This is a genomic window from Pseudoxanthomonas sp. GM95 (genome assembly GCF_900109775.1).
Lineage (GTDB): Bacteria > Pseudomonadota > Gammaproteobacteria > Xanthomonadales > Xanthomonadaceae > Pseudoxanthomonas_A.
In genome coordinates this window covers 628,294-858,979 of record NZ_FOAX01000002.1, presented here as the reverse complement: position 1 = coordinate 858,979, position 230,686 = coordinate 628,294, and the positions used below count along the sequence as shown (strand labels likewise).

Sequence of the window (230,686 nt, the reverse complement as noted above, 5' to 3'; positions counted from 1 at the left end):
ACCGGAAGTGGCCAGTGGCGCGGTTTCGAACGCGCAATGGGCCAAGGACATGGACGATTTCGCCGCGCAGGATGCCGCGCACGCGCCGCCGCACCATGCGGTGTTGTTCATCGGCAGCTCGTCGATCCGCAAGTGGACTTCGCTGACGCAGGACTTTGCCGGCACTGCGGTGATCAACCGGGGCTTCGGCGGCTCGGAAGTGCGTGACAGCACCTACTACGCCGACCGGATCGTCGTGCCTTATCAGCCGCGCGAAGTGGTTTTCTACGCCGGCGACAACGACCTCAACAGCGGCCGCAGTGCGGAGCAGGTGGTGGATGACACCTTCGCCTTCATCACCCGGATCCGACGCGACCTGCCCGGTGTGCCGGTGGTCTACATCTCGATCAAGCCAAGTCCATCGCGCGCCGAACTCCTGCCGAAGATCAGGCAGGTCAATGCTCAAGTGGCGCAACGCGCGGCGCAGCTGAAGGACGTGCACTATGTGGACGTGTTCACGCCGATGCTGACCCGCGATGGAAAGCTGCGCCCCGAGTTGTTCGAAGCCGACATGCTGCACATGAAGCCGGAAGGCTATGCGCTGTGGACCAAGCTGCTGACGCCCTACGTCACCGCAAAGACGCCTTGATCCAGACGAGCTTCAATCCCTGAAAATCGCCGTCCCGCGGCTGCCGTCGCGGGCGATCCAGCCGCGGTACATGCCCGAAGTGTTGAAAGGCAGGGCGATGTTGCCCTGCGCGTCCACCGCGATCGCGCCACCGTCGCCGCCCAGCGCCGGCACGGCCTGCATCACCACCGCATCGGCTGCGGCCTCCAGCGTGGCGCTGCCATAGGCCATGCGCGCGGCGATGTCGTGGGCCACGGCACAGCGGATGAAGAATTCGCCCCAACCCGTGCCCGACACGGCCACGCGCTCATCGGCCCAGTTGCCGGCGCCGATCAACGGCGAATCGCCGACCCGCCCAAAGCGCTTGTTGGTCATGCCGCCCGTGGACGTCGCCGCGGCCAGATGGCCGTGCAGATCCAGCGCGACTGCGCCCACGGTGCCGAAGTAGGCGCCCTTCAGCGAAGCGGCCTGTTCGCGTTCGCGCAACTGTTCCTGGCGCAGCTGCGCGTGACGGGTCTCGGTATCGAACCAGTCGTTGTCCACGCGTTCGATGTCCTCGCGCGTATCGGCGAAGCGTTCGGCACCCTCACCCATCAGCAGGACGTGACTGGAATGTTCCATCACCGCGCGCGCCAGGACCACCGGATTGCGCACGGTGCGCGCGCCGGCCACCGCACCCGCGCGACGGGTGTGGCCTTCCATGACCGAGGCGTCCAGTTCATGGGCGCCATCAGCGGTATAGACCGCGCCCTTGCCGGCGTTGAAGCGCGGCGATTCTTCCAGCGCGACCACCGCCGTCTGCACCGCATCCAGCGCACTGCCGCCATTCGCCAGGACCTTTCCGCCCGCGTCGAGCGCGGCCTGCAAATCCGCATGGATCGCCGCGGCGTCTTCGGCCGAGAGCTGGTCGCGTTCGATCACGCCGGCGCCACCGTGGATGGCCAGGACAAAGGAAGCAACGGATTCAGGCATCGGGACACATCACAGGCGCGGCGAACAAGGCGCGCAGCATAACGAGTTCGTGCGGCGGACCGCTTAGGGGGCGAAGCGCACCGTCGCGGTCGTGCCCTGGCCCAGTACGCTCTCCAGCTCGACCTTCCAGCCGAAGCGCTGGCACAGGCGATGGACGATCGACAGGCCCAGGCCGGTGCTGTGCTGGCGCGACTCGTCGGCGCGATAGAACGGCTCGAATGCGCGCAGCATCGCGTCGTCGCTCATGCCGATGCCACTGTCGCGCACCACCAACTGGTCGCTGTCGACGGTGACCTGGATGCGCCCCTCGTCCGTGTAGCTGCAGGCGTTGCGCAGCAGGTTGCTGACCACTACATGCATCACCCGCGGCGGCGCATGCAGGCGCGGCTTGGCGTTGCACACCACATTGAGGTCGACCGGCTTGCCGATCAGCAGGTCGCGTGCGCTTTCGGCCTCGTCCAGCACGATTTCAGCCAGGTCGAAGGCCTCACGCTGCGGCTCGACATCGGCCTCGCGCGCCAGGATCAGGAAGGCGTCGATCACCGCTTCCATCTCGCGGCTGGAGCGCTGGATCCGCTGTAGCGAACGCACCGCGCGCGGCGGCAGGTCGCCGGCCAGGGCCATGTCGCTGGCCACGCGGATCACGGTCAATGGCGTGCGCAGCTCATGGCTGGCGTCCCGGGTGAAGTCGCGCTCGCGCGCCACCTGCGTGGCCACGCGCTGCGACAGCCCGTGCAGCGCCTCGGCCAGCTGGCGGGCTTCGCCCTGCACGTCCTTGGGCAGTCGATCGGGCGCCAGGGCCGAGGTATCGGGCTCACGCGGATCCCACTGCGCGACCTGGCGCGCCAGCCACGACACCGGCGAGACCAGCCGGTGGAAGAAGCGATAGGTGATGTACGAAGCGCCGTACAGCGCCGCCAGGCACAACAGCAGCGGCAGCGCACCTGACCAGAAAAACAGGCGCTCGGCCTGCGTTCCCAGCCAGACCAGATACAACCGGCCAGCCGCGCGGTCATCGACCAGGACCTGTTCGCGGCCCACCGTGTGGGTGCCCGGCGGCAAGCCGCGCAGCTCTTCTGGCAGGCTCAGCTCGGACTCGCCGCGCGGCACCAGGTAACCGCGCAGGTCATGCGTGTTCGGCGGTGGCTGTGCGGGTGAGGTCGCGTAGAGATCCCAGTAGTGGGCCGCTTCCTCGGTCAGCATGGTCTGCACCAGGCTGTGCTTGATCACCGCGGACACGATCAGGACCGTCGCGATCACCGCGAGACTGGCCAAGGCCACTCTCAGGATGAAGGCAACGCGGATATTGCTGGGCAGCCCGTGCGGCACGGCGACGTCAGGAGGCTTGCGATGACGCTACGCGCGCGCCAGAAGGCGCACGCGCAGGGTCATCAGGCGATGTCGGCAACGCGATAGCCGGCGCTCTGCACGGTGTGCAGCAGCGGCTTGTCGAACGGTTTGTCGATCACCTTGCGCAGGTTGTACAGATGGCTACGCAGCGTGTCCGAATCCGGCAGGCCATTGCCCCAGATCTCGCGTTCGATTTCCTGGCGGGTCACCACGCGCGGCGATTCGCGCATCAGGATGGTCAACAGGCGCAGGCCGATCGGCGAGAGCATCAGCTCGGTGCCGCCGCGGGTGACGCGCATGCTCACCGGGTCCAGCACCAGGTCGGCGACCTTGAGCACTTCCGAACCCACCTGGCGACGCTCGCGGCGGATCAGGGCGCGCAGGCGGGCTTCCAGTTCCTGGATCGCGAACGGTTTGGTGAGGTAGTCATCGGCGCCGGTACCCAGGCCGCTGAGCTTGTCGTCCAGCGTGTCGCGGGCGGTCAGCATCAGCACCGGCGTGGACTTGCGCGCCTCGCTGCGCAGGCGGCGGCAGACTTCCAGGCCGTCCATGCGCGGCAGCATCAGGTCCAGCACCAGCACGTCGTAGCTGTTTTCCGTCGCCAGGCGATAGCCGTCCAGGCCGTCAGAGGCGTAATCGACCTCGAACCCCTTGCCTTCCAGGTATTCGCCGATCATTTCCGAGATGTTGCGGTTGTCTTCGACTACCAGCACCAGCCCCGAGGTTTCCTGTGCATGCCGCATGTTGTTGCTCTCCGAAAGGCCTAAAACTTCAGGTTTGTGAAGCTATCGGCCGTGCAGTGCACGAGGCGTGAAGGCTGCGGGATACATGCACGTTGATTCGGAGACCGCCGTCAGCACTGGGTTCTGCACGCCATTCCGGCATTGCCCTGCCTAGACTCGCGCCTTCTTCTCCCGCGAGTGCGCGCCATGCTCGACCGTGTCCTGCCCATCCTGATGCTGGTGGGTTCCAACATCTTCATGACCTTCGCCTGGTACGGACACCTCAAGCACAAGACCGCGCCGCTGTTGATCACCATCCTGGCCAGCTGGGGCATCGCCTTCTTCGAATACAGCCTGCAGGTGCCGGCCAACCGCATGGGCAGCGCGGTGTACTCGGTGGTGCAGCTCAAGACGATCCAGGAAGTGATCACGCTGGTGATCTTTGCCGGGTTCAGCGCGTGGTTCCTGGGCCAGCCGCTCAAGTGGAACCACTACGCTGCCTTCGCGCTGATCGTGGGCGCGTCGTTTCTGATGTTCTACGAGCCTGGCGCCAAGCCCGCAGGCTGAAGGTCGCGTCAGATCCGCACGCGGCCGCGCAGGATGTCGACAAACATCACCCAATCGCCCATCAACGAATACAGCGGATGCCTGAAGGTGGCCGGGCGATTCTTCTCGAAGAAGAAATGCCCGATCCACGCACACCCATAGCCACAGACCAGCGCGGCGATGGCAAAGCCCCAGCGGCCGGTCCAGAGCGCGGCTGCGAGCAGGCACAGCACGCCGCAGCTGCCCAGGAAATGCAGGCGTCGCGAGGTGCGGTGGCAGTGTTCGCTCAGGTAGAACGGATAGAACTGGCGGAAGCTGGCGTAGCGGCGCATGACAGGCACCGGAGGCGGCGGTGATGCAGTGTCCTGCCGCCTCGCGCAGGCCGTCACGCTGCGCTGCGGAGGTTTTCAGCTACCGCGCGGAGCGAACATGATGACCGCCATGCCGCACAGGCACAGGCCCGCGCCCAGCAGGTCCCAGCGCGTGGGCCGCACGCCGTCGACCGCCCACAGCCAGCCCAGCGCCACCGCGATGTAGACGCCGCCATAGGCAGCGTAGACCCGGCCCGAGGCCGCCGGATGCAGGGTCAGCAGCCAGGCGAACAGCGCCAGGCTGGCCGCGGCCGGCAGCAGCAGCCACGGGCTGCCGTCGCGGCGCAGCCACAGCCACGGCAGGTAGCAGCCGGTGATCTCAGCCAGCGCCGTGGCCAGGAACAGCAGCAGCGTGGTCATGCCGCGCCGTCGCGCTCGGCCTGCTTGGCCCGTGCCCACAGCGCTTCCTGCGCATCCAGGTCCAGCGCGCGCATCGTGGTGCCGCCGTCCTCGGCCAGCGCTTCCATCGCGCGGAAGCGGCGCTCGAACTTCGCATTGGCGTGGCGCAACGCGCTGCCGGCATCGACCTGCGCCTTGCGCGCCAGGTTGAGGCAGACGAACAACAGGTCGCCGATCTCATCCTGCAGGCGCGCCGCACGCAGCGGATCTTCTTCGGCGCGGGCCAGTTCGACCTCGACCTCGGCGATTTCCTCGTGCAGCTTGGCGATCACCGGCGCAGGGCCGGGCCAGTCGAAGCCGGTCTTGGCCGCGCGCGACTGCAGCTTGGCCGCGCGCTGCCACTCGGGCATGCCGCGCGAGATCCCGGCCAATGCGGAAAGATCGGTGTGGCCCTTGTCGGCGCGCTCCTGGCGCTTGATCGCATCCCAGTTCTGCACCACCGCGTCGGCATCGTCGGCCTGCGCCTGGGCGAACACGTGCGGATGGCGCCGCACCAGCTTGTCGCTGATCGCGCCGACCACGTCATCGAATCCAAACGCGCCCTGTTCCGAGGCCATCTGCGCATGGAACACCACCTGCAGCAGCAGGTCGCCCAGCTCGTCCTTGAGATCGTCCAGGTCGCCGCGGTCGATCGCGTCGGCAACCTCGTAGGCTTCTTCGATCGTGTACGGCGCGATGGTGGAGAAGTCCTGCTCCAGGTCCCACGGGCAACCGCCGTCGGGATTGCGCAGCTGCGCCATGATGGAGAGCAGGCGCTCGATGTCCGTGCCGGGCGCGGTCATTGCGTCACCTCGTTGCGATGTGGGGAGAATCGAACGGGCGCGTCAGACCCAGGCGCGCCACGGCAGCGACACATCGCCCAGCGCCATGAAGTCGCCGTTGAGCAGGCTGTCGCGCCGGTTGTAGCGGAACGCGCGGCCATCGGGCGCCAGCAGCGCGCCGCCGGCGGCTTCCAGAATGCACTGGCCTGCGGCGGTGTCCCACTCGCAGGTGGGGCCGAAGCGCGGATACACGTCCAGCAGGCCTTCGGCGATGTGGCAGAACTTCAGCGACGAGCCCAGCGGCACGGCCTCGGCGCCCGGCAACTGGTCCAACACGGCCTGGGTGCGCGGATCGCGATGCGAGCGACTGGCGGCCACGCGCAGCGGCGCGGCGGCGGGCTGGCGGGTGCGCAGCTCGCGGTCGGTCTCGCCATCGCGGCGCAGCGCGCCACGGCCGAGCTGGGCGTGCCAGATGGTGCCGGTGACCGGCGCCATGATCACGCCGAACACTGGCTGATTGGCTTCGATCAGGGCGATGTTGACGGTGAACTCGCCGTTGCGCTTGACGAACTCGCGGGTGCCGTCGAGCGGGTCCACCAGCCAGTAGGCGTGCCAGTCCTGGCGCGTGCTCCATGGGATGCTGGCGCCCTCCTCGCTCAGCAGCGGCAGCTCCGGCGTGAGCCGATGCAGGCCGTCTGCGATGATGCGATGCGCGGCGAGGTCAGCGCGGGTCAACGGGCTGTGGTCGGCCTTGTGCTCGACTTCGAAATCCTCGGCGTACACCGACATGATCGCCGCCGAGGCGTCGCGGGCGATGGCGATGACGGCCTCGTGCAGGTCCGCGGTGATGCGGCTCATGCCTGCCCCGCCAGCCATTCGCGGGCGATGAACAACGCCGCCAGCGAACGCCCTTCGGAAAAATCCTCGCGCAGCATCAGCTGGTCCAGCGCATCAAGCTTCCACGGCACCACTTCCAGCTCCTCGGGTTCGTCGCCGGCCAGGCGCTCGGGATAGAGATCGCGCGCCACCACCAGCCACGACTGGTGGCTCATGTAGGTGGGCGCCAGGGTCATCGCCCGCAGCACGTCCAGCTGGCGGGCACCGAAGCCGGCCTCCTCCTTGAGTTCGCGATTGGCCGATTCGATCGGCGTCTCGCCTGCATCCATGCGGCCCTTGACCAGGCCCAGCTCGTAGCGATGCATGCCGGCGGCGTATTCGCGCACCAGCAGCACCGTCTCGTTGTCGATCATCGGCACCACCACCACCGCGCCGTGGCCGCGACCGACCTGGCGTTCGAACTGCCGGCGTTCGCCGTTGGAGAATTCCAGGTCCAGCCGCTCCATGCGCAGCGGCCCGGCCGCGTGCTCGGTGATGCCATGGATGGTGGGCAGCTTGCGGCTCATGGGCGGTGCCTGCTGCCGTGTCCGGCAGGGGTCGATATCATGGGCGCATGCAGGAAGATCATCAGCCGCGAATGCTAGCAGAGGCCGGCACCGATTCCGCGCCGCCATGCAACAGCCGCGCGTGCAGCGGCGCCGCAAACCGAGCGCGGCACATGCGTCATGTCACGCGATGCACGGCTTCGCGCCCTGCCACTCACTTCGCTCCAGAGGACATCCGATGCGCCTGACCCGCGTGCATGTCGAGGCCAGCCTGTCGCCCGGCGCGCAAGTGTCGCTGCCGGAGGACGCCGCCGCCCATCTGTCGCGCGTGCTGCGCCTGCGCGAAGGCGATGCCTGCGTGCTGTTCAACGGCGACGGCCAGGATTACGACGCCACCCTGACCAGCATCACCAAGCGCGAGGTGCTGGCGCAGATCTCCGGCGCGCGCGCGATCGACAACGAGTCCCCGCTGCACATCACCCTGCTGCAGGGCATCGCGCGCGGCGAGAAGATGGACCTGATCCTGCAGAAGGCGACCGAACTGGGCGTGGCCGCAGTGCTGCCGGTGGATTCGGAGCGCTCGGAAGTGAAGCTCTCGGGCGAGCGGCTGCACAAGCGCCTCGCCCACTGGCGTGGCGTGGTGGTGTCGGCCTGCGAACAGTCCGGCCGCGCGCGCATTCCCGACGTCGCCGAGCCGCAGCCGCTGCTGGCCGCCGCAGCCGCCCTGCCCGCCGACGCGCTGCGCCTGCTGCTCGACCCGCAAGGCACCCATGCCTTGAAGACGCTCGCCGCGCCGACCTCCAGGCATGTCGTGATCGCCATCGGCCCGGAAGGCGGCTGGTCGCCGCGCGACCGCCAGGCGCTGGAATCGAACGGCTTCCAGGGCCTTCAGCTCGGCCCGCGCGTGCTGCGCACCGAAACCGCCGGCCTGGCCGCCATCGCCGCGGTGCAGGCGCTGCTGGGCGACCTTTAGGCGCTTGACGCAACGCTCAGCTCGCAAACAGAAACGCCGGGCATTGCCCGGCGCTTTTCATTCGACACATCAGCGCGCCGTTACTGCCAGTTGGCCAGTTCCTCAGCGGTGATCTTGCCGTCGTGGTTCTTGTCGACCAGGCGGAACTCGCTGGACAGCGCGTGGTTCTCCGGTACTTCGTCGCGGGTCAGGACGCCGTCGCCATTCTTGTCCAGCTGCTGGATCGTCACCTTGTAATCGGAAGCGTTGGCCAGCGTATTTTCCTGTCCCCAGTTGACGGTCACCGGCCCCTGCGGGGTCTGCATGGTCACGGTCCTGAAGCCCTGCGGCGGCAGCGCCGAGGTCAGCGTGTTGGGGGCGGAGGTGGCCGGCGGCGCGATCGTTTCGGCGGACTGCCGCGGCATGGCCGTTTGCGCCTGCGCGGCACCCGCCAGCACCAGCAGACCCGGCAACACACCGGAACGAAGCAACGTCTTCATGCCACCAGCCTCAAGGTTGAAATCTGGCGCAAACCTTGGCACCGGCGCTGCGATTGAGGCGTGAACCCTGCAGGCCGAACAGGCCCGGCTTGAACGGTCAGGCCGGCTGGGCGATCGCGCCAGCGACCATGCGCTCGATCACTTCCAGGTCCGGCAGCAGCGCGGCCTCGTCGCCCAGCAGCACGCGCATCTGCACGCCTTCGGGCAGGGATTCCTCGCTGGCGTCGGCCAGCAGGCCGTCGCGCGGCACCGAGATCAGGCGCGGGAACGACTGGGTCAGCAGGCCCATGTACGGCATCGCCTCGCCCCCGGTGAGGGTCTTGAGCACGACGATCTTGCTGGCGGCGTTGACGGTCTCGCTGCCCAGGCCGCCCAAGTTGACGATCGACACCAGCGGCACCTGCCAGCCCTGCCAGTCGATCGTGCCGGGCAACCACTGCGGCGCATCGGCCACCGGCTGGACCGGGACACGCGCCAGCACTTCGGCCACGGTCGCGTTGGGCAGCAGCACACGGTCCTGCCCGGCCTGGACCAGCACGCCGCGGATTTCATCATTGGAACGTGCCATGGCCTTCAGGCTCCCAGGTGTTCGATCACGCGCTTGGCGAGTTCTTCGGGCGAAGCGGTATCGCCGCCGCCGCTTTCCAGTGCCTTGGCCGCGGCCCAGTCGTAGCAGCCCTGCAGCGACTGTCCGGCCACCAGCGCGCCACGGGCGCCCATCATCAGCGCCGGCTCGGCGTTGTGCGCATCGGCGCCGCTGAGCAGCAGGACCGCGGTGCGATCCGGCGGCAGCGCGCCCAGCAGGGTCGGCACATCGGTGCGTCCTTCGGCGAAGCCGATCATGCCGCCGTCGGCTTGCGCGGCGACATCGTCGGGCACCACGTAGACGTAGCCGGCGCGCGCGGCCATGCCGGCGCGGGCCAACAGCACCGGCAGCGGCGAGATGCGCTGGATCTGCTTGGAAAGATTGTCGTAGCGGCCGCCATCCAGGCGCAGGTGCACCAGCACTGGCAGCTCCAGCGACACCGGCAGGCCGGACAGCACGCGACGCACCGCGTCGGGGCCGCCGATGCCCGCGAACAACAGCACCGCGCCGCGCACCTTGCTGCCGGCGGCGTCGGCTTCGGCCGGGGCCGCCTCGGGCGTATCCAGCGATTCCAGTTCCAGCTTCAGGCTACCGAAGCCCGGCGGCAGCGGTGGCGGCACCGCCGGCGCAGCGCGGACCGGCACCACCACTTCGAAATCCTCGACCAGCGACAGGTGCGACAGCGACGCGGACTTAGGCGCCTGCAGCGCAACCGGCGTCTGGACCGTCGGCGCGACCGGCGCAACGGCGACCGGTGCTTCTTCGAGCGGCTCCAGCGGCAGCACCGCGTCTTCGACCAGCGCCAGGCGCGCGACGGTCGGCGGCGGCGTCCAGCTTTCGGCGTCGAAGGTGAAGGCATCGACCGGCTGGGCTTCCGCGCCTTCTTCAGGCACCGACAGTACGGTGCCGAAGACGTGTTCGTCCTGATGTTCCTCGACGCCTGCCTCGGGCAGCGACGTCACCAGGCCAAAGTCCTGCCCGTCTTCAGGCAAGGCTTCGGCGTCCATTTCCAGCGGCGGCAACGGCGTGCCGAAGACATGCTCGTCCGGCAGCGACGCCGACTGCACGACGGCTTCGTCCAGATGCAGCTCCAGCGCATCGTCCTCGACGAAGGCCGGCGGCTGCGGGCGGCCAGGCTCCGGCGCCTGCGGCAGTTCGATTTCCGCGCCCGGCGGCAGCACGTCGCGATGGCCGTGAAGTTTGGCCGACAGGTGCCGCGCCCAGCGCTGCGCGTCCCAGCCCACGCGCGCAGAAGCCAGGTCGGCCTCGTCGTAGATCACGGTGAGCTGCGGGTTGCCCAGGAACGGATCCAGTCGCACCAGCGCATCCTCGATGGACGGCTCCAGCGCCACCAGCACCGCATGCGGCTGGCTGGCAGACAGGGCTTCAAGCGCCAGCTCGTTGGGATCGTCTTCCAGCGCGATCTGCGCGCCGGCGCTGACCAGCGCGCCGCGCAGCTGCTCGCGCGCCACGCCCTGCCTGGCCAGCAGGGCGACGCGGGGCGCGGAAGAAACGCTCGAATCAGTCGCGGACACGGGCCATCCCCAGCAGGTCGTAAACGTTGCGCATCAAATCCAGTTCCTGGTACGGCTTGCCCATGTAGCGCTGCACGCCGATCTCCAGCGCGCGCTGGCGATGCTTGTCGCCGGTACGCGAGGTGATCATCACGATCGGCACGCCGGCAAAACGCGGATCGGCGCGCATCGCGGTGGCCAGCTCGTAGCCGTCCATGCGCGGCATTTCGATGTCCAGCAGCATCAGGTCGGGCACGCGTTCTTCCAGGCGTTCCAGCGCCTCGACGCCATCGCGCGCGGTGCTGACTTCCAGGTTGTGGCGCTCCAGCACGCGGCTGGTGACCTTGCGCATGGTCAGCGAATCGTCGACCACCATCACCAGCGGCACGTGGCGCTGTTCGGCCGGCGCGACGGAGGCATTGGCCAGCGCCGGCTGGGCGATGAAGCGACGCACCAGCGGCGCGGCGTCCAGGATCACCACCACGCTGCCGTCGCCGGTGATCGTGGCGCCGTAGATGCCGGGGATCGAGCCGATCTGCGGACCGACCGGCTTGACCACGATCTCGCGGTTGCCCAGCACCTGGTCCACAGCCACTGCGGCGCGCAGTTCACCGGCGCGCACCAGCAGCAGCGGGATCTGCGGCTGGCCTTCGGCCTTGGCCGGGCCCTGCCCGACCAGCGTGCCCAGGTCGTGCAGCGCATATTCCTCGCCACCGTAGACGTAGGCCGCATCGGCGGCTTCGAAGCGCTCGCGACTGATCCGGCCGACACCGCCCACGGCCGCCACCGGCACCGCGAACTGGGTCTCGCCGATCTGCACGAACACCGCCTGCGTGACCGCCAGCGTCTGCGGCAGGCGCAGCGTGAATGCCGTGCCCTGGCCGCGCGTAGAGGTGATTTCCAGCGAACCGCCGAGCTGGCGGACCTCGTTGTGAACCACGTCCATGCCCACGCCGCGACCGGCCAGCTGGCTGACTTCCTCGGCGGTGGAGAAGCCCGGCTCCAGGATCAGGCGTTCCAGGTCGATGTCGGCCAGTTCGGCCCCGGCCGGCAGCATGCCGCGCTGCTCGGCGCGACGACGAATCGCCGCATGATCGATGCCGGCGCCGTCGTCGGCCACCTGCAGCACCATTTCCGAGCCTTCGCGACGCAGCACCACGCGGACCACGCCTTCTTCCGGCTTGCCGGATTCGCGGCGGGCCTGCGGCGTTTCCAGGCCGTGGGCCACGGCATTACGCAGCAAGTGTTCCAGCGGCGCGGTCATGCGCTCCAGCACGTTGCGGTCCAGCTCGCCGTGCGCGCCTTCCAGCTGCAGCTGCGCCTGCTTGCCGGTATCGCCGGCGGCCTGGCGCAGCACGCGGCGCAGACGCGGCACGCTGCCTTCGAACGGCACCATGCGCGCGCGCATCAGGCCATCCTGCAGCTCGGAGCTGACGCGCGACTGCTGGCCGAGCAGGCTGTCGTTCTGGCGGGCCAGATCGTCCAGCACGGTCTGCAGGCCGCTGATGTCGGCCGCCGATTCGCCCAGCGCGCGGCTGAGCTGTTGCAGCGTGGAGAAGCGGTCCAGTTCCAGCGGATCGAATGCGGTGTCGCGCGTGTCCTGCTCGCGCTGGTAGCGGGCGACGATCTGGGCTTCGGTTTCCAGGTCCAGGCGGCGCAGCTGGTCGTGCAGACGCGTGTTGGTGCGATCCAGCTCGGCCATTGCCGCGCGGAAGGCGCCCATCTGCTGTTCCAGGCGGGCGCGGTAGATCGCCACTTCGCCGGCGTGGTTGACGAGCTGGTCGAGCAGGTCCGCGCGCACGCGCACCTGTTCCTGGCCGGTGCTGAGCGTGGAATGCTCGTCATCGCCAGCCAACTGCATGTCGATCGGCGCCGACAGCGCCGGCAGTTCCGCGACGGGCTGCGGCACGACGGCGGGCGCGGCGACGACGGGTGCCAAGAAAGCCGGGACCGGCGGCGGCACAGGCTCAGGCGAGACTTCGGCCTCAAACTCCGGTTCAGGCTCGAAGGCGACCTCAGGTTCGATCGATGCCGGCGATTCGTCAGCAACGTCAGTCTGGGCCGCAAGCTCGAACGCGTCCGTCGGCGTGGCGTCCTGAGCTGCTTCTTCGCTGAACGCGATCGGCTCGCCCGTCTGCTGCGCCTTGGCCGCAGCGCCGTACGAGGTACCCAGTGCCGCATCCAGGGCAGCGAGCAGGTCGGCGTCCAGGTAATCGTTGGACGATGCGCTTGCCGCCAACGCTTCGGGAGCCGGTTCGATCTCGAACACGGGCGCAGCAGGTTCGGCGCTGTCGGCAGGCGCGTCGGCGACCGGCGGCAGGCTGATCTCTTCGACGTCCTCGAAGGGCTCGGCCGGCGTCAGGTCTTCAAGCGAGAGCGGTGATTCGAGACCGATGCCGCCCAGCGGCGTTGCATCCGGTTCGGGCTCCAGCGTCAGCTCGGGTTCGGGAGCAGACGCTTCGTCTGCCAGTTCGTCGGTGGCAGGCGCCTCGTGCGCCAGTTCGAACGAGGTCGTCTCGGCGACGTCTTCGATCTGCAGCGCGTCGTCTTGCGCGATCTCCTTGGAGCGCTCAACCGCGGCATCGTCTGCATTCGAGGCGGCGTCGTCTTCCGGCGGCGCAGCGGCTTCGATCGTCTCGATCTCGAAGACCTGCGGTGCGTCTTCCGACGGCGCGTGCGGGACGGCATCTGGCTCGGCGGGCGCTGCTTCGACAGGCTCGGCGAACGACGCCGCACCGTCGTCGAACTCGACCAGGGCGGGCGGCACCTCGGCTTCAGACTCGAACGTCACGGCATCCGGCGCTGCGATCACTTCGCCGCGGGCACGGGCATCGAACTCGGCGACCAGATCCGGACGTGGCGTGGCCACGTGATAGGCCGCAGTGCGTGCCAGCATGCCGTGCAGTGCATCGAAACCACGTTCCAGCAGGGCGATCACGCCGCGGTCGACGTCGGCGCGATGCTCGGCGATCTGCTCCAGCAGCGACTCGATCGCGTGGCCCAGGTCACCGATGGCCTCGATGCCGGCCATGCGCGCGCCGCCCTTGATGGTGTGCAGGTCGCGCTGCAGGCCGATCACCAGGCCGCGGTCGTCCGGCGCATTGCGCAGGCGCGCCAGCAGGCCGTCGGAGTGGTCGAGCAGGTCGTTGCCTTCCTCCACGAAGATATCGACCAGATCGCGATCGATCAGGGTGAAGTCGAGCATCTGCTCGGCCATGGCCGGGGCTTCCGTCGCTGCGGGAGTGGGAGGCAGGTCCACGCCATCCTGTGCGGATGGGGTGTCCTGCTCCGCCTCGGGGGCGACGGAGAATTCAGTGAAGGCTTCTGCTTCTGCTTCTGCTTCTGCCTCGGTTTCAGTTTCGCTTGCGGCCTGCGGCGTCGACTCAGGCGCTGCAGGCGCGGCATCGAAGCCTGAGGTGATGCCCGTCGTGTCCGCAGCATCCACGCGCTCGGCCCAGGCCATCGCTTCGGCGGCGGCTTCCGGCTCGGTCAGGCTGACGCCGGAGACATCCGCTTCGGCGTCGGTCGAGGCCAGCGCAGTCGCGTCCAGATCGGCCTGGTCGAGATTGCTGAAGTCCGGTGCATCGTCGTGCGATGGCGCAGCTTCAAGCGCCTCGCTCGAAACAGGCGGCGCATCCGCGAATTCAATGTCGCTGGAAACCGGCTGATCATCGCCCGCGGTCGGCAGCACCGCATCTGACGACAGGGCTTCCACGTCCACGCTGGCGTCGTGCCAGGCATGGGCTTCCAGCGCGTCTCCGGCGGGCGCCGGATCGAAATCGGCACCGGCATGCACATCGCCCGGCAGCGCCGGCGGCGGCACGACGTTCAACGGCGCGCCGAGCGTGATCGTCGCATCAGTGACCGGCACTGCAGACTCCGACCAGCGCGGCTCGGCGCGGTAATCGAGCTTGATGTCAAACCAAGGTGTATCGCCCGACTCCGGCAGCGCCGGCACGGCAGGCGCGGCGTCCGCCACCGAGGGCGCTTCGACCGGCGATGTGTCTGTTTCGAACGCGGCGTCGGACGCAGCATCTACAGGCGCATCCGGCAGCGACGACAGATCGATGAAATGCGAAAGATCCATCGCGCCGGTCAGCGCCACGTCCGGTGCAAGATCGGGCGCGAACGGGCTGGTCGGCAGCTGGCCGTAGGTCGCCTGGCTGCGGTCGTCGACCACGGTGGAGACCGGACGGGCCACCTGCGGCAGGCTGTCGCGCAGCGCGCCCAGTTCAGCGCGTAGATCGGAGAACAGCGGGATGCGCGGCTGCGATTCCTGCAGCGCGGCGATCGCGGTGCGGATCGCCGCGGCCGCCCCAGACAAGCCCGCAACGCCGGCCGCATCGGCGGCCACGCCGTTGGCCAGCAGGCGCTTGACGTATTGCTCGGCGCGGCCGGTGATCTCGGTGATCTCCGGCACGTCGGCCATCGCGAACGCGCCGTTCATCGTGTGGAACGCGCGCAGCAACGGATCGGTCGCCACCGCCGTGCCAGCAGCCAACGCGGGCTCCAGCCACGCATCGACGGTCTGCAGGTGATTGTTGACCTCGGTTTCCAGGATCTCGCGCAGCACGCTGTCGACCGAGGCCGGCGTGCCGTCCAGATCGGGCACGAACACGGGCGCGGCGGTCGCTTCCGTTGGGGCTTCGACCGCAGCCGGTGCCTGCGCCGTTGCCTGCGGGCGATAGAACACGTCCTCGCCTGCGGCCACGCGATCGGCCATCGCCTCGATGCCGGCCAGGTCGGCCTGCACGCCAGTGTGGCCGCGCAGCGCGGCATTGAGCTGCGGCAGCGTGTCGGTGGCCTGTTCCAGCAGCGCGACGACGGCCGGCGATGCGGGACGCGAGCCGTCCAGCACGCGGTTGAGCATGTTCTCGATCTTCCACGCGAACTCGCCCAGCAGGCGCGCACCGACCAGGCGGCCGCTGCCCTTGAGCGTGTGGAAGACGCGGCGGATCGGACGCAGGCGGTCGAGGTTTTCGACGTGGCTGGTCCAGGCCGGCAGCATTTCGCGCAGGTTGCCGATCTCCTCGTCGAACTCTTCGAGGAAGACATCGCGGATTTCGTCGTCGATGTCGTTGCCGGTGAGGTCGAAACCCCCTTCCAGCAGCTGGCCGTTGTCGGCGAGCGCAACGTCCGTGGCGTCGATCGCCTCGACGGCGTTGCCAGCATTGATGGGCTCGATGGCTTCAGCCGGCGTGACTACGTCGGTCGCTTCGATCATCTCGATCGCTTCGACATCGAACGAATCGATCGGCGCTTCCAGCGCATCGGCCGCGACGGATTCCGGCTCGATCGTCTCTGGCTCGAACGCAGCGTCGAACGATGGCGCCACTTCCGCCACCGGCTCAGGCGTCGGCTCGGTGAACGCGGGCAATTCGGGCGGCTCAGGCGACACCAGACCATCGACAGGAAGCTCGAAGACCGGCGCCACTTCAGGCTCGGCCTCATGGGCCACCGGCGCATCGTCGCCCGCATCGAACGCGACCGGTACATCGGCGCCGGATTCGACCTCGGACGCGACCGGCGACACCGGTTCGAACGCAGCTTCCACCAGCGCAGCCTCGTCTGATGCGAATGCCGCGTCGATCTGATCCGCCTCCTCCGCAGCCGTCGGCGCGAGCGCGTCAAACTCACCCGCCACCGGATCAAAACCGTTATCGGAAGCCTGCGCCGGCACAAATTCAGGCAGTTCCGGCGCGCGTTCGATCGAGAACGCGGGTGCCTCGTCGGCGGAATCGATCGGGCTCGAATCGAGCGCGTCGGCGGTGAACTCGGGCGCAGGCGCGAACGTCAGCGGCGTCGCGTCGCGTTGCACGGCAGGCGCGTCGTCCTGCGGTGCAAGCGCCATCGGCGCCGGCGCGTCCTGCTCGGACGGCAGCGGCCAGTAGCGCAGCGTTTCCAGGCTGGAACGGGTGATGCCGAGGATTTCCTCGCGGTTGGGACGATGCTCGCGCAGCGCCTCCAGGTAGTACTCCAGGCTAGCCATCGCATCGGCCAGCGTGTCCAGCTGCGCGCCACCGGGCACGCGCTGGCGCTGGATCAGTTCGGTGCCGATGTAGCGGCGCACGCCTTCCAGATAATCGGCCGGCTCTTCCAGTTCCAGCATGCGCAGGGCGCCGCCGACCTCGCCCAGCAGGCGCGGCATGTCCTGCAGCTGGTCGTGGTCCCAACCGGTTTCGATGAAGGCGACGAACTGCTGCCGCGCTTCGGAGAAGTTGCGGATCGCCTCGCCGGCCAGCGCCTCGACGGTACGCTGGGCTTCGACGGTCTGCGTGTCGGGCGCGGTGTTCTCGCCCAGGTGCGTGACCTGGTCGTCCAGCGACGCATCGACGTAGAGCAGCGCGCCGGCGATGTCCATCAGCGCGCCCTCTTCCGCGGCGCGCCGGCCATCGACCAGCTCGGCCAGCGAGTCGCGCTGCTGCAGCACGACGTTGCGCGCCAGTCCCAGGCCCATCATGCCCAAGGTGTCGGCAACGCTGGCCAGCTGGGTGACCTGCGGCGCCAGCCCGGCGATGTCGGCCCCGGTGCGCAGCTGCAGGTCCAGCGCGTCCTTGACGCGCATCAGCTCTTCCTTGACCGCACCGCCGACCGTGTCGAGCAGCGCGCGGTTACGGCCGCTGATGCTGCTGCGGGCGTGTTCGAGTTCGGCTTCGCTCGGCGAAGCCGCGGCTTCCAGGTCGAAGGCCTTGCGCAGGTCGTCCAGCGCTGGGTGCATCGCCGGCGAATGGGCCACCTGGTAGAGCAACTGGCGGGTCGGTTCCTGGCCCGGCGCTGCGCCGGGCACCACGCCCTGCTTGATCTGGCGCACCGCGCGCAGCACGCCGGTGAAGCCCTGCTGCAGGGCCGGTGTCGGCGCGAGCGCGCCATCGCGCAAGGCTTCGGCCACGCTCACCGCCACCCACAGCATGCGCCGCACGGCGGTGTGCTGGGTCAGGCGCTGCAGCGGCATCAGCACCGCGACCAGCGCGCTCGCATCGGCCGGTGCGCCGTCTTCAGGCCAGTGAGCCAGGACGCGCTCCAGGTGCTCGTGCGCCTGGGCGAAGCGGGTGTCGCGGGTGTTGCCTGGCATCGGCTCGATCGCCGGCACGTCCTGCGGCAGCGGGCGGTTGAGATCGGGCGCGAACAGCACGCTCTCGCTCAAGCCGGTCTCGCCGCGTGAGGCGCGGATGTCGTTGAGCAGCGGCAGCAGCACGATCGGAATGTCGCGATGGCCGCTCTGCAGGCGCTCCAGGTAATCGGGCAGCAGCACGGTGCCGCGCATCAGCGTGGCGCAAGCCTCATCGGCATCGGCCACCTGGCCGGCCTGCAGCGCCTGGGCGAGCTTTTCCAGCTCCTCGGCGACCATCGCCGGGGCGTACAGCTCGACCATGTGCAGCGTGCCCTGCACCTGGTGCAGATAACCCACGCACACATGCATGCGCGAGGTGTCGGCCGGGTTGTCGGCAAAGGATTCGATCTCGCCGCGGACCAGGCGCAGGGTCTGGTCCAGCTCCGGCTTGACCCAGCCGAGCACGGCGTGGCTCATCGCCTCGCGCAGGGCGCTCATCGCTGGCCCCGCATGCCGGTCACGGCCGTGTTGTTGCTGATGCACTTCATCCTTGTCGATCCTCAGCCCGGCAGCTTGAAGTCGGCCACCGAACGACGCAGGTCGGAAGCCAACTGCGTCAGGTGTCCGATGGACTCGGCCGTCTGCCCCGCACCCTGCGAGGTCTGCGACGTGATGCGCCGGATCACGCCCATGGTCTGGGTGATGTCCAACGCCGCGCTCGACTGCTGCTGGGCAGCGGTCGAGATGTTCTTGATGAGTTCGTTCAAGTCGCTGGACACGCGCTCGATCTCGCCCAGGGCGGTACCGGCATCTTCGGCCAGGCGCGCGCCGGACACCACTTCGGAGGTGGTCTGCTCCATCGAGCTGACCGCCTCGTTGGTGTCAGCCTGAATGGCCTGGACCAGCGATTCGATGCGGCGGGTCGCGCCGGAGGTGCGTTCTGCCAGGCGCTGCACTTCGTCAGCCACCACGGCGAAACCGCGGCCGGCCTCACCGGCCGAAGCCGCCTGCACCGCGGCGTTGAGTGCCAGGATGTTGGTCTGCTCGGAAATGTCGTTGATCAGTTCCACCACCGAGCCGATCTCCTGCGAGGACTCGCCCAGGCGCTTGATGCGCTTGGAGGTTTCCTGGATCTGGTCGCGGATCTGGTCCATGCCGCGGATGGTCTCGCGGACCACGCCGGCGCCCTCGGTGGCGATCAGCACCGAGCGCTGCGCCACTTCGGCCGAATCGGTGGAGTTGCGCGAGACCTCTTCGATGCTGACCGCGATCTCGTTGATGCGATCCGACGCGGTGGTGATCTGTTCGGCCTGGTGGTTGGCCGCCTCGGCCAGCTGCAGCGCGGTGGCCTGGGTTTCCTGGGTCGAAGCGGCCACCTGCACCGAGGTGTCGTTGATCGTGGTCACCAGGTTGCGCAGCTCGTCCACGGCGTAGTTGATGGCGTCTGCGATCGCGCCGGTCATGTCTTCGGTGACCGAGGCCTTGACCGTCAGGTCGCCTTCGCCGAGCGAGGAGATTTCGTCCAGCAGCCGCATGATCGCCTGCTGGTTGCGGCTGTTGTACTCGACCTGGGTCTGGTAGCGGCTTTCCTGCTCGCGGCGGCTGCCGGCGTACAGGCTGTAGAGCAGCGCGATCAGCGAGATGACCAGCACCGCGCCGCCGACGATGGTGTACCAGAGGTTCGGGAACAGGCGCGTATCGCGCACCGAGCCGAACGCGGAGAACGCGTTGAACAGCGATTTGCTGTCGTCGAGCATCTTGCCCGAGCCATCGGTGATGGCGGTCGAGGCGGCCTGCGCGGCAAACAGGTTGCGCGAGCTGCCCAGGATCGCGTCCAGGTCGCGTTTCATGCTGGTCCACAGGGTCTGCGACTGCTCCAGCGCTTCCAGCGCGGCCGGCGCGCGCAGCGGCGAGATGCCCAGTTCCTCGTTGCCGCTACGCAGGCCGTCGAGCACCTGGCCGAACACCAGCGCGTCACGGGCTAGCGCGTCGCCGGCCATCGTGGCGGTGCTGCCGCCGGCGCGCATTTCAGTCACGTTGCGGGCCATGCGGCCGGCGACCACCACTTCCTGCAGGGCGCTGTAGACCTGCGAGGCCGGCGCGCCGCTGGCGGACATGGCGCGTACCACTTCGTTGAGCTGGGCCTGCAGCTGCGGCACCTGCGCGCCGAAGCGGTTGGCATTGCCCGAGAGCGCCAGCACGGCCGGTTCGGCGGTGACGATCTGGTTGGCGCTGGTATCGAGCGGCTTCCAGGTGCCCAGCAGCTGGTCCAGCGCGCTCTTCACGCCCGGCTCCTGGCCGAAGCGCGACTGCAGCGAGGCGATGTTCTGGTTGATCTGGCCGCGGGTCGCCTTGAACGCGGTGTAGGCCTCGGCGTTGCCGTTGACCGCCTCGCTGCCCTGGTTGGCCAGCTGCTGCGAGAGCACCTGCAGGTCAGCCGCGCTGGTCCCGGCGCCGGAAAGACGGCTGCCCTGGTAGGTGGACACGGCCGTATTGGCCGCCACGAGCAGGAACGAGGCGACCAGCAGGATCGCCCAGAACGTGGTTCCCATGCCGCCGAGCCTGGCCTTGGGAGTTTCCGCCGCAGTACTCATTCCTATACCCCTGGAAAAATTGCATCAATGAACATCGATCGCGGCTTCCCCAGCCTGGCGACCATCGACAACGCGCTTACTGAGCGGCGTGCCTGAACTCCGGCGTGCGCGCCAGCAACGACAACGCGAACACCCCCCAATCCTGTCCATCACTGGCGAAGGCCTGCGATACGAAATGCCCGAACCGCCCATCGGCCAGCGCGCCCGGCGCGGTCGCCTGCTCGGTGCCGAAGCTGCGCTGCCCGTACAGCTCGTCGATGGTCAGCGCCACGTCGCCGCCGGCCTGGCGCATGACCAGCACGCGCTGGCCTTCGTGCAGCACGGTGCGCTCGCCCTGCAGGAACTGCTTGAGGTCGATCACCGGGAACAGATTGCCGCGCAGGTTGCCCACGCCCAGCAGCCAGGGCTGCGCGCCCGGCACCGGCGTCACTGGCGGGATCGGCACGATCTCCACCACTTCATCGAAGCTGGACACCAGCCGGCGCGAGCCGATGCGATAGGCCACGCCGCGCCACTGGTCGGCGCTGGTACGCACCTCCGGCAGAACCACGGCATGGGCCAGGCTGCGACGCTCGTAGTCGGCCAGGATGTCGAACGGTGTGCGGATCATGCCCCTGCCTCGGTCAGGCCCAGGCGGGCATGGTCAGTCGCAAGATGTCGGGTGAGGGAAGCGGCGTCCATGGCGTTTCCCTAGGCTCAGGCGGCCACGTGGGTGCGGATGGCGTCGAGCAGTTCCTCACGGGTGAAGGGCTTGGTGAGGTATTGCTCGGAGCCGACGATGCGGCCGCGCGCCTTGTCGAACAGGCCATCCTTGGAGGACAGCATGATCACCGGCGTCGACTTGAAGACCTGATTGTTCTTGATCAGCGCGCAGGTCTGGTAGCCATCCAGGCGCGGCATCATGATGTCCACGAAGATGATCTGCGGCTGCTGATCCGCGATCTTGGCCAGCGCTTCGAAGCCATCTGTCGCGGTCACGACATCGCACCCTTCGCGCTTGAGCAGGGTTTCGGCGGTGCGGCGGATGGTCTTCGAATCATCGATCACCATCACCCGCAGGCCGCTGAAACCGCCGGCCTGGCTGTCATTGTCTGTCATCGCAGATCATTCCCCTTGCGCGCGGCGCTTCATGGTTGGCACCGCTGCGAAGGCGTCTATATCCCACCCGGCGACGCGGCCTGTCAAGACGGCGCAGCGGGTTCAGCACGCTGTGTGACGTAGATAGCAGAACGGAGCGCGTTCGCCGCCTGTTACCATCGCCGCCTGCTGACTGCCTCCCCTGCACCTATCCATGAGCGTCGACGTCATCGTGGTGATGGACCCCATCGGGTCGATCAAGATCGCCAAGGACACCACTTTTGCCATGTTGCTGGAAGCCCAGCGCCGCGGCCACCGACTCCACTATGTGATCCCCGGCGGCCTGTCGCTGCGTGGCGGCCAAGCGCTTGCCCGCACCGCGCGGTTGACGGTCACCGACGACAAGGCCGGCTGGTTCACCTTGGGTGCGGAGGTCGAATGGACCTTCGGCCCCGGCCAGGTCGTGCTGATGCGCAAGGACCCGCCGGTGGATGCGGAGTTCATCTACGACACCCAGGTACTGGACGTCGCACAGAACGCCGGCGCCTTGGTGGTCAACAATCCGCAGGGCCTGCGGGATTACAACGAGAAGCTCGCCGCGCTGCTCTTCCCGCAGTGCTGCCCGCCAACCCGCGTCAGCCGCAACGCCGCCGAGCTGAAGGCCTTTGTGCTGGAACACGGTCAGGCCGTGCTCAAGCCGCTGGACGGCATGGGCGGGCGCTCGATCTTCCGCAGCGGCACCGGCGACCCCAACCTCAACGTGATTCTGGAAACCCTGACCGACGGCGGCCGCAAACTGGCCCTGGCGCAGAAGTTCATTCCGGACATCACCGCGGGCGACAAGCGCGTGCTGCTGGTCGATGGCGAAGTGGTCGACTACTGCCTGGCGCGCATCCCGCAGGGCGATGAGTTCCGCGGCAACCTGGCCGCCGGCGGCCGCGGCGAAGGCCGCCCGATCAGCGAACGCGACCGCTGGATCGCCCAGCAGGTCGGCCCGGCGATGAAGGCGCACGGCATGCTGTTCGTCGGCCTGGACGTCATCGGCGATTACCTGACCGAGGTCAACGTCACCAGCCCGACCTGCGTGCGCGAGCTGGACGCGCAGTTCGGCCTGAACATCGCCGGCCTGCTGTTCGACGCCATCGAGCGCAAGCTGGCTGCCTGAGATGTCCGCGCAGTTGGCCGCGCCGAGGATCGACGAGAACGCACGACTGGGCGCCACCCTGGCGCTGTCGGTGCTGCTGCATGGGATCGTGCTGCTGGGGCTGGGATTCGCTTTGGACGACGACGCACCGGTGATGCCGACACTGGACGTCATCCTCAGCCAAACCAGCACGCCGCTGACGCCCAAGCAGGCGGACTTCCTGGCCGCGGCCAACCAGCAGGGCGGCGGCGACGCCGACAAGTCCCAGCGCCCGCGCGAAGCCCAGGCCGGCTGGGTCCCCCAGCCCGAAGCCGGCGTCGCGCCGGAACCGCTGCGCGCGCAGACGCCCGATGCGGCCCCGCCGCCGCAGGCGCGCGTGATCACCACCCGCGACTCGGACGTGACCGTGCCGCCGCAGGAAGCCCGGCCGCAGCCCGATCGTCCCGACCTGCCGCAGGGCGAACAGAAGATCGAGCACGACATGGAGATGGCGCGCCTGGCCGCCGAAATCCACCTGCGCTCGGAGCTGTACGCCAAGCGTCCAAAGCGTAAGTTCGTTTCCGCCAGCACGCGCGAGTACGAGTGGGCCAACTACCTGCGCGCCTGGGTGGACCGCGCCGAGCGCGTGGGCAACCTCAACTACCCGGACGAAGCGCGGCGCAAGCGACTCTCCGGCCAGGTGGTGATTTCGGTGGCGGTGCGCCGCGACGGCAGTATCGAGCAGAGCCGCATCATCCAGTCCAGCGGCGTGCCGCTGCTCGATTCGACCGCGCTGCGGATCGTGACCTTGTCGGCGCCCTTCCCCGCCCTGCCCAAGACCGAAGAGAACATCGACATCCTGCACGTCACCCGCACCTGGGTGTTCCTGCCGGGTGGCGAGATCCGCGATCAGTAAGTAAGACGCGGCATCGCGGCGCACGCCTTTGGCGAACACTTTCCGCCGTGCCGTGCGGCGGCGAGATCATCGATTCCGAGCGCGCCACTTCACTCAGACGCCGGGCCAACGTGCCCGAACGCTTCAGCCCTGCTTTGCAGCGCGCGCCGCCTGCTGTTCTTCCAGGGTCAGCGCCACGTTGTTGCGCAGATAGGCCGGCTCGACCAGTTCCGGTGAGGTGCGATCGCCACGCGCGTATGCCGCCACAGCCAGCGCGGCAACATCGGCGGCACGCGGCAGCGCGCCGGCATCAACGCTGGCCAGCTGCGCGCCAAAGCGATTCACCAGCTCGCCTTCCGCTGCCGCGAACCCCGTCCCAACGGCATGCCAAGCCCCCTGCGCATCGGCCAGCTGCACGGCGCCCGGTGCGGCGACCACTTCGCGATCCAGCGCCTCCAGCACATCACCGGCGCGCTGATAACAGGCCGCATAGACTTCGCCCATGCGCGCATCGATGGCGGCGACGATCCGACCCGCGTCCTGCGGCGCACGCAGGGCCAACGCCTGCAGAGTCGAAATCGCGATCAACGGTCGGTCCAGCGCCAGCGCCATCCCCTGCCCCAGCGCAATCGCCAGGCGCACGCCAGTGAACGCGCCGGGACCGCGCCCGACCGCGATCGCATCCAGCTGTGACTTGACCACGCCTGCCTGGTCCAGCAGCGCCTGCGCCCACGGCAACGACAACTCCGCGTGGCGGCGCGGTGCGACCTCGAAACGCTCGATCACCTGCCCGTCGACATGCAGGGCCACGGAACAGGCTTCGGTGGAGGTTTCAAACGCGAGCAGACGCATGGGGCTAGGCAGTGAGAAGAACGGGCTGCATTTTGCGCCCATGCACACCGAATCGCGAAACGCCTGCGCCTGAAACGACAACGGGCCGCCCGAAGGCGACCCGTGTCGAACAACCGATCAAGCACGCGGCTTGCGGCTTACTTCACCAGCTTGGCGATGGCTGCGCCCAGGTCGCCCGGCGAACGGACGGTGACGACACCGGCCGCTTCCATGGCCGCGAACTTGCCTTCGGCCGTGCCCTTGCCACCCGAGGCGATCGCACCGGCGTGGCCCATGCGCTTGCCGGCCGGAGCCGACGCACCGGCGATGAAGCCGACGACCGGCTTCTTGACGTGGTTCTTGATGTACTCCGCACCGGCTTCCTCGGCGTCGCCGCCGATTTCGCCGACCATGATGATGCCCTCGGTCTGCGGATCTTCGTTGAACAGCTTCAGGCAGTCGACGAAGTTCAGGCCGTTGATCGGGTCGCCACCGATGCCGATGCAGGTGGACTGGCCAAGACCCACCGCGGTGGTCTGGGCGACCGCCTCATAGGTCAGCGTGCCCGAGCGCGACACGATGCCGATCTTGCCCGGCTTGTGAATGTGGCCCGGCATGATGCCGATCTTGCACTCGCCCGGGGTGATGACGCCCGGGCAGTTCGGCCCGATCAGCACGGTGTCCGGATGGGCGCGGGTCAGCACGTTCTTGACGCGCAGCATGTCCAGCACCGGGATGCCTTCGGTGATGCAGACGATGACCTTGATGCCGGCAGCCGCCGCTTCCAGGATCGCATCGGCCGCGAACGGCGGCGGCACGTAGATCACCGAGGCGTTGGCGCCGGTGCTGGCCACGGCATCGGCGACGGTGTTGAACACCGGCAGGTCGATGTGGGTGGTACCGCCCTTGCCCGGGGTCACGCCGCCGACGACCTTGGTGCCGTACTCGACCATCTGGGTGGCGTGGAAGGTGCCCTGCTGGCCAGTGAAGCCCTGCACGATCACCTTGGTGTTCTTGTCAATCAAAACGCTCATTGGGAATTCCTGATTCGGTGACGTGGATTAGGCTGCGGCTTTGACCGCTTCAACGACCTTCTTGGCGCCGTCGTTGATGTTGTCGGCCGGGATGATGGCCATGCCGCTGTCGCGCAGCAGCTGCTTGCCTTCTTCCACGTTGGTGCCTTCCAGGCGGACCACGACCGGGACCTTGACGCCCACTTCCTTGACCGCGGCGATGATGCCCTCGGCGATCATGTCGCAGCGGACGATGCCGCCGAAGATGTTGACGAAGATGCCTTCGACCTTGTCCGAGGACAGGATCAGCTTGAAGGCCTCGATCACGCGCTGCTTGTTGGCGCCGCCGCCCACGTCCAGGAAGTTCGCCGGCTCGCCGCCGTTGAGCTTGATGACGTCCATGGTCGCCATGGCCAGGCCTGCGCCGTTGACCATGCAACCGATGTTGCCATCCATGGTGACGTAGTTGATGTCCAGCTCCGAAGCGGTCACTTCGGTCTCGTCTTCCTGGGTCTTGTCGCGCATGGCGACCAGGGCCTTCTGGCGGAACGCGGCGTTGTCGTCGCTGTCGAACTTGCCGTCCAGCGCATACAGGTTGCCATCGTCCAGGATCGCCAGCGGGTTAATCTCCACCAGCGCCAGGTCCTTCTCGTTGAACAGGCGGTACAGGTTCACCATGATGCTGGCGAACTGGCCGGCCTGCTTGGCGGTCAGGCCGAGCTTGAAGCCGAAATCGCGACCGTGGTAGCCCTGCACGCCTTCGACGAAATCGACGTTGAGCGAGTGGATCAGGTGCGGGGTCTCGGCGGCGACCTGCTCGATCTCCACGCCACCTTCGGACGAAGCGATATAGGTAATGGTCTTGGTGCCACGATCCACCAGCACGGACAGGTACAGCTCCTTGACGATCTCACCGGCGGTGGTCACCAGCACCAGGTTGATCGGCAGCTCGACGCCGGCGGTCTGGTAGGTGGCCATCTTGGTGCCGAGCAGCTTGGCCGCCACGGCCTTCACATCGTCGGTGGTCTTGCAGAACTTGACGCCGCCAGACTTGCCGCGGCCGCCTGCGTGGATCTGCGCCTTGACCATCCAGGGGCCGTTACCCAGCGATTTGGCCGCTTCAACCGCTTCGTCCGGGGTCGCAGCGACCTTGCCGGCCGGGACCGGAATGCCGTATTCAGCAAGCAGCTGTTTTGACTGGTATTCGTGGAAATTCATGCGTCACCGTATTGATAAGGTCAGTACGCATCGCGCGCCGGGGCACGTCCCACGATCGGGGACAGCCGGGTGCCGATGGGCCGCGCATTGTCGCCCAAGGTCGTGTTGCGACGCAAAAGCGTCAGTTTCGCGCCGGGCCTCTATACTCGCGTTCGTTCCATCCAGTGGAAGGATTCCCCCAACTTGAGCACCGGGCCCTCGAAGACGCCTGCCTTGGCACTGGCCTCAGCGCCGCGTCGCGAACTGTATTTCCTGGCCCTCTACCGCGTCCTGGAAGCCGGCATCCTCACCGGCCTCCTGTTCAGCCCGCTGTCCGACGTCCTGAGCCAGGGCGAAAGCCAGTCGCCCCGGCTGGCGACCGGGGTGACGGTTTTCTACCTGCTCTTTTCGCTGCTCATGCTGTTCTTCGGCCGCAACGAAAAGCGCCTGCTGGCCACCGTGATGATCGGCGTCTGCGTCGATATCGAAGTCGCGTGCCTGATCACCTACGCCCTGCCGGAAGCGGCGCCGGGCGTGGCGATGCTGCTGCTGTTCAATGTCGCCGCCGCCTGCACGCTGCTGCCGCTGCGCTGGGGCGTCGGGGTGGCGGTCGCCGCGATGATCGCCCACTTCATCGAGTACGTTGTGGCGGTCTTTGCAACCGCCGGCCAGCCACGCCCGATCGCGGAAGTGGTGATGTTCTGTGTCAGCTACCTCGCCGTCGGCTTGCTTGCCGTGCAGGTCGGCCTGCGCGCCCGTCGCAGCCAGGAGCTGGCCGACGAACGCGGCGCGGAAGTCGCCAACCTGGTCGAAGTCAACGAGCTGATCATCCGCCGCATGCGCACCGGCGTGCTGGTCGTGGACCTGGAAGGCCGCATCAAATTGTCCAACGAAGCCGCGACCGGCCTGCTCGGCGAGGCAGCGGAAGTTCCCGACACTGATGTGGGCGCGCTCCTGCAGAACGTGGCCCCCGAACTTGCCCGCCGCCTGCAGCGCTGGCGCAACGGCTGGCAGAACGAGGAAGCACCGCTGGCCCTTGCGCCGGACCAGCCCGACATCCAGCCCCGCTTCGCGCGTCTGCTGGCCGGCAGCGAGCTGTCGCTGATCTTCCTGGACGACGCCACCGTCGTCTCCAAGCGCGCCGAGTCGCTGACCCTGGCAGCGCTCGGACGCTTTTCGGCCAGCCTCGCGCACGAAATTCGCAATCCGCTGGCCGCCATCAATTACGCGGTCCAGTTGCTGGAAGAATCGCGCGAGTTCAACCCGAGCGACCGCCACCTGCTCGGCATCATCCACCAGCAATGCCAGCGCACCAACGGCATCGTCGAAAGCGTGCTGGGCCTGGCCCGACGCGAGCGGGCGAACCCGGAAAACACCGACCTCAACGCCTTTGCCCGCCAGTTCATCGATGACTACCAGCAATCGATGTCGATCGAGACCGACAGCCTCGAGGCGGTCACCGGCAACCGGCAGGTCAACGCGCTGGTCGACCCGCGTCACCTGCATCAGGTGGTGACGGTATTGGTCCACAACGCCTTGAACTACGGCCGCCTGCCCGGCGAACCCGCGCGCATCCGCCTGCGCGTCTTCCAGCTGGACCATCGCGCCATGATCGACATCCTCGATCGCGGCCCCGGCATCCCTGCGGCGGTGGCGGCACAACTGTTCCGACCGTTCTTCACCACGTCCGAGCACGGCACGGGCCTGGGCCTCTATATCGCGCGCGAACTGTGCCGGGCCAACCAGGCCACGCTGGAATACGTCGCCGTCCCCGGCGGCGGCAGCTGCTTCCGGATTGCCATGCCCGGACCCAACAGCTTGCTGTCGGCCTGATGCCCTGCGTCACGGGCCGAAATGACGGCAGCAACACTCTCCCCCATCGGCGCGTTCAGCAGTTAGACTGAATCGCAAGCCACGCGAGACCATGATGAGCGACCCCCGTAGCGCCCTGATCGTCGATGACGAACGCGACATCCGAGAGCTGCTGACCCTGACCCTGGGTCGCATGGGCCTTCGGATCGACACCGCCGCCAATGTAGGCGAAGCGCGCGAGCTGCTTGCGCGCAACACCTACGATCTGTGCTTCACCGACATGCGCCTGCCCGACGGCAACGGCATCGAGTTGGTGAGCGAGATCTCCAAGAACTTCCCCAAGACACCGGTCGCGATGATCACCGCGTTCGGCAATGTCGAACTGGCGGTAGAGGCCCTCAAGGCGGGCGCCTTCGATTTCGTCAGCAAGCCGGTGGACATCAACGTCCTGCGCGGCCTGGTGCGCCATGCACTGGAGCTCAACAACAGCGAGCGTCCCGCGCCGACGCCCGCACCGGCACAGCACGCGATGCGCCTGCTCGGCGATTCGCCGGCGATGGCCGAATTGCGCGAGACCATCGGCAAGGTCGCCCGCAGCCAGGCGCCGGTCTACATCCTGGGCGAATCCGGCGTGGGCAAGGAACTGGTCGCCCGCACCATCCACGAGCAGGGTGCCCGTGCAGCCGGCCCATTCATTCCGGTCAACTGCGGCGCGATCCCGGCCGAACTGATGGAAAGCGAATTCTTCGGCCATAAAAAAGGCAGCTTCACCGGCGCCCACGCTGACAAGCAGGGCCTGTTCCAGGCAGCGAGCGGCGGCACCCTGTTCCTGGACGAAGTGGCGGAGCTTCCGCTGCCCATGCAGGTCAAGCTGCTGCGTGCCATCCAGGAAAAAGCCGTGCGCCCGGTTGGGGCTTCGGGCGAGATCCAGGTCGACGTGCGCATCCTCTCGGCCACGCACAAGGATCTGGGCGAACTGGCGCACGACGGCCGCTTCCGCCACGACCTGTATTACCGCATCAATGTCATCGAACTGCGCGTTCCGCCGCTGCGCGAGCGCACCGGCGATCTGCCGCTACTGACCAAGGCGATCCTGACCCGCCTGGGCGGCAACCAGGACCGCCCTGCTCCGCGCCTGACACCCGCCGCACTCGACGTGCTGGCGCGTTACCCCTTCCCGGGCAACGTCCGCGAACTGGAAAACATCCTCGAACGCGCCATGGCCATGGCCGACGAAGACGCCATCGACGCCGGCGACCTGCGCCTGCCGCAAGTCGAACGCCGCAGCCCGCCGCCGCAGGCACCTCAAGCCCCAGCGCTGCAGGACTACGACCCGTTCCGCTCCAGCCCGCCTCACCTAGGCACACCGCCACTGCCAAGCAACGGACTTGCCGGCGGGAACACGAGCGAAAGTGACGGCCCCCTGCCCTCCTACATCGAGCAGATGGAGCGCGCCGCGATCCATAAGGCGCTTGAAGACAATCGCTGGAACAAGACCAAGGCCGCCGCCCAACTCGGCATTACCTTCCGCGCCCTGCGCTACAAGCTCAAGAAACTCGGAATTGAGTAACCGCAGTAGCACTGCCGATATGCTCTTCAGTGGAGGACTTCTCCAAGACGGAGAAAGGAGGCTTTTGTCGCATTTGGCCTTTGATCCAGTTACACCCTTAACCGGCCTGACCTATCGCGTCACCTTGTGACCTAAAGAGTCAGGCTCGCACCTTCGGGCTCCGGATCGAATCGGGCGGTGCAGCTGAATACAGTCAATCACCCCGCTAACGACAACCCAAAGCTTGGCACGCTTCCTGCTTCGATCTACCCGCACGTGGGCTTCCACGGCACCCACGGTCCAGGTCAGTCCGGGGACACGGGGGAGACAGTGTCCCCAGCAACTCCATCCAGCCAATCCATCCAAGGAATAACTTCATGAAGAAGAACATGCAGGGCGGTTTCACCCTCATCGAACTGATGATCGTGGTCGCCATCATCGCCATCCTGGCCGCCATCGCACTGCCGGCCTATTCTGACTACACCAAGAAGGCCAAGGTGTCGGAAGTCGTTCTCGCCGCGTCCTCACTGCGCACTGCAGTTTCCGAGTACGCATCATCCAACAACGCGCTGCCGCCCGCCGCCTACAGCGGCTTCGAGACTCAATCTTCGAAATATGTGTCGGGCGTGACCTGGGATGGCAGCACGATCACCGCGACGGCGCAAAGCATCGGCGCCGGTGTTGACACCCAAACCGTTACCCTGAGAGGCACCATGAACAGCACGACTGCCGCTGTGGATTGGGTCTGCGCCGGCTCGATTCCTCAGAAGTATCGCCCGGGCAGCTGCAAGGGCTAACCATCTGCGCAGTGCATCCGCTTCGGATGCTGGCCATGCCTATACAAACCCCGCCTCGGCGGGGTTTGTTTTGATCGGAAACTTTCCTTTGCCTGGCATTGATCGTCACTTCCATCGCGGGATTCCTTGGCTGTTCGCCATCGCCCTGCTGCTTTACCTGCATCCATATACAGGCATCCGCCATGACGCCCCCCTGTACCTAGTGCAGGCGCTCTACCTGCTCTATCCCAGCATTTACGCGCACGACTTCTTTTTCGTTGCAGGCAACCAAGGCGATTACACGCTGTTCCCTCGCCTAATCGCCGCACTGATCGCCCATTTCAACCCCGGCACGGTCTTTTTGTGGTTGAGCCTGGTGGGCCGCGTACTGTTCTTTGCGGCCAGCTGGCTGCTGATCCGCGCCATTTTCCCTAAAGCATGGCGGATGCCCGCGCTACTGGCAGTTCTGGCCATGCCCGCACGCTATGGTGCCTTTGGCATCTTCGCTTACGCCGAGCCCTTCCTGACCTCACGCCCTTATGCTGAAGGTCTGGTGCTGGTTGCCCTCGCCTGCACGGTTCGGGGGCGCCTCATTCCGGCCGCGATCGCCATCGTACTTGCAGCGGTCCTGCATCCGCTGCAAGCGTTGCCCGGGGCGATCGTGGCTTGGTGCTGGCTGGCGGCCCGCGAAAAGCGCTGGTTCTGGTGCCTGCTGGCTGTGGTGCCCGTCATGGTGCTGGGCTGGGCTGGTGTTAAGCCCCTCAACCAGCTGTATCAGGTCATGGATGCCGACTGGCTGGAAATCATTAATACCTACAGCGGCCATATCTTTCTGCAGAACTGGCGCCCCATCGACTGGTGCGTGGCGTTGACGGACGCCTACCTGCTCCACGTCGCCTCCACGACAGCAGCGTCCAATGACAATCGCCTGGCTGAGCTGACACGGGCCATCCTGCACGCAACGCTGGTGGGACTGGCCGCGACTGTCGTGCTGGCGGACCTGTCTAGGCTGGTGCTACCGACCGGCCTGCAGCCTTGGCGAGTGCTGTGGTGTGCGCACTGGCTGGCGATGGCCTCCATCCCCTGGTTGCTGGTCCAGGCGCTGAGGGAGGAGGGGCGCCTGTCGGCACTTCTGCTGGCCTCCATCGCTATCCTTGGTGCCAGCCTGCCCGGCTCCTCCGCCGTCCTGCTGGTGCTGGCGCTGATCCCTTTGCACATGTTCTTGCAATACCGGAGGACCAGCATCCAACTACGCGCCCGCCGGTTGATTGCCGCAGCGCTGGTCGCAATCTTGGTCGTCAGTCTGCTGCGCTACTTCTTGGGTGGCTGGGAATCGTTCCGGCTGTACGGCAGCACGCTTGCGCTGATGCGCGTGGATGTGGTTCTCCTTTCGTATCCGCTGGTGCTTGGCCTGTTGGCGGCGGCGCTGTGGTGGTTGCATCAGCGCGCCTCGAGAGTAGGAACCATACTGCTCCTGGGCCTGGGGATTGCCGCAGTGGCCGGTTCGACGATCGCTTGGGACACGCGCAGCCCGTGGACACGCACCTTTGAGCGCCATGCCGACGAAGTGGATGTGTTTGGCACATCCATCCCGGAGAGCGCCCAGGTTTACTGGTATTCAGTGGAGAAACTTCCTCTGGGCGCATGGATGACACTCAACCGCGCCAGCTATTTCAGCGTTTTCCAGATGTCCGGACAGATGTTCAATCGCGAGACATCCATCACTGGCATCAAGCGAAACCTGCAAATCTCGCAGGCCGAAACCAGCATCGCCGAATGCGAATGGAAACAGACAGCTAAAGTGCCTCGCGAAGCCTGCGAAGTTCCTTCGTCAGCGCTCTCCGTCCTGTGTACACCCTACGGCGACCTGTCGCCCCCGGACTTCTTCGTCATGCCGATCCGACAAAAGCGTGGCGTGATCGGCCAATGGAAGGTGCATGATCAGTCGGGCCATCCTCTTACAACCCTCTATCTCTACCGTTGCACGGATTTCGCGGACAAACCGACCGGAGAAAAACCGTGATTCCCGACTGCAGCGCCACCGCGCGCTATGGGCTTCCCATGGATGACAGCGCACGCGGATACCGATCCAGGGGTGCTCAGTTTCTGCGCTATCTATTTGTCTCCGCTGCCGCATTGGCACTGGATTTTGGCCTGTTCTGGCTGTCGCTACGCCTGCTCCAACTCCCCTGGTGGATCGCAGCCTGCATCGGCTTCATGGCAGGAGCGCTGGCCGCGTATCTGGCCAGCATTCGCTGGGTCTTCAGCACCCGCCGACTCCGGAAGCACATAGCCCAGGAACTTTCTGGTTTTCTGGCCATCGGCCTCACCGGACTCGTACTGACCCAAGCGATCCTGTTCGTCGGGATCGAAGAGTTGCACTTCAAGCCCGAATATGTGCGACTTGCCTCGGCGATGGCGACGTTCGCCTTCAACTATGTCATTCGCTCCCTACTCTTGTTCACCGTCAGGAAAGCCAAGGCATGAAGGTTGTGATCATCGGCGCTGGACCGGCCGGATTGACTGCGGCCCTGGAACTCCAGGCCGCAGGCGTGAACGACGTGACCGTAATCGAAGCTGACGCCCAAGTTGGAGGCATTTCCCGCACCGTATTGCATCACGGCAACCGCATCGATATCGGCGGGCACCGCTTTTTTTCTAAGTCGGATTGGGTCATGGAGTGGTGGCGTGGATTGCTGCCGGTCGCGGCGCCCACAGATCCAGAAACTGCGCGAGAACTCCGTTATCAGGGCGCAAGCTCCATCGCCCCACAAGCCACCGCCAGCGAATCTGACAATGATGTGCTTCTGCTTCGCAGCCGCTTGTCCCGCATCTATTACAACAAGCGCTTTTTTTCCTACCCGTTGAAGCTCAATGCCGCCAGCGTCCTGAAGCTGGGGCCTTGGAAGACGGGCGTCTACGGGATGAGCTACATCTGGGCCCGCCTTAATCCGATCCGCACGGAACGCTCGCTGCGCGATTTCATGATCAATCGCTTCGGCCGCAAGCTCTATCACCAGTTCTTCAAGGAATACACGGAAAAGGTCTGGGGCGTCCCCTGTGAGCAGATCAGCGCGGCCTGGGGCGCACAGCGCATCAAGAGCCTGTCCATCACCAAGGCCGTCAGCCATTCCCTGCGCCAGCTGTTCAGGCGACACCAGGACACGGAGCAGACCTCCCTGATCGAGAGCTTCCTGTACCCGAAGTACGGCCCTGGCCAGATGTGGGAAACCGCGGCAAACCGCTTCGAACGGCAAGGCGGCAGCTTGCTGATGAACAGCTGCGTTGACGAGATCAACATCATCGATGGCGTCGTTCGCAGCGTGCGCTATAGAGATAAGGCAGGCCTGCATCACACACTTGAATGTAGCCAACTGCTCTCCACCATGCCGATCAAGGACCTGGTGTCAGCATCGGCAGCAGCATGGCCAGCGCCGGTGCGGGAGATTGCCGCGAATCTTTCTTATCGTGACTTCATCACTGTCGGCCTGCTGTACCCACGCAGTGCCCTGCCAAGGCAGCTGGATGACAACTGGATCTACATCCAGGAGCCCGGGGTCAGCGTAGGCCGAGTCCAGGTTTTCAATAACTGGAGTCCTTACATGGTGGCCGACCCGGTCAATACCGTCTGGATGGGGCTGGAATTCTTCTGCCATGAGACCGACCCGCTTTGGAAAATGCCAGACGAGGAACTGAAACGCCTGGCGCAGGACGAAATGCGCCAGATTGGCCTGGTCAGTGCCGCAGATGCCGCAGATGCCGTCGTACTGCGCGTCCCCAAAGCCTACCCTGGCTACTTCGGAGAGGCTTACCAACGCTTCGATGAATTGCAGGCTGCCGTGGACGCAGTGTCCAACCTGTTCCTGATCGGCCGAAACGGCATGCACCGCTACAACAACCAGGACCACTCAATGCTGACAGCAAGGGAAGCTGCGAGACAGATTGCTTTTCATCAAGTAGACAAGGCAGCAATCTGGTCCATCAACGTGGACGACGAATACCACGAAGAGAAACCATGAACACGATTTTTCCCAGCGTTCCACAGAGGCGTGCATGGCCGCTCGTTCTTTGCGTCGTCGCCATCGCGACGATTGCCCCGCTGATCATTCTGGGAGGGCGCCCTGAAGGTGTTCCGCGCTGGGCGTTTGGCTTTTTCGGGCAGCAATTCTTTTTTGATGACCCGACCCACGCCGTTGCAATGTTGGCTGCTCTTTGCCTATCCCTAGCCTTGCCGGGAGTGAGGCGATTCACAGAGCGCGCAGCGGATGCGATTACAAGCCATCCTAAGACGACCTGTGCAGCGATGTTCATTGTGCTCGTCGCCGGCACGCGATACGTGTACTTGTCCCATCCATACACCATGGATGAATATGCCCCGCTGTTGCAGGCACATGCCTTCGCTCGACAAAGCCTGACCATCGATTACCCGCCCGGCCTTGCCCAGCTCATGGTGGCTCCGCCATTGGGCTACTTCGTCATGGCCAATCTTGATACCGGCTACGCGATGTCGGCGTACTGGCCGGGATTGGCTCTGCTGATGGCGCCATTCGTCGCTGTCCATCTCGAGATGTGCCTCAATCCGACCCTCTCGATTCTGGCGCTATGGCTGATAGGCGACCTGGCTGTAAAAGCGAGCGGAAACGCAAGCAGCAGGGGATGGGCGATGCTTGCAGCAATCGCCTCACCTGCATTCACGGTCAACGCGATTTCGTTCTATGCTATGCCTGGCCTGCTGGCGTTCAATCTCCTTTATATCTGGCTTCTCCTGCGGCGCGGATGGAGAAACGCATTTATGGCCGGCTTGGTGGGTGGCATGGCATTGATCATGATCAACCCCATTCCGCACGCCCTTACCGCCCTTCCCTGTCTCGTATGGCTCTTCTCGAGAAGAGAGAATTGGAAAAGATTGCCTGCGCTGGCGATCGGATATCTCCCTTTCATACTGATCCTCCTTGGCTGGCCCGCGCTGGCATCTTCGCTCGGCATCATGCGAAACGACGCAACTGAGCTCCACATAGCGGGCCAGAGTTTTTTGAGCGGATGGATTGCACGCGTGTCAACGCTATTTACCTTGCCATCATGGGGGCTCATCGTCGCGCGCTGGCACGCCGCATGGAAGATCTGGATCTGGGCGTGTCCGGGGCTGCTTTGCCTGCCAATCTTGATGCGCCGCTGGAGTCCACTGCTCTGGGTAATGGCGAGCGCCTTTGTTCTCACCTTCGCCTTTTATTTTCTCGTCCCGATGAGTCAGGGATACGGATGGGGCTATCGATATATCCATCCTGCTTGGGGAATCCTGCCCATCTGCGCGGGCATGTGGTTCGCACTTGTATCTCCGCAGGTACGGAAATACGCATCCGCCTTCGTTCTCGCCGGCCTGTTGGCTACACCTGTCTTCCTATGGACCACGCGGACCAACCTTCAGGATGTCCTCGCCGAACGACTTGTTCCCCCTCCTGAAGGAAACTGGTTCGTGTTCATCACTATGAATCCCACGTTGCCGGTTGACGCACTTGTTCAAAATTTTCCAGGGCATCAGCGCGTGACTTATCTTGTCGCTCAAGGCAAGGATGCCGAAAGGCGCATCATGCGCGATTTAGCCCCGGATGCCATTGAGGTCAGCCGTGATTACCGCGGCTCAATGTGGAAGCTTCCAGCGACGCAGCCTCATGAATGAAGAAATTGAACTGACGATCCTGATGCCCTGCCTGAACGAAGCCGCGACCGTCGGGCTTTGTGTCGAAAAGGCCATGGCATTTCTTTCCCGATACGCAGTCGCGGGAGAAGTCCTCGTCGTGGACAACGGCTCCTTAGACGGATCTCCCGAGTTAGCAATTAAAAAGGGGGCTCGCGTGGTGACCGCGATGGAACGGGGTTACGGCGCAGCCCTTCAGTGCGGCATCGAAATGGCGAACGGTCAGTTCATCATCATGGGCGATGCCGACGACAGTTATGATTTTTCGGCACTGGAAGGCATGCTTGAGAAGCTGCGCGCGGGTTCAGACCTGGTGATGGGCAACCGATTTCAGGGCGGTATTGCAACGAATGCCATGCCTTTCCTTCACCGCTATGTCGGCAACCCCGTACTCAGCTTTATCGGCCGCCTGTTCTACCGCAGCGCCATCGGGGATTTCCATTGTGGCATTCGTGGATTTCGCAGAGACGCGATACGCAAACTGCGCTTGCAGTGCAACGGCATGGAATTCGCGAGCGAGATGGTGGTAAAGAGCGCCCTGCATCGACTGAGGATCAGCGAGGTGCCGGTCAGGCTTTATAAGGACGGACGCGGGCGCCCGCCCCATCTGCGAACTTGGCGCGACGGCTGGCGTCATTTGAAGTTTTTGCTGCTACACAGTCCTAGGTGGCTATTCCTTCTGCCTGGAGCTTTGCTATTTTTTACAGGATTGGCTGGCATGCTTACGATTGGAGCGCATGCATGGAGACTGGCAGGACTGGGTTTTGACATTCACACGTTATCCTATGCAGGCGCAGCCATTACCCTCGGCGTCCAAATGATGCTTTTCGCTGTATTGACACGATTCGTCGCAGCTCAGCGCGGATGGCTGCCAGAAAATATTTTTACAGCTTGGTTCGCGCGCGATTTTAGTCTGGAGCTGGGCTTGATTTTTGCGAGCACGATTTTTTTGGGCGGCGTCGCGATGTCCTTTTACGCATTCGGATGCTGGGCAATGGATGGCTTTGGCGAGCTAGATCCTCGTTCTACAATGCGATTGGTCATCCCATCTGTAACGTTGCTTGCAGTAGGAGGTGAAATGGGCTTGTCCGCTTTCGTCCTCGAAGCAATCCGGCAGCCAGACTGTCGTGGTAGTACCAAGTGACTTTCAGCCACTCATTCGTCGTAGTGGCTTATGGCTCATCCAAGCATCTAGAAGACTGCCTGAGTTCACTATCCGCTCAGACAACAATATCGCCAATCGTCATCTCGACATCCACACCGTTTACAGGTATCGATAAGATCGCTGAGCGCTTTGGAGCACGACTGCATATTCACGGACCCAACCGAGGCATAGGACCTGACTGGAATGCTGCACTCGATGCAACGGATACCGATCTAGTAACACTGGCCCACCAAGACGATTGCTATCTGCCGGAGTTCACCACTGCCACTGTAGAGACATTTTCTCTACAACCCGAAGCGTCCTTCACTTTTTGCGATAACGGGGAGATCCATAAAGATGGGCGACTCAGGTCACCCGCATGGAACAACCGCATCAAACAGTGGCTTATTGCAGCGGCCTCTTACCCGAGCGGCCAGATAAATAGCCCCCTAAGACGACGCATCCTACTGGGATTTGGCAATCCAATTATCTGCACCTCAGTCACATTGAACCGACGTCAGTGTCGCGATTTCCATTTCCAAGAATGCTTTTACACCAACATGGACTGGCTGGCATGGCTCCAACTCTCCAAAACGCATCCTATAATGCACATCAACAAGCGACTTGTGACCCGTCGAATTCATGAAGACAGCGCCACGAGCAAGTGCATCGTGGATGGCACGCGACTAGCCGAAGACCGATTAGTTTTTGGAAGAATCTGGCCTCGCCCCGTCGCCACCCTTATTTCACTTCTCTATCGCCTCTCTTATTTTGGATACAACTCTTGAATGGAATTTTATATATTCTCATTGCCACCAGCACATTATGCACACTTACCGCGCAACTACTTCTCAAGCGCGTAGTAGGCACAGCAACAGCGCGACATGCAATTCAAGGAGGGATGCTGGATTTCGTCGCACACCTTGTGGTTAGTCCATTGACTTGGTTGGCCCTCTCCCTACAAATAAGCGGCTATCTAGTCTGGCTAATTGTACTCAGCAAGGAAAAAATTGCGATCTCTTTCGCGATATCAGGTTCTTTTTTTTATTTTCTCGTTGGAATCTCAGCCTGGCTCTTTTATGATGAGAAACTATCAATGATCCAGTGGGCAGGGCTAGCCCTCATATCTTTCGGAATTTTTTTAATATTAAAAATCCCATAAAATCCCCAACCATTCACAAAAGGCTTTGGGCATGGATAATTTTAAGATCCGGCAACGCAGTCGAATAGCTTACAAAAATTTCGAGAAAATTAACGTCGATCGCCCAGTTGACAGACTGGATTTTATCGCCAACTTCTGCAAGGGCAAGAACGTCCTTGATTTAGGCTGCTTAGATGAAACATCTTTGATTAAGCAAAACACTCGACACTGGCTACATGGAAGGATCAGCGAGACCGCCAAACAAGTTGTTGGCATAGATAATTCCTTACGCATCCCAAGTGATGCCGAAATAATCACAGGAAAAAATAGTCGCATTATTAGGCAGGACGCGCTGGATGTTGATTATTCTAGAATAGGAATGAACCATATTGATGCATTGGTGGCTGGAGAGCTAATAGAGCACCTGGAGGATGCAACCTCATTCCTTACGCGAATTAAGGCTAAATTGCCAGGCATTGAATTTATTCTATCGACTCCAAATGGCTGTAGCATTTCAAATTTCATGATGGGATTGATCGGCCGAGAATCTCAGCATCCGGACCACACCTGCAACTTCACGTACAAGACTCTCAATACCCTTTGCCTTCGCGCGAACCTTGAGCAGTGGGAAATAGTCCCATATAAATTTTATGCTACTGAGATGAAGCTAAAGACAGACAGAAAGTACAATAAAGCACTTATATCGCTGGTAGAAAAAATATTCCGCGCCTTAGAATTCATGTTCCCACTTACATCATTTGGATATATCGTTAAGGGGCGTTTTTAAGGATTGAGGTCAAGCCAGATAATGTTCACAGCCTAGAATTTCTGACACATATTCAAGCCATCTAACCCGACTAAATTTCCAAAATCCCGACCTGACACCAGGATTGCATCGAATTAACGCATATAAATCATCACAGCCCGGATCGTACGCAACTCTAGCTTCGTAGAGATATCTCTAGTGACAGCCCTCTAAATACAACCGTACAAGGCGCCTATCGTTTTCGTAGCTGCACGATAGGGATCGCTAGATTGAGGATGATTAGTTGCGCCACCTGGGCACTTCGAATCGTGATTTGCGCTAATCTGTCCAATCTGTTTCGGGAGCCCTCATGAACGCGCAAGCTGCACCCAACCTAGTTGGCATCACAGGGATCGCTCGCCGTTTAGTCATGGACGGGGCGATGGAAGAAGGCATCGCGAGGTCAGCGATGGCGGATGCATCCTTGGCACGCACCCCTTTGGCTCAGTGGATTCAGGAAAAAAAGCTCGTCACCCCATCGCAGCTTGCGGCAGCCAATGCCATCGAGTTCGGTATCCCGCTGATGGATGCCTCGGCATTCGACGCCTCGCAGAATGCTCTGAAGCTGGTCAGCGAAGAGCTGCTGCAGAAGCATCAGGTCCTACCGATGTTCAAGCGCGGCAACAAGCTGTACGTGGGTGTCTCCGATCCGACCCGCATGCAAGCGCTGGACGAGATCAAGTTCCACACCAATCTGGTCGTGGAGCCGATTCTGGTCGCGGATGACCAGTTACGCCGGACATTGGAAGCATGGAGTAATGCCTCCGACTCATTGAGTGCGCTGGCCGGGGATGAAGAAGGCCTCGATAGCCTGGATACGGCTGCCGGGGATGACGAGAGCGGCGATTCTGGAGTGGACGCCAAGGGCGATGACACGCCCGTGGTCAAGTTCGTCAACAAGGTGCTGGTGGACGCAATCCGCAAGGGCGCCTCCGATATCCACTTCGAGCCCTACGAAACCGACTACCGCGTACGCCTGCGCATCGACGGCATCCTTAAGACCGTCGCGCGCGCGCCACAGAAGCTGAATCAGCGCATCGCGGCCCGCTTGAAGGTCATGGCTCAGTTGGATATCGCTGAAAAACGCGTGCCGCAAGACGGGCGTATCAAGCTAAATCTGTCCAAGACCCGACAGATCGACTTCCGCGTCAGCACCCTGCCGACCCTGTTCGGCGAGAAGGTCGTGCTGCGTATCCTGGACGGCAGCGCGGCCAAGCTGGGGATCGACAAGCTGGGCTACGAGCCGGACCAGCAGCAGTTGTTCTTGGATGCTATCCACAAGCCCTATGGCATGGTGCTGGTCACCGGCCCGACGGGCTCGGGTAAGACCGTGTCGCTGTACACCGCGCTGGGCATCCTGAATGACGAGACCCGTAACATCTCCACCGCCGAGGATCCGGTCGAAATTCGCCTGCCCGGCGTGAACCAGGTCCAGCAGAACAACAAGCGCGGCATGACCTTTGCCGCCGCCCTGCGCAGCTTCCTGCGCCAGGACCCGGACATCATCATGGTCGGCGAAATCCGCGACCTGGAAACGGCCGAAATCGCGGTCAAGGCGGCCCAGACCGGCCATATGGTTTTGTCGACCCTGCATACCAACGATGCGCCGCAGACCATCGCCCGCCTCATGAACATGGGCATTGCGCCCTACAACATCACCAGCTCGGTCACGCTGGTGATCGCTCAGCGCCTCGCTCGTCGCTTATGCCCACGATGTAAGAAGTCACACGATCTCCCACCGCGGGCTTTGCTTGCGGAAGGGTTCACCCAAGCTGATCTCGACGACGGGATGATGCTGTACGAGGCCGTCGGCTGCGATGAATGTACCGAGGGCTACAAAGGCCGTGTCGGCGTCTATCAGGTGATGCCGATGACCGATGAGATCAGCACCATCGTGCTGGAAGGCGGCGGAGCGATCCAGATTGCCGAAGCGGCCGAGCGCTCGGGCATCCGCGATCTGCGCAAGTCCGCGCTCTGGAAGGCGAAGCAAGGGTTGACGAGCCTGGCCGAGATCAACCGTGTGACCAAGGATTAAGCGAGCGAGATGCCGCGTCGAGATTAGGCATTTACCCCGTCAAAGCTGGCCCGAGTAGCTCAACGAGGCCATCACGAGTCGTCATGGCCTACCGGGTTGCGAGTAAAGCCAAGCAAGCCTCCGCCCCAAGTCAGCTGCAGATCCAAGAACACGCCTTGCATGTCTCGCACCGAGCACTAACGCATTGTTTTGCCAGCCGAACCCGCTACCATGCACGTTGAGCTACCCGGCATGGGGATGCCGGCAATTGGGGAACCATTATGGCCGTAACCCGTTCAGCTGCGAAGAAATCCATCCCGGTCGCCCGAGCGACCAAACAGGTCGTCACGTTTGTCTGGCAGGGCACAGACAAGCGCGGCGTCAAGATGAAAGGCGAGCAGGAGGCACGTAACGCCAACCTGCTGCGTGCAGAACTGCGCGCCAAGGGCATCAGTCCGACGGTTGTCAAGCCCAAACCCAAGGCATTATTCGGCGGCGCCGGCAAGCCGATCAAGGCTGCCGAAATTGCATTCTTCAGCCGCCAGATGGCCACGATGATGAAGTCGGGCGTCCCCATTGTGACCTCGCTGGAGATCATCGGTGGCGGGCACAAGAATCCCCGCATGAAGAAGATGATCGAGACAATTCGCGGCGATATCGAAGGTGGCTCGTCACTTTCTGAGGCGATCACCAAATTCCCGGTCCAGTTCGATGAGCTCTATCGCAACCTGGTGCGGGCGGGCGAAGGCGCCGGCGTGCTGGAAACGGTACTCGACACCATCGCCAACTATAAAGAAAACATGGAAGCCTTGAAGGGCAAGATCAAGAAAGCAATGTTTTACCCTGCGATGACCATCGCAGTTGCACTGATCGTCAGTGCAGTCCTCCTGATTTTCGTGGTTCCAAGTTTTGAAGCGGTGTTCAAGGACTTCGGCGCCGATCTTCCAGCATTTACCAAGATGATCATTGCCGCCTCGCATGTTGCCATCGATTACTGGTGGATCATCGTTCTTCTCGGAATCATCGGCGGCGTCGCTACGGTAGCGGCATTCAAGCGCTCGGTAAAATTCCAGCACTTTGTTGACCGCGCTATTCTCAAGTTGCCTGTTGTTGGTCAGATCATGCACAACAGCGCGATCGCACGCTTCTCCCGAACACTCGCTGTGACATTTCGTGCAGGTGTGCCGCTTGTCGAAGCGCTGGACACCATCGCGGGCGCAACTGGCAACAGTGTTTATGAGAAGGCGGTCTTTCGCATCCGTGACGACGTATCGGTTGGATACCCTGTAAACATGGCGATGAAGCAGGTCAATCTGTTCCCGCATATGGTGATCCAGATGACCGCAATCGGCGAGGAAGCTGGCGCACTGGACACCATGCTGTACAAGGTCGCCGAGTACTACGAACAGGAAGTCGACAACGCCGTCGACGCCCTAAGCAGTTTGATCGAACCCATGATCATGGTGATCCTTGGCATCCTCGTCGGCGGCATGGTCATAGGAATGTACCTACCGATCTTCAAACTGGGCGCGGTGGTCGGCTGATCGATGTCATTTCTTGATCAACACCCCGGGCTGGGATATCCGGTCGCGGGGGCGCTTGGCCTGATGGTCGGCAGCTTTTTGAACGTAGTGATCCTGCGGTTGCCGCGGCGGTTGGAGTGGCAATGGCGGCGCGATGCGACCGAGATATTGGAGCAGCCGGACATCTATGATCCGCCGCCGCCGGGGATCGTGGTCGAGCCATCACACTGCCCGCACTGCAAGCACAAGCTGTCCTGGTTCGAGAACATTCCGCTGTTCAGTTGGTTGGCGCTGCGCGGTAAGTGCAGGCATTGCCATACGCCGATTTCAATCCAGTATCCGGCCGTTGAACTGCTGGTCGGGTTGCTGGCGCTCGCCAGCGTGTGGCGCTTCGGATTTGGCTGGCAGGGGTTTGGCGCAGCCCTGTTGAGCTGTTTCCTGGTCGCGCTGTCGGGCATCGACCTGCGCACGCGCTTGCTGCCTGACAACCTGACCTTGCCGCTGATGTGGCTGGGCCTGATTGCCAGCCTTGAGCATCTCTATATCCAGCCCAAGCCTGCGCTGCTGGGGGCGATCGCGGGTTATGTGTCGCTCTGGTCGGTGTGGTGGCTGTTCAAGCAGCTCACGGGCAAGGAAGGCATGGGGCATGGCGACTTCAAGCTGCTGGCAGCGATCGGGGCCTGGACTGGCTTGAGCGGCATTCTGCCGACGATCCTGTTCTCGTCGCTGGTGGGCGCGATCATTGGCGCGGCTTGGCTGGCGGCGAAGGGGCGTGATCGTTCGACCCAGATTCCATTTGGTCCGTATCTGGCGATTGCGGGCTGGATCGTGTTCTTCTGGGGCAACGAGATCATCGAAGGCTACATGCGGATGTCTGGGCTGCACTAAGGCGCGACCTGTTGCCAAGGCCAAACTCCGATACGAAAAACGCCGGCGCAAGCCGGCGTTTTTCGTTCTTAGACGGGCGCAAAGCCGTGTGGGCTTCCACTGAAAGGCCACTGGATTCCCGCTTTCGCGGGAATGACGAGACTAAAGATGCACTGCGTCACTGGAGATCCTCGCCAACGCAGGGATGACGGCCTGTAAAGATGCAAGGCCAGTGAAGATTTGCCGTGACTTGGACGTCTTCAAACGCATCTAGCGCAGTCGTCGCTCAGCCCTCCCACTTCCCCTGCGCAGCCAGGCCGTTTTCCTTGGCGCGCTCCAGCACAATCGACTGCGCCTTGGCGAAGTTGCCGTCGAGATCCTTGGCCCAGTGGGCCAGCGCGGTCTGCTGCATGGCGCGGCCGTAGGAGAAGCTCAGTGGCCACGGCAGGTTGCCGCTGCGATTCATGGCATCCAGATGCGCAGTGGCGTCTTCGTCGGACTGGCCGCCGGACAGGAACACGATGCCCGGCAGGATCGCCGGCACGGTGCTCTTGAGGCACATCAAGGTGGAGTCTGCGACTTCCTCGACGTCAGCCTGCTCATCGCAAGCCTTGCCCGAGACGACCATGGAGGCCTTGAGGATGGTGCCTTCCAGCAGCACGCCCTGGTCGTGCAGCGCGGCGAACAGCGAGCGCAGCATCGCCTCGGTGACTTCGTAGCAGGTCTGGATGTCGTGGTCGCCGTCCATCAGCACCTCAGGCTCCACCATCGGAACGATGCCCTGTTCCTGGCAAAGCGCGGCGTAACGGGCCAGCGCATGCGCGTTGACTTCGATGCAGGTGCCGGAAGGAATGTCTTCGCCGATGTTGATCACCGCACGCCACTTGGCGAAGCGCGCGCCGAGCTTGTAGTACTCCTTCAGGCGCTCGCGCAGGCCGTCCAGGCCTTCGGTCACCAACTCGCCCGGGCAGCCAGCCAACGGGTGCGTGCCCTTGTCGACCTTGATGCCCGGGAGGATGCCCTGCTTGGCCATGTATTGAGCGAACGGAATGCCGTCCTTGGTGGACTGGCGGATCGTCTCGTCGTACAGGATGGCGCCGGAGATGTGGTCGCTCAGCTTGGGCGTGGTGAGCAGCAGCTCGCGATAGCGACGACGGTGTTCTTCGGTGTTCTCGATGCCCACGGCGGCAAAGCGCTTGCCGATGGTGGCGGTGGATTCGTCGATGGCGATGATGCCCTTGCCGGCGGCGACCATGGCCTGCGCGGTTTCGGCGAGCTGTTCAATGCTCATGTAACTCTCGGAAGCTGACTGCGGAAGCGTGAATTATAGCCGCCGCCCTTCCGATCCCCTGCCCGCGCGGGGTGCAGGTCCTGCACCCGCGCGATGCGGCGCGTTGCGCGCCTTACAGTTCGCCCAGGCCGCTGGCGCGGCCATCTTCGCCCACTTCCAGCAGGCGCAAGGTATTGGTGGCGCCGTGCATTTCCATGTGCTCGCCGCTGGTGAACACCACGCGGTCGCCGGGCTTGAGCAGCTCGCCCTGGACCAGCATCTGGATGCTGGCGCGGGCCGCTTCGCGCGGAACCATGCCGCGGCTGTCGAAGGCCACCGGCGTGACGCCGCGCATCATCGCCATGCGACGGCGGGCGCCGTCATCGCGCGAGAACGCATAGACCGGCACCGACGAGCGGAAGCGCGACAGGAAGTTGGCCGTGCCGCCGGATTCGGTCAGCGCCACCACGCCACCCAAGCCGATGTGCTCGGACAGGAACATCGTAGCCATCGCGATGGCGTGGTCGGCGCGCTGCAGGTTGCGCTGCGCGGCCTCGAAATCGGTGTCCATGCCGAACGAACGCTCTGCGCCGATGCAAATGCGCGCCATCGCCTCGACCGCGCGCACCGGATAGTTGCCCGCCGCGGTTTCGCCCGAGAGCATTACCGCGTCGGTGCCGTCGATGACGGCGTTGGCCACGTCCATGACTTCGGCACGCGTGGGCAGCGGGCTGTCGACCATCGACTGCAGCATCTGGGTGGCGGTGATGACGACCTTGTTCTGCTCGATCGCCTCGCGAATGATCTGCTTCTGCAGGCCGGGCAGCTCGGCATCGCCGACCTCCACACCCAGGTCGCCACGCGCGACCATGACCACGTCGCTGGCGCCGACCACCTCTTTGAGGTTGGTAATGGCCTCGGAGCGCTCGACCTTGGACACGATGTGCGCCATGCAGCCGTGCTTGCGGGCACTGGCGCGGGCTTCTTCCATGTCGGCGGCGTTGCGGCAGAACGAGACGGCGATAAAGTCCACGCCAATATCGGCCGCCACGGCGATCAGGTCATGATCGTGCGGCGTCAGCGCGCCCAGCGACAGGCCGCCGCCCTGCTTGTTCAGGCCCTTGCGATCGCTCAGCGCGGCCTCGTTGAGGACCTCGGTGATGATCCGCTGGCCCTGCACTTCGACCACGCGCAGCTGCAGCATGCCGTCGTCCAGCAGCAGGGTATCGCCCGGGGCGACATCGCCCGGCAGGCCGAGATAGCTGACGCCGACCTGGGTCTCGTCGCCTGGAGGGGCGTTCTCGTCGGCGACCAGGTCAAAGCGCGCACCGGCCTTCAGGTAGACCTTGCCGGCGGCGAAGCGTTCGATGCGGATCTTGGGACCCGGCAGGTCGGCCAGGATGCCGACTTCGGCGCCGACCTTGGCAGCCGCCGCGCGCACGGCCTCGGCGCGCTCGCGCTGGCCATCGGGCGAGCCGTGGGAAAAGTTGAGCCGGACGACGTTGACGCCGGCGCGGATGAGGTCTTCCAGCACCCCTGGCGCGTCGGTCGCCGGGCCCAACGTGGCGAGGATCTTGGTGCGGCGCTGATGTGTGCTGGTCATGGTCTTCTCCTGAGCTGCAAACGCTACCACAGGCATGGTGGTGGTCCGTTTGTGCAGTGCAACCAAAGTCCAGCGTGACAGGCAAGCGGACGCCCGTATCTGATCCAACTGATTGATATTTATTGAAATCCATAAAAGATCAAGGCGCCCATCAGGCGCCTTGATTGGTATTTCCTTGGTATTTCACTGCGCGGCAATCGAAGCGACGGCCGCGCTTGCTTCACACCAGCAGGCGCAGGAGCGCATCCGGAGTTTCAACAATCGCCCCCGCCCCGGCGGCGACCAGCTCATCGCGCTCGCCGAAGCCCCACAGCACGCCGATGCTGCGCATGGCGTGATGCGCGGCGCCTTCGATATCCATCTTGCGGTCGCCGATCATCACGCACTGGCCGGCTGGCACCGAAAGGCGCCGCAGCGCCTCGGCGATCAGGTCGGCCTTGAAGCGACGCGCGCCGTCATCGCTGGCGCCGACGATGTCCTCGAAGCAGGCACCGAACGGCAGGCTGGCCAGGATTTGCCGGGCCGAACGCTCGTTCTTGGAGGTCACCACGGCCAGCCGATGCCCGGCCGCCTTGAGCGCGGCGATCAACTCGGGAATGCCGGCGTACACGGTCAGCTCGGTCCAGCCCAATGTGTCGTAGCGCTGGCGATACAACGCCAGCGCCTGGACCACGTCGGCTTCGTCGGCGAAGACGGACTGGAAGCTGTCGCGCATCGGCGGGCCGATCCAGGGCCGCAGCGCGGCGGCATCCGGCACCGGCTGCGCCATCGACGCAAACACATGCTGGATGCCATTGATGATGCCGGCTTCCGAATCGATCAGCGTGCCGTCCAGATCGAAGAACAGCGTGCTCCGCTCGGTCACGAAGCGCGCGCTTCCAGCGCGGCCACCGCCGGCAGGGTCTTGCCTTCCAGGAACTCCAGGAACGCGCCGCCGCCGGTGGAGATGTAGCTGACGTCCTTGGCGATGTCGTACTTGTCCACCGCGGCCAGCGTGTCGCCGCCGCCGGCAATGGAGAACGCCGGCGAGGACGCGATCGCACGCGCCAAAGTCTCGGTGCCCTTGCCGAACGCGTCGAATTCGAACACGCCTACGGGTCCGTTCCACACCACCGTGCCGGCCTTGGCGATCAGCGCGGCGTATGCGGCCGCGGTCTCCGGGCCGATGTCCAGGATCAGGTCGTCGGCCTCGACCGCGTCGACCGCTTTTACCGTCGCGGCGGCGTCGGGCAGGAACTGCTTGGCCACCACCACGTCGGTCGGCAGCGGGATGTCGGCGCCGCGCGCCTTGGCATCGGCGACGATCTTGCGCGCGGTGTCCAGCAGATCCGGCTCACACAGCGACTTGCCCACGCTGTAGCCGGCCGCAGAGATGAAGGTATTGGCGATGCCGCCGCCGACAATGAGCTGGTCGACCTTGCCCACCAGGTTGGCCAGCAGCTCCAGCTTGGTCGAGACCTTGCTACCGGCGACGATGGCCAGCAGCGGACGGGCTGGGGCGGCCAGCGCCTTGTCCAGCGCATCGAGCTCAGCCATGAGCAGCGGGCCGCCGGCGGCGACCGGAGCGAACTTGATCACGCCGTGGGTGGAGGCCTGGGCGCGGTGCGCGGTGCCGAAGGCATCCATGACGAACACGTCGCACAACGCGGCGTACTTCTTGGCCAGCGCCTCGTCGTCCTTGCCCTCGCCGACGTTCATCCGGCAGTTCTCCAGCAGCACGACCTGGCCGGGCTGCACGTCCACGCCATCGACCCAGTCGCGGACCAGTTCGACCTTGGTACCCAGCAGCGCGGTCAGGCGCTCGGCCACCGGCGCCAGCGAATCCTCCTCGCTCCAGGTGCCCTCCTTCGGGCGACCCAGGTGCGAGGTCACCATCACCGCGGCGCCCTGCTCCAGCGCGGCTTTCAGGGTCGGCACCGAGGCGGTGATGCGCTGCTCGGAGGTGATCTGGCCGTTGTCGATCGGCACGTTCAGATCCTGGCGGATCAGCACGCGCTTGCCGGACAGGTCGAGGTCGGTCATGCGGATGATGGTCATCGTGAGCTCTTGGAAGTCATCGGGGGAAAGAAGGCGCGTCAGGCGGCGCGCGACAGGAAGGCCTGCCGGCCGCAAGTGCAGGGTGAGGACACAGAAAAGGAAGTCACACGGGCATTCGCACCTGGCGCATGGAAACGGAAGATCGCCATCGCCACGCGGCCCGGGCGGCCGGGCCGTGCGGGACGTGGACAGCGGTTCACGCAGATGCGGGACATGCGGCTTCCGTCATGAAGACCGCGCCATTGTCCGGGCTTCACGCCGGGCCGGCAAACGCAGGCACGGGCTCATGCCCCATCTGGCGGTTGCCGGCCGCGTAACAGGCTGATCGCAAAGCCTGCCACGACCGCCGCGCCGACGATCAGTAAGGCCCACAGCAGCAGGCTTTTCCAGTTGATCGGCACGGCCGCGGGTTTGAGTGCGGCTTCGCCGGCCAGCGGTTGCGGCGTGGCCGCCAACGTCGCAGGCGCTGGCTGCCATTGCGCGCCACGCGCCTGGCTCAGCGCGGCGATCATCGGCTGCAGCGGGGCATCCGCACGCTTCGCTCGACCACTGCCCGCCGCGAGCGCATACGGCGGCGCGCCCTGGGCGAGGAACACCACCACTTCCGGCTGATAGCCCAGCTGCAGGCGTGGCGTGCCCACCGCGCGCCCGGCGCTGGGCAGCAGGCGCCAGTAGCGATCGCGCGTAGACACCTGCAGCGCTTTTGGCGGCGAACGCTGCGCGCCCCCCACCTGATACACCAGCCACGGGCCAGCGCGCTGTACCCACGGCGCCTCCGGGCTATCGCGGCTCTGCACGATCCACTCCACCGCCGTGTTGCCGCTGGACACCACATCGACCTGCCCGACCGGATAGCGGCCTGGCGAAACGAACTCGAAGCCCGGCGCCTGCGCCTTGCCTTCCAGCAGCACGGACTGCCAGGCGGTGGGCGTGGGGACGCGCGCGATCTCGGCCTGCACGTCCTGCAGCGCCGGCACCGCGCCGGCGACCGGCGTCAAGCGTAGATAGCGCGCCCCGGCGGTCAGCGCGATGCGCCGCTGGCTCAGGCGTTGGCGACCGTTGTCCAGCTCGACCACGCTCACGCGCGGGTCCAGCACGAACCAGGTGTGCAGGTCCTCGCTGCCTTCCAGGCGCAACTCAGCCTGCATCGGCGGCTGTCCCTGCCAGTTGAGCCAAAGCGCTTGCAGACCAGTTTTCAGCGCGCTGACATCGAGCAGCCAGCCGCCAGATTGTGTCGGCGTTGAAGCTGCGGCATCGGCGAGCTGGGTTTCGATGCGAGTCACGGCGCCGCTGGCGTCGCGCTGGGCAATCAAGCGCAGATCGCCGGCGGGCCCTGACGAGCGCGACGGCAGTGGGAACACCGGCAGCGAGACGCGCTGCGGCGGCAACGCAAGCGGCGCATCGGCGCCGAGCAGCGTGGCCGGCAGTGCTTCGCCCTGCGCATTGAGCGGCGCAACATCGGCCAGCGTGGGCGACTGCGCGGCGCGGTAGACCGCATCGGACACCACCACGCGATAGGCGCCGGCGTCGGCGCTGGAAAGCTGCATCGGCCATTGCTGGGCGTAGTCGTCGCGCACGCTGGCAGCGGTCGCACTCAACGGCAGCACCAGCAGCATCAAGGCAAAGCGTTTCATCCTTCAACCTCCGTGGCCGGCGCCGGATCGCGCGGCGGCGCCGGCGCGAAGTAGCCGACCACCGTGCACAGCAGGCCGTAGGCGATGAACGAGCCGATCCCCAGCAGGTTGCCTAGGTGCTGGCGATCGACCAGCACCAGCTTGGCCAGCACCAGGCCCATCAGCAACGCGCCACCCAACCAGAGACCGCGCTGCCCGCGCCGCGAGCCGGAGACCCAGCCGATCACGCCCAGCACGCTCCACACCACCGTCAGGCTGGTCTGCGCCGCGCTGGTCCACAGCAGCTGCGGCGTCCATGCCACCTGGCCCCAGTGATGCACCGTGTGCAGGGTCGAACTGGTGATCAACGCCAGGCCCGCGAGCCCCATCAGCAGCGGCCGGCGCTGCCGCAAGCCAGCCGGTGCTTCCCCGTGCCAGAGCCAGCGTGCGAACAGCACCACGACTGCCAGCTGCGCCAGTTCGCCAGGATTGAGCAGCGGCAGCCACGGCAGCGGCGACGCCTCCAGGCTGTCGGTCAGCGCCAGCACCCAGCCGCAGGCGAGTACCAGCAGGAAGGTCGCCTGCAGCGCCGTGCGACTGCCATCGAGCGCCTCGCCATGCGGCCACGCCAACCACCCCGCGCGCAGCAGCGAGATCGCGCATAGCAGCAGCCACGGCAAGGCCAGCAGGGCCCACGACCAGCCTTCGGCCAGCTGCGCGTGCCTGGCCAGCCAGACGCCGGCCAGCGACAGCATCGACGGCCACACCAGCCACCAGATGAACTGCGCGGCCTGCGCGCCACCACCTGCCGCACCGCGCAGGCACCACAGCGCGCGCGTCCCCAACACCGCGAACATCAGCCAGGCCAGCGCGCCGTAGCCGGCGAAGGGCTGCGCATGCACCGAGACCTGCCAGAGCGCCACCGGCAGCGCCAACGCGAAGGCCGCCATGACCGTCCACACCAATGCGGTGGCCGCGCGTCTGCGCTGCATTTCCGCCGCCAGCCACGCGCTCAACGCCAGCAGGGCAAGCACCAGATCCGGCTGGTCGGCCGACGCGGCAAAGCGCTGGATCTCGTTGAAGCCGGCGCCAGCCCACCACGCCAACGCCCAGAGATACACGATCGCGGCCAGCGCACGGGTCTTGCCCGGCTGCAGCAGCCACGCACTGGCAAAGCCACCCAGCGCGATCAACAACGCGCTCATGAAGCCGGGATTGGTGACCGCCACCAGATCATGCGCCGCGCCTTCGACCGCGATCGCAAAGCTGATCGCCGCCGCAAGCTGCAACAACAGGCCGCTGACCAGCGGCAACCGACGCTGCTGGCGCAGGCCCAGCCAGACAAGCCCTGCGCCTTCCAGGGCGAACACGCTGGCCGTGGCCCGCGCCGACAGCGCCAGCGGCACGGCCAGCGTTGCAAAGCCAGCAGCCAGTAGCGCGTGAGTCTGGCCCAACAACGCGGTGCGCGGCGCACGCACCAGCCAGGCGGCCAGCGCGGCATAGAGCGCAGCCAGCACGAGTGCGCACAACGCCAACGGCATGCCCTCGCCTTCCAGCAGGCAAGCCTGCAGCGAGAACGCCACCAGCGGCGTGCCGAACAGCAGGCTGCCGTCGATCACCCGCGCGGGCGTATCGCCACGACGCGCGTACAGCACCGGGATCAGCAGGTAGAAAGCAAAGAACAGCAGCAGGAACGGCTCGGTGCTGGCGAACTTCGCCGGCTGGTAATCCAGCACGCCCCAGACCGTACCGATGCCGAAGGTGAAGACAAACCCCAGCAGGTTCAGCACCCGCCACGCACGCACCCAGGCAATCGCAAACACGCCCGCGTTGAGCAGCGCGTAATACGAAAACAGCGCGACATGGTTGCCGCTGCCGGTCGACAACCAGATCGGCGCGAGGAACCCGGCCAAGGTGCCCAGCACCGCCAGCGTGCGCGATTCCTGCAGCACGGCCAGCACGCACATGCCGGCCACCAGCACCACGCTGATCGCAAACGCCGCCGCAGCCGGAATGAGCCCAGACAGCTTGAACGCGGCGAACACCGTCAGCAGCAGCACGCCGATCGCACCGCCCTGCAACGCCAACGCAAACCCCGGGCGATTCCCGCGCTGGCGCCAGCCGAACACCAGCCCGCCCAGCGCCGCCGCGGCGATGCCGGCATAACGCAGCTCGATCGGCAGACGGAACCAGCCCTGGTCGCCGCCATACTTCAGCAGCGCCGCGACACCGGCGAGCAACACGAGCATGCCGACCTTGACCGGCACGTTGCCTTCGGTCAGCCAGCGCTTGGCGCCGGTGAGCAGCCGGGTGAACGGATCCGGCCCATCTGGCGCCGCAGACGCTGGCTCGAAGATCGGCCTGGGAGGCGCAGCAGGAAGCGGAGGCGGCGTTGGGTTGACGCGGCTTGGCGATGCTGCGGAGGCGGCAGGCGGCGGGGCCGTCTGGGCCGCCCCCGCTTGAAACGGGGGCGATGGCGGACGCGGAGCCTGTGCGGGCGCTGTTGCGACCTCGCTTGCGGCCGAATCATTCACACGTGTCGAAGCAGGAGCGCGCTCACTAATCCAGGGCGATGCCGCGCGCGCGGGGCCTACGCCGGCGGCAAGATCACGTTCCAGCTGCTCCACGCGCCGGCGCAGTCCGCGGATCGACACCAGCGCCACGATCAACAGGATCGGCACCGCCAACACGGCCAGCCCTATCAGCACGATCAATGCTTCCACCGCCTCACTCCCTGTCGACACCAGCGACCACCCTGGCGCCGTGGCCGCATGCTACCCGAGTCGGGCGGCGGCCAAGCGCGTGCCTTTGCCGGGGCTCGGATCTCCCTTCTTCTGGCCAGATGGCGTGCCAACTCCGCTTGCCGTCACCCGTTTCGCTCCCAAACGAAGAAGCCCCGCAATGCGGGGCTTCTCGATGTGCTTCAGCGCGTGCAATCAGTCGCGATAGCCGCTCTCGTTGGCACTGTTGATGATCCAGACCAGATTGGCGCCACTGTCGAAGCCGCCCTTGCTGTCGAAGATCAGTCGCCCCATGCCCTTGTAAACATACTCGGTGCGCGTGGTACCCGAGCCATGAAAGAACGGGATCCACGCCTTACCCGTCGCGTAGACACCCTGATCGGTCGGCTGGCCGACAAGATCGGTGACCTGGCGCACCGGCATGCCGATCTTGAGCTTGTCGAACTTGCTGCCAGGCGCCAGCTTGCCGACGATCTCGCCTTCCCAGTCGTTGACGCCCTTGACCTTCTGGCCGTAGCCCTCTTCTGCATCGGAGGCCTTGATCACTTCGCCCTGGTCATTCATCCACGCCGGATGGCCGCCCGGCTTGGCCTCACCCTCGGCCGGCGCTTCTTCGGTGGTTTGGGCCGTGTCTTCTTTCTTCTTCTTGAACGGCCAGCCCGCCGCCTGCGAAGGCGCGACGACACACAGCGAAACGGTCAGTGCAGTGGCTGCCAGCCACAGAGATTTGTTCTGCATTGCATGTTCTCCTTGAACGACGATGCCCCGGTTCCTTCTGTCCCCGCCAGCGTCGGGGTCCGCAGGCACGTGGCCGGACTATACCGGTGCCGCGCCTTTTTTTTCAGTACCAACTGCACCCTCTCGCGAAAAGCCGCGGCAGCGCGGCCATATTCAAGGCCTGCCCAAAACAGCGCCATGAAAAAAGGGCGCCTCCCGGCGCCCTTTTTCTTACATCACGTTGCGACTTACTTCGCCGCGACCACGCGCACCATTTCCAGGCACTTGTTGGAGTAGCCCCACTCGTTGTCGTACCAGGACACCAGCTTGACGAAGGTGGAGTCCAGGGCGATGCCGGCGCCGGCGTCGAACACCGAGGTGCGGGTCTCGCCGCGGAAGTCAGTGGCCACGACCTTGTCTTCGGTGTAGCCCAGGATGCCCTTGAGCGCACCTTCGCTCTGAGCCTTCATTTCGGCGCAGATTTCTTCGTAGGTGGCCGGCTTTTCCAGCTCGCAGGTCAGGTCGACGACCGAGACGTCCGAGGTCGGCACGCGCAGGCTCATGCCGGTGAGCTTCTTGTTCAATTCCGGGATCACCACGCCGACGGCCTTGGCCGCGCCGGTGGAGGACGGAATGATGTTCTCCAGGATGCCGCGGCCGCCGCGCCAGTCCTTGTTGGACGGGCCATCGACGGTCTTCTGCGTCGCGGTGGCCGCGTGCACGGTGGTCATCAGGCCGCGCTTGATGCCCCATTTGTCGTGGATGACCTTGGCCAGCGGGGCCAGGCAGTTGGTGGTGCACGAGGCGTTGGAGATGATCGCCTCGCCGTTGTAGGTTTTGTCGTTGACGCCGAACACGAACATCGGCGTGTCGTCTTTGGACGGGGCCGACAGGATCACCTTCTTGGCGCCCGCGTCGAGGTGCTTCTGCGCGCCGGCCTTGTCCAGGAAGATGCCGGTGGATTCGATGACCACATCGGCGCCGACCTCGTCCCACTTCAGCGCGGCCGGATCGCGCTCGGCGGTCAGGCGGATCTTCTTGCCGTTGACGATCAGGGTGGTGCCTTCGACCGACACGGTGCCGTCGAAGCGGCCGTGCACCGAGTCGTACTGCAGCATGTAGGCCAGGTAGTCCGGTTCCAGCAGGTCGTTGATGGCGACGATCTCGATGTCGCCGTCGAAGTTCTGCACCGCCGAACGCAGCACGTTGCGGCCGATGCGGCCGAAGCCGTTGATGCCTACCTTGATGGTCATTACGGGGGAGCTCCTGAAAGGCCGCATGCAAGCGCGGCGCAGCGTTGAAGGGGCCGGCATTCTAGCAGCGCCTCCCGTTTGCGCCGGGTCACGGCCCGCCAGGCCGGGCTTTGGAAGCGCTTACACCTCGGTCATCGGCCACTACCGACCGAGGCGCGATTGCAGGGCCTGCCGCGCGCCAACCTGCCTTGATCCGGATCAAGGCGCAGCCGCCTGCGGCTGCACAGACTGCGCGCACTTTCCCACGCAGGACCTTGCACATGCGCTTGATCGCCTTCTCCCTCGCTGCCTTCGCCCTTGGCGCCGCCACGCTGCCCGCCCACGCCCAATCCCGCGGCGACTTGGCGCTGGGCCTGGGCGTGCACCAGGTCAACCCAAAGTCCGACAACGGCGCGCTCGCCGGCGGCACGCTGCCGTTGAGGGTCGGCAGCGACACCAAGCCGACCGTCAGCCTGGAGTACTTCGTCGCTGACAACCTGGGCCTGGAAGTGCTGGCCGCCTGGCCATTCGAACACGACATCGCCATCGCCGGCCTTGGGCGAGTCGGCAGCACCAAGCACCTGCCGCCGACGGTCTCGCTGCAGTACCACTTCAACAGCGCGAGGCGGGTGTCGCCGTTCGTGGGCGCCGGGCTCAACTACACGACCTTCTTCAGCGAGAAGACCACTGGTGCGCTGGCCGGCAGCGAATTGTCGCTGGGCGATTCCTGGGGGCTGGCCGCGCATGTCGGCGTGGATTTCGCCTTGAGCGCGCGCAGCGCACTGCGGATCGATGCGCGCTGGATGGACATCGACAGCAAGGTCCGCGTGGACGGCGCCGACCTCGGCACCGCGCACCTGGCTCCGCTGACCTACGGCGCGGCCTGGGTGCTGAAGTTCTGACCCCGGTCGCGACAGCGCGGCGCAGCCTCTGGCACACTCGCTGACAAGGGAATGCGAGGCTGCGTTGCCGCCAGGACAGGCGGAACTCTCCGGCACGGTGCGCGTTCCCCAAGGACCGACCACCATCCCCGGGGACCCCATGCACCTTCGTCCGCTTCATTGCCTTGCCGCGCTCGCGCTTGCCGGCTGCGCGCCTTCCGCCTTCGCCCAGGCCGCGGGCCACTTCACCCTCGGCGCCGGGCTGTATGGCATCGCGCCCAAGTCCGATGCCGGCACGATCCTGGCCGGCACCACGCCGCTGGAAGTGGACGACGGCATTGGCGCCTCGCTGACCTGGGAAACCTTCATCGCCGAAAACTGGGGCCTGGAAACCGCGCTGAACCTGGCCGGCAAGCAGGACATCACCGTCGACGGCAGCAAGGCCGGCAGCTTCGTCGCGCTGCCGCCGAGCTTCACCGTGCAGTACCACTTCAACGGCAGCGGCAACATCTCACCGTTCGTCGGCCTGGGCCTGAACTACGCCACCTACTTCAGCGAGAGCGGCGACGGCGTCCTGGCCGGCACCGACCTGAAGCTCAAGGATTCCTTCGGCCTGGCCGCGCATGCCGGCATCGATTTCGCCATCGGCGAAAGCGGCGCGGTGCGCGTGGACGTGCGCTGGATGCAGATGCGCCCGGACATCGCGCTGTACGAACAGAAGGTCGGCTCGCTCAAGATCGATCCGCTGTATTACGGCGTCGCCTACATCCACTATTTCTGAGCCGCCGATCACGCGCCCGGCCGGCTGACATCGGGCCGCACCGGGTGCGCAGGTATGATCGCCCGCTGTCGAAATTGCGTGGATGTGCGTCTTGAATCGTTTGTTCGTGCGGCCGCTGGCCGCGCTGCTGTCGCTGGCCCTGGTTGGCACCCCGTCCCTGGCCCTGGCCTGGGGCCGCAACGGCCACAAGCTCGTCGCCGAACTGGCCGAGCCCGATCTCACACCCAAGACCCGCGCGCAGATCGATGCGTTGCTGGCGCTGGAGCCCGGCGCCACGCTGGGCAGCATCGCCAGCTGGCCCGATGAACTGCGCGAGCACGATCCCGATCTCGGCAAGCGCACCGCGCCCTGGCATTACGTCAACCTGGGCGAAAGCGACTGCCATTACGACCCGCCGCGCGATTGCCGCAATGGCGACTGCGAGATCGAAGCGCTCGCCGCGCAGACCAAGCTCCTCGCCGATCGCACCGCGCCGGCCGCGCAGCGCCTGCAGGCCCTGAAGTTCGTCGTACACCTGGTCGGCGACACACACCAGCCGCTGCACGCCGGCTACGCCAAGGACAAGGGCGCCAACACCGTGCAGGTCAACGTGGACGGCCGCGGCAGCAACCTGCATTCGCTATGGGACAGCGGCCTGCTGCGTCACACGGGCCTGGACGATGACGCCTTGCTTGCGCAGATTCGCGCCCTGCCGCGGCCAGAGGCTGGACCCGGTGCAAGTTATCCGCCCAGTGCCGGGCCGTGGGCGGAGGCCTCATGCCGCATCGCCTTGTCCCCGGGTTTGTATCCGGCGCAGGCGAAGATCGACCAGGCGTATTTCGATACCTGGACGCCGGTGGCCGAGCAGCAGCTGCGCTTGGCGGGGGTGCGGCTGGCGGCGGTGTTGAATGCGGCGTTGGGGTCGCGCTAAGGCGCGGTAGCTTTTTTAAAGCAGAGCTTTCGCGCGGCTGCGGCGCACGCCTTCCTTTTGTCTTGGCAAAAGGAAGCAAAACCGCCAGCGCCTGTCCCCAAGAGGGGATTGAAAACACTCGCCGATGCCGCGCATCGGTGCCCTGTGCTCCTCGCCGCAAACGGCACGGCGCGCAAACTCGCTTCGCTCAGACACGCGCGCCTCTACGGCCGTTTCCGCCTGCGGTGCTCGGCTCGCTTTGAAGGCGCTGAAGATCAAGAGCAGAGCAACAACAAAGCCAAAGCCGCCGAGCAAGCTCGGCGCCAGACGCGCAGATCTCCGTAACCGCGGCTTCTCCGCTTTCGCCTTTGCTTGCGCTCTGAAACTCTCCGTGAGGCACGGCGAAGGGACGAGGACAAGACCCGCAGGGCGCCGCACAAGGATGTGCGGCGTTTTTGGAAGGGACAGGGATGTCCCTTCCAAAAATCCCTCGCCCCGTAGCGAACCCGCGTAGCGGGCGTGCCGCCCGGAGTGTGTTGACCAGACATGCGTCTGTGGAAAAGCGCTTCTTTGCCTAGCTTTCTTTGCACAAGCAAAGAAAGTAGGTCGGGCGGCGAAGCCGCACGAAAGCTTCTGTCTTTGGACAAAATGACGCCAAGACAATCGCCATAGGCGTCAACCGCAAATCAAACCAAACTCAACGCCCACCGCACAATCTCCCCACCCTGCATCGCCCCCGACTGCCGCCCCAACTCGCGGCCACGCAGGAACACTGCCATCGTCGGAATGCTCCGAATCCCGAACCGCGCGCCCAGCGCCGGCTGTGCATCCGTATCGACCTTGGCTAGCCGCAGGCGCGGCTCCAGCTGCGCGGCGGCAGCTTCGAAATGCGGCGCCATCATCTTGCACGGGCCGCACCAAGGCGCCCAGAAATCCACCAGCAGCGGCAGGTCGCTGTCACGCGAATGCGTGTCGAAGTGGGCCGTGTCCAACACGACCGGACGACCGACGAACAAGGCCTGGTGACAGCGGCCGCAGGTGGGCGCCTCGGCCAGGCGTGGCGCCGGCACGCGATTACGCGCGTGGCAGTGCGGACAGGCGATCAATAGCGGCTCGCTCATGCGCCGGCCTCGCCGGAGTGATCGCCGCGCAGGACGTGGCCCAGCGCGTCCTTCACCGTGACCTGCACATCGATGCCCTGGCGCACGCTCTGGGTGACGGTGCAGAAGTCCTCGAAAGTCTCCAGCACGCGCTCCAGGTGTTGGTAATCGGCGTTGGCCTCGGGCAGGTGCAGGGTCGCTTCGACCTGCGGCAGGCGCCAGCGGCCGTCGGCGTTGCGCACCGGCACGGCGGTGATCGAAGCGCGCAGCTTGCCCGGCGTGTTGCGATGCTTGCGCAGGGCGAACAGCAGGCTGGCCGACAGGCAGTTGGCGATCGAGGCCAGCAGCAGGCGCGTGGGGTTGGGGCCTTGGTCGTGGCCCAATGGCGCGGCCTCGTCGGACAACACCTCGGGCACGTCCAGGCCCTCGAACCGGATGCGGAAGGCGAAGTCCTCCTCCTGCTCCAGCACCACCGTGATCGGATCTTCGATGCCCATGACGACTCCCGGCCGCGTTGCGAAGGCGCCAAGCCTACGCCGGCGCGGCGCGAAGCGGCTTGCACGTGTGTGCGGGCAGCGCAGCAACAGGCCCCGAGGAAACGGTCCGCTATGCTGCCGCGGCCGCCGCCTGACCGGATCGCCATGACTGCCACGCCTGCTTCCCGCCGCCTGAGCCTACGCGTGCTGCTTGCCCCCGACGCGATGCTGGGGCCGGGCAAGGCCGAGTTGCTGGAACGCGTGCGCGACACCGGTTCGATCTCCGCGGCCGGCCGGGCGATGGGCATGAGCTACAAGCGCGCCTGGGACCTGGCGAGCGCGATGAACAAGATGTTCGATGCGCCGCTGATCCAGGCCAGCAAGGGCGGCAGCAGCGGCGGTGGCGCGGTCCTGACCCCGCTGGGCACGCAGGTACTGGCGACTTATCGCCGGATCGAACAGACCTGCGCCCAGGCTGCCGCGGCCGACCTGGACTGGCTGCGCGCGCACGCCGCGGCGACGTGAGCCGCACGCCTGGCGTCATCAGCGCGACGTCACGCCCGTCATCACTTTTCGTGCATGGACATGGCGAAACGGCCTGCGGTATATCCTTGTCGATATATCGGGAGTCCAGATGAAAGCCTTCGCCGTCCTGCTGCTTGCCGCGCTGTCCGCGCTCCCGGCCGTGTCCGCCTTCGCGGCTTCGGATGACGCCGCGATCAGCGTGCCGCTCGATGCCGCCGCGCTGCGCGATCTGCCGCGCCAACGTGCGCAGATGGACGTGCACGGCCAGGCGCTGGATTGCAGCGGCGTCGCGCTGGCCGCGCTGCTGCAGAAGGCACAGGCCATGCCGGCCACGCCGCTGCGCGGCCCGCAGCTGGCGCGCGTGGTCGAGGTGCAGGCGGCGGATGGCTACCGCGTGGTCTTCTCGCTGGGCGAACTGGACGCCACGCTGGGCAAGGCCCAGGTCGTGCTCGCCGACCAGTGCGCCGGCAAGCCGCTGGACGCGCACGACGGTCCACTGCGCCTGCTGGTCCCCGGCGATGGCCGTCCGGCGCGCTCGGTGCGCCAGGTCAACCGCATCACCGTGCGCACGCCCTGAGCGCGCGACACTTTCCGCTGCATCACACGACTTGAGGGGATCCTTCCGATGACACGTCTTGCTTCGCGCCTGCTGCGCACCGGCGTCCTGCTGCTGGCCGCCGCCAGCACCTTTGCCGTCCAGGCCGCCGACACCACGCCGGTCACCGTTTTCGCCGCCGCCAGCCTCAAGGAATCGATGGACGAGGCCGCCGCGCTGTACCAGAAGACCACGGGCACGCCGGTCACTGTCTCCTACGCGGCCAGTTCCACCCTGGCCAAGCAGGTCGAACAGGGCGCGCCGGCCGATGTCTTCATCTCCGCCGACCTGCAATGGATGGACTACCTGCAGGAACGCAAGCTGGTCGATACCGCCACCCGCCGCAGCCTGCTCGGCAACACCCTGGTGCTGGTGGCACCCAAGGCCAGTGCCACCCAGCTCAAGGTCACCCAGCCCGGCGCGCTGGTGAAGGCGCTCGGCGACGGCCGCCTGGCCGTGGGCCAGGTCAGCAGCGTGCCGGCCGGCAAGTACGCCAAGTCGGCGCTGGAATCGCTGAAGCTGTGGGACGGCGTGCAGGCCAAGCTGGCCGAATCGGACAGCGTGCGTTCGGCACTGCTGCTGGTCTCGCGCGGCGAAGCCCCGCTGGGCATCGTCTACGGCTCCGACGCGGCCGCCGACCCGGGCGTGCGCGTGGTCGATACCTTCCCGGCGACCAGCCATCCGGCCATCGTCTACCCGGTCGCCAGCCTGACCACCGGCACCGCGCCGTCGCGCAAGGCCTTTGTCACCTGGCTGGGCACGGCGCCGGCCAAGGCCATCTTCGAAAAGCGCGGCTTCACGGTCCTGAAGTAAGGCGTGTTCGCGTTCTCGCCTGACGAACTGGTCGCCATCCACCTCAGCCTGAAGGTGGCGGCGGTCGGCGCGCTGGCCAGCCTGCCGCCGGCCATCGCCGTGGCCTGGCTGCTGGCGCGCAAGCGCTTCGTCGGCCGCACGCTGCTGGATGCGGTGATCCACCTGCCGCTGGTCTTGCCGCCGGTGGTGATCGGCTACGTGTTGCTGGTGACGATGGGCACGCGCGGGGTGATCGGCGCGTGGCTACTGGAACACCTGGGCATCCGCTTCGCCTTCCGCTGGACCGGCGCGGCGCTGGCCTGCGCGGTGATGGGCTTTCCGCTAATGGTGCGCGCCATCCGGCTATCGATCGAACAGGTCGATTGCCGCCTGGAACACGCCGCCGCCACGCTTGGCGCGCCGCCGTGGAAGGTGTTCCTAACGATCACCCTGCCGCTGGCATGGCCGGGCCTGGTCGCCGGCGCGGTGCTGGCATTTGCCAAGGCGCTGGGCGAATTCGGCGCCACCATCACCTTCGTCTCCAACATCCCCGGCCAGACCCAGACGGTCTCGGCGGCGATCTACAGCCTGCTGCAGGTGCCCGGCGGCGAACACGGCATCTGGCGCCTGGCCGCGGTGTCGCTGTGCATTTCGCTGGGCGCGCTGGTGCTGTCCGAATGGCTGGTGCGCCGCCAGCGCGGGCACGAGGCAGAGGTGCTGTGATGCTGGAGGTGGACATCCAGCTGCAGCGCGGTGGCTTCCAGCGCCAGGTGCGGATCGCCAGCGATGCGCGCGTGCTCGCGCTGACTGGGCCATCCGGTGCCGGCAAGACCAGCGTGCTCAACGCCATCGCCGGGCTGTTGCGTCCGACGAGTGGCCGGATCGCGGTGGAAGACCGGGTGCTATTCGACAGCACCGGGCGCATCAACACGTCCGTGCATCAGCGCCGCATCGGCTATGTGTTCCAGGAAGCGCGGCTGTTTCCGCACCTGGATATCAACGCCAACCTGCGCTATGGCCGCCACGCACCGGCGCGCGCAACGCAGTTCGGGTTCGATGCGGTGGTCGAGCTGCTTGGCATTTCTCCATTGCTACAGCGACGCCCGCGCAACCTCTCCGGCGGCGAAGCCCAGCGCGTGGCGATCGGCCGCGCATTGCTGTCGCAACCCGCCTTGTTGCTGCTGGACGAACCGCTGTCCGCGCTGGATGCACAGCGTCGCGGCGAGCTGATTCCCTACCTGCGCCGGGTCTGCACCGAGACCGGCCTGCCGATGGTCTACGTCAGCCACCAGCCCGACGAGGTGCAGCAGCTGGCCGACGCGGTGCACGTGCTGGACTGAGCGGCCGTGGTGGACGCGGCCTGCACGGCCGCGCTGGTGTAGTGGACGCTGCTTCCACGCCAAGGCCGCCGATGAAGATCGCTCGCAAAAGGGATTTCCCGGTGCACCAGGTGCGCCGCTTCCTGGAACCCGGCCCGGTGGTGCTGGTGAGTTCCGCGCACGACGGCCAGCGCGACATCATGACGATGGGCTGGCACATGGTCATGGAGTTCTCGCCGTCGCTGCTGGCGTGCGTGATCGCCAGTGGCAATCGCAGCTTCGAGCTGGTGCGGGCCAGCCGGCAATGTGTGATCAACCTGCCAACCGAGCCGCTGCTGGACACCGTGGTGCGCATCGGCAACTGCAGCGGCGATGAGGTCGACAAGTTCGACGCCTTCGGCCTGACCGCACAACCTGCCACCCACGTGGACGCGCCCTTGATCGCGCAATGCCACGCCAGTTTCGAATGCCGCCTACACGATGACGCCCTGGTGGAGCGTTACAACCTGTTCGTCTGGGAAGTGGTGAAGGCGCACGTCGCGCCGACACCCAAGAATCCGCGCACCGTCCACTACCGCGGCGAAGGACAGTTCATGGTCTCGGGCAACGAGCGCTCACGGCGGCGGCTGTTCAAGCCGGAGATGCTCTAACTTCGCTTGTGCTCATGTGGGAGCCGATTCATCGGCGATGCGGCCCGTCAGAAGAGCCCTTCGCCGATGAATCGGCTCCCACAACAGCCTGGGATGCAATAGTGGGCTATCGCCCGCCCATACCACCCGATTCGACATGCACGTGCCCCTGCTCCACCGCGAAGGTGAAGGCATACAACAGCGTCACCGGCACCGGCTCAACCGACTGCGCGCCTTCGCAACTGGTGCTGTCGGCCGGCGGATGATCTGCGGCGAAATGGCAGAGCGCCGCGGGCGCAAAGCGCCATTGCCGCACCTTTCCCAGCATCGCCTGCACTAGATCCGCGTTGCTGGCCTGCGCACCCGCCGCGCAGTCTTCGCGGTCGTCCAGCAGCTCCGCACGCTGCACGTCGCCCTGCGCATCGAGCACCACCCGTGCGCAGACCGTCGTCGGTGCCAGCGTCTGTCGCGGCGAATCCGCCCGCAGCTCCGGATTGCCCGCTTCGGTCGGCGCCGGCATGCGGAAGACTTCGGTTGGCGCCAGTTCGTAACGCTCGATCTTGCCCGAAGCACCGCCATCACCTTCGGGCGTCAACATCCGCTGGTCGACGTTGGTGTTGCGGGTGGTGGCGTCGGGAGAATCGGCAACCGGGTGCGTGGCGCAGCCTGAAAGAAACAAAGCAATTGCGATGCATGACCCCAGACGTGCTTGCATCAGCGGCCCACCAAGAAGCCGGGCGGCGCATCGATCGCCTGCCGCGTATCGATAGCAACCTGTCCCGCCACGGCCAAGCCATCTTTCATCGGCGGAGTCTGACGGAACTGCGAAAGCGCCGCCATGATGGCGCGCTCGCGTTCATCAGGCTTGCGATCGGTGTCCAGGTGCACGTTCGAGGTCGTCCCATCCGGGACAACATCCGCAAGGATTTTCGTTCCAGCCGGTGTAACGGAAGAAGCCTTCTCGACCACGGGCTTGCGAATGCCACACGCGGCGTCCTGCTCCTTGCCCTTCTCGCCCATCACCAGCACGTCGCAGCGCATGTCACGTGTCTCGCCCTTTTGCAGGTCGGTCTTGTACCAGCCGTAGTCCGCGCGCTTGACGCCACCGGCCATGGTGGTCGCCGTTGGATCCTGCGGGTCGATATCAAAATCGATTGGAACGCGGACGCGGCCGGCAACGTGCTTCCCATCCTTCATTGCAGGATTGAACATCCAATTGCGCACGGCCTGTAGTGCAGCCGCTTCGAACACACCTGCCGGCTCGGCTTGCGAGACCGTCGCATCGACCACATGCCCATCGGCGGCCACATCAACCAGCAGGACGACGTGCCCTGTCACGCCATTTTGTGCTGCATCAACTGGATAAAGCGGAGGCGGACGATGCTCTGGGCGGGCTTGGGGATAAAAGCCAGCGGCGCTGTCTCCATCCACCGTTGTTGGCAAGCCCTGCCCCTGCGACGCCACCCTGACGTTCCCTGAGAACACCGGACCACCCGGCAGGGTCAATGGTTTGTCTTGCAACGCCGAAACCGATTGACCTGTTGTGTTGGCGACCACTGACACTTCGAATGCTGCCGCGGTGGTATCGCCGGCCTCCGGCTGTTGCTTGACCGACGCGGCCACGCCTTCCCGTGTGATCAGCACCGGCGTTGCGGTCTCCTCGCCGTTGCGCTTGATCGACATGCTCAGTTTGACCAGCCCATCGCCGTACGCTTCCGGCGTGATCTCGCAATCCCACTGATTGCCGGCTTTGGTCTCGACCTTGAACGCCATCGGCACTTTTGCCCGACCGCGCATCTCGAAGTTGCTTTGCTCGCCGTCCACCGTGAGGTCGAATTTCAGACTGTATTGCGGCGCGGTCGCGGCATTCGGCGTGGCAGCTGCGACCGCAGGCTGCTGCGCCCAAGCCGCATACCCACCGCCGGCAAACAACGCCAGCAACAATGCGCTCGATAAACCGGTCTGCCACCGGCGGGGACTGGGACGTTTCAACATGGCGATCCGCTCCTTGATCGGGTGGGTGTGCCAGTGACAGCCCACTGGCAAGGCGAAGGCATCCAGCTGCGTCTTGAGCATGGCCTGGGCGTAGGTGCGGCGGGCGTGCGGATGGCGCTGCAGCACGCGGGCGTCGCAAGCCAGTTCCTGGTCATGGCGATAGCGCGCCACGGCCCAGTGCAGCAGCGGGTTGAACCAGTACGCGCAGCGCAGCAGCGCGACCAGCGCATTGCACGGCAGGTCGCCGCGCGCGATGTGCTGGCGCTCGTGCGCGACGACCAGCGCGCGCTCATCGACGTCGTAGCGCTGCAGGAAATCGGCCGGCAGCACGATGCGCGGACGCAGCACGCCGGTCACGGCCGGCAGCCCTGCGCTGGTCGCGGCCACGCCAAGCCCGTGCGCGTGCATGCGCAGCGGACCAAGCCGCTGCAGGAAGCGCCGCTGCTGCCACGCCTGTACGCAGGCCACCGCAAGCGCACCGATGACCCAAATCGCGATCAACACCGGCATCCAAGGCACGGACGATGCGACCGGCACCGCCTCGAGCGCCTGTGCCTCGCCGACCTTGGCGACCATCGGCACCAGCACGGCCGGTCGCACCGGCGCGGGCAGCAGCACCGCGACCAGCGCGATCGGCACCAGCGCCCACAGGCCGTAGGTCGCACCCGCGCCGAAGGCAACGCGCATCGGCCTGCGCAGCGCCAGCACCAGGAGCAACGCCGCGCTGCTGGCCAGCGTGGTCTCGATCAACACCGCGATCAGTTCACTGCTCATCGTCCAACTCCTGTACGAGACGTTTGAGATCGGCGATGTCCTGCGCCGAGAGTTTTCCGCGCTCTGAAAAATGCGCCACCAGCGGCGCCACGCGCCCGCCGAACACCCGCTCCAACAGGCCTTCGCTCTGCTGCTGCACCCAGGCCTGGCGGGTCAGCACCGGCGAATACAGATACCGGCGCCCGTCCCTGGTCGCCGCGATAGCCCCCTTGTTGAGCAGACGGTTGAGCAGGGTCTTGATGGTCGGTTCGGCCCAGTCGTTGCGACTGGCCAGCGCGGCGACCACCTCATCGGCGCCCTGCGGACTGCGGTCCCATAGCACCTCCATCACCACGGCTTCGGCTTCGCTGATCGCCATTGCGTTTACGCCTGTAATTTTTATTGAAATTACACCCGTAATCGAAAGCCTGTCAAGGGCCAGGAATGCAACCGGGACGCCGTTTGTCGCCCAAGACATGCATCGACATCACAAAAATATAAAACGCGAATCATTTTCATTTACTATGCCGCCCGCACGCGGACCGCCGCTCACCATTCCTTAACCATCTGGACCCCTCCATGACCCGTCCTTCGCCCTCTCCCGCCGCCCTGCCGCGCCTGTCCCTGCTGGCGCTCGGCTTGTTTGCCGCCTTCCAGGCCGTTGCGCAGCCTGCCGGTGACGCCGCTGCCGATGCAGCCGACGCCAAGGATCTGGACAAGGTCCTGGTCGTCGCCCAGCGCGCCGAGCGCGTCAGCAACGGCGCAACCAACCTCGATCTGGCGATCAAGGACACGCCGCAGTCGATCAGCGTGGTCAGCCGCGAGCAGATGGACAACTTCGGTGCCAACAACCTCAACGATGCGCTGCGCCTGTCGCCGGGCATCCAGGTCGAGGAGTGGGAAACCAACCGCACCAACTACATCTCGCGTGGCTTCGAGATCGTCAACACGCAGATCGACGGCATCGGCCTGCCCAACGGCTGGGGCATCGTCACCGGCGCGATGGATTCGTTCGGCTACGACAAGATCGAAGTCATCCGCGGCGCCAACGGCCTGCTGACCGGCGTAGGCAACGCCGCCGGCACCATCAACTACGTGCGTAAGCGCCCGACCAACGATGAGGAAGGCTCGGTCTCGGTCAGCTACGGCTCCTGGGGCACCAAGCGCGAAACGGTCGACTATTCCTCGCCGATCACCACCGACGGCACCTGGGCGGTGCGCGTGGTCGCCGCGCATGAAGACGGCGGCTCGTACCTGCGCGACTACGACAAGGAGCGCACCTACCTCTACGGCGTGGTCGATGGCCAGATCGGCGAGAACGGCACCCTGACCGCCGGTTACTCGTACCAGCAGGCCAACAGCACCGGCAACATGTGGGGCGCGCTGACCTTCAACACTGTCGGCGGTGGCCAGGTCGCCTGGGATCGCAGCGCCTCGACCACCCAGGACTGGACCTACTGGAACAGCAACAACCAGACCGGTTTCCTGGAGTACACCCACCAGCTCAGTGACAACTGGCGCCTGAAACTGGCCTACAACTACCGCCGCACCACCAGCGACGACCAGCTGTTCTTCGCCTACACCTTCACCGGCCTGGACCCGGTGACCTATGAAGGCCTGAACGGCTATCCGTACAAGGGCCAGGACAAGACCACGGCCAACCTGGGCACCGCCGAACTCAACGGCACCTACTCGCTGTTCGGCCGCGACCAGGAAGCCATGCTCGGCTTCAGCCTGGCGCAGAGCCACGGCGGCACGACCTACAACCCGGCGTTCTCGGGCTTCGATGTGCTGCCGGGCTTCCCGTACGCCAACAACGTCGTGGCCGAGCCGACCTGGGGCGATCGCACCGTGCCCGACACCACCAACCAGCGCATCAAGCGCACCTACGGCGTGACCCGCGTGTCGCTGACCGAGCGTCTGAAGGCCATGGTGGGCTTCAACTACACCTCCTTCGAACGCGAAGGCCAGACCGGCGGCGTGCTGTATCGCCAGAGCGACAGCCACACCAGTCCGTACGCCGGCGTCACCTGGGACTTCAGCGATGACGTGCTGGGCTACGTGAGCTATTCGGACATCTACCAGCCGCAGGACCAGACCGACATCAACAAGGTCTATCTGGACCCGACCAAGGGCAAGAACTACGAGGTCGGCGTCAAGGCCAACTGGCTGGACCAGCGCCTGCTGACCACGCTGGCGGTGTTCGACGCCAAGCAGGACGGGCTGGCGACCTACCGCGGCCTGGATCCGGCCAGCGGCAACTACTACTACGAGCCGGTCGACGTGCAGTCGCGCGGCGTCGAGCTGGAGGTCACCGGCAAGGTCACCGACAACCTCGACGTGGTGCTGGGTTACACCCACCTGAAGATGGACGGCGACAACGGCGACGACACCTTCCCCTGGGTGGCCCGCAACGCCGCCAACCTGGCCATCAGCGCGCGCCTGCCCAGCTACACCGCGCTGTCCTACGGCGTCAGTGCCCGCTGGCAGGCCGGCACCACTTCGGGCCCGGACAGCTACAGCGGCTACACCGTTCACCAGGATGCGTATGCGATCTTCAATGCCTTCGTCGGCTGGAACATCACCGATGACCTGAGTCTGCGCGTCAATGCCAACAACATCGCCGACAAGAAGTACATCGGCAGCCTGTACCAGATCGGCTACTACGGCGCGCCGCGCAACACCACGGCGACGCTGGAATACCGCTTCTAAGCCGTTATCAGGTTGGACCTCGCGCTGGCGTAAACGCTGGCATGAGGGGTCACATCGAAAAGGCCCGCCCCTGATGGAGCGGGCCTTTTTGTTTGCGCCTTGGTGGGCTGCGCGGCTCAAGCGCGCGTTCGCACGGCGCCGCTTTCAACGCGAGATCCAGCAATGGCACCGGCAGCGTCGGCGTCGGCGTCGTGATCGATGCACATCGCAGAGCGCTCACGACCGATGCAAAGCCCGCGGCGTCATGATCGAAACAGCCCTGCTCGAACGCAGTTCACAGCGAATATGCGTCGCATCGACATCAGGCGCCAGGCACCTCCCCGACACTGCCGATGCAAGACGCAAAAAAGAAGCGCCGGACAAGCCGGCGCTTCTTTCAACACTTGCCCTATGCGTTGAATCAGAACGAATAGATCAGCGTCAGCGAGCCATTGCTCGGCTCGCCGTACGCGCCGTAGCCGTAGATCTGCGAGTAGTACTTCTTGTCCAGCAGGTTGTTGAGGTTGGCCTGCACCGAGAACCGGTCCGAGATGCGATAGCGCGCGAAGGCATTGACCAGTGCGTACGCGCCCTGACGCGCCAGGATGCTGTCGGTCGAGGTGTAGTAGGCCGTGGCATAGATGCGGTTCTGCCAGTTCACGCCACCACCGAAGGTCAGGTCCGACAGGCCACGCGGGGTGTAGCTGGTGTAGAGCTTGATCGTGGTCTGCGGTAGCTCGCTGTTGATGTCGTCGCCGTTCTCATCCTTGGCCACGTAGCGCGAGGCACCGAAGGTCGCGTTCCAGCCCGGAGCCAACTCGCCATTCACTTCGAACTCGACGCCACGGCTCACCGTGCCCTGCGCCGCGACGTAGATCGCCTCGTTCTGGTCGTTGTACTGACCGGTGGCTTGCGCCAGGTTGTCCTGCTCGATGCGGAACACCGACAGCGAGGCGTTCAGGCGATTGTCGAACCACGCCGCCTTGACGCCGGCCTCGTAGCTCTTGCCCGTGGTCGGGTCGAGGAAGCGCTTGTTGACGTCCTTGGTCAGCTGCGGATTGAAGATGTCCGTATAGCTGACATAGGTCGACCAGGTGTCGTCGATGTCGTAGATCAGGCCGGCGTACGGGACGGTCTTCTTCTGTGCGTTGACCTGGGGCACGCCGCCTTCCTGGCCATCGACCTTCCAGTCGGTGTAGCGCGCGCCGACGATCAGCTTCAACGGATCGGCCAGGGTAAAGCGCGCCGCCGCGTAAGCCGCCTTCTGCGTCACCACGCCACTGCTGGCCTCGTAGGAGGTGGTCCAGGCCGGCTCGGTGAAGTTGCCGGTCCAGCCGTTGTAGCTCGGGATCAGGCCCGGGAAGCTGCCATCTTCGTAATTGAATGCATTGTTGACGTAGTCGCGGCGGTTGTAGCTCAGGCCGGCCATCAGCTCGTGGGTGCGGCCGAACAGCTGGAACGGCCCGCTGACATAGCCATCCAGGCCATCGACCTTGCGCTGGGTATCGTAGCGACCGGCGTAAGGCACGATGCCGGTACCAGTCTCGCGGTCGTAGCCGGTGCCCGCGCTGTAGTACGGATAAAACAGCACGTCCTGCACGTCGGTCTGGTCGTGCGTGGCGCCGACCTTGAGCATCCAGCCGCTGTCGAAATCGTGCTGCAGCGTGGCGAACGCACGCTTGGTGGTCGTGTCCCAATACGTCCAGTCGGTCGCGGGATTGAACGCGCGCGAGTAGTTGGTCCTGGTGCCATCGGAGTACCACATCGGGAAGCCGCCCCAGGTGACGTCGTCCGATTCCTTCTTCTGGTAGTCGTAACCGACGCTCAGCAGCGTGTTGTCGGTCAGGTCGGCGTCGATCACCCCATAAAACAGCTTCTTCTTCTGGCTGTAACGGTCCACGGCCGAATCGGTATCCAGGTAGCTGCCGATCACGCGCGCACGTACGGTGCCGGCGCTGTTGAGCGGCGTGGTCACATCGACCGTGGTGCGGCTGCGGTTCCAGCTGCCGACGGTCTGCGAGACGCTGCCGGTCAGGGTGTGGCTGTCGGCGTGCTTGCGGATCAGGTTGACCGAGGCCGACGGGTTGCCGGTGCCACTCAGCAGGCCGGTCGCGCCACGCACGACTTCCACGCGGTCGTACAGCGCCAGGTCCAGGGCCGAGTCGCCATAGCTCCAGTTCTGCACCATCGTGGTGGGGATGCCGTCGAACTGGTAGCTGTCGATGTAGAAGCCGCGCGCGTAGAACTCGAAGCGCTCGCTGTCCGACCGGGTATTGGAGATGCCGGTGGTGTTTTCCAGCACGTCGATGATGTCGTCCAGGCCCTGATCTTCGATGCGCTGGTGGCTGATGATGCTGACCGACTGCGGGATCTCGCGCGCGGACAGGTTGAAGCGCGTGCCGGCGTTGGTCTTGCGGATCGAGTAGCCCTCGGCGCGCTCGCCCTTGACCTGCAGGCTGTCCAGCGTGGTCACGTCGGCCTTGTCCTGGTCGGGCGCCGGGGTTTCATCGGCAGCCAAGGCCGGCGCGGCGGCGAGCACGCACAGCGAAGCGAACAGCGCGCTGGACAGAAGACGGCGGCGCTGCAGGCAGACAGCGGAAGGAACGGGCGATCGGCGGGTCATGAGGGGGCTTCCAGAAAGGCGGCATCAAGCCCCACGCCAACATCCGACAGGCGCGGGACGACGAGTAAGAGGTGGCGAACAACGCCGCTGGCAGACGCCTCCCGAACGGGAGCGGCTGGCGGTCGGCCCGGGCTTGCATCCGATGCGGCGAACCGGGATGACACGATTTTAATGAAAATGATTCGCGTTCGCCAGCATTGACCTCTACTACCGTTCTGGTCGCAGCCTTATGCGGCACACCGGCCGCTGCGATCAGCACCGACACCGCCGCAAGCGGTGCCCGCGATCAAGCCGCGCGCCCACCACAAGCGTTGAACGCACATCAAGGAAGCTGGCTGCATGACCCTCGCCCTTGCCGACCTGTCCGACGCCGTCGATCTGATCCTGCAGCGCATTCCCGGCCCGCTGCGCGTCGCCGCGCCGCTGGGCATCGGCAAGCCGCACCGCTTGCTCAATGCGCTGTACGAGCGGATCGAACGTGATCCGTCGCGGCCCATGCAGCTCTACACCGCGCTGTCGCTGGATCCACCCGCACCCAAGGGCGATGGGCTGGAAGCGCGCTTCTTCAAGCCGTTTGCCGCGCGTCACTTTGGCCAGCACTTCCCCGCCTTGCGCTATGTGCAGGCATTGAAGGCGAACACGCTCCCCGCGCACATCCAGGTGGAAGAGTTCTACATGCAGTCCGGCGCGTTGCTGCATTCGACCCAGATGCAGCGGAGCTACGTCAGCCTTAACTACACCCACGCCGCCGACGGCGTGGCCCAGCGCGCGCCGAACATGATCGTGCAGAAAGTCGCGCGCGATCCGCAGGCAGCGGCCGACGCGCCACTGCGCCTATCGCTGTCGTGCAATAACGACACCACCCAGGACACGCTCGACGCGATCCGCCGTCGCGGCCTGCCGCGTCCGTTGATGGTCGCCGAGATCGATCCGCAGCTGCCCTGGATGGGCGGCGTCGCGACGGTGGGCGAGGATTTCTTCGACGTGGTGATCGATCCGCCCGGACCGCATCCGGCGCTGTTCGGCCTGCCGCGCCAGCCGGTCAGCGAAAGCGATTACGCCATCGGCCTGCACGCCAGCGCGCTGGTGCGCGACGGCGGCACGCTGCAGATCGGCATCGGCACGCTGGCCGACGCCCTCAGCCACGCGCTGGTGCTGCGGCATACCGATAACGCCACCTATCGCCGCGTCCTCGAAGCGCTGGACCCCGAGCTGATCCATCACCCCGCCGTGATCGAAAGCGGCGGCATGGCGCCCTTCTCGATCGGCCTTTACGGCTGCAGCGAGATGCTCAACGAAGGCTTCCGCCAGCTGGTGCAACACGGCGTGACCAAGCGCCGCGTCGTGGATGATGCGCCACTGATGCAGCGCATCGCCACCGGCAGCGCCAGCGACGCGGACCACGCAAAGCTCCAGGCCGAAGGCGAGTATCTGCACGGCGCCTTCTACCTGGGATCGCCCGAATTCTACGACTGGCTGCGCAACCTGGATCATGACCAGCGCCGCGCCATCGGCATGCGTAGGATCAGCGAGATCAACCAGCTCTATGGCGGCAACGAGGCGCTGGAGCGGCTGCAGCGCGTGGAATCCCGCTTCTTCAACAGCTGCATGATGGCCACCGCCTTGGGCGCCGCGGTGTCCGATGGGCTGGAGGATGGGCGCGTGGTCTCCGGCGTCGGCGGGCAGCACGACTTCGTCAGCATGGCCCACGCGCTGGACGATGCGCGCAGTGTGCTGATGCTGCGCAGCTGGCGCGGATTACCCACGCAAGCCGCCTCCAACATCCGCTGGAATTACGGCCACACCACCATTCCGCGCCACCTGCGCGATGTGTTCGTGGACGAGTACGGCATCGCCGATCTGCGCGCGCAGACCGACGAGGACTGCGTGATCGCGATGTGCGGCATCACCGATGCGCGCTTCGTCGCGCCGCTGGTCGAACAGGCCAAGCGCGCAGGCAAGCTCCACAGCGACTTCCAGCCACCCGCGCAGTGGCAGCGCAACACGCCGCAACGATTGGCGCAGGCGCTGGCGCCGTTCCGCCGTGACGGGACGCTACCCGACTATCCGCTGGGCAGCGATTTCACCGACACCGAGCAGCAGCTCGTGCGCGCGCTGACCTGGCTGAAAGAGCACACCGCCACGCGCGCCGACAAGCTGCGCACCGTCGCTGCGGCGCTGCTGACGAAAACGCCGGACGCGGCTATCGCGCTGTCGCGCATGGACCTGTCCCAGCCGCGCAGGCTGGGACAGCGGCTCATGGCCCGGCTGCTGCGTTACGCGCTGGCCCAGACCCGCGCTTAGCCTTCAGGGCTTGGCGTCGGCCGTGGCCGCGGTCGAGAGAATGATCTCGGCCAAGTGCGCGTAGTCGCCATCGAAGTGATGACCGCCGGTCAATGCCTGCACGCGCAGGTGGCCGGCCGGGATCTTGCTGCAGACCTCGTCGTCGTCGCCTTCGCCGTAGATGCAGAAGTTTTCCGCCGCCTTGAGCTTGAGGATCTCCGGCGTGGTCGGCATGCCATCAGCGACGTCGTCGGACATCCAGTTGGTCAGGTGGAACTCGAACGCGGCATTGCCGCTCAACGCCAGGTAGACAGCCTGCGACAGCTGCGCACGCGTGTCCGGTGCCAAGCGATTCACCGCAAACGGCAACACGTCGGCGCCCTGCGAATAGCCGATCAGGATCACCTTCGACTTGCCCCAATGCGGGCCGTAATAGCGCAGGATGCGGTCCAGGTCGGTGGCCAGGCCCTGCGGCGTGCGCTTCTTCCAGAAGTAGCGCAGTGAGTCGAAGCCCACCACCGGAATGCCCTTGGCCGCCACCGCCGCGGCGACTTCCTGGTCCAGGCCCGCCCAGCCGCCATCGCCGCTGAGCAGCACCGCGTAGGTGTCGCCTTGCGCCGCGGCGGTGGCGGGCACCTCGTTCAAGGGCAGGCCAGCCAGATCCTGCGGCGGCGCGGGCGGCGCCTTGGCCTGCTCGGTCTTGCCCAGCATGTGCGAGGCGGCGACCAGCGCGGCGTGGCGCACCGCGGCTTCATCGCGCGCGGCTTCCAGCTGCACGAACGAGGCACCATCGGTGCGCTTGACGAAGGCTTTGGCATCGAAGCCCGCCGCCTTCCCGCCGGTGGCCAGCGACACCCACGGCACGCGCAGCTTGGGCGCCGGCTGCAGCACGGTGATCGCGCCCTTGATCGGCAGGGTTTCAAAAATGTTGCCCTTGCCTTCGCAGGGCACGCGCCCCAGGTCCAGGCTCGGCTTGAAGTCCACGGTCAGCGCACCGGAAAACACGCCGGCATCGGCCTGCGCCGCCATCGCGTAGGCCACCGCCGCACCACTGCCCTCGCCCACCAGCAACGGTGCGCGATAGCCCGGCAACTGCGCGTAGCCCTGCAGGTAGTGCGAGAGGTTTTCCAGGTCGCCATCGGGGAATACGCAACCCTTGCCGTCGCCGGTGAACTGCCTGCGCATCTGCGGCGTATCGATGCCGGCAACGAACGCGCCAGCCTGCGCCAGCGCGCGGGCGTCGGCATCGGCCGCGGCATTCCAGCCCTGTTCGCCGGACAACATCAGCACCACCTGGCGCGGCGCGCCTTCGGTGCGGTACAGCGTCACGTCGCGGAAATTGCCGTGCGAGACGCGCTCGGGTTTGGCCAGAGGCTGCGCATGCAGCGGCAGCGCGCAGGCCAGCAACAACAGACTGCCAAGACGACGGATCATTTGCCGATGACTCCCTTGTAACCGCCGCTGATGAGTGCGGCGACATCACCCAGTACGAGCAGCGGGGTCACGCCCCCGGGCGCGGCCAGGTAGCGCGCTTCCCACTGCGGATCGAATTTTTCCTTGAAGGCACGCAGCCCGCGGAAGTTGTAGAAGTGCTCGCCGTGCGAATACAGCAGCCGGCCGATGCGATGCCAGCGCGGCGCCAGCGCATGTCCGGCCATGCCCGACAGCGGCGCCATCCCCAGGCCGAAGCGCGCGTAGCCGGCCTGCGCGAAATGCAGCATCAGCTTGGCGAACAGGAAATCCATGGTGCCGTTGGGCATGTCCTCCACGTGGCGCATCAGGTCGATGCTGGCCTCCTGCTTCAAATCCGAAGTCAGCAACGAGGCGAACGCCAGGATCTTGCCCTCGCGCCGCGCCACCGCGACCGGATTGCGCGCCACGTAGGCATCGTCGAAGGCCCCGACGGAGAAGCGCTTCTCAGCGGTGTTGTGCTTGCCCAACCACGCATCGGACACCGCGCGCAGCTGCGGCAGCAGCGCCGGCACATCGACGGTATCGATCAGCGCGAACTCCAGGCCCTCGCGCTCGCAGCGGTTGACGCCGTTGCGCAGGTTGCCGCGACGCTTGCCCTGCAGGCTGAACTCGGCCAGCGGCACCCACGCGTATTCGCCCAGTTTGAACAGGCGCAAGCCGGCATCCAGGTACAGCGGCAGCGCATCGGGGCGCACCTGGTAGAAGCAGCCGCGTGCGCCGGACTCCTTGGCGCGCTCCAGGAAGCGCCACACCAGTTCGTCCCAATCCTGGCGTGGGCCGACCGGATCGGACAACGCGATCCACGACTTGCCCTGGCGGCCGAACATCACGAACGCCTTGCCGTTCTCGGAGAACATCAGCGGCTTGTCGCCGGTCAGCGCCAGGCCGGCATCGGCCGACGACTGCTGGCGGATGATCGCATCGGCGCGGTCCAGTTCCTCGGCGGTAGGCAGCGGCAGCGGCGGCGCCGGCGGATGCAGCAACTGGCGCACGGCGAGCGCCAAGGCCAGGATTGAGACGCCGACCATCGCGCGCAGCGAACGCGGCGCCTCGGCATCGAACTCGAACTGCCACCACAGCTGGTTGCCGTAATCGACATCGCGATAGGCGAAGAACAGCAGCGCCGTCACCGCCACGCACACTACCGCCATCGCCAGCAGCCAGCCTTCGCTGAACGGCACGGCCAGCAGCGAGGCCTTGCGGGTGAACTGCTTGCGCGACAGCAGCAGGACCACCATCAGCGAACCCAGCACCAGCGATTCGTCGATGGCCAGTCCCTTGGGCAGGGCCAGCACCAGCGCGACCAGAGTCAGGCCCACGGCCGCCCACCAGGCCGCGTCCAGACGGCGCAGCAGCGCGCGCGCGACGAACAGCATCGCCACGCCCGCGATCGAACTCAAGAAATGCGCGGCCTCCACCAGCAGCAGCGGCACGTGCAGGGCCAGCAGCGCGGTGGCTTCGTCGGTGGCCGGCGTCACGCCCGAGACCAGCAACATGACCGCCACCACGGCGGTGAACGCGGCCAGCAGGCGCGGCGCCATGCCGACCATCGCGCGGGCCACCGGCGCGGCCGGGCCGCGGCCGACTTCGTGCACCGCCAGCACGCCCATCGCCAGCAACAACGGCAGCACGTAATAGATCAGGCGATACAGCACCAGCGCACCGGCCAGCGATTCGGAGGGCACGCGTCCGCCCAGCGCCAGCAGCATCACCGCTTCGAACACGCCCAGCCCGCCCGGCACATGGCTGATCACGCCCAACACCATCGCCGCGGCATAGAAGCCGACGAAAGCGGAGAAATCGATCGCGCCTTCGGGCAGCAGCCACCACAGCACCGCGGCCGACGCGACGATATCCACCACCGACACGCCCAGCTGCTGCCAAGCCAGCCACGGCGCCGGCAGACGGATGCGCACCGGACCTGCGGCAAACTCACCCTTGCGACAGGCCCACAGCAGCACCGCCGCCGCCAGCAGCGCCGCGATGCACACCGCCTGCAGCACCCACACCGGCACATGCGCCAGCGGTGCGAGCGAAGCCGCATCGAGCAGCACGCCGACCGCACCGACCACGCTAATCCCTAAGCCGAAGGCCAACGCGTTGAAGGCGATCGCGCGGGTGATCAGGCCGGCTTCCACGCCGGCCGCACCGTACAACCGCAGCCGCACCGCGCCACCGGTAAACACCCCCAGGCCGATCATGTTGCTCAACGCGTAGGCGATGAACGCCGTCTTGGCGACCACGCGGTACGGCACGCGCGCGCCGGCGTAACGCAGCGCCGAGGCGTCATAGAAGGTCAGCGAGAAGAAGCTCACTGCGGTGGCCAACAAGGCCATGCCCAGTTTCCAGCCCGCCACGCCCTGCACCGCCGCCAGCACGCCGGCGTAGGTCACCTGATGCGACAAGTCGATGAAGGCATCGATCACCAGTCCCGCGACCACCAGCGCCGCCGCGGCCAGCAGCCAGGGGCGAGCGCGTTGCAGGCGCGGCAGCCAGGTGTCCACAAAGGCACCACGGGCGCGCAGCTGCGAAAGCGTCATACGACTTCCATGCGGGTTGTAGTTCGAAGTCGCGCATGATGCGCGTCGGGGTTGAGGGGCCGCAAGCTGCTTCAGGGCCTGTGTCACATCTTGCACCAGTCAGGCTTCAGCAGGGATTTTCACGCCAGCGCCGCAGCGTGCATGGGCATGGTGGCTGCATTCCCGCAGCCGGATCACTGCATGCCCCGCTTGAACGCCCTTGCCCTCGCCCTCCTGATCCCGTTGTTGCCAGCCGCCGGCCTAGCAACGGCGCAGACACCGGCCGCTATGCCCGCCGCGACGCCGCCGGCGCTGGACGCCGCCACCGCCAACAACGTCGCCACCGTCGATGGTCCGTCAGGCCTGTTGCGCCTGCAGGTGCTGCTCGACCGCGCGCGCTTCTCGCCCGGCCAGATCGATGGCCAGCCCGGATCCAACCAGCAGCGCGCCCTGCGTGGTTATCAAGCCGCACACGGCCTGCCGGTCACCGGCGAACCCGATGCCGCCACCTGGCAGGCGCTCAATGCCGACCAGACCGCGGTGGTCGCCGACTACACGCTGACCGCCGAAGACTTGGCCGGTCCGTTCGTGCAGATTCCCAAGGACATCGCCAAGCAGGCCGGACTGAAATCGCTGGGCTATACCTCGCTCGCCGAGGCGCTGGGCGAGCGCTTCCATGTGTATCCGCAGACCCTGCAGCAGCTCAATCCGGGCGTGGATTTCGCCCAGGCTAAAGCCGGCACCGTGATCAAGGTGACCAACATCGGCGGCCTGCCGCCGCTGCCCAAGGCAGCCAAGGTGGTGGTCGACAAATCCGATTCCACGCTGTCGCTGCTGGACGCGCAGGGCAAGGTACTTGCGCAGTTCCCGGTGACCTCTGGCAGCCAGCACGATCCGTTGCCACTGGGCGAGTGGAAGATCCTCGGCGCGTATCGCGACCCGACCTTCCACTACAACCCCAAGCTCTTCTGGGACGCGAAGAAAGGCGACAAGAAAGCCACGATCGCCGCAGGCCCCAACAATCCGGTCGGTCGTGTCTGGATCGACCTGTCCAAGGAACATTACGGCCTGCATGGCACGGCTGAACCGCGCAGCGTGGGCAAGTCGCAATCCCACGGCTGCGTGCGCCTGACCAACTGGGATGTGCTGATCGTGGCCGACGCGGTGGACACCTCCGTGCCGGTCCTCTTCCAGGAGTAAGCCGATGAAATTCCTGCTGACGCTGTTGCTGGGCATCATGATCGGCGCAGTCGGATTGCGCATGGTCGAACGCACCCAGGCGCTGCGCGCCGTCGGCATCGACGTGCAGCCGACCTCGCAACCAGGCAGCGCCGCCGCAGCCGTCGACGCCGCCGTGGCGCAAGGCGCGCCGACCACGCCTGCGCTGCAGATGGTGGGCGATGTGCAGCCGGCTTCGGTGCAGCCCGCTTCACCGGACGCACCGTCTGGCGATGCCACCGACGCGCCCGCCAGCGCACCGTCGATGACACCGCAACTGCGCACGCCCGAAGCAGATCCCGCACAGGTCGATACGCCCGGAGGCTTGTTGCTGCCGGTGCAAGGCATCACCCGCAAGGACCTGCATGACACCTTCACCGACGCCCGCAGCGAAGGCCGCGTGCACGACGCCATCGACATCATGGCGCCGGCCGGCACGCCGGTGCTGGCGGTGGCCGATGGCACGGTGGAAAAGCTGTTCGACAGCAAGCGCGGCGGCTTGACGATTTACCAGTTCGAACCCACCGGCAAGCTCGCCTACTACTACGCGCACCTGCAGCGCTACGCCGATGGCCTGAAGGAAAAACAGGCGGTCAAGCGCGGCGATGTGATCGGCTACGTCGGCAGCACCGGCAACGCCAGCGCGGAAGCCCCGCATCTGCATTTTGCGATCTTCCAGCTGGGGCCGGAGAAGCAGTGGTGGAAGGGGACGGCGGTGAATCCGTATCCGGTGCTGCATGATGGGGTGGCGGTGCCGTGATGCATCGCGGGTTGCGTTGGTTGCGCGCATTCGTTCGCCTCGACACGCGTGAGTGGTTTTTCTTGCGCTAAAGCGAGAAGCAGAGCTTTCACACCGCTTCGCGGTGCGACTCCCTTTTGTCTTGGCAAAAGGAAGCAAAGCCGCCAGCGCCTGACACTCGCTGCCGCTTTGCGGCGGTGCCCTGCGCTCCTCGCCGGAAACGGCACGACGCGGGAACTCGCTGCGCTCAGACACCCGCGCCTCTTCGGCCGTTTCCGCCTGCGGTGCTCGGCTCGCTTTGAAGGCGCTGAAGATCAAGAGCGGAGTCAAGAACAACATCCAAAGCCAAAGCAGCCGAGCTTGCTCGGCTGCTTTGCTGTTGCTCTTGCCTGCGCTCTCAAACCCTCCGTGAGGCACGGCGAAGGGCGAGGACAAGACCCCGCAGGGCCGCACATGGAGGTGCGCGTTTTTGGACGGGACATGGATGTCACGCCCAAAAATCCCTCGATCCGTAGCGAACCCTCGCGAAGCGAGGGCGTGCCGCCTGGAGTGTGTTGACCAGACATGCGTCTGTGGAAAAGCGCTTCTTTGCCTAGCTTTCTTTGCACAAGCAAAGAAAGTAGGTCGGGCGGCGAAGCTGCACGAAAACCGTTGCTGTCGCTTCAGGCCAACAGTGCAGAAAGCACCACCACACAAAGAAGCAAACAAACAAAAAGGCCGGGGAACTCCCCGGCCTTTTCAATCAAGCAGCACGCCGAAGGCTTACCCCTCGATCACACCCTGCGCCGCTTCCACCACGTGATCCACCGTGAACCCGAAGAACGGGAACAGCTTCTCCGCCGGGGCCGACTCACCGAAGGTGGTCATGCCGACGATGGCGCCATCCAGGCCGACGTACTTGAACCAGAAGTCGGCCGAACCGGCCTCCACCGCCACGCGGGCGCGGATCGAGCGCGGCAGCACCGATTCGCGATAGGCCAGGTCCTGGCGGTCGAACACGTTAGTGCTCGGCATCGACACCAGGCGGGTCGGGATGCCGGCGACCTGCAGCTTCTCGCGCGCTTCGGATGCGATGCCCACTTCCGAACCGGTGGCGATCAGGATCAGCTTGGGCATACCACCATCGGCTTCAGCCAACACATAGCCGCCGCGATAAATGCCTTCGATCTCGGCCTTGCCGCGCGGCTGGGGCTTGAGGTTCTGGCGACTGAAGACCAGGCAGCTCGGGCCGTCCTGGCGAGCGATCGCCGCCTTCCAGCTAGCGGCCGATTCGGTCGCATCGCACGGACGCCACACATCGTTGTGCGGGATCAGGCGCAGGGTCGCCATGTGCTCGACCGGCTGGTGGGTCGGGCCGTCTTCGCCCAGGCCGATCGAGTCGTGCGTGTACACGTGGATGGCATGCGCCTGCATCAGCGCGCTCATGCGCAGCGCGTTGCGCGCGTAGTCGCTGAAGGTCAGGAAGGTCGCGTCGAACGGGATGAAGCCGCCATGCAGCGCCAGGCCGTTGGCGATGGCCGACATCGCGAACTCGCGCACGCCGTAGTGCACGTAGTTGGCGCCCGGATCGTCACCGACCGCGGTCTTGGCGTTCTTCCACAGGGTCAGGTTGGACGGCGCCAGGTCGGCCGAGCCGCCGACGATTTCCGGCAGCAGCGCGGTGAAGGTTTCGATCGCGTTCTGCGAGGCCTTGCGCGAGGCGATGTTGGGGCTTTCAGCCTGGATCTTGGCGACGTATTCATCGGCCTTGGCCAGGAAGTCGTCCGGCAGCTGCGCGTGCGAGCGACGCGCCAGCTCGGCCGCTTCAGCCGGGAACTGCTTGGCGTACTTGTCGAACAGCTGTTCCCACTCGCCCTGGCGGAAGCTGCCGGTGCCGTTGGCGCGCCAGCCGGCGTAGATCTCCTCGGGAATCTCGAACGCCGGGTACGGCCAGTCCAGCGCCTTGCGGGTCGCTTCCACTTCGTCCTTGCCCAGCGCCGAGCCGTGGCTGGATTCCTTGCCTTCCTTGTTCGGCGAACCGAAGCCGATCTTGGTCTTGCACGCGATCAGGGTCGGCTTGTCGGTGATCTCCAGCGCCTCGTCGATGGCAGCCTTGATGGCCTCCGGATCGTGGCCGTCAATCGGACCGATGGTGTGCCAGCCGTAGGCGGCAAAGCGCGCCGGCGTGTCGTCGGTGAACCAGCCTTCGGTCTCGCCGTCGATGGAAATGTTGTTGTCGTCCCAGAACGCGACCAGCTTGCCCAGGCCCAGCGTGCCGGCCAGCGAAGCGGCTTCGTGCGAGATGCCTTCCATCATGCAGCCGTCGCCCATGAACACCCAGGTACGGTGATCGACGACTTGCAGCTCGGGCTTGTTGTAGCGCTGCGCCAGCAGCTTCTCGCCGAGCGCAAAGCCCACGGCATTGGCAAAGCCCTGGCCCAGCGGACCGGTCGTGGTCTCCACGCCGGGAGTGATGTGGCTCTCCGGATGGCCCGGGGTCTTGGAGTGGAGCTGGCGGAAGTTCTTCAGCTCTTCGATCGGCAGCTCGTAGCCGGACAGGTGCAGCAGCGCGTACTGCAGCATCGAGCCGTGGCCGTTGGACAGCACGAAGCGGTCGCGGTTGAACCACTTCGGATTGTTGGGGTTGTGCCGGAGGTAGTCGTTCCACAGCACTTCGGCGATATCGGCCATGCCCATGGGCATGCCCGGATGGCCGGAATTGGCGGCCTGCACCGCATCGGCGGCGAGGAAACGGATGGCGTTGGCGAGCTGACGGCGGGTCGGAGCGGACATGTCAGGGACTGGGAAAGAGGCGCGTGGCGCGCCGGGAATCCCTATTGTCCCATCCCCGGCCGTTCCGGTCACATGAACTGCCCGCGATGCCCCGCTCCGCGGGACGGATCAGGCCGTGACGACGTCCGGATCCGGCTCGTCCTTCTCGCCCTTGGACACCAGCGTGGACAGGACCAGGTCGCCGGTGGTGTTGAGCGTGGTGCGACACATGTCCAGGAAACGGTCCACGCCCAGGATGATGCCGATGCCTTCCGGCGGCACCCCGACCATGCCGCAGATCAGCGCCACCACCGGCAGCGAGCCGGCCGGCACGCCGGCGGTGCCGATACCGCCCAGGATGCAGACGAACATCACCGTCAGCTGCTGGGTGATGGACAGCTCCACGCCGAAGAACTGCGCCAGGAACAGCACCGTTACGCCTTCGAACAAGGCCGTGCCGTTCTGGTTGGCGGTGGCGCCCACGGTCAGCACGAAACGCGAGACCTTGCGCGGCAGGTGCAGGTTCTCCTCGGCCACGCGCAGCGAGGTCGGCAGGGTCGCGTTGGACGAGGCGGTGGAGAAGGACAGCACCATCACCTCACGGACCGCGCCGAACCACTTCACCGGCGACCAGCCGGCCCACTTCAGCAGCGCCGAATAGACCACGAACATGTGGATCGCCAGCGCCAGCACCACCACGCCCACGTAGGCGCCGAGCTTGAGCAGCAGGTCCCAGCCGAACAGCGCGGCCAGGTTGAACATGAAGCAGAACACCGCGTACGGCGCCAGGCGGATCACCAGGGTGATCAGCGTCATCGAGATCTCGAACAGGCCTTCGACTGCGTTGCGGAACACGGCGGTTTTCTCGGTGCGGGTCAGGACCACGCCCACGCCGACCATCAGGGCGAAGAACATTACGCCCATGATCTGGTCGTCGGCCGCGGCGCTGACCACATTCGACGGCACGATGGAGAGCAGCATGTCAGCGCCGCCCGGCGCGTCCTTGCCCTTGCTGATGATGGCCTGGGCGCGATCGGCGCCAGCGGCCAGCATCTGCTGCGCGGTGGCCGGATCGGTGCCGGTGCCCGGCTTCAGCACATTGACCAGCACCAGGCCCAGGACCACGGCGATGCCCGAGGCCAGGATGGTGTAGCCCAGCGTCTTCCAGCCGATGCGGCCGAGCGAACGCACGTCGCCCATTTCCGAGATGCCCACCACCAGCGCGGAGAACAGCAGCGGCAGCACCAGCATGAAGATCAGGCGCAGGAAGATGTTGCCGGCCGGCTGGGTGATGCCGGTGAGCGTCTTCACCCAACCCGCGTCGGCACCCACGGTGCTGTGCACGATCAGGCCCAGCACCAGGCCGGCCATGAATCCGATCACCATCTTCCAATGCAAGGGCAGCTTGGACTTGCCGGAAGGTGCGTCGGTCATGCGTGAGTTCCTGTGCGTGCGAAGAAGATCACGGGAGCTTAGCAAAGACGACAGGCCTGCCCGAACCCTGCAGACAGGGCGAAGATGGCGGGAATTTCCTGACAAATTCGACAGAAACGCACGAGGCGATGTCGCGGCGCGTCGTCGATGCACCGACGCCGCGCGGGCGGATCAGCGCTCGGGATAGAGCGGCGGCAGGCTCGTGTCCTGTGTCGAGCTCGCGCGCGCGCCGATCCAGGTCGGACCGGTGGCGAACGCCTCGCGCAACAGCGTGCGGGCCTGCGCGCCATCGCCCTCGGCCCAACGCGCGCGGCGTAGGGCCTCGACCGCGCGACGCTGCGCGGGATCGGCAAGCTGGCCCATCACCGCATCCAGGTCGCGTGCAGGCGGCGGCGCCATGCCGACCAGGATCTGGCCCACGTCATCCAGCGTGCCGGTATCGAGCGCGCGACGCAGATCAGGCAAGCCGTGACGGGCACGCACGCCGGGCGCTTCGGGCAGGCCGGGCGCGATCCGCACCGGCGCACGCGAAGCCGCCGCACGGGGACGCAGATAGAACCAGCCCAGGGTCAGCACCCACAGCAGTGCGAAGGCCAGCGCGATGAGCATCCACAGGCGCGGATCGCGCAGGCCGCCACCGGTGCTTTCGCCCGAGGCCGCGACTGAGGTATCGGCGGGTGCAGCGGAAGGATCGGTTTGAGGCGCATTCGCCGGTGCCGGTTCGGGCAGGGTCGCATTGGCGAAGTTGCCCGAGCCCGCGGCGACCTCCAGCGACATGTCCGGCAGCGCGGCGGTGCGCTGCTGGTCGGCCTTGACGTCCCACCAGTCCATCTTCAAACCCGGCAGGCTCAGCGCGCCGGCGCCGCTGGGCACCAGCGAGTACTGGCGCGTAACCTTCACCACCGGCGTGGCGCCGTCGAAGCTCTCGGTGTACTGCGGCGGCTCGGCGAACACCTGCGCGCCGTCCACGGTCGGCATCGGCAGGTCCGGCAGCTGCGCGCGGGTCGCGCCGCGCGCGGTGGCCTCGACCACGAAGCTGCTGGCCTGGCCGGCCTTGAGCCCACGCGGCGCGCTGGCATAGCGCAGGCGCAGGTCGGACAGCGGCAACCACGGCTGCGGCGCGTTGTCCGGCTGGGCCAATACATGCAGCGTCTGGGTCTGGCCGGAGGCGTTGAGGTCGCTGCGCTGGCCCATGCCCAGCATGCTGTCGAAGAACCCGCCGCCGCCTGCCGCGCGCCCGTTGAACCGCGCCGCCGGCAGCACCAGGTCGCCACTGCGATCCGGCACCAGTAGGAAGCGTCGTTCGACCACGCTGTAGCGGCGGCCGTTGACCTCGCGCGTGGACTGCACGTCATCGCCCACGCGCTGCAGCGAAGTGCCCTGCGGCGGATCGATATCCAGCTGCCCGGAGACCAGCGGCACCGCGTAGAACAGCCGCAGCGTGACGCCCACGGTCTGCTGCACGTACGGCGTCAGGTCATCGACATCGGTCTCGATGTAGGCATTGCTGTTGCCCGGCTGCGCGGCCGGGGCGTCGACCACGCGCAGGCCCAGCACCGGCGTGCGCTGGCCCTGGATGTCCAGCGCCGGGATGCTGAGCTCGCCGGTGCGGCGCGGCTGCAGGGTGATGGCCAGGACCACGCTGCGGTCGACCCGTCCGTTGACCATCTGCATCTGCCGGCTGGTCGCGGTATCGATGACGTCGAAGTCGTCCTTCAGCGCGCTCAGGTCCGGCTGGCCGATGTCCTGGTCGCTCTCGATGCTCAGCACCACCGGCTGGCCGATCGCGGTGCGCGAGCGATCCAGCCAGGCGCGCGTGGCCGCCAGCACCGGGCTGGCGCTGGCCAGCAGCAGGAGCAGCGCCAGGAGCGCAGTCGTGGTGGCGCGCAGGCAGGCGACGGTGCGCGGCTCCTGCGTGGAAGCGGCCGGTCGCATCATTCTCCGTCCCTCTGGCGTCGCTGGTATTCGAGTTGGAACTTGGCCTTGAGCAGGCCGCCCGGATCGTCCGGCACGCGCCGCAACCAAGCCTCGGTGGCCTGGCGACGCTCACGCTCGGCCGCGGTTTCCGGCGCAGCCTGCGCCTGCCCGGCCTTGGCCGGATCCTGCGGCTTGCCGTCCTGCTGCATCGCCTGCTGCATCGCCTGCTGCATGCGCTGTCGCTGGGCCGCGTCGGCGGCCTGCTGTTCCTGCTGCTGTTCGGCGGCGGACTTGGTTTCGTCCGGCTTGCCGTCCTGCGGCTTGCCCTTCGAGGCATCCTGATTGGCATTGTCCTGGCCGGACTTGCCCGGATCTTTCGACGCGTCCTGCTTCGACGGCGCCTGCTGGTCCTTGTTCTGGTCCTGCGACTTGTCGCCCGACTGGCCGGACTGCGGCTGCGATTGCTGGCCACCCTGCTTGGCATCCTGGCCGTTCTTGCCTTGCTCACCGCCCTGCCCGCCGCCGCCCGGCGGAGGCTGCTGCTTGCGCGCGGCCTCGACCGCAGCGCGGTTGGCGATGGCGTCCTCCATCCCCGGCTGCTGCTTCAGGGCCGCGTCGTAGGCGGCGATGGCCTGGTCGTACTGCCCTTGTTTGGCCAGCGCGTTGCCTTGGTTGTAGAGCCCATCGGCACTGCTGAGCCCATTGAATTGCACCTGCGCGCCAGCGAAATCGCCCTTGCGATACGCCTGCGCGCCCTGCTCGATGCGCTGCTGGGCCTTCTGGTCGGCGCGCGTCCACCAGTCGGCGGCGGCGGCCGGCTGCGCCATCGGCAGCAGCACGCACAGCGCGATCGCCGCCAGCATGCCGCCGCGGCGGAACGCGAACAGGCACAGCAACATCAGCAGCGGCAGCAGCCAGTAGCCCTGATCGCGCCAAGCCGTGCCCTTCTCACCGCGCTGGGCGCGTGCATCTTCGGACTGCGGATCGAGCACGCCGAGCGCCTTGAGGTCGGCATCGCCGGCGCTGAGCGGCTGGTAGCGACCGCCGCCGGCCGAGGCCAGGCGCTGCAACGAAGCAGGTTCAAGCTGCGCCCGCCCGATCTCGCCATTGGCGGCGCGATACGCGGCCCCGGCACGCGTGCCCAGGCCCAACACGCTCACGTTGAAGCCCGCGCCCAACGCGCGACGCGCGGCGCTGTCGGCGTTCTCGTCGGCGTGGTCCGTCAGCAGCAGGATCTGGCCCTGTTCGAAACCCGCCTGATGCATCAGCGACTGCGCCAGCGCGATCGCGTTGCGGGCATTGCTACCGGCGACCGGCATGATCGACGGATCCAGCGCGTCCAGGAACAGCGCCACGTTGGCCGCATCATCGGTCAGCGGCGCGACGGTGAACGCCTCGCCGGCATAGGTCACCAGCCCGACCTGGCCGCCGGCGCGCTCGCGCAGCAACGCCGCCACCTTGGCCCGCGCCTGCAGCAGGCGCGACGGTGGCAGGTCGTTGGCATTGATGGAATCGGACAGGTCCAGCGCGATGACCAGCGGCGCGCGGGTCTGCCACAGCGGCTGTTCTTCCTGGCGCCAGGTCGGTCCGGCCAGCGCCACCGCGCCGATCACCCAGGCCAGCAACGCGCCCAGCAGGGTCAGCGTCTGGCGGCGCCCGCCGCCGACCTGCAGATGCGCCAGCAGGTGCGCATCGACCAGGCCGCGCCAGGCGTTGGAACGGCGCTCGTTCAACTTCCACAGCCACCACAGCAGCGGCAGCGCGAGCAACGCCAACAGCCACCACGGCCGCAGGAAATGGAATTCCTTCAGCGCGGTGATGAACCACTGCCAGCCGCCGCGGTTCATGCGCGCACCCCACGCCAGGCCAGCGCAAGCAAGCCGCAACAGAGCGCCAGGGCCAGCGGGATCGGATAGCGCTCGATCCGCGGCTGCACCGCACGGCCGGGCCGTGAGATCGGCTCGATCTTGTCCAGCTCCGAATAGATCCCGACCAGCTCCTCGGTATCGCGGGCGCGGAAGAAGCGTCCGCCGGTGGTCTCGGCGATGGCGCGCAGGCCTTCTTCGTCGATGTCGTCCTGGCCCTGCATCGGCAGGCGCATGCCGAACACCGACATGCCCGCCCCGCTGCCACCGAAGGCAATGGTGTGGATGCGCACGCCCTCGTTCTTGGCAAGCTCGGCGGCCTTGGCCGGATCCAACGCGCCCGCCGTGTTGACGCCATCAGTGAGCAGGATCAGCACGCGCTGCCCGGCCGGCTGGTTGCTCAGGCGCTTGACCGCCAGGCCGATGGCGTCGCCGATCGCGGTTTCGCGCCCGGCCAGGCCGCTGACCGTATCGCGCAGTTGGTCGCGGACCGAATCGCGGTCCAGCGTCAGCGGTGCCACGGCGTAGGCGCGATTGCCGAACACCAGCAGGCCGACGCGGTCGCCGATACGGCGATTGAGGAAGTCGGCCAGCACCGCCTTGGCGGCGGTCAGGCGATCCACCGGGCGACCACCCAGCTCCATGTCGGGCTCGCGCATGCTGCCGGACAAGTCCACCGCCAGCATCAAATCGCGCCCGGCCTGCGGCGGCGTCACCGCTTCGCCCAGCTGCTGCGGGCGCGACGCAGCCGCGCACAGCAGCACCCAGGCCAGCGCCGCCAGCCAGTTCACGTGGAAACGGCGCACCGCGGTGCCGCTGGTGGCGATGCCATCGAGCCGTTCGCCGTACGGCACGCGCAGCGCCGGCGACTGGCTGCGCACCGCCGGGGCCAGCCACGCGACCAGCCAGGGCAGCGGAAGCGCGGCCCACATCCACGGCCAGCCAAAACCACCGAACACCAGCCGGAATTCCTGCAACCACTGCGCGGCCATGCTCATCGCTGGCCTTCCATCAACGCGACGAAGCGTGCGCGCGCGAGGTCGCGCAACTGTTCCAACTGGCGCGGATCGATCCGCGGACGGAAGCCGCCGTCCTTGAGCAACTGGCCCACGCCTTGGCTGAAGTCGCTGCCCTGCTTGCCATCCAGAAATTTCAGCCAGGCCTCGCCCTGCAGGCGGTCGGCCTTCGGATCGACCCGGCGCGCGGCGCGGCGCAGCAGTTCGGAGGCCGACGCGACCTGCATCGGCGGCGCCAGCGCCGAGGTGCAGTTGCGATCGAACAGCGCGACCAGGCGCGCGCGACGCGTGCGCTTCCAGTACAGCCACGCCAGCGGCACGGCGACCAGGATCAACACACCAACCAGCACCAGCCACCAGCCGGGCGCAGGCGGCCACCAGCTCGGCGCGGGTGGCACGTGCACGTCACGCAGGACCAAGGGTTGCGGCGCCATCGCGCTCATGCGGTCGCCGGCACCGGTGCGGCGCGTCCTAACAGCGGCAACCACGCATCGCTGGCCGCGTCGGCACGCAAGGCATAAGCCCGCACGCCGCGGGCCGGCAGACGTTCCAGCGCGGCATGCAGGGGCTGGACGAATTCACGCCCCCAACGCTGACGCTGGCTGGCGTTGCCCAGATCCAGTTCCAGGCGGTGATCGCCCGACTGGAACGGCAGCTTGCTCTTGGGCGGCGCCTGCTCCAGCGCATCGGTCAGCATCAACACGATCACTTCGTGGTGGCCGGCCAAGGCAGGCCAGCGCACTTCCGGCACCGTCGCGACGCTGCGCGGATCGGCCAGCACGACCAGCCGCGAACCAGGGCGCAGGACGCGCTGAGCGTGCTCCAGCGCGGACGTCAGGCCGAGATCATCGGCCGGCGGTTCGGCATACCAGCGCATCAAGCCATCCAGCGCGCGCAAGGCGCCGCGCGTGCCGGAAGCCGGCGGCACCGGTGGCTCGCTGCTTGCACCGCGCAGCACCGAGATCCGGTCGCCATCGCGCACCGCCGCCCAGGCCGCCAGCGCACCGGCACGCGCCGCCTGCACCGATTTGAAGCGTACGCGAGTGCCGAAATACAGCGCCGGCGCCGTATCGGCCACGATCAGCGTCAGGCGTTCGCGCTCGGCCTGGAACAACTTGGTATGCGGCTTGCCGCTACGCGCGGTGAGCCGCCAGTCGATATGACGTGCATCGTCGCCCGCCACGTATTCGCGCGATTCGGCGTATTCCATGCCGCGACCGCGCAGCGGCGACGCCGCCGGTCCGGTCAGATGATGGCTACCGCGTCGCGCCGCGGGCCGTCGCTGGGCCAGCGCGCGCAGGCCCACCAGTTCCGCCAGCGTCGGCCGCAGACCGTTGCCCGCGTCTTCGGCCGCAGGCTGCGCGTTGCCGGGAAGAGACCGTGCCATCACGTCGCCCTCAGCCCCGCACGCTACGAAACGCGCCACATGTGCGAACACGCGGAGGCAGACAGGCGATCTTGGGAATTGCAGGTGCCATCGGCGACGTTCCGTGCGAAGCCTGAGGCATCAAGGCAGCGGCACGCGTTCGATCAGCGCATCGACCAGACGCGCGCCATCCCAGCCCTCGGCGGTCGCTTCGTAACTGGGCAGGACACGATGCCGCAGGACATCCGGCGCCACCGCGCGCACGTCTTCCGGCGTGACGTAGTCGCGACCTGCCAGCCACGCGTTCGCCCGCGCACAGCGCTCCAGCGCGATCGAGCCACGCGGGCTAGCGCCCCACGCGATCCGGCGCGCCAGCTGCGCGTCGTAACGCGACGCATCGCGCGAAGCAAGCACCAATTCGACGAGGTAACGCTCCAGCGCCGGCGCCATATGCAGGTCCAGGACCTGACGGCGGGCAGCGAACACATCGTCCAGCGACATGCGCGCAAGCTGCTCGGGCAGCGGCTTCAACGCATCGCGCGCACGATCGCGCGCGATCCGCAGGATCTCGGTCTCCGCAGACGCTTCGGGATAGCCGATCTTCACGTGCATCAGGAAGCGATCCAGCTGCGCTTCGGGCAACGGGAACGTGCCTTCCTGCTCAATCGGATTCTGCGTGGCCATCACCAAGAACAGCGGCGGCAGCGGATACGTATGGCGTCCGACCGTGACCTGGCGCTCGCCCATCGCTTCGAGCAACGCCGATTGCACCTTCGCCGGCGCGCGGTTGATTTCGTCGGCCAGCAGGATCGGATGGAAGATCGGGCCGGCCTGGAACTCGAAACGCCCATCCTGCGGACGCCAGACTTCAGTGCCGGTCAGGTCCGCTGGCAGCAGGTCGGGCGTGAACTGCACGCGTGCAAAGTCGGCCTCCATGCGCGCGGCGAGTGCGCGGATCGCCATGGTCTTGGCCAGGCCTGGCGCGCCTTCCACCAGCAGGTGGCCATCGGCCAACAAGGCAATCAGCAGGCGATCGACCAGCGCGTGCTGGCCCACGATCGTCTCGGACAGCGAGGCGCGCAGCGCGATGAACGCATCATGCAAATGGTCGTCGGAAGCGGACTGCGATGCAGACTGCGCGGGCGGACGGGCGTCGGGGGCGTGTTCCATCGAATGTCTCATGGTCTAGACCAACGTGGCTTTCGACCAACGCAGGCCTGTGGGGGTTCCATCGACCCACCATACCGCGACTCGCCCGTTCAGCGAAGGCTACGGATTCGGAGACGCGCCACGCACTCGACCCGGTCCGCAGCCTAATCGCCTGCGATACAACGAAGAACGGAGCCCTTGGGCTCCGTTCTTCTCCACGCAAAGTTGTGCAGCGATTACTGGCGAACCGCGATCACCTTCGGCGTCACGAAGATCAAAAGCTCAGCCTTGTTCTTCTGCTTGCCCTGCTTCTTGAAAAGATTGCCAAGGAACGGGATGTCACCCAGGAACGGCACTTTTGAGACCGATGCCTGATCCGTAAACTCGTACACGCCACCAATCACGACCGTCTGACCATCTTCGACAAGGACGGCAGTATTGATTTCCCGACGGTTCAAAGTAGGCACCACACCGTAATTAGGAAGTGTAATGTAGTCAGCGACATCATCCTTCTTGACAAACATATTCAAGTACACGCGGCCGTCGTGAGTAATGGTTGGCGTGACCTTGAGTTCGAGCAAGGCTTCCTTGAACTGCACATTGGGTGTTGCGGCAGTTCCTCCAGTACCACCGGTGATGGTTACATAGCCGATCTCAGTACCCTGCTTGATATCACCTTCACGTTGATTCGCGGTAATGATGCGAGGGTTGGAAACGACCTCACCGCGCCCCTCTTCCTGCAACGCAGACAGCTCGAGATCGAGATTGAAGTTTGCCCCGAGCAATGTATACGCCAAACTCGGAGCTCCGGCGGCGGCCCCATCGGTAAAGTTATTCGCGGGCAGATTGACGTTTAAGCCGCGCGTGGCGTCCACGCCACCCGTCGCACTACTGCCAATGGTTGCTACGTTGTCACCATAGGTATGGGTGCCGCCGATGCCGAACTTCGCGCCCAAATCGCGAGCGAATGTATCGGTTGCGACCACGATACGAGCCTCGATCAGCACTTGATCCACAGGCTTATCAATCACACCGATCAGTTCGCGCATTGAAGCGACTTTTTTGGGGATGTCACTGATCATCAGGGTGTTCGTACGCTCATCGGCAACCAGACGGCCGCGCTGCGACAAGAAACCATTCTCTTGATCGCCGCCCGATCCACCGCCACTGCCGCCACTGCTACCACCAATGCCCTTGGCCTCGGTCAGCGCCTTATAGATTTCGGTCGCGCTGTGATAATTGATCTGGACATAGTCAGTAATCAGATCTTCGCGATTCTCGATCGCGATGCGCGCATCTTCTTTGTCCTGCTCAAACTTGGCCAGCTCGGGCTGCGGCGCGACCCACACCACGTTGCCGTCACGACGCTTATCCAGGCCCTTGGCACGCAGCACGATATCCAGTGCCTGATCCCACGGCACGTTGACCAGACGCAGCGTGACGCTGCCCTGCACAGTGTCGGAAGCGACAATATTCAGATTGGACTCTTCAGCGATCAGCTGGAGAACCGTGCGCACCGGCACGTCCTGGAAATTGAAGGTCACCGGCTTGCCCGAATACGGCTTCGCACCAGCAGCCGCAAGCTGCGACGTTCCGGCGATCTGACCCGATGCCGCACCGACGGCAGGCTTATCGGCCTTGGCGCTGATCTCGACCACGTATTGGTTTTCGGTCTGGTAAGCGAGCGATTCGACCGTTCCGCGTGTATCCAGCACCAGCTGTGCGCCCTTGCCGGACGCATGGGCGTCGATGCGCTGGACCGGCGTGGCGAAGTCCATGACGTTCATCGGCTTCTGCAGCGAGGCCGGCATCATGACATTGGCGAGATCAACGATGACCTTGCCGTTTTCAGTGCGCAGGTCAGGGGTCGCGCCCTTGCGATCGAACTTGAGGATCAGGCGACCCGAACCATCGTCCGCGCGGCGGAAGTCGATATCGGACACCTGCACGGCTCTCGACTGGCTTGTGCTGCTGGCCGAAGCCGGGCTCTGCGCAGCGAAGGTCGGCGCCACGCCAGCCACGGCCGCGATCGCCAGGACCAGAGCGCACAACCTATGGGTTGCCGAGCGCCGCAGGGGACGCAGGCCGTGAGCGTTGGAAGCGGTCATCGTGTATCCCCTAATCATTGATCTAATGTCACAGCAGCTGGGCGCTCCAGCCAGCCACCGGCACCATCGGGCACCAGCTCAACAAGATCGACACGATCCTGCTGGATGTCGGTGATCCGTCCGTCGCTCTGGCCCATGTAGGCACCGGCCGAAACGCGATACGTCACCTTGTCAGGCGCCATTACCAGACCGACCAGGCCGGAACCGCTGCCGATCGTCCCCACCATCTTCAAGCTGTCCAACGGATACTGCTCAAGTGTTTCCTTGCGACGGTTCGGGTCCGGACGCAATCCGCTGGCATCGGCCGTACTCCAAGCCGTGCTGAACGGATCACGCAATCCCTGCGCCGCGTACTCGAAGGTCTCGAACTGCTGCATGACCGGCAGCGGCTCCAGCGGCGGAGCGGGACGCGCACGCACATTGGCCACCCAGTCTTCCAGGTTCGGCGCATCGCCAGGCGTGCTGGTGATGCCGCGCGTGCAGCCCGCCATGGCAACCACGGCTATCGCGACGGCAAGCACGCGGATCTTCTGGTTAGAGGAACGCTGACTCATGGTTGCGCTCCTGCAGGTTGCGTGCCAGCTGCCGCTTTTTCCTGCGCAGCGGTCTCTTCCTCGTCCATGTAGCGATAGGTCTTAACCGTACCGGACAATTCGAGATTGCCGTTGGACGTGATGCCACCCTTATCGACAGGCTGCAGCGAGATGTCATGCATGGTCAGAATCACCACGCGTGGGAGCGAAGCCACGCCGCTGACAAACGCGCCGAACTGGTGATAGCTGCCGACCATGCGCAGCGCGATCGGTGTCTCGACGTAGAACTCTTTGGGCGACTCCGAACCGGGCTGGAACAGCTCATTGGTCAGGCCACTGGACAGCGCCGTCTGCGAAATATCGACAATCAGGTCGGGCATTTCGGTCTTGCTGGGCAGCTGACGCAACATCTGCTGCAGCACCTGCTCCATCTGCGCCAGCTGCTGCTTGAGCGGCGCCAGGTTGGAGGCGCGGCCGGCCTTCTGCTCGAACTCGGCACGCAGCGTCGATTCCTGCCCTTCCAGGCCTTCAAGTTCCTCACCCTGCCCCTTGAACACCAACAGATAGGCCAGCACCAGGATGAAGGCACCGATCAGCACGCAGAACCCGATTTTGTAGTTCTGCGGCCAGCCACCGATGTTGTTGAAATCCAGCTCGTTGAGTTTGACTTTCTTCTGGCTCATGACGCTGGGCTCCCTTGCGTCGGGGGCGTGGTGGAAGCAGGCGGCGTCGCTGCGGGTGCGGCAGGTGCCGGCGCACCCGGCGCAGCGCTTGGCGCAGGCGCAGCGGAAGGATCGGTGACCGGCGCGACGCCCGGATCAACCGGCGTCGCCAGTTCGACCTTCAGCGTGAACATGTAAGGGAGCGCGCGACCCGGCACTTGGACGGTTTTGTCGTCGTTCTTCGCTTCGATGATCGACAACACCGGCTTGGTCATCCAGCCCGACCCTTCCAGATTGCGCATGTAGGTACTCACACGCGCATTGGACTGCGAGCGACCGGACAACGTCAGGATATTGCCGTCCTGCTTGATGCTGGACAGCACCACGCCATCGGGAATGGTGCGGACCAGCGAATCGAACAGGTGCACCATCTGCGAGCGATTGGCCTGCAGTTCCTCGATGACCTTCTTGCGGGCTAGCAGACGATCCTTCTGCTTGTCCAGGGCGTCGATTTCCTTGATCTGGGCATCGACCTTGACGATCTCGCCCTGCAGAAACGCATTGCGCGCGTTCTGGCCGTCGATCTGGCCGTTGTAGTAGAACCAGATGAAGAGTGCGAGCACGACGGAGATGGCCGCAGCCATACCTAACATGCCGTAGAACTCCTTCTGGCGCTGCGCGCGACGTTCCGCGCGCCACGGAAGAAGATTGATCTTTGCCATCAGTCGAAGCTCCGCAGCGCCAGGCCGGTGGCGATCATCAGCGCCGGTGCATCCTGGGCCAGCGCATGCGCCTGGACCTTCGGGCCCAGCGTCATCTGCGCCAGCGGATTGGCGACGATGGTCGGCACGCCCAGCTGTTCCTCAACCATTTCCGGCAGACCGGACAACGCGGCGCAACCGCCAGCGAGCACGATCTGGTCGACGCGGTTGAACTCGCTACCTGCGTAGAAGAACTGCAGCAGGCGGCTGATCTGCTGGACCGTCGCTTCCTTGAAAGGCTCCAGCACTTCGACTTCGTAGCTTTCCGGCAAACCGCCCTGGCGCTTGGCCATGCCGGCTTCTTCATAGGTCAGGCCGTAGCGACGCATGACTTCGTCGGTGAGCTGCTTTCCGCCAAAGACCTGCTCACGGCTGTAGAGGCTGCGCCCGCTGCGGATCACGTTGAGCGTGGTCATGGTGGCGCCGATGTCCACCAGCGCGACGACGCCATCGTGGGGCACCGGTAGGTCGCCAGCCAGCAGTGCGAAGGCGTTCTCGACCGCGAAGGCCTCCACGTCCATCACCTTGGCGGTCAAACCACCGAGTTCGAGCGCGGACTGGCGCAGCTCGACATTTTCCGAGCGCGACGCAGCCAGCAGCACCTGGACCATTTCCGGGTTGCTGGGCAGTGGGCCAAGCACCTCGAAATCCAGGTTCACTTCTTCGATCGGATACGGGATGTAGTTGACCGCTTCGAGCTCGATCTGGGCTTCCAGCTCGCTCTCATCCAGCTCGGCGGGCATCGGGATGATCTTGGTGATCACGGCCGAACCTGCAACGGCGGCGGCGGCATTCTTGGCCTTGGTGCCGGCGCGGGTCACGGCGCGGCGGATCGCTTCGCCCACGGCCTCGACTTCCACGATGTTCTTTTCCACCACGGCATTCGGCGGAAGCGGTTCCACGGCGTAGTGTTCCACACGGAAACGATTGCCGACGCGGGTCAGCTGCAGCAGCTTGACCGCGGTCGAACTGATGTCCACGCCGATGAGCGTAGATTGGCTTTTCGGGATGAGCCCCACGGTGTATCCCCTTCCGACCGGCGAAACGTCGGGCTGGTTCAGCCCAGCCTCACATTAATAATGAATTCTTTACAACTTGCAAGCGCTCGAGCGAACCCGTGACGGGTTGCCAAGTTCTCGTAAGGATGTCGCCCAAGTCTTTGTTTCCCCCAAGGAAGCAGACCCCCGCTCCCGGATGCATCTATACTCCCGTGCCACGAATTGTGCAATCGGAAGCTCCCTGATGTCCCGTTTCCGCCGCCTGCTGCGCTGGGCGATTGGTTTGTGTCTGGTCGGCGCCTTGGTTGGCGCGGTGATTCTAGGCTTTCTGTATTACTCCATTTCGTCGAAGCTGCCATCGATCCAGTCGCTGCGTGACGTGCAGCTGCAGGAACCGATGTATGTGTATGCCAACGACGGCAAATTGATCGGGATGTTCGGTGAGACCCGCCGCTATCCGGTCGATATTTCCCAGGTGCCGAAGAATGTCCAGCACGCCTTCGTGGCGGCCGAGGACTCCAACTTCTATGAGCACGGCGGCATCGACCCGACCGGCATCTCGCGCGCGGTCTGGCAGACGCTGACCAAGGACGGCCGCGTGGCCGGCGGCAGCACGATCACCCAGCAGGTGGCGCGCCAGTTCTTTCTTAGTAATGAATACAGCTACACGCGCAAGCTGGCCGAGATGATGCTGGCCATGCGCATCGAGGGCATGCTCAGCAAGGATCAGATCCTGGAGCTGTATCTCAACAAGAGCTTCTTCGGCAATCGCGCCTACGGCATCGCAGCGGCCGCCGAGTTCTATTACGGCAAATCGCTGCAGGAACTGACGCTGGGCGAGACCGCCACGCTGGTGAGCTCGCTGAAATTCCCTTCCAGCGGCAATCCGATCAGCAATCCGGTGCGCAACCACCAGCGCAGCGTGTACGTGATCGAGCGCATGCGCGAAGACAAGTACATCACCCAGGCCGATGCCGACCAGGCCAAGGCTGAGGAACCGCACGCCGCGCCACATGAGCGTCCGATCGACGTCTACGCGCCCTACATCGCCGAAATGGTCCGCCAGGAAATGGTCGCCAAGTTCGGCGGCGACGTGCTGGACAAGGGCTACCACGTCACCACCACCATCGATCCGCTGCTGCAGCCGGCCGCCGACAAGGCCGTGCGCGAAGGGCTGGCGACGTATGACCATCGCCACGGCTGGCGCGGGGCGGAGAAGCATTTCGACGTCACCGCCGATGCCGATGCCGAATCGCTGGCCGGTCACTTGAGCGGCATCGTGTCCGAAGGCGGCCTGGATCCGGTGATCGTGGCCAGCACCTCGGGCGAAAGCGCCACGGTGATCACCCGCAACGCCAGCCAGATCGTCCTGAACGCCTCGGCCAGCAAGTGGACCGGCCGCACGCCGGGCAAGCTACTGGAACGCGGCGATCTGGTCCGCATCGGCGCCGAACGCAAGGACGCCGGCAGCGACAAAACGCCAGCGGGTGATGCCAAGCCCGAGTACGTCTACACGCTGGACCAGCTGCCGCAGGCGCAGTCGGCACTGGTGTCGCTGGACGCCAACAACGGCGCGATCCGCGCCCTGGTCGGCGGCTTCAGCTTTGCGGCGAACAAGTTCAACCGCGCCACCCAGGCGCGCCGCCAGCCGGGTTCGAGCTTCAAGCCGTTCCTGTATTCGGCCGCGTTCGAGAAGGGCTTCAATCCGCTGTCGATCGTGCTGGATGCGCCGGTGGTGTTCCGCGACCGCCGCGGCCACGTCTGGCGCCCGGGCAACGACGACGGCAAGTTCGCCGGCCCCATGCGCCTGCGCGAGGCGCTGGTGAAGTCCAAGAACCTCGTCTCGGTGCGCCTGCTGGACGCCATCGGCGTGGATTTCGCACGCAAGTACATCAGCCAGTTCGGCTTCGACGAGGCGGAACTGCCGCCGAACCTGTCGATGTCGCTGGGCTCGGCCTCGCTCACTCCGATATCGGTGGCGCGTGGCTACGCGGTGCTGGCCAACGGTGGTTCGCTGGTGACGCCGTGGTTGATCGATGAGGTCAAGGACCGCGACGGCAAGGTGGTGTTCAAGGAAAACCCGGCCACCGCCTGCCGCGCCTGCGGCCGCCACGGCGCCAACGCACAGGCGCCGAGCCAGGTGGTCGATGGCTTCAACTTCGGCCCGGCCCAGGACCAGCAGCCGGCCAAGGCCGAGCCGCTCGCCACCTCCAAACCGGATCCGGCCGTGGATCAGCAGCCGGCGCCGGGCACCAACGTGGCGCCGCGCGCGATCGACGAGCGCACCTCGTACCAGATCGTCTCGATGATGCGCGACGTGGTCCGCCGCGGTACCGGCACCGCCGCCAACGTGCTGGGCCGCGAGGACACCGCGGGCAAGACCGGCTCGACCAACGACCACCGCGACGCCTGGTTCTCCGGTTTCGCCGGCCCGTACGTGACCACGGTGTGGGTGGGCAAGGACAACTTCCGCTCGCTGGGCTACCGCGAATACGGCGGCAAGGCCGCGCTGCCGATCTGGATCGACTACATGCGCGTGGCCCTGAAGGACAAGCCGATCACGCCGAACGATCCGCCGGAAGGCATGGTCGAGGTCAGCAAGAACGGCGCGACCGAATGGATCAAGGTCGAGGACCTGGACCGCATGCAGGGCGACGACACGCTGCAGGACGAGAACGCCACCGACGAGGCCGCGTTCGACATCTTCTGATGTCTCCTTCCCCGCGCGCCGTTGCAACGACGGCGCGCGGCGAGGCTTCGTTGTAGAGTCAGGCGGTCTTCAACTGGGAGGCCCGCCATGCACCACGCCCGCCAACACACCCAGACCCAGACGGCCGAACGCCGTCGCCGGCTCGCCCACGAGGCAGCCCGCCTGATCGCCGAAAGCGGCATCCGCGACTACCAGCTCGCCAAGCGCAAGGCGGCCAGCCGGCTTGGCATCCACGATGACGCCAGCCTGCCGCGCAACCACGAGATCGAAGATGCGCTGCGCGAGTACCAGCGCCTGTTCGCCGGCCCGGACCACGCCGGCCTGTTGCGCGCGCGGCGCGAGGCGGCCGCGCAGGCGATGGACTTCTTCAGCAGCTTCTCGCCGCGCCTGGTCGGCCCGGTGCTGGACGGCACCGCCGACGCGCGCTCGCCGGTGCAGCTGCACCTGCATAGCGACGACGAGGACGCGGTCGGGCGCTTCCTGGAAGATCACCGCATCCCCGCCGATGCGCGCGTACAGAAGCTGCGCATGGATCGCACGCGCCATGCCGACGTCACCGTCTGGGGCTTTGCCGCCGACGGGGTGAACTTCGACCTGGCGGTGCTGCCGCGCCAGGCACTGCGCCAGGCGCCGCTATCGCCGGTGGACGAACAGCCGATGGCCAGAGCCTCGGCCTCGCAACTGGCCGCCCTGCTGGCCAGCGACCCGGTCACCACGCACGCCGGACGCTGAGCGCCCTGCCCGCCCGGCAAAGCTATACTTGCCGGCTTCCTGAATTCCCCAAGCGCCCGTGCGGGCGCCACCGCCATGTCTGAAGTCTCCAGCGAAGCCGCGCGTCGCCGCACCTTCGCCATCATTTCCCACCCCGACGCCGGCAAGACCACGCTGACCGAGAAGCTACTGCTGTTCGGCGGTGCGATCCAGATGGCCGGCTCGGTCAAGGGCCGCAAGGCCGCGCGCCACGCGACCTCGGACTGGATGGCGCTGGAAAAGGAGCGCGGCATCTCGGTGACCTCTTCGGTGATGCAGTTCCCGTACGAGGGCAAGATCGTCAACCTGCTCGACACGCCGGGCCACGCCGACTTCGGCGAGGACACCTATCGCGTGCTGACCGCAGTGGACTCGGCGCTGATGGTCATCGACGTGGCCAAGGGCGTTGAGGAACGGACCATCAAGCTGATGGAAGTCTGTCGCTTGCGCGACACGCCCATCATGACCTTCATCAACAAGCTCGACCGCGAGGGCAAGGACCCGATCGAGTTGCTGGATGAAGTGGAAACCGTGCTCGGCATCCAGTGCGCGCCGGTGACCTGGCCGATCGGCATGGGCCAGCGCCTGAAGGGCGTGGTGCACCTGATTTCCGGCGAGGTGCACCTGTACGAACAGGGCCGCAACTTCACCCGCCAGGATTCGACCATCTTCCCGTCGCTAGACGCGCCGGGCCTGGCCGAGAAGATCGGCGAGAAGATGCTGGCCGACCTGCGCGACGAGCTGGAGCTGGTCCAGGGCGCGAGCAATCCGTTCGACCTGGAGGCCTATCGCGCCGGCAAGCAGACGCCGGTGTTCTTCGGCTCGGGCGTGAACAACTTCGGCGTGCAACCGCTGCTGGACTTCTTCATCGAGCACGCGCCTTCGCCGCAGCAGCGCGCTACTACCGGCCGCGAGGTGCAGCCGACGGAGAACAAGCTGTCCGGCTTCGTATTCAAAATCCAGGCGAACATGGACCCGCAGCACCGCGACCGCGTGGCGTTCATGCGCGTGTGCTCGGGCAAGTTCACCGCCGGCATGAAGGCCTTCCACGTGCGTACGGCCAAGGAACAGAAGCTGGCCAACGCGCTGACCTTCATGGCCTCGGATCGTGAGATCGCGGCGGAAGCCTTTCCCGGCGATGTGATCGGCATCCACAACCACGGCACGATCTCCATCGGCGACACGTTCACCGAAGGCGAGAACCTGAGCTTCACCGGCATTCCCAACTTCGCGCCGGAGCTGTTCCGCCGTGCGCGCCTGCGCGACCCGCTCAAGCTCAAGCAGCTGCAGAAGGGCCTGGCCCAGCTGTCCGAAGAAGGCGCGACCCAGTTCTTCCGCCCACTGATGAGCAACGACCTGATCCTGGGCGCGGTCGGCGTGCTGCAGTTCGACGTGGTCGCCTATCGCCTGAAGGACGAATACGGCGTGGACGCGATCTTCGAGCCGGTCGGCGTGACGACGGCGCGCTGGATCGAATGCAGCAACGCCAAGAAGCTTGAAGAATTCCGCGAGAAGAACGCCACCAACCTAGGCATCGATGCGGCAGGCGAACTGGTCTACCTGGCGCCGACCCGGGTCAACCTGCAGCTGGCGCAGGAACGCGCGCCGGATGTCATCTTCCGCGCGACCCGCGAGCACGCCCACAGCACGCTGGCTGACTGACGCGACCGGCGCACACCCAAGCTGAACATCGCTTGGGTGCACCGCAGCATTGCGGCAGCCGGTGCCACGTAGATGAGAATGGACTGCGATAAAGTCAGGCCATGGCCCTTCAGGCACATCCCGAGACCAACCTGCGCGACGAGATCGCCAGCGCCCTGACCCACGGGTTGGGCGCGGTGGCATCCCTGGCCGGCGGCGCGGTGCTGATCACTCTGGCAGCGCTCTACGGCGATGCCTGGCAGCTGGGCACCGCGATCGTGTTCAGCACCACGCTGCTGCTGCTCTACGTGGCCTCCACGCTGTACCACGCCATCCAGCACCCGATGGCCAAGGCGCGGCTGCAGATCTTCGACCATTGCGCGATCTACCTCCTGATCGCCGGCACCTACACACCGATCCTGCTGATCGGCATGCGCGGTCCCTGGGGCTGGGGCATGTTCGCCGCGGTCTGGGCGATCGCGCTGTTTGGCGTGATCTTCAAGCTGTTCTTCACCGGACGGTTCCGGCTGTTGTCCACGGGCCTGTACCTGGCGATGGGCTGGCTGGTGGTGGTGGCGATCGAACCGCTCCTGAAATCCGTCGACGGCTTCACCCTGGGCTGGCTGCTGGCTGGCGGGCTGTTCTACACGCTGGGCACCTATTTCTACCAGCGCGATTCGGTGCGGTATTTCCACGCGATCTGGCACCTGTTCGTGCTGGCCGGCAGCGTATGCCACTTTGTCGCGGTGACCGGCCAGGTGCTGGTGCCGCGCCTGCATCACGGCGGCTGAGCGCGCCGGCGCGCGTCAAGACAAGCTGAACGCCTCACCTGCCTTTCGCAGGGCGTAAACACCCCGGCTGTCGATAGTGGCCCGCATGAGCCCAGACACCGCCCCATCGCGCAACCTCGCCCGCGCCCATCCGGTCCTGACCGCGCTGAGCATCGTGGTGGTCCTGATCGTGCTGCTGATCATTTTCTGGGACTGGAACTGGTTCAAGGGCCCGGTCGAGCGCGCGGTGCAGTCCAAGACCGGCCGCGCCTTCCATATCGACGGCAACCTGGATGTGGACCTGGGCCGCGTCACCACGATCCGCGCCGATGGCTTGCGCCTTGCCAATGCGGACTGGGCGCTCAAGACAGCGCCGGAGATGGCGACCGTGCAGCGGCTGGAGATCGACCTGGACGTGCCGCAGCTGGTGTTCCATCGCAGCCTGTTCCTGCCCGCGATCCGCATCACCCAGCCGGTGGTGGAACTGCAGAGCCGCACGGCTGAACAAGGCGGCGGCAACTGGATGCTGCAGGGCGAAACCCCGGCCGAGGCACAAGACAGCGGCATGACCCCGCGCTTTGGCGCGGTGATCATCGACACCGCACGCCTGCATTACCTCGACGCCCCCAACAAGACCGATCTGAAGATCGAAGCCACCAGCGGCCAGCCCGACGCGCAGTACAAGGCGCCGCCGATCGACCTGAAAGGCAGCGGTCGCTGGGGCGCCAACGCCTTCACCCTCGGCGGCCGCATCCAGTCGCCGCTGGATCTGGCCGAGAGCCAACGGCCTTATCGCATCGACCTGCAGGCTGCAGCCGGCGCGACAAAGGCGCGCGCGCGCGGCACGCTGATCGATCCATTGCACTTCGGCGGGTTCGATCTGCGCATGGCGCTGTCCGGCCAGGATCTGGCCGATCTGTATCCACTGATTGGCGTGGCGATCCCGCAATCGCCGCCGTATGCCTTCGACGGCACGCTGACGCGCAACGGCAACACCTGGCACTACGACCGCTTCACCGGGAAGGTCGGTGACAGCGATCTGGGCGGCTCCACGGCCGTGACCGTCGGCGGGCCACGCCTGACGCTGGAGGCCGACCTACACTCCAAGCGGCTGGATTTCGACGACCTGGCCGGCTTCATCGGCGCGCCGTCGAAGGGCGGCGCTGGCGAAACCCGCAACGCCGAGCAGGCGGCCGAAGCCGCAGAGCTGGCGGCCAATCCGCGCGTACTGCCGCAGGATCCCTACGACCTGTCCAAGCTGCGTTCGATGGACGCCGATGTGCACTGGAAAGCCACGCGCATCAATGCGCCCAAGCTCCCGATCGACGACATGGACGCGCATCTGGTTCTTAACGATGGGCTGCTGGAATTGAAGCCACTCAATTTCGGCGTGGCCGGCGGAGACATCCGCTCGCAGGTGCGGCTGGATGCGCGCAATCCGACCATCCGCACGCGCGCCGACATTGCCGTGCGTGGGCTCAACCTGGGCCAGCTGTTTCCCGATGCCAAGCTCACTGAAGATGCGGTCGGCCGCATCGGCGGCGACATCCGCGTCGACACTTCAGGCAACTCCATCGCCCTGATGGCTGGCAATGCCACCGGCGATATCGGCGTGGGCATGGGCAAGGGCCACATCCCGCAGCTACTCGTCGAACTGGCCGGCCTGGATGTGATGCAGTCGCTGGGCTATCTGTTCGACCGCGACAAGCAGGTGCCGATCCGCTGCGCCTTCGCCGATTTTGGGATGAAGGATGGCTTGATGCAGACGCGTGCGATGGCGTTCGACACCACCGACACCATCGTGCTGGGCGATGGCTCGATCAACCTCAAGGACGAGTCGCTGGCGCTGACCCTGCGGCCGCGTCCGAAGGACCGCAGCTTCCTCAGCTTCCGCACGCCGCTGGACATCGGCGGCACCTTCAAGGACCCGAGCTTCCGTCCGGACTTCAAGAAGCTGGGTCTGCGCGGCGCCGTTGCATTGGCGCTGGGCACGATCGCGCCGCCGGCCGCGCTGCTGGCGACGATCGAAGTGGGCGGCGGCAAGGACAGCGACTGCGGCGGCAAGTACGCCAAGTAAGGCCATGCCTCACGAGGCGATGTAGCGCTGCAGCGCGTCCAGGTCGGCCTGTTGTTCCTCGATCACCGCCTTGACCAGGTCGCCGATCGAAATCACGCCGATCACGCGCCCTTCCTCGACCACCGGCAAATGGCGGAAGCGGCGCTGGGTCATGACTTCCATGCAGTGCTTGACGGTCTGCTGCGGTTCGACCGTGACCACCTGCGCGGTCATGATCTGATCGGCGCGCGTGGTGTGCGATGAGCGCTCCAGCAGCACGACCTTGCGTGCGTAATCGCGCTCGGACAGGATCCCGACCAGCACTTCGCCCCGCATCACCAGCACCGCGCCGACGCCGTGCCGGTCCATCTTGCGCACCGCGTCGAACACCGGTTGATCCGGCTCGACCGCGATGACTTCAGCGGGTTTGCCTTCCAGAAGTTGCTTCACCGTGCGCATGGGATGCTCCGGCAGCCTCGGTTGGTCCGGAGGATACGCCTTCGCGCGCCGGCAGCCACTGCTGAATCAGGTACAGCGGTCTCTGTTTGGCTTCTTCGTACAGCCGGCCAAGGTATTCACCGATCAGCCCCAGCGCGATCAGCTGGGTCCCGCCCAGGAACAGCACCACCGTCATCATGCTCGGCCAGCCGGCGACCGGGTCGCCATGCCACAGCGCGCGCCCGATCACGATCACCGCATAGACGAAGGAGAGCGCCGCCACCAGCAGGCCCAGATACGTCGCCGCGCGCAGCGGCGCGGTCGAGAAGCTGGTGATGCCTTCCAACGCGAAATTCCACAGCTTCCATGCGCCGAAGTTGCTCCGCCCGGCGATGCGCGATTCGCGGTGATAGGGAATCGAGAGCTGGTCGTAGCCGACCCAGCCGAACAGCCCTTTCATGAAGCGGTGGCGCTCGCGCAGCTGCTTCAGCGCCACCTGCGTGCGCGGCGACAGCAGGCGGAAATCGCCCGTATCGGCCGGAATCGGCGTCTTCGACAGGCGCCCGATCACCCGATAAAACCCGTGCGCGGTGAAGCGCTTGAGCCAGCCTTCGCCATCGCGCTCGACGCGCGTGCCGTAGACGTTGTCGTGGCCTTCGCGCCAGGCCGAGACGAACTGCGGGATCAGCTCCGGCGGGTCCTGGCCATCGGCGTCCAGGATCAGGACCGCGCTGTCTTCGGCGACCAGGTCCAGGCCCGCGGTCAGCGCCGCCTCCTTGCCGAAGTTGCGCGACAGCCGCAGCAGCTCGATCTGCGGGTCCGCCGCGGCCAAGCGCTGCATCACCTCCCAGGTGCGATCGGTGCTGCCATCGTCGATGTAGAGCACGCGCGCCTGGATGGCATCGAGCCGGTCCAGCACGTTGCGGAGGCGCGGATGCAGGCGCGGTAGCGCCTCTTCTTCATTGCGCGCTGCGATCACCACGGTCAGGCGGTCGTGGGCCATGGCTTACTCCAAGGTCTGCAGGTAGCCGGTGCCGCCGATCTGGCGCACCTGTCGCTGGATCCAGCCCGCCCGGCGGGCCACGTACGGACCCGGTCGTGCGGCGTTGTAGGTGCGCGGCGCGGGCAAGACTGCTGCCAGGCGCGCGGCCTGATCGGCACTCAAGCGCGACGCATCCACGCCCCAGAACGTGCCCGCCGCGGCCTGCGCGCCATAGATCCCGTCGCCGAACTCGGCGATGTTGGCGTAGACCTCCAGGATCCGCTCCTTCGGCCAGAGCAGCTCGATCAGCACCGTGTACCAGGCCTCGATGCCCTTGCGCACGTAACTGCGCCCGGACCACAGGAACAGGTTCTTGGCCACCTGCTGGCTGATCGTGCTGGCCCCGCGCACGCGACCGCCGCGCTCGTTGTGCGCGCGCGCCTTCTCGATCGCGTCCAGGTCGAATCCCGAATGCGTGGCGAAGCGCTGGTCCTCGGCCGCCACCATCGACAGCGGCAGTGCCGGCGCGATCTTGTCGAAATCCCGCCACTGGTAGGTCGGATGGAAGCGCCATTGCCCCTCGCCCCAGGCCTCGAACTGCCGCGCCACCATGAAGGCCGACACCGGCGGATCGACGAACCGCAGCACCAGCACCTGCAGCGCCGTCCCGGCCGCGATCAGGAACGGCAATGCCAACAGCCAGCGCAACCAGCGACGGCGTCGGGACGGGGCGGAGATGGGATCGATGGTGGGCTCCAGGCGAGGCCGCGTGATGAGGCGAGAATGTTACCTGTTCATCCCGATGCGTCCGCGCCGCCGCCACGCTTGCGCTTGGAAAGCAGGCGCCGCGCCCACACCATAGAGCCCTCGATGGCGCCGGACGGCGCTCGCATCTTCTGGATTTTCCGTGAACTCGACTTCGCCTTCTGCCGATCTGCGTACCCGATTCCTGCTGCCGGAGGCCGGCGTGCGCGGCGTGGCCGTGCATCTGAGCCAGGCCTGGGCCGAGCTGCGCGAACCGGCCGACTATCCTGCCAATGCCCAGCGCCTGCTGGGTGAGGCCGTGGCTGCCGCCGCGCTGTTCACCGGCCACGTCAAGATCGACGGTCGCCTGTCGGTGCAGCTGCGCAGCAGTGCCGGCCTGCGCGCGCTGTTTACCGAGTGCACCTCGGCCGGCACCGTGCGCGGCATCGTCCAGCTCGAGGATGGCGCCGACGCACCGGCTGACCTCTCGACGCTCGGCGATGACGCACTGCTGGCGATCACGATCGAAAATCCCGGCCTGGATCCGCGCGAGCCCCAGCGTTACCAGAGCCTGGTCGAACTGAGCGCCAGCACGCTGGATGCGGCCTTCCAGGATTATTTCCTGCAGTCCGAACAGCTTCCGACACGTCTGCTGCTGGCTGCCGATGGCGAGCGCGTGGCCGGAATCATGCTGCAGAAGTTGCCTGGCGACGAAGGCGACGCCGATGGCTGGCAGCGCGCCGGCGTGCTGTTTGACACGCTGGGGCGCGAGGAACTGCTGGCGACGCCACAAGCCGAGCTGCTGCACCGCCTGTTCCACGAAGATGGCGTGAGCGTCCTCGACAGCCAATCGCTGCGCTTCGGCTGTTCGTGCTCGCGCGAACGGGTCGAAGGCATGCTGACCTCGCTGGGTCGCGAGGAAGCGACCGCCGCGGCGGAATCGGGCGAGGCCGAGGTGCGCTGCGAGTTCTGCGGCCGCCGTTATGTCTTCACGCCGCAGGAGATCGCCGATCTGTTCGACGGCGCGCCACTGATGGCCAGCGGCTCCGAACGCCTGCAATGATTTGCTGACGAACGGCACATTTCCTTCACCGTTCGACTTGTTAAATAAACATAAATCAAGTAGTTTCCAGTCTCATCACGCCCTGGGAACTTTTTCCCCGTCGCGTCAGTCAGAGCTGAACCATGCGCCTGCGCCCCCGCCGACCGCTAATCGCACTGATGCTTGCCGTTTCGATGGCCAGCACGGGCGCGTTTGCGCAGTCGCGCAGCAGTGCCGGCACGACCATGCTGCCGGTGTGGAACAGCAATGGCCAGGTCGAAGGTGCGCTCATTCTGGAGCCCACCAGCGAAGCGGCGACCGGCGCCCGCTGGAAGCTCGGTCGCAACACGCTGAGCGCCGCGTTCGGGCTGGACTCGACTGAGTCGCTCGGCCTGCTCTGCAACAACCGCACCGGAATCGGCAACAGCATCAGCAGCCTGATCACCGCCTGCAATGTGGCCATGCTCGACGACGACGGCGTGCCGTCCAACAACAGCCAGCGCTTCAGTGCCGGCGCGGCCCTGAGCCGTCCGGGTGGCAAGGTCGGCTTGAGCGTCGGCAATGGCCACGACACCCTGCCCGGCTGGATGACACCCGGCAGCACCAATCCGTCGGTGGGCCGTTTCGAGCAGAACGATCTGGCCGTATTCGGCCAGAAGAACATCGGCCGCGAAGGCTTCGTCACCATCGGCGGCACTGTCGCTCATGCGCGCTTAGTACCGGCGTCCGAGCTGACCAACATTCCGGACCAGTGGAACAGCCGCAGCCTGAGTATCGGCGGCGGCTATGGCGCCTTCAGTGGCAGCATCGTCGGCCGCGTCGTCGATGCCCCCGGCCAGCCGGGCAAGTGGGAAGGCCTCGGCGTTGGCCTGACCTGGCACACCCCGTGGAGCGGCCAGCTCACCGTCGGCGCCGAAAACATTGTCACCAGTGGCAAGAATCCCTTCTCGCCCAACTCGCCAATCCCCGATGACGGCACCGTGCCGTACGTGCGCTACGAGCAGGATCTCTGATCCCAGCTTCTTTGGTGACGCAGCAGGCGTCCCTCGGCAACACGGTCGCGATACTTCCTACGCACGCTCTGCCAGCCATCTGGGCCTGTTCGTGACTTGATTCAGCGACTCAGTTGGATCGCAGCGAAACGCAGAAAAATTCAAAGCGCCAGCAGGTCCTGCATGGCGCTCAATGGCTTGCGAGTTGCCCCCGTACTACTCCAACCGCAGTTCCGCATCGCCGGAGAAGGTCTCCAGCTTGATCTCGCCTTCGCCGCTGCCGTAGCGGGTGTCCATGGAGCGGCCGGGGCCGTGTTCGGGGCGGTCGATCTTGGCGTTGGGGGCCTTGAGGTCGCCACTGAAGGTTTCGGCGGTGACGTGGGCAGAGAGGTCGCGCGGCAGGGTGAGCAGGACACCGCCGCTGACGCTGGACAGCGACACCTTGCCGTTGCGTGCCAACCCGGTCGACACGCGGGTGCTGCCGCTGACGCTGTTGGTGGACAGGTCGCGCAGGCGCTCGTCCTTGACCGCGACGTGGATGTCGCCGGAGACCGTTTCCACTTCGACTTCGCCGTTCAAGCGACCGCGCAGGGTCACGCCGCCGCTGACGGTCTGGATGTCGACCTCGCTGCTGTTGGCCGTCGCGGTGACATCGCCGCTCACGGTGTTGATCGAGAGTTCGCGCGGTGCTGCGGCGACGATCACCGAGCCGCTGACGCTTTCGATCGACAGTTCATCCGGCGCCACGCCGGACACGTCTACATCGGCGGACACCGCATGCAGATCCAGCTGCGCGCGGATCGGCACCATCAGCTGCAAGTCGGTCGGACCGGATGATTTACCGCCCCAGCCGCCGCCTTTGGGATAGCGCACCTTGATCTGCAGGTCGCTGCCGTCGCCTTCGACTTCGAGCTTTTCCACGCCGTCGCCGAGGGTGCCGCGCAGCTGCACTTCAGGCTTGTCCCAGGCGCGGACCTGGATGCGGCCCTTGATGTTTTCCACCTCGACCTTGCCGCGCGCATCCAGCGGGTGGCTCTGGTTGATGGGCGTGGTGGCGTGGGCCGACAGGGCCAGCAGCAGGAACGGAAGGGCGAGGAGCGTGCGCATGGGAGGTCTCTCAGCTCAAGGCCGCCTGGCGGGTCAGCGCCAGGCGACGGTCGTAGGTGTAGCGCAGCGTCTGCAGCAGCTGGCGCGAACGGGGATCGCGGTCGATCGCCTGCAGGATCTGCGTGGCGCTCTTGTCGAGGTCTTCGACCGCCGGCGCCAGCGCGACCGGCATCGTGCCGCCGCCCTGCATGCGCTCCAGGGCGATCTGGTAGTCGCGGGTCATGCGCACGGCTTCGGCCCGCAGCGGTGCGTGGACCGGCGCGGCAGGCTGCGGCGCATCCAGCATCGGCGTCATGCGCATGCCAAGGACAGCGATCACCGCGACGGCCGCGGCCACGGCGAACGGCTGCCAGCGTACGCGTCGGCGTGCCGCGGCCTGGATCGGCGTGACTTGCGGCGCGCGTGGTTCCAATTGCGCGGCGATGCCGGACCAGAGATCCCGCTCGGGCGCGATGTCCTGGCGCAGGCCACGCAGGGCGAAACGCAGATCGTCGTCATGGTCTTGGTTCATTGGTGTGCCTCCAGACGGGTGCGCAGCAACTGGCGCGCGCGGTGCAACTGTGCTTTCGAACTTCCGATCGCCATCCCCAGCGACACGGAGATCTCTTCGTGTTTCCAGCCTTCGACATCGTGCAGGACCAGCACGGCACGGGCGCGCGGCGGCAGCGTGGCCACCGCGCGCTCCAGATCCATGCCCAGTGCCGGGCCATGCGCGCGCGGGTCGACCATTGCGATGTCGTCGTTGTCGGCCTCGTCTTCCCAGCGCGGGCCGCTGCGCCGGCTGCGCAGCTCCATCAGCGCGGTGTTGACCGCCATCTTGTGCAGCCAGGTCGAGAGCGCGCTTTCGAAGCGGAATTCCGGCAGCGCGCGCCAGACCCGGACGAAGGTTTCCTGGGTCAAGTCCTCGGCGCGCGCGCCGTGGGCACCGACCAGGCGCACGATCACGCCGTGGACCCGGCCGGCGTGCTTCCGGTAAAGCGCTTCGAAGGCGCGGGTGTCGCCGCTGGCAGCCGCACGCGCCTGGTCCAGGTCCGCATCGGCGGCATCAGGGGCGATCGGGTCGGTAGCGAAGGTCACGGCCGAGGTCAGCATGCCAAGTGAGATGCACGCCTCGGCGGGAAGGTTTAAAGCCGTCGTGCGATCAGTTGGGGATCAGCGCGGCGATTACGTGGTTGACGTAATCCTCGAACTCTTCGTGCTGCATGCGCGGTTGGTGCAACTGCAGCGACAGCTGCAGGAAGCCCACGTAAGCCGCATATGCCAGGCGCGCGCGATGCTGAGCATCGGTGCGGCCCAGCCCGGCCTGGCGGAACGAGGCGACCAGATATTCCATGCGTCGCTGCGACACGCGCGCGATCACCGGCTGCACCGCCGGGTGATCCAGCGCCTTGAGCAGCTCGCTATAGATAATGTGTGACTTTGCTTCGTGGGCAACCAGCAGGAACAGCTGGCGCAGCCGCAGGCGCGGATCGGGCACCGCCTCCAGGCTGCCGAAGACGCTTTCCTGCTCGACCGTTTCCCAGCGCTCCAGCGCAGCCTGCAGCAGCGCGTCGCGGGAAGGGAAGTGCCAGTAGAAGCTGCCCTTGGTGACACCCAGCCTGCGCGCGAGCGGCTCGACTGCGACGGCCGCGATGCCCTGTTCGGCCACCATGTCCAACGCGGCCTGCGCCCAATCGTCGGCACTCAGGCGGGGCGCACGGGAGGACGAAGACGGTCTGGCGTTGTCGGCTGGCGTATTCATCGCGGCATTTAACCATACGCCAGAGAACGCTGCGGTATGTTTGCTGCACTGCGGCATTAAATCTTTTCTGATCAAACGCTTGTATGGATTGACGGCACTTCAAAGGCCGGTCCATACTTCTGCGTATGGTCAATCTTCCGCACGCTGACAGCAGCTCCAGCGCCACCGCTGAAACGGTGCGCCTGACCGGCGCCTGCGGCACTGGACTGCAGGGCAGCACCTTCCTGCCGCCACCACCTGCGGCGCATGGATTGCCGACCCTGCTTTATACCCATGGCTTCGGCCAGACCCGCGGCGCCTGGCACAAGACCGGGCTCGGCCTGGCCGCGCAGGGCTACGCGGGGCTGGCCTATGACGCGCGCGGCCACGGGGGGTCGCAGCGCAACGCGCACGACCTGCCCTACGACGCCGAACAGTTTATCGATGACCTGATCATCGTCGCCGGCGAGCAACCCGAACCGCCTGTGCTGATCGGTGCCTCGATGGGCGGCCTGTTCGGCCTGATCGCCGAGTCGCGCTGGCCGGGCTTGTTCTCGGCATTGGTCTTAGTGGACATCACTCCGCACTGGGAAAAGGCCGGCCTGTCGCGCGTGTTGGAATTCGCCACGGCGTTTCCGTCCGGATTCGAATCGCCGGCACAGGCCGCCGAACTGGTCGCCAATTACCTGCCCAACCGTCCGCGCCGTTCTGCCGAGGAACTGATTCCTCTCATGCATGAAGGCGAAGACGGCCGCTGGCGCTGGCATTGGGACATGCGCCTGATCGACGATCTGGTCCGCGATAGCGCCCAGCACCAGGACGACATCGCCGAAGCCGCGCGCAGCGTGCGTTGTCCGGTGCTGCTGGTCAGTGGCGGGCGCAGCGAGATGGTGTCCGAGGACAACATCCGGAGCTTCCAGGCCTTGGTGCCGCACGCGCAGCATGTGCAACTGCCGCAGGCCGGGCACATGCTCGCCGGCGACGACAACGACGCATTCACCGGCGCGGTGCTCGACTATCTGGGCACGCTGTCGCGCGCCCGGCACACCCGCTTCTTCAACACCGCTTTCGATTCCGCTTCCGGAGCACGCTCATGAGCATCCTCGTTCCGTTCCTCGCCGTGCTGCTGGCCGCCGGCTTGGCCGCTTATCACCGCATGCGCCTAGCCACCTGGGCCGCGATCAGTGCCTGCGCGCTGGTCGCCTGCTGGCTGCTGGGCGCCAGTGCAGTCGCCTGCGTGATCGCCGCGGTCATCGTGGCCGCCATCACCCTGCCGCTGCTGCTGCCGCCAGTACGCAAGGCGCTGGTCACCGCGCCGATGATGAAATTCTTCCGCAAGGTGCTGCCGCCGCTGTCGCAGACCGAGCGCATCGCACTGGAAACTGGCTCGGTCGGTTTTGAAGGCGAACTGTTCACCGGCGATCCGGACTGGCAGAAGCTGCTCAACTATCCCAAGCCGCAGCTCACCGCAGAAGAACAGGCCTTCATCGACGGCCCGGTCGAAGAACTCTGCACGATGATCAACGACTGGGAGATCACCCACGTCCGCGCCGACCTGCCGCCGCAGGTGTGGGACTTCGTCAAGCAGCACAAGTTCTTCGGCATGATCATTCCGAAGGAATTCGGTGGCCTGGGTTTCTCGGCGCTGATGCACCACAAGGTGATCCAGAAGATCTCCTCGATCTCGTCCGTGGCCAGCTCGACGGTCGGCGTGCCCAACTCGCTGGGCCCGGGTGAACTACTGGTCCATTACGGCACCCAGGAGCAGAAGGACTACTACCTGCCGCGCCTGGCCGCCGGCCAGGAAGTGCCCTGCTTCGGCCTGACCGGTCCGTTTGCCGGTTCGGACGCGACCTCGATCCCCGACTACGGCATCGTCTGCAAGGGCGAGTGGAACGGCGCCAACGTGCTCGGCGTCAAGCTCACCTTCGACAAGCGCTACATCACCTTGGCGCCGGTGGCCACGCTGATCGGCCTGGCCTTCCGCATGTACGACCCGGATGGCCTGATCGGCGACACCAAGGACATCGGCATCACCCTGGCGCTGCTGCCGCGCGAAACGCCCGGCGTGGATATCGGCCGTCGCCACTTCCCGCTCAACTCGCCGTTCCAGAACGGCCCGATCCACGGCAAGGAAGTCTTCATCCCGCTGAGCCAGCTGATCGGCGGCGCCGACATGGCCGGCAAGGGCTGGAACATGCTCAACGAGTGCCTGGCCGTGGGCCGCTCGATCACCCTGCCCTCCACCGCCTCGGGCGGTGCGAAGTTCGGCGCGGTCGTCACCGGCACCTACGCGCGCATCCGCAAGCAGTTCGGCCTGTCGATCGGCCGCTTCGAAGGCGTCGAAGAAGCCCTGGCCCGCATCGGCGGCAAGGCTTACGCGATCAGCGCGCTGGCCCAGGCCACCGCAGCGGCGGTGGATCGCGGCGACGTGCCGTCGGTGCCCTCGGCGATCGCCAAGTACCACTGCACCAACATGGGCCGCGAAGTGGTGTCCGACGTGATGGACGTGGTCGGCGGCAAGGGCATCATCCTGGGCCCGAAGAACTTCGCCGGCCGCAGCTGGCAGGCCGCGCCGATCGGCATCACGGTCGAAGGCGCCAACATCATGACCCGCAGCCTGCTGATCTTCGGCCAGGGCGCGATCCTGTGCCATCCGTGGGTGATGAAGGAAATGAAGGCCGCGCAGGACCCGGATCACGCCGCCGGCCTGGAGGCGTTCGACCGCAGCCTGTTCGGCCACATCAGCTTCGGCATTTCCAATGCGGTGCGTTCGTTCTGGTTCGGCCTGACCGCCGCGCGCATCGGCGCCGCGCCAGGCGATGCCTACACCAAGCGCTTCTTCCGCAAGCTGGATCGCTACTCGGCCAACCTGGCGCTGATGGCCGACGTGTCGATGCTGATGTTGGGCGGCAAGCTCAAGTTCAAGGAGTCGCTGTCCGGTCGCCTGGGCGATGTGCTGAGCCACATCTACATGACCAGCGCGATGCTCAAGCGCTACCACGACGATGGCGCACCGCAGGCCGAGCAGCCGCTGCTGGCGTGGGCGTTCCACCACAGCGTGCATGAGATCGAACTGGCCCTGTCGGCCGCGTTGCGCAACTTCCCGATCCGCCCGGTCGGCTGGCTGATGTGGGTGCTGATCTTCCCGTGGGGCCGTCGCGCCGAAGCGCCGGGCGATCGCCTGGGCCATCGCGTCGCCGCGCTGCTGATGGCGCCTAACGCCGCACGCGACCAGCTGGCCAAGGGCGTGTTCCTGACCCCATGCGAGAACAACCCGGGTGGTCGTATCGCCAGCTACCTGGCCAAGGCCGTGGCGGCCGAGCCGGTGGAGCGCAAGTTCATCAAGGCGCTCAAGACCAAGGGGATCGAGGCGCTGGATTTCCCCTCGCAGCTGGACGAAGCAGTGCGCGAAGGCCTGATCACCGCCGACGAGCGCCTGCAGCTGGAAGAACTGCGTGCATTGACGATGGACACGATCAGCGTGGACGACTTCGACGCCGAAGAACTGCGCTCGGCCGGCTATCGTCCCGACGCGCTCGACGAAGCGGCCTCGCGCGAAGCCGCGTAAGCCTTCACTTCAAGCCTCACCTGCAACGGCGGACTCGCAACAGTCCGCCGTTGTCTTATCCGGAGTTCGACATGGCCGCACCGATCCTGTCGCTGTATCGCCGCCTGCAGCGCTGGCCTGCAGGCAATTGGTTGTTCTCGCGCGCGGTGTGCTTCAAGGCGCCCTACTTCGCCAGCATCGCGCCGCGCATCACACGCCTCGACAATGGCTGCTGCGAAGCGCGCATCGCCGACCGTCGTCGCGTGCACAACCACATCGGCACCGTGCACGCGATCGCGCTGTGCAACCTGGCCGAACTTACGGCCGGGCTGATGACCGATGCCAGCCTGCCCGCGTCGATGCGCTGGATCCCCAAGGGCATGTCGGTGCAGTACCTGAAGAAAGCCGTCGGCACCTTGCACGCGGTGGCGACACCCGCAGCGCCGCTCAAGGAATCCGGTGCGGGTTATGCGCTACAGGTAGACGTCGCCGTGCGCGATGGAGATGGCGACACCGTGTTCACCGCGCAGGTGGAGATGTGGGTTTCACCCAAGCCGGCGCGCCACGCCGTGGTTTAGTGCGCGCCTGCGATGGCCGCAACCAGGCACGCCAGCGCCAAGGCCGCCGGCAAGGCCTGGATCCACAGGATGCGGCGGCTCACCGTCGCCGCGCCGAAGACGCCCGCCACGATCACGCAGCCCAGGAAGAACGCGGTCACGCGCCAGTCCTTCAACAGCCACGCGCTCCACAACAAGCCCACGGCGAGGAAGCCGTTATAGAGGCCTTGGTTGGCCGCCAGCACGCGCGTGGTCTCGGCCTTTTCCACCGACATGCGGAAGGTCTTGCGGCCGAGCGGCTTGGTCCACAGGAGCATTTCCAGAACCAGGAACCACAGGTGCAGCACGGCGACCAGCGCGGTCAGGACGAGGGCAGCAGTCAACATCGGGGCGATCCATGCAAGGCTGAACAGGCGCGCAGTGTGCACGCCTGCGGCACCGCTCGCCAGGGCCGATCAGTCGGCGCTGCGCGGACGCTCGGCAGGCAGTTTCCTGGCTTCGCGCAGCAGGCGGAACGCGCTGATCGTCATGCCCGAGGCCACCACCAGCCCGGCGCCGAACACGGCGTGCGAGCCGAAGCCCGACAGCAACTTGTGCAGCCAAACGAAACTCAGGTCGCCGCCGCGGTAGATCACCGTGTCGATCGCCGCGCCGGCCTTGTAGCGCCATTCGCGCGGCACGCGGGTGTAGATCGTCTCGCGCGCCGGCTTGGCCAGCGAGAACTCGCTGGCGCGCGTCACCACCTGCACGATCGCCACCATCATCGGCAAGGGCGAAGCCGCGAGCGCCGCGTAACCCAGGATGATCGCGCCGCCTGGAATGAGCAGCGCCGGCGCGATGCCGTAGCGTGACAGCAACTTGCGCGTCAGCAGCAACTGCACCAGCAACGTCAGCCCATTGACCGCCAGGTCGATCGTGGAGAAGTAACGCGCGCTCTGATCGGCACTGGTGAAGTAGGCGCGCGCGATCGCGGCCTGTTCGTTGTAGAGCAGCGTGCCTACACCTACGCCCAGCACCACCATCACGGCCAGCCAGCGCAGCAGCGGTTCGCGCGCAATGAGCTTCAGGCCACCGAGGATGTCGCCCCCCATCGGCACCTCGCCACTGGTCAACTTGCGAGTCTGCTCGCGCTGCACGGCCCACAGCCGTAGCCGATAGATGCACACCACGCACATCACCAGGAACCCAGCCGAGACCAGCATCAAGTTGGCGATGCCGATCCGATCCACCAGCATGCGGGTCAGCAGCGGACCGGCCAGCGCACCGAGCGTGCCGGCCGCGCCAATGTAGCCATAGTTGGCACGCGCTTCAGCATCACTGAAGACATCGGCCATGAAGCTCCAGAACACCGCCACCGCGAACAGGTTGAACACCGTGATCCACAGGATGAAGGCCATGCCGCGACCGGGCACGCCGCTGTCGAACATCACGTAGAAGCCCAGTAGCGTCACGATGAAAAACCCGTACACCACCGGCAGGAACACCCGACGCGGGAAACGGCTCACCAGCGCACCGTAGACCGGCTGCAGCGCCAGCATGATCAGGAACACGCAGGTGAAGATCACCTGCAGTGTGAACTCCTTCAACGGCATCCCGTGCGCGGCGAAGAAGGCGATCATGCCTGGCGGAAAGATCGCGCCGATGTCGTTGGACGAGGACATCGCCTCGCGTACCGGCCGCAGGATGTAGTAGCCGCTGAGCAGGCAGAAGAAATACAGAAAGGCCCAGATCAGCGGCGGCGAGGCGCCCAGCGCATCGCGGAACCGACCGAGCATGTGGGGATTGCGTGTGGCCTGGCTCATCGGGCCTTGGACACCGGCTGCTGCGGGGACACCACCATGTGCACGAACTCAAGGGCCATCACGCGCGCACGGTAGCCGATGCACTGCAACATCGCCAGCGCATTAACGGCACCACTGCGTGCCGGATCAGTCGGTGTTGCGGCCCGACGCGCGCGTGGTCAGCCACACGCCGAATGCGGCGCAGGCAAAACCGGCGCCCTTGAGCCAGGTCAGGTGCTCACCCAGGGTGAAGTGCCCGAACACCGCGGTCACCGGCGGCATCAGGAAAAACAGCGCCGCCACCTGCGTCGCCGCCCCGCGCTGGATCAGCAGGAACAGCAGCGCGAAGCCACCGACCGAGTTCACCAGCACCAACCAGCCCAGCGGCCAGTAAAAGGCCAGCGTGTTGTCGAAGTGGAACCCTTCGCCCAGCGCGAATGGCAGCAGCACCAGCGACGCGGCGCCGTTCTGGATCGTCAGCGCCAGGCGCATGTCCAGCTGCGCGGCATGGCGCTTCTGGTAGAGCGTGCCGGCGGTGATGCCGACCAGGCCGAGCAGCAACATGCCCCACGCTGGCAATGGCGTCGCCCCATCGACCCGGTCGGCGACCACCAGCACGACGCCCAGCAAGCCTAGCCCCATGCCGAACCAGCGCCATGCGCCAAGCCGCTCGCTGCCGTCCAGCGTCGCCACCAGGGCGACCAGTAGCGGCATCGCCCCGATCACCAGCGCCGAAACGCCGGCGTTGGCGCCCATCCGGAAGGCGACATAGACCGCGCCGAAATGCAGCGCCAGCATCAGCACGCCGGTGACCGCGCTGTGCCACAGCTCGGCGCGACTGCAGCGCGGCACGCGCGCGGCCAGCGAGACCAGGCCGAACAGCACGGCCGCAATGCCGAAGCGCAGCGCCAGCGAGGTCAGCGGCGCGGCGTGGCCCACCACCGCTTTGCCAGCGATATAACCGGTGCACCACACCAGCACGAAGCCGATGCCCAGCAGGGCATCGCCGCCGGGACGCGTGGAAGAGGGGGCGTGATCTGGCATCGGCGTGATGATCGCCCGTCGGGCCTTGGCCCGTCTTTACCGCTTTGGTCTGGCAAAACGGTCAGCAGGCATCCTGTCCGTGGAGTCATGGCCGGGCTTTACTCCACGTCCATCGCATCTCGGAAGCAACCGCGATCCGTGTTCAGAAAAAGCGCATAAATCCCTGCCAGATGAACAAGATGGCGAGGCTACCTCTCCCCGTTTGTGCATTGCCGGGACGCGGCGTTATGATCCCCGCAGGGCAGAAATCACGCGGGCGTTGGACACATGAAAGAACACACGGGGCGGCGTCGTGCGCGTTCGTTGCGGTTGAGCTCACTGGCGATGCTGTTGCCGCTGGCGCTCTCGTCGACAGCCCAGACGCCGACGCTTTCCGCCCCGTTGCCGACCGTCGTCAACTCGGTGGCGCAGGCCTCCAGCGCCGCCGCCGAGGCCTGGCGCGCCGCGCCGACGCCTTATGAATCGCCGACCAAGCCGCTGCCGTATCGCACCGCACTCAATCCCGCGCAGGTGCGACCGGTCGCAGCCGGCTTCGATGTCGCCGCCTTCGAGGCCCTGGCCAACGACCTGACCGTCGGCGAGCGCGTGCCCGGCCTGGCGATGGCCATCGTGCAGGACGGACGCGTGATCAGCGCGCGCGGCTATGGCGTCACCGACGTGCGCAACCCGCAGCCGGTCAACCCGCACACCGTGTTTCGCCTGGCGTCGCTGTCCAAGGCCTTCGCCGGCACCATGACCGGCCTGCTGGTCAACGACGGCATGCTGCGCTGGGACAGCAAGGTCTCCGACTACGTACCGCGCTTCCAGCTGATCGACCCGGTCGCGACCCGCCAGGTGACCGTGGCCGACGTGCTCAGCCACCGCACCGGCCTGCGCTGGCACAACGCGTTCGATCGCGATATCGAGTCCAACGCCGATTACTACACCGTCTCGCAGAAGCTGGCGACCGCGCCGCTGGGCTGCAAGCCGGGCCAGTGCTACGAGTACCAGAACGTGGCCTTCAGCCTGATCGGCGACGTGGTGTTCGCCGCGACCGGCAGCTTCTACGACCAGGCGGTGGATCGCCGCATCTTCAAGCCGCTGGGCATGAATGACGCCAGCATCGGCCTGGCCGGCATCGAGAACAGCCCGAGCTGGGCGCATCCGCACGTGCGCGCGCGCAGCGGCTGGACCTCGATCGAGCCCAAGCCCACCTATTACCGCCTCGCCCCGGCCGCTGGCGTCAATGCCAGCGCCAGCGACATGGCGCAGTGGCTGCTCGCCCACCTGGGCCACCGCCCGGACGTGCTGCCGGCGCCGCTGCTGGCCACCCTGCATGCCCCGCTGATCAACACCCCGGGCGAAATGCGCGCCGGCTGGCGCGGCGCGCGCGTGGATTCGGCCAGCTACGCGCTGGCGTGGCGCGTGCTGGATTACTCCGGCCAGCAGGTGGTGTTCCATGCCGGCGCGGTCGAGGGCTATCGTGGCCTGGTCGCGATGGTGCCGGGCCGCGACTTCGGCGTGGCGATCCTGTGGAACAGCACCAGCCCACTGCCCTCGGGCCTGCTGCCGACCGTGCTAGACACCGCGCTCGGCCTGCCGCCGCAGCAGTGGCTCAACACCGAGCTGGGCAAGCAGCTGCTACTGGCCCAGACCAACGGCCATCCGCTGCCGCAGGCACTGCACATGGCGGCTGATGACGACGGTACCGATGACGACGAGGCCGGCGCGTCTTCTGGCAAGGCTGTCGCCGCGCCGCGCTGAGGTCTCAGCTAGAAGGACACCAAAACAACGCCGGGCTTGTCCCGGCGTTTTCTTTTGCTCTCGAAGTGGCGCATGCAGCCGGCGTGCAGAGGACAGGTTTTCGCCTCACCACCTCAGCAGCGCCCCGGGTCGGCCATCAGACTTTTACGCATTGGGCGATCGAATTGGGCGATCGAAAGACCTGTACGCGGACGCGCATGCCGCGCGTCACACATGTTGGCGAGACGCACGAGGCGCACGCTGACTCGGATTCGACGCAAGGACCACGACCACCACACGGCCCTGCCCTACTCGCAAGTCGCTGTGCGAACGACCACCATCTTTTGAAGGCGTCCATCCATCCCTGAAAACAAGAAGGCCCGGTGTCTGCACACCGGGCCTTGTCTGGAACGCGCGCCTGACGGCGACGCGATCAGTTCTTGGAAGCAGGCGCTGCTGCGGCCGGGGCCGCCGTGCTGGCAGGGGCGGCCGGCGGCTGGGCCGGCTGCACCGCGGGCAGGTCCAGCGCAGGATTGCCCTGCAGCTGCTGCAACTGCTCGATGCGCTTGGTCAGCGCTTCCAGCTCCGAGTTGGTCGCGCGCAGGTCGCTGCTCAGGGTCACCGCCTGCTGCTTGTTCTGCTGCAGCGTGCTGCTGACCTGCATCGCCTGCTGGCGCTGCTGCTCGACTTCCTGCTGGAGGCCCTGCAGGCGCTTCTGGTTCAGGTCGACCATGCGCTCGGTGTAGCGCTTGCCGGCTTCCAGACGCACGGTATCGATGTAGACCTGCGACAGCTGGCTGGTCTGCTCGACGAAGGTCTTGTAGATCTGCTCGGCCTGATCCACCGAATTGGTGCGGATCACGCGCCAGAATTCCTTGTCGCGGAACAGGGTCACGTAATAATTCAGCGAATCGGCATGGAACAGCAGGCTGGCGCCGTAGTTGCCGTTGTAGGTCGTGCGCAGCTCAGTCAACGAGCTGGCATTCATCAGGCGACGCAGCTCATCGGCCGTGTTGCCGACGCTGGGCTCGACGACCTCGGACTTCGATGCGTTTTCCGCCAGTGGCTTGGTGCGAGACGCCGCGGACACGGGCACGCAGGCCGTCGAGACCAACAGCACCGCCACAGCAAAGCAGACCCTAGACATGCAACCCCGATGAATCATCCGTAATGCCCCGCGCTCTTCAGCATTTTCGCCCCCTGGAACACGCGCAGGCGCGTGCCGTCGGATGGTAGCACGCACCCACGTCGCGCCGACGGCGGACTGACCCGGATTCTCATGCATCCGGGCTCAGTACACCAACTGCGAGGAGCGACACTGAACGGCCTGGACGTGCACGTCCGAACGCCCCAGTTCCAGCCCGAAGACGTTCGCCAGCGTGCTGGAGAGCACGCTCCCCACCGAATTGAGCAGCGGCTCCAGGGTGCCCTGGATGACCGGGCGCAACAGCGCGCAGAGCACGCCGGTGCAACTGGCAGCGTTGCTGGTCGGTGCCTTGACCCCGGCCGGGTTGGTCGCCACGTACTTGGCCAGCGAGTTGGCCACGCAGTTGTTGTAGTTCAACAGGTTGGTGAGCAGGCCGGTGCAGCTGGTCACGCCCAGCGCGCTCAGCAGGCCGCCCAGCAGGCTGGTGTCGGGATTGGTGGTCTCGTAGCGGAAGCCGGCCCAGACATCGCCGTTCACCAGCTTGCAGCTGGGGATGATCGAACCGGTGCAGCTGGGAATGGGCGTATTCCAGGTCCCCAGCGCGCCCAGATCGCCGTAGCCATTCTGGAGCGCGGCGACCACGGCGTTGATGTTGTAGCGGCCGTTGCTGTCCTTGGTCGCCTGCAGGTACTGGTTGGCCAGGTTGGCCGCGGTCGCGCTGCTGGAATCTGTCGGCGACAGCAGGCTGTCCACCGCGTCGAGCAGTTCGGCGACGAGATTGCTCACCAGGGTACCGACGGCCAGCTGGTTCGGCGCGACCGTGGCCACTTCCCCCGCCGGCAGGGTGACCTCCTGATGCGACGCGAGACTGGGGACCTGCAGCTGGGTCGAGAGCACCGATTTGCCAAACAGCGTCGCCAGATCGGCGTTGAGCAGGCTCCCTGGGCTGACGCACATGTCCTGGGTCGAGGCCCAGTCGCCGACCGGCTGGCCGACGCAGATGTTGGAAATGCTGCTGGTCACTGCGATGGTCGCCGTGGGCACTTCGCCGCTGCAGTCGATGCCGGTCAACTCGCCGAAGGCATCGACCACATCCACGAACACCGGCAGGTGCACCCGGATCCCAAGCAGCTTGAGGACCGAGCCGACCACGGCCAGCTTGTCGGTATCGACATCCAGGTTGACCCGGATCTGGGCGTTGTAGGCCGTGGTGCCGATGGCGCCGATGCCCAGAGAAGCAGGCTCGACCACGGCCGCCTTGGCGGTGATGCCGCCTAGCGTCCCCAACTCCTCCAGCGTGATCGCATGCTTGCCGCTGGCGATCGTGATCGCAGCGCCGACCAGATCCAGCACGTTGAGATTCGTATCCAGTGCGGCATTGGCCGCGTCGGTGGTGCCGGTCAGTTGCGACAGCAAGCCGCCGCCATCAGGCCCACTGCCGAGGCGGATCGTCACGGCGTCCAGATTGCCCAGTGGGGACTGGCGCAAGGCACTGCGCAACGCGGTGATGTCGATCAAAGGCAACTGCTGCTGGCTGGCAATCGTGGTCACGACATCGAGCAGCTGGCCGACGCTGAGGCTTTCGGCCTGCAGCAGCGAGTTGATCTCGCCGACGGTGAGGTCCGCATCGATGCCGACGCCGAGCGCGCTGAGCAGGCCGCGCGGGGTCACCTGGACGTCGGCCAATGCGTTGTAGCTGAGCAGTTGGGTCGCGTCCAGGTCGGCACCGACCAGGCGCAGCAGGCCTTGCAGCGGGGCTTCGCTGTTCACGTTGAGCAGGCGCGAGCCGACGCTGAAGGCCGCGGTCGGCACCGCGTGCCGCGCGACCGCCGAGGCCGATACCGTCAGCCCGCTGCTGGTGCTGAAGAACGGCACCACCGATTGCCGCGCGACCACCTGCACCGCGTTGACCAGCACCTCATCGGTCGAGACCACGAAATGGTCCTGCGCGGCGTTGCCCATGGCCCAGTTGCCGCAGCGCACCTGCAGCGTGCCGGTGAAGCGGTTGGCCACCGTCGCGATCTCGCGGGCGGCGCTGTTGTCCAGGCCGCCCACGCACAGATCCAGGCGTTGCGCGCCGGCCAGTGCGGAGAGGTCGGCGATCTTCTGTGCCTCGCGCTTGACCCAATAGATGTAGCCGACTTCGACCAGCACCAGCATGCCGACCAGCATGCCCAGCAGGAGCAGCATGGTCACCGCGCCGGCGCCACGCTGCTGCCGGGCGCCCGGCAACGACTGGCCACCTGCCCTGCGCGAAGCAACCGAGGCGCCGGCGGCCATGGGCATCAGTTCCCGGCGCTGCCCTGCGAGGCGCCGCGCTTGCCGCTGGGCAGGTTGCCTTCGAAGAACTCCGGGATCGGATGCTCGAAGCTCTTGAGGTAACGCTGATAGGCGGCAGTGGCTTCATCGCCCAGCATTGGCTGGCTGCGGCCGGCGTAGGTGCCTTCGACCTGCATGCGTAGCAGTGCGCGCGTGGTGGTGCCGATCTCGCTCGAGGCCAGCGGCGCACGGCTGGCGGGTTCGTCCATCGGCGCGGCGACGGGCTCCGGCATCGGCATGGGTGCCGGCAACTGGCCCAGGGCTTCGGCCGGCGGCGGAGGCGGCGACGGCACGCTGGCGTCCTTGCCCATGCGCTGACCGGTCAGCGGCTGCTGCTGGGCGAAGGCGGGCGCGGCGATCAACAGCGCCAGGCTCAGGGACGCCAGCAGCGGGACGCGGCGCAGTGCTGCGGGGTGTTTCATCGCGGATTCTCCTGGTGCGCGTCTGAGCGGTCACCGAAACGTTCAAGCATGGATGGGGGCGCGGCGATGCCGTCGACGGTGGAAGGTGCGGCGGCCGCCGCGCGTACACCGCCGGCCGGTGTCGTGCTCGACGAGGCGCGCTTGAGCGACATCGACAGCCGGTAGATTTCATCGCGCGCGGCCTGCGACAGGCCGGCCTTCTGGATCATGGCCTCGGCGCGCGCGCCGTCACCGGACAGCATGGTGTAGAGCGCCAGGTTGGCCACGGCCTTCTGGTTGGCCGGCGCCAGCTCGGCCGCCTTGGCCAGCGGTTCGCGGGCCTCCGCCACCTGCCCGGCGCGCAGACGCGCAAAGCCGAGGTCACCGAGGTAATCCACGTTGAGCGGATCCATCGCGACCGCTTTACCCAGCAGCGTGGCCGACTCGGCGTACTGGCCCTGGGCCGCGGCGATCAGGCCCAGGCCGTGCCAGGCCGGGCCGGCCTGCGGGCCCTTGGTCAGCGCGTGGTACAGCGTGCTGGCTTCGGCGGGCTTGTCGGTGTTGCGCAGCGCATCGGCCTGCAGCAGGTCCAGTTCGGCACTGCCGGAAAACCGCTGGCGATAGGCGTCGATATGCGCCAGCGAGGCGAAGTACGCGCCTTCGTCCTGCATGCGATGGATCAGCGACAGATACATCGCGCGATCGTCCTGCTCGGGCGTCTGTTCCTGCGCGGCCTGCACAGCGGCCGGCGGCGGCTGGTTGTAGCCACCCTTGGTCGCGCAGCCGGCCAGCACCAGCACCGCGGCGATCGCGAGCATGCGCGGCGCCGTCATTGGGCCATCCGCGCGATCGTGCTGCCCAGCGCGATCAGCGCCGGCCCCGCCAGCACCATCAACAGCGCAGGCAGCAGCGTGAACATCATCACCACCGTCATCTTCACCGAGAGCTTGCCCACTTTTTCCTTCATCTCCATGCGGCGCTGCTCGCGCAGGCGCAGGCTGAACTGGCGCAACGGCTCCTGTACAGCGCCACCATGCTGGTGCACCTGCACCATCAGCTGGACCAGGCTGCGCAGGTCCTTGTCGCCGAACGATTCGGCCAGGCGATGCAGCGACTGCGCGCGCGCGCGGCCCAGGCTGTAGGCGGCGTTGGCATCGGCCAGTTCGCGGCCCAGCACCGGCAGCGCCGGGCGCAGTTTTTCGCCCAGCATCTGCAGGCTCTGGTCGACACTGAACCCCACGCCCTGCAGCAGGCGCAGCAGGTCGATCAGCAGCGGCAATTCATCGCTGGCCTGCTTGCACAGATGCCGCGCCCAGCTGCGCAGCGCGAACTTGGGCAGCAGTACGCCCGCCGCCAGCGCGGCCAACGGCACGACGAACGCCTTGATGCCCTGCAGGTCGCCCAGCGCCAGCACGGCCAGCGGCAGCAGCAAGGCCAGCAGCAGGCGCAGGCCGAGGAATACGGCGGTGCCGGAACTGTTGTTCCAGCCGACCTGATCCAGCAGCAGACGATCCTCGTCGGCCAGCAACCAATCGCGCACGCGACTGCCTTCGAAACGGCGCCCCAGGCTGGCCAGTTGCTCCAGCAATTGGCTGCGCACGCCACCGGTTTGTTCCGGCGCGTCCTGCGGCTGCGCGTTGCCGAAGGCGCGCTCCAGCGCCTGGTCGCGACGGTTGTCCAGACGCGCGCGCGTCCACAGGTCGCTGCCCAGCAGCAACAGCGCGATGGCGAAGATCAGGATGGCCGCAGCCAGCAGCATCACCACGTCGGCATCTCCCGGGGGCTCATAGCGACTTGGCCAGGCGATACAGCGTGAACGCGCCGATCGCCTCCAGCAGCACCGCGCCGAGCATCAGCTTGTGGCCCAGCGGCTGCTGGAACATCGGCGCGAAGAATTTCGGGTCCACCAGCGCCATGAACAGCGCGCAGGCCACCGGCAGCAGGCCCAGCACCCAGGCCGACATCCGCGTCTCGGAGGTGGTCGCGCGCAGCTCCAGTTGCACCTGTTCGATATCGCGCAGGAAGTCGCTCATGCGCTGCAGGATCTGGTCGGTGCGGCCGCCGATGCGGATGCTGGTGCCCAGCACCACGGCCAGCGTATCCAGCGCCTGCAGCCGGTAAGGTTTCGCCGCCAGCGACAACGCGCGGTCCAGGTCCATGCCGCCGCGGCTGTAGGACATCGCTGCATCCAGCACCGGGCGCAGCGGCGCCGAGGCCTGCGCGGTGGCGCTCTGGAAGGCCATCGTCAGGCTGTTGCCGATGCTGGCCACGCGCACCATGTTGTCGAGGAAATCCGGCAGCTGGCGCACCAGCTGCTGCAGCTGGCGCTCGACCCGACGATGCAGCCACAGCGCGATCGCCGCGGCATAGACGGCCAGCGTCAGCAGGCCGAACCACACCGAGCCCAGCCGCACCCAGCTGCCCAGCATCAACAGCAAACCCGCGCCGAAGATCACCGCGGTCGTGCGATGGGTCGCACTGAGGTTGGCCCGGCGAAGCAACGCCAGCCAGCGCGCGCCAATGCCCGTCGACGCGACCGCCGTGCCGGCGCTGGGCGACAGCGCGGCGGCCGCCGCTTCCGAGCGCGCGCCCGGTGCCGATGTCCTGGAGGCCGCCATGCGCTGTTCGGCGACCTGCGCGGCCAGGCGCTGGCGCTGGCGTGCGGCGACGCCGAACCAGAGTTCGACGCCGGCAGCCAGCAGCAGCGCGACCAGACTCAGCAGGAGCAGGACCAAAGCCATCAATAGGTCTCGTGCAGGGCGTTGCGCAGGTACTGGCGATACGGTTCGAGCTTGTACGAGTGCGGGTGGAAGCCCAGGCCCGTCCAGCGGTCGTGTTCCGGCGCGCCGTCATAGCCGGGCTCGTGGCGGAACAGTTCCTGGGTAGTGATCAGGTTGTCGGTGACGCCGGTGATTTCGGTAATCGAGGTGATCACGCGGCGGCCGTTGGCCAGGCGCGAGATCTGCACGATGAAATCGATGGCGCCGGCGATCTGGCGACGCAGGCTTTCCTCGCTGCCCTGGAAGCCGGCAAAGCCCGACAGCATCTCGATGCGATACAGGCAATCGCGCGGTGAGTTGGCATGGATGGTGGCCATCGAACCGTCGTGGCCGGTGTTCATCGCCTGCAGCATTTCCAGCACTTCGGCGCCGCGCACTTCGCCCACCACGATGCGGTCCGGGCGCATGCGCAGGCTGTTGCGCAGCAGGTCGCGGATGCTGACCGCGCCAGTGCCGTCCAGGCCGCCGACGCGGCTTTCCAGGCGCACCACGTGAGGATGGTTGAGCGAGAGTTCGGCGGTGTCTTCCACCGTCACCATGCGCTCGTTGGACGGCACGAAACTGGCCAGCGCATTGAGCAGCGAGGTCTTGCCTGAGCTGGTGCCGCCGGAGATCACGATGTTGCAGCGGCCCTGCACCATCGCATCCAGCAGCGCGCGCATCGGCTTGTCGAACGCGCCGCGATCCATCAGCTCGTCGGGCGTGAACGGGTCCTTGCGGAATTTGCGGATCGACACCATCGGGCCGTCGACGGCCAGCGGCGAGATGATCGCGTTGAGGCGGCCGCCGTTGGGCAGGCGCGCATCGACCATCGGGTTGGATTCGTCCAGGCGGCGGCCCAGCGGTGCCAGGATCCGGCGCAGGATACGCAGCAGGTGGCGATCATCGCTGAAGCGCTGCGGCGCGCGGGTCAGCACGCCGCCCTGGGAGACGTGGATGTCCTTGTAGCCGTTGATCAGGATGTCTTCGATCTTCGGGTCCAGCAGCAGGTCTTCCAGCGGACCGAAACCGGTCAGCTCCTTCTGCAGGGCGATGGCGACCAGCTCCATTTCCGATTCATTGACCGGGATGCGCCACTCGCGCACGAAGGTCGAGGTCTGCATCCGCACGTACTTGGCGATCGTGTCCGGCGCCCAAGAATCGATGTCGATCCGCTCGTCCTCGATCTGGTTGAGCAGGTGCTCGTGCACCGCCAGCAGGACGCCCTGGAAATGCTCGGTCTGATCGAAAGGCGTGGGTGAGGACATCGGCAATTCCCTCTCGGAAAATCCTTTCGCGTCCCGTTTCAGGACGAACGGGGTGACGTTGCTGTTCATGCCGGCGATTTCTTCAGTCGTTGCGCCAGGCGCTGCAGCGGCGAGGCCGCTCCGGCACCGACGCCTCCCAGGCGGGACGCGAGCGGATCGAGCGCGCGCAGGTACGGATCGCGCGAGCCGGCCTGCGGCAGCAGCGTGCCCAGGCTGGCGGCCGCACGCAGCACGCGGCCGCGGTCGGGCAGCGTGGCTAGCACCGGCAGGCTGAAGCGCTCGGCGATCTGCGCACTGCTGATGCCGGCGGTTTCGTCGTAGCGGTTGACGATCACCTTGAAGCGATCGTCCAGCAGCCGGCGTTCACCCAGTTCCAGGTGGATCTGGTTGAACGACACCAGCGCGCCGATCGACTGGTCGGTCACCAGCCACACTTCACTGGCGTCCTGCAGCAGGGTCAGCGGCATCTGCTGCACCGGCACGCCGCCGATATCGCACAGCACCAGCGGATACACCGCGCGCAGGCGCTCGATCAAGGCATGCGGGTCCTGCGCCTGCGGCAGTTCGCCCGGCGCGCGGCCCAGCACCGCCACGCCGCTGGGATGCTCGGCAAAGGCCGTGCGCGCCAGGGTTGCATCGATGCGCGTCGGGTTGCGCAGCGCTTCGTCGTAATGGAACCGGCCGTTGAGCCCCAAGTACAGCGAGACATCAGCCGCCGGATAGCCCAGGTCCAGCACCAGGCGCGAATCGGCATGCGCATCGGCGACCGTGGATGGCGTGGTCGCCGGGCGCGACATCACGCCGAGATAGCCCACCAGCGTGCTGGTGCCGACGCCGGCGCGCACGCCGTACAGCAGCACCAGCTTGCCGCGCTGCTGTGGCGCCGGCGTGTCCTGCGCAACCGGTGCGGCCGATGGTGCAGGCTTGCGCGACAGCACGCGCTGCAGCAGCTCCTGGACTTCGCCCGGGCCACTGTCCAGATCGATGAAGTCCTGCATGCCCGCGCGCATGGCCGACAGCACCGCCTCGCCCTGGTCCGGCGCACCGGTGCCCACGGCCACCATCACCAGCTGCGGATTGGCCGTGGCCAGCTGCTGGGCCAGTTCGATCGAATAGCGGATGTTGGTGCTGGTGAAATCCAGCAGCAGCACGTCCCAGTCCTTGCCCTGCTGCGCCACGGTGGCCGGCAGCACATCGCGGCTGTCCTGCCAGCTCAGCGCATAGCGACCGCCGAGCTTGGAGGTCAGACGCGGCAGGAAGCCGTTGTCCGGCGCGAACAGCAGCAGCTTCGGCGCATCGCTGTCCGGCTGGCGCGACGAGAACATGTCGAACTTCGACGTGGCGGGCGTGGGTGCCATCAGCGTGAGAATCCGGGGAGCTGGTCCGGGCCGGCCGGATGCAGCAGCCAGCTGCCCCACACCGGCAGCTTGGCATCGGCTTCGCGTGCGCCGGGCAGCGGCACGTTGACGCCGCGCGCGATCGGCTTGACCAGATGCGGGGTCACCACGATCACCAGTTCCTTGTCCTGGCGCTTGTACTGCAGGTTGCGGAAGAAAGAACCGATGATCGGCAGGTCGCCCAGCAGCGGCACCTTGGCGACGGTCGTGGCCATGTTGCTGCTGACCAGGCCGCCGATGACGAAGCTCTCGCCGTCGCCCAGTTCGACCGTGGTGTCGGCACGACGCGTGGAGATCGCCGGCACCTGTACGCCATCGAGGGTGACGGCGCTGCTGTAGTCCAGCTCGCTGGCTTCCGGTGCGACCTTGAGCGCGATGCGATCGGACGACAGCACCGTCGGGGTCACGGTCAGGCCGATGCCGAAGGGCTTGAAGGTCACCGTGGTGGTGCCCAAACCCTGCGGCTCCAGGATCGGCAGTTCGCCGCCGGCCAGGAAGCTGGCGCTCTGGCCCGACAGCGCGGTCAGCGACGGCTCGGCCAGCACGCGGGCCATGCCGTTGCTGGTGAGCAGGTCGAAGCTGGCGTCCCACGCATGCTTGGCCGAGGAAGCCACCAGGCTGAAGGCCGACGACAGCGCGCTGCTGGAATCACTGGCACCCGGCGAGGTCACGCCGTAGCTGAAGCCGCCATTGGTGTTGGTGAAGTTGATGCCGATCTGCTTGAGCGAGGTGCGGTTGAACTCGACCACCTTCACGTCGACCTGGACCACGCCGCCGGTGGACACGGTGGAGACATCGCTGATCACGCCCTGCGGGCCGATCGCACTGATCGCGGCCTTGCGCGCGGCTTCGTGGTCCAGCAGCGAAGGTGCGCTGCCCTGCAGCGTCGCCTGGTTGTCCTGCACGGCCACCGCGACCGGGCTGCCCTGGCTCAGCTGCTGCTGCAGCGCGCCGCGCACTTCCACCGACATGCGCTGCGGCGTGGCCGCGCCGCGATGCCACAGCAGCAGCGTGGTCTGGCCGGGCTTCTTGGCCACCAGCAGCGCGCTCTTGCCGCCCTTGAGCGTGACCAGGTCGGCCACCTCGGGATCGGCGATGGCCACGCGCTCCAGGTCGGCCGGCAACGTCCACGGACGCTGCTCATGGCTCTGCAGGACCAGCGCCGTGCCTGGATCGGTCTGCGCCTGGCCCGCCGCGGTGGTGGTCAACAGCGATGCCACCAGCAGGCAGGTCACGAGGCGGCGCGGCAGCTTGGAAGAAGAAGTCATGGAGGCCTGGAAAGTCATCATGGGGAGGTGCTGCCGGACTGGCTGCCGCGGATGATCTCCAGGCGGCCACCGGTGGGCGCTGCCGAACGGATCGGGCGGTCCGCAGCCGGCGACGGCTGTGGCTTAGCTGCGGCCTGGCCATTGCGGCCCAGCAGGCCGGCCGAATCGACGCCGGCATAGGCGCGGTTCTCGGCGCTGTTGGCGCTTTCGCGCTGTGCATCGTCCAGGCCAGCACGCAGGCCCAGGACCTGGCGCGGCGCGGGGAACAACTCCTGGTCGGGCATGCCTTCGTCGCCCGGATGACGCAGGGCCAGGAACAGCTTGCCGGTCTGCGCGGCCAGGATCAGGCGATCGGCGCCGTCCACCGGCACCGCCAGCACGGCGCTACGCGCGACCGTGGCGGCGGCGCGACTGACGCCAGCACCTGCACGGGCGGTGATCGCGGCGGCGCGGTCTTCGCGCTGCGGCGCCGGCGCATCGGCATTACCTTCTTCGCGCGACTGCGGCGCGGTGCCCTGGACCAGCGCGGGGCTGTCGACATCGCGATCGCCGTAGCTGAGGACACGCAAGCGCGGTAGCAGCAGGCGCGCCTGGCTGCCTGCGGCGGCGGCCGGCACGCGCGGGTCATCGCCCTGGTCGCGGATGCTCAGGAAGACGTCCACCAGATCGCCTGGCGCGACGCGATTGCCCGCGCCGGCCAGCTCGTCGACCGGGATGGCGATGGCGCGCTCGCCCGGGCGCAGCGCCAAGGCCAGGCCACCCTTGAACTGGTTCTCGGTCAGCACGCTGCCCGAGCTCACCGACTGCGAAGGCGAACGCCCCACCACATCCTCGACCCGCAGGAAGGCGCCCACGGGGGCGCCCTTGCGTTCGACCTGTTCCAGATCCAGCGCCTGTACCGGCAGGCCGGCGGGCAGCGCGCGCGCCGCCACGACCACCTTGGTGGACTGGCCGCTGTCGGGCGTGCGCACGACCTGGACACCGGTCGGTTCGGCCGGCGCCTTGGAGCGCACCAGCATGGTCAGCGCGACACCGGCCAAGGCCACCGCCACGACCACCAGGGCCAGGGCGAGCGTTCGAGTTGCTTTCTGCATCGTCATGAAATTCCGTGTTTCACGAGCGATCACTCGCCCAGGTCAAGTTGCGCAACGGCGGTACTCCGCATGTCCCGCCCGAGGAACCACCCCATCATTGTGGCAGTCCCGGGGACAAATGGATGATCGTCGTAATCGAAGCTCACCGTCACCTGCATGCACTGCCGATCCGGCGTGCCGGCGCAGGCGAAAGGCTGTGAGACCGCCACCGGCGCGCCATCAGCGCTGGCGCAGTTGGCCTGGCTGCCCGAATACGTCAGCAGCCACTCCATTGAACCCTTGGCCGCCATGCACGCGGCGCTGCGCCGCTCGGCGGTGGTGCCATAGCGCAGCGATGCGCGCGCGCCTTCGGCGGAAGCCAGCGACAGCGACTGCTGCGCGGCGAACATCATGACCCCGGTGAACAGCAACATCAGCAGCGGGATCACGCCCAGCATCAGCAGCAGCGCGTACTCCACCGTGACCACGCCACGCTGGGCGCTAGGCCGGGCTCCCCGCGACCGTCGGCCGCCTGCACTCGTTCGCATACATCACCCCCAGACCATCCAGGCCATCGCCGCCATTGCCAGGCAGGTGGCGTAGGGAATGCCCTGCCGCCCCTGCCGTGCCGCGAGCACCTTCCCGCGCAGTGCAACGCAGGATGGTACGTGTCGAACCAGCGCCACCGACCAGCCCGACGGAATCCAAATTTCCACTCTGCGCCAAGACAGGACACAGAGCGCATAGACCCCGGCCATCAGGCTGGCCACCACCCACACGGGCAACAGCGCCTTCCATCCCAGCAACAGCCCCAAGACCGCGAAGAACTTGACGTCCCCCGCCCCCATCACCCGCATGGCGTAGAACGGCAGCATCGCCACCAGCCCTGCGCAGAAACCGAGCATACCGTCTACGCCTGAGAGAGGTCCCGCGACGCCTGACACGTAGCAGATGCCAGCCCCGCCGATGGCGCACAACAAGACCCGGTTGGAAACCCGCCGTGCGTACAAATCGCTGATTGCGACTTGAAGGCTGAGCGCAATCGCCACGGCAAGGATCGGATTCAGAGCCAGCACGTTCTTCCCCGCAGCTCAGCATTGAAACTCAACGCGAGGGCCTCGAACTGATCCTCAAGCCGCTGCGACAGCCGCGGTCAGTTTGGTAAACAAGCTGGTGAACAGCGTACTCAGGTTGCTTTGAAAGACGAGCACCAGCGCACTGGCGACGATGGCAGCCAACAGGCCGTATTCCAGCGCGGTGACGCCGTCTTCTTCCTTCAGGAACTTCTTGATTGCAACGTTCATTGGATTTCCCCCGACTGCATTGGATCGCCCTGATCGAGAGACCGTCACGCCCCGGGCGGACCAGGCGTGCGGCGTGTACGACGTGGTAGACAAAGCACCTTGCTTCCAGCACTGCCGCTGATGAAGCCGTTGGAAACGTGCTGCCGGGCTTACCTGCTTGCAGTGTTTTTCCAAGATCCTTTGGCCTGCCACGGGGCGTTGCGCCCTTGGACGGCATCGTCTGCGAGAAGCCCGCAGCGCAATACACAAAAACGGCAGCTGCACGCGCTGGGACGCACATGCTCAGAATCACTAACAGCAGGCGTGTCAGCGCTGTCATGGAACACAAGTCTCAAGCTTGGACGCCGCCGATCTGTGCGCATGGACAACTCTTGACCACGCATTGATTCGCAAGCCCGGCCACATTTCCGAAAACGTACATCCACGCGCCGGTTTTGAGGTTTAGATGGCGCACGGACATCAGGACGTGGAACGAGCCGATGGGCATCGGTGCACAGGGGGCGTCAAGTCACACGCGACATCAACACAGGCCTCGCCTCGCGCGGCCGGTCGAGTCTTGCCCGCTGCAGCAGCACGTGGACCGTCGCGCTTGAAGATGGAAGGCGCCAGCGTGCTCGAACCCTTCGACCTGCTCGACCTCAGCGCAATGCTGCGTGTCTGCGATGTCGAACTCGTGCTGCTGGACGGCATCGGCCCACGCGCGGCGATCCAGCAGCAGGTGCATGACGAGTCGCTGCTGTGCACGCTGGAGATCGGCTTCACCGCCCGCGCGCGCTTCATGCTGCCGCTGGACTGGTGCCTGATCGGCTACATCCACCACATCGACGAAGCCGCCAGCTGGTGCCACGGCGCGGCACTGGTGCCGGGCACCATCGTGACGCTCACGCCCGATGGCATCAGCGAGATCGTGCTCAGCAGCGGCACGCGCGTGAGCTTCGCGCTGCTGCCATATCGCCGCCTGCAGAAGAAGTTTTCCGAACTGCACCTGGGCAGCCTGGATGGACCGGGCCATGCGCTGGCGTTGACCAACAGCCACGGCAAGGGCGAGCTGGGCCAGGCTTATGGCGAACTCGATGCCCTGCTTGCCCAGGGCCACCAGGCGTTGGGCGGTTACGACCTGGCGGCCTTACTGGATTGCCACGTGCGCGAGGTGCTGGCCGCAAGCAGCTTCGACCGCATCGTGTGTGCACGCTCGCGCCGGGCGCGTTACCTGATCCTGCGGCGTGCGGAAGACTTCATGCGGATGCACCTGCGTCGCCACATCTACATCCAGGAAATCTGCGACGCCGCAGGCGTCAGCGAGCGCACGTTGCGTTACGCCTTCGAAGATCTGGTCGGCATCTCGCCCAACCGCTATCTCTCGCTGCTGCGCCTGTGCATGGCGTGCCGCAGCCTGTCAGTGGCTGACAGCAGTCGCAAGTCGGTGAAAGCCGTGGCACTGAGCTGCGGGCTGTGGGATCTATCGCGCTTTGCCGAAAGCTATCGCCGCGTGTTCGGCGAACTGCCGCGCGACACCTTGATGCGCCGCTCGATGTAAGCCCGCGCGGGCGACCGCGCATGCACGGCCTTGCCAGAAACGTGCAATCGCCTGCCGGTTTCGGCCAACGCTTTGCCGGATCGCGCGCATGACGTGCCGGATTCAGGTGAGCCGCGCGCGTCCACTCCCCTGTAATGCAGGCCTACCGCGTCGCCGCGACGCTGCAAGGATGAGCAGGGGATCCCCATGAATCGCATCTATCGACTGGTCTGGAATCGCACCCTCAACGCGCTGGTGGTGGTCTCGGAGCTGGCGTCGCCTCGCGGCAAGCAGGCCGGACGCAGCGCCACTCGCACCATTGCGGTATTGGCCAGCGCAGGCCTGCTTGGCGCATTCGCCAGCACGGCGGCCGCGCAGGACCTGCGCTTGAACGAACTGCTGCAGACCGCCAATCAATACCTGCCAGCGTCGCCGGCGACGACATCGCCGACCGCCGCCACCAGCACGCTGGGCACGACCGCGCAGACCACCGTTACCTCGGTGCTGGGCAGCAGCGCAGGCAATGCTGGCCTGCCCAACCTGGGCGTGACTCCGCTGCAGGATGCGCCGCTGGCGGCAATCGTCGATCCGGTCGAAGCCACGACAACGCAGCTGTTGTCCGGCACCGCGCTCGGCCAGGGCGTCGGCCAAATCAGCAACGGCACGGGCAGCGCTTTAGCGCAAACCGGCAGCCAGCTTGGCAGCGTCGTCACTGCGATCACCACCTCCGCGCCGCTCGGCCAGACGGTCAGCGCCAGCACCACGGTGCTGAGCACAGGTCTGCAGGCAACCACGACCGCGCTCACGTCTTCGGATCTATCGGACACGGTCAACGCTGCCGGCACGACCGTGGCCAGCGTGCTCGACACCGCGATCAGCGGCGTGGGTACCACGCTTGGCGGTGCCACCGGCACCAGTGCGCCACTGAACGCTGTCGGCGATGGCCTGTCGCAGGCCGTCACCCAGGTCAGTGGTGTCGTCGCCACCGTCGTCCAGGGCAGCTCCGGCGCCGGGACAGGAACAGGGGGCGGAGAAGACGGGACCGGTGGCACCGCCTCCCCGGTCAGCGATGCAGTGAGCGAACTGCTCGCCAATTTGAACAGCGCCACCGACAACGCGCCGCTGGCCGCCGTCGTCGACCCGGTCGAAACACTCACCACGCAGCTGCTCGCCAACAACGCGCTCGGCCAGGGCGTGACCAGCACGGTGAGCGGCGTCGGCGATGCAGCGAGCCGGACCGGCGAACAACTCGGCAGCGCAGTGTCGGCGATCACCGGTTCGCAGCCGTTGGGCCAGACCTTGAATGCCGCCACGGCCGAGCTGGACAGCGGGTTGCAGGACACGGCCACTGCGCTGACGTCGTCCGACCTGTCCGACACGGTCAATGCGGCCAGCGGCACGGTCGCGACGGTGCTCGGCACGACCCTCGAGGGACTCGGCGGCACGCTCGGCGCAGCGACCGGCAACAGCACCGCGCTCGCACCGCTTTCCGCTGGGCTCTCGCAGACCGTGAGCCAGGTCGGCGGCGTGGTCGCCAATGTGCTCCAGGGCAGCGATGGCACGGGCGGCGGTGCCGTCGGTGGCCTGGGCGATCTGCTCGGCTCCACGCTCGGCACCGGCAATCTCGGTGGCAGCCTGGGCACCGCCTTGGGCGACACGCTGGAAGGCGTGATCGGCAGCGATGGCCTGCTCGGCACCGGCTTGCTGGCCACTGGCGGCGACGGCGCACTGCTGGGCATCAGCCTGCCCGGCATCACCGCGGGCGTGGGCGTCTGCGCCGATGTGCTCGGCGTGGTGACCCTTGCATGCGACGCGGGCGAAAGCCTGGTCGATATCGATCTTGGCGTCGGCGTGCCCGACCTGAGCGATCTGGACCTGACCAACGTTTACAACACGCTCAACGATTACGAACAGCGCATCACCAACCTCGAAGCGATCAGCCCGTATCTGGACGTGAACTCCGACGGCGAGGCCGCCCAGGCACTCGGCCTGGACAGCGTGGCGCTCGGCAATGCCGCACTGGCCTCGGGCGAGAATGCGGTGGCGCTGGGCAACGGCGCCAATGCCAATGGCCTGAGCGCGGTGGCGATCGGCAATGCGGCCTCGGCCCTTGCTTCCGACAGTATCGCGGCAGGCAACAACGCGATGGCCAGCGCGATCGGCGCCAGCGCCTATGGCAGCGGTGCGGCCGCCACAGGCCTCGGCAGTACCGCGATCGGCCAGGCCGCCAGCGCATTGGGCGATAACGCCTCGGCGATGGGCAACGGCGCCAGCGCGCGCAGACTCAACAGCAGCGCCTACGGCAGCAACGCGGTGGCCTCCGGCGCCGACAGCACTGCGCTTGGCAGCGATGCGCTGGCCGCGGCCGACAACAGCGTCGCGCTGGGCAGCGGCTCCACCGCCGACCGCGCCAACTCCGTCGCCGTGGGCAGCACCGGCAACGAGCGCCAGGTCACCCATGTCGCGCCCGGTACCGCCAGCACCGATGCGGTCAACGTCTCCCAGCTCAGCACCGGCATGGCCGATGCCATGACGTGGGCGCAGGACTACACCGACCAGCGCTTTGCCCAGTACGGACGCCAGTTGAACGAGGTCGACAACCGCGCTTCGGCCGGCATCGCCTCGGCCATGGCGGCGGCCAGCCTGCCGCAGCCTTCAGAACCGGGCCGCAACATGGCCGCCGTGGCCGCCGGCAGCTACAACGGCGAGTCGGGCCTGGCCGTGGGTGTCTCCGGTATCACCGAAGGCGGCCGCTGGGTCTACAAGCTCAGCGGCTCGACCAACACCCGCGGCGATGGCGGCGTCTCGGTGGGCGCCGGCATCCAGTGGTGACTCGAACACCGCTTGTTCCCTGCCCCAAAGGACGCCCCCATGCAGCGATGCCCCAATCCCTCCGTGCGCTATCGCAAGCTCGTGACGCTTATCGCTCTGGCGCAGCTGCTTGGCGGCCGCGACTGGCCAGCCTCATGGCGCAGGCCGTGACGGCACGGCAACTCTCCGACCTGCAGCTGATCGGCGACACCGATCGCCTGCACGCGGCGGACGACAACCAGGCGCTGTCCGAGCGTCGTGCCGAAGCCATGCGTGATGGCTCGGTCGCCGGCGGCATCGCCGCGTACACGATCCAGTCGAAGGCCGGTGATCCACTGGCGCAGAGTCCCGGGCCGGCTTCGCCAGAAGTCATCGATTGCCCAGCGCCCAATCGACGCGTGGAAATCAGCGGCCTGATCGCCGCGCGCGACTGATCCCCTGTCACGGCCAGCATGGCCGTGCGGCGCGATACCCCTCCGGTGTGTCGCGCCTTTTTTTGTCCCGAGCACACGCATCGACCCGGCGTCTCGCGTGCGCTTGCCTGAACATTCGCGCCCGCCTAAGCCAACACGCAGGCGAAAAAAAACCTCCTCCCCGCTGGGCGCCGGGGAGGAGGCTTTATCGAAGTATTGCGGTCTTGCGTATCGCTGTTGCCGCGATCTTTTTAGATCAGCGGAGCCGGCGTCGCGGGAAGCGCGACCGGGGCGGCCTTCTTCTTGGCAACCTTCTTCTTGGCTACTTTCTTGGCCGGTGCCTTCTTGGCCGGAGCCTTCTTAGCGACCTTCTTCGCGGCCTTCTTCACAACCTTCTTGGCAGCAGCCTTCTTGGCGACCTTCTTGGCCGGCTTCTTGGCGACCTTCTTGGCAGCAGCCTTCTTCGCTACTTTCTTGGCCGGCTTCTTGGCGACCTTCTTGGCAGCCTTCTTCACGACCTTCTTCACTGCCTTCTTGGCCTTGGCGACCTTCTTGGCAGCCTTCTTCGCGACCTTCTTCACAGCCTTCTTGACGGCTGCTTTCTTGGCGACTTTCTTGGTGGCCTTCTTGGCCGTTTTCTTTACAGCTTTCTTCGTTGCCATGTGATGGCTCCTCGTCAGTGATTACTTTGGATGAAACATCCAGTACCAAGCCCAGTACTCGAAACGCCGCGGGAGTCGGACCCGCATGCAGCCGCCGACGCGCCATGCGCGCTGGGGCGGATCTTGTTCGACGCAGGCCACTGCCTGCGTCGTGCGCCTGACCATGCAAAGACACCCGCGTCTGGTGCGGCGCAGGTGTCTGGTGAGATCAGTCGCTGAATTTCTTTGGGGGAAGCGAAGCCTTCGACCATCCTCATCGGGGGGCGTACGGGCGACCTTGTCGTTGTGCGTTTCGTCGCGATGACCGGCTCGCTTGCATGTGTGGTGCGGAAGGCGTGTTGGGGCGAAACCTAATCACGGTTTTTATAGGTGTCAACTACTTTGCAAAAAAATTTCGCATCTATTTTCGCGATGCGTTCGCACGCCCTCCCCGGTCGACGGCAAGAGCCATCGTTTCTGCATGCGCCACATGGCCTGCATGCAAGCGATGCGTTTTTAGCAGAGTGCTTTTTTTATGATGTTTCGTGCATGGCACCTGCGAAAGCACTTGCCGAAATCGTGCATGCACGCTTGCCTGCATGCAGGCGCTGCGAACGCGCCGCGCAGTTGAATCGCGGCTGATCCAAGCCGAGAGTTCGTTCGTGCTTTTCGCGTCGCACAAGCAGCATTGCGCACGAACTGCGCAAACTTTTCGCCACCACGCGTCCTCGATGCATGGCGTTCGATGCATGTCGCGCGTGCTTCGCGTGGGTTTGATCGATGCACGCGAGCGACCATGACCGGCCTGCAAGCACCAACGAAAAACGCCGCGTCATGGACGCGGCGTTTTCGGTTGCAGCGTGCCGGCTTTGGAAGCCGGCGGAGGAAGCGAGGCTCAGTCTTCCTCTTCGTCCATCTGCTCGGCGTACTCGTCCGGACCCAGCAGGTCTTCGAGTTCTTCCGGGTTGCTGATCTCGACCACGTACAGCCAGCCGTCGCCGTAGGCGTCTTCGTTGATCGTTTCCGGCTTGTCGGTCAGGCCATCGTTGACCTCGACCACCGTGCCCGAGACCGGGCTGTACACGTCCGAAGCGGCCTTGACCGACTCGACCACGGCGCTGGCGTTGCCGGCGGTCACGGTATCGCCGACGCCCGGCAGCTCGACATAGACCAGGTCGCCCAGCAGACCCTGCGCGTGATCGGAGATGCCGACCGTGACGCGGCCGTTGCCCTCGACGCGGGCCCACTCGTGGGACTTGAGAAATTTCAGATCGCCTGGGATCTCGCTCATGGGGTGCTCCGGCTTGAAGGCGGTGGTGGGAATGGACGCAAGTTTAGCGAAAGGCGCAGGCGACTTGTCACCCGGCCCGGTACGGTGCGCGACCGCTGGTCAGCGCCGCGTCAAGCAGGTCGATGCGGTCCTGCCCCCAGAACGGTTCGCCGCCGCGGACGTAACCCGGCAATCCGGGCAGGCCCGCCTCGATCGCCGCGCGGGTGTTGTCGGCGTAGAGCTGCGCAACGTGCGGTGCATCGGCCGTCTTGAGGATCGCATCGGCATCGACGCCCAGTGCGCGCAGCAAGCCGGCCAGCGTGTCGGCATCGGCTAGGTTGGCCTCCTGCGCCCACAGCGCGGCGTAGGCGGCAGACATATAAGTATGTGGCGCGTGGCCATGCTCGATCAGCGCGATGATCACGCGGTCGGCCAAGCCGATGTCGCAGGGATAGAACTTCGGCTTGAGGTTGAGCGGCAGGCCGCGTTGCTCGCGCACGCGCTGCAGTTCGATCAGCCGATAGGCCTGGCGCGTCGGCGGGCGCTGCGCCAACGGCAGCGCACCGACTTCGGCGAACAGGTCGAGGATCCGCACCGGCCGCGTGCGCACCTGCGCGCCGTGGCGCGCAGCGACATCCAGGAATGCCTGGTGACCCAGGTAAGACCAGGGCGAGTGCAAGGTGACGAAGTAGTCCAGTGACTCGGCCATGGCCGTGCCTCCTGCTTAGGTGAGCACGCCGGCCTGCGGCTGGCCATCGCGCACGAACGGGAACTTGACCACGCGCACCGGCACTTCGCGGCCACGAATGTCCACGCGCACCTCACCAGGCTCGCCCGCCGGCACGCGCGCGAAGGCGATCGCCTTGCCCAGCGTCGGCGAGAACGTGCCGGAGAGGATCTCGCCCTCGCCTTCGGCAGTGATGACCTTCTGGCCGTGACGCAGCACGCCCTTCTCATCCATCACCAGCCCGATCAGCTGGCGCGGCGCGCCCTGCAGGTGCTGCGCTTCCAGCACCTCGCGGCCGACGAACTCGCGGCCTTCGTCCAGCGTGACCGTCCAACCCATCGCGGCTTCGTACGGCGAGACGGTCTCGTCCATGTCCTGGCCATAAAGATTCATACCGGCCTCCAGGCGCAGCGTGTCGCGCGCGCCCAGCCCGGCCGGCTTGACGCCCGCTTCTACCAGCGCGTCCCAGAACGCCACGGCCGCATCGGCCGGCAGCACGATCTCGAAGCCGTCCTCACCGGTGTAGCCGGTGCGCGCGACGAACAGTTCGGCGCCACCGGTGCTGACCGCATCGACCGCGGCGAAGCGGGTCAGCTTGTCGGCCGCGGCGCGATCTTGCTCGCGCAGCAGGCCGATGACTTTGGCGCGCGCGTTCGGGCCCTGCACGGCGATCATCGCCAGCTCCGGGCGCTCGATCACTTCCACGCCATAGGCGGCAGCCTGCTTGTTGATCCACGCCAGGTCCTTGTCGCGCGTGGCGGCGTTGACCACCAGGCGGAAGAAGGCCTCGTCCAGGAAGTAGATGATCAGGTCGTCGATCACGCCGCCCTTGGCGTCCAGCATCGCGGTGTACAGCGCCTTGCCCGGCTTCTTGAGCTTGTCGACCGAATTGGCCACCAGGTAGCGCAGGAACTCGCGCGTGCGCGGGCCTCGCAGGTCGACCACGGTCATGTGGCTGACGTCGAACATGCCGGCATCGCGGCGCACGGCGTGGTGTTCCTCGATCTGCGAGCCGTAGCTGATCGGCATGTCCCAGCCGCCGAAGTCCACCATCTTGGCGCCAAGCGCGCGGTGGCTGTCGTTGAGGATCGTCTTCTGGGTCATGGGCTGGTCCTTCCAAAGAGGCCGGCATTATTCCAGAAAGGACCTCTGGCCCGCGGCATGACCAATGCCACGGGGCCCGGGATCAGGCTTCCTCGATGCGCAGCACCATGCCGTCGGTGGACACGATGCGCACGGCGGCGCCGACCGGCAGGTCCGGGCCTTCGACGGTCCAGTAGGTGTCGGCGAGCTGGATACGGCCGCGGCCGCGCACGATGGCCTGGTCCAGCAGCGCGGTCTGGCCGATCAGCTGGTCGGCGCGGCGGTTGAGCAGCGGCTTGTCGCTGACCTGGGCGCGGGCGCGGAACCAGCGCCGGTAGACCAGTACCGAGGCAATGGCGAACACCGCGAACAGGATCGCCTGCGGCAGGATGTCCAGGCCGGGCGCGATCAGCATCACCGCCATCATCGCCACGGCGGCAAAGCCCAGCCACATCAGCGAGGCACCGGGCACCAGCGCTTCGGCGGCGAACAGCACAAGCGCCAGCACCGCCCAGAAGGCAAGACGCATCGTCATGCCCTCAGACGCCGGGACGCGGCGCGCGCGGCGGGATCGCCGGCGGCGGCTTGGGACCGTCGGACCCCAGCGCTTCGCGCGCCAGCTGGGCGATGCCACCGAGCGAGCCGATCATGCCGCTGGCCTCCATCGGCATCAGCACGAACTTCTGGTTGGGCGCGGTGGCCAGTTCCTTGAACGCCTCGACATACTTCTGTGCGACGAAGTAGTTGATCGCCTGCACGTTGCCATCGGCGATCGCCTGTGAGACCAGCGTGGTGGCCTTGGCTTCGGCCTCGGCCAGGCGCTCGCGGGCCTCGGCCTCGCGGTAGGCGGCCTCGCGCTTGCCTTCGGCTTCCAGGATCGCGCTCTGCTTTTCGCCCTCGGCGCGCAGGATCCCCGACTGGCGCGCGCCCTCGGCTTCCAGGATCGAGGCGCGCTTGTCGCGTTCGGCCTTCATCTGCCGCGCCATTGCATCAAGCAGGTCGCGCGGCGGCTGGATGTCCTTGATCTCGATGCGGTTGACCTTGACGCCCCACGGGCTGGTGGCGTGGTCGACCACGCCCAGCAGCTTGGCGTTGATGACTTCGCGATTGCTCAGCGATTCGTCCAGGTCCATCGAGCCGATCACGGTGCGGATGTTGGTCTGGATCAGCGCGATCATCGCCTGGTCCAGGCTGGACACCTCGTAGGCCGCCTTGGCGGCGTCGAGCACCTGGAAGAACACCACGCCATCCACGGTGACCGCCGCGTTGTCGCGGGTGATGACCTCCTGGGAAGGCACGTCGAACACCTGTTCCATCATGTTGACCTTGCGGCCCACGCCCTGCATGTACGGAATCAGGATGTGCAGGCCCGGCGAGAGCGTATTGGTGTACTTGCCGAACTGCTCGACCGTGTACTCGAAGCCCTGCGGCACCACGCGCACGCCCTTGAACAGCGTGACCACGACGAAGACCACGATCACCGCGGCCAGGATCATTCCGATACCCATGACATTCCCCTTCCCTTGCGTCGCCCTGCGTCAGGGCGCTCCCTGCCTTCGATTATAGGCATGCGCCGGCGGCGGGCCGGCGTAGTGGGTTCAACGCGCGGCCGGCGCCGCTTCAACCCACTGCGCGAACACCGCGTCGGTGTCCCCGGCCTTGACCTTGCCGCCTTCCTCCAGCGTGGCGGCCTGCTCGAACAGCGGCATGATCATCGCCATGCCGTCCAGCTTGGTCTTCAGGTGTACGCCCGGCGGCTGGTCGAGGAAGCCGGCCCAGCGCGCACGCACGCCAGCCCAGAAGTCCTTGGTCGCCTTCCAATAGGTATAGGCCGGGGTGAAATCGACCTGGCTGTCGCGGTGGTAATCGTCGAAACCGAACTCGCGCGCGATCTCGATCTGACTGCCGTCCGGCTTGCGCAGCACCTTGGTGTTGAACTGCTCGTGGGTCCAGCCGTTCGGCGTGACCGTATGGCGGTTGATCACGCGCAGCGCGTTGTAGTCGCTGCGCCGGGTGTACTCGCGACGCGGCAACGGACGCCAGCTGTCGTCGCTGGTCCAGGTGGCCGCTTCACCGTTGTAGGTCCAACGCCCGGTGCCGCAATAGCGCGGCGCGTCGCTGACTTCGTACACGCACTGGGTCCAGGCGCCAGTGGTTTCCTGCGGCGACAGCGCGCGCACGGTCCAGGTCTGGTCTGCGGTGAATTCAAAGCGCTGCGGCGCCTGGTAGATCCAGTCTTCGCGCCAGTGCTTGGTCACATGCCCGCTCTTGCCGTCCACCAGCAGGTGCTGCAGCGACACCTTGGTCGGCGTGTCTTCGATCACGATCACCGCTTCATCGCCGCCGCTGCGCATCGCCGCGGCGCGCTCGTAGCCGGGCTGCAGCAACACGGTCTCGTCAAAGGCGAAATCCACGGCGTATTCGCCTGCGATCTTGAGCAGGGTCGCGTGGTCGCGGACTGGATCGGCGGCGGCGGGTTCGGCCGCGTGGGCAGGTGAGGCGAAGACAGCGGTGAGTGCGACAAGGACGGCGACGTTGCGCACGCGGCTCATCGATGGAACTCCAGATCGGGGCGGAACACGTAATCGGCCAGCTCGCCTTTTTTTACCGGTGCATCGACCGAACGCAACGCCGCCTGCGCGCAGCAGCAGTCGTCCCACGCGGCCAGTTCGGCGCCTTCGGCGCGGACGATCTCGCGCGTGGTTGCCGCCCCCAACGAAGACACCGGCGTCAGGCTGGCGGCCAGCACCGCGCCGGCGCCACTTTCGGGCAAGGCATGCAGGCGCACCGGGCAGGCGCGCCATTGTTCGCCGGTCAGGCGACGCGCCAACCGTTGCCACAGCCGCTCACTGACGCCGCGACTCGCCAACGCCGCAGGGTTTTGCACCGGCAGCTGCGCGCCAAGCTGGTCCCAGGCCAGGAAGTCGCTGTCCGGCAGCAGGCACAGCCGCCAGCAGCATTGGCCATCGCGATCGAAGAACAGCAGGCTTTCGCGCAGGCCGTCGCTTTCCACACCGGCCTGGATGCAGGCGCTCACCGACTGGTTCCAACCGGCCAGCTCACTGCCCTGCTGCGGGCGATACAGGCACAGGACCGTACCGAGCGCGGCGAGCTGTTGCGGCCTCGGCAGGGCCTTGACGATGTGGGCGGGCCGGACAGTCGTGTCGAGGGTCATGACCGTTACCTGGACGAGAGCGGGAAGACGGGAAACGCGACGGCAGCAAGTACTGCGGGGCAAAGCCGAATCAGGGCAGCCGGCTCAGCCGAGCCGGTCCGCCGGGGCCACGCCGGCAATTCCGGGGGGCCCGGCCATGCCTGACGCAGCGGTCGGCACGGCGGCAACAAAGGCGGGCACTCCATCGCCCACGAAATCGGTCGACTTACTTGGTGAGGATCAGCTTGTCGTTGCTGGTATGGCGCAGGCGGTAGGTGCGATCGCCGTGCTGGATCAGGATTTCGCGGCGGCCCTTGAGCAGGGCTTCGCTGCTGAGCGTCTCGGCCGGCGGCACGACGCGCGGGGTGCGGTCGGCGGCACGCAGGTCGTTCTGGGGGAAGACGACAGTGTGGACATTCATGGCACGAGCTCCGTAGACGATTCGAGAGTGATGATAATCATTCTCATTCAAGAGTCAAATAACTTCGATCGCCTTTCCAAATGAAGCCGCGGCATGCGCCACGGCGTTCCCGGTTCGGCATGACGCCTTCTCAATGCGCCGTGGCAGACTTCCCGCCATGCGACGACCAAGGAAAGCGCCGTGACCCCACGCGCCCGGTTCAATCTGGTGATGGGCCTGCTGGTGTTGGCCGCCGTGGCCTTCGGCCTGTGGCGCTGGCGACAGCAGGCCAGCAGCGCCGCGGTCTCGGCGCAGATCGCCGCCCGGGTCGCGCAGGCCCGCAGCAGCACCGAAGACCGGAACCGCGTCGACACCGCCCGCGAGGAACGCGGCCTGCCCGCATCGCCACCCGCCTCCACCGCGCCGCTACCGCCCTGGGGCGAGCCGCTGGGTGCGAACTTCGACACGCTGCGCCGCCGCGCCGACGCGGGCGACGCACAGGCCGCCTGCCGGATCGGCGTGGAGCTGAGCCTGTGCAACCTCTCCCAGATCACCGATGACCTGCCGATCGAAAACGCACGCGTGGAAGCGCTGAAGCATGGCGCGTCGCTGGGCCAGGCCGATGCGGCCGCAGATGCCGCGCGCCAGCAGGTCATCGCCCGCGACCGCGGCTTCGACGGCTATTGCCAGGGGCTGGACACCGCCACGCTCAGGCAGGCGGCGAGCTATCTGCGCAAGGCCGCCCTGGCCGGCAACCGCGACGCGATGCTGCGCTACGCGACGGGGCCGTTCTTCAACAAATCCAACGCGTTCCTGGACCAGCACAGCTACCTGCAGGACCCGGTGTTCGCCGATTGGTATCGTGAAGCGGTGCCGATGCTGCAGCGGGCGCTGCACGCCGGCGATCCGATGGCCGTGCAGCTGCTGGCCGATGCCTACGCCAGCGACGGCGGCCTGCTCAACGCCCTGGTGCCCGACGACCCAACCCAGGCGTACAGCTACCAGCTGCTGCTGTCCTACCTGAGCGGCGGTCCCGCGCCCGCGGCCGGCACGCTCGACGCCCGCCAGCGCGCCGATGCCGAGCACCAGGCCCAGCGCCTGTACCGCGAATCCTTCGACAGCCATCCGGCGAAGGCGCCGATTCCGCGCGATCTGACCCTGCAGCCCGACAATCCGGCCGCTGCGCCCTGCCGCTGAACGGCGGCGACGTCGTGTTTCGCGCGCCGGCCCACAGGCACAAGAAACGAGAAATCGCCCGCCAATCCTGGCGCTTCGCGCCGCGCGCCGGCCTTTTCCTTGCCGCCGCCGGCGCCCTCCACTAGGCTGGCAGATTCGAAGTCGCGTGTTTCTTGGGGAAGCTGATGCTGGAAGGTGTATCGCGGGCCGCGTTTGGCCTGTTCGGGCTGGTCGTGCTGCTGGGCATCACCTGGCTGTTCTCCAATAACAAGCGTGCGGTGGACTGGCGGCTGGTGGCCACCGGCGTGATCCTGCAGATCGGTTTTGCCGCGCTGGTGCTGCTGGTGCCAGGCGGTCGCGACGTGTTCGACTGGCTGGGCCAGGTGTTCGTGAAGGTCCTGAGCTTCGTCGGCGAAGGCTCCAACTTCATCTTCGGCAGCCTGATGGACGTGCCCAAGGCCGGCTTCATCTTCGCCTTCCAGGTGCTGCCGACCATCATCTTCTTCTCCGCGCTGATGGGCGTGCTCTACCACCTGGGCGTGATGCAGGCCGTGGTGCGGGTGATGGCGCTGGCGATCACCAAGGTGATGCGCGTGTCCGGTGCCGAAACCACCAGCGTCTGCGCCAGCGTGTTCATCGGCCAGACCGAGGCGCCGCTGACCGTGCGCCCGTACATCCCCAAGATGACCGAATCGGAGCTGATCACGATGATGATCGGCGGCATGGCGCACATCGCCGGCGGCGTGCTGGCCGCGTACGTCGGCATGCTCGGCGGCGGCGATCCGGCGCAGCAGGCGTTCTACGCCAAGCATTTGCTGGCCGCCTCGATCATGGCCGCGCCGGCCACGCTGGTGATCGCCAAGATCCTGATCCCCGAGACCGGCACGCCGCTGACCCGCGGCACGGTCAAGATGGAAGTGGAAAAGACCACCAGCAACATCATCGACGCCGCCGCGGCCGGTGCCGGCGACGGCCTGCGCCTGGCGCTGAACATCGGCGCAATGCTGCTGGCCTTCATCGCGCTGATCGCGCTGATCAACGCGCCGCTGACCTGGCTGGGCGATGTCACCGGCATCGCCTCGGCGATCGGCCGTCCGACCAACCTGGCGACGATCTTCGGCTACGTGCTGGCCCCGATCGCCTGGGTGATCGGCACGCCGTGGGCCGATGCGATCACCGTCGGCTCGCTGATCGGCCAGAAGGTGGTGATCAACGAGTTCGTCGCCTATTCCGAGCTGGCCCAGATCGTGAACGGCCAGGTGCCGGGCATGTCACTGAGCCCGGACGGCCGCCTGATCGCCACCTACGCGCTGTGCGGCTTCGCCAACTTCAGCTCGATCGCGATCCAGATCGGCGGCATCGGCGGCCTGGCCCCGGAGCGCCGCGCCGACCTGGCCCGCTTCGGCCTGCGCGCAGTGCTGGGCGGTTCGATCGCCACGTTCATGACCGCGACCATCGCCGGCGTGCTGACGCACTTCAGCTGAGCCCTTGGCGCGACGGGCCTTTGCGCCCGATCGCGCGATTTTCCATTCAGCAAACTGGGATCGCGTACGGCGGCCGCACGGCCGCCTGCGGCATACTTGCGCGCCCACACGGCCGCGCCAAGCTGCCGTTTCTATTGAAGAAGAGATGTATATGAGTTCTGTCGTTGTCGTCGGCTCGTTCAATGTCGACCACGTCTGGCGCTGCGATGCGCTGCCGGCCGCTGGCGCCACCATTGCCGGCCGCTACAGCTCCGGCCCCGGCGGCAAGGGCTTCAACCAGGCCATCGCGGCAGCGCGCGCGGGTGCGTCGACGGCGTTCGTCTGCTCGCTCGGCCACGATCCGGGCGGCGTGATGGCGCGCGACCTGGCCGCGCACGACGGCGTGCACGTGATCGCCGAAGACAGCGTCGAGCCCACCGGCACCGGCGGCATCTACGTGGATAACCACGGCCGCAACACCATCGTGATCGGCCCGGGCGCCAACTTCACCCTGAGCACCGATTTCATCGCCCAGCAGCAGTCGCTGCTGGCCGGTGCGCAGGTGGTGCTGGCGCAGCTGGAATCGCCGCTGGAAAGCATCGAGGCGACGATGACCGCCGCACGCGCCGCCGGCGTGCTGACCATCCTCAACGCTGCGCCGGCCAACGCCGTGGCCAGCATCTCGCTGCTGCGCCAGAGCGACATCCTCACCCCGAACGAAACCGAGTTCGCCGCCCTGCTCGGCCGCCACGTCGGCCATCGCATGGAGGGCGACGACGTCGCCGCGCTGGACGGCAATACGCTGCATGGCCTCTGCCGCCAGCTGCTGCCCGGCGGCACCGTGGTGGTGACCCTGGGCGCGGTCGGCGTGTTCGTCTCGCACGAGGACGAACAGCTGCGCGGCGACACCCAGGCGTACTACCGCGTTGGCGCCGACAGCGCGCAAACCGTGGACACCACAGGCGCAGGCGATGCGTTCAACGGCGCGCTGGCCGCGTCGCTGGCGCATGCACCGCAGGCCGCGTTCAACGTGCACGTGCGCTTTGCCAACCGCTTTGCCGCGCGCTCGACCGAGAGCGAAGGCGCCGCGGTGTCGATGCCGAAGCTGACGCCGGACTTCTGAGTCCGGGCTGCGACGATTCCAGCATGCGCATCGGCCCGTACACGATCGATCCACCGCTGATCCTGGCGCCGATGGCCGGGGTCACCGACAAGCCGTTCCGCCAGCTGTGCAAGCAGCTCGGCGCCGGCCTGGCGGTGTCGGAGATGACCACCAGCGATCCGCGCTTCTGGAAGACCGACAAGTCGCTGCGGCGCATGGACCATGACGGTGAACCGGCGCCGGTGAGCGTGCAGATCGCCGGCACCGAGCCGCAGCAGCTGGCCGATGCGGCGCGCTACAACGTCGACCACGGCGCGCAGATCATCGACATCAACATGGGCTGCCCGGCCAAGAAGGTGTGCAACGCCTGGGCCGGTTCGGCGCTGATGCGCGATGAAGGCCTGGTGGCGCGCATCGTCGAGGCCGTGGTCAAGGCCGTGGACGTGCCGGTGACGCTGAAGATCCGCACCGGCTGGGATGCCGACCATCGCAACGCACCGGTGATCGCGCGCATCGCGCAGGACGCCGGCATCGCCGCGCTGGCCGTGCACGGCCGCACCCGCGACCAGCAGTACACCGGCTTCGCCGAGTACGACACCATCGCGGCGATCAAGGCCGCGCTGACGATCCCGGTGTTCGCCAATGGCGATGTCGATTCACCGCGCAAGGCCGCGCAGGTGCTGCGCCAGACCGGCGCCGATGCGGTGCTGGTCGGCCGCGCCGCGCAGGGCCGGCCGTGGATCTTCCGCGAGATCGCCCATTACCTGGCCACCGGCGAAGAACTGCCGCCGCCGTCGATCGGCGAAGTGCGCGACATCCTGCTCGGCCACCTGCAGGCGCTGCACGCCTTCTACGGCGCGCCGCAGGGCGTGCGCATCGCGCGCAAGCACCTGGGCTGGTATGCGAAGGATCGTCCCGAGAATGCCGCCTTCCGCGCGGTGGTCAACCGCGCCGCGACGTCCGACGAGCAGCTGCGCCTGACCGCCGATTACTTCGACGCGCTCGAAGCCGGCGTGCCGTCGGGATTCGCCGCAGCAGCCTGAGGCCGGGACCGGCGGCGCTCCATTGCAACATCGCCCGCACGCGTCGCAGCTGGCGCGTTCTTCCTTGACGTTGTGCCCTTGATCCATGCGGCCCCCAGCGCCGCGTGGCGGGTCGGCGACGCTTTTCGCGTAACAGGGACAGGTCTCCCGCTGATCCCGGGAGACCTTCCCTCTTCGATCAAGGAGTTTCCATGTCCAGGTCATGGGTTGTCCCGATGCTGCTCCTGCTGGCCTTGTGCAGCCGGGCCGTTCAGGCGCAGGAGCTGCTCCCCGAGGCGAAGCAGCAGCTCGCCGCCGCCGGCGCCGCGGTCGGCAAGGCGATCACCACGCATGACACCGCCGCACTCGAAAAACTCTGGTCACCCAAGCTGCTGGTCAACAGCCCCAACAACCACGTGCTGACCCGCGCCGAAGTGCTGGATGCGATCAAGCGCGGCCAGCTGGAGTACGAGGGCGGCTACACCTCCAGGCTGGAGAAGGTCGAGTTCTACGGCAACGTCGCGGTCACCATGGCCGATGAAACCCTGGTGCCCGGATTCGGCCCGGACAAGGGCAAGACGATCCGGCGCCGCAGCACCAACGTCTGGCAGTACGGCGACGGGGCGTGGGTGATGATCGCGCGCCAGGCCACGATCTACGACCCGGACGCCAAGCACTACTGAGCTTGCGTGATGCAGGCCTGCCCGGTGGCGTACAGGGACGATGCCGTGATCAGGTGCGCGATGGCGCCCGGTCGCCGCTCAGTGCGCGCCGCCGTCCGGCGCGACCGCTTCCGTCGTGGCATCGACCGGCCGTGGCGCGACGATCACATCGCGCAGCGGCACGTTGCTTTCATGCCAGGTGCGGTGCCAGACCGCGCCGATCAACTTCGCGAAGCCCGACACGCCGGAGATCGGCAGCGGCACCTTGATCTGCTCCGGCGCCACCGCCTGCCAGTCGCCTTCGTGCTGCGCGGCCACGGCGAAGTTGAAGGTGTAGGTCGGGTCCAGGCCCATGCGCAGGTCCGACAGCACCAGTCGCCCATCCTGCACCTGGGTGCGCATGAAACCGTGGTTGAACCAGTCCAGGCGCGTCACGGCCGGAATGCCGATCGCCTTGGCCTGCGCCAGCGCCTGGGTGTTGGACGGATGGCCGCGGAACACCATCGGGCCCTCGTCGAACACCGAGCGCTCGGCATCGACATAGCCGCTGGGCGTCATCGCCACCACGCGCCACAACAGCGTGGAGAACGGCAGCGGCGTGGAAAAACGCGGCGCGTGCGCCAGGCCCATCGCCGCCAGGGTGCGATCGGCCTCGCGATCGACCTTCCATTTGGAGAAGCCGGCCACGCCGATCACGCCGGCCGCAAGCACCACGCCGGCGATCGCGCTGCGCCGGCCGAGCGGCTTCTTCGGACTGCACCAGGCGATCACGCAGCCCAGCAATAGCCACAGGGTGAAGGCAGGTTCGATGATGAAGAACAGCGACCACATCGCCGGTGGCGTCTCCATCGGCCACAGCAACGAGGTGCCGTAGACGGTGCAGGCGTCCATCAGCGGATGACTGAGCAGGCAGGCCTGGATCAGCCAGAACCAACGCACCGGCGCCGACTTCACCCGCTTGCCGTGCAGCCGGCACATGCCCCACACCAGCCAGCCGATCAGCGGCAGCAGGAAAATCGAATGCAGGAAGCTGCGATGCCAGGTCATCAGCAGCACCGGGTCATCGGTGAACAGCGGCAGCAGCAACACGTCCAGATCCGGCACGGTGTTGAGCGCGGCGCCGGCCAGGATGGCGGCGCGGCGTTGGCCGGCCGGAGCGATGGCGGCGCCGATGGCACCGCCGAGAACCAGGTGGGTGAAGGAATCCATGGGCGTCGATGCTAGCAGCGCGTCGCGGGCCTGCGCGGTGGTGAGGGCGATGGAGCTCCTTGGTTCAATGCAGCGTTGGCTGGATCGGCGCTGGGGCGTTTAGAAGCTGCGATCGCGCCTGACCGCGATGTCATGCCGCGATCATGCTGTCCCTCCCGCGACCGATTGCCGCACGCCGGGACGTTGTGGATGGCGACGATGGATGCGCGCGCCTCGCTTGCGAGGTGGATCGCTCCACGCGCCCGGATCGACAGGAGCATGGCCATGACCAGCAGCGCGGCACCGATCGGCCTGTGGCTCCCCGCGTTGCTGCTGGGGTTACTCGTGGCGGCCGTGTTATCCGGCGGGCTGGTGTGGCTGCTGATTCGCCTGACGCGCGGCATGGCCGAAGCAGGCACAGGCTTCTTCGCCGCGCTGGCACGCCATGACGCGGGTGCGGCGCGCGCGTTTCTGTCCGATGCCTTCCTCGCGGCCACCGATGCGGCGGCCCTGCACGATTGGCAGGTGCGCCACGGGCTGATCGAAGTCCGCGGCACGACCTGGTTCGGACGCAAGCGCATGACCGGTCGCGGCCTGTTGCATGGACAGGTCCACACCACGCACGGACGCGCGGTGGCCATGCGCGTCGGCCTGGTCAAGCAGGATGGCGGATGGAAGATTTATTCGCTGCACGCGGTCGGCGGGCCGCTGGGCGCTTTTCTCACACCGGGTTGGCAGCGCCATCCCGGCGCAACGCCCTGAGCCGCGCCACGCGCCCGCACAGCTCACGAAAGCGCGCAATCGCTGCGCCCTACTCCATCCAAGGATTGCGCACCGGCCGCCACTGCGCGGGCAGCGTGCCGCTGGCCGTGGCCTGCTCCATCGCCAGCAGCTGGACCACGGTCGGGTCATCGGCCGGCATGGTCGCGCGCGCCTGTGCCCAGGCCTTGCGCGCACCTGTGATGTCGCCGATGCGCGCCAGCGCATTGCCTTCTTCCACCGCGCAGCCGACGTGGAACGGCATCAGCTTGACGATCTCGCCGCAGCGTCGCGCGATCTGCGGCCAGTCCGGCTTGGGCTGTTCGTAGATCTCCTCGATCACGATCGGATACAGGCTGGAGGCGCGTGCACGTGGCTCGTCGATATAGCCGGTCCACACGCCCAGCGTGCCGATGCGCTTGATCAGCTTCAGATGCGCCATGGTTTTCTTCGGGTCGTAATCGAACTCCGGCTCGGGGATGGTCATCGCCATCGGCAGCAGAAACCAGCCGGCGTAATGCCCGGCCACGTTGGTGTCGTCCACGCTTTCCACATAGCGCCGCAGCGGCACCTGCTCAGCGCGCGCCCACTCGGGCATGTACATGTAGCCGTTGTAGAGCATCGCGTCGGCTGGCTTGTGGACGGCCACGTACGCCTTGATCTCCGGCAGGCGCTGGCCCAGGTCCACGCCTTCGTCGGTGAAGCCGCGCCAGGCCTGGTCGCTGCCGCCGGCCAGTTCGTTGAAGTATTCGTAGAGGCGCGGCTCGCGCGCGGTCATCACCAGCGCCAGTGCCGCCGGGGCGAAGGCCAGCGGCTTCCACACGCGGCCGCGCAGCGACACCGACGCGCGCCAGGGGAGCGCGCCGGCCAGCGTCGCCAGCGGCAGGAACATCGGCAGCGCGTGGCGCACGCCCGCATAGGTGCCACGCGACGACAGTAGCGACAGCCAGTAGCCCAGGCCCAACGCGGCCATCATCACCAGCAGCCGGCGCTGCGCGCCGGTCAACGGCGCGCGCCACAGCGCGAGCAGGCCCAGCAGCGCGGCGGCCAGCAAGGGCAATGGAATCTTCGCCGCCAGTTCGCCCGGCCAGAAGAACCACGGCGGCGCGCCCTTGAACTTGTGACCGAACAGCCAGTGGTTGCGCTGGCCGCGTCCTTCCACGCCGGCCCGCAGCGTATCGGCCAGGCCCCACACATATGAGCGCGGCAACAGGTGCGTACGGTCGGCAAACGTCAGCACCGCGCGCTGTGTCGGCGAAGCGAGGTCATCGATCTTGTCGGCGAAGGGCCGGTTGAATGGATCGCTGCCATCGGGACTGGCATGGAACTGGAAGCCGTATTGCGCCCATAGCAGCACCACCGCGAGCACCGCCGCGGCGAGGATCGCGCCCAGCCGGCGCAGGCGATGCGCGGGTTGCCTGATGCCCGCCGCGTCGCGCGTGCGCCACAGTGCCAGCACGCTCAATCCGATGCCGATCCCGACCAGTCCGCCCAGCGCCGAATGCTTGGTGCCCAGCGCCAGCCCGCAGGCCAGCGCGAAGGCCAGCCACGCCGGCCAGCGCCAGCTCGTCGCCAGCCACGCCGCACAGGCGGCGGCCAGGCCGAGGCAGAGCGCGACCGGCAGGTCGGTCATCAGCAGCGGCAGGTGCGCGCCGATGGTCGGTTCGACCGCCAGCCATGCCAGCATGCCTGCCGCCCACCACAGCCCGGCCACGCGCCACACCACCAGCGCGATGGCGCCAAGCAGCAGCAGATTAAAGGCGAACATCGCGCGCCGGATGTTGGCCTGGGTCGCTTCGGGCGTGTTGTCCAGGTAGGCGGCGGTCTGCACGAAGCGGCGCTCGTCGCGCTTCTCGTGGATCACGCGCAGCGGCGGCATCACCACCGTGCGTGGCGCCAGCCACGCGGTCCAGCGCTTGGCCAGCGGCGGATGCTCGGGGTTGAGCCGGTAGTCGCCAAAGCGCTGGTACGACAGCCCGGCCGCATAGTGATACGGCTCGTCGATGGTCAGCCCATCGCGCGCGGTACCCACCATCGAACGGGCCAGCGCCAGCACCAGCAGCGCGGCGATCAGCAACAGGCCGGGGATCAGGGAAGTCAGGCGCGGGCGAATGTCCATGCCCGCATTACGCGGCGCGCACGGCCCGCCGGCCAGTCCCTCCTTCGGAACGAAAACGCGCCTACACCCGACGCGTCAATGCACGCCGAACATCCGCTCGCCGGCATCGCCCAGCCCGTGCATGTGCGCGGCCTCGCCGTCCGTGCGCGGTTCGATGCCGGCCAGGTGGATCGCCACATCCGGGTGTGCCGTCGTCAGCGCCTCCAGCCCGTCCTGCGCGGCCAGCAGGCAGATGAACTTGAGCTCGCGCGTGCCCGCGGCCTTGATCCGGCGCAGCGCGGCCACGGCGGTCTGGCCGGTGGCGATGATGGGATCGACCACGATCGCCTGACGCAGGGCGATGTCCTCGGGCAGGCGGCAGTCGTACTCGACGACATCGTCCATGCCTGCGTGGTGATGCAAACCGAGGTAGCCCACGCGCGCGGCCGGGATCACTTCCAGCATGCCGTCGATCAGGCGGTTGCCGGCGTGGGTGATCGAGACCAGGCAGAGCTTCTTGCCGGTGAGCAGCGGCGACCTGATCACGCCGCTGGAGGTGGTGATGGTGGTCGCCGCCAGCGGCAGATCGCGACAGGCCTCATAGGCCAGCAGCGCGCCGATCTCGCCGACCAGCCGGCGGAACTCGGTGGTGGAGGTCTTGCTGCGGCGAAGCAGCGTGAGCTTGTGCTGCACCAGTGGATGCTGGACGACCTCGATCATCGGCATCGTCACAGGTTGCTGCGCACCACCAAGCCGCGACGCACGCGCATCGGCGTCCCTGCCCTGCATGGCGCTCAGGCAGCGCGCGGCAGCGTGGCGTCGGGCACCGCGCGCAGGCGCGCGGGCAGTTCGCTCAACACCTGGCCGGTGTGCGAGAGCAGCTGCAGCGTGCCGTCGTGGGTTTCGCACAGCGCGGTGAGGCTTTCGACCCAGTCGCCATCGTTGGCGTAGACCAGCCCGTCCTGGCGGATCAGCGCGGCACGATGGATGTGCCCGCAGACGATGCCATCCAGCCCGCGCGTGCGCACGTCGTCCAGCCCGGCCTGCACGAAGCGCGCGATATAGCGCTCGGCCGCCACGCTCTTGCGCTTGAGGTATTCGGCCAGCGACCAGTAGCGCAGGCCGAAGCGGCGCCGCATCCGGTTGACCAGCCGGTTGCCGGTGAGGATGCGGTAGTACAGCCAATCGCCGAACTGCTCCTGCAGCCCGCCGAAATGCGTCACCGCGTCGTAGTCGTCGCCGTGCACCACCAGCAGGCGGCGACCATCGGCGGTGGTGTGGATCACGCGCCGGCGCACCTGCATCGCCGGCAGCATCAGCCCGCAGAAGCGGCGCGCGGCGCGGTCATGATTACCCGGCACGTAGATCAGCTCGGTGCCGTTGCGGGCCAGCGCATGCAGCGCCTCGACCACGCGCTGGTGCGCGGCATCCCAGCGCGCGCGCCGCTGCGACATCCACCACAGGTCGACGATGTCGCCGACCAGATACAGCTGCCGGCACTTCACCCGCCCGAGGAAATCGGCGAACTCGGCGGCGTGGCAATGCGTGGACCCAAGATGCACATCGGAGACGAACACGGCGCGGTTCATGCGGCTTGCTCCTGCGGGGAAGATCCGAGGTAACGCTGGCGCTTGCGCGCGCTCATGCGTTCGAGGTCCAGTTCGATCAGGCCATCGACGCAGCCGGCGAAATCCGCATCCACGCCAAAGGCCAGGAAGCGCGCGCCGCCCGGCTCGCACAGGTCGGTGTACTGCCGGAACAGCATCGGCAGCTGCGCGCCCAGCGCATCCAGGTTGCCGCGCAACACCGCGAACGCCGTGGCCGCATCCATCGCTTCGAACTCCGGCGGCGCATCGCTGAAACGGAACGGCTTGCGCGCCGTGGCTTCCGTGCCATGTCCGTGGAACTGCTGGTAGTAGGCGACGATCTGCTCGCGCGCCGCGCACGGCAGCGCCGCGCTGATCGACACCGCGCCGAACAAATAACGCACCTGCGGATGCGCGGTGAGGTACGCGCCGATGCCCTGCCAGAGCTGGTCGATGCTGCGGCTGTTCCAGTAGGCCGGCGTCACGAAGCTGCGGCCCAGCTCCATGCCCTGCGCGATGCGCGGCAGCGCCGCCTCGGACCAGTCGAACAGCGAGGCGGTGTACAGCCCGGCCAGTCCGCGCTGGGCCAGCACCTGCGCGCCACGCGCCACGCGATACGCGCCGGCGACTGCGCCAGCCGCGTCATCCCACAGCACGATGTGGTCGTACCAGGTGTCGTAGTCGTCCAGGTCCAGCGCGCGGCCGGTGCCCTCGCCGACCTGGCGGAAGGTGAGTTCGCGCAGGCGGCCGATCTCACGCAGCAGCGGCGAGTCGGCTTCAAGCCGGCCGGCAATGATCGTGCGGCCGTCGCGGGTGTTGCCGAAGGTCGGCAGCGTGGCGACCGCGGCACGCAGCTCAGCAACGGGCACCGGCTCGGCCAGCGGCGCCAGTGTGTCGGCGCGCGCATCGGCGCGACGCCCCAGCGCGTACAGCGCGCGGCGCAACTGGCGAATCGCGGCCTCGTCATCGCCGTTGGCGTCCAGCGTGCGGGCGTGGCCGACATGCAGCTTCAGCGGCTGCTTGCGGCGGGCGAACATCTCGCGCGGCAACAGCGCGGTACCGACCGGCTTGAACACCGCCGAGGCGCCATAGAACAGCGCCGAGTTACGCGCCTCCACGCGGATCGGCAGCACCGGCGCGCCGGTCGCACGCGCGAACCGGGCGAAGCCTGCGCGCCAGCGCCCGTCGCGCACGCCCAGCGGATGCAGGCGCGACACTTCGCCCGCCGGAAACACGATCACGCACTGCCCCGCCGCCAATGCGCTGCGCACCGCGCGCAGGCTGCCCGCCTCGGCCTGGCCGCCGAACACGCGCACCGGCAACAGCAGTTCCTTCAACGGCCCGATATGGGCCAGCAGGTGGTTGGCGATGATGCGCACGTCGCGCCGCACCTGGCCGACCAGGCCCAGCAGCGCCATCGCATCGCGCGCGCCGGACGGGTGGTTGGCGATCACCAGCAGCGGGCCGCTGGCCGGGATCCGCGCCAGCGCCTGCGGATCGGCCTGCAGGTCCAGTTTCAGGAAATCATGCGAGGCGGCGACGAACTGCCAGCCGTCCAGGTCCGCGGTCTGGCGCAGGAAGGCCTGCGCCTGGTCGATGCCCGACCAGTGGCCCCAACGGCGCAGCAGCGGGCGCGTGATCGCGCCGCGGCGCCCGCCGAACCAGCGCGGGTAACGTTCGATGAGGGTGTCTTCCAGAGGTCGCATGGGAGGCCTGGCGAGGCAGCGGCTGTCTGGAACGCCAGTCTTGGCATGGGCGACGACAGGCACATGTCATTGCTGCGTCGGGCCGATGACACGGCGATCAGCCGCACTGACGCCGGGCTGTCACCGCCACGACGCAAAGTAACGCCACGGCAACAAGCGGCGCGCCAACATGCGCCGAGCCCCGCACGCGTGTATCATGCGCGGCCATCTTTTCATCCGCATTGAAGGATATAAGCCTGATGTCCAGCTACCTGTTCACATCCGAATCGGTCTCCGAGGGCCATCCGGACAAAATCGCCGACCAGATCTCCGACGCCGTCCTCGACGCGATCCTCGCGCAGGACAAGCGCGCGCGCGTGGCCTGCGAAACGCTGGTCAAGACCGGCGTGGCGATCGTGGCCGGCGAAGTGACCACCAGCGCCTGGATCGACCTGGAAGCGCTGACCCGCAAGGTCATCCTGGACATCGGCTACAACAGCTCCGAGGTCGGCTTCGACGGCGAGACCTGTGGCGTGCTGAACCTGATCGGCAAGCAGTCCCCCGACATCAACCAGGGCGTGGACCGCAAGAGCCCCGAGCAGCAGGGCGCCGGCGACCAGGGCCTGATGTTCGGCTATGCGACCAACGAGACCGACAGCTACATGCCGGCCGCGATCCACCTGTCGCACCGTCTGGTCGAGCGCCAGGCGCAGATCCGCAAGAAGAAGAACTCGCCGCTGTCCTGGCTGCGTCCGGACGCCAAGTCGCAGGTCACCCTGCGCTATGAAGACGGCGTGGCCACGGCGATCGACGCGGTCGTCCTGTCGACCCAGCACGATCCGGGCGTCAAGCAGAAAGACCTGATCGAAGCCGTGCGCGAAGAGATCATCAAGCCGGTGCTGCCGGCCAAGTGGCTGCACAAGGGCACCAAGTTCCACATCAACCCGACCGGCAAGTTCATCATCGGCGGCCCGGTGGGCGACTGCGGCCTGACCGGCCGCAAGATCATCGTCGACACCTACGGCGGCTGGGCCCGTCACGGTGGTGGCGCGTTTTCCGGCAAGGACCCGTCCAAGGTCGACCGTTCGGCTGCCTACGCCGCGCGTTACGTCGCCAAGAATGTCGTGGCCGCCGGCCTGGCCGATCGCTGCGAAGTGCAGGTCTCCTACGCCATCGGCGTGGCCGAGCCGACCTCGATCTCGGTCACCACCTTCGGCACCGGCAAGATCGCCGACGAGAAGATCGAAAAGCTGATCCGCAAGCATTTCGACCTGCGCCCGTACGGCATCATCCAGATGCTGGATCTGATCCACCCGATGTACCAGCAGACCGCCGCTTACGGTCACTTCGGCCGCAAGGCCAAGGACTTCACCTACACCGACGGTGCCGGCAAGTCGCATTCGGCCACCGCGTTCTCGTGGGAAAAGACCGACCGCGCCGACGCCCTGCGCGCGGATGCCAAGCTGAAGTAAGTCGCTTCGGCGACATCGCTGGAAACAGAAAGGCCGCTGAGAAGCGGCCTTTCTGCTGTGTGGCGTTGGGATTTTTTCCCCCTCCCTTTCGCGTAGCGAAGCGGAGCTCGAAGTCGCGTTCTAGCGACTGAGGGGGAGGGGTTGGCTCTTCGCACTGCCGCAACTGAAACAGCAAGAGCAAAGACCAAGGCACCCCACCCCGGCCCTCCCCTTCGCTTCGCGAAAGGAAAGGAGACAGGCCTTACGCCGCGTCGTCGTACAGCGACATCCAGGCCGCTTCGGCCTTGGCCAGGTCGGCCGCGGTCATCTCGCGTTGGCGACCCAGGTCGGCCAGCTTGCTGCCATTGGCCGCATTGGTCGGATCGGCGAGCTGTGCATCGATCGCGGCGACCGCTGCTTCGAGCTGGGCGACTTTTTCTTCGGCGGCTTTGAGCTTGTGCGGGTTCGGCGGCTTCTTCTGCGAGACCGGCGGAGTCGGCGGCGGTGGCGTAGGCGCCGCCTGCGCCATCTTCTGCTTGGTGCCCTGCGCGTTGGGACGCGTGCGCAGCCAGGCGGCGTATTCGTCCAGGTCGCCAGCGAACGGCTCGACCACGCCATCGGCCACGCGCCAGAAGGTGTCACAGACCAGGCCGATCAGATGGCGATCATGGCTGACCATCACGATCGCGCCTTCGAAGATGCTCAGCGCTTCTGCCAGCGCTTCGCGCATTTCCAGATCGAGGTGGTTGGTCGGTTCGTCGAGCAGCAGCACGTTGGGCTGCTGCCAGGCGATCAGCGCCAGCGCCAGGCGCGCACGCTCGCCGCCGGAGAAACCATCGACCACTTCGAACGCGCGGTCGCCGGGGAAATTCCACTTGCCCAAAAAGTCACGGAACGACTGCGTCGAGGCATCCGGCGAGATCTCGCGGAAATGGTCGATCGGCGACTGGCCCTCGTGCAGCGACTCCACGGTGTGCTGGGCGAAGTAGCCGATGCGCAGGTCCGGATGCGCGCTGCGCTCGCCGCGGATCGGCGCGATCTCGCCGACCAGCGTTTTCACCAGCGTCGACTTACCCGCGCCGTTAGGACCGAGCAGGCCGATGCGGTCGCCTGCCTCCAGGCCGAAGCCGACGTTGTGCAGGATTACCGAATCGTCGCCGTAACCGCAGTCGGCATCGTTGAGGCGGATCAGCGAGTACGGCAGGCGCGCCGGCTCGGAGAACTCGATGCGGAACTCGCGCTCGGCGCGCACCGCCTCGGTGCCGGCCATCTTGGCCAGGCGCTTGATCCGGCTCTGGGCCTGGCTGGCTTTGCTGGCCTGCGCCTTGAAGCGATCGATGAAGCTCTGCAGGTGCGCGCGCTCGGCCTCGGCCTTCTCGTGCTGGATCTGCTGTTGGCGCAGGTGTTCGGTGCGCTGGCGTTCGAAATCCGTATAGCCGCCGACGTAAAGCTTCGCGCCGCCGCCGTGCAGGTGCAGCGTGTGGGTGGCGACGTTGTCCAAGAACTCGCGGTCGTGCGAAATCAGAAGCAGCGTGCCCGGGTACTTGAGCAGCCACTGCTCCAGCCAGAACACCGCGTCCAGATCCAAGTGGTTGGTCGGTTCGTCGAGCAGCAGCAGGTCGCTGGGCATCATCAGCGCGCGCGCCAAGTTCAGGCGCACGCGCCAGCCGCCGGAGAAATCCTTCACGGCGCGCTGGTGCGTATCGGCCGGGAATCCCAAGCCATGCAGCAGCTTGCCGGCGCGCGCCTGGGCGTCGTAACCGCCGACTTCCTCCATGCGCAGGTGCACGGCCGCGACCGCTTCCCAATCCTCGGCGGCCATGGCGTCGGCCTCGGCCTTGAGCACGGCGGCCACCTCGGTATCGCCGCCTAGGACGAAGTCCAGGGCCGGATCGGGCAGCGCCGGGGTTTCCTGCGCCACGCTGGCGGTGCGCACCTTGCCCGGCAGCTCCACATCGCCCTTGTCCGCTTCCAGTTCGCCCTTGACCGCGGCGAACAGGCTGGATTTACCGGTGCCGTTGCGGCCGACAACACCGACGCGATAGCCGGCGTGCATGGTCAGGTCGACGTTGGACAACAGGAGGCGTTCGCCGCGGCGAAGGGCGAAGTTGCGGAGCGAAATCACGTGACGTTTCCGGGAGAGGGTTGCAGCAGACCGCGCAGTGTATCGGGTCTTGCTGACACGATTGTTTGTTAAGAAACCGTTGACACCGCCTCCGCGCAGCGGTTATTCGTGTCTCGCACCGCAACATTCCGCGACACTTGGACACAGATCCGCGGCCGGAACGCTTCACGCAATGCGGGCAACTCTTCTTCTTCCGGAGCCACCATGACGTACAAGCCAACCCTCCTGACCGTCGCCATCGCCCTGGCGATGGCCGTCCCCGCGCAGGCACAGGAAAGCCAGCAGAACGCCAAGACCCTGGATAACGTGATTGTCACCGGCACGCGCGTGGCCGACCGCACCGTGGCCGAATCGCAGTCGCCGATCGACATCATCACCCCCGAGGTGCTGGAAGCCACCGGCACCACCGAGCTCGCGACCGCACTGTCGCGCGCGATCCCCTCGCTCAACTTCCCGCGCCCGGCCATCACCGACGGCACCGATGCGGTGCGCCCGGCCCAGCTGCGCGGCCTCTCGCCGGACCAGACCCTGGTCCTGGTCAACGGCAAGCGCTACCACACCACCGCGCTGGTCAACCTCAACGGCAGCCAGGGCCGCGGTTCGGCCCCGGCCGACCTCAACAGCATCCCGGTCGCGGCGATCGAGCGCGTCGAAGTGCTGCGCGACGGCGCGGCCGCCCAGTACGGCTCGGACGCCATCGCCGGCGTGATCAACATCGTGCTCAAGGGCAGCGACAGCGGCGGCAGCGTCAGCCTGCGCGGCGGCAAGTACAGCGCTGGCGACGGCGCCCAGTACCAGCTGTCCGGCGATGCCGGCTTCAAGCTGGGCGAAATCGGCGGCGTGCACTTCGCCGCCCAGGCCGGTCACCAGAACCAGACCGACCGCGCCAAGCCCTACCAGGGCGTGGTCGAACAGCGCTACGGCGATCCGGAAGTCGAGCAGGGCGCGTTCTCCTACAACGGCGAGCTCAAGCCCACCGACTACCTGACGTTCTATTCGTACGGCATGGCGAGCAAGCGCAAGATCCTGTCCAACGGCTACTTCCGCTTCGCCGGCGACAACCGCAATCGCCCGGAGATCTATCCCGACGGCTTCCTGCCGCAGATCTACAACGAGTCCGAGGACCAGTCCTGGGTCGGCGGCCTGAAGACCTCGACCGAAGGCGGCCTCAACATCGACCTGTCGGCCAACTACGGCCACAACAAGCTCACCTTCGACGTCAAGAACTCGCTCAACAACTCGCTTGGCGTGACCTCGCCCACCGAGTTCTACGCCGGCGCGCTGGAGCTGAGCCAGTACGTGTTGAACGCCGACTTCAACAAGCAGCTGGACTGGGGCCTGGCCTATCCGGTGACGCTGGCCTTCGGCGCCGAGTGGCGCGGCGAGGACTACAAGGAGTCGCCCGGCGAAGTGGCGTCCTACGTCAACGGCGGCGTGCCTTCGGCCAACGGGGCGCTGCTGCCGGGTGCGCAGGTGTTCGCCGGGTTCAAGCCCAGCGACTCGGGCAAGTACGACCGCAACAGCCACTCGTTCTATGTGGACCTGGAAGCGGACCTGACCGACAAGTTCTCCGCCGGCCTGGCCGGTCGCTATGAGAAGTACAGCGACTTCGGCGACACCAGCACCGGCAAGCTGTCGCTGCGCTACGCCTTCAACGATGCGGTCGCGCTGCGTGCCACGGCGTCCACCGGTTTCCGCGCGCCGTCGCTGCCGCAGCAGTTCTTCCAGTCCATCGCCACCAACTTCATCGGCGGCGTGCCGTATGAGATCGGCACCTTCCGCACCGACAACCCGGCGGCCATCGCCCTGGGCGCCGAACCGCTCAAGGCCGAGAAGTCCACCAACTACGGCCTGGGCCTGGTGCTACAGCCGGCCGACGGCCTGTACGTCACCCTGGACGCCTACCAGATCGAGATCCGCGACCGCGTGGTGCTGTCGGAAAACCTGACCTCGGTGCCGGTGCGCAACTACCTGCAGGCCAATGGCTTCCCGGGCATCGGCGGCGGTCGTTACTTCACCAATGCGGTGGACACCACCACCCGCGGCGTCGACCTGGTCAGCACCTATCGCTGGGCGCTGGCCGGCAGCAACCTGGACCTGAGCGCGGGCTACAACCGCAACAAGACCGAGATCGACAAGGTCGCCGCCAATCCGCCGGCGCTGGCCGCGATCGATCCCACCGCGGTGCGCATCGGCCAGGCCGAGCTGAGCCGCATCGAGGAAGGCTCGCCCAAGGACAAGTTCTACCTGGGTGCGCTGTGGAGCCCGGGCGACTGGACCTTCAGCGCGACCACCACGCGCTGGGGTGAGTTCGTGGTCTACAACTCGCCCACCACCAACCCGGTGCAGCAGACCTATGCCGCGCAGTGGACGCTGGACCTGGCGGCCACCTACAAGCTGGGCAACTGGAGCTTCACCCTGGGCGGCGACAACGTGACCGATGAGTACCCGGACCAGTCGCTGGCCGGCATGGGCACACGCACCTACCTGCCGTATGCGACCAACTCGCCGTACGGCTTCAACGGCGCGTACCTGTACGGCAACATCGGCTTCAAGTGGTAAGCACACGCTGACGTCCGGCCTGCATCGCGGACATCACGCGTAGCGCAAAAGCCCCGGCAATGCCGGGGCTTTTGTTTGCACGGAAGGAACACCCCGTCCCGCGCAACGCCATGCGACGCCACATCGCGCCATACGGCACCTCAATTGACGAAAACACCGCATTTTCCGGTGGTTTGTCATGAGCAGATAACCATCGGTTGGTAGGCACGGCGCCGAGCTTTAACGAATAATTAGCCTTCGTAGTCAACAAGCAACCCGGCCTCGCGCCACTTGATCGACCTTGTTGTCCTGGCTTTCTATTCGACGGAGTTCTTCGATGTCCCTGACCCCCTCACGCCTGGCCGCCGCCGTGGTGTTCGCCCTGGCGACCGTGCCCGCCTTCGCCCAGGACGCGTCTTCCGAGACCACCAAGGCCAGCACGCTCGATACGGTGATCGTCACCGGTACCCACGTCGCCAACCGCACCGTGGCCGAGTCGCAGTCGCCGATCGACATCATCTCGCCCGAGACCCTGCAGGCCACCGGCACCACCGAGCTGGCGACCGCGCTGTCGCGCGCCCTGCCCTCGCTGAACTTCCCGCGCCCGGCGCTGGTGGACGGCACCAGCGGCGTGCGCCCGGCGCAGCTGCGCGGCCTCTCCCCCGACCAGGTGCTGGTGCTGGTCAACGGCAAGCGCTACCACACCTCCGCGGCGATCAACCTCAACGGCAGCATCGGCCGTGGTTCGTCGGCGGTGGACCTCAACAGCATTCCGGTCGCGGCCATCGAGCGCGTGGAAGTGCTGCGTGACGGCGCCTCGGCCCAGTACGGCTCGGACGCCATCGCCGGCGTGATCAACATCGTGCTCAAGGGCGCCGGCAAGGGCGGCAGCCTGGCGGTGAACTACGGCGAATATTCCAAGGGCGACGGCGAGCAGTTCCAGCTCTCCGGCGACACCGGCGTGAGCTTCGCCGATGGCCGCGGCACCGTGCACGTGGCCGGCCAGGTCGGCAGCCAGGATCCGACCAACCGCTCCGGCGCCTACGCCGGCACCGTGCCCAACACCGGCAACTACCCGGGCGTGGGCGAGAAGGCCTTCGTCATCGGCGATCCCGACGTGAACGCCGGTGCGGTCTCGGCCAACGCCAGCTTCGACTTCAGCGAGAACGTCACCGCCTATGCGACGGCGATCGCCAGCAACCGCGACATCACCTCGTACGCGTTCTACCGCTCGCCCAACCACAGCGGCCAGACCGCGCTGCTGGCGCAGTTCTATCCGGACGGCTACGTGCCGGAGATCAACCAGTACTCCAAGGACCGCTCGCTGGTGGCCGGCGTCAAGGGCAGCAACGACAGCGGCTTCACCTGGGACGTCAGCTACAACTACGGCTACAACAAGGTCGATTACTTCACCCGCAACTCGATCAACTACGCGCTGGGTACCTCCAGCCCGACCAGCTTCTATGACGGCGCGCTGGAATACACCCAGAACATCTTCAACGCCGACTTCACCCAGGCGCTGGACTGGGGCCTGGCCTATCCGGTGACCTGGTCCTTCGGCACCGAATACCGCGACGAGAAGTGGAACCAGTCGCCGGGCGACCTGGCGTCCTACACCGGCAGCGGCGCGCAGGGCTTCATCGGTTTCACCGCGGCCAACTCTGTGCACGCCGATCGCCATAACTACGCCTTCTACACCGGACTGGAAGCGGACCTGACCGACAAGTTCTCCGCCGGCATCACCGGCCGCTTCGAGGATTACTCGGACTTCGGCAGCAAGGTCTCGGGCAAGCTGTCGGCACGCTATGCGTTCACCGACCGCGTCGCGCTGCGCGCCACCGCCTCCAATGGTTTCCGCGCGCCGTCGCTGGCCCAGCAGAGCTACCAGGCGATCTCCAGCACGATCAACAACGGCGTCTTCTACCAGAGCGGCACCTTCCCGGCCGACACCGCCGTGGCCCAGGCCCTGGGCGCCAAGCCGCTCAAGGCCGAGACCTCGACCAACTACAGCCTGGGCCTGGTGCTGCAGCCGACCGACCAGTTCTCGCTGACGGTGGACGCCTACCAGATCGAGATCGACGACCGCATCCTGCTGTCCTCCAACATCGCCACCACCACCGCCGCGCAGGCGCTGCTGGCCAGCCTGGGCGTGAACCAGGTGACCCAGTTCCGCTACTTCACCAATGCGGCCGACACCCGCACCCGCGGCGTGGACGTGGTCAGCACCTACGCGATCCCGTTCGCCAACAGCGGCCTGGACCTGACCGCCAGCTACAGCTACGGCAAGACCGAGGTGACCAACCTCGACGCTTCGCCGAGCGTGCTGACCGACCTGGGCATCACCACCGGCCTGGTCGGGCGTGATGAAGTCGGCCGCCTGGAAGACAGCTTCCCCAAGAGCAAGGCGATCGTCGGCGGCACCTGGCATAGCGACCACTGGAGCCTGGGCCTGACCGGCACGCGCTACGGCAGCGTCACCGTGCGCAACTCGACCACGCCGGCCAACGACCAGACCTACGCCGCCAAGTGGCTGGTCGACGTGACCGCCAGCTACAAGCCGACCTCGCAGTGGACCCTGACCCTGGGCGCGGACAACGTGCTGGACACCTACCCGGACGAAAACCGCTACGTGAACTCCACCAGCGGCGTGTTCCCGTACAGCAACTACTCGCCGTTCGGCTTCAACGGTGCCTACGTGTACGGCAAGATCGCCTACACCTGGTAAGCCACGCACGCATCAGTTCGATCTGAAAACCCCGGCCACGCGCCGGGGTTTTCTTTTGCACATCGCGACTGCTGTGTGGCCACTGCTTCGGCCACGATCAGCCATCGCCAAAAAAACATTGCTGCTGAAGCAGCATCCACGCATGCCCGGCGAGCGGCGTAAGGTCGGCCTGTCGTCGCTGTCATTGGCGTCATCTTTGATAGACGGCATGAACCGATGAGTCATTTTCGATTTGCCCAGCCTCTGCCTCATCGGCGACACTCGGGTCACGGGAACGGACTTAACGGGGAAACGCCATGCATCACGACACCAGCCTGATCGACATCATCGCCGTCGGCCTGGCAGTGGCCTTCGTGCTCGGCGCCCTGGCCAACAAGCTCAAACTTTCGCCGCTGGTGGGCTACCTGGTGGCCGGCATGATCATTGGCCCGTTCACGCCCGGCTTCATCGCCAACCAGGACCTGGCCACCCAGCTCTCCGAGCTGGGCGTGATGCTGCTGATGTTCGGCGTGGGTCTGCACTTCTCGCTGGAAGACCTGATGTCGGTCAAGAAGATCGCCATCCCCGGCGCGATCGTGCAGATCGCCGTGGCCACGCTGCTGGGCTGGGGGCTGGCCTGGTGGATGCACTGGACGCCGCTGCAGGGCTTCGTGTTCGGCCTGGCGCTGTCGGTGGCCAGTACCGTGGTGCTGCTGCGCGCGATGGAAGAGCGCCGCATGCTGGACACCAACAAGGGCCGCATCGCGATCGGTTGGCTGATCGTGGAAGACCTGGCGATGGTGCTGGCGCTGGTGCTGCTGCCGGCGCTGGCCGGCGCGCTGGGCGATAGCGGCACGGCGCAGGCCGCGGCCGAAGCGGGCGGTGGCGCAGCGGTCAATGCCGCCCAGGCCGAGCCCAATGCGTGGCTGTCGATCGCCAAAGCCATCGGCATCACCCTGCTGCAGGTCGCCGCGTTCGTGGCGGTGATGCTGGTGGTGGGCAAGCGGGTGATCCCGTGGACGCTGGAGAAAGTCGCCGCGACCGGTTCGCGCGAGTTGTTCACCCTGTCGGTGCTGGCCATCGCGCTGGGCGTGGCGTTCGGTTCGGCCAAGCTGTTCGGCGTGAGCTTCGCGCTGGGCGCGTTCTTCGCCGGCATGTTGCTCAACGAGTCCGAGCTGAGCCACAAGGCGGCCAACGATTCGCTGCCGCTGCGTGATGCGTTTGCGGTGCTGTTCTTCGTCTCGGTCGGCATGCTGTTCGACCCGAGCATCATCGTGAACTACCCGCTGCAGGTGCTGGCGACCTTCCTGATCATCGTGGTCGGCAAGTCGGTAGCGGCCTACGCCATCGTGCGCGCGTTCGGCCACCCGAAGGGCACCGCCCTGACCATCTCCGCCAGCCTGGCCCAGATCGGCGAGTTCTCCTTCATCCTGGCCGGTTTGGGCCTGAGCCTGAAGATCCTGCCGCAGGAAGGCCACGACATGATCCTGGCCGGCGCGCTGCTGTCGATCGTGGCCAATCCGTTCCTGTTCACCGCCCTCGATGCCTGGAACAAGCGCCACGAGCAGGACCTCGCCGGCACGCCGGAGGCCGAAGCGCCCGAGCCCCTGCCCGGCCCGCCGCTGGCGGCGTTCGACCACGCCATCGTGATCGGCTACGGCCGCGTCGGCAGCAACCTGGCGCGCGTGCTGCGCGAGCGCGGCGTGCCGCTGGTGGTGATCGACGACAACCGCGACAACGTGATCAAGGCCCACGCCGCCGGCATCCCGGCGATCCGCGGCAGCGCCGCCGCCGATGCGGTGCTGGCCGAAGCGCAGCCGGACAAGGCCAAGATCGCGGTGCTGGCGATCCCGCAGCCGCTGGAAGCGGGCGAAGCCATCGCCAAGCTGCGCGCGCTCAACCCGGAGCTGACCGTACTGGCGCGCGCGCACAGCGAAGCCGAGGTGACGCACCTGCTGGAACACGGTGCCGATGGCGCGGTGCTGGCCGAACGCGAGCTGGCCCATTCGCTGGCGGAAATGATCCTGGCCACGCCGCCGTACCGCGCATTGCGCCTGCAGCCGGCGCAGTAAGCATCCTCGCGGTCGACGCTCAGGCGTCGGCCGTGCCCGTCACCGGCTGGGCGATCTCGGCCAGCATCTGTGCCAGCGGCCGCGCCGCGCCGTACAGGTGGCCCTGCACCCAGTCCACACCCATCGCGCGCAGGCAGGCTTCGGTCTCGGCGTTCTCGACGAACTCGGCCACGGTCTCTGCGCCGAAGGCCTCGGCCACCGCCACGCAGGCCTGGACCAGCGCGTGATCACGGCCGAACTGGGTGATGTTGCGGATGAACGAGCCGTCGATCTTGATCTCGTCCAGCGGCAGCTCCTTCAAGCGGGTGAAGCTCTGCATGCCGGTGCCGAAGTCGTCGATGGCGATGCGGCAGCCCTGCGCGCGCAGTTCTTCCAGCAATTCGATCGCGGCCGAGGTGCTGGCGATCGCGGCGGTCTCGGTGATCTCGAAGCACAACGTGGACAGCGGCAGCGGCCACTTGGCCAGCAGTGCGCGCAGTTCCGAACGGAAGCTCGGCGAAGCCACGCTCTGCCCGGTCAGGTTGACCGAGATGCGCCCGCAGTAAGCCAGCGCCTGCGGGTTGCGCTCCAGCTCGCCGCGCAGCGCGCGGACCACGGCCAGGTCGAGTTCGGCGCCGCGGCCGGAGGCCTCGATCGGCGCCATGAAGCGCGGCGGCGGGATCAGCGTGCCGGCCTCGTCGAACAACCGGCACAGCACTTCGCCGCACAGCTTGTCGGCCGCGTGGCCACGGCCGTGCAGCGGCACGATCGGCTGGAAATACAGGCTGATGCGATCGCGACGCAGGCTGTCCAGCGCCTGCCCGGTGTCGTGCAGCTGGCGCAGCTGCCAATCCTGCTGCTGCAGATCGGCATCGGCGGCGTAGCGCGGCAGCACGTCGCTGCGGCGGCGGGCATCGAAGGCCAGGTGCGAGGCGGCGCGCAGGGCGCCATCCACCGCGGCGGCATCGTGACCCAGCAGCGGTGCAACGCCCAGGTAGGGCGACAGGCGCAGGTGCTGGCCGTTGACGTCCATCTCGGCTGCTTCCAGGGTGTGGATCAGCTGTTCCCAGTCGCAGGCCCCGCGCTCGGCGACCAGCACGAACTGGCCGGTGCCCATGTAGTAAACGCTGGCCATCGCCTGCAGTTTGCGGGCCGAGGTCCGCATCACCTCGGTCTGGGTTTCCACGCCGAAGCCGTGGACCATCGAATCGGCATGATCCAGCAGCAGGTAACCCAACTCGCGCGGTTTCGGGAGTTGCTGGTTGAGGTCGCGCTGCAGCGCGCGCAGGTTGGGCAAGCCGGTGACGCTGTTGCGCAGGGCCTGTTCGGACAGCCGCTGCGACAACGCCAGGCGATCGCGGCGGCCCATCCACAGGTAGAGCATGGCCACCAGCAGGATGTTCACCTCCACCGCGATGTGCAGCAGGTTGAGGAAGCCCAGCGCGGTGTTGCCGTACTCGGCCGTGCCGGCCACGGCAGCGACCAGCAGCAGCAGGCCGCTGGACAGGGCCAGCATCGCCTCGCGCAGCGGCAGGCGCACCACCAGCCAGGCCAGCAGCAGGAACAGCATGAAGCGGTAATCCATCAGCACCGGCGGCAGCGCACCGGTCGAGGAGAAGCCCAGCGTCAACTGGCGCGAACCCCACCAGCTCAGCGCCATCGTCGCCAGCATCAGCAGCGGCCAGAGGACACGCAGGCCCAGCGAGGCACGACCGGGCGGCGGCTGGCGACGGCTTTCGGTCCAGGCCAGCATCAGCGGCAGGGTCAACACCGCCACGCCGAATTGCTTGGCGAAGAAGGTCTGGAACACCGTGCTGACCACCGCCTCGACCGGCAGGTTGATCACCAGCACCGTGGCCGAAATCAGCGCGCGTCCGAGCGGATAGACCAGCAGCAGCACCAGCGCCAGGCGCGGCAGTTCCGAACGTAGCAACTGGGCCCGATGCGGCGCGCGCGGCCAGCCGATCCAGCGCGCGCAGGCCAGCATCCAGAAGAAATTGAGCAGCCAGGTGCCAGCGCCCCACAGCAGCACCAGGCTCGGCCCACCATCGAACACGCTCTGACGCACGCACCAGCCGGCGAAGGCAAACGCGGTCGCGCCAGCCAGCACCCAGCGGTCACGGTCCAGCAGCGCGATCGCCAGCAACAGCCCCACGTGCAGATGGACCAGCGATGCGTCCTGCACATCGCCGCCAAAGTCGATCCGATAGCCCACCGTGACCTGCTGCAACAGCAGGCACGCACATCCAAGCAGCACGATCCTGCCCGTCCGTGTGGCCGCCCAGCCCCTCATTGGTCTTGCCCCCTGTTGCAGCGGCGTCGTCATGGCACGCGTGCTGGTGCGGATCGTGCCATGTGAACGGCAGGGTTGCTGCAGCCGCACAATCATTGCGTGCGCTGGATCACGCAGATTTTTATGTTCCCGGCGACATGCGCGCCGCGATGGCTCAAACGGTGGGTTGTTCGAGCAAGGGCTGCAGCGGTCGCGGGGGCGAGATCAGATAGCCCTGCACCCAGTCCACGCCGAGCGCATGCAGGCACTCGGCCGTGCGCGTGTCCTCGACGAACTCGGCCACGGTCTGCGCGCCGAAGGCCTGCGCCACCGCGACGCAGGCCTGGACCACGGCGTGGTCCTTGCCGCCGGCGGCGACGTTGCGCACGAACGAGCCGTCGATCTTGATCATGTCCACCGGCAGGGTCTTGAGCCGCTCGAAGCTCTGCATGCCCACGCCGAAATCGTCGATGGCGATCAGGCAGCCGCGCTCGCGCAGCCGGTCCAGCAGTTCGCGCGCGGTGCTGGCCTGCAGGATCGCGGCGGTTTCAGTGATTTCGAAGATCAACTGGCTGCCGGGGATCGGTGCGCTGTCCATCAGCGCCAGCAGCTTGCGACCGAAGCCGGCCGAGGCCAGGCTCTGGCCGGTGAGGTTGACGCTCAGGCGGGCAAAGCGCGGCACCGCCTGCGGCTGCGCGGCGAGCTGGGCGAACAGGGTCCGTACCACCGCCAGGTCCAGCTCGGCGCCACGGCCCACCGCCTCGACCTGCGGCAGGAACGCGCCGGGCATCAGCAGCGTGCCGTCGTCGTCGCGCAGCCGGCACAGCACTTCGCCATGCATGGTCTGGCCCGGATCGATCGCGCCGGTGGCCGGGTCCAGGCGCTGGATCGGCTGGAAATGCAGCTCGACCTGGTCGTTGCGCAGCAGCGCCAGCGCATCGGCCGCGCCGCTCACCGTCTGCCAGGCGCCGACGCGGGTTTCTTCCGGGTCGTGCAGCAGCGGGTTGAGCTCGCTGTTGTGGCGCGCCTGGAACGCCAGCTGCGAGGCGCTGCGCACGGCCGACTCCAGCGCGTCCTGGGTGTCTTCGTCGAACGCGGCCACACCCAGGTACGGCAGCAGCCGGAAACGGCCGCCGCCGGCCTGAATCTGCACGTGCTGCAGGCCGGCCATCAGCCGGTCCCAGCAATCGGCCATGTCGGCCGAGGCCGTCGGCAGCACCACCAGCTGGCCGGTGCCCACCACGAAGGCCTGCACGTCCTCGCCCAGGCGCCCGGCGGCCTGGGTCATGACCTCGGCCTGCACGTCCAGGCCATAGACCGAGATCAGGTCTTCGGTGCGGTCCAGCACCAGATAACCAAGTTGGCGATGGGTGGGCGCGCGGGGCTGCGCGGCGGCGCCGCTGCGCAGTGCCTTGAGGTTGGGCAGGCCGGTGACTGTGTCGCGGCGGGTTTCCTCGTCCAGCCGGCGCGCGTTGGCGCGGCCGTTGCGCAGGATGATCAGCAGATACAGCATCGCCACCTGCAGCACGCCCAGTTCCACCGCGATGTGCAGCAGGTTGATGAAGCCCAGCGGCGTGTTGCTGGCGGTGGCCGCATTGGCCGCGCCGTAGGCCACCAGCAGCAGGCTGGCGCTGAGCAGGGCCATCGCCACCGGATAGCGCAGCCGGATCACCGCCACGCCCAGCAGCACGAACAACACGAAACGGAAATCCATCAGCGGCAATGCGCGCCCGCCGTGCAGGCCCAGCTGCGCCCGCAGGTAATGCTCGAAGGTGTAGCTGGCCGCCACCGCCAGCACCAGCACCAGCAGCCAACCGAAGGAGCTGATCCGCAGCGAACGCGGCACCGGCGTGCGGCGTTCGGCCCAGCCGGTCACCAACGGCAGGGTCACCACCAGCACGCCGAACAGCTTGGCGAAGAACACTTCCACGGTGACCGGCAGGCGCTCCTCGGCCACGAACAGCTGCCACGAGGCCAGCCAGCCGATCAGCGCGATACCCACCGGATACAGCAGCAGGCCCACGCCCACGAACGGCGGCAGGTCGCGCAGCTGCAGCTGGACCGCAGCGCCTTCGCGTGGCCAGCCCATCAGGCGCGCGCAGGCCAAGGTCCAGCCGAACAACAGCGTGTAAGCCACCGCGCCCACCACGATGTCCTGCCAGCGCCCGCCCATGAAGAACAGCCAGTCCACGATCCAGCCCAGGAACAGGATGCCGAACACCCCGGCCACCACCCGCGTCTGCCGGAACAGCATCGCCACCGCCAGCAACAGGCCGGCCTGCAGATGGACCAGCGAGGCCATCTCGGTGGCGCGACTAAGGAACGAGGGATAGCCGATGGTGACCCGCTGCAGCAGCAGGCCCAGCACGCCGAGGAGCAGCGTGGTCTTCAACAATGAAAGCTGGCGTTCCCCCATGGGTCCCATCATGCATGGAGCCGCGTGGCATCGGCAGCGGTTTGGCAACGCAAAGTGACTCAGCGCAAGAAATTGGACGCCGCGCGGCGCAACGCGCCGGGGCGAGACGGCTGGCGTGCCCGGCGTGTGTCAGCGCACAGCACAGTCTGCTGGTGGCCTGGCGGCCGACGCGGGGAATTCCTGTCGAGGCAGGGGCCGACGCGAAAAATTCGCGACCGTGGGCAAGCCGTTGTGAAAACGTTTTCTCGCTGCTAAAAATTTGAAATACAGGACGTGCCACGTTTCGCAGGACGCGACGCAATGCCGCGACGACACGGCCTCCCGCACGCGTCCACCACGCGCCGGGCGGCCCTGATTTGACCTCGTTTTCCGCGACCTGCACCGGGCCTCAAGCGCACCGGACGGACGCCTGTGCCCTGCCTTTGGAGAGTTCCGCCATGTCCAGCCGCTCCTCCTGCCTCTCCCACCGTCGCGTCCTGTGCCTGGCCCTGGGCCTGGCGGTCGCGACACCCGCCTTTGCCCAGTCCACCACCGGCACGCTGTTCGGCCAAGCGCCGGGCAGCGGCGTCAGCATCCGCATCGAGAGCGCCACCGGCGCGGCGCGTGACCTGCCGGTCGATGGCGATGGCCGCTACAAGTCGCCGCCGCTGGCCGTGGGCGAATACACCGTCGAGCTGCTGCAGCAGGGCGCGGTGATCCAGTCCCAGCACGTACTGGTCAAGGTCGGCGCGGCCAGCGAGGTGTCCTTCGCCACCGACGCGACACCGAGCGGCGGCGCGACCGACCTGGCCGCGGTCAAGGTGAGCGCCAGCGCGACGCCGCCGATCGATGTGTCCTCGACCGATTCGCGCACCGTCATCGTCGCCGACCAGCTGCGCAAACTGCCGCTGGGCCGCAGCGCCGAGGACATCGCCAAGCTGGCGCCGGGCGCGGTCAACAACAGCGGCGGCTTCACCAGCACTACTGGCCGCTCGCTGGTGAGCTTCGGCGGTTCTTCGCCGACCGAGAACGCCTACTACGTCAACGGCTTCAACACGACCGATCCGCTCAACGCCGCCGGTGGCCTGAGCCTGCCCTATGGCGCGATCTCGCAGCAGGAAACCTATACCGGCGGCTACAGCGCGCAATACGGCCGCTCGGACGGCGGCGTGATCAACGTCATCGGCAAGCGCGGCACCAACGAATGGCACTATGGCTTCCAGATGGTGTGGGAGCCGAACTGGGCGCGTTCCAAATCCGACAGCAGCTATTACGCCAACGGCCTGCCCAACTCGCCGGTCGAAGGCGATCCCTATCTCTACAGCTACAAGGGCGACGACCACAAGGATGACTGGAGCACCGCGCTGTATGCCGGCGGCCCGCTGATCAAGGATCGCCTGTTCTTCTTCGCCAGCGTCGAGCTGGAGCGCAGCAGCGGCACCACGGTCAATACCGTGGACACCAACCCCAGCAACGCGCTGCTGGACTACAGCTACCAGATGCCCAAGGGCTACGCGAAGATCGACTGGAACATCACCGACAGCCAGATGCTGGAGCTGACCGGCGTGTCGGACCGCTACAAGACCTGGGGCTCGTATTACACCTACGACTACAGCGACAAGACGCGCGGCGACTACGTCAACTCGGCCAACAAGACCGAGACCGGCGGCAACCTGTGGGTGGCCAAGTACACCAACTACCTGACCGACACGCTGACCTTCAGCGGTACCTACGGCAAGATGCGCACGCGCAATTACTCGGTGCCGGGCAACTACGACGCCTCGCTGCCGTACATCTATGACGCGGGCAACCAGAACCCGGCGCTCAACGGCGGTACGCCGATCACCAACAGCCAGACCGTGGACAGCATTTCCGATCCCGGCCAGGGCAACCAGACCAGCAACCTGCGCCTGGACCTGAGCTGGGTGCTGGGCAACCACACGCTCAGCGCCGGCATCGACAACCTCAAGTCGATCGCGGCCAGCCAGGGCGCGCGTTCCAGCGGACCGGGCTACAACTGGAGCTACCAGTACACCAGCGCGCCGACTTCGCCGATCAACGCCGATGCCGGCATCGGCGCGGTGGCCGATTACGCCAATGGCGCCGGCGGCTATTACGTGCAGCAGAACGTCTACAGCCAGTCGGCCACGATCAGCTCCTCGCAGAAGGCGCAGTACATCGAAGACCGCTGGCAGGTCACGCCCAACCTGCTGCTCAGCATGGGCCTGCGCAACGACCAGTTCATCAACGACGACGCCGGCGGCCAGCCCTACATCCGCCAGGAAAAACCGCAGTGGGCGCCGCGCCTGGGCGTGGCGTGGGACGTGCACGGCGACTCCAGCCTCAAGCTCTACGGCAACGCCGGCCGCTATTACCTGGGCCTGCCGCTCAACCCGGCGCTGGTGGCCGCGTCCAACGCGATCAACACCGCGCAGTACTTCACCTACAGCGGCATCGCCGCCGATGGCACGCCGACCGGCCTGACCCAGATCTCCGAGCCGTATTCCTCGCTCAACCAGTATGGCCAGGCGCCCGATCCCAAGACCGCCAGCACCGCCAACATCGAGCCCGAATACCAGGACGAATTCATCCTGGGCTTCGACAAGACCCTGGGCAGCAGCTGGGCCTATGGCGTGAAAGGCACCTTCCGCAACCTGCGCAACGCCATCGACGACTTCTGCTCGATGAGCCAGGTGGTGGAGAAGGCGCAGAGCCTGGGATACGACATCGAGAACTACAACAGCTGCTACCTGTTCAATCCGGGTCGCGCCAACACCTTCCTGCTCAAGGACACCAGCGGCAACTACGTCAGCGTGCCGATGACCAACGACGAGCTGGGCTTCCCGCAGCTCAAGCGCCGCTACTACAGCGTCGAGGCGGTGCTGGAACACCCGATGGAAAACAACTGGTACGGCAAGTTCAGCTACGTGTGGTCGCGCAGCTACGGCAACACCGAAGGCCAGGTGCGCTCCGACGCCAGCCAGTCCGGCACCTCGACCAGCTACGACTGGGACAACGAAGCGATCATGGCCTACACCAACGGCCCGCAGAACAACGACCACACCCACCAGGTGAAGTTCTACGGCTATTACCAGTTCACGCCCGAGTGGCTGGCCTCGGCCAGCGTCAGCGCGATCTCCGGCACGCCGCGCCACTGCCTGAGCTACTACGGCAGTGACCAGACCGATCCGCTGGGCTATGGCAGCGTCTATCACTTCTGCAATGGCGAACCGGCGCCTCCGGGTAGCCAGGGCCGGATGCCGTGGGTCAAGCAGCTGGACCTGGGCGTGAGCTACAGCCCGGCCTTCGCCGCGCATCGCCTGACCTTCGGCGTGGACGTGTTCAACGTGCTCAATGCGCAGACGCCGCTGCAGCGCTACGCCTTCAGCGAGAACGCGCCGTTCTCGCCCAATCCGCTGTTCAACACCGTCACCATCCGCCAGGAACCGCGTTACGCGCGCCTGAGTTTGAGCTACGACTTCTGAGGCGCCGCCTCAGTCTTTTGCTGCACAGACAGAAGCCCCGCACTGCGGGGCTTCTTCTTTTCAGCGCATCAGGCCAGCGGCACCAGGATGTCGGTGCGCAGCAGCGGCTCGGGCACGTGCTCGGGATCATCGAGATAGGCATAGAGGATCGGTGCGTCGCGCAGGGCTTCGCCGCTGTCCGGCAGCCACTGCGCCAACAGTCGGTCGGTGCTGTCTTCCAGTCCCAGGAAGCTGCCGATATGGCGCAGGCTGGCGTAGCGCCCGCCTTCAAGCTTGAGCTGCTGCATCGGCGCAGGCGGCACCACGCCCGGCACGCCAAGCGCACTGGTGAACACCACCTCGGCCGGCGGCGTATCGCGCAGGTCGTTGCCGGCGATGCCGAACAAGCCATCCAGCCGATCCAGGAACCCGGCCTGCGCCACCCAGTCGAACAGGCGCGTATAGACCTGGTCCAGGTCGTCGTACTGGCCGACCGTGCGCAGCGCGATCACCTCGAACGGCTCGAGCGAAACCACGCTGACCTGCAACGGCGCCTCGCTGTGATCGGCAATTGCTGCCGGCTGCAGCAGGCGCGTGCGCGCTGCGGCCAAGGCCTTGCCATCCTCGCGCAGCGCGCTTGGCGTGGTATCGAGCGCGTCGCGCAGCACGCGCGCGAAGCCTTGCGAGCTGCCGTAGCCGGCGGCCAGCGCGACCTCGGTGATCGAGCGGCCTTCATCGGCAAGCAGATGCAGCGCGCGCGCCAGGCGTAGCCGACCCAGGCTGCGGCCCAGGGTCTCGCCGGTCAGCGCGCGGTAGATGCGATGGAAGTGATAGGGCGAGAAATGCGACAGGGCCGCGAGCTTGGCCAGGTCCGGTAGTTCCTCGCCGGCGTCCACGGCCTGCTCCACGCGCGTCAGGACGCGCGCGATGCGCTGCTGGTAGTCATGTTGCGATCCGGGCTTCATGGCGGCTCCAGGCTGGGGAATGCCAACAGCATCGCGGCCGGACAGGCCGGCCGCGTGCCCGATCTTGCTGGATTGCTCAGCCCTTGGTGAAGCTCAGCTGCCCGCCTTCGGCATCGACCTTGACCGTATCGCCGTTGGCGAACGCGCCGGACAGGATCTTGGTGGCCAGCGGATTTTCCAGCTGCTGCTGGATGGCCCGCTTCAGCGGCCGCGCGCCGTAGACCGGATCGAAGCCGATATCGCCCAGCACGTCGAACGCGCCGTCGGCCACGTCCAGCCCGATGCCGCGCTCACGCAGTCTCGCTTCCAGCCCGCGCAGCTGGATCTTGGCGATCTGGCGGATCTGCGCCTTGTCCAGCGGATGGAACACGACGATGTCGTCCAGCCGGTTCACGAACTCCGGGCGGAAATGCGCCTGCACCACGCCCATCACCGAGGACTTCATCTGCAGGTAGGCCTCGGGCGAATCGTCGCCGCTCATCTCCTGGATCAGCTGGCTGCCCAGGTTGGAGGTCATCACGATGACGGTGTTGCGGAAGTCCACCGTGCGGCCCTGGCCGTCGGTGAGGCGACCATCGTCCAGCACCTGCAGCAGGATGTTGAACACATCGCCGTGCGCCTTCTCCACCTCGTCCAGCAGGATCAGCGAATACGGACGACGGCGCACCGCCTCGGTCAGGTAACCACCTTCCTCATAGCCCACGTAGCCCGGCGGCGCCCCGATCAGGCGCGCCACCGAATGCTTCTCCATGAACTCGCTCATGTCGATGCGGATCATCGCGTCTGAGCTATCGAACAGGAAATCGGCCAGCGCCTTGCACAGCTCGGTCTTGCCCACGCCGGTCGGGCCCAGGAACAGGAACGAGCCGCCCGGGCGATTGGGATCGGACAAGCCGGCGCGCGAACGGCGCACCGCATCGGACACGACCTTGATCGCCTCTTCCTGGCCGACCACGCGCGTGTGCAGCTGCTGCTCCATCTGCAGCAGCTTTTCGCGCTCGCCTTCGAGCATCTTGTTGACCGGGATGCCGGTCCAGCGCGAGACGACTTCGGCGATTTCCTCGGCCGTCACGCGGTCCTGCACCAGCTTGAAATCCTGCTGCTCGGCGGCCTGTGCGGCGGCAAGCTGCTGCTCCAGCTGCGGCAGCTGGCCGTACTGGATCTCGCTCATGCGGGCGTAGTCCTGGCGGCGCTGCGCGGCTTCCAGCTCGACGCGCGCGGCCTCGATCTGCTCCTTGATCTTGGTTGCGCCCTGCAGCGCGGCCTTCTCGGCCTTCCAGACTTCGTTGAGGTCGGAGAACTCGCGTTCCAGCGTGTCGATGTCCGCTTCCAGGTCGGCCAGGCGCTTGGCCGATTCGCTGTCCTTCTCCTTCTTGAGCATCTCGCGCTGGATCTTGAGCTGGATCAGGCGACGCTCCTTGCGGTCCAGTTCCTCCGGCTTGGAATCGATCTCCATGCGGATGCGGCTGGCCGCTTCGTCCATCAGGTCGATGGCCTTGTCCGGCAGCTGGCGGTCGGCGATGTAGCGGTTGGAGAGCGTGGCCGCCGCGACGATGGCCGGGTCGGTGATCTCCACGCCGTGGTGCACCGCATAGCGCTCCTTCAGCCCACGCAGGATCGCGATGGTGTCCTCCACCGACGGCTCGCCGACATAGACCTTCTGGAAGCGGCGCTCCAGCGCGGCGTCCTTCTCCACGTACTTGCGGTATTCATCGAGCGTGGTCGCGCCAATGCAGTGCAGCTCGCCGCGGGCCAGCGCGGGCTTGAGCATGTTGCCCGCGTCCATGGCGCCATCGGCCTTGCCGGCGCCGACCATCGTGTGCAGCTCATCGATGAACAGGATGATCTGGCCTTCGCTCTTGGACAGGTCGTTGAGCACGCCCTTGAGGCGCTCTTCGAACTCGCCACGAAACTTGGCGCCGGCGATCAGCGCGCCCATGTCCAGCGACAGCACGCGCTTGTTCTTCAGGTTTTCCGGCACCTCGCCATTGACGATGCGCTGCGCCAGGCCTTCGACGATCGCGGTCTTGCCCACGCCCGGCTCGCCGATCAGCACCGGGTTGTTCTTGGTGCGCCGCTGCAGGACCTGGATCGTGCGGCGCACTTCCTCGTCGCGGCCGATCACCGGATCGAGCTTGCCGCTTTCGGCACGCTCGGTCAGGTCGATGGTGTATTTCTCCAGCGCCTGGCGCTGGTCCTCGGCGCTCTCGCTCTGCACGGTCTCGCCGCCGCGGATCTTGTCGATCGCCGCCTCGACCTTTTTCTTGTCCGCGCCCGCCGCGCGCAGCGCCATGCCCATCGGGCCGCTGTCGTCCACCGCCGCGCGCACGAACCACTCGCTGGCGATGAAGGCATCGCCATGCTGCTGGGCCAGCTTGTCGGTCTGGTTGAGCAGGCGACTCAAGTCGTTACCGACCGAAAGGTTGCCGGCCTGGCCGGTGACCTTGGGCAGCGCCTCCAGCGATTCGCCCAGGCGCTCGCGCAGCACCGGCACGTTGACGCCGGCCTGCTGCAGCAGCGACCGGGTGCTGCCGCCAGCCTGGTCCAGCAGCGCCACCAGCAGGTGCACCGGCTCGATGAAATTGTGGTCGCGGCCCACGGCCAGCGACTGCGCATCGGCCAGGGCCTGCTGGAAGCGCGAGGTAAGTTTGTCCATCCGCATTGAAAGCATCCTCGGATCAGGGGGCGCCCGAACCGGCGCCAATGCCGCTGAGATGTGGATAAGCGCCTGAAATTCAAGCAGGAACCGGCCTGGCGCCGGGTCCGGCGGCGTTCCACCTTGCGGGCCGCCCCGGCATAAGACGTTTTTTCGTCCGAAGCACTGACGCGATCCAGCCGGTACAATTCCGCTCAGGCCGAAAAAGCATCACGTGATGCTTTTTCGTCCCAACCTCCCCCAAGGTTGTCTGCCATCCAGGACGGAAGGCGTCGTCGGCATGACGTTTTGCATCGACGGCGCAGCGCGGTCCTGGCAGCCGAGCGTCACCCGGAAGACCCCACCCCTTCGTCGACGATGCACTCCACATTCCCATGAAGAAATTCCTCAAATATTTGATCGGGCTGGTCCTGATCGTGGCCGTCGCAGGACTCGCGTTCCTGTTCTGGCCGATCGCCAACGACGCCAACACCAAGGCCGACAACGACAAGCCGGTCGATGCCGTGCTGATCGGCGGCGGCATCATGAGCGTCACCCTGGCCACCTACCTGCAGGAACTGCAGCCGGACTGGAACGTGCAGCTGTTCGAGCGCCTGGACGGCGTGGCCCTGGAAAGCTCCAACGGCTGGAACAACGCCGGCACCGGCCACTCGGCCTACGCCGAGCTCAACTACACCCCGGAACTGCCCGATGGCTCGATCGAGACCAAGCGCGCGGTCGGCATCGTCGAGCAGTTCGAGGTGTCGCGTCAGTTCTGGGCGCACGAGGTGAAGGAAGGCCGCCTGGGCCAGCCCTCGGACTTCATCAACCCGACCCCGCACATGAGCTTCGTCTGGGGCGACGACCGCGTCGAATACCTGCGCAAGCGCCACGACGCGATGGTCAAGAACCCGATGTTCTACGGCATGCAGTACTCCACCGACCCGGAGCAGATCCGCAAGTGGGCGCCGATCGTGATGGAAGGCCGTGATCCGAAGCAGAAGGTCGCCGCGACCTACATGCCACTGGGCACGGACGTGAACTTCGGCGTGATCACCAACCAGCTGACGGCCTCGCTGCAGAAGAACCCCAACTTCCACCTGCAGCTGCAGCATGAAGTAGTGGGCCTGCATCAGAACGCCGACAAGACCTGGAATGTCACCACCAAGGACCTGAAGGCCGGCACGACCAGCACGGTCAAGACGCGCTTCGTGTTCATCGGTGCGGGCGGCGCGGCGCTGAAGCTGCTGCAGATGTCGGGCATCCCGGAATCGAAGAACTACGCCGGCTTCCCGGTGGGCGGCCAGTTCCTGGCGATCCAGAACGCGGCCATCGCCGAGCGCCACAAGGTCAAGGTCTACGGCATGGCCGATACCGGCTCGCCGCCGATGTCGGTGCCGCACATCGACGCGCGCAAGCTGGAAGGCAAGCCGGTCGTGCTATTCGGGCCGTTCGCGCTGTACAGCACCAAGTTCCTGAAGGAAGGCTCGCAGTGGGACCTGTATTCCTCGGTCAACCACAACAACGTGGCCGGCATGATGAAGGTGGGCGAAGAGAACCTGGACCTGGTCAAGTACCTGATGGAACAGGCCAAGCTGACCGACGCCGACCGCCAGGAACAGCTGCTGCGTTACTTCCCCGAAGCCAAGCGCGAAGACTGGAAGCTGATCACCGCCGGCCAGCGCGTGCAGATCATCAAGCGTGACGAGAAGACCGGCCAGACCAGCCTGCAGTTCGGCACCGAGATCGTCGCCGACAAGGACGGCACCATCGCCGCGCTGATGGGCGCCTCGCCGGGCGCGTCGACGTCGCCGCCGATCATGCTCAAGGTGCTGGCCAAGGCCTTCCCGAAGGAAATGGCCACCGGCTGGGAAACCCGCCTGAAGGCGATCATTCCTTCCTACGGCGAGCAGATCAACGACAGCGCCGCGCGCACCAATGAAATCCGCCGCATGACCAGCCAGGCCCTGAACCTGCCATACCTGGAAGTGCCCGAGCACACCGATGCGACCGACCCGGCCCCGGGCGTGAGCAACCCGGCGGTGCCTGCGCAGCCGGAAGTGCTGCCGGTGGACAAGAAGGACACCAGCAACAAGGAAATGCAGGCGCTCTGATCGCGCCACGCAGATCGATCTCACCGCACGGTGCGATGTGCACTGCGCGGTGATGCAAGACAAAAAGCCTGTCGCGCAAGCGGCAGGCTTTTTTTGTTGGCGCGCGCGGTCGCGGCATACTGCGCGCGATGACCGACCTGCCCCGCCCCTGGCTGCTGTACCTGCTGGAATGCCGCAACGGCAGCTGGTACGCAGGCATCACCAACGACCTGGAGCGCCGCTTCCTCGCCCACCAGCGCGGCACCGGCGCACGCTACACGCGGGCCAATCCGCCGCTGCGCATCCTCGCCAGCCGCGTCTATCCCGATCGCGCCAGCGCCTCGCGCGCCGAATGGCAGCTCAAGCAGTTGCCCAGGGCGCGCAAGCTGGCTTGGCTCCAGGACGCGACGGCACACGATGCCGCACTGACCTGATCCATACGAACGGATCACGTTGCGCTTGCGCGCCATTGCCTAGCCTCGGGTGTTCCCCACTGCGTGGAGTTCCACGATGCATTACCAGCTCTATTACTGGACCGGCCTGCAGGGACGCGGTGAGTTCGTGCGCCTGGCGCTGGAAGACGCCGGCGCGCAGTACACCGACGTGGCGCGCGTGGAGGGCGACGCGGCGATGAATGCCTTCCTGGAAGGCCAGCACGAGGCCGCGCGTCCATTCGCCCCGCCCTTCCTCAAGGCCGGGCGCCTGGTGATCGCGCAGGTCGCGGCGATCCTGCATTACCTTGGCCCGCACCTGGAGCTGGTGCCTGAAGCCGAATCGCGCCGCCTGCAGGCGCTACAGCTGCAGATGACCATCACCGACCTGGTCGCCGAAGTGCACGACACCCATCACCCCGTTGCGTCGTCGCTGTACTACGAAGACCAGCAGGCCGAGGCCGCGCGTCGTGCCGAGGACCTGCGCAGCAATCGCCTGCCGAAATTCCTCGGCTATTTCGAGGACGTGCTGGAACAGGGCGGCGGCCAGCACGTCCTGCGCCAGCATTCGTACGTGGATCTGTCGCTGTTCCAGGTCCTGAGTGGACTGGAGTACATGTTCCCCAAGCGCATGGCCACGCTGGCGCCGACCCTGCCGCTGCTGCAGGGTTTGAAGGGCCGCGTCGCGCAGCGGCCCAACCTCGCCGCCTACCTGGCCTCGGAGCGGCGCGTAGCCTTCAACACCAACGGCATCTTCCGCCACTATCCGGAGCTGGACGCCGCCTGATGCGGCGCCGCGCTTACATGCGGGTCAGCGCGGTGCGGATCGCGCGCAGCTGTGCCTTCACCGCGGCTTCCTGTTCGGGACCCAGGCGCACCAGCGCCTTCTGGCCGACCGAGAGCGATTCGAGCATCGGGTCGCTGAAGCGCAGGCGGCCCTTGCCGTTGGGTTCCACCGCGATCGGCTGGGTCGGCTCGGGCGTATTGAGCAGGTGGTCGATCACCTGCACCAGGCGATCGTTGAAGTAGGCATCGGGCTTGCCCAGCTCGGCATAAGCCGCCTGGAACAGCGGATAGAACTGTTTGTACGCGCCCACCAGGGCCTTTGCATCGGCATGGGTGAAGGCCTGCACATAAGACGCATAGCGCTGCGCGTTGGCCGGCGTGATCACCATGCCGGCGCCGCCATCGGCAACCTCCAGGTTGCCTGCCACCGGCTGCACCGCCATCGCGCTGCGGGTGAGACTACGCTGGGTGAGGTTGTCGACCATCACCACGATGCGCTGGATCAGATGCTCCCGCAGCAATAGCGCCAGCGCGCCGTCATCGCCCACCACCTGCGACAACGCGTCCCAGGCCGGCGCATCGCTGTCGGCCAGTGCAGGCAGCGCGGGGGCGGCCGCATCGGCCGACACGGCGGCGTCGATGGGATGTTCGATCGCCGGCGTCGAAGCGGCAGGCGCCGTGGGTTCCGCGGGAGGGGCCGCTGGCGCAGGCGACTGCGGAACCTCGGCCACTGGCGCCTGCGGTTGCGTAGCCGGTTTGAACAACCACCAGCCCGCTGCACCGATGACCAGCACGACCAGGACCACCGACCACCACGGGATCGAAGAAGACGACGAACGGGTTTGCATACAGCAACATCCTGAAAAACCAACACCCTGTTCCGACCGCAGCCTCGCCCGAGGGTTCCGCAGCGCGCGGGGCGCGCTTCAGGGTTGCTGCAGGAACGGCAGCACGGCCTGCAGGAACACCTGCGGCTGTTCGACCGCCGGCGCATGGCCCGCGTCGGGAATCAGCACCCGGCGCGCGCCCGGAATCCAGGCGGTGAAATCCGCGCCATGGGCCGGCGACACCAGGCGATCCTGTTCGCCCCAGACCACCAGCACCGGCAGCTTCAGCCCGGCGAGCGTGGCCTGGTCCAGGAACACCGCGTCGCTGCCGGCCAGGTTCCTGCGGAAGCTGTCCTGGGTGTACTGCGAGCCTTCGGACAGGCGCAGGGCGAAGGCCTGTTCGGCCACCGCGGGCGTGACCAGCGCCGGATCGTGGAAGACGTACTTCGACAGGCCTTCGCGCACCGAGGCGATCGAGAGCACCGGCAGCACGCTGGCCGACGCCGGCGCGCCGGCGACGGGCTTCATCGACGGATGGCCTCCGGCATCGACCAGCACCAGCCGCTGCGGCAGCGGATAGCCGAGATCGGCCGCACGCGCGGTGTAGAGCCCGGCGATCCAGCCGCCCAGCGATTCGCCGGCCAGGTCGAAGCGGGTCACGCCGCGGTCCTTGAGGAAGCCGCCCAGCATGTCCACCCAGGTTGCCGGCCCATAGTTGATCAGCGGCTTGTCCGATTGCCCGAAACCCAGCTGGTCTGGCGCCAGCACGCGGTAGTGCTTGGCCAGTTCGGGGATCACCGTGCCCCAGTCGAAGCCCGCGCTGCTGCCCAGGCCGTGCAGCAGCACCAGAGTCGGCCCGTGGCCCATGTCGTAGTAGCGGATGGTCTGGCCGTGGACCTGGGTGGCCTGCATCGGCGGCAGATCGTTCCACCACGGCGCGCGCACGGGCGAGGCCGCCCAGGCCGGCGCGATCGCAAACAGCGCGAGGCACACGCACAACAGCGCACGTCGGACACGACGGCCCGCGACAGCAAAGATCAAACGCATGGGAATCCCTGTTTGGAAGCTCACGCCTTGGCCGCCGGGCGCACCTGCCACAGCGACAGCACGCCCATCAGCAGCGCCAGCGCGACGTAGGCGCCGGTGAACTGCAGGCTCATCGTGCGAGCCAGGCCTTCGAGCTGCCACGGCAGGGTCAGCGCGCCGTTGGGTGCCACCGAATGGATCACGCCGAACAGCGTCAGCACCGCCGCCACCAGCCAGAACGCCGCAGCGCGGCGCAGCGCGCCATCGACCATCGCCGCCACCGCACTGGTCCACAGCATCGCGGTGATGATGAAGCCGTTGCCCAGCAGCAGGATCACCGCCATCTCTGGCAGGCCGTGGCCGTCGAGCGTGGTGGTCATCGCGCCGAACTGCTCGAATGGAATCCAGCTGTGCGCCTTGATCAGCAGCAGATAGGCCACCGACGGCAGGAAGCCAAGCACCATCGCGCCGGCGTGCTTCTGCGGCGTGGCCTGGAACGCCTGGGTGGTGATGTCGATCGCCACGTACACGATGATCGGCGACAGCACCGCCAGCGGCAGCCACTGCACCAGCATCGAGACGATGCCCAGCATGCCGCCGATGCCGATGAACAAGCCGGTCAACAGCGTGTAGCCACTTCGCGCGCCCATGTGCTTGTAGGCCGGCTGGCCGATATAGGGCGTGGTCTGCGCGACGCCGCCGCAGATGCCGGCCACCAGCGTGGCGATGGCCTCGACCAGCAGGATGTCGCGGGTGCGGTAATCATCACCCGCGGCGCGCGCGCTTTCCGACACGTTGATGCCACCGACCACCATCAGCAGGCCGAACGGCAGCAGCAGTGGCAGGTAAGGCATCGCATAGGTGAGGCCGGTGATGAAGCCCAGCGACGGCAGCGGCAGCGCGATGTGCGGTGCCACCAGCGCCGGCAGCTTGAAGCCCGGCGCGCCCAGGCCCGCCAGGCCCAGCGCGTAATACAGCACCGTGCCAATGACGAAGGCCACCAGCACGCCCGGCAACTTGATCGGCAACCGCCCCTTGGCGATCAGCACGTACAGCAGCAGGCCCAGCGTGAGCAGGCCGACCACCGGCGACTTGAGGGTCTCCAGCAGCGGCAGGAAACCCATCAACACCAGCGCGATGCCGGCGATCGAGCCCAGCAGCGCCGCCCGCGGCAGCGCGCGCGTGACCGCTTCGCCGAAGAACGACAGCACCACCTTGAACACGCCCATGATCACCAGCGAGGCCATGCCCAGCTGCCAGGTGGCGATCGCCGCCGCATCGGGTGCCATGCCGCCAGCCTTGAACGCAGCGAACGCCGGGCCCAGCACCAGCAGCGCCATGCCGATGCTGGTCGGCGCATCCAGGCCCAGCGGCATCGCGGCGACATCGTCGCGCCCGGTGCGCTGCGCCAGGCGGCGCGCCATCCACGTATAGGCCAGGTTGCCCACCAGCACACCGAAGGCCGTGCCCGGGAACATGCGGCCGAACACCACCTCGGCCGGAAACTGGAAGATCCCCACCAGCGCCATCGCGATGAAGCCCAGGATCGACAGGTTGTCGACCACCAGGCCGAAGAAACCGTTGAGATCGCCAGCGACGATCCAGCGCGGACGCGCCGAAGTTTGTGGGGAAGCAGCAGACATGCAGGGGGCGCCGACGCAGTGGGAACGCGATCCTAGGCGTTCGCACCGCCGCGCGACAACGGCATTGCTAGGACACAGCCAGCCGTTCGACCAGGAAATCCACCAGCACGCGCGCCTTGGGCGGCAGATAGCGGTTGGGCGGATACAGCAACCACGCGGTGCCGGCATAGGCCGGCGGCTGGAAACGCCAGTCGTCCAGCACGGATTGCAGGCGGCCCTCGTCCAGCCACGGCCGCGCGACGAAATCCGGTAGCGACGCGATGCCCAGTCCTTGCGCGGCGGCATCGGCGCGTACCGCGCTGTGGTTGGCGGCATAGCGGCCGCGCACGCTCACCTGCGCGCGCTCGCTGCCGCGTAGGAATTTCCAGCGCTGGTCTTCGCGCGATTCGCCCAGGTGCAGGCACTGGTGCGTGGCCAGCTCGCGCGGATGCAGCGGCGTGCCATGCGCCTGCAGGTAGCCCGGCGACGCGCACAGCACATGGCCGACCGGATGCAGCGGCCGCGCGGCCCAGCCTTCGAATGGCTGGTCGGTCACCCGCAGCACCAGGTCCACGCCTTCGGCGATCGGATCGACCAGCCGATCCAGCAGCAACAGTTGCAGGTCAACTTGCGGATACAGCGCCAGGAACGCCGGCACATGCGGATGGATCAGGTGTCGCGCGTAGGCCACCGGCGCGCTCAGGCGCACCAGCCCGCGCGGCGTGGCCTGCAACTGTCCGGCCGCCTCGAACGCGCCGCTGGCGGCCTGGGTCATCTCGCGACAGCGCGCGCAGACCGCCTCGCCGGCTTCGGTCACGCGCAGCCGGCGCGTGGAGCGCTCGATCAGGCGCACCGACAATGCCTGTTCCAGCCGCTGCACCTGCCGGCTCACGGCCGAGGGCGTGACGCCCAGCCGCCGCGCCGCGGCCGAGAAATTACCGGCCTCCACCACGTGGACGAAGGCGGCCATGTCCGGCAGCAGGGCGATCAGGTCGATGTCGTCCAAGGCGGCTCCTCGTGGGTGATTCAATTCGTGCGTGGCAGGCACAGCTGATATGCCGGTCTGCCAGATTATCGGATTGTGCGCATCAAACCAGACTGACGCTCCCCTCCTGATGCCGGTGCGCCATGTCGCCTTCTCGCTCCAACCTCGGCTGGCCCGACCTGCTGCTGGTGCTGTCCGCGCTGGTCTGGGCGACCAGCTATGGCGTTACCCAGACCGCGCTGCACTGGGTGCCGGTCGCGGTGTTGCTGGCCCTGCGGTTCGGCCTGGCCAGTTTGCTGCTGGCACCGGCGTGGCTACGCCTGCGTCTGCCGCGTGCGGATTGGGCGCGTGTCGCTGGCCTGGGCGGCCTGGTGCTGCTGACCCTTACCCTGGAATGCTGGGGCGTGCTGCACACCAGCGCCTCGCACGCGGCGCTGCTGATCAGCCTGTGCCTGGTATTCACGCCGCTGGCCGAATGGGCCTGGCTCGGCCGCCGCCCGCGCATCCTTGAAGCCGTTGCCTGCGTCGCGTCTCTGACCGGCGTGGTGCTGCTCACCGCCGGCGGCGGCCTGCACCTGCAGCTGGGCGACGGCTTGATCCTGGGCGCGGCGCTGAGCCGCACTGCGCTGGGCGTGCTGACCCGCCAGCAGATGCTGCGTCGCCCGCTGCCTGCGCTGGCCCTGACCGGTGTGCAGTCGGGCGTGGTCGCACTCGGCGCATTGCTGGCGATCTGGCTGATCCCCGGCCAGGCGGTCGCGCTGCCGGGCCTCACCCAGGCCAGCGGCCTGTGGCTGGCCATCGCCTGGCTGGTGATCGGCTGCACCGTGTTCGCCACGGGCGCGCAGAACCTCGGCGCGCGATATCGCAGCGCCACCCGCGTCGCCCTCCTCAGCGGTTGCGAGCCGGCCTTCGGCGCGGTTTTCGCCGCCCTGTGGCTCGATGATCGCCTCGGCTACTGGGGCTGGAGCGGCGCCGCGCTCCTCGTCGGCGCCGCGCTGCTGGCGGTACTGCCAACGCCGACGCTCTTCAGTGCCCGTCGGGCGCTACAAGCGACAGATGCAGGAACTGGTTGAAGTCGCTGGCGACGTAATCGCCGAACGCGTCGCCGTTGCTGAAGCCGCGTTTGCGGTACAGCGCCAGCGCGGGTTCGAAGGCTTCGCCTGAGCCGGTTTCCAGGCTGACGCGCTGCAGGCCGCGCGCGCGGGCCACACCGAGGATGTGTTCCAGCACGGCCGCGGCGGCGCCCTGGCGCAGGTGGTCGGGATGGGTGCGCATCGACTTGAGTTCGCCAGTGCCGTCGCCCCAGTCCTTGAGCGCGCCGACGGCGACCAGCGCGTCGTCGCACCACGCGCTCCAGACCGTCATGCCCGGCGCCTGCAAGCCGGAGAGATCCAGCGCGAACACGCTGCCCGGCGGCGAGTTCGCGTGCATCTGGCGCAGGTGGTATTCGAGCAGCGCGCGGATCTGCGCGCCGCTCAGGTCGTCTTCGCGAAGCGCGAAGCGAGCAGCTGGTGCGGCGGAATCAGTCAGTGACATGGCAGGCAGGCCTGTGGGAGGCCTGCCATCAAGCCACGCTCAGAACGAGACTTCCACCGGCTGGCGCGACCACAGCACCGACTGGTGGCCGGTGGCCTGCTTCCACGCCAGGCGGATCGCCTCGATGTCGGCGCGGCGCTTGGGCGTGTCCTCGTGCAGGACCACCAGCACCTTAGTCTTGAGCCGGTTGGGCTCGGCATCGCCGCGGAACAGCCACTGGCCGTAGGCGTCGAACACGGTCAGGCCGTCGGGGAAGCGAGGCGTCACTTCCTTGTCCAGGAAGGCGCGCCATTTCTCCTCGCTGATCGGCTCGGCCTGCGGGCGATCGGCGGGACCACTTTCCTCGCCCACGCCGAAATACAGCTCACTGCGCACCCAGCCGGTGGCTGCGGCCGGACGCGCCGCGTCGCCCTGCATCGAGGCGGTGGTCGAGGCGACCGGCGCGGCACCCGGCGTGGTGGCGCAGGCGCCCAGGGCCAGCAGGGAGGCAAGCAGGAGGGGACGCAGCAGCATGGGGATCTCCGGAAAAACGGCGCAGTGTGAGGGATGCGGGCACGGGCGCCATATCACCGGTTCGCATGTGTCCATGCGATGGCCGCATCAACACGGCATGGCAAACGCCTTAACGCCCGAATAATATATCGCTCTATCCGGATGGATGTAATGGACTAGATCTCCCGGCCCTCTTTCCTGATCGACCGGAGTTCCCGCCCCATGCCCTCTCCCGCCGCCGCGCCGCTTGGCCTGGCCATCGCCCTGGCGCTGTCCGCGCCCGCCCTCGCCCAGACCGCCGACACCGCCACCAACCTGGACACGGTGATCGTCACCGGCACCCGCGCCAGCAACCGCACGGTGCTCGAATCCACCTCCCCGGTGGACGTACTGAGCGCCGAGGACATCCGCAAGGCAGGCGTGGTCAATGGCGAACTGGGCAGCGCGCTGCAGGCGCTGCTGCCCTCGTTCAACTTCCCGCGCCAGTCCAACTCCGGCGGTGCCGACCACGTGCGCGCCGCGCAGCTCCGCGGCCTGTCGCCCGACCAGGTGCTGGTGCTGGTCAACGGCAAGCGCCGCCATACCTCGGCGCTGGTGAACACCGACAGCAAGATCGGCAAGGGCACCACGCCGGTGGACTTCAACGCGATCCCGGTCAGCGCAATCAAGCGCATCGAAGTGCTGCGCGACGGTGCCGGCGCGCAGTACGGCTCCGATGCGGTGGCCGGCGTGATCAACGTGATCCTGGACGACGATCCGGACAGCGGCGCCATCGAGGCCAGCTTCGGCGCCAACCACACCGACGTAAAGCCGATCGACCAGACTGTCACCGACGGCCAGACCAGTTTCTTCAGCGCCAAGGCCGGCAGCCGCATCGGCGATGACGGCGGCTTCTTCAAGGTCGGCCTGGAACTGAAAAACCGCGAAGGCACCAACCGCGCCGGCTTTGATCAGATCCCGTATTTCGAAGACCAGACCCCGGACAACCTGGCCCTGGCCGGCAAGCGCAACTACGTGCTGGGCGACGGCAAGTCCAAGGACCTCAACGCCTGGATCAACACCGAAGTGCCGTTTGGCGAAACCAGTGAGTTCTATGCCTTCGGCACCTACAACCAGCGCGATACCCAGGGCGCCAACTACTTCCGCTATCCCGATGGCGTGGCCAACTTCAAGGAGGTCTACCCCAACGGCTACCGGCCGATCTCGCTGGGCGAAAACCGCGATGCGCAGGCCGTGGCCGGTGCGCGCGGCCAGTGGGGCGAATGGAGCTATGACGCCAGCCTGGACTACGGCCACAACGACTTCACCTACCGGCTGAAGCATTCGCTCAATGCCTCACTGGGGCCGTCCAGCCCGACCCGCTTCAAGACCGGCGACTACGCCTTCGACCAGACCGTGGCCAATCTGGATCTGAGCCGTGGCTTCGACGCGATCGGTGGTTCGCACACGCTGGGCACCGGCGTGGAGTTCCGTCGCGAGCAGTACCGCACCCACGCCGGCGATCCGGCCAGCTATGCGGCGGGTCCGTTCACCGATCGCCCGACCGGCTCACAGGCCGGCGGTGGCCTCACCCCGCAGGACGAGGCCGACCTGTCGCGCAATGTCGCCAGCGCCTACGGCAGCCTGTCCAGCCAGTTCGGCGATCACTTCTCCACCGACATCGCCGGCCGCTACGAGCACTACCAGGACTTCGGCAGCCAGTGGACCGGCAAGCTCGCCGCCCGCTATGAATTCGTCCCGGCCTTCGCTGTGCGCGCGGCGATCTCGAACAACTTCCACGCCCCGTCGCTGAGCCAGATCGGCTACGAAGCCACGTCCACCGGCTACGACGCCTCCGGCCAGCTGGTCCAGGGCCGCATCCTGTCGGTCAACAACCCGATCGCCCAGGCGCTGGGCGCGCAGCAGCTCAAGCCGGAGAAGTCGGTCAATTACAGCTTCGGCTTCACCAGCCGGATCGGATCGAGCTTCGATGTGTCGCTGGATTTCTTCCAGATCGATATCGACGACCGCATCGCGCTGTCCGAAGACATCAGCGGCGATGCGCTCACCGGCTTCGTGCAGGACAACTTCGGCGTGGCCGGCGTGCAGAGCGCCAGCTTCTTCGTCAACGCCGCCGACACCCGCACCCGTGGCGCGGAGCTGGTCAGCAACTGGCGCCACGCGCTGGGCCAGGGCACGCTGCTGCTCACCGGCACCTACAGCTACGCCAAGACCGAACTGAAGAACCTGGTCGGCACGCCGGGCGAACTGCTCGCGCTCGATCCGGATTACGTGCTGTTCGGCGTGGAGGAAAGCAACACGCTGACCGAAGCCACCCCGCGCACGCGTGCGGCCATCGCCGCCAGCTGGACCAGCGACCAGTGGTCGCTGACCTCGCGTCTGAGCCGCTACGGCACCGCCACGCGCGTGTTCGATTTCGGCGGCGGCTTCACGCCGACGCAGACCTACAGCGCCGAATACCAGCTGGACGCGGAAGTCGAATACCGCATCACGCCGCAGTGGAGCATCGCCATCGGCGGACAGAACCTCACCGACCAGTATCCGGACGAATCGATCCCGGACATCAGCTACTTCGGCAACCTGCCCTACGACGTCCTCTCGCCGATCGGCAGCAACGGCGCGTACTACTACGGCCGCGTGCGTTTCACGTTCTGATGCACTCCCCGGTGCGGCGCGGAAAGCGCGTCGCACCGGGCTCGGCGCGATGCGCACACATCCGGATTTCGATCGAAAACAGGCTATTTCCAGCCTCGGCGTGAAGAGGCGTGATTTGCATCATCACGCGTAGTCATGCTTCCCTGAAACACGGTTCACGCACCGTTCGGGGCAATGCAGCATCTCTCGACACTCGACTACTGGGTCATCGCAGGCTACTTCCTGCTGACCGCCATCATCGGTTTTTCCGCCACGCGCAGGAAAGCCTCTTCCGACGAACTCTTCCTCGCAGGTCGTAGCCTTGGGCCGATCGCGGTGGGCGTGTCGCTGTTCGCTTCCAACATCTCCTCCGACACGCTGGTCGGCCTGCCGGGCGCGGCGTACAGCACCGGCATTTCGGCCGCCAACTACGAGTGGATGGCCGGGATCGTGCTGATCTTCGCCAGCATCTTCGTGATGCCGGTGCTGTTGCGCGCGAAGGTCTCGACGATGCCGGAGCTGATGGAGCGGCGCTTCGATGCGCGCCTGCGCAAATATCTTTCGGTGATCACGCTGTTCCTGTCGATCGTGCTGGACACGGCCGGCACGCTATACGCCGGAGGGTTGATCGTGACGACCTTCCTGCCGATGTTCGACCTGTGGAGCGTGTGCATCACGATTGCGTTTTTCACCGCGATCTATACCGCCTGCGGTGGCCTGCGCGCGGTGGTCTATACCGATGTGATGCAGGGCTTCGTGCTGCTGGCCGGCGCGGCCTGCCTGAGCTTCATCGTGTTCGGCAAGTTCGACTACAGCTGGGCCAACGTGGTGCAGCAGGTCGATGCGCACAAGTTGTCGCTGATCCGGCCGCTGGATGATCCCGGCGTGCCGTGGCTGGGGCTGGTCACCGGCGTGCCGATCGTGGGCTTCTACTACTGGACGATGAACCAGTACGTGATCCAGCGGGTGCTGGGCGCGCGCGACATCGAAACCGCCAGCCGCGGCGCGGTGATCGCCTCGCTGCTCAAGCTGCTGCCGATCTTCCTGATGACCATCCCCGGCGCGATGGCCAGCGTGCTGCTGCCCGGCCTGGAACATCCGGACCAGGTGTTCCCGGCGATGGTCTCGACTTTTACGCCTGCAGGTATCACCGGCCTGATCCTGGCCGGCCTGATCGCCGCGCTGATGTCGACGGTGTCGGCCACGCTCAACTCGGCCGCCACGCTGATCACGCTGGATTTCGTGCAGCCGAAAAAACCGCATCTGTCGCCCACGCAGCTGGCCTGGACCGGCCGCATCGCCACGATGATCATCGCGCTCATCGCCGCGCTGTGGGCGCCGATGATCCAGCACTTCTCCGGGCTGTGGGCCTACCTGCAGCAGGTGTTCGCGTTCGTGGCCTCGCCGCTGGTGGCGGTGTTCCTGATGGGCCTGTGGGTCAAGCGCCTGGGCGCCTCTGCCGCGTTGCGCGGACTGGCCTGCGGCCATGCGCTGAGCGCGGTGCTGTTCGTGCTGCGCGAGACCGAAATCATCACGCTGCATTTCACCATCATGGGCGGCGTACTGTGCGTGGCCACGGCGCTGCTCACCGCCTTCTGGATGTGGAAGCTGGGCACCGCTGATGTGCCCGATGCGCAGGGTCGCGAGATCCTGGCCGATGCACGCCCGGGCCTGGCGCACATCCCGCGCGATGTCGCCGTCGGCATCGCGCTGGTGCTGGGCCTGACCACCACCATCCTGATCGTGTTGCGCTGATCGCGACGCCTTGATCGACACGCGGTGCGATGGCCGGGGTCAGTGGCCGTCCACCGCCTGGGTTTCGCCATTGGGACCGAGCGACAGCACGACGCGGTTGCGACCGCTGCGCTTGGCCACATAGAGCGCCTGGTCGGCGCGGGCCAGCACGTCGGCCAGGCCACGGTCGGCTTCCATCAGGCTGGCCACGCCGATGCTGGCGGTGAGCTCCAGGGTGGCCTCGCCGTGGCGGATGCGCAGTTCCTGCAGGGCGATGCGCAGGCGCTCGGCCAGTTCGCACGCACCCTGCGCGCCGCTTCCGGGCAGGCAGACCATCAACTCCTCGCCCCCATAACGACCGACCACGTCGGCGCCGCGGCAACGCTGGGCGATGGTGCGCGAGGCCGTCGCCAATGCGGTATCGCCGGCCAAGTGGCCCCAGGTGTCGTTGACCGCCTTGAAGTGGTCCAGGTCGATCATCAGCATCGACATCGGCCGCGCGGTCTTGCGTGCGTCCTGCAGCGCGGTCTCGGAGACTTCCAGCGCGCGCCGGCGGGTCAGCAGGCCGGTCAACGCATCGATGCTGGCCATCGCATCCAGGCGTTCATTGGCATCGCGCAGCTCGCGGGTGCGGTCATCGATGATCCGGCTGAGCGCACTGGCGCGGCGCAGCGACCAGCGATGACTCAGGTACAGCACCAGCAGCACCAGCATCAGCACCGAGAGCAGCATCAACAGGCGGGCCAGCCAGGTTTCGAAGAACCGCGGCGCCACCACCAGCGGATAGCTGGCCTGGAGGGTGCGCGCATGCAGGCCGCGCGTCTGCGCGCGCAGCTCCAGCGTGTAGCTGCCGGTGGGCAGGTTGGTATAGACCGCGCTTGGCGGCACGCCGGCCGGCACCTCGTTCCAGCGCGTGTCAAAACCCACCAGGCGATAGGCGTAGCTGGTCTCGCGCGGGGTGCGGTAATCGAGCAGGGCGAAATCGACCAGGATGTTGCGTTCGTCCTCGGCCAACGGGATCTGCTGGCCCACGGCCGGCGGCGCATCGCCATAGCGCGCCGCGCCGTTGACCGTCATGCCGGTGATTTCCAGCGGCAGCGCGGATGAGTCCTCGGCCGCACTTGCCACCTGCTGCGGGCGCACCACGGTCAGGCCCCAGGCGCCGCCGAACAGCACCTCGCCATTGGGGCCGCGCAGGCCGGCATCGTGCGAAAACCCGCCGATGCGCAGCCCGTCGCGCGCGCCCAGCGCGGCGACCTGCAAGGTATCGCCGTCGACCCGGGTAATGCCGCGCGCAGTGCTGGCCCACAGGTCGCCATCGTCATCGACCACGATCGCGTCCACGTGCGCATCGCGCATGCCTTCGGCCACGCCCAGCGCATGGAACGGATAACGGCCGTCGGGCAGCGGCGTCTGCAGCCAGGCCAGGCCGCCATAGGTGCCGACCCACAGGCGCTGGTGGCGCGGATCTTCCAGCACGGCGGTGACGTAGTTCTGCGGCAGGCTGCTGGGGTCGGCCGGATCGTGGCGCAGGTTGGCCAAGCCCGGCGCGTCGAGCCGGCGCACGCTCAGGCCGCCGACCGTGGCGTACCAGCGCCGGCCACCGGCCTCGCTGATGCCCTGGACCTGGTCGTTGATCAGGCTGTCGGGGTCGTTGGGCACGTGGCGGAAGCGGCTCATCTCGCCCGAACTGCCGCTCATCCGGTAGACGCCGTCGTAGGTACCGACCAGCACGTCCTTGCCGTCGTGGGCCAGCACGATCACCCGCTTCTTGGACACGTCCGGCAGCACTTCGCCCTGCACCTGCAGGGTGTCCGGATCGATCGCCAGTACGCCCAGCGTGCCGACCCAGATCTTGCCGCTGTCTACCTGCAGCATCGCGCGCACGTATTGCGCAGCGTGGATGCCGGGCAACGCGACGTGGCGAATGGTGCCGGCCGACAGGTCGATCACCTCCAGCCCGCCCTTGGCCAGCCCCAGCCAGATCCGCTTGCGGTCATCGACCAGGATCGAGGCAACCGAATTGCCCGCCAGTTCCGGCGCGAGCGAGGTCGAGCCGCTGATGTTGAGCGTCATCCGCGCGTTGGGGTCATAACGCGACAGGCCGGCATTGGTCGCCGCCCACACGTTGCCGCCGCGGTCGATGAGCAGGTCGCGCACGCCATCGCCGCTGAGCGAATACGGGTTGCCGATGTCGGACTGCAGCAGCCGCGCCTGCGCGCAATCCTGCAGGCACTGGACGATGCCGTTGCCCTCGGTAGCAATCCACAGCCGGCCATCGGGCAGTTCGGCGAAGGCGCGCACGGTGCGGCCCTGGGTCAGGCCGCCCTGCCCGCTCACCTGCGCCGGCGCCCATTGGCGTCCATCGGGTTCGATCACGAACACGCCCATGCGCCCGGTGCCGGCCCACAGGCGGTTCTTGCGATCGCGATACAGCATCCACACCAGGTCGCTGGCCAGCGTTTCGGCCAGCGCCCCCTCGCCCTGAACGCGGCTAAAGGCTTTCTGCCCCGGCTCGCGCACATACAGGCCGGGATTGGCGCCGACCCACAGCCGTCCCGATGGTTCTTCCTGCACATCGAAGATGCGGGTGGACTGCGACGAGGTGACGATGTCCTGCACCGGCACCTGGGTCACCCGCCCGCTGGCCGGATCGTAGCGATCCAGCCCCAGGTCCGAGGTCACCCAGATCTGTCCGTCGCGCGCGCGGCGCAGGGTAAAGATCTTGGTATTGAGGATCTTGCCGGCACCCAGCGCGATGCGCTCGAAGCGCCGCGTGCCCGGGTCGAACAACGCCAGCCCGCCGGCATTGGTGCCCACCAGCAGGCGCCCGCCGTCCAGCGCCAGCAGCGCGCGGATGTAACCATCGGGCAGGTCGCCGTTTTCCTGGCTGCCCTGCTGGAACAGCTGCATGCGCTGGCCGTCGTAGCGCACCAGCCCGGCCAGCGTGCCCAGCCACAGCCGGCCCCAGGCGTCCTGGATCAGCGCGGTGGTCGCGTCATGGGGCAGGCCATCGACGCCGGTGACGCGGTCGAAGGACGGTTGTTCGAACACGGCCCACGGATCGGACACGGCTGCGGCAGCAGGCGGCGTAGCCTGCGCGAAGGCGATCCCCGGCAGCAACAGCGCCACGACGGCCAGGAGACCAGTGCCCCACCGTGACAATCGCCCTGTCTTCCCTGACCTGCATCCTGCCCGCGGCGCTCCGGCGGACAGGGGGACTGCATCGTGCATGGAACCCCTGGATGGTGGCGGTGGTCGGCACCCCACGCCCTACGATTGCACGCCGATACGACAAGTGCCACCGCTGCCACGGCGCGACACCGGCAAGCTGGGACCGGGGTCTGCTTCAGTCCAGGAAGCGGGCGCGCTGGGCGGGCGTGGGAATCGTGCAGGCCATGGTGCCGAACAGGCGATAGCGACGCCGCGCCAGCGCGCGATACAGCACGTCGCGCAGCGCCGCCGGGATCAGCCTGGCCATGCCAGCTAGGCGCCACACGCCGCCCAGCCCGGTCAGCACCCGCACGATGGCGTCGCTGTCGGTATGCATGCCGGCGGCGTCGACCAGCAGGAACGAGCTGGGATCGTCCGGATCCAGACCATGTTCCTGCAGCAGCGCGCGGCCGCTGGCACCCTGCATCGCGGCGAAGCGATAGCGCCCTGCAGCGTCGTGGCGCAGCAGGAACTTGACCCAGCCATTGCACAGCACGCAGATGCCGTCGAAGACGATCACGGCCTGCCCCGCAGCAGTGCCAGGCACGGCAGACTCAGTCATCGTCGCCCACCGGCAGCAACCAGCCGTCGTAGCGCACCAGCAGGCCGACTCCGGGCAGGCGCACGTCGACCAGGAACCGGTACCGCGCGCCGTCGGCCGATTCGCGCGCCTGCACCCCGCCGAACCAGCGCAGCGGCAGCGGCACGCCCAGCGCGCGGACCGCGCGGACCTGCCAGTCCAAGGTTGCATCGTCCTGGGCCAGCGCGAAATCGAAGGTCACCAGCCCCAGCCGCTCGCGCAGCAACGCCCGGCGCTGCCACAGCGTGGAGGCCATGACATGCGTGCCGAACTGGCGATGCCAGCGTTCGCGCCCGGCTGCACGATCGAAAGTCACGGTGACCGGGACGGTCCCGGTCGGCGGCAGGCGCGCAGCCCAGGCCATCAACACGGCCAGCGGATGACGCCCGCGTTCCACCTGGCCCTGGCCCTGCCAGCACTGTCGACCAACGCCGCCATGCAGCGCCTGCACCGGCAGCGGCAATGCGGCGAACGCAGCTGGACCCAGCACGCGTTCGAACAACGACGCGGACTGCGCTGAAGGCAATTCATCTGGGACGGCATCCATGACCGACATCCTGGCGCGGCCGTTCAGGCGCTGCGCCAGACCAGCGTGGCCAGGCGGCCGGTGCGGGCATCGCGCCGGTGCGAATAGAAGCGCTGCGGATCGCTGATCGTGCACAGGCCGCCGCCGTGGACATCGGTCACGCCGACCGCCGCCAGGCGACGCCGCGCCAGCGCATACAGGTCCACGCGCCAGTGGCCTGGGCGGGTTTCGACAAACGCCTCGGTCGCGCCAGGATCGCCCACGGTGAAAGCGTCGAACACCTCCTGCCCGATCTCATAGGCCTGCGGTCCGGCGGCCGGTCCCAGCCAGGCGCGCACGCGCGCGGCCGGCGTGGCCATCGCTGCGACCGTGGCTTCCAGCACACCGTCGGCCAGCCCGCGCCAGCCGGCATGGGCGGCGGCGACTTCGCGGCCATCGTCGGCGGCGAACACCACCGGCAGGCAGTCCGCGGTGAGGATGGCCAGGACCACGCCCGGCGCAGCGGTCAGCGCGGCATCGGCTTCCGGCTCATCGGCCAGCGCGCGCGGTTGGCCTAGCGGTGTCTCGAAGCGCGCCACGCCCGTGCCATGCACCTGGCGCAGCCACTGCGGCAACGATGGCAGTCCGGCCAGCGCGGCCAGTTCGGCGCGGTTGGCCTCGACCTGGGCTGGCGCATCGCCGTTGGCCGCGGTGCGGTTGCCCAGGTTGAAGGTATCGAACGGCGCCTGCGACCCGCCCGCGCCGAAGCGCAGCGTGCTGAAGGCCTGCACGCCCGGTGGCGCCGGCCAGTCGGCGGGCAGGAACGCACTCATGAAAGATGGCTCATGAAAGCCGGCTCACCCGTCCTGGCTCACTTGCCCTTGTGCGCGGCCGCGTCGGCGCGCAGCGCGGCCATCAGCGCCAGCATGTCGGCCGGGACCGGCGCGCTGGTGCGGACCGGCTCGCCGGTGGTGGGGTGGGCGAACTCCAGCGTTTCGGCGTGCAACGCCTGGCGGCGGAAGCCGCGCAGCTGGCTGGTCAGGGTTTCGTCGGCGCCGCGCGGCAGGCGCAGCGGACCGCCGTACAGCGGATCGCCGACGATAGGGAAGCGCAGGTGTGCCATGTGCACGCGGATCTGGTGGGTGCGGCCGGTTTCCAGGCGGCATTCCACCGCCGTGTGGCCGCGGAAGCGCTCGCGCAGGCGCACGTGGGTGACCGCGTCGCGGCCGTCTTCGCGCACGGCCATCTTCAGGCGGTCGCGCGGATGGCGGTCGATCGGCGCATCGACGGTCGCGCCGGACACCATCGCGCCCACGGCCACGGCCAGGTACTGGCGATGCACGTCGCGCGCCGACAGCTGGGCCACCAGCGAGGTATGCGCCGGCAGGGTCTTGGCCACGACCATGACGCCCGAGGTGTCCTTGTCCAGGCGATGGACGATGCCCGCGCGCGGCAGCGCCGCCAGCGACGGGTCATGGAACAGCAGCGCGTTGACCAGAGTCCCGGTCGGGTTGCCGGCGCCGGGATGGACCACAAGCCCGGCCGGCTTGTTCAGGACGATGACCTCGCTGTCCTCGTACAGGACTTCCAGCGGGATGTCCTCCGGCAGCGCGTGGGTCTGGGTGTCCAGCACGGCGGTCAGGCTGGCGACCTGTCCGGGGGTGACCGGGTCCCGCGGGCGCACGATCTCGCCGTCCAGCCGGGCATCGCCGGACTTGATCCACTCGGCCAGGCGCGAACGCGAGAATTCGGGGAACAGCTCGGCCAGGACCGCGTCGAAACGGCGTCCGGCGGCGTGCGAAGGCACCTGGGCGGTGCGTGGACCCTCCTGGGCAGCGGAGTCCAGCAAAGTGTCGTCGTCAGGGGCAGCAGTCATTTCGTCAGGGGTTCTTCGGTATCGGTTGGCCGGATATTCATGGCCCGGCAGCCGCCTAGGCTATCATCGGCGCTTCGTTTCCCCGACGCGGTCCAGCCGCCTGCCCATGTCCCAGCGTTTCGCAGCCCCGTACACCCGCCCCACCGTCCGCGTCGTGCTCCTGCTCCTGGTGGTGGCCATCGCGGCCACTGGCTGCGGTCGCAACAAGAAGGACAGGGCCCAGGAATCCCGCCCGGTCGAGACCATCTACAGCGAAGCGCACACCGACATGACGCGCGGCAACTGGACCGGCGCCGAGAAGCAGTTCCAGGCGCTGACCGCCCAGTATCCGTACGGCCCGTACACCGAGCAGGCGCAGATGGAAATCGCCTACGCCCAGTACAAGGCCGGCAAGATGGACGATGCGGTCTCCAGCATCGACCGCTTCCTGCGCACCTACCCGACCCAGCGCAACGTGCCCTACATGTACTACCTGCGCGGCCTGGCCAACTCCAGCCGTGACACGGTGTTCCTGCAGAAGGTGTGGCGCCTGGATTCGAGCCGCCGCGACCTGTCGACCCCGCTGCAGGGCTTCAGCGACTTCAACACCGTCTCCGAACGCTATCCCAACAGCCGCTACGCCAACGACGCGCGCCTGCGCATGGTGAAGCTGCGCAACACCTTCGCCCGCCACGAGATGGACAGCGCGCTGTATTACCTGCATCGCGGCGCCTACACCGCAGCCGTCGGCCGCGCCAAGTACATCCTGGAAACCTATCCGCAGAGCGACTACCAGTACGACGCGGTCGCCGCGCTGGGCGAGGCCTACACCAAGCTGGGTAACAAGACCCTGGCCGACGACGCGCGCCGCGTGCTGGAAATGAACGACCCGCAGCATCCGTGGCTGGCCGGCAAGTGGCCCGACTACCCGATGACCATGCGCAAGCTCAACCCGTTCGCCGGCGAGAAGTCCGCGCTGGACAACGAAGAAGCACGCAAGAACTGATCCGCCTTGTCGGATACATAAAAAAGGGGCCGCAAGGCCCCTTTTTTCATGTCCGCCTGAAACGCCGCGAGGCTCAAGCCGGATAGCGGTTACTGATCGGGTAGCGGCGCTCGCGGCCGAAGGCGCGCTGGGAGACCTTGGGGCCGGGCGCGGCCTGCTGGCGCTTCCACTCGTTGACGCGGACCAGGCGCAGCATGCGCTTGACCACGTCGGCATCGAAGCCAGCGGCGATGATCTCGGCCTGCGACTGCTCCAGGTCCACATAGCGCAGCAGGATCGCGTCGAGCACGTCGTAGGGCGGCAGCGAATCCTGGTCGAGCTGGTTCTCGCGCAGCTCGGCAGACGGCGGACGGTCGATCACCGCCTGCGGAATCACCGGCGCACCGCCGACGGTGTTGCGCCAGCGCGAGAGTGCGAACACTTCGGTCTTGTAGAGGTCCTTGATCGGCGCGTAGCCGCCGCACATGTCGCCATAGATCGTCGCGTAGCCGACCGCGTACTCGCTCTTGTTGCCCGTGGTCAGCAGCAGGCCGCCAAACTTGTTGGACAGCGCCATCATGATCGCGCCACGCGTGCGCGACTGCAGATTCTCTTCGGTCGTATCGACCTCGCGACCTTCGAACAGCGGTCCGAGCGCGCTGAGGAACCCGGTAAACGCGCCTTCGATCGCAATCGTCTCCATGCGCACGCCCAGCGCGTCGCACTGCTCCTGCGCCAGCGAATTGGACAGGCCGGCGGTGTAGCGCGACGGCAGGCGCACGGCGGTGACGTTGTCCGCGCCCAGCGCATCGACCGCCATGGCCAGCACGATCGACGAATCGATGCCGCCGGACAGCGCCACCCAGGTCTTCTTGAAGCCGTTCTTGCCGCAGTAATCGGCGATGCCGCGCACGATCGCGCGCCAGGCCAGCGCGTCGCGGCTCTCGTCGCCTTCGTCCTGCCACTGCACCGGCGTGAACGCGCGGCTATCGGCGTCGTAGTCCACCACCAGCCACTGCTCGGTGAAGGCGGAAGCCGCCGGCGAAATGTCGCCGTTGCCGCTGGCGACGACCGACGCGCCATCGAACACCAGCGCATCCTGCCCGCCGACCACGTTGAGATAGGCCAGGGCAACGCCGGTCTCGCGCACGCGCTGGGCCAGCAGCGCATCGCGCTGGGCGTGCTTGTTGTGTTCGAAGGGCGAGGCGTTGGGCACGACCACCAGCTGCGCGCCCTGTTGTGCGGTATCGGCCAGCGGTTCTGCGAACCACAGGTCCTCGCAGATCACCACGCCGACCGGCACGCCCTTGATCTCGAACACGCACGACCCGCCATCGGGATCGACGTGGAAGTAGCGGCGCTCGTCGAAGACGTTGTAGTTGGGCAGCTCGCGCTTGCGGTAGTTGGCGATGATCTTGCCGTCGCGCAGCACACAGGCCGCGTTGTAGAGCACGCTGCCGGCGCTTTCCGGCCAGCCGACCACGGCGGTGATGCCGCCGGTCGCGGCCTTGGCCACCGTGTCCATGGCCGCGTGGCAATCGGCCAGGAACGAGGGCCGCATCAGCAGGTCTTCCGGCGGATAGCCGCTCAGCGCCAGCTCCGGGAACAGCACCAGGTCGGCGCCGTATTCGTCGCGGGCCACCGCGATCTGCTCGATGATGCGCTGGGTATTCCCCGCCAGGTCGCCGACCGGGAAATCGAACTGCGCCATCGCGATGCGGAGCGTTGCGGACATGGGTCACCTGGGCCTGCGGGAACGGGGAACGCCTGCATTATTTCAGATGCCGTGGCATCGCTTGCTGTGGGCAATCAAGGTGGGAGCCACTTCAGTGGCGATCGGGCTTCACAGGAAAGGCCTCATCGCCACTGAAGTGGCTCCCACACGATCGGCATCCCTGATCCGCCCGGCCTATTGGCCGAAGAACGCCTGCACGTCGGCCACCTCGCGCGTGCGCGAGAACGGCGGCAGCGATTGCATGAACGTGCGGCCATAGGCCTTGTTGCTCAGGCGCGGGTCGCACAGCACCAGCACGCCACGGTCGGATTCACTGCGGATCAGCCGGCCCACGCCCTGCTTGAGCGCGATCACCGCCTGCGGCAGCTGTTCGTCGCGGAACGGATTGCCGCCGGCGTTGCGGATCGCCTCCAGCTTGGCCTCGAACACCGGATCGTCCGGAGCAGCGAACGGCAGCTTGTCGATCACCACCACGCTCAGCGCCTCGCCGACCACGTCCACGCCTTCGCGGAAACTGGCCGAGCCCAACAGCACGCCATTGCCCGATTCGCGGAAGCGCTGCAGCAGCGTGGCGCGCGGCGCCTGGCCCTGCACGAACAGCGGCCACGGCGCATCGCGCAAGGCCTCGGCCGCCTCGCGCAGCGCGCGATGCGAGGCGAACAGCAAAAACGCGCGGCCGTTGGAGGCATGCAGCACCGGCAGCAGCGCGGCGATCAGCGCCGCGCCATAGCCGCGCGCATTCGGGTCCGGCAATCCCGGCGGCTGGTAGCACAACGCCTGGCGCGGCCAGTCGAACGGGCTGGGCTGCAGCAGCGTGTGCGGGTCGTCCAGTCCCAGCCGCGTGGCGATGTGGTCGAAGCCCTCGCCCACCGTCAGCGTCGCCGAGGTGAAGATCCAGGCCGCGCGCGATTCCTCGCGGTGCTGGCGCAGCGGTCCGGACACATCCAGCGGCGTGCGCTGGCAGCGGAAGGCGCGCGGCGTGAGTTCGTACCAGAACACATCGGTAGACGGGCCGCGTGGCGCGTCGTCCTCAGGCGGCAGCGGGAAATCATCGTTGGCGTCGGCCTGCACGGCAGGCAGCGGCAGCTCGTCGGCGGCCGGTTCGCCCAGCCAGCGCTGCAGGCGGCCGGTGATGTCGCGCGCGCGCGCATGGCAGGCATCCACGCCGGGCGCGGCCGCGGCCAGCGGCGCCAGCGCGCGGGCCAGGTCCTGCAGCGCGATCACCAGCGTATCGAAGCCCTCGCGCACCGCCGGACTGCCGAGCGCGCGCTGGCGCGTGCCGCGCGGCGGCAGGCCTTCCATCGCCGCGCGCAGCTCGCGCAGCGCGAAATCCAGCCCCCGCGCCAATGGCTCGACCTGGGCGAGCGCGCCGGGCACGGCGCGGCTTTCGCTGATCGCATCGCGCACCAGCTCCTGCAGCGGACGCAGCCCGAAACCTTCGCCGAAGAAATTGGCCGCCAGTTCCGGCAGCTGGTGGGCCTCGTCGATGACGAAGGCCTGCGCGCCGGGCAGGATCTCGCCGAAGCCTTCCTGCTTGAGCGCCAGGTCGGCCAGCAACAAATGATGATTCACCACCACGATGTCGGCGGCCTGCGCGCGCTGGCGCGCCTGCACCACGAAGCAGTCGTCCCAGAACGGGCATTCGGTGCCCAGGCAGTTGTCCACGGTCGAGGTGACCATCGGCAGCAGCGGCGAATCCTCGGGCAGGGATTCCAGCTCGGCCATGTCGCCATAGCGGGTGCGCCCGCTCCACACCACGATGCGCTGGAACTGGTCGACCTGGTCGCGGCTGGCGAACTGCGGCTCGCCGCGGGCCTGGCTCAGCCGGTAGCGGCACAGGTAGTTCGCCCGCCCCTTCAGCAGCGCGGCGCTGTGGCCCACGCCCAGCGCCGCGCGCACGCGTGGCAGGTCGCGGTGGAACAGCTGGTCCTGCAGCGCGCGGGTGCCGGTGGACAGGATCGCCTTCATCCCTGACAGCAGCACGGGCACCAGATAGGCGAAGGTCTTGCCGGTGCCGGTGCCGGCCTCGGCCAACAGCGTGTCGCGCGCATCCAGCGCATCGGCGATCGCGCCGGTGAGGTTCAACTGCGCCTGGCGCGGGACGAACCGCTCCAGCCGGATCGCCAGCGCCCCGCCCTCGCCCAGCGCCTCGCGGCTGGCCTGCGACAACTGGGACATCAGCGCGCGTCATCCCACGCCGCCGTGCGGCGCGAGGCCAGCGGCGGCGCGGTCAACGCCATCCAGGTCACATCCGGTCGAAGCCGGCCACGGTGCAGCTGGCGATCTGCGCGTGGGCCGAGGCGGCGTTCTGGTCCTGGTTGCGGGCCAGCTGCGACTGCTCGATGGTCGCCCAGTGGCGACGGCACAGCGGGCCGGTCTTGGAGCCCAGCTCCAGCGCCTTGCGCGACAGGGTCTCGGCCCGGTCCCACTCGCCCAGGGCGAGCGCGACTTCGGCGCGTTCCTGCAGCACGGCAGGGTCTTCGGGGCTGATCAGCAGGGCCTGGTTGAGGGCTTCGGCCGAAGCTTTCCAGTCGCCGCGCTTCTGCGCCGCGACCGAGGCCTCGCGCAGGTCTTCGACTTCCGGATCACGCACCGGCTGGATCGCCAGCTCGCGGTCGTCGGCCTTGGCCACGGCCAGCACGGCGTTGAGCGCCTGGGTCGGGGTCAGCTTCGGCGGCGCCGGCGTCGGGGCCGGCGCCGGCTCGGTGACGCAGGCGGCGAGCGGCAGCAGCAGGGCAGCGGTCAGGGCAAGGCGCGTGACGGTGTTCATAGCGGACTCGTGGAAGGCGCCGGCTGCGCCGGGGCGGGAATTTCGCGGGCCGGGGCGTCCGGCTCCTTCGGCGGCAGGCCGAACCAGCGGCGCCAGCCGCCACCGGTGTCGTCGCCGGTCTGGTACTGCTGGCAGTCGCCGCGGGCGGGCGCGTAGCCGGCCACGAACGGGAAGCGCCGCGCGCCCGGGCAGCTGGCGTCGACGGCGGCCGATTCGGCCACCCACTGCCAGTCCAGGCCTTCGTTGGAGACCTGCAGCGGCGCGCTGGGCAGGCGCGAGAAGATCCCCGACCAGACCCGCATCGCGCCGGTGGCGCCGTACAGGCCGGTTTCCAGGTTCTGGTCGTTGCCCATCCAGATCACGGCCAGGTGGTCGCCGGTGTAGCCAGCGAACCAGCTGTCGCGACCATCGTTGCTGGTGCCGGTCTTGCCGGCTGGCGACAGGCGACCCAGGCCATCGGACAGCAGCTGGCGGCCGGTGCCATCGGTGACCACGTCCTGCAGGGCGACGCTGATCAAATGCGCGGCGATCGAGTCGCCCTTCTGCGCGCTGGCCGGGGTCTTGTCGTAGCGGTTGAGCACGCGACCTTCGGCATCGATCACCCCGCGCACGGCGTGCAGGGGCTGGATCTCGCCGCCGGAGGCCAGGAACTGGTAGGCCTGCGCCATCGCATACGGGCTCTGGTCGGTGGCACCCAGCAGCAGCGAGGGATTGGGGTCGGCCTGGATGCCAGCCAGCACTTTGATCAGGTCGGCCACGCGCTGCGGATCAACCTTCATGCCCAGCGCCACGGTGGCCTGGTTGTAGGAGTGCGCCAGCGCATCGATCACATGCACGCGGCCGTGGCTGCGGTTGTCCGAATTGCCCGGGCTCCAGCTCTTGCCACGGCCCAGCGGCACGCTGATCGGCGCATCGTCGATCCAGCTGGCCAGCGACCAGGTATCGGGCTGGGCCAGCGCCAGCAGGTAGACGAACGGCTTGATCAGCGAGCCGACCTGGCGCTGGGCCTCGACCGCACGGTTGAAGCCCGGCGCGGCCACGTCGCGGCTGCCGATCACGGCCAGCACGTCGCCGTTGTGCACGTCGGTCATCACCACGCCAGCCTGCAGCGGCGGGCGCTTGCCCTTCTCCAGCTGGGTGATGGTGCGGGTCACCGCGCCTTCGGCGTAGGCCTGGGCCGAGGGCGACATACCGGTCATCACGGTCAGGCCGGCGCCCTGCAGGGCGTCTTCAGGATAGTCGTGCGCCAGCTGGCGACGGACCAGGTCCACGTAGGCCGGGAAGCGGTTGGCCGCGGTGATGCCCGCATCCTTGGTCACGCCCAGCGGCGCGGCGATGGCGCGGTCGAATTCCTTCTGGTCGATCAGCTTGGTCGCCAGCATCCGGCGCAGCGCTAGGTCACGGCGCTCCTTGGCACGCTCGGGATGGCGCCGTGGATCGTAGTAGGACGGGCCTTTGACGATGCCGATCAGCAGCGCCATCTGCTCGGTGGACAGACTGTCCAGGTCACGCCCGAACCAGAATTCCGACGCAGCCGACACGCCATGGATCGCCTGGCTGCCGCGCTGGCCCCAGTACACCTGATTGAAGTAGGCCTCCAGGATCGTGCGCTTGTCGTAGCGCGCCTCCAGGATCACCGCGTACAGGATTTCGTTGAACTTGCGGCTGACCGTCTGTTCGCGACCAATGCCGAGCAGGCCGCTGCGAGCTAGCTGCTGCGTCAGGGTGCTCGCGCCCTGGCGGGTCTCGCCGGCGCTGCTGACGAACTCCCAGCCCGCACGCACGATGCCCGACAGGTCGATGCCGTGATGCGTGGCGAAATCGCGGTCTTCCACCGCCTGGAGGCCGGTGACCAGCAGCTCGGGTACGTCTTCCAGCCGGACCAGGCGGCGCTCTTCCTGCTGCTTGCCGTACAGGGTGGCGATACGGGCCGGGTCCAAGCGCGAGGACTTGATGTTGCGGCCGCGGGTCAAGTCGCGCAGGCCGAGCACGTCACCGTTGGACAGGGTCACCTGCACCCGGGTCGCCGGGATGATGTGGTCCACATCGGTGAAACCGCGGCTGGCGATGGTGAAACGATTGCCGCTGCGGGCATAGGTGCCCGGCGCCTGGCCCTTGTCGTCTTCCTGGTAGGACGCCGCGTCCAGCTCGGTCTTCAGCGTGGCCGCGTCCAGCGCCTCGCCCGGCGCCAGCGGCAGCGGGCGCGCATAGACGCGGGTCGGGATCTGCCACTGCAGCGCACCAAAGCGCTGGCCGACCTGATGGTTCAGGTAGGCGACGTAGGGAATCATGAAGCCAAGGCCCAGTCCCAACAGGGCCAAAGCAATGGTGATCAACCGGTTGCGCCACGCCGGAGCCGGCTGCGCCTGGTCGTCCTGATCGTCGTACGTGTCGTCGGCGTCGTGTTCGTCGTCGTTGCGGGCCACTGGGATGCGACAATAAAAGGGACAGGAGAGTCTAGCGCAGGCGGGTGAATGCCCGGCTTCGGCGGCCTCCACCCGATCAGCTGGAGTTGTGAACGAACATGCCGATGTTGCTGGATGACACGCGTTTTCTTCTGACGCGCGCGACATCGACCCTGCGCCGGATGCTCGCCAGCCTGCGCACCCGCGGCCTGTCCCAGACCCTGGAACGCGTCCACCAGCGGCTGGGGAGCCAATTGGCCCGGCGCGCGCCAGCGCAGCCGCTTTGGTTGCCCGCCTCGCAGCCGTTTGCACCGTTCGCCGTGCCGACCTCGGATGCGCCGCAGGCCAGCATCGTGATCCCGGTCTACGGCCAGCTGCAGATGACCCTGGACTGCCTGCGCGCCCTGGCCGCGCAGCCGCCGCAACTATCGATCGAAATCATCGTGGTCGATGACGGCTCGCCGGACGACACCGCGCAGGTGCTGCCCCAGGTCGAAGGCCTGCACTATCACCTGCGCGCCCGGAACGGCGGCTTCATCGCCGCCTGCAACGACGGCGCGGCGCTGGCCCGCGGCGAGTTCATCATCTTTCTCAACAACGACACCCTGCCCCAGCCCGGCTGGCTGGAAGCACTGCTGGCAACGTTCACCACGCATCCCGATACCGGTCTGGCCGGGGCGAAGCTGGTCTACCCGGACGGGCGCCTGCAGGAAGCCGGTGGCGTGGTGTTCGCCGATGGTTCGGCGTGGAACTATGGCCGCTTTGATTCGCCCGATGACCCGCGCTACACCTATGTGCGCGAAGCCGATTACCTCTCCGGCGCGGCCGTGGCGATCCCGCGCGCCCTGTTCAACCGGATCGGCGGCTTCGACACGCGTTTCGCGCCGGCGTATTACGAGGACACCGACCTGGCCTTCGCCGTGCGCGCGGCCGGGCTGAAGACTCGCTACCAGCCTGCTTCGGTGGTGGTGCATCGCGAAGGCGCCACCGCCGGCACCGACGAGAAGACCGGCGTCAAGGCCTATCAAGTTCGGAACGCCGTCGTTTTCGCTGAGAAATGGCGCACTGCCTTGGCTGGCCAATTTGCGGAACGAGAAGCCCCATCGCCGGCGAGCTTGCACGCGAAACAGCGGCAGATACTGGTCATCGACACGCTGACCCCGAAAGCTGATCGCGATTCCGGGTCGCTGCGCCTGGTCAACCTGATGCAGTTGCTGCAAGCCGAGGGCGCGCATGTATGTTTCGTTGCCGCCGACGCAGCTTTCGTTCCCGAATACACCCCAGCGTTGCTGTCACTGGGGATCGAAGTCTGGCATGCCCCCTTCATCAAGCGTTTCCCCCAGTTCTTCAAGGCTCACGGAAAACGCTTCGATGTGGTGATGCTGAGCCGGCACTACGTTGGCGATCAATTCGTCCCGTTGGTCCGCCGGCATGCGCCCCAGGCCAGGGTCATCTTCGACACTGTCGACCTGCACTATCTGCGCGAGCGCCGCGGCGCGGAGACCAGCGGCGATGCGCTGATGCGCAAGCAATCGCATGCGACCCAGGCGCTGGAACTGGCGGTGATGCGTGCGTCCGATACGACCCTGGTGGTGAGCCCGGTCGAACGCGAGGAGCTGGCCCGCGAAGCGCCTGATGTGAAGGTGGAAATCCTGTCCAACCTGCACCAGCTGGGTGGCGCCGGCGCGGCTTTTGAGGCACGCCGTGACCTGCTGTTCGTCGGCGGCTTCCACCATCCGCCGAACGTGGATGCGGTGCAGTGGTTTGCTGATGAGGTGTTCGCGCGGGTGCGCGCGCAGTTGCCGGACGTGCAGTTCCACATCGTCGGCATTGATCCGCCGCCGCAGGTCCAGCGCCTGGCGACGCAGCCGGGCATTATCGTGCACGGCCACGTGCCCGACCTGTTGCCGCTGCTGGAAGGCAGCCGGATCGCGCTTGCGCCGCTGCGCTACGGCGCCGGGGTCAAGGGCAAGATCAACCAGGCGATGGCGCACGGGCTGCCGGTGGTCGCCACGACGATGGCGGTGGAAGGCATGCACCTGCGCGACGGGGTGGATGTGCTGGTCGGCGATACGCCCGAGGCGTTCGCTGACGCGGTGGCGCGCCTGTATGGCGATGGCGCGCTGTGGCAGGCGCTGGCGACGCACGGGCTGGCCAACGTGCAGCAGCATTTCTCGCTGGATGCGGCGCGCGCCACGGTGCGGCGCGTGTTCTTCGACGACGCGCCCTGACTCAGTCCGCCAGCAACGCGGCAATTGCCTGGTAGGCGGTGCGCACGGTCTCCGGGCCGTGCAGGGCTTCGAGCCGACGCACGATGAAGTGTCCGCGCGCCATGCTCTGGAAGTGGTCCATAAAGATCGAGTTGACCGTCGCGCCGCCCACCGCGCCCAGCACCGGCATCCACTGCGCGGCCGCCTTCTCGCTGACCTGGATCGAATACCGCTGGGCGATCGCCTTCACCAGGCTCACCAGCACCGGCGCGCCTTCCTTCTGCAGGCCGTGGCGCGCCACGTGCGTGGCCGCGTCGGACACCATCCGGCTCATCGCCTCACGTGCGGCGTAATAGCCGACCTCGGCCGCGTCGTCTGCCGGCGAACTGCCGCCCATCGCCAGCACGCGCACGCACTCCAGGCGCACGGCGGGGTCGCTCAAATCCGCGCCTTCGCTGCGGGCGATGTCGGCGATCGAACGCAGCATGATCGTGGTGGTCAGCGGCAGCTCCACCGCCAGCGCGCCCAGGCCGAACGCGCCACCCACCGCTCCGGTCGCTGCGGTCGCGCCGAGGTGCCACCAGTCCGAGGACTTGCGCGCGCCTTCCGGTTTGCTGCGGGTGTCCATCGTGGTCAGCGACACGCGCAGCGCGGCGCCGATCGCCTTGCGCGCGGCGAAAGCGATTACCGCGTTCGCGCGCTTGGGCAGGAAACCGATCAGCTTCTCCACCGGGGTGCCGACCAGGTTGGCCACGCGCGCGCCGAAGCTGGGGTGTTCCAGCCGCTGCACCGCCTGGCGCAGCTGCTCCAGATCCTGCGGACCCAGCGTGCCGGCGCTGCCCAGCGGAATCAGTTCACCCGCCAATGCGGCCTGTGCCTTGCTCATCGCCGGTTCCTCAAGGACATGCGGTTCGAAAACATGCGCTAACCACCACCGGCACGCGCATGCGCCACGCGTGCGGCGAAGTCATCGAGTCCGGGCGCGCTGCGATCCAGGCCGCGCGCACGCTGCAGCGCCTCGCTGGCCACGCGCAGTTCGCCTGCGCCGAGCCGTTCGGTGCCGATGTCGATCCAGCGCATCGCCAGCTGGCGCCGGGCCACGCCCAGGTTGCCGTCGCCCGGGGCGATCGCCTGCCAGGCATCCAGGCAGGTCTGCGCCGCGCGCACACGGTTGGCGGACAGTTCGCGACGCACGCATTGCTGGACGTCGGGCACCAGCTGCTGCGCGGCGCGGCGCACCTGCGGATCGTCAGGCGCCAGCGATTGCGCGGCGCGGACCTTGTCGAAAGCGCTCTCGCCCGGCGGATCGATCCAGTTGCCGCGCGCGGCGGCGCGATCGGCATCGGCCAACAGCGCGCGCACCCTGCGCTGGCGCTGCGGCGAGGCCGGCATGGTTTGATCCAGCTGCGCCTGGCTGCGATGCGCACGTTCGATCGCACGGGTGACCTCGGCCACAGCGGCTGACTGCGGCGCCAGCGCGCGCGCCTGTTCCAGGTCCGCCTGCGCACCGGCGAAATCGAAATCCGACGCCTGCCGGCGCGCGCGCTGGGCGTACTGCGCCGCCGCGTTCTGCAGACCCAGCGTGGCCGCGGCGTCGCCGGGCACCGCGGCCAGCACGTCCTGGTAGGTGCGCACTGCCGAGTCCAACCGGTCGCGGCGCAGGTCGGTATCGGCCTGGCGACGCTGCTGGTCCAGCGTGCGTGCCAGCAGCGCGCTGGCGCCGGGGAGGTCGTAATGGCCGGCGTCGTAACCGCGCACGCTGGCGATCAACGCCGCGCCTTCGGCCAGGTGCCCGCCCTGCAGCGCCTTGCGTGCCTGCTGCAGCTGGTCGGAAAGCAGGTCCTCGCGCCCTTCCAGCGCAATGGTGTTGTCCGGCTGCAGCGCCAGGACCTGTTTGAACAGCGGCAAAGCTGCATCCGGCGCGCCATCGATACGGCCCGCAGCGCGCGCGGCGACCGCATTGGCGATCAGCGTGCCGATGCCTGCCGCATCGGATTCGCGTTTGCGCAGCTCGGCGGCGACGGCATCGGACTGCGCCTGCGGCACCTGCAGCTGGCGGGCCAACGCGAGCGCATCGCGCGCGGCCGCCAGGTCATTGCCCTTGAGCGCAGCCTGCGCCTGGGCGATCGCCGCCGTGCCCACGCGCGCCAGGCCATCGCGTGCTTCGCGACGATCGTTGTCCAGCGCCAGGGCCGCCTCGAAGCGCTGGCGCGCGCCGCTGCCATCGGCCGCACTCAGTTTGCCCTGGCGGATCGCCGCATCGCCCTGGTCCAGCAGCGCCTGCACGCGCGTGCCCTGCCACAGGCGATCGGCGATCGGCTTGCGCAGCAGCACCGCCGACGCCAGGCCCGCGACCACCAACGCGCCCAGCAGCCAGGGCCACCACGGTCGCGCCGGCCGCGCGACCGGGCGGCGCGGACGCACGCGCCCGTCATCCGGCGCGGCATGCCAGTCGATGTGCGGTTCGATCCTGCCGTCGGGCAGTGGGTCGGGCGGGGAAGTCACGCGCGGCAGTATCCGCCAGCCCACGTGACGAGCCGATCCCCACGCTGAACGCGCGTGGCGGCTCGCCCGGCCATCAACCGGCCCGGCGCGCGTCCTGCACGCCGGGCAGCGCGTCCAGCTTGCCCAGCAGCGTGGACAGCTGGCCGTAGTCAGACACCTTCAGGCGCAGCTTGAAGCGGATCTTGCCGGGGCTGCCGGCCGCATCGCTGTGGATGTCCAGCACGTGGGCATCTTCCTGCGCGATCAGCGTGGTGATGTCCTTGAGCAGCCACTTGCGGTCGATCGCGTTGATCAGCGCATCGACCTCGTACCCGCCGCCGGCCACGCCCCACTCCACCGGCAACACGCGCTGCGGATGCTGGGCCGACAGCCGCCGCAGCGCGGCGCAATCGCGCCGATGCACGGTGACGCCGCGGCCGCGCGTGAGGTAGCCGACGATGGGCTCGCCCGCCACCGGCTGGCAGCACTTGGCCAACTGCACAAGCAGGTTGCCCACGCCCTGCACGGTGAAGCGCGACTTGTCCGCGCCCGGGGCGCGCTGCACCGGGCGCCGCGTGGCGTTCTGCAACGGCAGCGGCGTATCGCCGGCCTGCGCGCGCTGGTCTTCCTGCAGCGCGCGCGCGACCTGGCTGGGGCCGGTGTCGCCCAGTGCGACCTGGATGTACAGCTCCTCCGCTGTTTCGGCACGGAATTTCTTCAACGCGGGCGCCAGCTCCAGCTGGTGCAGGTGCAGGCGCTTGAGTTCGCGTTCCAGCAGGTCCTTGCCCGCGGCGATATTGCCGGCGCGGTCGAGCTTGTGGAAATACGCACGCACCTTGTCGCGCGAACGCGCGCTGGCCAGGAAACCGCTCGACGCCTGCAGCCAGTCGCGCTTGGGTTCGCCGGTCTTGTTGGTCAGGATCTCGACCCGATCGCCGCTGTGCAGTACGTGGCCCAGCGGCACGATCCGCCCGTTGACCTTGGCCCCGCGCGTGCGGTGCCCGACCATCGTATGCACGTGGTAGGCGAAATCCAGCACCGTGCCCCCGCGCGGCAGGTCGATCACCTCACCCTTGGGCGTGAGCGTGTAGATGCGATCCTCGGCCAGCTCCGCATCTAGCGCGCCGCCCAGCACGGCCTCGCCTTCGCCGTCGTGGCCGTGTTCCAGCAGGCGCCGCATCCAGGCGATCTTGCGGTCGAAGGCCGCATCGCCGCCGCCTTCCTTGTAGCGCCAGTGCGCAGCCACGCCGAGTTCGGCCTGGGCATGCATGTCGTGGGTGCGGATCTGCACTTCCAGCGCACGCCCTTCCGGGCCGACCACGGCGGTGTGCAGCGAGCGGTAATCGTTGGCCTTGGGCCGGGCGATGTAGTCGTCGAACTCCGACGGGATCGGCGTCCACAGCGCATGCACCACGCCCAGCGCGGCATAGCACTGGGCCACGTCGCTGACCGCGATGCGCACCGCGCGCAGGTCGAACAGTTCGTCCAACGCCACCTGCTTGCGCTGCATCTTCTTCCAGATGCTGTAGATGTGCTTGGGCCGGCCGCTGACCTCGGCCGCGATGCGATGCTCGGTGAGGGTCGCGCGCAGGGTCGCCTTGACCTTCTCGATGTAGCGCTCGCGCGCCGCCCGCTTGTCATCCAGTTGGGTGGCGATGGAGCGATAGGTGTCCGGCTGCAGGTGGCGGAAGGCCAGGTCCTCCAGCTCCCACTTGAGCTGCCAGATGCCCAGCCGGTTGGCCAGCGGCGCGTGGATGTCGCGGGTCAGCAGCGCCAGCTCCCGGCGCTGGGCGGCGTCCAGATGGCTGGCCGCACGCATCCGCGCAAGCTGGCGCGCCAGCAGGATCGGCACCACGCGCAGATCCTGGATCATCGCCAGCAGCAGCCGGCGCAGGCCTTCGGTATTGCGGGCGGCCCCAGGCTCGGCATGCAGCGCCCAGACCTGCGCGGCGGCGGCCTGGCCATCCATCAGCGTGGCCATGCCCGGCGCCTCGCGGCGCAGCTGCGGCATCAGGCCCGGCTGGATCGCGGGCAAGCCCGACAGCAGCGCCGCGCCCAGCACCTCGGCATCGGCGGACAGACCGGTCAGCGTGGCCAGGGTGTCTTCCAGCACCGGCCACGCATCGGGCATCCCCGTCTGCGCGTCGGGCAACCCCAACGCGGCCTGCGTCGTGGTCCGCAGCGCCTGCGGCAGTCCCGCCAGGACGGACTGGACGACAGCGGGCAAGGGCGAAGACGTTGCGGACATCGGGGCGGACACTGACACGGTCGACAGGGACGAGGCGACTACACTAACGGTCTGATCAACGCGGGAACACCCATGCACCGCCCAGCGCGTGCGCGCGTCGCCATTGATGCCCTTTTGCGAAGGAACCGCGATGCAGGCCATGCCACACACGGCTGATCGCCTCTGGCAGGCCTCGCGCGCCCAGCTCCACCGCCCGCTGGACTGGCTGCGGCGGCAGTTCCGCGCCAATGACCTGTGGTTCATCGGCCTGGCCACGCTGGTCGGGCTGATCGCCGCGGGACTGACCCTGCTGCAGGGCGAACTGGCGCATGCGGTGCAGCGTTGGCTGTTCGATCTGGCACCGGAGGAACGGCTGAGCGCCAGCGACAGCCTGAGCCTGTCGCAGCTGCTGGTGCTGCCGCTGGGCGGCCTGCTGGTCGGCCTGGTGACGCTAGCGGCGCGGCGGCGCAAGCGGCCGCTGGTCGATGCCGTGGAAGCCAACGCGCTGCACGGCGGGCGCATGTCGATGCGCGACAACCTGATCGTCTCGCTGCAGACCTTGCTGTCCAACGGCTTCGGCGCCTCGGTCGGGCTGGAGGCCGCCTACGCGCAGATGGGCTCGGGCGCCGGTTCGCAGCTGGGCCGGATCCTGCGCGTACGCCGGGCCGACATGCGCACCCTGGTCGGTGCGGGCGCGGGCGGCGCGATCGCCGCCGCGTTCGGCGCGCCACTGGCCGGCGCATTCTATGCCTTCGAAATCGTCATCGGCGCCTACACGCCCTCCGCGCTGGCGCCGGTGGCCGCGGCCGCACTGGGCGGCGCCTTCCTGGCAGAAGCCCTGGGCGCCCCGCCCTACCTGCTCCCCGCGGCCTCGGCCTATCAGCTGGAACCCCGCGACTACGCGATCTACATCGCGCTGGGCCTGACCTGCGCGCTGATCGGCATCGCGGTGATGCGCCTGGTCGCCGGGATCGAACGCGTCATCGGCAAGGTCAACCTGCCCGTCTGGGGCCGGCCGGTGGTCGGCGGCCTGCTGCTGATTCCGCTCGCGCTGTATTCGCCGCAGGTGCTGTCCTCGGGCCATGGCGCGCTGCACCTGGACATCAGCGGCGACAACACGCTTCAGCTGCTGGCCACGCTGCTGGTGCTCAAGTGCCTGGCCTCGGGCATCTCGCTGGGCTTCGGCTTCCGCGGCGGCCTGTTCTTCGCCTCGTTGTTCATGGGCGCACTGGTCGGCACGTTCTTCGCGATCGGTTTGAACCAGCTGGTCGGCGAATCCTGGGTGGACGTCACCAGTGCCGCGCTGGTCGGCATGGCCGGCCTGGCGGCCGCCATCGTCGGCGCGCCAATGACGATGGCCATGTTGATCCTGGAAGGCACCCACGATTTTGTCCTGGCCAGCGCCGTGATGGCCGCGGTGCTGGTGGCCAATACCGTGGTGCGCCAGGCCTTCGGCTACTCGTTCTCCACCTGGCGCCTGCACCTGCGCGGCGAGAGCATCCGCAGTGCGCGCGATGTGGGCTGGGTGCGCAACCTGTCGGCTGGCAAGATGATGCGCAAGGACGCCAACCACACGCCCGATGCGACGACCGTGGCCGAATTCCGCCGCCGCTTCCCGCTGGGCTCTACCCAGCGCGTGGTGCTGGAAGACGACGCAGGCCACTACGCCGGCATCGTGCCGCTGGCCTTCATCTACGGCGATCGCATCCGCCTGGATGCCACCGTCGCCGAATACGCGCAGAACAAGGACGCCGCGCTCAGCGCGGATACCGACATCGTCTCGGTCATGCACGCCTTCGACACCACCCAGACCGATGAACTGGCCGTGGTCGACGCCGAGCGCAAGGTGCTCGGCGTGCTGTCCGAAGGCTTCGTCCGCAAGCGCTACGCCGAGGAATTGGAAAAGCGACAGCGGGAGTTGATGGGCGAACGTGTCGTCAGCGACGACTGACTCAGCGCGCCTGCAATGCCGCAACGCGCTGCGCCAGCTTCTTCGGACTGATGCCACTGCGCGCGCCCAGCTCCTGGGCGAACAGCGACACACGCAGTTCCTCGATATCCCAGCGCAACGCCTGCCAGTCATCGGACTGCCCCTTTCCAGAGGCGGCTGCATCGGTCAATGCCTGCACGAACGGCACCAGTTCCAGCATCCGTTGCTGGTCGCGGGTGGGATCGCGCTTGGCCCGTTCGGCGCGCAGCTTCATCGCCTTGAGGTAGCGCGGGAACTGGGCAAGTGCTTCGGCCGGCGTCTGCCGCAGGAAGCCCGGATGCACCAGCGCCGCCAGCTGCGCATGCAGATCGTCAAGGTTGCCGCGCGCCCACCCCATCAAGGGCGCTTCCAGCCCGGGCTTGAGTTCGGCGACCGCACTGAGGATGGATTCGGCCAGCTTGAGCCGCTCCATTGCCTCGCCGAACAGACCCTTGCCGGCGGCATCGCGTCGCTGCGCGAACGCGCCGGGGTCGCGGATCTCGCTCAAGCCCTCGGCCAGCACCGCGTTCAACGCCGCATCGACGATGTCGCCGCGCAGGCGTTCCTGCGATTCCAGCGCCGCATACAGCAGCCCGGTCTTGGGCGAGACCGGAAGCTGCTTGCGCGCCTGCTTGACCTTGTCGGCCAGCGCGATCTCCAGCAGACGACGCACGCCCTTGGGATGGGCGGACGCGGCCTGCGCACGATCGGCGAAGATCCGCAGCGCGGCGCTGTCGCCTTCATCCACCAGCGCCGGATACGCCGGCACGCCGGCTTCGCCCGGCACCTGCAGCGGAATGGGATCGTGCGGAAACGCATGCAGGCCTTCGCTGGCCAGCGCGCGTCCGGCGCGCGCGGCGAACGCGTGACCGGCACGCGTGCCGAAGCGTTCGCGCAGGTCATCCAGATCACGCGACGAGGCCAGCACCTTGCCATCCTCATCGCGCAGGCGCAGGTGCATGCGCAGATGCGGCTCCAGCGACGCCTCGTCGAAATCCAGCGCACTCACCGGCACGCCGACCGCCTTGGACAGGAAACGCGCCAGCTCGCCCCGCAGGTCATCGGCCGACGGCTTGGCAAACGCCTCGTAGAACGCGCGTCCGAAATCCGGCGCCGGCACGAAGTTGCGCCGCTGCGCCTTGGGCAGCGAACGAATCAGCCCGGCGGCCTTCTCCGCCACGAAGCCCGGCGCCAGCCACGACAGCCGCGTGGGATCGAGCGCGTTGAGCAGGTGCAGCGGGATCTCCAGCGTCACGCCGTCGTCTTCGGCGCCCGGCTCAAACTTGTACTGCAAAGGCAGGCGCGCATCGCCCAGCGCGAAATACTTCGGATAACGATCGGCCTCGCTGCCTTCGCCCGGCAACAGGTCGGCCAGCGACCAGCGCAGGCCGTTGCGTTTGTCCTCGGCCAAGGTTTTCCACCACGCATCCAGGCCCGAGGCCGAATGCAGCTCGCCGGGAATGCGATCCAGATACCAGCGCGCCTGCCAGTCCTCGTCGGCGACGATGCCAGCGCGGCGCAGCTTGGCTTCTTCCTCGTGCGCGGTGGCCAGCACCTTGCCGTTGTCGGCGACGAACGCGGCGCGGGTATTGATCTCGCCCGGCACCAGGCCCTGGCGCACGAACAGTTCATGCGCCTCGCTCGGCGCGATGCGGCCGTAGTGCACGGGCTTCTTCGGCGCCAGCACTAGGCCGAACAGGCTGATCTGCTCAGAGGCCAGCACCTGGCCCTGCGCGCGCGACCAGTGCGGGTCGAAGTGCTTGCGCGCGAGCAGCTGCGGCACTTCGGCAATCACCCAGTCCGGCTCGATCGACGCATTGGTCAGGCCCCACACGCGCTGGGTATCCAGCAGCGTGGCGGCCAGCACCCAGGCCGGCGGCTTCTTGGCCAGCGCCGAGCCGGGGAAGAGATGGAAGCGACGCTGGCGCGCGGCGAGGAAATCGCCCTTCTCGGTGCGATGGCCGACCTGCGTGGGCAGGCCGGCAATCAAGGCGCGATGCAGCGATTGGTACGCCGCACTGCGCTCACGCTCGCTGATGCGCGAACCGTCTTCGACCTGCGGTTTGTTCGATTGCGGCGCAGCGGCTTGCGGTGCTGAAGCCGCTTCGCTGCGACCCTCGCGCGCCAGTCGCGCGGCGCGGTGCAGCTCGCCCCGGGTCGGGCGCGAGGACGGCTTGCCTTCGCCCGCGACCGGCGCCGCGGGCGAACCGGCCAGCAGCGGGGCCATCGACGCAGGCGATGGCTCTTCGGCCCAGCCCAGTTCCTCGCACAGCAGGCGCAGCTGGCGGTGCAGCTCGCGCCACTCGCGCATGCGCAAAAAGCCGAGGAAATTCCGCCCGCACCAGTCGCGCAGCTTGGACTGGGTGAGGTCTTCGTGTGCCTGGCGATAGCCATCCCACAGTCGCAGGATGCCGACGAATTCCGAACGCGCGTCTGCAAATTTCGCGTGCGCGTTGTCGGCGGCTTCGCGCGCTTCCGGCGGACGCTCGCGCGGATCCTGGATGCCCAGGAACGCGGCGATCACCAGCATCGGCCGCAGACAGCCGTGGGCCTGTGCGGCAACCAGCATGCGCGCCAGCTTCACGTCCACCGGCAGGCGCGCCATCTTGCGGCCGACTTCGGTCAGCTTGCGCAGGCCGTGGCGATCGGCATCGGTGACCGCGCCCAGCTCGACCAGGTTTTGCCAGCCATCTGCGACCGCGCGCTCGTCCGGCGCCTCCAGGAACGGGAAATCCTCGATCCGCCCCAGGCCCAGCTGCAGCATCCGCAGGATCACGCCGGCCAGCGACGAGCGCCGGATTTCCGGATCGGTATAGCGCGGGCGTTCCTCGAAATCGGCCTGCGCGAACAGGCGCACGCAGATGCCTTCGGCCACGCGGCCGCAGCGGCCCATGCGCTGGTTGGCGCTGGCCTGGCTGATCGGCTCGATGTGCAGGCGGTCCAGCTTCTGCCGCGGGCTGTAGCGCTTGACGCGGGCAAAGCCCGGATCGACCACGTAGCGGATGCGCGGCACCGTCAGCGAAGTCTCGGCCACGTTGGTCGCCAGCACGATCCGCCGCTGCGACCCGGGATTGAACACCGCATCCTGATCGCTGGCCGAGAGCCGCGCGTACAGCGGCAGCACTTCGGTATGGCGGTACTTGCGCCGCTCCAAAGCCTGGTGCGCGTCGCGGATCTCACGCTCGCCCGGCAGGAAGATCAGCACGTCGCCGCGCGCGTCCTCGCGGGTGATTTCATCCACGGCCGCGACGATGGCTTCGTTGACACTGCGCTCGTTGCCGCTGGCGGGCTCGTCGTCTTCGCCACCAGGCGCAGCTTCATCGAGCGGGCGATAGCGCACTTCCACCGGATAGGTGCGGCCTTCCACGCTGACCACCGGCGCATCGGCGAAATGCGCGGCAAAGCGTGCCGTATCGATGGTGGCCGAGGTCACGATGACCTTCAGGTCGCGGCGCTTGGTGAGCAGCTGCTTCAGGTAGCCCAGTAGGAAGTCGATGTTGAGGCTGCGCTCGTGCGCCTCGTCGACGATGATCGTGTCGTAGTTCGACAGCCATCGGTCGCTGGCGATCTCTGCCAGCAGGATGCCGTCGGTCATGAACTTGATGCGGGTGTCGTCGCCGACGTTGTCATTGAAGCGCACCTGGTAGCCGACCGCGCCGCCCATCGGCACCTGCAGCTCCTCGGCCACGCGCCGGGCGACCGCGCGCGCGGCGATGCGGCGCGGCTGGGTGCAGCCGATCATCCCGGCCACGCCACGCCCGGCCGCCAGACACAGCTTGGGCAGCTGGGTAGTCTTGCCCGAGCCGGTCTCGCCAGCGATCACCACCACCTGGTGCTGGCGGATCAGTTCGACGATCTGGTCGCCTTCACGTGCGATCGGCAGCGCTTCATCCAAGGTCACGCGCGGCAGCGAGACGGCACGCGCCTGGCAGGCGCTCACCGAGGCCTGCAGCGCCTGGCCGAAGCGCTCGCGCAGCTGGGCATCGTCGGGCTTGGCCTTCCAGCGCGACCACAGGCCGTGTAGACGGCCACGGTCGCGGCTCAGCGCGCCGTCGATGGCACGCCGGGCGGCGTCGGGAGATTGGGGGAGCGTTGCGATTGATGCCATGAATCGATTGTTCTAGATCTTTTGATTACTAATCTTTATCTATCGTGTTTATTGTGAACCATCGCCACTGACCAGGAGCCTGACATGGCCAAGTCCAAACCCGCTACGAAGACCAAGAAGAAGGCCACCCCGCTCGCCGCCGCCCCCAGCGCGCCGAACGTGGACATCGGCATTTCCACCGGCGCCCGCAAGGAGATCGCCGATGGCCTGTCGCATTTCCTGGCCGATGCCTACACGCTGTACCTGAAGACCCACAACTTCCACTGGAACGTGACCGGGCCGATGTTCAATTCGCTGCACACCATGTTCGAAGGCCAGTACACCGAGCAGTGGGGCGCGCTGGATGAAGTGGCCGAGCGCATCCGCGCCCTGGGCTACAACGCGCCGGGCTCTTACGCCGAGTTCGTCAAGCTGACCTCAATCCCCGAGGAACCCGGCCTGTCCAACAGCGCCGACTGGAAGGAAATGGTCCGTCAGCTGGTGGTCGGCAACGAGGCCGTCTGCCGCACCGCCCGCGTGACGCTCAAGACCGCCGACGACGGCCACGACGACCCGACCGTGGACCTGATGACCCAGCGCCTGAACACCCACGAGAAGTACGCGTGGATGCTGCGTTCGCTCCTGCAGTAATCCCTTCGGGGCGTCGCCCCTGCGGGCTTACCCCAAGGTTCCGCCGTAGGCGAAACCTTGGGCCCCTGCTCACTCGCTGGCCAGATCCCCGCGCCTTCGGCGCGCCCCCTTGACTCAAGGGGGCTTTCCTCCAGCAAGTTGGCCGGGGGATTGAAGCAAAACGTCAGCGATTTCCGACAAGGCTTTCCACCAACGCCCGGCCCTGCGCCGGGCGTTGTGCGTCTGGGGGATGAGACGCCGGCCCGGTATCCTGTACGCATGCAGGAACAAGCACTTGAAATCCTCCACCGGGTGTTCGGCCACCCCGGTTTCCGCGGCGAACAGGCCGCCATCGTCGAACATGTGGCCAGCGGACACGACGCCCTGGTGCTGATGCCCACCGGCGGCGGCAAGTCGCTGTGCTACCAGGTGCCGGCGCTGCTGCGCGAGGGCACCGCGATCGTGGTGTCGCCGCTGATCGCGCTGATGCAGGACCAGGTCGAGGCGCTGCGCCAACTCGGCGTGCGCGCCGAATTCCTCAATTCCTCGCTCGACGGCGAAACCGCGCAGAAAGTCGAGCGCGACCTGCTCGCCGGCGAGCTGGACCTGCTCTACGTCGCACCCGAGCGGCTGCTGACCGGACGTTTCCTGTCGCTGCTGGACCGCGCGCGGATCGGCCTGTTCGCCATCGACGAAGCGCACTGCGTCTCGCAGTGGGGCCATGATTTCCGCCCGGAATACCGCCAGCTCACCGTATTGCACGAGCGCTGGCCTGACATTCCGCGCATTGCGCTGACCGCCACGGCCGATCCGCCGACCCAGGCCGAGATCGCCGAGCGCCTGCAGCTGGAAGATGCGCGCCGCTTCGTCAGCTCGTTCGATCGCCCCAATATCCGCTACACCGTGGTGCAGAAGGACAACGGCCGCCGCCAGCTGCAGGACTTCCTGGCCGATCACAAGGGCGAGGCCGGCATCGTCTACTGCATGTCGCGCAAGAAGGTCGAGCAGACCGCCGAGTTCCTGCGCGAGAAGGGCTTCGACGCCCTGCCCTACCACGCCGGCCTGGACGCGCAGGTGCGCGCGGACAACCAGCGCCGGTTCCTGCGCGAGGACGGCATCGTCATGTGCGCGACCATCGCCTTCGGCATGGGCATCGACAAGCCGGACGTGCGTTTCGTCGCGCATACCGACCTGCCCAAATCGCTGGAGGGCTACTACCAGGAAACCGGCCGCGCCGGCCGCGATGGCGAAGCTGCGCAGGCCTGGCTGGCCTACGGCCTGGGCGATGTGGTGCTGCTCAAGCAGATGATCGAGCAGGGCGAAGCCGCCGAGGAGCGCAAGCGCCTGGAGCGCCGCAAGCTCGACCAACTGCTGGGCTACTGCGAATCGATGCAGTGCCGGCGCCAGGTGCTGCTGGCCGGCTTCGGCGAGACTTATCCCAAGCCTTGCGGCAACTGCGACAACTGCCTGACGCCCGCGGCCAGCTGGGATGCGACCGATGCCGCGCGCAAGGCGCTGAGCTGCGTGTACCGCACCGGCCAGCGCTTCGGCGCCGCGCATCTGATCGACGTGCTGCGCGGCGGCGACACCGAGCGCATCCGTCAGTTCGGCCACGACAAGCTCACTACCTATGGCATCGGCACCGATGTCGATGCGGCCGCCTGGCGCGGCGTGTTCCGCCAGCTGGTCGCGGCCAGCGTGCTGGAAGTCGATACCGAAGGCCACGGCAGCCTGCGCCTGACCGCATCGGCCAAGCCGATCCTGCAAGGCCAGCAGACGGTCCTGCTGCGCAAGGATTCGCCCAAGTTGCGCCAGCGCAGCAATACCAGCGGAAGCAGCAGCCCGGCCGCGGCGGAAGTCTCCGAATATGACCAGCCGCTGTTCCAGGCCCTGCGCCGCCTGCGCGCGCAGCTGGCCAAGGAACAGAACGTACCGGCTTACGTGATCTTTCACGACGCCACCCTGCGCAACATCGCCGAGCAACGCCCGATCGACCTGCGCGCCCTGGCCAAGGTCGGCGGCGTCGGCGGCAGCAAGCTGGACCGTTACGGACCAGCGCTGATCGAAGTGGTGCGCGAGGCCGGCTGATGCCCGCCTCTTCCTTTCACCGATAACGGACTGCCCGCATGAGCGGCTACTGCGCCATCGCCCCCGGCCACCCGATCCACGGGCGCTACCACGACACCGAATACGGCTTCCCGCAGCGCGAGGAAGCGGTGCTGTTCGAGCGCCTGCTGCTGGAGATCAACCAGGCCGGCCTGAGCTGGGAAACCATCCTGCGCAAGCGCGAGGCCTTCCGCGCCGCATACAGCGGCTTCGACGTGGATGCCGTGGCCGACTATGGCGAGGCCGACATCGCGCGCCTGATGGGTGACGCCGGCATCATCCGCAACCGGCTCAAGGTCCTGGCCGCGATCCACAACGCCCAGGTCATCCAGACCCTGCGCGCCTCACACGGCAGCTTCGCCGCGTGGCTGGATGCGCACCATCCGCTGGAAAAAGCGGACTGGGTGAAGCTGTTCAAGAAGACCTTTCGCTTCACCGGCGGCGAGATCACTGGCGAGTTCTTGATGAGCCTGGGGTATCTGCCGGGCGCGCATCACGAGGGATGTCCGGCGTTCGCGGCGGCGGCGAAGTGCAAGCCGGCGTGGATGCAGGTGGCGAAACCGTTGAAGTCGGCGAAGACGAAGAAGTAGTTCTCCGCGCTTTGCTGATTTTTTAGCAGCAAAAGCTTTCGTGCGGCTTCGCCACCCGACCTACCTTTCTTTGCTTGTGCAAAGAAAGGCTAGGCCAAAGAAAGCACACCCTGGCGGTCGGCTTTTCGCTTTGCGAAAAGTCCGCTGCGGCCGTCGGGAATTTTTGGAAGGGACATCCATGTCCCTTCCAAAAACGACGCGCGTCCTGCGCGTCGCCCTTCGGGTTTTAACCCGTCGCCCTCCGCCCAACCTCAAGGGACCGGCAGATCAAAAGCAAAGCAAGAGCCGAAGCAAGATCGCTTCGGTTCTTGCTTTGCTTTGGACTTTGAGATCCCCGTAAGGCACGGCGAAGGGCCGAGGATCAGACCCGCAGGGCGCCGTGCATGGATGCACGGCGTTTTTCGACGGGACATGGATGTCCCTTCGAAAAATCCCTCGACCCGTAGCGGACCCTCGCACCGCGAGGGCGTGCTGCCCGGGGCGTGTTTCTTTGCCCAGCTTTCTTTGCACGAGCAAAGAAAGTGGGTCGCGCGACGAAGTCGTGCGAAAGCCTTTGCTTTAGGAAAAAGACCGCAAGGCAGCCAAATCAAACGCCCATATACCGATGCGGCCGATGGTTGAACATCAGCACCAGGCTCAACACCACCGCGCCCAGCGCCGAATACAGCACCTGCATTGGGGCTAGGGTGAAGCACGCCACCACCATCAGCATCGCGTCGAAACTCATCTGCACCCTGCCCGCGCTGATGCCGTGCGCACGCTGCAGGTAGACGGCGAGGATGCCGACGCCGCCCAGGCTGGCGTGGTGGCGGATGAAGAACAGGATGCCCATGCCCACCAGCGCGCCACCGACCAGCGCCGAATACAGCGGCGTCACCTGCGCATACGGCGCCCAACGCGGCAGCAGGTCGGTCAGCACGCCGCACGCGGCCACGGCGGCAAAGGTCTTGAGGGTGAACTCCCAGCCCATGCGCCGCACCGACAGCCAGTAGAACGGCAGGTTCACCAGCACGAACATCAGGCCGAAATTCCAGCCGAACGCGTAGTGCGTCAGGAATGCCACGCCGGCCATGCCGCCGATCATCAGCCCGCCCTTGGCGAACACCGCCAGGCCGAGCGAGGCCGTCAACGTCGCCAGTACCATGCCCTGCACGTCCTCGGCGACCGAATGGTGAAACGCGCGGTCGTCGATCTCGGTGCCTTCCGAATCCGGCGACGGCGTCAGCGGCCCGGAGGTGACCACCACGCCGGGCGGCGAATGATCCTGGCCGCCATCGTCCAGCCCCACCTCGGGCGCGGGCGGCGTTGCGGCAAGAGCGGGATCTTCGGCAGGCGGCTTGGAATGCGGCACGATGGGAGCAGGCGTGGGCGGCGCTGCATTCTACCGGCAGGCCTCCGGCGATTCCGTCACAACTGAAACTTTTCCCGTGACGCACCAGCCGGGCCCCAACGAAAACGGCCGCACCGGAAGGCGCGGCCGTTTCAGCCACAAGTCGGAAAAACGCCGGAGTCAGCGGACTTCCGCCACCTCGACGCCATCCAGACCCTGGGCCAGCGTGCGGGCGTCGCCGCCCTGGGCCAGCTTGATGCGCAGGCGCACTTCGTTCTGCGAGTCGGCGTAGCGCAGCGCGTCCTCGTAAGAGATCTCGCCGGCCTGGTACAGCTCGAACAGGCTCTGGTCAAAGGTCTTCATGCCCAGGTTGGTCGAGTCCTTCATGACCTCCTTGAGCTTGTGGATCTCGCCGTCGCGGATGTAGTCCTGGATCAGCGGGGTGCCCAGCATGATCTCCATCGCCACGCGGCGGCCCTTGCCGTCCGGCGTGGGCACCAGCTGCTGGGCGACCACGCCCTTGATGTTCAGGGACAGATCCATCAACAGCTGATTGCGACGGTCTTCCGGGAAGAAGTTGATGATGCGGTCCATCGCCTGGTTGGCGTTGTTGGCGTGTAGCGTGCACAGCACCAGGTGGCCGGTTTCGGCGAAGGAAATCGCGTGGTCCATGCCTTCACGGGTGCGCACCTCGCCGATCATGATCACGTCCGGCGCCTGGCGCAGGGTGTTCTTCAGCGCGGCTTCCCAGCTGTCGGTGTCGATGCCGACTTCGCGCTGGGTGATGATGCAGCCCTCGTGCTTGTGCACGAATTCGATCGGGTCCTCGATCGTGATGATGTGGCCGGTCGAGTTCTGGTTGCGATAGCCGATCATCGCGGCGAGCGAGGTCGACTTACCGGTGCCGGTCGCACCGACGAAGATGATGATGCCGCGCTTGGTCATCGCCAGGGTCTTGATGACCGGCGGCAGGTTCAGCTCGTCGACGCTGGGGATCTTGGTCTCGATCCGGCGCAGCACCATGCCCACCTGGTTGCGCTGGTAGAAGCAGCTCACGCGGAAGCGGCCGACGCCAGCCACGCCGATGGCGAAATTGCACTCGTGGGTCTTTTCGAACTCTTCGCGCTGGGCCGGCGTCATCACGTTCAGCACCAGGTCGCGCGACTGCTGCGGCGTCAGCGGTGTCTGGGTGATCGGCGAGAGCTTGCCGTGCACCTTGATCGACGGCGGCATGCCCGAGGTGATGAACAGGTCCGACGCCTTCTGGTGCGCCATCAGCTTGAGGAACGAGGTGAAGTCGATGGTGCTCATCTGTCTCTCCGGGTGCCGGACGCCGTGGGCCGGCGGCCGGGAAACTGTACGAAACCCTCGTCAACCGACCGTCGCGCAGGCGTTGGCCGGGTTTAACGATTACTCGAACAGACGCTTGTCCTTGGCGTATTCCTTGGCCTGCTGGCGCGTGATCTGGCTGCGCTTGACCAGGTCCTGCAGGTGCTGGTCCAGGGTCATCATGCCGTACTGCTGGCCGGTCTGGATCGCCGAATACATCTGCGCGACCTTGTCCTCGCGGATCAGGTTACGGATGGCCGGCGTGCCGACCATGATTTCCCACGCGGCCGTACGGCCGCCGCCGACCTTCTTCAGCAGCGCCTGCGAGATCACCGAGCGCAGCGACTCGGAGAGCATCGAGCGGACCATCGGCTTTTCGCCGGCGGGGAACACGTCGATGATGCGGTCGATGGTCTTGGCCGCCGAGCTGGTGTGCAGGGTGCCGAACACCAGATGGCCGGTTTCCGCGGCGGTGAGCGCCAGGCGGATGGTTTCCAGGTCGCGCAACTCGCCGACCAGGATGTAGTCGGGGTCTTCGCGCAGGGCCGAGCGCAGCGCCTCGTTGAAGCCGTGCGTGTCGCGGTGCACCTCGCGCTGGTTGATCAGGCACTTCTGCGAGGTGTGCACGAATTCGATCGGGTCCTCGACGGTGAGGATGTGGCCGTATTCGTTCTTGTTGATGAAGTCGATCATCGCCGCCAGCGTGGTCGACTTGCCCGAACCGGTCGGGCCGGTGACCAGGATCAGGCCCTGCGGCTGCTGGACCATCTCGCGGAACAGTGGCGGGCAGCCCAGGTCTTCCAGGGTCAGCACTTCGGACGGAATCGTACGGAACACCGCACCGGCGCCGCGGTTCTGGTTGAACGCGTTGACGCGGAAGCGGGCCAGCGACGGGATTTCGAAGGAGAAGTCGACTTCGAGGAATTCTTCGTAATCGCGGCGCTGCTTGTCCGACATGATGTCGTAGACCAGCGCGTGGACCTGCTTGTGGTCCAGGGCGGGAATGTTGATGCGGCGGACGTCACCGTCCACGCGGATCATCGGCGGCAGGCCGGCGGACAGGTGCAGGTCCGAGGCCTTGTTCTTGACCGAGAAGGCCAGTAGTTCGGCGATATCCATCGTGAAGTGTTTCCCCTGTGGAAAAGTGCTGCCAACTGGAACCGTACATCCCCGAAAGGCAGTATAGCGCCCTTCCCGCAACTGCCAACGGGCGTGTTTACCGTGCTTTCCGAGCGTCTTGCCGACACCCTGAACAGGCTGCAGAACGCGGCCACCGAGGCGCGACGGCCAGTGCCGGCGCTGGTGGCGGTGTCCAAGTTCCAGCCCGCCAGTGCCGTGGCCGAACTGGCCGACGCGGGCCAACAGGTCTTCGGCGAGAACTATGTGCAGGAGGCGCAGGCCAAGCTGGCCGAACTGGCGCGCCCAAACCTGACCTGGCACCTCATCGGCCATCTGCAGTCCAACAAGGCTGCAGTCGCTGCCGACTTGTTCGACTGGGTGCAAACCGTGGACCGGGCCAAGCTGGTGACCGCGCTGGCCGACGCACGTGCAACGACGCGCGCGCCGCTCAACGTGCTGATCCAGGTCAACATCGATGACGAATCCAGCAAGCACGGCTGTGCGCCGGACGAGGTCGAGGCGTTGGCCACCCTGATTGCGGCGCGGCCGACGCTGGCGCTGCGCGGGCTGATGGCGATCCCGGCCCCACATGAAGATCCGGCACTGCGGCGCGCGGCCTTCGCGAAGATGAAAGCGCTGTTCGACACGCTGGCGGCGGCGCATCCGGGCGTGGACACGCTGTCGATGGGCATGAGCGATGACTGCGCGCTGGCCGTGGCCGAAGGCGCGACGATGGTGCGCGTGGGCACGGCGTTGTTCGGGGCGCGTCCGGCCAAGGGCTGACCTGATTTCACGGGGCTGCTCCGGCGGCACCGAAGGCCGCATTGGCGAAGCCTCGACGCGGCGAAGCGGTGATAATCCGCCGGTCGACTTCTCCAGGACCCATCCGCGCCATGACCAGCACGTCCCCGCAGTCTGCTTCTTCGGCCACCGACACCGTGGCCTTCATCGGCGGCGGCAACATGGCGCGCAGCCTGATCGGCGGCCTGATCGCGCGCGGCGCGGCGCCGGCCAGTATTCGCGTGGCCGAACCGGTGGCTGAACTGCGCGACGGCCTGGCCAGCCAGTTCGGCGTGCGGGTCTTCGAGGCCGCCGCCGATGCGGTGCAGGGCGCGGGGCTGTGGCTGTTCGCGGTCAAGCCGCAGGTCATGCGCGGCGTGTGCGAGTCGCTGGCCGAGGTCGCCCAGGCGGGCAAGCCGCTGGTGGTCTCGATCGCCGCTGGCATCACTGCCGCGCAGCTCTCGCGCTGGCTGGGCGGCGACGCGGCGGTGGTCCGCGCGATGCCCAACACGCCGGCGCTGCTTGGCGCGGGTGTGACCGGGCTGTTCGCCACCGCACACGTCGATGACGCCGGCCGCGCACGCACCGATGCCTTGCTTTCCAGCGCCGGCAAGACCGTGTGGATCGACAGCGAAGCGCAGATGGATGCAGTCACCGCCGTCTCCGGCAGCGGCCCGGCCTATGTGTTCCTGCTGGCCGAGGCGATGGAAGCCGCCGGCATCGCCCAGGGCCTGCCCGCCGAGGCTGCCCGCGCCCTGACCTTGCAGACCGTGCTGGGCGCGGCGCGCATGCTGACCGAATCGGGCGAAGCGCCGGCCGAACTGCGCCGTCGCGTGACCTCGCCCAACGGCACCACCCAGGCCGCGATCGAAGCCTTCCAGGCTGGCGGTTTCGAGCTGCTGACCGATGCGGCCATCGCCGCGGCCACCGCGCGCGGCAAGGCGCTGTCGGCCGCCAACGACTGACGCAGATGCTCGATCCTCGCGCCACGCTGCTGCGAAATGCGGGTCGATGGGCCCGCCCACTGCTGCTGTGCATGGCGCTGGCCGGCTGCTCGGCCGGCGAAACGCCGCGCAAGGTCGAGGCCATCGCGCCGCAGGACAGCGCGCAGCAGTTCGGCGATCTGCGCGTGCGTTACAACGCGCTGCCCAGCCTGTCGATGCCGGCTGCGGCCACGCAGGCCTATGGCATCGAGCGCGGCGCCGGCAAGGCGCTGGTGGTGATCGCGCTGCGCCGCGTGCAGGGCCAGGACGAATTGCCGGCACATGGCGAGGTCAGCGGCACGGCGACGGATCTATCCGGGCGCCGGCAGCCCATCGCGTTCCGCACCGTGCGCACCGGCGAGTACGAAGATCACATCGGCGTGGTCGATATCAGTACGCACGACACGTTGCGGTTCGTGCTTGAAGTGCGCAGCGAAGAAGGCGGCGGGACGCTGAGGTTTGAGCGGACGTTCTAGCAACTTGCCTAATGAGAACTGCCTCAGAAGCGATGGGGCTTTATAGGGAAGGCCAGATCGCCGCTGAAGCGGCTCCCACAAAAGCAAAGCAGACCTCATCCCGCACTCCACCGCTGCGGCCCATCGCCCTGCTCGCCCAGCGTGTCGTCCGGATTGCTCAACCGGCAGCGGCGCAGCGACAGGCAGCCGCAGCCGATGCAGTCGGTGAGCTGGTCGCGCAGCTGGTGCAAGGCCAGGATGCGCTGGTCCAGTTCGTGCTTCCAGGCGGCCGACATGCGCGCCCATTCGGCCTTGGTCGGGGTGCGCGATTCGGGCAACACGTCGAAGGCCCGGCGCACCGCTTCCAGCGGCACGCCCACGCGCTGGGCCACGCGGATCACGGCCAGCCTTCGCAGCACGTCGCGCCCGTAGCGGCGCTGGTTGCCGGC

181 protein-coding genes and 2 pseudogenes (1 of these 183 cut by a window edge) are annotated in these 230,686 nt (G+C 66.8%); 70 read left to right on the top strand and 113 right to left on the bottom strand.

Translation table 11 applies throughout. The features are described 5' to 3' along the window. Window positions 1–49 precede the first annotated feature (49 nt). On the top strand, window positions 50–628 hold the full coding sequence (locus BMZ17_RS11810; protein ID WP_254775325.1) for an SGNH/GDSL hydrolase family protein: 579 nt from the start codon (window positions 50–52) through the stop codon (window positions 626–628). Between the two features lie 12 nt (window positions 629–640). On the opposite strand, the gene BMZ17_RS11805 is transcribed toward BMZ17_RS11810, so the two are convergent. The 3 genes from BMZ17_RS11805 to BMZ17_RS11795 form a co-directional block, all read right to left on the bottom strand. Then, window positions 641–1,579: an isoaspartyl peptidase/L-asparaginase family protein gene (locus tag BMZ17_RS11805; RefSeq protein ID WP_093138765.1), complete on the bottom strand. Its 939-nt coding sequence runs from the start codon at window positions 1,577–1,579 to the stop codon at window positions 641–643. Window positions 1,580–1,642: 63 nt separating this feature from the next. Beyond that, entirely contained in the window at window positions 1,643–2,908 is a 1,266-nt protein-coding gene (locus tag BMZ17_RS11800) for a sensor histidine kinase (protein WP_093138764.1), read from the bottom strand. A gap of 62 nt (window positions 2,909–2,970) precedes the next feature. Continuing rightward, window positions 2,971–3,672, bottom strand: a complete 702-nt coding sequence (locus tag BMZ17_RS11795) for a response regulator transcription factor (RefSeq protein ID WP_014159900.1) — start codon at window positions 3,670–3,672, stop codon at window positions 2,971–2,973. 186 nt (window positions 3,673–3,858) lie between these two features. Here BMZ17_RS11795 and BMZ17_RS11790 point away from each other — a divergent pair, with 186 nt between their 5' ends. Next, complete coding sequence (locus tag BMZ17_RS11790) at window positions 3,859–4,218, top strand: DMT family protein (protein WP_093139676.1); 360 nt, start codon at window positions 3,859–3,861, stop codon at window positions 4,216–4,218. Between the two features lie 8 nt (window positions 4,219–4,226). Here the strand turns inward: BMZ17_RS11790 and BMZ17_RS11785 are convergent, their stop codons facing one another. From BMZ17_RS11785 to nudE, 5 genes are all read right to left on the bottom strand, one after another. Further along, window positions 4,227–4,529: an Mpo1-like protein gene (locus tag BMZ17_RS11785; RefSeq protein WP_093138763.1), complete on the bottom strand. Its 303-nt coding sequence runs from the start codon at window positions 4,527–4,529 to the stop codon at window positions 4,227–4,229. A 75-nt stretch (window positions 4,530–4,604) separates the two neighbouring features. Next, entirely contained in the window at window positions 4,605–4,928 is a 324-nt protein-coding gene (locus tag BMZ17_RS11780; protein WP_093138762.1) for a YnfA family protein, read from the bottom strand. Continuing rightward, window positions 4,925–5,749, bottom strand: a complete 825-nt coding sequence (gene mazG / locus BMZ17_RS11775; protein ID WP_093138761.1) for a nucleoside triphosphate pyrophosphohydrolase — start codon at window positions 5,747–5,749, stop codon at window positions 4,925–4,927. The genes BMZ17_RS11780 and mazG overlap by 4 nt, the downstream gene beginning before the upstream one ends. 42 nt (window positions 5,750–5,791) lie before the next feature. Next, on the bottom strand, window positions 5,792–6,586 hold the full coding sequence (cysQ, locus tag BMZ17_RS11770) for a 3'(2'),5'-bisphosphate nucleotidase CysQ (protein ID WP_093138760.1): 795 nt from the start codon (window positions 6,584–6,586) through the stop codon (window positions 5,792–5,794). After that, the gene (nudE, locus tag BMZ17_RS11765; protein WP_093138759.1) at window positions 6,583–7,131 is read right to left on the bottom strand and encodes an ADP compounds hydrolase NudE; all 549 of its coding nucleotides are present in this window, start codon (window positions 7,129–7,131) and stop codon (window positions 6,583–6,585) included. Before nudE ends, cysQ begins: the two co-directional genes overlap by 4 nt. A 217-nt stretch (window positions 7,132–7,348) precedes the next feature. Between nudE and BMZ17_RS11760 the strand changes: the two genes are divergently transcribed. Next, on the top strand, window positions 7,349–8,083 hold the full coding sequence (locus tag BMZ17_RS11760; protein ID WP_093138758.1) for a 16S rRNA (uracil(1498)-N(3))-methyltransferase: 735 nt from the start codon (window positions 7,349–7,351) through the stop codon (window positions 8,081–8,083). Between the two features lie 80 nt (window positions 8,084–8,163). On the opposite strand, the gene BMZ17_RS11755 is transcribed toward BMZ17_RS11760, so the two are convergent. From BMZ17_RS11755 to pilG, 8 genes and pseudogenes are all read right to left on the bottom strand, one after another. Beyond that, window positions 8,164–8,562 (bottom strand): EF-hand domain-containing protein, encoded by a 399-nt coding sequence (locus BMZ17_RS11755; RefSeq protein ID WP_093138757.1) that lies wholly within the window; start codon window positions 8,560–8,562, stop codon window positions 8,164–8,166. Window positions 8,563–8,659: 97 nt separating this feature from the next. After that, complete coding sequence (locus BMZ17_RS11750; RefSeq protein ID WP_093138756.1) at window positions 8,660–9,130, bottom strand: chemotaxis protein CheW; 471 nt, start codon at window positions 9,128–9,130, stop codon at window positions 8,660–8,662. 5 nt (window positions 9,131–9,135) lie between these two features. Continuing rightward, complete coding sequence (locus tag BMZ17_RS11745; protein WP_093138755.1) at window positions 9,136–10,683, bottom strand: chemotaxis protein CheB; 1,548 nt, start codon at window positions 10,681–10,683, stop codon at window positions 9,136–9,138. Further along, window positions 10,670–17,380: an Hpt domain-containing protein gene (locus tag BMZ17_RS11740; RefSeq protein WP_254775323.1), complete on the bottom strand. Its 6,711-nt coding sequence runs from the start codon at window positions 17,378–17,380 to the stop codon at window positions 10,670–10,672. The genes BMZ17_RS11745 and BMZ17_RS11740 overlap by 14 nt, the downstream gene beginning before the upstream one ends. 510 nt (window positions 17,381–17,890) lie before the next feature. Continuing rightward, window positions 17,891–18,190, bottom strand: a pseudogene (locus BMZ17_RS21290) (Hpt domain-containing protein); the annotation flags it as partial. Window positions 18,191–18,273: 83 nt separating this feature from the next. Beyond that, a complete protein-coding gene (locus tag BMZ17_RS11735) occupies window positions 18,274–20,307 on the bottom strand; it encodes a methyl-accepting chemotaxis protein (protein WP_093138754.1) in 2,034 nt (677 codons plus the stop codon). A gap of 76 nt (window positions 20,308–20,383) precedes the next feature. Continuing rightward, window positions 20,384–20,914, bottom strand: a complete 531-nt coding sequence (locus BMZ17_RS11730) for a chemotaxis protein CheW (protein ID WP_175485615.1) — start codon at window positions 20,912–20,914, stop codon at window positions 20,384–20,386. Between the two features lie 89 nt (window positions 20,915–21,003). Beyond that, entirely contained in the window at window positions 21,004–21,405 is a 402-nt protein-coding gene (gene pilG / locus BMZ17_RS11725; RefSeq protein WP_093138752.1) for a twitching motility response regulator PilG, read from the bottom strand. A 193-nt stretch (window positions 21,406–21,598) separates the two neighbouring features. Between pilG and gshB the strand changes: the two genes are divergently transcribed. Further along, window positions 21,599–22,549 carry a glutathione synthase gene (gene gshB / locus BMZ17_RS11720; RefSeq protein ID WP_093138751.1) on the top strand — a complete coding sequence of 317 codons (951 nt, stop codon included), beginning with the start codon at window positions 21,599–21,601 and terminating at the stop codon, window positions 22,547–22,549. Window position 22,550: 1 nt separating this feature from the next. Then, complete coding sequence (locus BMZ17_RS11715; protein ID WP_093138750.1) at window positions 22,551–23,423, top strand: energy transducer TonB; 873 nt, start codon at window positions 22,551–22,553, stop codon at window positions 23,421–23,423. A gap of 123 nt (window positions 23,424–23,546) precedes the next feature. On the opposite strand, the gene tsaB is transcribed toward BMZ17_RS11715, so the two are convergent. From tsaB to sucC, 3 genes are all read right to left on the bottom strand, one after another. Next, window positions 23,547–24,254 carry a tRNA (adenosine(37)-N6)-threonylcarbamoyltransferase complex dimerization subunit type 1 TsaB gene (gene tsaB, locus BMZ17_RS11710; protein WP_093138749.1) on the bottom strand — a complete coding sequence of 236 codons (708 nt, stop codon included), beginning with the start codon at window positions 24,252–24,254 and terminating at the stop codon, window positions 23,547–23,549. A 137-nt stretch (window positions 24,255–24,391) separates the two neighbouring features. Beyond that, on the bottom strand, window positions 24,392–25,267 hold the full coding sequence (gene sucD, locus BMZ17_RS11705) for a succinate--CoA ligase subunit alpha (RefSeq protein WP_093138748.1): 876 nt from the start codon (window positions 25,265–25,267) through the stop codon (window positions 24,392–24,394). A 27-nt stretch (window positions 25,268–25,294) separates the two neighbouring features. Continuing rightward, entirely contained in the window at window positions 25,295–26,464 is a 1,170-nt protein-coding gene (sucC, locus tag BMZ17_RS11700; RefSeq protein ID WP_093138747.1) for an ADP-forming succinate--CoA ligase subunit beta, read from the bottom strand. A gap of 183 nt (window positions 26,465–26,647) precedes the next feature. Between sucC and BMZ17_RS11695 the strand changes: the two genes are divergently transcribed. The 12 genes from BMZ17_RS11695 (at window position 26,648) to BMZ17_RS11640 (ending at window position 43,790) form a co-directional block, all read left to right on the top strand. Next, entirely contained in the window at window positions 26,648–28,276 is a 1,629-nt protein-coding gene (locus BMZ17_RS11695) for a sensor histidine kinase (RefSeq protein WP_254775286.1), read from the top strand. A 94-nt stretch (window positions 28,277–28,370) separates the two neighbouring features. Continuing rightward, window positions 28,371–29,825, top strand: a complete 1,455-nt coding sequence (locus BMZ17_RS11690) for a sigma-54-dependent transcriptional regulator (protein WP_093138745.1) — start codon at window positions 28,371–28,373, stop codon at window positions 29,823–29,825. Between the two features lie 356 nt (window positions 29,826–30,181). Continuing rightward, the gene (locus BMZ17_RS11685; RefSeq protein ID WP_175485563.1) at window positions 30,182–30,601 is read left to right on the top strand and encodes a pilin; all 420 of its coding nucleotides are present in this window, start codon (window positions 30,182–30,184) and stop codon (window positions 30,599–30,601) included. An 88-nt stretch (window positions 30,602–30,689) separates the two neighbouring features. Beyond that, the gene (locus BMZ17_RS11680; RefSeq protein ID WP_093138744.1) at window positions 30,690–32,603 is read left to right on the top strand and encodes a hypothetical protein; all 1,914 of its coding nucleotides are present in this window, start codon (window positions 30,690–30,692) and stop codon (window positions 32,601–32,603) included. Then, entirely contained in the window at window positions 32,600–33,067 is a 468-nt protein-coding gene (locus BMZ17_RS11675) for a GtrA family protein (protein WP_139202902.1), read from the top strand. The genes BMZ17_RS11680 and BMZ17_RS11675 overlap by 4 nt, the downstream gene beginning before the upstream one ends. Continuing rightward, entirely contained in the window at window positions 33,064–34,599 is a 1,536-nt protein-coding gene (locus BMZ17_RS11670; RefSeq protein WP_093138742.1) for an NAD(P)/FAD-dependent oxidoreductase, read from the top strand. The genes BMZ17_RS11675 and BMZ17_RS11670 overlap by 4 nt, the downstream gene beginning before the upstream one ends. Next, window positions 34,596–36,257, top strand: coding sequence for a hypothetical protein (locus BMZ17_RS11665; protein ID WP_139202900.1), 1,662 nt, complete (start codon window positions 34,596–34,598; stop codon window positions 36,255–36,257). The genes BMZ17_RS11670 and BMZ17_RS11665 overlap by 4 nt, the downstream gene beginning before the upstream one ends. Then, window positions 36,250–37,419, top strand: a complete 1,170-nt coding sequence (locus BMZ17_RS11660) for a glycosyltransferase family 2 protein (protein ID WP_139202899.1) — start codon at window positions 36,250–36,252, stop codon at window positions 37,417–37,419. The genes BMZ17_RS11665 and BMZ17_RS11660 overlap by 8 nt, the downstream gene beginning before the upstream one ends. Before the next feature lie 1,193 nt (window positions 37,420–38,612). Continuing rightward, window positions 38,613–39,347, top strand: a complete 735-nt coding sequence (locus tag BMZ17_RS20950; RefSeq protein WP_139202897.1) for a class I SAM-dependent methyltransferase — start codon at window positions 38,613–38,615, stop codon at window positions 39,345–39,347. Window positions 39,348–39,675: 328 nt separating this feature from the next. After that, window positions 39,676–41,400, top strand: coding sequence for a type IV-A pilus assembly ATPase PilB (gene pilB, locus BMZ17_RS11650; protein ID WP_093138739.1), 1,725 nt, complete (start codon window positions 39,676–39,678; stop codon window positions 41,398–41,400). 260 nt (window positions 41,401–41,660) lie between these two features. Then, window positions 41,661–42,923 (top strand): type II secretion system F family protein, encoded by a 1,263-nt coding sequence (locus BMZ17_RS11645; protein WP_093138738.1) that lies wholly within the window; start codon window positions 41,661–41,663, stop codon window positions 42,921–42,923. 3 nt (window positions 42,924–42,926) lie between these two features. Then, window positions 42,927–43,790, top strand: a complete 864-nt coding sequence (locus BMZ17_RS11640) for a prepilin peptidase (protein ID WP_093138737.1) — start codon at window positions 42,927–42,929, stop codon at window positions 43,788–43,790. Window positions 43,791–44,055: 265 nt separating this feature from the next. Here the strand turns inward: BMZ17_RS11640 and BMZ17_RS11635 are convergent, their stop codons facing one another. The 8 genes from BMZ17_RS11635 to gap form a co-directional block, all read right to left on the bottom strand. Beyond that, on the bottom strand, window positions 44,056–45,060 hold the full coding sequence (locus BMZ17_RS11635) for a class I fructose-bisphosphate aldolase (protein ID WP_093138736.1): 1,005 nt from the start codon (window positions 45,058–45,060) through the stop codon (window positions 44,056–44,058). 112 nt (window positions 45,061–45,172) lie between these two features. Next, on the bottom strand, window positions 45,173–46,642 hold the full coding sequence (pyk, locus tag BMZ17_RS11630) for a pyruvate kinase (RefSeq protein ID WP_093138735.1): 1,470 nt from the start codon (window positions 46,640–46,642) through the stop codon (window positions 45,173–45,175). Between the two features lie 220 nt (window positions 46,643–46,862). Further along, window positions 46,863–47,507, bottom strand: coding sequence for an HAD-IA family hydrolase (locus BMZ17_RS11625; RefSeq protein WP_093138734.1), 645 nt, complete (start codon window positions 47,505–47,507; stop codon window positions 46,863–46,865). Further along, window positions 47,504–48,679, bottom strand: a complete 1,176-nt coding sequence (locus BMZ17_RS11620) for a phosphoglycerate kinase (protein ID WP_093138733.1) — start codon at window positions 48,677–48,679, stop codon at window positions 47,504–47,506. Before BMZ17_RS11620 ends, BMZ17_RS11625 begins: the two co-directional genes overlap by 4 nt. Window positions 48,680–48,963: 284 nt before the next feature. Continuing rightward, window positions 48,964–50,313 carry a DUF3999 domain-containing protein gene (locus BMZ17_RS11615; RefSeq protein ID WP_093138732.1) on the bottom strand — a complete coding sequence of 450 codons (1,350 nt, stop codon included), beginning with the start codon at window positions 50,311–50,313 and terminating at the stop codon, window positions 48,964–48,966. Then, window positions 50,310–53,015: a DUF2339 domain-containing protein gene (locus BMZ17_RS11610; RefSeq protein WP_093138731.1), complete on the bottom strand. Its 2,706-nt coding sequence runs from the start codon at window positions 53,013–53,015 to the stop codon at window positions 50,310–50,312. Before BMZ17_RS11610 ends, BMZ17_RS11615 begins: the two co-directional genes overlap by 4 nt. A 213-nt stretch (window positions 53,016–53,228) precedes the next feature. Next, window positions 53,229–53,771 carry a hypothetical protein gene (locus tag BMZ17_RS11605; RefSeq protein ID WP_254775285.1) on the bottom strand — a complete coding sequence of 181 codons (543 nt, stop codon included), beginning with the start codon at window positions 53,769–53,771 and terminating at the stop codon, window positions 53,229–53,231. 227 nt (window positions 53,772–53,998) lie between these two features. Continuing rightward, the gene (gene gap, locus BMZ17_RS11600) at window positions 53,999–55,003 is read right to left on the bottom strand and encodes a type I glyceraldehyde-3-phosphate dehydrogenase (RefSeq protein WP_093138730.1); all 1,005 of its coding nucleotides are present in this window, start codon (window positions 55,001–55,003) and stop codon (window positions 53,999–54,001) included. 260 nt (window positions 55,004–55,263) lie between these two features. On the opposite strand from gap, the gene BMZ17_RS11595 reads away from it, so the two are divergent. From BMZ17_RS11595 to BMZ17_RS11585, 3 genes are all read left to right on the top strand, one after another. After that, on the top strand, window positions 55,264–55,884 hold the full coding sequence (locus BMZ17_RS11595) for an OmpW/AlkL family protein (protein WP_093138729.1): 621 nt from the start codon (window positions 55,264–55,266) through the stop codon (window positions 55,882–55,884). Window positions 55,885–56,023: 139 nt separating this feature from the next. Then, complete coding sequence (locus tag BMZ17_RS11590) at window positions 56,024–56,644, top strand: OmpW/AlkL family protein (protein ID WP_093138728.1); 621 nt, start codon at window positions 56,024–56,026, stop codon at window positions 56,642–56,644. An 82-nt stretch (window positions 56,645–56,726) separates the two neighbouring features. Next, window positions 56,727–57,554, top strand: a complete 828-nt coding sequence (locus BMZ17_RS11585) for a S1/P1 nuclease (protein ID WP_093138727.1) — start codon at window positions 56,727–56,729, stop codon at window positions 57,552–57,554. Between the two features lie 665 nt (window positions 57,555–58,219). On the opposite strand, the gene trxC is transcribed toward BMZ17_RS11585, so the two are convergent. Next, a complete protein-coding gene (trxC, locus tag BMZ17_RS11580; protein ID WP_093138726.1) occupies window positions 58,220–58,654 on the bottom strand; it encodes a thioredoxin TrxC in 435 nt (144 codons plus the stop codon). Continuing rightward, window positions 58,651–59,130 (bottom strand): OsmC family protein, encoded by a 480-nt coding sequence (locus BMZ17_RS11575; RefSeq protein WP_093138725.1) that lies wholly within the window; start codon window positions 59,128–59,130, stop codon window positions 58,651–58,653. The genes trxC and BMZ17_RS11575 overlap by 4 nt, the downstream gene beginning before the upstream one ends. Before the next feature lie 144 nt (window positions 59,131–59,274). On the opposite strand from BMZ17_RS11575, the gene BMZ17_RS11570 reads away from it, so the two are divergent. The 6 genes from BMZ17_RS11570 to BMZ17_RS11545 all read left to right on the top strand — a co-directional run bounded on the left by BMZ17_RS11570 (window position 59,275) and on the right by BMZ17_RS11545 (window position 62,990). Continuing rightward, a complete protein-coding gene (locus BMZ17_RS11570; protein ID WP_093138724.1) occupies window positions 59,275–59,634 on the top strand; it encodes a winged helix-turn-helix domain-containing protein in 360 nt (119 codons plus the stop codon). Window positions 59,635–59,743: 109 nt separating this feature from the next. Then, window positions 59,744–60,211, top strand: a complete 468-nt coding sequence (locus tag BMZ17_RS11565; RefSeq protein ID WP_093138723.1) for a molybdopterin-dependent oxidoreductase — start codon at window positions 59,744–59,746, stop codon at window positions 60,209–60,211. Window positions 60,212–60,259: 48 nt separating this feature from the next. Beyond that, the gene (gene modA / locus BMZ17_RS11560; protein WP_093138722.1) at window positions 60,260–61,042 is read left to right on the top strand and encodes a molybdate ABC transporter substrate-binding protein; all 783 of its coding nucleotides are present in this window, start codon (window positions 60,260–60,262) and stop codon (window positions 61,040–61,042) included. Between the two features lie 3 nt (window positions 61,043–61,045). Continuing rightward, a complete protein-coding gene (gene modB / locus BMZ17_RS11555) occupies window positions 61,046–61,744 on the top strand; it encodes a molybdate ABC transporter permease subunit (protein ID WP_093138721.1) in 699 nt (232 codons plus the stop codon). Further along, window positions 61,744–62,361 carry an ATP-binding cassette domain-containing protein gene (locus BMZ17_RS11550; protein ID WP_093138720.1) on the top strand — a complete coding sequence of 206 codons (618 nt, stop codon included), beginning with the start codon at window positions 61,744–61,746 and terminating at the stop codon, window positions 62,359–62,361. The genes modB and BMZ17_RS11550 overlap by 1 nt, the downstream gene beginning before the upstream one ends. A gap of 71 nt (window positions 62,362–62,432) precedes the next feature. After that, window positions 62,433–62,990, top strand: coding sequence for a flavin reductase family protein (locus BMZ17_RS11545; protein WP_093138719.1), 558 nt, complete (start codon window positions 62,433–62,435; stop codon window positions 62,988–62,990). A gap of 106 nt (window positions 62,991–63,096) precedes the next feature. Here the strand turns inward: BMZ17_RS11545 and BMZ17_RS11540 are convergent, their stop codons facing one another. Genes BMZ17_RS11540 through BMZ17_RS11530 form a run of 3 tightly spaced genes read right to left on the bottom strand, consistent with a single transcriptional unit; the run spans window position 63,097 to window position 66,096 of the window. Next, window positions 63,097–63,684 carry a hypothetical protein gene (locus tag BMZ17_RS11540; RefSeq protein WP_093138718.1) on the bottom strand — a complete coding sequence of 196 codons (588 nt, stop codon included), beginning with the start codon at window positions 63,682–63,684 and terminating at the stop codon, window positions 63,097–63,099. Further along, entirely contained in the window at window positions 63,684–65,738 is a 2,055-nt protein-coding gene (locus BMZ17_RS11535) for a TonB family protein (RefSeq protein WP_093138717.1), read from the bottom strand. Before BMZ17_RS11535 ends, BMZ17_RS11540 begins: the two co-directional genes overlap by 1 nt. Then, window positions 65,728–66,096, bottom strand: coding sequence for a BlaI/MecI/CopY family transcriptional regulator (locus tag BMZ17_RS11530; protein ID WP_093138716.1), 369 nt, complete (start codon window positions 66,094–66,096; stop codon window positions 65,728–65,730). Before BMZ17_RS11530 ends, BMZ17_RS11535 begins: the two co-directional genes overlap by 11 nt. 200 nt (window positions 66,097–66,296) lie before the next feature. Between BMZ17_RS11530 and BMZ17_RS11525 the strand changes: the two genes are divergently transcribed. Then, window positions 66,297–68,429, top strand: a complete 2,133-nt coding sequence (locus BMZ17_RS11525) for a TonB-dependent siderophore receptor (protein ID WP_093138715.1) — start codon at window positions 66,297–66,299, stop codon at window positions 68,427–68,429. Between the two features lie 400 nt (window positions 68,430–68,829). On the opposite strand, the gene fhuE is transcribed toward BMZ17_RS11525, so the two are convergent. Then, a complete protein-coding gene (gene fhuE / locus BMZ17_RS11520; protein WP_093138714.1) occupies window positions 68,830–71,031 on the bottom strand; it encodes a ferric-rhodotorulic acid/ferric-coprogen receptor FhuE in 2,202 nt (733 codons plus the stop codon). 339 nt (window positions 71,032–71,370) lie between these two features. Between fhuE and BMZ17_RS11515 the strand changes: the two genes are divergently transcribed. After that, window positions 71,371–73,335: an acetyl-CoA hydrolase/transferase C-terminal domain-containing protein gene (locus BMZ17_RS11515; protein WP_093138713.1), complete on the top strand. Its 1,965-nt coding sequence runs from the start codon at window positions 71,371–71,373 to the stop codon at window positions 73,333–73,335. Window positions 73,336–73,338: 3 nt separating this feature from the next. Here BMZ17_RS11515 and BMZ17_RS11510 read toward each other — a convergent pair whose 3' ends face one another. Both BMZ17_RS11510 and mprF read right to left on the bottom strand, forming a co-directional pair. After that, window positions 73,339–74,748: a virulence factor family protein gene (locus BMZ17_RS11510; RefSeq protein WP_093138712.1), complete on the bottom strand. Its 1,410-nt coding sequence runs from the start codon at window positions 74,746–74,748 to the stop codon at window positions 73,339–73,341. After that, window positions 74,745–77,327, bottom strand: a complete 2,583-nt coding sequence (mprF, locus tag BMZ17_RS11505; RefSeq protein WP_093138711.1) for a bifunctional lysylphosphatidylglycerol flippase/synthetase MprF — start codon at window positions 77,325–77,327, stop codon at window positions 74,745–74,747. Before mprF ends, BMZ17_RS11510 begins: the two co-directional genes overlap by 4 nt. Window positions 77,328–77,507: 180 nt before the next feature. On the opposite strand from mprF, the gene BMZ17_RS11500 reads away from it, so the two are divergent. Both BMZ17_RS11500 and BMZ17_RS11495 read left to right on the top strand, forming a co-directional pair. Next, a complete protein-coding gene (locus BMZ17_RS11500) occupies window positions 77,508–78,506 on the top strand; it encodes a L,D-transpeptidase family protein (RefSeq protein ID WP_093139662.1) in 999 nt (332 codons plus the stop codon). Between the two features lie 4 nt (window positions 78,507–78,510). Then, window positions 78,511–79,284: a M23 family metallopeptidase gene (locus tag BMZ17_RS11495; RefSeq protein ID WP_093138710.1), complete on the top strand. Its 774-nt coding sequence runs from the start codon at window positions 78,511–78,513 to the stop codon at window positions 79,282–79,284. Between the two features lie 741 nt (window positions 79,285–80,025). Here BMZ17_RS11495 and tkt read toward each other — a convergent pair. The 13 genes from tkt to BMZ17_RS11430 form a co-directional block, all read right to left on the bottom strand. Then, complete coding sequence (gene tkt, locus BMZ17_RS11490) at window positions 80,026–82,035, bottom strand: transketolase (protein ID WP_093138709.1); 2,010 nt, start codon at window positions 82,033–82,035, stop codon at window positions 80,026–80,028. 108 nt (window positions 82,036–82,143) lie between these two features. After that, window positions 82,144–83,448, bottom strand: a complete 1,305-nt coding sequence (locus BMZ17_RS11485; RefSeq protein ID WP_093138708.1) for a dicarboxylate/amino acid:cation symporter — start codon at window positions 83,446–83,448, stop codon at window positions 82,144–82,146. A gap of 171 nt (window positions 83,449–83,619) precedes the next feature. Beyond that, the gene (locus BMZ17_RS11480) at window positions 83,620–85,383 is read right to left on the bottom strand and encodes a BatD family protein (protein ID WP_093139659.1); all 1,764 of its coding nucleotides are present in this window, start codon (window positions 85,381–85,383) and stop codon (window positions 83,620–83,622) included. Then, on the bottom strand, window positions 85,383–87,212 hold the full coding sequence (locus BMZ17_RS11475; protein WP_093138707.1) for a VWA domain-containing protein: 1,830 nt from the start codon (window positions 87,210–87,212) through the stop codon (window positions 85,383–85,385). Before BMZ17_RS11475 ends, BMZ17_RS11480 begins: the two co-directional genes overlap by 1 nt. Next, on the bottom strand, window positions 87,209–88,222 hold the full coding sequence (locus BMZ17_RS11470; protein ID WP_175485614.1) for a vWA domain-containing protein: 1,014 nt from the start codon (window positions 88,220–88,222) through the stop codon (window positions 87,209–87,211). The genes BMZ17_RS11475 and BMZ17_RS11470 overlap by 4 nt, the downstream gene beginning before the upstream one ends. A 2-nt stretch (window positions 88,223–88,224) precedes the next feature. Then, window positions 88,225–88,680: a DUF4381 domain-containing protein gene (locus BMZ17_RS11465; protein ID WP_093138705.1), complete on the bottom strand. Its 456-nt coding sequence runs from the start codon at window positions 88,678–88,680 to the stop codon at window positions 88,225–88,227. Between the two features lie 5 nt (window positions 88,681–88,685). Continuing rightward, the gene (locus BMZ17_RS11460) at window positions 88,686–89,633 is read right to left on the bottom strand and encodes a DUF58 domain-containing protein (protein ID WP_175485562.1); all 948 of its coding nucleotides are present in this window, start codon (window positions 89,631–89,633) and stop codon (window positions 88,686–88,688) included. 120 nt (window positions 89,634–89,753) lie between these two features. Beyond that, window positions 89,754–90,782 (bottom strand): AAA family ATPase, encoded by a 1,029-nt coding sequence (locus BMZ17_RS11455; RefSeq protein WP_093138704.1) that lies wholly within the window; start codon window positions 90,780–90,782, stop codon window positions 89,754–89,756. Between the two features lie 215 nt (window positions 90,783–90,997). Beyond that, entirely contained in the window at window positions 90,998–92,869 is a 1,872-nt protein-coding gene (locus tag BMZ17_RS11450) for a type IV pilus secretin PilQ (RefSeq protein WP_093138703.1), read from the bottom strand. 14 nt (window positions 92,870–92,883) lie between these two features. Continuing rightward, window positions 92,884–93,360 (bottom strand): pilus assembly protein PilP, encoded by a 477-nt coding sequence (locus BMZ17_RS11445; RefSeq protein ID WP_093138702.1) that lies wholly within the window; start codon window positions 93,358–93,360, stop codon window positions 92,884–92,886. A 59-nt stretch (window positions 93,361–93,419) separates the two neighbouring features. After that, complete coding sequence (pilO, locus tag BMZ17_RS11440; RefSeq protein ID WP_093138701.1) at window positions 93,420–94,085, bottom strand: type IV pilus inner membrane component PilO; 666 nt, start codon at window positions 94,083–94,085, stop codon at window positions 93,420–93,422. Beyond that, window positions 94,082–94,786, bottom strand: a complete 705-nt coding sequence (locus tag BMZ17_RS11435; RefSeq protein WP_093138700.1) for a PilN domain-containing protein — start codon at window positions 94,784–94,786, stop codon at window positions 94,082–94,084. Before BMZ17_RS11435 ends, pilO begins: the two co-directional genes overlap by 4 nt. Further along, entirely contained in the window at window positions 94,786–95,844 is a 1,059-nt protein-coding gene (locus BMZ17_RS11430) for a pilus assembly protein PilM (RefSeq protein ID WP_093138699.1), read from the bottom strand. Before BMZ17_RS11430 ends, BMZ17_RS11435 begins: the two co-directional genes overlap by 1 nt. Before the next feature lie 223 nt (window positions 95,845–96,067). On the opposite strand from BMZ17_RS11430, the gene BMZ17_RS11425 reads away from it, so the two are divergent. The 5 genes from BMZ17_RS11425 to BMZ17_RS11405 all read left to right on the top strand — a co-directional run bounded on the left by BMZ17_RS11425 (window position 96,068) and on the right by BMZ17_RS11405 (window position 103,771). Then, window positions 96,068–98,533: a penicillin-binding protein 1A gene (locus BMZ17_RS11425; protein ID WP_093138698.1), complete on the top strand. Its 2,466-nt coding sequence runs from the start codon at window positions 96,068–96,070 to the stop codon at window positions 98,531–98,533. A gap of 87 nt (window positions 98,534–98,620) precedes the next feature. Further along, entirely contained in the window at window positions 98,621–99,265 is a 645-nt protein-coding gene (locus tag BMZ17_RS11420) for a hypothetical protein (protein WP_093138697.1), read from the top strand. A gap of 75 nt (window positions 99,266–99,340) precedes the next feature. Continuing rightward, window positions 99,341–100,945 (top strand): peptide chain release factor 3, encoded by a 1,605-nt coding sequence (locus BMZ17_RS11415; RefSeq protein WP_093138696.1) that lies wholly within the window; start codon window positions 99,341–99,343, stop codon window positions 100,943–100,945. Between the two features lie 101 nt (window positions 100,946–101,046). Next, window positions 101,047–101,715, top strand: a complete 669-nt coding sequence (locus BMZ17_RS11410; protein WP_093138695.1) for a PAQR family membrane homeostasis protein TrhA — start codon at window positions 101,047–101,049, stop codon at window positions 101,713–101,715. 85 nt (window positions 101,716–101,800) lie between these two features. Further along, window positions 101,801–103,771 carry an AsmA family protein gene (locus BMZ17_RS11405; RefSeq protein ID WP_093139653.1) on the top strand — a complete coding sequence of 657 codons (1,971 nt, stop codon included), beginning with the start codon at window positions 101,801–101,803 and terminating at the stop codon, window positions 103,769–103,771. Between the two features lie 9 nt (window positions 103,772–103,780). On the opposite strand, the gene BMZ17_RS11400 is transcribed toward BMZ17_RS11405, so the two are convergent. Genes BMZ17_RS11400 through mtgA form a run of 3 tightly spaced genes read right to left on the bottom strand, consistent with a single transcriptional unit; the run spans window position 103,781 to window position 105,929 of the window. Next, entirely contained in the window at window positions 103,781–104,209 is a 429-nt protein-coding gene (locus BMZ17_RS11400; RefSeq protein WP_093138694.1) for a CBS domain-containing protein, read from the bottom strand. Continuing rightward, window positions 104,169–105,191 (bottom strand): glycosyltransferase family 2 protein, encoded by a 1,023-nt coding sequence (locus tag BMZ17_RS11395; protein WP_093138693.1) that lies wholly within the window; start codon window positions 105,189–105,191, stop codon window positions 104,169–104,171. The genes BMZ17_RS11400 and BMZ17_RS11395 overlap by 41 nt, the downstream gene beginning before the upstream one ends. Before the next feature lie 3 nt (window positions 105,192–105,194). After that, window positions 105,195–105,929 (bottom strand): monofunctional biosynthetic peptidoglycan transglycosylase, encoded by a 735-nt coding sequence (gene mtgA / locus BMZ17_RS11390; protein ID WP_254775321.1) that lies wholly within the window; start codon window positions 105,927–105,929, stop codon window positions 105,195–105,197. A gap of 175 nt (window positions 105,930–106,104) precedes the next feature. Here mtgA and BMZ17_RS11385 point away from each other — a divergent pair. After that, window positions 106,105–106,905 (top strand): annotated as a pseudogene (locus BMZ17_RS11385) (Hsp33 family molecular chaperone HslO); the annotation flags it as partial. A 194-nt stretch (window positions 106,906–107,099) separates the two neighbouring features. Further along, window positions 107,100–107,969 (top strand): XOO1806 family protein, encoded by an 870-nt coding sequence (locus tag BMZ17_RS11380; RefSeq protein WP_093138690.1) that lies wholly within the window; start codon window positions 107,100–107,102, stop codon window positions 107,967–107,969. A 195-nt stretch (window positions 107,970–108,164) separates the two neighbouring features. On the opposite strand, the gene BMZ17_RS11375 is transcribed toward BMZ17_RS11380, so the two are convergent. Genes BMZ17_RS11375 through BMZ17_RS11360 form a run of 4 tightly spaced genes read right to left on the bottom strand, consistent with a single transcriptional unit; the run spans window position 108,165 to window position 110,796 of the window. Beyond that, entirely contained in the window at window positions 108,165–109,055 is an 891-nt protein-coding gene (locus tag BMZ17_RS11375; RefSeq protein WP_093138689.1) for a DUF4097 family beta strand repeat-containing protein, read from the bottom strand. A gap of 10 nt (window positions 109,056–109,065) precedes the next feature. After that, the gene (locus BMZ17_RS11370; protein WP_093138688.1) at window positions 109,066–109,566 is read right to left on the bottom strand and encodes a hypothetical protein; all 501 of its coding nucleotides are present in this window, start codon (window positions 109,564–109,566) and stop codon (window positions 109,066–109,068) included. Continuing rightward, a complete protein-coding gene (locus BMZ17_RS11365; protein WP_093138687.1) occupies window positions 109,563–110,147 on the bottom strand; it encodes an RNA polymerase sigma factor in 585 nt (194 codons plus the stop codon). Before BMZ17_RS11365 ends, BMZ17_RS11370 begins: the two co-directional genes overlap by 4 nt. A 49-nt stretch (window positions 110,148–110,196) precedes the next feature. Further along, the gene (locus BMZ17_RS11360) at window positions 110,197–110,796 is read right to left on the bottom strand and encodes a TetR/AcrR family transcriptional regulator (RefSeq protein ID WP_093138686.1); all 600 of its coding nucleotides are present in this window, start codon (window positions 110,794–110,796) and stop codon (window positions 110,197–110,199) included. A gap of 125 nt (window positions 110,797–110,921) precedes the next feature. On the opposite strand from BMZ17_RS11360, the gene BMZ17_RS11355 reads away from it, so the two are divergent. The 3 genes from BMZ17_RS11355 to BMZ17_RS11345 all read left to right on the top strand — a co-directional run bounded on the left by BMZ17_RS11355 (window position 110,922) and on the right by BMZ17_RS11345 (window position 114,903). Beyond that, window positions 110,922–111,872: an alpha/beta fold hydrolase gene (locus tag BMZ17_RS11355; RefSeq protein WP_093138685.1), complete on the top strand. Its 951-nt coding sequence runs from the start codon at window positions 110,922–110,924 to the stop codon at window positions 111,870–111,872. Beyond that, complete coding sequence (locus BMZ17_RS11350) at window positions 111,869–114,346, top strand: acyl-CoA dehydrogenase (protein WP_093138684.1); 2,478 nt, start codon at window positions 111,869–111,871, stop codon at window positions 114,344–114,346. Before BMZ17_RS11355 ends, BMZ17_RS11350 begins: the two co-directional genes overlap by 4 nt. 71 nt (window positions 114,347–114,417) lie before the next feature. Then, window positions 114,418–114,903, top strand: coding sequence for a hotdog fold domain-containing protein (locus BMZ17_RS11345; protein ID WP_093138683.1), 486 nt, complete (start codon window positions 114,418–114,420; stop codon window positions 114,901–114,903). Here BMZ17_RS11345 and BMZ17_RS11340 read toward each other — a convergent pair. The 3 genes from BMZ17_RS11340 to BMZ17_RS11330 form a co-directional block, all read right to left on the bottom strand. Continuing rightward, complete coding sequence (locus tag BMZ17_RS11340) at window positions 114,900–115,268, bottom strand: DUF1304 domain-containing protein (protein ID WP_093138682.1); 369 nt, start codon at window positions 115,266–115,268, stop codon at window positions 114,900–114,902. The genes BMZ17_RS11345 and BMZ17_RS11340 overlap by 4 nt on opposite strands. Window positions 115,269–115,337: 69 nt before the next feature. Then, window positions 115,338–116,684, bottom strand: a complete 1,347-nt coding sequence (locus BMZ17_RS11335) for an NTP/NDP exchange transporter (RefSeq protein WP_093138681.1) — start codon at window positions 116,682–116,684, stop codon at window positions 115,338–115,340. Between the two features lie 126 nt (window positions 116,685–116,810). Next, a complete protein-coding gene (locus tag BMZ17_RS11330; protein WP_093138680.1) occupies window positions 116,811–117,707 on the bottom strand; it encodes a DMT family transporter in 897 nt (298 codons plus the stop codon). A gap of 267 nt (window positions 117,708–117,974) precedes the next feature. On the opposite strand from BMZ17_RS11330, the gene BMZ17_RS11325 reads away from it, so the two are divergent. Beyond that, the gene (locus BMZ17_RS11325) at window positions 117,975–119,450 is read left to right on the top strand and encodes a serine hydrolase domain-containing protein (RefSeq protein ID WP_175485561.1); all 1,476 of its coding nucleotides are present in this window, start codon (window positions 117,975–117,977) and stop codon (window positions 119,448–119,450) included. A 412-nt stretch (window positions 119,451–119,862) separates the two neighbouring features. On the opposite strand, the gene BMZ17_RS11320 is transcribed toward BMZ17_RS11325, so the two are convergent. The 13 genes from BMZ17_RS11320 to BMZ17_RS11260 form a co-directional block, all read right to left on the bottom strand. Further along, complete coding sequence (locus BMZ17_RS11320) at window positions 119,863–120,594, bottom strand: DUF2968 domain-containing protein (protein ID WP_093138678.1); 732 nt, start codon at window positions 120,592–120,594, stop codon at window positions 119,863–119,865. Window positions 120,595–120,720: 126 nt separating this feature from the next. After that, window positions 120,721–122,856 (bottom strand): pilus assembly protein TadG-related protein, encoded by a 2,136-nt coding sequence (locus BMZ17_RS11315; protein WP_175485560.1) that lies wholly within the window; start codon window positions 122,854–122,856, stop codon window positions 120,721–120,723. A gap of 5 nt (window positions 122,857–122,861) precedes the next feature. Beyond that, window positions 122,862–123,317: a DUF3613 domain-containing protein gene (locus tag BMZ17_RS11310; RefSeq protein WP_093138676.1), complete on the bottom strand. Its 456-nt coding sequence runs from the start codon at window positions 123,315–123,317 to the stop codon at window positions 122,862–122,864. Then, window positions 123,314–124,114, bottom strand: a complete 801-nt coding sequence (locus BMZ17_RS11305; RefSeq protein ID WP_175485559.1) for a tetratricopeptide repeat protein — start codon at window positions 124,112–124,114, stop codon at window positions 123,314–123,316. The genes BMZ17_RS11310 and BMZ17_RS11305 overlap by 4 nt, the downstream gene beginning before the upstream one ends. Before the next feature lie 11 nt (window positions 124,115–124,125). Further along, window positions 124,126–125,055 (bottom strand): type II secretion system F family protein, encoded by a 930-nt coding sequence (locus BMZ17_RS11300; RefSeq protein ID WP_093138674.1) that lies wholly within the window; start codon window positions 125,053–125,055, stop codon window positions 124,126–124,128. A 25-nt stretch (window positions 125,056–125,080) separates the two neighbouring features. Then, window positions 125,081–126,037, bottom strand: a complete 957-nt coding sequence (locus BMZ17_RS11295; RefSeq protein WP_093138673.1) for a type II secretion system F family protein — start codon at window positions 126,035–126,037, stop codon at window positions 125,081–125,083. After that, the gene (locus BMZ17_RS11290) at window positions 126,037–127,323 is read right to left on the bottom strand and encodes a CpaF family protein (RefSeq protein ID WP_254775284.1); all 1,287 of its coding nucleotides are present in this window, start codon (window positions 127,321–127,323) and stop codon (window positions 126,037–126,039) included. The genes BMZ17_RS11295 and BMZ17_RS11290 overlap by 1 nt, the downstream gene beginning before the upstream one ends. A 65-nt stretch (window positions 127,324–127,388) precedes the next feature. Then, window positions 127,389–128,681, bottom strand: coding sequence for an AAA family ATPase (locus BMZ17_RS11285; protein ID WP_093138671.1), 1,293 nt, complete (start codon window positions 128,679–128,681; stop codon window positions 127,389–127,391). After that, entirely contained in the window at window positions 128,681–129,988 is a 1,308-nt protein-coding gene (locus BMZ17_RS11280; protein ID WP_093139650.1) for a type II and III secretion system protein family protein, read from the bottom strand. The genes BMZ17_RS11285 and BMZ17_RS11280 overlap by 1 nt, the downstream gene beginning before the upstream one ends. Before the next feature lie 17 nt (window positions 129,989–130,005). Then, window positions 130,006–131,088 carry a Flp pilus assembly protein CpaB gene (gene cpaB / locus BMZ17_RS11275; protein WP_093138670.1) on the bottom strand — a complete coding sequence of 361 codons (1,083 nt, stop codon included), beginning with the start codon at window positions 131,086–131,088 and terminating at the stop codon, window positions 130,006–130,008. Between the two features lie 23 nt (window positions 131,089–131,111). Beyond that, a complete protein-coding gene (locus tag BMZ17_RS11270) occupies window positions 131,112–131,609 on the bottom strand; it encodes a TadE/TadG family type IV pilus assembly protein (protein WP_093138669.1) in 498 nt (165 codons plus the stop codon). Window positions 131,610–131,612: 3 nt separating this feature from the next. Beyond that, window positions 131,613–132,137, bottom strand: a complete 525-nt coding sequence (locus BMZ17_RS11265) for an A24 family peptidase (RefSeq protein ID WP_343124184.1) — start codon at window positions 132,135–132,137, stop codon at window positions 131,613–131,615. Between the two features lie 54 nt (window positions 132,138–132,191). Next, the gene (locus BMZ17_RS11260; protein WP_093138668.1) at window positions 132,192–132,365 is read right to left on the bottom strand and encodes a Flp family type IVb pilin; all 174 of its coding nucleotides are present in this window, start codon (window positions 132,363–132,365) and stop codon (window positions 132,192–132,194) included. A gap of 595 nt (window positions 132,366–132,960) precedes the next feature. On the opposite strand from BMZ17_RS11260, the gene BMZ17_RS11255 reads away from it, so the two are divergent. The 3 genes from BMZ17_RS11255 to BMZ17_RS11245 all read left to right on the top strand — a co-directional run bounded on the left by BMZ17_RS11255 (window position 132,961) and on the right by BMZ17_RS11245 (window position 137,126). After that, a complete protein-coding gene (locus BMZ17_RS11255) occupies window positions 132,961–133,902 on the top strand; it encodes an AraC family transcriptional regulator (RefSeq protein WP_093138667.1) in 942 nt (313 codons plus the stop codon). A gap of 186 nt (window positions 133,903–134,088) precedes the next feature. Continuing rightward, a complete protein-coding gene (locus tag BMZ17_RS11250) occupies window positions 134,089–136,713 on the top strand; it encodes an ESPR-type extended signal peptide-containing protein (protein ID WP_093138666.1) in 2,625 nt (874 codons plus the stop codon). Window positions 136,714–136,859: 146 nt separating this feature from the next. Next, window positions 136,860–137,126: a hypothetical protein gene (locus BMZ17_RS11245; protein ID WP_217645789.1), complete on the top strand. Its 267-nt coding sequence runs from the start codon at window positions 136,860–136,862 to the stop codon at window positions 137,124–137,126. 230 nt (window positions 137,127–137,356) lie between these two features. Here the strand turns inward: BMZ17_RS11245 and BMZ17_RS11240 are convergent, their stop codons facing one another. From BMZ17_RS11240 to BMZ17_RS11200, 9 genes are all read right to left on the bottom strand, one after another. Continuing rightward, window positions 137,357–137,767 carry a histidine biosynthesis protein HisIE gene (locus BMZ17_RS11240; RefSeq protein WP_093138664.1) on the bottom strand — a complete coding sequence of 137 codons (411 nt, stop codon included), beginning with the start codon at window positions 137,765–137,767 and terminating at the stop codon, window positions 137,357–137,359. A gap of 874 nt (window positions 137,768–138,641) precedes the next feature. Further along, the gene (gcvH, locus tag BMZ17_RS11235; RefSeq protein ID WP_093138663.1) at window positions 138,642–139,037 is read right to left on the bottom strand and encodes a glycine cleavage system protein GcvH; all 396 of its coding nucleotides are present in this window, start codon (window positions 139,035–139,037) and stop codon (window positions 138,642–138,644) included. Window positions 139,038–139,104: 67 nt separating this feature from the next. After that, a complete protein-coding gene (locus BMZ17_RS11230) occupies window positions 139,105–139,725 on the bottom strand; it encodes a 2-hydroxychromene-2-carboxylate isomerase (protein ID WP_093138662.1) in 621 nt (206 codons plus the stop codon). Between the two features lie 15 nt (window positions 139,726–139,740). Continuing rightward, window positions 139,741–140,847 carry a glycine cleavage system aminomethyltransferase GcvT gene (gene gcvT / locus BMZ17_RS11225; protein WP_093138661.1) on the bottom strand — a complete coding sequence of 369 codons (1,107 nt, stop codon included), beginning with the start codon at window positions 140,845–140,847 and terminating at the stop codon, window positions 139,741–139,743. Window positions 140,848–140,929: 82 nt separating this feature from the next. Next, on the bottom strand, window positions 140,930–141,361 hold the full coding sequence (locus BMZ17_RS11220; protein ID WP_093138660.1) for an NfeD family protein: 432 nt from the start codon (window positions 141,359–141,361) through the stop codon (window positions 140,930–140,932). A gap of 4 nt (window positions 141,362–141,365) precedes the next feature. After that, window positions 141,366–142,334: an SPFH domain-containing protein gene (locus BMZ17_RS11215; protein ID WP_093138659.1), complete on the bottom strand. Its 969-nt coding sequence runs from the start codon at window positions 142,332–142,334 to the stop codon at window positions 141,366–141,368. Window positions 142,335–142,424: 90 nt separating this feature from the next. Further along, window positions 142,425–143,378, bottom strand: coding sequence for a DUF6607 family protein (locus tag BMZ17_RS11210; RefSeq protein ID WP_093138658.1), 954 nt, complete (start codon window positions 143,376–143,378; stop codon window positions 142,425–142,427). Further along, entirely contained in the window at window positions 143,375–144,001 is a 627-nt protein-coding gene (locus BMZ17_RS11205) for a hypothetical protein (protein ID WP_093138657.1), read from the bottom strand. The genes BMZ17_RS11210 and BMZ17_RS11205 overlap by 4 nt, the downstream gene beginning before the upstream one ends. A 205-nt stretch (window positions 144,002–144,206) precedes the next feature. Beyond that, window positions 144,207–144,401: a hemin uptake protein HemP gene (locus tag BMZ17_RS11200; protein WP_093138656.1), complete on the bottom strand. Its 195-nt coding sequence runs from the start codon at window positions 144,399–144,401 to the stop codon at window positions 144,207–144,209. 180 nt (window positions 144,402–144,581) lie between these two features. Between BMZ17_RS11200 and BMZ17_RS11195 the strand changes: the two genes are divergently transcribed. The 5 genes from BMZ17_RS11195 (at window position 144,582) to BMZ17_RS11175 (ending at window position 149,826) form a co-directional block, all read left to right on the top strand. Further along, a complete protein-coding gene (locus BMZ17_RS11195) occupies window positions 144,582–145,577 on the top strand; it encodes a hypothetical protein (protein WP_093138655.1) in 996 nt (331 codons plus the stop codon). 164 nt (window positions 145,578–145,741) lie between these two features. After that, complete coding sequence (locus tag BMZ17_RS11190; protein WP_093138654.1) at window positions 145,742–147,040, top strand: NupC/NupG family nucleoside CNT transporter; 1,299 nt, start codon at window positions 145,742–145,744, stop codon at window positions 147,038–147,040. Between the two features lie 151 nt (window positions 147,041–147,191). Beyond that, on the top strand, window positions 147,192–148,142 hold the full coding sequence (locus BMZ17_RS11185; protein WP_093138653.1) for a ribokinase: 951 nt from the start codon (window positions 147,192–147,194) through the stop codon (window positions 148,140–148,142). Between the two features lie 23 nt (window positions 148,143–148,165). Further along, window positions 148,166–149,164: a tRNA dihydrouridine synthase DusB gene (gene dusB / locus BMZ17_RS11180; protein ID WP_093138652.1), complete on the top strand. Its 999-nt coding sequence runs from the start codon at window positions 148,166–148,168 to the stop codon at window positions 149,162–149,164. A 191-nt stretch (window positions 149,165–149,355) separates the two neighbouring features. Next, window positions 149,356–149,826, top strand: coding sequence for a nuclear transport factor 2 family protein (locus BMZ17_RS11175; protein WP_093138651.1), 471 nt, complete (start codon window positions 149,356–149,358; stop codon window positions 149,824–149,826). A 78-nt stretch (window positions 149,827–149,904) separates the two neighbouring features. Here the strand turns inward: BMZ17_RS11175 and BMZ17_RS11170 are convergent, their stop codons facing one another. Continuing rightward, window positions 149,905–151,014, bottom strand: a complete 1,110-nt coding sequence (locus BMZ17_RS11170) for a metal-dependent hydrolase (protein WP_093138650.1) — start codon at window positions 151,012–151,014, stop codon at window positions 149,905–149,907. A gap of 264 nt (window positions 151,015–151,278) precedes the next feature. Between BMZ17_RS11170 and BMZ17_RS11165 the strand changes: the two genes are divergently transcribed. After that, a complete protein-coding gene (locus BMZ17_RS11165; RefSeq protein WP_139202895.1) occupies window positions 151,279–151,755 on the top strand; it encodes a nuclear transport factor 2 family protein in 477 nt (158 codons plus the stop codon). 49 nt (window positions 151,756–151,804) lie between these two features. Here BMZ17_RS11165 and BMZ17_RS11160 read toward each other — a convergent pair whose 3' ends face one another. The 4 genes from BMZ17_RS11160 to BMZ17_RS11145 form a co-directional block, all read right to left on the bottom strand. Further along, window positions 151,805–153,871, bottom strand: a complete 2,067-nt coding sequence (locus tag BMZ17_RS11160) for a hypothetical protein (protein ID WP_093138648.1) — start codon at window positions 153,869–153,871, stop codon at window positions 151,805–151,807. Between the two features lie 75 nt (window positions 153,872–153,946). Continuing rightward, the gene (gene upp, locus BMZ17_RS11155) at window positions 153,947–154,570 is read right to left on the bottom strand and encodes a uracil phosphoribosyltransferase (protein ID WP_254775283.1); all 624 of its coding nucleotides are present in this window, start codon (window positions 154,568–154,570) and stop codon (window positions 153,947–153,949) included. A gap of 74 nt (window positions 154,571–154,644) precedes the next feature. Further along, window positions 154,645–155,439, bottom strand: coding sequence for a UDP-2,3-diacylglucosamine diphosphatase (locus tag BMZ17_RS11150; protein ID WP_093138646.1), 795 nt, complete (start codon window positions 155,437–155,439; stop codon window positions 154,645–154,647). Beyond that, a complete protein-coding gene (locus tag BMZ17_RS11145; protein ID WP_093138645.1) occupies window positions 155,436–157,142 on the bottom strand; it encodes a bifunctional ornithine lipid synthase OlsF in 1,707 nt (568 codons plus the stop codon). The genes BMZ17_RS11150 and BMZ17_RS11145 overlap by 4 nt, the downstream gene beginning before the upstream one ends. A gap of 239 nt (window positions 157,143–157,381) precedes the next feature. On the opposite strand from BMZ17_RS11145, the gene metK reads away from it, so the two are divergent. Further along, window positions 157,382–158,593 carry a methionine adenosyltransferase gene (gene metK, locus BMZ17_RS11140; protein WP_093138644.1) on the top strand — a complete coding sequence of 404 codons (1,212 nt, stop codon included), beginning with the start codon at window positions 157,382–157,384 and terminating at the stop codon, window positions 158,591–158,593. A 241-nt stretch (window positions 158,594–158,834) separates the two neighbouring features. Here the strand turns inward: metK and BMZ17_RS11135 are convergent, their stop codons facing one another. Beyond that, complete coding sequence (locus tag BMZ17_RS11135; RefSeq protein ID WP_093138643.1) at window positions 158,835–160,697, bottom strand: ABC-F family ATP-binding cassette domain-containing protein; 1,863 nt, start codon at window positions 160,695–160,697, stop codon at window positions 158,835–158,837. Between the two features lie 204 nt (window positions 160,698–160,901). On the opposite strand from BMZ17_RS11135, the gene BMZ17_RS11130 reads away from it, so the two are divergent. From BMZ17_RS11130 to ybaL, 3 genes are all read left to right on the top strand, one after another. Next, on the top strand, window positions 160,902–163,259 hold the full coding sequence (locus tag BMZ17_RS11130) for a TonB-dependent receptor plug domain-containing protein (RefSeq protein ID WP_093138642.1): 2,358 nt from the start codon (window positions 160,902–160,904) through the stop codon (window positions 163,257–163,259). Window positions 163,260–163,575: 316 nt separating this feature from the next. Beyond that, the gene (locus BMZ17_RS11125) at window positions 163,576–165,963 is read left to right on the top strand and encodes a TonB-dependent receptor plug domain-containing protein (RefSeq protein ID WP_093138641.1); all 2,388 of its coding nucleotides are present in this window, start codon (window positions 163,576–163,578) and stop codon (window positions 165,961–165,963) included. A 296-nt stretch (window positions 165,964–166,259) separates the two neighbouring features. Next, entirely contained in the window at window positions 166,260–168,014 is a 1,755-nt protein-coding gene (ybaL, locus tag BMZ17_RS11120) for a YbaL family putative K(+) efflux transporter (RefSeq protein ID WP_093138640.1), read from the top strand. Window positions 168,015–168,033: 19 nt separating this feature from the next. Here the strand turns inward: ybaL and BMZ17_RS11115 are convergent, their stop codons facing one another. Next, window positions 168,034–170,250, bottom strand: a complete 2,217-nt coding sequence (locus BMZ17_RS11115) for an EAL domain-containing protein (RefSeq protein WP_139202894.1) — start codon at window positions 170,248–170,250, stop codon at window positions 168,034–168,036. A gap of 190 nt (window positions 170,251–170,440) precedes the next feature. After that, a complete protein-coding gene (locus BMZ17_RS11110) occupies window positions 170,441–172,681 on the bottom strand; it encodes an EAL domain-containing protein (RefSeq protein ID WP_139202892.1) in 2,241 nt (746 codons plus the stop codon). Window positions 172,682–173,118: 437 nt separating this feature from the next. On the opposite strand from BMZ17_RS11110, the gene BMZ17_RS11105 reads away from it, so the two are divergent. Beyond that, window positions 173,119–176,145 carry a TonB-dependent receptor plug domain-containing protein gene (locus tag BMZ17_RS11105; RefSeq protein WP_093138637.1) on the top strand — a complete coding sequence of 1,009 codons (3,027 nt, stop codon included), beginning with the start codon at window positions 173,119–173,121 and terminating at the stop codon, window positions 176,143–176,145. Between the two features lie 68 nt (window positions 176,146–176,213). On the opposite strand, the gene BMZ17_RS11100 is transcribed toward BMZ17_RS11105, so the two are convergent. Next, the gene (locus BMZ17_RS11100) at window positions 176,214–177,089 is read right to left on the bottom strand and encodes an AraC family transcriptional regulator (RefSeq protein WP_093138636.1); all 876 of its coding nucleotides are present in this window, start codon (window positions 177,087–177,089) and stop codon (window positions 176,214–176,216) included. A 76-nt stretch (window positions 177,090–177,165) separates the two neighbouring features. Then, window positions 177,166–179,751: an ATP-dependent chaperone ClpB gene (gene clpB / locus BMZ17_RS11095; RefSeq protein WP_093138635.1), complete on the bottom strand. Its 2,586-nt coding sequence runs from the start codon at window positions 179,749–179,751 to the stop codon at window positions 177,166–177,168. A gap of 368 nt (window positions 179,752–180,119) precedes the next feature. Here clpB and mqo point away from each other — a divergent pair, with 368 nt between their 5' ends. The 3 genes from mqo to BMZ17_RS11080 all read left to right on the top strand — a co-directional run bounded on the left by mqo (window position 180,120) and on the right by BMZ17_RS11080 (window position 183,035). Further along, window positions 180,120–181,838, top strand: a complete 1,719-nt coding sequence (gene mqo, locus BMZ17_RS11090; protein ID WP_093138634.1) for a malate dehydrogenase (quinone) — start codon at window positions 180,120–180,122, stop codon at window positions 181,836–181,838. A gap of 128 nt (window positions 181,839–181,966) precedes the next feature. Continuing rightward, on the top strand, window positions 181,967–182,251 hold the full coding sequence (locus BMZ17_RS11085) for a GIY-YIG nuclease family protein (protein WP_093138633.1): 285 nt from the start codon (window positions 181,967–181,969) through the stop codon (window positions 182,249–182,251). Between the two features lie 76 nt (window positions 182,252–182,327). After that, window positions 182,328–183,035, top strand: a complete 708-nt coding sequence (locus tag BMZ17_RS11080; RefSeq protein ID WP_093138632.1) for a glutathione S-transferase — start codon at window positions 182,328–182,330, stop codon at window positions 183,033–183,035. 13 nt (window positions 183,036–183,048) lie between these two features. Here the strand turns inward: BMZ17_RS11080 and BMZ17_RS11075 are convergent, their stop codons facing one another. The 4 genes from BMZ17_RS11075 to BMZ17_RS11060 all read right to left on the bottom strand — a co-directional run bounded on the left by BMZ17_RS11075 (window position 183,049) and on the right by BMZ17_RS11060 (window position 187,515). After that, the gene (locus BMZ17_RS11075) at window positions 183,049–183,882 is read right to left on the bottom strand and encodes a DUF3014 domain-containing protein (RefSeq protein ID WP_093138631.1); all 834 of its coding nucleotides are present in this window, start codon (window positions 183,880–183,882) and stop codon (window positions 183,049–183,051) included. Between the two features lie 78 nt (window positions 183,883–183,960). After that, window positions 183,961–184,908, bottom strand: a complete 948-nt coding sequence (locus BMZ17_RS11070; RefSeq protein ID WP_217645787.1) for an alpha/beta fold hydrolase — start codon at window positions 184,906–184,908, stop codon at window positions 183,961–183,963. A 20-nt stretch (window positions 184,909–184,928) separates the two neighbouring features. Next, window positions 184,929–186,530, bottom strand: a complete 1,602-nt coding sequence (locus BMZ17_RS11065; RefSeq protein ID WP_093138630.1) for a hypothetical protein — start codon at window positions 186,528–186,530, stop codon at window positions 184,929–184,931. A 67-nt stretch (window positions 186,531–186,597) separates the two neighbouring features. Beyond that, window positions 186,598–187,515 carry a LysR family transcriptional regulator gene (locus BMZ17_RS11060; protein WP_093138629.1) on the bottom strand — a complete coding sequence of 306 codons (918 nt, stop codon included), beginning with the start codon at window positions 187,513–187,515 and terminating at the stop codon, window positions 186,598–186,600. A gap of 122 nt (window positions 187,516–187,637) precedes the next feature. Between BMZ17_RS11060 and BMZ17_RS11055 the strand changes: the two genes are divergently transcribed. After that, the gene (locus tag BMZ17_RS11055) at window positions 187,638–188,567 is read left to right on the top strand and encodes a DMT family transporter (protein WP_093138628.1); all 930 of its coding nucleotides are present in this window, start codon (window positions 187,638–187,640) and stop codon (window positions 188,565–188,567) included. Here BMZ17_RS11055 and BMZ17_RS11050 read toward each other — a convergent pair. Next, a complete protein-coding gene (locus BMZ17_RS11050) occupies window positions 188,521–189,030 on the bottom strand; it encodes a GNAT family N-acetyltransferase (protein ID WP_093138627.1) in 510 nt (169 codons plus the stop codon). The genes BMZ17_RS11055 and BMZ17_RS11050 overlap by 47 nt on opposite strands. Window positions 189,031–189,069: 39 nt before the next feature. After that, window positions 189,070–189,543 carry a DUF3574 domain-containing protein gene (locus tag BMZ17_RS11045; protein ID WP_175485558.1) on the bottom strand — a complete coding sequence of 158 codons (474 nt, stop codon included), beginning with the start codon at window positions 189,541–189,543 and terminating at the stop codon, window positions 189,070–189,072. A gap of 201 nt (window positions 189,544–189,744) precedes the next feature. Here BMZ17_RS11045 and BMZ17_RS11040 point away from each other — a divergent pair, with 201 nt between their 5' ends. Together BMZ17_RS11040 and BMZ17_RS11035 are read left to right on the top strand one after the other, a co-directional pair. Beyond that, window positions 189,745–192,177 (top strand): TonB-dependent receptor plug domain-containing protein, encoded by a 2,433-nt coding sequence (locus BMZ17_RS11040; protein ID WP_093138626.1) that lies wholly within the window; start codon window positions 189,745–189,747, stop codon window positions 192,175–192,177. A gap of 174 nt (window positions 192,178–192,351) precedes the next feature. Continuing rightward, entirely contained in the window at window positions 192,352–193,911 is a 1,560-nt protein-coding gene (locus BMZ17_RS11035; protein ID WP_093138625.1) for a sodium:solute symporter family transporter, read from the top strand. Window positions 193,912–193,950: 39 nt separating this feature from the next. Here BMZ17_RS11035 and BMZ17_RS11030 read toward each other — a convergent pair whose 3' ends face one another. The 5 genes from BMZ17_RS11030 to rluD all read right to left on the bottom strand — a co-directional run bounded on the left by BMZ17_RS11030 (window position 193,951) and on the right by rluD (window position 200,064). Beyond that, a complete protein-coding gene (locus tag BMZ17_RS11030; protein WP_175485557.1) occupies window positions 193,951–197,022 on the bottom strand; it encodes a ligand-binding sensor domain-containing diguanylate cyclase in 3,072 nt (1,023 codons plus the stop codon). 217 nt (window positions 197,023–197,239) lie between these two features. Further along, window positions 197,240–197,665 carry a thiol-disulfide oxidoreductase DCC family protein gene (locus BMZ17_RS11025; RefSeq protein ID WP_093138623.1) on the bottom strand — a complete coding sequence of 142 codons (426 nt, stop codon included), beginning with the start codon at window positions 197,663–197,665 and terminating at the stop codon, window positions 197,240–197,242. Beyond that, window positions 197,658–198,230, bottom strand: coding sequence for a DUF4166 domain-containing protein (locus tag BMZ17_RS11020; RefSeq protein WP_093138622.1), 573 nt, complete (start codon window positions 198,228–198,230; stop codon window positions 197,658–197,660). The genes BMZ17_RS11025 and BMZ17_RS11020 overlap by 8 nt, the downstream gene beginning before the upstream one ends. Before the next feature lie 23 nt (window positions 198,231–198,253). After that, complete coding sequence (gene pgeF, locus BMZ17_RS11015) at window positions 198,254–199,021, bottom strand: peptidoglycan editing factor PgeF (protein WP_093138621.1); 768 nt, start codon at window positions 199,019–199,021, stop codon at window positions 198,254–198,256. Window positions 199,022–199,059: 38 nt separating this feature from the next. Continuing rightward, window positions 199,060–200,064, bottom strand: coding sequence for a 23S rRNA pseudouridine(1911/1915/1917) synthase RluD (rluD, locus tag BMZ17_RS11010; RefSeq protein WP_093138620.1), 1,005 nt, complete (start codon window positions 200,062–200,064; stop codon window positions 199,060–199,062). A gap of 106 nt (window positions 200,065–200,170) precedes the next feature. On the opposite strand from rluD, the gene BMZ17_RS11005 reads away from it, so the two are divergent. Continuing rightward, window positions 200,171–201,049, top strand: a complete 879-nt coding sequence (locus tag BMZ17_RS11005) for an outer membrane protein assembly factor BamD (RefSeq protein WP_093138619.1) — start codon at window positions 200,171–200,173, stop codon at window positions 201,047–201,049. 73 nt (window positions 201,050–201,122) lie between these two features. Here the strand turns inward: BMZ17_RS11005 and BMZ17_RS11000 are convergent, their stop codons facing one another. The 4 genes from BMZ17_RS11000 to mrcB all read right to left on the bottom strand — a co-directional run bounded on the left by BMZ17_RS11000 (window position 201,123) and on the right by mrcB (window position 207,959). After that, a complete protein-coding gene (locus BMZ17_RS11000) occupies window positions 201,123–202,763 on the bottom strand; it encodes an NAD+ synthase (RefSeq protein WP_093138618.1) in 1,641 nt (546 codons plus the stop codon). Window positions 202,764–202,937: 174 nt separating this feature from the next. Then, complete coding sequence (locus tag BMZ17_RS10995; protein ID WP_093138617.1) at window positions 202,938–204,941, bottom strand: ATP-dependent DNA helicase; 2,004 nt, start codon at window positions 204,939–204,941, stop codon at window positions 202,938–202,940. A 67-nt stretch (window positions 204,942–205,008) separates the two neighbouring features. Beyond that, window positions 205,009–205,533, bottom strand: a complete 525-nt coding sequence (locus tag BMZ17_RS10990; protein WP_093138616.1) for a tetratricopeptide repeat protein — start codon at window positions 205,531–205,533, stop codon at window positions 205,009–205,011. Then, complete coding sequence (mrcB, locus tag BMZ17_RS10985; protein WP_093138615.1) at window positions 205,530–207,959, bottom strand: penicillin-binding protein 1B; 2,430 nt, start codon at window positions 207,957–207,959, stop codon at window positions 205,530–205,532. Before mrcB ends, BMZ17_RS10990 begins: the two co-directional genes overlap by 4 nt. Before the next feature lie 98 nt (window positions 207,960–208,057). Here mrcB and BMZ17_RS10980 point away from each other — a divergent pair, with 98 nt between their 5' ends. Next, complete coding sequence (locus BMZ17_RS10980) at window positions 208,058–210,169, top strand: glycosyltransferase (protein WP_093138614.1); 2,112 nt, start codon at window positions 208,058–208,060, stop codon at window positions 210,167–210,169. Window position 210,170: 1 nt separating this feature from the next. Here BMZ17_RS10980 and BMZ17_RS10975 read toward each other — a convergent pair whose 3' ends face one another. The 3 genes from BMZ17_RS10975 to BMZ17_RS10965 form a co-directional block, all read right to left on the bottom strand. After that, window positions 210,171–211,034: an EcsC family protein gene (locus tag BMZ17_RS10975; protein WP_093138613.1), complete on the bottom strand. Its 864-nt coding sequence runs from the start codon at window positions 211,032–211,034 to the stop codon at window positions 210,171–210,173. A 38-nt stretch (window positions 211,035–211,072) separates the two neighbouring features. After that, the gene (locus BMZ17_RS10970; RefSeq protein ID WP_254775282.1) at window positions 211,073–212,653 is read right to left on the bottom strand and encodes a hypothetical protein; all 1,581 of its coding nucleotides are present in this window, start codon (window positions 212,651–212,653) and stop codon (window positions 211,073–211,075) included. A 73-nt stretch (window positions 212,654–212,726) separates the two neighbouring features. Beyond that, on the bottom strand, window positions 212,727–214,880 hold the full coding sequence (locus tag BMZ17_RS10965; protein ID WP_093138612.1) for a RelA/SpoT family protein: 2,154 nt from the start codon (window positions 214,878–214,880) through the stop codon (window positions 212,727–212,729). 130 nt (window positions 214,881–215,010) lie between these two features. On the opposite strand from BMZ17_RS10965, the gene BMZ17_RS10960 reads away from it, so the two are divergent. After that, window positions 215,011–216,810: a chloride channel protein gene (locus tag BMZ17_RS10960; RefSeq protein WP_093138611.1), complete on the top strand. Its 1,800-nt coding sequence runs from the start codon at window positions 215,011–215,013 to the stop codon at window positions 216,808–216,810. A 1-nt stretch (window position 216,811) separates the two neighbouring features. Here BMZ17_RS10960 and hrpA read toward each other — a convergent pair whose 3' ends face one another. Continuing rightward, the gene (gene hrpA / locus BMZ17_RS10955; protein WP_093138610.1) at window positions 216,812–220,936 is read right to left on the bottom strand and encodes an ATP-dependent RNA helicase HrpA; all 4,125 of its coding nucleotides are present in this window, start codon (window positions 220,934–220,936) and stop codon (window positions 216,812–216,814) included. 84 nt (window positions 220,937–221,020) lie between these two features. On the opposite strand from hrpA, the gene BMZ17_RS10950 reads away from it, so the two are divergent. The 3 genes from BMZ17_RS10950 to BMZ17_RS10940 all read left to right on the top strand — a co-directional run bounded on the left by BMZ17_RS10950 (window position 221,021) and on the right by BMZ17_RS10940 (window position 224,241). Further along, complete coding sequence (locus BMZ17_RS10950; RefSeq protein ID WP_093138609.1) at window positions 221,021–221,566, top strand: Dps family protein; 546 nt, start codon at window positions 221,021–221,023, stop codon at window positions 221,564–221,566. A gap of 258 nt (window positions 221,567–221,824) precedes the next feature. Beyond that, on the top strand, window positions 221,825–223,633 hold the full coding sequence (gene recQ / locus BMZ17_RS10945; protein ID WP_093138608.1) for a DNA helicase RecQ: 1,809 nt from the start codon (window positions 221,825–221,827) through the stop codon (window positions 223,631–223,633). 38 nt (window positions 223,634–223,671) lie between these two features. Then, window positions 223,672–224,241 carry a DNA-3-methyladenine glycosylase I gene (locus tag BMZ17_RS10940; RefSeq protein WP_093138607.1) on the top strand — a complete coding sequence of 190 codons (570 nt, stop codon included), beginning with the start codon at window positions 223,672–223,674 and terminating at the stop codon, window positions 224,239–224,241. A 586-nt stretch (window positions 224,242–224,827) separates the two neighbouring features. Here the strand turns inward: BMZ17_RS10940 and BMZ17_RS10935 are convergent. The 3 genes from BMZ17_RS10935 to BMZ17_RS10925 all read right to left on the bottom strand — a co-directional run bounded on the left by BMZ17_RS10935 (window position 224,828) and on the right by BMZ17_RS10925 (window position 228,019). Next, a complete protein-coding gene (locus BMZ17_RS10935) occupies window positions 224,828–225,523 on the bottom strand; it encodes a YitT family protein (protein ID WP_175485611.1) in 696 nt (231 codons plus the stop codon). 228 nt (window positions 225,524–225,751) lie between these two features. Continuing rightward, on the bottom strand, window positions 225,752–226,882 hold the full coding sequence (locus BMZ17_RS10930; RefSeq protein ID WP_093138606.1) for a PilT/PilU family type 4a pilus ATPase: 1,131 nt from the start codon (window positions 226,880–226,882) through the stop codon (window positions 225,752–225,754). A 99-nt stretch (window positions 226,883–226,981) separates the two neighbouring features. Continuing rightward, a complete protein-coding gene (locus tag BMZ17_RS10925; protein ID WP_093138605.1) occupies window positions 226,982–228,019 on the bottom strand; it encodes a type IV pilus twitching motility protein PilT in 1,038 nt (345 codons plus the stop codon). Between the two features lie 129 nt (window positions 228,020–228,148). Here BMZ17_RS10925 and BMZ17_RS10920 point away from each other — a divergent pair, with 129 nt between their 5' ends. The 3 genes from BMZ17_RS10920 to BMZ17_RS10910 all read left to right on the top strand — a co-directional run bounded on the left by BMZ17_RS10920 (window position 228,149) and on the right by BMZ17_RS10910 (window position 230,258). Beyond that, the gene (locus tag BMZ17_RS10920; protein WP_254775318.1) at window positions 228,149–228,802 is read left to right on the top strand and encodes a YggS family pyridoxal phosphate-dependent enzyme; all 654 of its coding nucleotides are present in this window, start codon (window positions 228,149–228,151) and stop codon (window positions 228,800–228,802) included. 110 nt (window positions 228,803–228,912) lie between these two features. Then, entirely contained in the window at window positions 228,913–229,764 is an 852-nt protein-coding gene (gene proC / locus BMZ17_RS10915; RefSeq protein ID WP_093138604.1) for a pyrroline-5-carboxylate reductase, read from the top strand. 5 nt (window positions 229,765–229,769) lie between these two features. Beyond that, window positions 229,770–230,258 carry a DUF4426 domain-containing protein gene (locus tag BMZ17_RS10910; protein WP_093138603.1) on the top strand — a complete coding sequence of 163 codons (489 nt, stop codon included), beginning with the start codon at window positions 229,770–229,772 and terminating at the stop codon, window positions 230,256–230,258. Window positions 230,259–230,353: 95 nt separating this feature from the next. On the opposite strand, the gene soxR is transcribed toward BMZ17_RS10910, so the two are convergent. Next, window positions 230,354–230,686: the 3' portion of a redox-sensitive transcriptional activator SoxR gene (soxR, locus tag BMZ17_RS10905; protein WP_093138602.1), read on the bottom strand. Its footprint extends 102 nt past the window's final position; only the last 333 of its 435 coding nucleotides appear in the window; its start codon lies off the right edge, out of view — the gene reads right to left on this strand; it ends in the stop codon at window positions 230,354–230,356.

Excerpts from the sequence above, each read along its gene's own strand:
- BMZ17_RS11810 (WP_254775325.1), top strand. The coding sequence starts at position 50 with ATGGACGATTTCGCCGCGCAGGATGCCGCGCACGCGCCGCCGCACCAT.
- BMZ17_RS11805 (WP_093138765.1), bottom strand. The coding sequence starts at position 1,579 with ATGCCTGAATCCGTTGCTTCCTTTGTCCTGGCCATCCACGGTGGCGCC.
- BMZ17_RS11795 (WP_014159900.1), bottom strand. The coding sequence starts at position 3,672 with ATGCGGCATGCACAGGAAACCTCGGGGCTGGTGCTGGTAGTCGAAGAC.
- BMZ17_RS11790 (WP_093139676.1), top strand. The coding sequence starts at position 3,859 with ATGCTCGACCGTGTCCTGCCCATCCTGATGCTGGTGGGTTCCAACATC.
- BMZ17_RS11785 (WP_093138763.1), bottom strand. The coding sequence starts at position 4,529 with ATGCGCCGCTACGCCAGCTTCCGCCAGTTCTATCCGTTCTACCTGAGC.
- BMZ17_RS11780 (WP_093138762.1), bottom strand. The coding sequence starts at position 4,928 with ATGACCACGCTGCTGCTGTTCCTGGCCACGGCGCTGGCTGAGATCACC.
- mazG (WP_093138761.1), bottom strand. The coding sequence starts at position 5,749 with ATGACCGCGCCCGGCACGGACATCGAGCGCCTGCTCTCCATCATGGCG.
- cysQ (WP_093138760.1), bottom strand. The coding sequence starts at position 6,586 with ATGAGCCGCATCACCGCGGACCTGCACGAGGCCGTCATCGCCATCGCC.
- nudE (WP_093138759.1), bottom strand. The coding sequence starts at position 7,131 with ATGAGCCGCAAGCTGCCCACCATCCATGGCATCACCGAGCACGCGGCC.
- BMZ17_RS11760 (WP_093138758.1), top strand. The coding sequence starts at position 7,349 with ATGCGCCTGACCCGCGTGCATGTCGAGGCCAGCCTGTCGCCCGGCGCG.
- BMZ17_RS11755 (WP_093138757.1), bottom strand. The coding sequence starts at position 8,562 with ATGAAGACGTTGCTTCGTTCCGGTGTGTTGCCGGGTCTGCTGGTGCTG.
- BMZ17_RS11750 (WP_093138756.1), bottom strand. The coding sequence starts at position 9,130 with ATGGCACGTTCCAATGATGAAATCCGCGGCGTGCTGGTCCAGGCCGGG.
- BMZ17_RS11740 (WP_254775323.1), bottom strand. The coding sequence starts at position 17,380 with ATGCACCCAGCGCTGGACGACCTGCGCAAGGCCTTCGACCTGGAAGCC.
- BMZ17_RS11735 (WP_093138754.1), bottom strand. The coding sequence starts at position 20,307 with ATGAGTACTGCGGCGGAAACTCCCAAGGCCAGGCTCGGCGGCATGGGA.
- pilG (WP_093138752.1), bottom strand. The coding sequence starts at position 21,405 with ATGACAGACAATGACAGCCAGGCCGGCGGTTTCAGCGGCCTGCGGGTG.
- gshB (WP_093138751.1), top strand. The coding sequence starts at position 21,599 with ATGAGCGTCGACGTCATCGTGGTGATGGACCCCATCGGGTCGATCAAG.
- BMZ17_RS11715 (WP_093138750.1), top strand. The coding sequence starts at position 22,551 with ATGTCCGCGCAGTTGGCCGCGCCGAGGATCGACGAGAACGCACGACTG.
- tsaB (WP_093138749.1), bottom strand. The coding sequence starts at position 24,254 with ATGCGTCTGCTCGCGTTTGAAACCTCCACCGAAGCCTGTTCCGTGGCC.
- sucD (WP_093138748.1), bottom strand. The coding sequence starts at position 25,267 with ATGAGCGTTTTGATTGACAAGAACACCAAGGTGATCGTGCAGGGCTTC.
- sucC (WP_093138747.1), bottom strand. The coding sequence starts at position 26,464 with ATGAATTTCCACGAATACCAGTCAAAACAGCTGCTTGCTGAATACGGC.
- BMZ17_RS11690 (WP_093138745.1), top strand. The coding sequence starts at position 28,371 with ATGAGCGACCCCCGTAGCGCCCTGATCGTCGATGACGAACGCGACATC.
- BMZ17_RS11685 (WP_175485563.1), top strand. The coding sequence starts at position 30,182 with ATGAAGAAGAACATGCAGGGCGGTTTCACCCTCATCGAACTGATGATC.
- BMZ17_RS11670 (WP_093138742.1), top strand. The coding sequence starts at position 33,064 with ATGAAGGTTGTGATCATCGGCGCTGGACCGGCCGGATTGACTGCGGCC.
- BMZ17_RS11665 (WP_139202900.1), top strand. The coding sequence starts at position 34,596 with ATGAACACGATTTTTCCCAGCGTTCCACAGAGGCGTGCATGGCCGCTC.
- BMZ17_RS11660 (WP_139202899.1), top strand. The coding sequence starts at position 36,250 with ATGAATGAAGAAATTGAACTGACGATCCTGATGCCCTGCCTGAACGAA.
- BMZ17_RS20950 (WP_139202897.1), top strand. The coding sequence starts at position 38,613 with ATGGATAATTTTAAGATCCGGCAACGCAGTCGAATAGCTTACAAAAAT.
- pilB (WP_093138739.1), top strand. The coding sequence starts at position 39,676 with ATGAACGCGCAAGCTGCACCCAACCTAGTTGGCATCACAGGGATCGCT.
- BMZ17_RS11645 (WP_093138738.1), top strand. The coding sequence starts at position 41,661 with ATGGCCGTAACCCGTTCAGCTGCGAAGAAATCCATCCCGGTCGCCCGA.
- BMZ17_RS11640 (WP_093138737.1), top strand. The coding sequence starts at position 42,927 with ATGTCATTTCTTGATCAACACCCCGGGCTGGGATATCCGGTCGCGGGG.
- BMZ17_RS11635 (WP_093138736.1), bottom strand. The coding sequence starts at position 45,060 with ATGAGCATTGAACAGCTCGCCGAAACCGCGCAGGCCATGGTCGCCGCC.
- pyk (WP_093138735.1), bottom strand. The coding sequence starts at position 46,642 with ATGACCAGCACACATCAGCGCCGCACCAAGATCCTCGCCACGTTGGGC.
- BMZ17_RS11620 (WP_093138733.1), bottom strand. The coding sequence starts at position 48,679 with ATGACCATCATCCGCATGACCGACCTCGACCTGTCCGGCAAGCGCGTG.
- BMZ17_RS11615 (WP_093138732.1), bottom strand. The coding sequence starts at position 50,313 with ATGAAACGCTTTGCCTTGATGCTGCTGGTGCTGCCGTTGAGTGCGACC.
- BMZ17_RS11605 (WP_254775285.1), bottom strand. The coding sequence starts at position 53,771 with ATGCAGAACAAATCTCTGTGGCTGGCAGCCACTGCACTGACCGTTTCG.
- gap (WP_093138730.1), bottom strand. The coding sequence starts at position 55,003 with ATGACCATCAAGGTAGGCATCAACGGCTTCGGCCGCATCGGCCGCAAC.
- BMZ17_RS11595 (WP_093138729.1), top strand. The coding sequence starts at position 55,264 with ATGCGCTTGATCGCCTTCTCCCTCGCTGCCTTCGCCCTTGGCGCCGCC.
- BMZ17_RS11590 (WP_093138728.1), top strand. The coding sequence starts at position 56,024 with ATGCACCTTCGTCCGCTTCATTGCCTTGCCGCGCTCGCGCTTGCCGGC.
- BMZ17_RS11585 (WP_093138727.1), top strand. The coding sequence starts at position 56,727 with ATGTGCGTCTTGAATCGTTTGTTCGTGCGGCCGCTGGCCGCGCTGCTG.
- trxC (WP_093138726.1), bottom strand. The coding sequence starts at position 58,654 with ATGAGCGAGCCGCTATTGATCGCCTGTCCGCACTGCCACGCGCGTAAT.
- BMZ17_RS11575 (WP_093138725.1), bottom strand. The coding sequence starts at position 59,130 with ATGGGCATCGAAGATCCGATCACGGTGGTGCTGGAGCAGGAGGAGGAC.
- BMZ17_RS11570 (WP_093138724.1), top strand. The coding sequence starts at position 59,275 with ATGACTGCCACGCCTGCTTCCCGCCGCCTGAGCCTACGCGTGCTGCTT.
- BMZ17_RS11565 (WP_093138723.1), top strand. The coding sequence starts at position 59,744 with ATGAAAGCCTTCGCCGTCCTGCTGCTTGCCGCGCTGTCCGCGCTCCCG.
- modA (WP_093138722.1), top strand. The coding sequence starts at position 60,260 with ATGACACGTCTTGCTTCGCGCCTGCTGCGCACCGGCGTCCTGCTGCTG.
- BMZ17_RS11550 (WP_093138720.1), top strand. The coding sequence starts at position 61,744 with ATGCTGGAGGTGGACATCCAGCTGCAGCGCGGTGGCTTCCAGCGCCAG.
- BMZ17_RS11545 (WP_093138719.1), top strand. The coding sequence starts at position 62,433 with ATGAAGATCGCTCGCAAAAGGGATTTCCCGGTGCACCAGGTGCGCCGC.
- BMZ17_RS11540 (WP_093138718.1), bottom strand. The coding sequence starts at position 63,684 with ATGCAAGCACGTCTGGGGTCATGCATCGCAATTGCTTTGTTTCTTTCA.
- BMZ17_RS11535 (WP_093138717.1), bottom strand. The coding sequence starts at position 65,738 with ATGAGCAGTGAACTGATCGCGGTGTTGATCGAGACCACGCTGGCCAGC.
- BMZ17_RS11530 (WP_093138716.1), bottom strand. The coding sequence starts at position 66,096 with ATGGCGATCAGCGAAGCCGAAGCCGTGGTGATGGAGGTGCTATGGGAC.
- BMZ17_RS11525 (WP_093138715.1), top strand. The coding sequence starts at position 66,297 with ATGACCCGTCCTTCGCCCTCTCCCGCCGCCCTGCCGCGCCTGTCCCTG.
- fhuE (WP_093138714.1), bottom strand. The coding sequence starts at position 71,031 with ATGACCCGCCGATCGCCCGTTCCTTCCGCTGTCTGCCTGCAGCGCCGC.
- BMZ17_RS11515 (WP_093138713.1), top strand. The coding sequence starts at position 71,371 with ATGACCCTCGCCCTTGCCGACCTGTCCGACGCCGTCGATCTGATCCTG.
- BMZ17_RS11510 (WP_093138712.1), bottom strand. The coding sequence starts at position 74,748 with ATGATCCGTCGTCTTGGCAGTCTGTTGTTGCTGGCCTGCGCGCTGCCG.
- mprF (WP_093138711.1), bottom strand. The coding sequence starts at position 77,327 with ATGACGCTTTCGCAGCTGCGCGCCCGTGGTGCCTTTGTGGACACCTGG.
- BMZ17_RS11500 (WP_093139662.1), top strand. The coding sequence starts at position 77,508 with ATGCCCCGCTTGAACGCCCTTGCCCTCGCCCTCCTGATCCCGTTGTTG.
- BMZ17_RS11495 (WP_093138710.1), top strand. The coding sequence starts at position 78,511 with ATGAAATTCCTGCTGACGCTGTTGCTGGGCATCATGATCGGCGCAGTC.
- tkt (WP_093138709.1), bottom strand. The coding sequence starts at position 82,035 with ATGTCCGCTCCGACCCGCCGTCAGCTCGCCAACGCCATCCGTTTCCTC.
- BMZ17_RS11485 (WP_093138708.1), bottom strand. The coding sequence starts at position 83,448 with ATGACCGACGCACCTTCCGGCAAGTCCAAGCTGCCCTTGCATTGGAAG.
- BMZ17_RS11480 (WP_093139659.1), bottom strand. The coding sequence starts at position 85,383 with ATGCGACCGGCCGCTTCCACGCAGGAGCCGCGCACCGTCGCCTGCCTG.
- BMZ17_RS11475 (WP_093138707.1), bottom strand. The coding sequence starts at position 87,212 with ATGAACCGCGGCGGCTGGCAGTGGTTCATCACCGCGCTGAAGGAATTC.
- BMZ17_RS11470 (WP_175485614.1), bottom strand. The coding sequence starts at position 88,222 with ATGGCCGCGCAGTGGTTGCAGGAATTCCGGCTGGTGTTCGGTGGTTTT.
- BMZ17_RS11465 (WP_093138705.1), bottom strand. The coding sequence starts at position 88,680 with ATGGCGCCGCAACCCTTGGTCCTGCGTGACGTGCACGTGCCACCCGCG.
- BMZ17_RS11460 (WP_175485562.1), bottom strand. The coding sequence starts at position 89,633 with ATGGCACGGTCTCTTCCCGGCAACGCGCAGCCTGCGGCCGAAGACGCG.
- BMZ17_RS11455 (WP_093138704.1), bottom strand. The coding sequence starts at position 90,782 with ATGGAACACGCCCCCGACGCCCGTCCGCCCGCGCAGTCTGCATCGCAG.
- BMZ17_RS11450 (WP_093138703.1), bottom strand. The coding sequence starts at position 92,869 with ATGACCGCTTCCAACGCTCACGGCCTGCGTCCCCTGCGGCGCTCGGCA.
- BMZ17_RS11445 (WP_093138702.1), bottom strand. The coding sequence starts at position 93,360 with ATGGCGGGCTGCACGCGCGGCATCACCAGCACGCCTGGCGATGCGCCG.
- pilO (WP_093138701.1), bottom strand. The coding sequence starts at position 94,085 with ATGAGCCAGAAGAAAGTCAAACTCAACGAGCTGGATTTCAACAACATC.
- BMZ17_RS11435 (WP_093138700.1), bottom strand. The coding sequence starts at position 94,786 with ATGGCAAAGATCAATCTTCTTCCGTGGCGCGCGGAACGTCGCGCGCAG.
- BMZ17_RS11425 (WP_093138698.1), top strand. The coding sequence starts at position 96,068 with ATGTCCCGTTTCCGCCGCCTGCTGCGCTGGGCGATTGGTTTGTGTCTG.
- BMZ17_RS11420 (WP_093138697.1), top strand. The coding sequence starts at position 98,621 with ATGCACCACGCCCGCCAACACACCCAGACCCAGACGGCCGAACGCCGT.
- BMZ17_RS11415 (WP_093138696.1), top strand. The coding sequence starts at position 99,341 with ATGTCTGAAGTCTCCAGCGAAGCCGCGCGTCGCCGCACCTTCGCCATC.
- BMZ17_RS11410 (WP_093138695.1), top strand. The coding sequence starts at position 101,047 with ATGGCCCTTCAGGCACATCCCGAGACCAACCTGCGCGACGAGATCGCC.
- BMZ17_RS11405 (WP_093139653.1), top strand. The coding sequence starts at position 101,801 with ATGAGCCCAGACACCGCCCCATCGCGCAACCTCGCCCGCGCCCATCCG.
- BMZ17_RS11400 (WP_093138694.1), bottom strand. The coding sequence starts at position 104,209 with ATGCGCACGGTGAAGCAACTTCTGGAAGGCAAACCCGCTGAAGTCATC.
- BMZ17_RS11395 (WP_093138693.1), bottom strand. The coding sequence starts at position 105,191 with ATGGCCCACGACCGCCTGACCGTGGTGATCGCAGCGCGCAATGAAGAA.
- BMZ17_RS11380 (WP_093138690.1), top strand. The coding sequence starts at position 107,100 with ATGCGCCTGCGCCCCCGCCGACCGCTAATCGCACTGATGCTTGCCGTT.
- BMZ17_RS11375 (WP_093138689.1), bottom strand. The coding sequence starts at position 109,055 with ATGCGCACGCTCCTCGCCCTTCCGTTCCTGCTGCTGGCCCTGTCGGCC.
- BMZ17_RS11370 (WP_093138688.1), bottom strand. The coding sequence starts at position 109,566 with ATGAACCAAGACCATGACGACGATCTGCGTTTCGCCCTGCGTGGCCTG.
- BMZ17_RS11365 (WP_093138687.1), bottom strand. The coding sequence starts at position 110,147 with ATGCTGACCTCGGCCGTGACCTTCGCTACCGACCCGATCGCCCCTGAT.
- BMZ17_RS11360 (WP_093138686.1), bottom strand. The coding sequence starts at position 110,796 with ATGAATACGCCAGCCGACAACGCCAGACCGTCTTCGTCCTCCCGTGCG.
- BMZ17_RS11355 (WP_093138685.1), top strand. The coding sequence starts at position 110,922 with ATGGTCAATCTTCCGCACGCTGACAGCAGCTCCAGCGCCACCGCTGAA.
- BMZ17_RS11350 (WP_093138684.1), top strand. The coding sequence starts at position 111,869 with ATGAGCATCCTCGTTCCGTTCCTCGCCGTGCTGCTGGCCGCCGGCTTG.
- BMZ17_RS11345 (WP_093138683.1), top strand. The coding sequence starts at position 114,418 with ATGGCCGCACCGATCCTGTCGCTGTATCGCCGCCTGCAGCGCTGGCCT.
- BMZ17_RS11340 (WP_093138682.1), bottom strand. The coding sequence starts at position 115,268 with ATGTTGACTGCTGCCCTCGTCCTGACCGCGCTGGTCGCCGTGCTGCAC.
- BMZ17_RS11335 (WP_093138681.1), bottom strand. The coding sequence starts at position 116,684 with ATGAGCCAGGCCACACGCAATCCCCACATGCTCGGTCGGTTCCGCGAT.
- BMZ17_RS11330 (WP_093138680.1), bottom strand. The coding sequence starts at position 117,707 with ATGCCAGATCACGCCCCCTCTTCCACGCGTCCCGGCGGCGATGCCCTG.
- BMZ17_RS11325 (WP_175485561.1), top strand. The coding sequence starts at position 117,975 with ATGAAAGAACACACGGGGCGGCGTCGTGCGCGTTCGTTGCGGTTGAGC.
- BMZ17_RS11320 (WP_093138678.1), bottom strand. The coding sequence starts at position 120,594 with ATGATTCATCGGGGTTGCATGTCTAGGGTCTGCTTTGCTGTGGCGGTG.
- BMZ17_RS11315 (WP_175485560.1), bottom strand. The coding sequence starts at position 122,856 with ATGGCCGCCGGCGCCTCGGTTGCTTCGCGCAGGGCAGGTGGCCAGTCG.
- BMZ17_RS11310 (WP_093138676.1), bottom strand. The coding sequence starts at position 123,317 with ATGAAACACCCCGCAGCACTGCGCCGCGTCCCGCTGCTGGCGTCCCTG.
- BMZ17_RS11305 (WP_175485559.1), bottom strand. The coding sequence starts at position 124,114 with ATGCTCGCGATCGCCGCGGTGCTGGTGCTGGCCGGCTGCGCGACCAAG.
- BMZ17_RS11300 (WP_093138674.1), bottom strand. The coding sequence starts at position 125,055 with ATGCTGCTGGCTGCGGCCATCCTGATCTTCGCCATCGCGCTGTTGCTG.
- BMZ17_RS11295 (WP_093138673.1), bottom strand. The coding sequence starts at position 126,037 with ATGGCTTTGGTCCTGCTCCTGCTGAGTCTGGTCGCGCTGCTGCTGGCT.
- BMZ17_RS11290 (WP_254775284.1), bottom strand. The coding sequence starts at position 127,323 with ATGTCCTCACCCACGCCTTTCGATCAGACCGAGCATTTCCAGGGCGTC.
- BMZ17_RS11285 (WP_093138671.1), bottom strand. The coding sequence starts at position 128,681 with ATGGCACCCACGCCCGCCACGTCGAAGTTCGACATGTTCTCGTCGCGC.
- BMZ17_RS11280 (WP_093139650.1), bottom strand. The coding sequence starts at position 129,988 with ATGACTTCTTCTTCCAAGCTGCCGCGCCGCCTCGTGACCTGCCTGCTG.
- cpaB (WP_093138670.1), bottom strand. The coding sequence starts at position 131,088 with ATGACGATGCAGAAAGCAACTCGAACGCTCGCCCTGGCCCTGGTGGTC.
- BMZ17_RS11270 (WP_093138669.1), bottom strand. The coding sequence starts at position 131,609 with ATGCGAACGAGTGCAGGCGGCCGACGGTCGCGGGGAGCCCGGCCTAGC.
- BMZ17_RS11260 (WP_093138668.1), bottom strand. The coding sequence starts at position 132,365 with ATGAACGTTGCAATCAAGAAGTTCCTGAAGGAAGAAGACGGCGTCACC.
- BMZ17_RS11255 (WP_093138667.1), top strand. The coding sequence starts at position 132,961 with ATGGAAGGCGCCAGCGTGCTCGAACCCTTCGACCTGCTCGACCTCAGC.
- BMZ17_RS11250 (WP_093138666.1), top strand. The coding sequence starts at position 134,089 with ATGAATCGCATCTATCGACTGGTCTGGAATCGCACCCTCAACGCGCTG.
- BMZ17_RS11240 (WP_093138664.1), bottom strand. The coding sequence starts at position 137,767 with ATGGCAACGAAGAAAGCTGTAAAGAAAACGGCCAAGAAGGCCACCAAG.
- gcvH (WP_093138663.1), bottom strand. The coding sequence starts at position 139,037 with ATGAGCGAGATCCCAGGCGATCTGAAATTTCTCAAGTCCCACGAGTGG.
- BMZ17_RS11230 (WP_093138662.1), bottom strand. The coding sequence starts at position 139,725 with ATGGCCGAGTCACTGGACTACTTCGTCACCTTGCACTCGCCCTGGTCT.
- gcvT (WP_093138661.1), bottom strand. The coding sequence starts at position 140,847 with ATGACCCAGAAGACGATCCTCAACGACAGCCACCGCGCGCTTGGCGCC.
- BMZ17_RS11220 (WP_093138660.1), bottom strand. The coding sequence starts at position 141,361 with ATGACGATGCGTCTTGCCTTCTGGGCGGTGCTGGCGCTTGTGCTGTTC.
- BMZ17_RS11215 (WP_093138659.1), bottom strand. The coding sequence starts at position 142,334 with ATGGGTATCGGAATGATCCTGGCCGCGGTGATCGTGGTCTTCGTCGTG.
- BMZ17_RS11210 (WP_093138658.1), bottom strand. The coding sequence starts at position 143,378 with ATGAGCCGCGTGCGCAACGTCGCCGTCCTTGTCGCACTCACCGCTGTC.
- BMZ17_RS11205 (WP_093138657.1), bottom strand. The coding sequence starts at position 144,001 with ATGACCCTCGACACGACTGTCCGGCCCGCCCACATCGTCAAGGCCCTG.
- BMZ17_RS11200 (WP_093138656.1), bottom strand. The coding sequence starts at position 144,401 with ATGAATGTCCACACTGTCGTCTTCCCCCAGAACGACCTGCGTGCCGCC.
- BMZ17_RS11190 (WP_093138654.1), top strand. The coding sequence starts at position 145,742 with ATGCTGGAAGGTGTATCGCGGGCCGCGTTTGGCCTGTTCGGGCTGGTC.
- BMZ17_RS11185 (WP_093138653.1), top strand. The coding sequence starts at position 147,192 with ATGAGTTCTGTCGTTGTCGTCGGCTCGTTCAATGTCGACCACGTCTGG.
- dusB (WP_093138652.1), top strand. The coding sequence starts at position 148,166 with ATGCGCATCGGCCCGTACACGATCGATCCACCGCTGATCCTGGCGCCG.
- BMZ17_RS11175 (WP_093138651.1), top strand. The coding sequence starts at position 149,356 with ATGTCCAGGTCATGGGTTGTCCCGATGCTGCTCCTGCTGGCCTTGTGC.
- BMZ17_RS11170 (WP_093138650.1), bottom strand. The coding sequence starts at position 151,014 with ATGGATTCCTTCACCCACCTGGTTCTCGGCGGTGCCATCGGCGCCGCC.
- BMZ17_RS11165 (WP_139202895.1), top strand. The coding sequence starts at position 151,279 with ATGACCAGCAGCGCGGCACCGATCGGCCTGTGGCTCCCCGCGTTGCTG.
- BMZ17_RS11160 (WP_093138648.1), bottom strand. The coding sequence starts at position 153,871 with ATGGACATTCGCCCGCGCCTGACTTCCCTGATCCCCGGCCTGTTGCTG.
- upp (WP_254775283.1), bottom strand. The coding sequence starts at position 154,570 with ATGATCGAGGTCGTCCAGCATCCACTGGTGCAGCACAAGCTCACGCTG.
- BMZ17_RS11150 (WP_093138646.1), bottom strand. The coding sequence starts at position 155,439 with ATGAACCGCGCCGTGTTCGTCTCCGATGTGCATCTTGGGTCCACGCAT.
- BMZ17_RS11145 (WP_093138645.1), bottom strand. The coding sequence starts at position 157,142 with ATGCGACCTCTGGAAGACACCCTCATCGAACGTTACCCGCGCTGGTTC.
- metK (WP_093138644.1), top strand. The coding sequence starts at position 157,382 with ATGTCCAGCTACCTGTTCACATCCGAATCGGTCTCCGAGGGCCATCCG.
- BMZ17_RS11130 (WP_093138642.1), top strand. The coding sequence starts at position 160,902 with ATGACGTACAAGCCAACCCTCCTGACCGTCGCCATCGCCCTGGCGATG.
- BMZ17_RS11125 (WP_093138641.1), top strand. The coding sequence starts at position 163,576 with ATGTCCCTGACCCCCTCACGCCTGGCCGCCGCCGTGGTGTTCGCCCTG.
- ybaL (WP_093138640.1), top strand. The coding sequence starts at position 166,260 with ATGCATCACGACACCAGCCTGATCGACATCATCGCCGTCGGCCTGGCA.
- BMZ17_RS11110 (WP_139202892.1), bottom strand. The coding sequence starts at position 172,681 with ATGGGGGAACGCCAGCTTTCATTGTTGAAGACCACGCTGCTCCTCGGC.
- BMZ17_RS11105 (WP_093138637.1), top strand. The coding sequence starts at position 173,119 with ATGTCCAGCCGCTCCTCCTGCCTCTCCCACCGTCGCGTCCTGTGCCTG.
- BMZ17_RS11100 (WP_093138636.1), bottom strand. The coding sequence starts at position 177,089 with ATGAAGCCCGGATCGCAACATGACTACCAGCAGCGCATCGCGCGCGTC.
- clpB (WP_093138635.1), bottom strand. The coding sequence starts at position 179,751 with ATGCGGATGGACAAACTTACCTCGCGCTTCCAGCAGGCCCTGGCCGAT.
- mqo (WP_093138634.1), top strand. The coding sequence starts at position 180,120 with ATGAAGAAATTCCTCAAATATTTGATCGGGCTGGTCCTGATCGTGGCC.
- BMZ17_RS11085 (WP_093138633.1), top strand. The coding sequence starts at position 181,967 with ATGACCGACCTGCCCCGCCCCTGGCTGCTGTACCTGCTGGAATGCCGC.
- BMZ17_RS11080 (WP_093138632.1), top strand. The coding sequence starts at position 182,328 with ATGCATTACCAGCTCTATTACTGGACCGGCCTGCAGGGACGCGGTGAG.
- BMZ17_RS11075 (WP_093138631.1), bottom strand. The coding sequence starts at position 183,882 with ATGCAAACCCGTTCGTCGTCTTCTTCGATCCCGTGGTGGTCGGTGGTC.
- BMZ17_RS11070 (WP_217645787.1), bottom strand. The coding sequence starts at position 184,908 with ATGCGTTTGATCTTTGCTGTCGCGGGCCGTCGTGTCCGACGTGCGCTG.
- BMZ17_RS11065 (WP_093138630.1), bottom strand. The coding sequence starts at position 186,530 with ATGTCTGCTGCTTCCCCACAAACTTCGGCGCGTCCGCGCTGGATCGTC.
- BMZ17_RS11055 (WP_093138628.1), top strand. The coding sequence starts at position 187,638 with ATGTCGCCTTCTCGCTCCAACCTCGGCTGGCCCGACCTGCTGCTGGTG.
- BMZ17_RS11050 (WP_093138627.1), bottom strand. The coding sequence starts at position 189,030 with ATGTCACTGACTGATTCCGCCGCACCAGCTGCTCGCTTCGCGCTTCGC.
- BMZ17_RS11045 (WP_175485558.1), bottom strand. The coding sequence starts at position 189,543 with ATGCTGCTGCGTCCCCTCCTGCTTGCCTCCCTGCTGGCCCTGGGCGCC.
- BMZ17_RS11040 (WP_093138626.1), top strand. The coding sequence starts at position 189,745 with ATGCCCTCTCCCGCCGCCGCGCCGCTTGGCCTGGCCATCGCCCTGGCG.
- BMZ17_RS11035 (WP_093138625.1), top strand. The coding sequence starts at position 192,352 with ATGCAGCATCTCTCGACACTCGACTACTGGGTCATCGCAGGCTACTTC.
- BMZ17_RS11025 (WP_093138623.1), bottom strand. The coding sequence starts at position 197,665 with ATGACTGAGTCTGCCGTGCCTGGCACTGCTGCGGGGCAGGCCGTGATC.
- BMZ17_RS11020 (WP_093138622.1), bottom strand. The coding sequence starts at position 198,230 with ATGGATGCCGTCCCAGATGAATTGCCTTCAGCGCAGTCCGCGTCGTTG.
- pgeF (WP_093138621.1), bottom strand. The coding sequence starts at position 199,021 with ATGAGTGCGTTCCTGCCCGCCGACTGGCCGGCGCCACCGGGCGTGCAG.
- rluD (WP_093138620.1), bottom strand. The coding sequence starts at position 200,064 with ATGACTGCTGCCCCTGACGACGACACTTTGCTGGACTCCGCTGCCCAG.
- BMZ17_RS11005 (WP_093138619.1), top strand. The coding sequence starts at position 200,171 with ATGTCCCAGCGTTTCGCAGCCCCGTACACCCGCCCCACCGTCCGCGTC.
- BMZ17_RS11000 (WP_093138618.1), bottom strand. The coding sequence starts at position 202,763 with ATGTCCGCAACGCTCCGCATCGCGATGGCGCAGTTCGATTTCCCGGTC.
- BMZ17_RS10995 (WP_093138617.1), bottom strand. The coding sequence starts at position 204,941 with ATGTCCCAGTTGTCGCAGGCCAGCCGCGAGGCGCTGGGCGAGGGCGGG.
- BMZ17_RS10990 (WP_093138616.1), bottom strand. The coding sequence starts at position 205,533 with ATGAACACCGTCACGCGCCTTGCCCTGACCGCTGCCCTGCTGCTGCCG.
- BMZ17_RS10980 (WP_093138614.1), top strand. The coding sequence starts at position 208,058 with ATGCCGATGTTGCTGGATGACACGCGTTTTCTTCTGACGCGCGCGACA.
- BMZ17_RS10975 (WP_093138613.1), bottom strand. The coding sequence starts at position 211,034 with ATGAGCAAGGCACAGGCCGCATTGGCGGGTGAACTGATTCCGCTGGGC.
- BMZ17_RS10965 (WP_093138612.1), bottom strand. The coding sequence starts at position 214,880 with ATGTCCGCAACGTCTTCGCCCTTGCCCGCTGTCGTCCAGTCCGTCCTG.
- BMZ17_RS10960 (WP_093138611.1), top strand. The coding sequence starts at position 215,011 with ATGCAGGCCATGCCACACACGGCTGATCGCCTCTGGCAGGCCTCGCGC.
- hrpA (WP_093138610.1), bottom strand. The coding sequence starts at position 220,936 with ATGGCATCAATCGCAACGCTCCCCCAATCTCCCGACGCCGCCCGGCGT.
- BMZ17_RS10950 (WP_093138609.1), top strand. The coding sequence starts at position 221,021 with ATGGCCAAGTCCAAACCCGCTACGAAGACCAAGAAGAAGGCCACCCCG.
- recQ (WP_093138608.1), top strand. The coding sequence starts at position 221,825 with ATGCAGGAACAAGCACTTGAAATCCTCCACCGGGTGTTCGGCCACCCC.
- BMZ17_RS10940 (WP_093138607.1), top strand. The coding sequence starts at position 223,672 with ATGAGCGGCTACTGCGCCATCGCCCCCGGCCACCCGATCCACGGGCGC.
- BMZ17_RS10930 (WP_093138606.1), bottom strand. The coding sequence starts at position 226,882 with ATGAGCACCATCGACTTCACCTCGTTCCTCAAGCTGATGGCGCACCAG.
- BMZ17_RS10925 (WP_093138605.1), bottom strand. The coding sequence starts at position 228,019 with ATGGATATCGCCGAACTACTGGCCTTCTCGGTCAAGAACAAGGCCTCG.
- proC (WP_093138604.1), top strand. The coding sequence starts at position 228,913 with ATGACCAGCACGTCCCCGCAGTCTGCTTCTTCGGCCACCGACACCGTG.
- BMZ17_RS10910 (WP_093138603.1), top strand. The coding sequence starts at position 229,770 with ATGCTCGATCCTCGCGCCACGCTGCTGCGAAATGCGGGTCGATGGGCC.